214 protein-coding genes and 3 tRNA genes (2 of these 217 running past the window's edge) are annotated in these 230,686 nt (G+C 48.7%); 134 read left to right on the top strand and 83 right to left on the bottom strand.

Annotated elements, in window-relative coordinates:
• The 5 genes from DZK30_RS09080 to DZK30_RS09055 all read left to right on the top strand — a co-directional run.
• Positions 1-724, top strand: the 3' portion of a protein-coding gene (locus tag DZK30_RS09080) for an RHS repeat-associated core domain-containing protein (RefSeq protein ID WP_162902971.1). It extends 281 nt beyond the left edge of the window; the window shows 724 of its 1,005 coding nt (coding positions 282-1,005); the start codon falls outside the window, past its left edge; it ends in the stop codon at positions 722-724.
• The gene (locus DZK30_RS09075) at positions 721-1,173 is read left to right on the top strand and encodes a hypothetical protein (RefSeq protein ID WP_118973808.1); all 453 of its coding nucleotides are present in this window, start codon (positions 721-723) and stop codon (positions 1,171-1,173) included. Before DZK30_RS09080 ends, DZK30_RS09075 begins: the two co-directional genes overlap by 4 nt.
• 1,169 nt (positions 1,174-2,342) lie before the next feature.
• Positions 2,343-2,714 (top strand): hypothetical protein, encoded by a 372-nt coding sequence (locus tag DZK30_RS09065; RefSeq protein WP_118973806.1) that lies wholly within the window; start codon positions 2,343-2,345, stop codon positions 2,712-2,714.
• 24 nt (positions 2,715-2,738) lie between these two features.
• Positions 2,739-3,260: a hypothetical protein gene (locus DZK30_RS09060; protein ID WP_162902970.1), complete on the top strand. Its 522-nt coding sequence runs from the start codon at positions 2,739-2,741 to the stop codon at positions 3,258-3,260.
• Between the two features lie 5 nt (positions 3,261-3,265).
• Positions 3,266-3,841, top strand: coding sequence for a hypothetical protein (locus DZK30_RS09055; RefSeq protein WP_118973804.1), 576 nt, complete (start codon positions 3,266-3,268; stop codon positions 3,839-3,841).
• 54 nt (positions 3,842-3,895) lie between these two features.
• Here the strand turns inward: DZK30_RS09055 and DZK30_RS09050 are convergent, their stop codons facing one another.
• The 5 genes from DZK30_RS09050 to DZK30_RS09030 form a co-directional block, all read right to left on the bottom strand.
• Positions 3,896-4,300, bottom strand: coding sequence for a DUF2958 domain-containing protein (locus DZK30_RS09050; RefSeq protein WP_118973803.1), 405 nt, complete (start codon positions 4,298-4,300; stop codon positions 3,896-3,898).
• Between the two features lie 111 nt (positions 4,301-4,411).
• Complete coding sequence (locus tag DZK30_RS09045) at positions 4,412-6,217, bottom strand: ATP-dependent helicase (protein WP_118973802.1); 1,806 nt, start codon at positions 6,215-6,217, stop codon at positions 4,412-4,414.
• 1 nt (position 6,218) lies between these two features.
• Positions 6,219-8,222: an ATP-dependent nuclease gene (locus DZK30_RS09040; protein ID WP_118973801.1), complete on the bottom strand. Its 2,004-nt coding sequence runs from the start codon at positions 8,220-8,222 to the stop codon at positions 6,219-6,221.
• A 75-nt stretch (positions 8,223-8,297) separates the two neighbouring features.
• On the bottom strand, positions 8,298-9,581 hold the full coding sequence (locus DZK30_RS09035) for a DUF6538 domain-containing protein (protein WP_162902969.1): 1,284 nt from the start codon (positions 9,579-9,581) through the stop codon (positions 8,298-8,300).
• 251 nt (positions 9,582-9,832) lie between these two features.
• Positions 9,833-10,018 carry an RNA-binding protein gene (locus DZK30_RS09030; RefSeq protein ID WP_162902968.1) on the bottom strand — a complete coding sequence of 62 codons (186 nt, stop codon included), beginning with the start codon at positions 10,016-10,018 and terminating at the stop codon, positions 9,833-9,835.
• Between the two features lie 226 nt (positions 10,019-10,244).
• Between DZK30_RS09030 and DZK30_RS09025 the strand changes: the two genes are divergently transcribed.
• The 3 genes from DZK30_RS09025 to DZK30_RS09015 all read left to right on the top strand — a co-directional run bounded on the left by DZK30_RS09025 (position 10,245) and on the right by DZK30_RS09015 (position 12,002).
• Positions 10,245-10,538: a hypothetical protein gene (locus DZK30_RS09025; RefSeq protein WP_205529397.1), complete on the top strand. Its 294-nt coding sequence runs from the start codon at positions 10,245-10,247 to the stop codon at positions 10,536-10,538.
• 61 nt (positions 10,539-10,599) lie between these two features.
• On the top strand, positions 10,600-11,529 hold the full coding sequence (locus tag DZK30_RS09020; protein WP_118973798.1) for a hypothetical protein: 930 nt from the start codon (positions 10,600-10,602) through the stop codon (positions 11,527-11,529).
• On the top strand, positions 11,529-12,002 hold the full coding sequence (locus DZK30_RS09015; protein WP_118973797.1) for a JAB domain-containing protein: 474 nt from the start codon (positions 11,529-11,531) through the stop codon (positions 12,000-12,002). Before DZK30_RS09020 ends, DZK30_RS09015 begins: the two co-directional genes overlap by 1 nt.
• Positions 12,003-12,025: 23 nt before the next feature.
• Here the strand turns inward: DZK30_RS09015 and DZK30_RS09010 are convergent, their stop codons facing one another.
• Together DZK30_RS09010 and DZK30_RS09005 are read right to left on the bottom strand one after the other, a co-directional pair.
• Complete coding sequence (locus DZK30_RS09010) at positions 12,026-12,700, bottom strand: hypothetical protein (RefSeq protein WP_118973796.1); 675 nt, start codon at positions 12,698-12,700, stop codon at positions 12,026-12,028.
• Between the two features lie 152 nt (positions 12,701-12,852).
• Positions 12,853-13,692 (bottom strand): hypothetical protein, encoded by an 840-nt coding sequence (locus DZK30_RS09005; RefSeq protein WP_118973795.1) that lies wholly within the window; start codon positions 13,690-13,692, stop codon positions 12,853-12,855.
• Between the two features lie 194 nt (positions 13,693-13,886).
• On the opposite strand from DZK30_RS09005, the gene DZK30_RS09000 reads away from it, so the two are divergent.
• The 8 genes from DZK30_RS09000 (at position 13,887) to DZK30_RS08965 (ending at position 22,933) form a co-directional block, all read left to right on the top strand.
• Positions 13,887-14,336, top strand: coding sequence for a hypothetical protein (locus tag DZK30_RS09000; protein ID WP_118973794.1), 450 nt, complete (start codon positions 13,887-13,889; stop codon positions 14,334-14,336).
• 300 nt (positions 14,337-14,636) lie between these two features.
• Positions 14,637-14,870, top strand: a complete 234-nt coding sequence (locus DZK30_RS08995) for a hypothetical protein (protein ID WP_118973793.1) — start codon at positions 14,637-14,639, stop codon at positions 14,868-14,870.
• A gap of 6 nt (positions 14,871-14,876) precedes the next feature.
• Positions 14,877-16,364, top strand: coding sequence for a type IV secretory system conjugative DNA transfer family protein (locus DZK30_RS08990; protein ID WP_118973792.1), 1,488 nt, complete (start codon positions 14,877-14,879; stop codon positions 16,362-16,364).
• Positions 16,365-16,391: 27 nt separating this feature from the next.
• Complete coding sequence (locus DZK30_RS08985; RefSeq protein WP_118973791.1) at positions 16,392-17,165, top strand: hypothetical protein; 774 nt, start codon at positions 16,392-16,394, stop codon at positions 17,163-17,165.
• Positions 17,166-17,337: 172 nt separating this feature from the next.
• Entirely contained in the window at positions 17,338-20,121 is a 2,784-nt protein-coding gene (gene mobF / locus DZK30_RS08980; RefSeq protein WP_118973790.1) for a MobF family relaxase, read from the top strand.
• Positions 20,118-20,510 carry a hypothetical protein gene (locus tag DZK30_RS08975; protein ID WP_118973789.1) on the top strand — a complete coding sequence of 131 codons (393 nt, stop codon included), beginning with the start codon at positions 20,118-20,120 and terminating at the stop codon, positions 20,508-20,510. The genes mobF and DZK30_RS08975 overlap by 4 nt, the downstream gene beginning before the upstream one ends.
• A 40-nt stretch (positions 20,511-20,550) precedes the next feature.
• Positions 20,551-21,219: a hypothetical protein gene (locus DZK30_RS08970; protein ID WP_162902966.1), complete on the top strand. Its 669-nt coding sequence runs from the start codon at positions 20,551-20,553 to the stop codon at positions 21,217-21,219.
• Between the two features lie 190 nt (positions 21,220-21,409).
• Positions 21,410-22,933: a recombinase family protein gene (locus DZK30_RS08965; RefSeq protein WP_118973787.1), complete on the top strand. Its 1,524-nt coding sequence runs from the start codon at positions 21,410-21,412 to the stop codon at positions 22,931-22,933.
• On the opposite strand, the gene DZK30_RS08960 is transcribed toward DZK30_RS08965, so the two are convergent.
• The 8 genes from DZK30_RS08960 to DZK30_RS08925 all read right to left on the bottom strand — a co-directional run bounded on the left by DZK30_RS08960 (position 22,915) and on the right by DZK30_RS08925 (position 30,727).
• A tRNA-Leu gene (locus DZK30_RS08960) sits at positions 22,915-23,000 on the bottom strand. The genes DZK30_RS08965 and DZK30_RS08960 overlap by 19 nt on opposite strands.
• 71 nt (positions 23,001-23,071) lie before the next feature.
• Positions 23,072-23,147, bottom strand: a tRNA-Gly gene (locus DZK30_RS08955).
• 131 nt (positions 23,148-23,278) lie between these two features.
• On the bottom strand, positions 23,279-23,908 hold the full coding sequence (locus tag DZK30_RS08950; protein WP_162902965.1) for a C40 family peptidase: 630 nt from the start codon (positions 23,906-23,908) through the stop codon (positions 23,279-23,281).
• 269 nt (positions 23,909-24,177) lie between these two features.
• Positions 24,178-27,315 (bottom strand): efflux RND transporter permease subunit, encoded by a 3,138-nt coding sequence (locus DZK30_RS08945; protein WP_118973785.1) that lies wholly within the window; start codon positions 27,313-27,315, stop codon positions 24,178-24,180.
• Between the two features lie 76 nt (positions 27,316-27,391).
• On the bottom strand, positions 27,392-27,694 hold the full coding sequence (locus DZK30_RS08940; protein WP_118973784.1) for a DUF190 domain-containing protein: 303 nt from the start codon (positions 27,692-27,694) through the stop codon (positions 27,392-27,394).
• A 125-nt stretch (positions 27,695-27,819) separates the two neighbouring features.
• Positions 27,820-28,890 (bottom strand): efflux RND transporter periplasmic adaptor subunit, encoded by a 1,071-nt coding sequence (locus tag DZK30_RS08935; protein WP_118973783.1) that lies wholly within the window; start codon positions 28,888-28,890, stop codon positions 27,820-27,822.
• A gap of 40 nt (positions 28,891-28,930) precedes the next feature.
• A complete protein-coding gene (locus DZK30_RS08930; RefSeq protein WP_205529396.1) occupies positions 28,931-30,199 on the bottom strand; it encodes a TolC family protein in 1,269 nt (422 codons plus the stop codon).
• A 147-nt stretch (positions 30,200-30,346) separates the two neighbouring features.
• Complete coding sequence (locus DZK30_RS08925) at positions 30,347-30,727, bottom strand: hypothetical protein (protein WP_162902964.1); 381 nt, start codon at positions 30,725-30,727, stop codon at positions 30,347-30,349.
• Positions 30,728-30,852: 125 nt separating this feature from the next.
• Between DZK30_RS08925 and DZK30_RS08920 the strand changes: the two genes are divergently transcribed.
• Positions 30,853-32,175, top strand: a complete 1,323-nt coding sequence (locus DZK30_RS08920; protein WP_162902963.1) for a polysaccharide deacetylase family protein — start codon at positions 30,853-30,855, stop codon at positions 32,173-32,175.
• 75 nt (positions 32,176-32,250) lie between these two features.
• Here the strand turns inward: DZK30_RS08920 and DZK30_RS08915 are convergent, their stop codons facing one another.
• Complete coding sequence (locus DZK30_RS08915) at positions 32,251-33,282, bottom strand: hypothetical protein (RefSeq protein ID WP_118973780.1); 1,032 nt, start codon at positions 33,280-33,282, stop codon at positions 32,251-32,253.
• Between the two features lie 70 nt (positions 33,283-33,352).
• On the opposite strand from DZK30_RS08915, the gene paaZ reads away from it, so the two are divergent.
• Positions 33,353-35,407: a phenylacetic acid degradation bifunctional protein PaaZ gene (paaZ, locus tag DZK30_RS08910; protein ID WP_118973779.1), complete on the top strand. Its 2,055-nt coding sequence runs from the start codon at positions 33,353-33,355 to the stop codon at positions 35,405-35,407.
• 75 nt (positions 35,408-35,482) lie between these two features.
• On the opposite strand, the gene DZK30_RS08905 is transcribed toward paaZ, so the two are convergent.
• From DZK30_RS08905 to DZK30_RS08835, 14 genes are all read right to left on the bottom strand, one after another.
• The gene (locus tag DZK30_RS08905) at positions 35,483-36,472 is read right to left on the bottom strand and encodes an amidohydrolase family protein (protein ID WP_118973778.1); all 990 of its coding nucleotides are present in this window, start codon (positions 36,470-36,472) and stop codon (positions 35,483-35,485) included.
• 471 nt (positions 36,473-36,943) lie between these two features.
• Positions 36,944-39,394, bottom strand: coding sequence for a cytochrome c biogenesis protein CcsA (gene ccsA, locus DZK30_RS08895; RefSeq protein ID WP_118973776.1), 2,451 nt, complete (start codon positions 39,392-39,394; stop codon positions 36,944-36,946).
• A 61-nt stretch (positions 39,395-39,455) separates the two neighbouring features.
• Positions 39,456-39,863 (bottom strand): cytochrome c maturation protein CcmE domain-containing protein, encoded by a 408-nt coding sequence (locus tag DZK30_RS08890; RefSeq protein WP_118973775.1) that lies wholly within the window; start codon positions 39,861-39,863, stop codon positions 39,456-39,458.
• A 160-nt stretch (positions 39,864-40,023) separates the two neighbouring features.
• Positions 40,024-40,593, bottom strand: coding sequence for a phosphoribosylglycinamide formyltransferase (gene purN / locus DZK30_RS08885; RefSeq protein ID WP_118973774.1), 570 nt, complete (start codon positions 40,591-40,593; stop codon positions 40,024-40,026).
• A 107-nt stretch (positions 40,594-40,700) separates the two neighbouring features.
• On the bottom strand, positions 40,701-41,324 hold the full coding sequence (locus DZK30_RS08880) for an HD domain-containing protein (RefSeq protein WP_162902962.1): 624 nt from the start codon (positions 41,322-41,324) through the stop codon (positions 40,701-40,703).
• Between the two features lie 82 nt (positions 41,325-41,406).
• Positions 41,407-42,180, bottom strand: a complete 774-nt coding sequence (locus tag DZK30_RS08875; protein WP_118973772.1) for a DUF4197 domain-containing protein — start codon at positions 42,178-42,180, stop codon at positions 41,407-41,409.
• A gap of 113 nt (positions 42,181-42,293) precedes the next feature.
• Entirely contained in the window at positions 42,294-42,758 is a 465-nt protein-coding gene (gene bcp / locus DZK30_RS08870; protein WP_118973771.1) for a thioredoxin-dependent thiol peroxidase, read from the bottom strand.
• 22 nt (positions 42,759-42,780) lie between these two features.
• Positions 42,781-43,551 carry a TatD family hydrolase gene (locus tag DZK30_RS08865; RefSeq protein WP_118973770.1) on the bottom strand — a complete coding sequence of 257 codons (771 nt, stop codon included), beginning with the start codon at positions 43,549-43,551 and terminating at the stop codon, positions 42,781-42,783.
• Positions 43,552-43,572: 21 nt separating this feature from the next.
• Positions 43,573-43,872 carry a hypothetical protein gene (locus DZK30_RS08860; RefSeq protein WP_118973769.1) on the bottom strand — a complete coding sequence of 100 codons (300 nt, stop codon included), beginning with the start codon at positions 43,870-43,872 and terminating at the stop codon, positions 43,573-43,575.
• 42 nt (positions 43,873-43,914) lie between these two features.
• On the bottom strand, positions 43,915-44,655 hold the full coding sequence (gene fabG, locus DZK30_RS08855) for a 3-oxoacyl-ACP reductase FabG (protein ID WP_118973768.1): 741 nt from the start codon (positions 44,653-44,655) through the stop codon (positions 43,915-43,917).
• A gap of 270 nt (positions 44,656-44,925) precedes the next feature.
• Positions 44,926-46,560, bottom strand: coding sequence for a tetratricopeptide repeat protein (locus tag DZK30_RS08850; RefSeq protein WP_162902961.1), 1,635 nt, complete (start codon positions 46,558-46,560; stop codon positions 44,926-44,928).
• A 107-nt stretch (positions 46,561-46,667) separates the two neighbouring features.
• Positions 46,668-47,594: a PstS family phosphate ABC transporter substrate-binding protein gene (locus DZK30_RS08845; protein ID WP_118973766.1), complete on the bottom strand. Its 927-nt coding sequence runs from the start codon at positions 47,592-47,594 to the stop codon at positions 46,668-46,670.
• Positions 47,595-47,730: 136 nt separating this feature from the next.
• On the bottom strand, positions 47,731-48,294 hold the full coding sequence (locus tag DZK30_RS08840; RefSeq protein ID WP_118973765.1) for a DNA-3-methyladenine glycosylase I: 564 nt from the start codon (positions 48,292-48,294) through the stop codon (positions 47,731-47,733).
• Positions 48,295-48,317: 23 nt separating this feature from the next.
• A complete protein-coding gene (locus DZK30_RS08835; protein ID WP_118973764.1) occupies positions 48,318-49,511 on the bottom strand; it encodes a pyridoxal phosphate-dependent aminotransferase in 1,194 nt (397 codons plus the stop codon).
• A 232-nt stretch (positions 49,512-49,743) separates the two neighbouring features.
• Between DZK30_RS08835 and DZK30_RS26485 the strand changes: the two genes are divergently transcribed.
• The 45 genes from DZK30_RS26485 to lpxB all read left to right on the top strand — a co-directional run bounded on the left by DZK30_RS26485 (position 49,744) and on the right by lpxB (position 95,424).
• Positions 49,744-49,875, top strand: a complete 132-nt coding sequence (locus DZK30_RS26485; protein WP_262706890.1) for a hypothetical protein — start codon at positions 49,744-49,746, stop codon at positions 49,873-49,875.
• Between the two features lie 30 nt (positions 49,876-49,905).
• Positions 49,906-50,790 (top strand): T9SS type A sorting domain-containing protein, encoded by an 885-nt coding sequence (locus DZK30_RS08830; RefSeq protein WP_118973763.1) that lies wholly within the window; start codon positions 49,906-49,908, stop codon positions 50,788-50,790.
• A 209-nt stretch (positions 50,791-50,999) separates the two neighbouring features.
• Positions 51,000-51,428, top strand: coding sequence for an FKBP-type peptidyl-prolyl cis-trans isomerase (locus DZK30_RS08825; RefSeq protein ID WP_118973762.1), 429 nt, complete (start codon positions 51,000-51,002; stop codon positions 51,426-51,428).
• A gap of 105 nt (positions 51,429-51,533) precedes the next feature.
• Positions 51,534-52,232: a MotA/TolQ/ExbB proton channel family protein gene (locus tag DZK30_RS08820; RefSeq protein ID WP_118973761.1), complete on the top strand. Its 699-nt coding sequence runs from the start codon at positions 51,534-51,536 to the stop codon at positions 52,230-52,232.
• A 126-nt stretch (positions 52,233-52,358) separates the two neighbouring features.
• Positions 52,359-53,390, top strand: a complete 1,032-nt coding sequence (locus DZK30_RS08815) for a glycosyltransferase family 4 protein (RefSeq protein ID WP_162902960.1) — start codon at positions 52,359-52,361, stop codon at positions 53,388-53,390.
• Between the two features lie 42 nt (positions 53,391-53,432).
• The gene (locus tag DZK30_RS08810; protein WP_118973759.1) at positions 53,433-54,758 is read left to right on the top strand and encodes a UDP-glucose dehydrogenase family protein; all 1,326 of its coding nucleotides are present in this window, start codon (positions 53,433-53,435) and stop codon (positions 54,756-54,758) included.
• A gap of 178 nt (positions 54,759-54,936) precedes the next feature.
• Entirely contained in the window at positions 54,937-57,354 is a 2,418-nt protein-coding gene (locus tag DZK30_RS08805) for an SLBB domain-containing protein (protein WP_118973758.1), read from the top strand.
• Positions 57,355-57,433: 79 nt separating this feature from the next.
• A complete protein-coding gene (gene rfbB / locus DZK30_RS08800) occupies positions 57,434-58,495 on the top strand; it encodes a dTDP-glucose 4,6-dehydratase (RefSeq protein WP_118973757.1) in 1,062 nt (353 codons plus the stop codon).
• Between the two features lie 12 nt (positions 58,496-58,507).
• Entirely contained in the window at positions 58,508-58,858 is a 351-nt protein-coding gene (locus tag DZK30_RS08795) for a phosphomannose isomerase type II C-terminal cupin domain (protein ID WP_118973756.1), read from the top strand.
• Positions 58,859-58,903: 45 nt separating this feature from the next.
• On the top strand, positions 58,904-59,440 hold the full coding sequence (gene rfbC, locus DZK30_RS08790; RefSeq protein ID WP_118973755.1) for a dTDP-4-dehydrorhamnose 3,5-epimerase: 537 nt from the start codon (positions 58,904-58,906) through the stop codon (positions 59,438-59,440).
• A gap of 39 nt (positions 59,441-59,479) precedes the next feature.
• Entirely contained in the window at positions 59,480-60,481 is a 1,002-nt protein-coding gene (locus DZK30_RS08785; RefSeq protein ID WP_118973754.1) for a mannose-1-phosphate guanylyltransferase, read from the top strand.
• Between the two features lie 4 nt (positions 60,482-60,485).
• Complete coding sequence (gene rfbA / locus DZK30_RS08780; RefSeq protein WP_449451940.1) at positions 60,486-61,349, top strand: glucose-1-phosphate thymidylyltransferase RfbA; 864 nt, start codon at positions 60,486-60,488, stop codon at positions 61,347-61,349.
• Positions 61,350-61,357: 8 nt separating this feature from the next.
• Complete coding sequence (locus DZK30_RS08775; RefSeq protein ID WP_118973752.1) at positions 61,358-62,422, top strand: hypothetical protein; 1,065 nt, start codon at positions 61,358-61,360, stop codon at positions 62,420-62,422.
• Between the two features lie 139 nt (positions 62,423-62,561).
• Positions 62,562-63,674, top strand: a complete 1,113-nt coding sequence (gene gmd / locus DZK30_RS08770; protein WP_118973751.1) for a GDP-mannose 4,6-dehydratase — start codon at positions 62,562-62,564, stop codon at positions 63,672-63,674.
• Positions 63,675-63,705: 31 nt separating this feature from the next.
• A complete protein-coding gene (fcl, locus tag DZK30_RS08765) occupies positions 63,706-64,644 on the top strand; it encodes a GDP-L-fucose synthase (protein WP_118973750.1) in 939 nt (312 codons plus the stop codon).
• Between the two features lie 75 nt (positions 64,645-64,719).
• The gene (locus DZK30_RS08760; protein ID WP_118973749.1) at positions 64,720-65,997 is read left to right on the top strand and encodes a nucleotide sugar dehydrogenase; all 1,278 of its coding nucleotides are present in this window, start codon (positions 64,720-64,722) and stop codon (positions 65,995-65,997) included.
• Positions 65,998-66,016: 19 nt separating this feature from the next.
• The gene (locus DZK30_RS08755) at positions 66,017-67,159 is read left to right on the top strand and encodes a DegT/DnrJ/EryC1/StrS family aminotransferase (protein ID WP_118973748.1); all 1,143 of its coding nucleotides are present in this window, start codon (positions 66,017-66,019) and stop codon (positions 67,157-67,159) included.
• Positions 67,160-67,165: 6 nt separating this feature from the next.
• Entirely contained in the window at positions 67,166-67,741 is a 576-nt protein-coding gene (locus tag DZK30_RS08750; protein WP_118973747.1) for an acyltransferase, read from the top strand.
• 54 nt (positions 67,742-67,795) lie between these two features.
• Positions 67,796-68,815 (top strand): Gfo/Idh/MocA family protein, encoded by a 1,020-nt coding sequence (locus DZK30_RS08745; RefSeq protein ID WP_118973746.1) that lies wholly within the window; start codon positions 67,796-67,798, stop codon positions 68,813-68,815.
• Positions 68,816-68,856: 41 nt separating this feature from the next.
• Positions 68,857-69,855, top strand: coding sequence for an NAD-dependent 4,6-dehydratase LegB (locus tag DZK30_RS08740; RefSeq protein ID WP_118973745.1), 999 nt, complete (start codon positions 68,857-68,859; stop codon positions 69,853-69,855).
• A 4-nt stretch (positions 69,856-69,859) separates the two neighbouring features.
• Positions 69,860-71,008 carry a LegC family aminotransferase gene (locus DZK30_RS08735; RefSeq protein WP_118973744.1) on the top strand — a complete coding sequence of 383 codons (1,149 nt, stop codon included), beginning with the start codon at positions 69,860-69,862 and terminating at the stop codon, positions 71,006-71,008.
• Positions 71,009-71,090: 82 nt separating this feature from the next.
• A complete protein-coding gene (neuB, locus tag DZK30_RS08730) occupies positions 71,091-72,101 on the top strand; it encodes an N-acetylneuraminate synthase (protein WP_118973743.1) in 1,011 nt (336 codons plus the stop codon).
• Positions 72,102-72,115: 14 nt separating this feature from the next.
• Entirely contained in the window at positions 72,116-73,069 is a 954-nt protein-coding gene (locus DZK30_RS08725) for a GNAT family N-acetyltransferase (protein ID WP_118973742.1), read from the top strand.
• A gap of 5 nt (positions 73,070-73,074) precedes the next feature.
• A complete protein-coding gene (neuC, locus tag DZK30_RS08720; protein ID WP_118973741.1) occupies positions 73,075-74,238 on the top strand; it encodes a UDP-N-acetylglucosamine 2-epimerase in 1,164 nt (387 codons plus the stop codon).
• Positions 74,239-74,242: 4 nt separating this feature from the next.
• The gene (locus DZK30_RS08715) at positions 74,243-74,917 is read left to right on the top strand and encodes a PIG-L deacetylase family protein (protein WP_118973740.1); all 675 of its coding nucleotides are present in this window, start codon (positions 74,243-74,245) and stop codon (positions 74,915-74,917) included.
• Positions 74,918-74,960: 43 nt separating this feature from the next.
• Positions 74,961-76,004, top strand: coding sequence for a nucleotidyltransferase family protein (locus tag DZK30_RS08710; protein WP_205529395.1), 1,044 nt, complete (start codon positions 74,961-74,963; stop codon positions 76,002-76,004).
• A 2-nt stretch (positions 76,005-76,006) separates the two neighbouring features.
• Positions 76,007-76,708, top strand: a complete 702-nt coding sequence (locus DZK30_RS08705) for an acylneuraminate cytidylyltransferase family protein (RefSeq protein ID WP_118973738.1) — start codon at positions 76,007-76,009, stop codon at positions 76,706-76,708.
• The gene (gene hisF / locus DZK30_RS08700; protein WP_118973737.1) at positions 76,695-77,537 is read left to right on the top strand and encodes an imidazole glycerol phosphate synthase subunit HisF; all 843 of its coding nucleotides are present in this window, start codon (positions 76,695-76,697) and stop codon (positions 77,535-77,537) included. The genes DZK30_RS08705 and hisF overlap by 14 nt, the downstream gene beginning before the upstream one ends.
• 3 nt (positions 77,538-77,540) lie before the next feature.
• Positions 77,541-78,176 (top strand): imidazole glycerol phosphate synthase subunit HisH, encoded by a 636-nt coding sequence (hisH, locus tag DZK30_RS08695; RefSeq protein ID WP_118973736.1) that lies wholly within the window; start codon positions 77,541-77,543, stop codon positions 78,174-78,176.
• 9 nt (positions 78,177-78,185) lie between these two features.
• Positions 78,186-79,370 carry an N-acetyl sugar amidotransferase gene (locus DZK30_RS08690; protein ID WP_118973735.1) on the top strand — a complete coding sequence of 395 codons (1,185 nt, stop codon included), beginning with the start codon at positions 78,186-78,188 and terminating at the stop codon, positions 79,368-79,370.
• A gap of 74 nt (positions 79,371-79,444) precedes the next feature.
• The gene (locus DZK30_RS08685) at positions 79,445-80,929 is read left to right on the top strand and encodes a glycosyltransferase family protein (RefSeq protein WP_118973734.1); all 1,485 of its coding nucleotides are present in this window, start codon (positions 79,445-79,447) and stop codon (positions 80,927-80,929) included.
• Between the two features lie 4 nt (positions 80,930-80,933).
• Positions 80,934-81,428, top strand: coding sequence for an acyltransferase (locus DZK30_RS08680; protein ID WP_118973733.1), 495 nt, complete (start codon positions 80,934-80,936; stop codon positions 81,426-81,428).
• Positions 81,428-82,870: an oligosaccharide flippase family protein gene (locus tag DZK30_RS08675; protein ID WP_118973732.1), complete on the top strand. Its 1,443-nt coding sequence runs from the start codon at positions 81,428-81,430 to the stop codon at positions 82,868-82,870. Before DZK30_RS08680 ends, DZK30_RS08675 begins: the two co-directional genes overlap by 1 nt.
• Complete coding sequence (hisH, locus tag DZK30_RS08670; RefSeq protein WP_118974022.1) at positions 82,867-83,478, top strand: imidazole glycerol phosphate synthase subunit HisH; 612 nt, start codon at positions 82,867-82,869, stop codon at positions 83,476-83,478. Before DZK30_RS08675 ends, hisH (DZK30_RS08670) begins: the two co-directional genes overlap by 4 nt.
• Before the next feature lie 19 nt (positions 83,479-83,497).
• Entirely contained in the window at positions 83,498-84,250 is a 753-nt protein-coding gene (locus DZK30_RS08665; RefSeq protein ID WP_118973731.1) for an AglZ/HisF2 family acetamidino modification protein, read from the top strand.
• A gap of 11 nt (positions 84,251-84,261) precedes the next feature.
• Complete coding sequence (locus DZK30_RS08660; RefSeq protein ID WP_118973730.1) at positions 84,262-85,368, top strand: N-acetyl sugar amidotransferase; 1,107 nt, start codon at positions 84,262-84,264, stop codon at positions 85,366-85,368.
• A gap of 31 nt (positions 85,369-85,399) precedes the next feature.
• A complete protein-coding gene (locus DZK30_RS08655) occupies positions 85,400-86,512 on the top strand; it encodes a glycosyltransferase family 4 protein (protein ID WP_118973729.1) in 1,113 nt (370 codons plus the stop codon).
• A 6-nt stretch (positions 86,513-86,518) separates the two neighbouring features.
• On the top strand, positions 86,519-87,610 hold the full coding sequence (locus DZK30_RS08650) for an EpsG family protein (RefSeq protein ID WP_118973728.1): 1,092 nt from the start codon (positions 86,519-86,521) through the stop codon (positions 87,608-87,610).
• 9 nt (positions 87,611-87,619) lie between these two features.
• On the top strand, positions 87,620-88,726 hold the full coding sequence (locus DZK30_RS08645; RefSeq protein ID WP_162902958.1) for a glycosyltransferase: 1,107 nt from the start codon (positions 87,620-87,622) through the stop codon (positions 88,724-88,726).
• Entirely contained in the window at positions 88,726-90,684 is a 1,959-nt protein-coding gene (locus DZK30_RS08640) for a hypothetical protein (protein ID WP_118973726.1), read from the top strand. Before DZK30_RS08645 ends, DZK30_RS08640 begins: the two co-directional genes overlap by 1 nt.
• Positions 90,685-90,702: 18 nt before the next feature.
• Entirely contained in the window at positions 90,703-91,887 is a 1,185-nt protein-coding gene (locus tag DZK30_RS08635) for a glycosyltransferase family 4 protein (RefSeq protein ID WP_118973725.1), read from the top strand.
• Positions 91,880-92,494, top strand: coding sequence for a sugar transferase (locus tag DZK30_RS08630; RefSeq protein ID WP_118973724.1), 615 nt, complete (start codon positions 91,880-91,882; stop codon positions 92,492-92,494). The genes DZK30_RS08635 and DZK30_RS08630 overlap by 8 nt, the downstream gene beginning before the upstream one ends.
• Positions 92,491-93,111 (top strand): acetyltransferase, encoded by a 621-nt coding sequence (locus DZK30_RS08625; RefSeq protein WP_118973723.1) that lies wholly within the window; start codon positions 92,491-92,493, stop codon positions 93,109-93,111. Before DZK30_RS08630 ends, DZK30_RS08625 begins: the two co-directional genes overlap by 4 nt.
• A 2-nt stretch (positions 93,112-93,113) precedes the next feature.
• The gene (locus DZK30_RS08620; protein ID WP_118973722.1) at positions 93,114-94,244 is read left to right on the top strand and encodes a DegT/DnrJ/EryC1/StrS family aminotransferase; all 1,131 of its coding nucleotides are present in this window, start codon (positions 93,114-93,116) and stop codon (positions 94,242-94,244) included.
• Positions 94,245-94,329: 85 nt separating this feature from the next.
• Positions 94,330-95,424: a lipid-A-disaccharide synthase gene (gene lpxB / locus DZK30_RS08615; protein ID WP_118973721.1), complete on the top strand. Its 1,095-nt coding sequence runs from the start codon at positions 94,330-94,332 to the stop codon at positions 95,422-95,424.
• 66 nt (positions 95,425-95,490) lie between these two features.
• On the opposite strand, the gene DZK30_RS08610 is transcribed toward lpxB, so the two are convergent.
• On the bottom strand, positions 95,491-96,435 hold the full coding sequence (locus DZK30_RS08610) for a UDP-3-O-(3-hydroxymyristoyl)glucosamine N-acyltransferase (RefSeq protein ID WP_118973720.1): 945 nt from the start codon (positions 96,433-96,435) through the stop codon (positions 95,491-95,493).
• A 355-nt stretch (positions 96,436-96,790) separates the two neighbouring features.
• Between DZK30_RS08610 and DZK30_RS08605 the strand changes: the two genes are divergently transcribed.
• The 5 genes from DZK30_RS08605 (at position 96,791) to DZK30_RS08585 (ending at position 100,289) form a co-directional block, all read left to right on the top strand.
• On the top strand, positions 96,791-97,381 hold the full coding sequence (locus DZK30_RS08605) for a pseudouridine synthase (RefSeq protein WP_118973719.1): 591 nt from the start codon (positions 96,791-96,793) through the stop codon (positions 97,379-97,381).
• A gap of 46 nt (positions 97,382-97,427) precedes the next feature.
• On the top strand, positions 97,428-98,021 hold the full coding sequence (locus DZK30_RS08600; protein WP_118973718.1) for a thioredoxin family protein: 594 nt from the start codon (positions 97,428-97,430) through the stop codon (positions 98,019-98,021).
• 67 nt (positions 98,022-98,088) lie between these two features.
• Positions 98,089-98,664: an adenylate kinase gene (locus tag DZK30_RS08595; protein WP_118973717.1), complete on the top strand. Its 576-nt coding sequence runs from the start codon at positions 98,089-98,091 to the stop codon at positions 98,662-98,664.
• A 160-nt stretch (positions 98,665-98,824) separates the two neighbouring features.
• Entirely contained in the window at positions 98,825-99,838 is a 1,014-nt protein-coding gene (gene obgE / locus DZK30_RS08590) for a GTPase ObgE (RefSeq protein WP_118973716.1), read from the top strand.
• A gap of 67 nt (positions 99,839-99,905) precedes the next feature.
• Positions 99,906-100,289: a DUF6787 family protein gene (locus DZK30_RS08585; RefSeq protein ID WP_118973715.1), complete on the top strand. Its 384-nt coding sequence runs from the start codon at positions 99,906-99,908 to the stop codon at positions 100,287-100,289.
• Here the strand turns inward: DZK30_RS08585 and recO are convergent.
• Positions 100,276-101,010, bottom strand: a complete 735-nt coding sequence (gene recO / locus DZK30_RS08580) for a DNA repair protein RecO (protein WP_118973714.1) — start codon at positions 101,008-101,010, stop codon at positions 100,276-100,278. The genes DZK30_RS08585 and recO overlap by 14 nt on opposite strands.
• A 127-nt stretch (positions 101,011-101,137) precedes the next feature.
• On the opposite strand from recO, the gene DZK30_RS08575 reads away from it, so the two are divergent.
• Positions 101,138-102,877, top strand: coding sequence for a DUF4139 domain-containing protein (locus DZK30_RS08575; RefSeq protein WP_162902957.1), 1,740 nt, complete (start codon positions 101,138-101,140; stop codon positions 102,875-102,877).
• Positions 102,878-102,949: 72 nt separating this feature from the next.
• On the opposite strand, the gene truB is transcribed toward DZK30_RS08575, so the two are convergent.
• Positions 102,950-103,639 (bottom strand): tRNA pseudouridine(55) synthase TruB, encoded by a 690-nt coding sequence (gene truB, locus DZK30_RS08570; protein WP_118973712.1) that lies wholly within the window; start codon positions 103,637-103,639, stop codon positions 102,950-102,952.
• 78 nt (positions 103,640-103,717) lie between these two features.
• The gene (locus DZK30_RS08565; RefSeq protein ID WP_162902956.1) at positions 103,718-104,155 is read right to left on the bottom strand and encodes a rhodanese-like domain-containing protein; all 438 of its coding nucleotides are present in this window, start codon (positions 104,153-104,155) and stop codon (positions 103,718-103,720) included.
• 218 nt (positions 104,156-104,373) lie between these two features.
• Between DZK30_RS08565 and dxs the strand changes: the two genes are divergently transcribed.
• Genes dxs through DZK30_RS08550 form a run of 3 tightly spaced genes read left to right on the top strand, consistent with a single transcriptional unit; the run spans position 104,374 to position 107,578 of the window.
• Positions 104,374-106,302, top strand: a complete 1,929-nt coding sequence (gene dxs / locus DZK30_RS08560) for a 1-deoxy-D-xylulose-5-phosphate synthase (RefSeq protein ID WP_118973710.1) — start codon at positions 104,374-104,376, stop codon at positions 106,300-106,302.
• Positions 106,303-106,313: 11 nt separating this feature from the next.
• Positions 106,314-106,868 (top strand): GNAT family N-acetyltransferase, encoded by a 555-nt coding sequence (locus DZK30_RS08555; RefSeq protein ID WP_118973709.1) that lies wholly within the window; start codon positions 106,314-106,316, stop codon positions 106,866-106,868.
• Between the two features lie 2 nt (positions 106,869-106,870).
• The gene (locus DZK30_RS08550) at positions 106,871-107,578 is read left to right on the top strand and encodes a phytanoyl-CoA dioxygenase family protein (protein ID WP_118973708.1); all 708 of its coding nucleotides are present in this window, start codon (positions 106,871-106,873) and stop codon (positions 107,576-107,578) included.
• Positions 107,579-107,788: 210 nt separating this feature from the next.
• On the opposite strand, the gene blaOXA is transcribed toward DZK30_RS08550, so the two are convergent.
• The 3 genes from blaOXA to DZK30_RS08540 all read right to left on the bottom strand — a co-directional run bounded on the left by blaOXA (position 107,789) and on the right by DZK30_RS08540 (position 112,188).
• Positions 107,789-108,631, bottom strand: coding sequence for a class D beta-lactamase (gene blaOXA / locus DZK30_RS08545; protein ID WP_162902955.1), 843 nt, complete (start codon positions 108,629-108,631; stop codon positions 107,789-107,791).
• Positions 108,632-108,663: 32 nt separating this feature from the next.
• Complete coding sequence (locus DZK30_RS25775) at positions 108,664-109,002, bottom strand: hypothetical protein (RefSeq protein WP_162902954.1); 339 nt, start codon at positions 109,000-109,002, stop codon at positions 108,664-108,666.
• 114 nt (positions 109,003-109,116) lie between these two features.
• Positions 109,117-112,188 carry a glycosyltransferase family 117 protein gene (locus tag DZK30_RS08540; protein WP_162902953.1) on the bottom strand — a complete coding sequence of 1,024 codons (3,072 nt, stop codon included), beginning with the start codon at positions 112,186-112,188 and terminating at the stop codon, positions 109,117-109,119.
• A 168-nt stretch (positions 112,189-112,356) separates the two neighbouring features.
• On the opposite strand from DZK30_RS08540, the gene DZK30_RS08535 reads away from it, so the two are divergent.
• Entirely contained in the window at positions 112,357-113,022 is a 666-nt protein-coding gene (locus tag DZK30_RS08535) for an outer membrane beta-barrel protein (protein ID WP_118973705.1), read from the top strand.
• Between the two features lie 208 nt (positions 113,023-113,230).
• Here the strand turns inward: DZK30_RS08535 and fabG (DZK30_RS08530) are convergent, their stop codons facing one another.
• Complete coding sequence (gene fabG / locus DZK30_RS08530) at positions 113,231-113,977, bottom strand: 3-oxoacyl-[acyl-carrier-protein] reductase (RefSeq protein ID WP_118973704.1); 747 nt, start codon at positions 113,975-113,977, stop codon at positions 113,231-113,233.
• Positions 113,978-114,127: 150 nt separating this feature from the next.
• Between fabG (DZK30_RS08530) and DZK30_RS08525 the strand changes: the two genes are divergently transcribed.
• From DZK30_RS08525 to DZK30_RS08515, 3 genes are read left to right on the top strand one after another with little or no spacing between them, the layout of a single operon-like run.
• Positions 114,128-114,811 (top strand): hypothetical protein, encoded by a 684-nt coding sequence (locus tag DZK30_RS08525; protein ID WP_118973703.1) that lies wholly within the window; start codon positions 114,128-114,130, stop codon positions 114,809-114,811.
• 49 nt (positions 114,812-114,860) lie between these two features.
• Positions 114,861-116,972: a prolyl oligopeptidase family serine peptidase gene (locus tag DZK30_RS08520; protein ID WP_240432888.1), complete on the top strand. Its 2,112-nt coding sequence runs from the start codon at positions 114,861-114,863 to the stop codon at positions 116,970-116,972.
• 60 nt (positions 116,973-117,032) lie between these two features.
• Complete coding sequence (locus DZK30_RS08515) at positions 117,033-117,989, top strand: alpha/beta fold hydrolase (protein ID WP_118973702.1); 957 nt, start codon at positions 117,033-117,035, stop codon at positions 117,987-117,989.
• A gap of 95 nt (positions 117,990-118,084) precedes the next feature.
• On the opposite strand, the gene DZK30_RS08510 is transcribed toward DZK30_RS08515, so the two are convergent.
• The 4 genes from DZK30_RS08510 to DZK30_RS08495 form a co-directional block, all read right to left on the bottom strand.
• Entirely contained in the window at positions 118,085-118,825 is a 741-nt protein-coding gene (locus tag DZK30_RS08510; RefSeq protein ID WP_162902952.1) for a T9SS type A sorting domain-containing protein, read from the bottom strand.
• A 279-nt stretch (positions 118,826-119,104) separates the two neighbouring features.
• Entirely contained in the window at positions 119,105-119,536 is a 432-nt protein-coding gene (locus DZK30_RS08505) for a GNAT family N-acetyltransferase (RefSeq protein WP_118973700.1), read from the bottom strand.
• 321 nt (positions 119,537-119,857) lie between these two features.
• Positions 119,858-120,301 carry a carboxymuconolactone decarboxylase family protein gene (locus tag DZK30_RS08500; RefSeq protein WP_118973699.1) on the bottom strand — a complete coding sequence of 148 codons (444 nt, stop codon included), beginning with the start codon at positions 120,299-120,301 and terminating at the stop codon, positions 119,858-119,860.
• Positions 120,302-120,316: 15 nt separating this feature from the next.
• The gene (locus tag DZK30_RS08495) at positions 120,317-120,748 is read right to left on the bottom strand and encodes a DoxX family protein (RefSeq protein ID WP_118973698.1); all 432 of its coding nucleotides are present in this window, start codon (positions 120,746-120,748) and stop codon (positions 120,317-120,319) included.
• Between the two features lie 181 nt (positions 120,749-120,929).
• Here DZK30_RS08495 and DZK30_RS08490 point away from each other — a divergent pair, with 181 nt between their 5' ends.
• Positions 120,930-121,565 carry an FMN-dependent NADH-azoreductase gene (locus DZK30_RS08490; RefSeq protein WP_118973697.1) on the top strand — a complete coding sequence of 212 codons (636 nt, stop codon included), beginning with the start codon at positions 120,930-120,932 and terminating at the stop codon, positions 121,563-121,565.
• A 13-nt stretch (positions 121,566-121,578) separates the two neighbouring features.
• On the opposite strand, the gene DZK30_RS08485 is transcribed toward DZK30_RS08490, so the two are convergent.
• The 3 genes from DZK30_RS08485 to DZK30_RS08475 all read right to left on the bottom strand — a co-directional run bounded on the left by DZK30_RS08485 (position 121,579) and on the right by DZK30_RS08475 (position 125,069).
• Positions 121,579-123,060, bottom strand: coding sequence for an aminotransferase-like domain-containing protein (locus DZK30_RS08485; RefSeq protein ID WP_118973696.1), 1,482 nt, complete (start codon positions 123,058-123,060; stop codon positions 121,579-121,581).
• A gap of 94 nt (positions 123,061-123,154) precedes the next feature.
• A complete protein-coding gene (gene hpt / locus DZK30_RS08480; RefSeq protein WP_118973695.1) occupies positions 123,155-123,691 on the bottom strand; it encodes a hypoxanthine phosphoribosyltransferase in 537 nt (178 codons plus the stop codon).
• Between the two features lie 61 nt (positions 123,692-123,752).
• Positions 123,753-125,069 (bottom strand): MutS-related protein, encoded by a 1,317-nt coding sequence (locus DZK30_RS08475; protein ID WP_118973694.1) that lies wholly within the window; start codon positions 125,067-125,069, stop codon positions 123,753-123,755.
• A 108-nt stretch (positions 125,070-125,177) separates the two neighbouring features.
• On the opposite strand from DZK30_RS08475, the gene DZK30_RS08470 reads away from it, so the two are divergent.
• Positions 125,178-126,179, top strand: a complete 1,002-nt coding sequence (locus DZK30_RS08470; protein ID WP_118973693.1) for an NAD(P)H-dependent glycerol-3-phosphate dehydrogenase — start codon at positions 125,178-125,180, stop codon at positions 126,177-126,179.
• Positions 126,180-126,237: 58 nt separating this feature from the next.
• On the opposite strand, the gene DZK30_RS08465 is transcribed toward DZK30_RS08470, so the two are convergent.
• Together DZK30_RS08465 and DZK30_RS08460 are read right to left on the bottom strand one after the other, a co-directional pair.
• Entirely contained in the window at positions 126,238-126,615 is a 378-nt protein-coding gene (locus tag DZK30_RS08465; protein WP_118973692.1) for a DUF1634 domain-containing protein, read from the bottom strand.
• Between the two features lie 69 nt (positions 126,616-126,684).
• Positions 126,685-127,191, bottom strand: a complete 507-nt coding sequence (locus tag DZK30_RS08460; protein ID WP_118973691.1) for a TlpA family protein disulfide reductase — start codon at positions 127,189-127,191, stop codon at positions 126,685-126,687.
• Between the two features lie 265 nt (positions 127,192-127,456).
• Between DZK30_RS08460 and DZK30_RS08455 the strand changes: the two genes are divergently transcribed.
• The gene (locus tag DZK30_RS08455; RefSeq protein WP_162902951.1) at positions 127,457-129,079 is read left to right on the top strand and encodes a DUF6029 family protein; all 1,623 of its coding nucleotides are present in this window, start codon (positions 127,457-127,459) and stop codon (positions 129,077-129,079) included.
• 134 nt (positions 129,080-129,213) lie between these two features.
• Positions 129,214-129,975 (top strand): DUF4476 domain-containing protein, encoded by a 762-nt coding sequence (locus DZK30_RS08450; RefSeq protein ID WP_162902950.1) that lies wholly within the window; start codon positions 129,214-129,216, stop codon positions 129,973-129,975.
• A 438-nt stretch (positions 129,976-130,413) separates the two neighbouring features.
• Here DZK30_RS08450 and DZK30_RS08445 read toward each other — a convergent pair whose 3' ends face one another.
• Positions 130,414-132,402, bottom strand: a complete 1,989-nt coding sequence (locus DZK30_RS08445; protein ID WP_162902949.1) for an LTA synthase family protein — start codon at positions 132,400-132,402, stop codon at positions 130,414-130,416.
• Between the two features lie 73 nt (positions 132,403-132,475).
• On the opposite strand from DZK30_RS08445, the gene DZK30_RS08440 reads away from it, so the two are divergent.
• Complete coding sequence (locus DZK30_RS08440; RefSeq protein ID WP_118973687.1) at positions 132,476-133,120, top strand: phosphatase PAP2 family protein; 645 nt, start codon at positions 132,476-132,478, stop codon at positions 133,118-133,120.
• A 4-nt stretch (positions 133,121-133,124) separates the two neighbouring features.
• Here the strand turns inward: DZK30_RS08440 and DZK30_RS08435 are convergent, their stop codons facing one another.
• Entirely contained in the window at positions 133,125-133,868 is a 744-nt protein-coding gene (locus tag DZK30_RS08435; protein ID WP_118973686.1) for a class I SAM-dependent methyltransferase, read from the bottom strand.
• Positions 133,869-134,051: 183 nt separating this feature from the next.
• Here DZK30_RS08435 and glmM point away from each other — a divergent pair, with 183 nt between their 5' ends.
• From glmM to DZK30_RS08385, 10 genes are all read left to right on the top strand, one after another.
• Positions 134,052-135,440: a phosphoglucosamine mutase gene (glmM, locus tag DZK30_RS08430; RefSeq protein WP_118973685.1), complete on the top strand. Its 1,389-nt coding sequence runs from the start codon at positions 134,052-134,054 to the stop codon at positions 135,438-135,440.
• Positions 135,441-135,631: 191 nt separating this feature from the next.
• Entirely contained in the window at positions 135,632-136,627 is a 996-nt protein-coding gene (locus DZK30_RS08425; RefSeq protein WP_118973684.1) for an aspartate-semialdehyde dehydrogenase, read from the top strand.
• A gap of 81 nt (positions 136,628-136,708) precedes the next feature.
• Positions 136,709-137,023 (top strand): ABC transporter substrate-binding protein, encoded by a 315-nt coding sequence (locus tag DZK30_RS08420; protein ID WP_118973683.1) that lies wholly within the window; start codon positions 136,709-136,711, stop codon positions 137,021-137,023.
• Between the two features lie 4 nt (positions 137,024-137,027).
• Positions 137,028-137,372: a hypothetical protein gene (locus DZK30_RS08415; RefSeq protein WP_118973682.1), complete on the top strand. Its 345-nt coding sequence runs from the start codon at positions 137,028-137,030 to the stop codon at positions 137,370-137,372.
• 20 nt (positions 137,373-137,392) lie between these two features.
• Positions 137,393-138,523 (top strand): glutathionylspermidine synthase family protein, encoded by a 1,131-nt coding sequence (locus tag DZK30_RS08410; RefSeq protein WP_118973681.1) that lies wholly within the window; start codon positions 137,393-137,395, stop codon positions 138,521-138,523.
• Positions 138,524-138,546: 23 nt separating this feature from the next.
• The gene (locus DZK30_RS08405; RefSeq protein WP_118973680.1) at positions 138,547-138,897 is read left to right on the top strand and encodes a VOC family protein; all 351 of its coding nucleotides are present in this window, start codon (positions 138,547-138,549) and stop codon (positions 138,895-138,897) included.
• A gap of 33 nt (positions 138,898-138,930) precedes the next feature.
• Complete coding sequence (gene metH / locus DZK30_RS08400) at positions 138,931-141,681, top strand: methionine synthase (RefSeq protein ID WP_240432887.1); 2,751 nt, start codon at positions 138,931-138,933, stop codon at positions 141,679-141,681.
• Positions 141,682-141,709: 28 nt separating this feature from the next.
• A complete protein-coding gene (locus tag DZK30_RS08395; protein ID WP_118973679.1) occupies positions 141,710-142,132 on the top strand; it encodes a GNAT family N-acetyltransferase in 423 nt (140 codons plus the stop codon).
• A gap of 153 nt (positions 142,133-142,285) precedes the next feature.
• A complete protein-coding gene (locus tag DZK30_RS08390) occupies positions 142,286-142,909 on the top strand; it encodes a porin family protein (protein WP_118973678.1) in 624 nt (207 codons plus the stop codon).
• 262 nt (positions 142,910-143,171) lie between these two features.
• Complete coding sequence (locus DZK30_RS08385) at positions 143,172-143,864, top strand: hypothetical protein (protein WP_162902948.1); 693 nt, start codon at positions 143,172-143,174, stop codon at positions 143,862-143,864.
• A 67-nt stretch (positions 143,865-143,931) separates the two neighbouring features.
• On the opposite strand, the gene DZK30_RS08380 is transcribed toward DZK30_RS08385, so the two are convergent.
• The 3 genes from DZK30_RS08380 to DZK30_RS08370 form a co-directional block, all read right to left on the bottom strand.
• The gene (locus DZK30_RS08380; protein ID WP_162902947.1) at positions 143,932-144,159 is read right to left on the bottom strand and encodes a hypothetical protein; all 228 of its coding nucleotides are present in this window, start codon (positions 144,157-144,159) and stop codon (positions 143,932-143,934) included.
• Positions 144,160-144,210: 51 nt separating this feature from the next.
• Positions 144,211-145,164 carry a methylenetetrahydrofolate reductase [NAD(P)H] gene (metF, locus tag DZK30_RS08375; protein WP_118973675.1) on the bottom strand — a complete coding sequence of 318 codons (954 nt, stop codon included), beginning with the start codon at positions 145,162-145,164 and terminating at the stop codon, positions 144,211-144,213.
• A gap of 207 nt (positions 145,165-145,371) precedes the next feature.
• Complete coding sequence (locus tag DZK30_RS08370; protein WP_118973674.1) at positions 145,372-145,698, bottom strand: helix-turn-helix domain-containing protein; 327 nt, start codon at positions 145,696-145,698, stop codon at positions 145,372-145,374.
• 138 nt (positions 145,699-145,836) lie between these two features.
• Between DZK30_RS08370 and DZK30_RS08365 the strand changes: the two genes are divergently transcribed.
• From DZK30_RS08365 to DZK30_RS08330, 6 genes are all read left to right on the top strand, one after another.
• Positions 145,837-146,067 carry a hypothetical protein gene (locus DZK30_RS08365; protein ID WP_162902946.1) on the top strand — a complete coding sequence of 77 codons (231 nt, stop codon included), beginning with the start codon at positions 145,837-145,839 and terminating at the stop codon, positions 146,065-146,067.
• Positions 146,068-146,518: 451 nt separating this feature from the next.
• Entirely contained in the window at positions 146,519-146,791 is a 273-nt protein-coding gene (locus DZK30_RS08360; RefSeq protein WP_118973672.1) for a class I lanthipeptide, read from the top strand.
• Between the two features lie 987 nt (positions 146,792-147,778).
• Positions 147,779-150,979, top strand: coding sequence for a lantibiotic dehydratase (locus tag DZK30_RS08345; RefSeq protein ID WP_118973669.1), 3,201 nt, complete (start codon positions 147,779-147,781; stop codon positions 150,977-150,979).
• Positions 150,951-153,146 carry a peptidase domain-containing ABC transporter gene (locus DZK30_RS08340; protein WP_118973668.1) on the top strand — a complete coding sequence of 732 codons (2,196 nt, stop codon included), beginning with the start codon at positions 150,951-150,953 and terminating at the stop codon, positions 153,144-153,146. The genes DZK30_RS08345 and DZK30_RS08340 overlap by 29 nt, the downstream gene beginning before the upstream one ends.
• 13 nt (positions 153,147-153,159) lie before the next feature.
• Positions 153,160-154,494, top strand: a complete 1,335-nt coding sequence (locus DZK30_RS08335) for an HlyD family secretion protein (RefSeq protein WP_118973667.1) — start codon at positions 153,160-153,162, stop codon at positions 154,492-154,494.
• Between the two features lie 240 nt (positions 154,495-154,734).
• Positions 154,735-155,316 (top strand): Crp/Fnr family transcriptional regulator, encoded by a 582-nt coding sequence (locus DZK30_RS08330; protein ID WP_118973666.1) that lies wholly within the window; start codon positions 154,735-154,737, stop codon positions 155,314-155,316.
• Positions 155,317-155,328: 12 nt separating this feature from the next.
• On the opposite strand, the gene DZK30_RS08325 is transcribed toward DZK30_RS08330, so the two are convergent.
• From DZK30_RS08325 to DZK30_RS08310, 4 genes are all read right to left on the bottom strand, one after another.
• On the bottom strand, positions 155,329-155,946 hold the full coding sequence (locus tag DZK30_RS08325) for an alpha/beta hydrolase (RefSeq protein WP_118974019.1): 618 nt from the start codon (positions 155,944-155,946) through the stop codon (positions 155,329-155,331).
• Positions 155,947-156,010: 64 nt separating this feature from the next.
• Positions 156,011-156,958, bottom strand: a complete 948-nt coding sequence (locus DZK30_RS08320) for a ring-cleaving dioxygenase (protein ID WP_118973665.1) — start codon at positions 156,956-156,958, stop codon at positions 156,011-156,013.
• 21 nt (positions 156,959-156,979) lie between these two features.
• On the bottom strand, positions 156,980-157,288 hold the full coding sequence (locus tag DZK30_RS08315; protein ID WP_118973664.1) for a response regulator receiver protein: 309 nt from the start codon (positions 157,286-157,288) through the stop codon (positions 156,980-156,982).
• Positions 157,289-157,301: 13 nt separating this feature from the next.
• Positions 157,302-158,033 carry a pirin family protein gene (locus DZK30_RS08310; RefSeq protein WP_118973663.1) on the bottom strand — a complete coding sequence of 244 codons (732 nt, stop codon included), beginning with the start codon at positions 158,031-158,033 and terminating at the stop codon, positions 157,302-157,304.
• Between the two features lie 266 nt (positions 158,034-158,299).
• Here DZK30_RS08310 and DZK30_RS08305 point away from each other — a divergent pair, with 266 nt between their 5' ends.
• From DZK30_RS08305 to DZK30_RS08225, 16 genes are all read left to right on the top strand, one after another.
• Positions 158,300-158,914 (top strand): RNA polymerase sigma factor, encoded by a 615-nt coding sequence (locus tag DZK30_RS08305; RefSeq protein ID WP_118973662.1) that lies wholly within the window; start codon positions 158,300-158,302, stop codon positions 158,912-158,914.
• A gap of 155 nt (positions 158,915-159,069) precedes the next feature.
• Complete coding sequence (locus tag DZK30_RS08300; protein ID WP_118973661.1) at positions 159,070-160,119, top strand: FecR family protein; 1,050 nt, start codon at positions 159,070-159,072, stop codon at positions 160,117-160,119.
• A gap of 30 nt (positions 160,120-160,149) precedes the next feature.
• Entirely contained in the window at positions 160,150-163,323 is a 3,174-nt protein-coding gene (locus DZK30_RS08295) for a TonB-dependent receptor domain-containing protein (RefSeq protein WP_118973660.1), read from the top strand.
• Positions 163,324-163,536: 213 nt separating this feature from the next.
• The gene (locus tag DZK30_RS08290; RefSeq protein ID WP_118973659.1) at positions 163,537-165,210 is read left to right on the top strand and encodes a T9SS type A sorting domain-containing protein; all 1,674 of its coding nucleotides are present in this window, start codon (positions 163,537-163,539) and stop codon (positions 165,208-165,210) included.
• Positions 165,211-165,425: 215 nt separating this feature from the next.
• Positions 165,426-167,408: a T9SS type A sorting domain-containing protein gene (locus tag DZK30_RS08285; RefSeq protein ID WP_118973658.1), complete on the top strand. Its 1,983-nt coding sequence runs from the start codon at positions 165,426-165,428 to the stop codon at positions 167,406-167,408.
• Positions 167,409-167,468: 60 nt separating this feature from the next.
• Positions 167,469-168,365 carry a DUF6252 family protein gene (locus DZK30_RS08280; RefSeq protein WP_118973657.1) on the top strand — a complete coding sequence of 299 codons (897 nt, stop codon included), beginning with the start codon at positions 167,469-167,471 and terminating at the stop codon, positions 168,363-168,365.
• A 594-nt stretch (positions 168,366-168,959) separates the two neighbouring features.
• On the top strand, positions 168,960-169,505 hold the full coding sequence (locus tag DZK30_RS08270; RefSeq protein WP_118974018.1) for a DUF2975 domain-containing protein: 546 nt from the start codon (positions 168,960-168,962) through the stop codon (positions 169,503-169,505).
• A 3-nt stretch (positions 169,506-169,508) separates the two neighbouring features.
• The gene (locus DZK30_RS08265; RefSeq protein WP_118973655.1) at positions 169,509-169,715 is read left to right on the top strand and encodes a helix-turn-helix domain-containing protein; all 207 of its coding nucleotides are present in this window, start codon (positions 169,509-169,511) and stop codon (positions 169,713-169,715) included.
• A 325-nt stretch (positions 169,716-170,040) separates the two neighbouring features.
• Positions 170,041-173,994 carry an RHS repeat domain-containing protein gene (locus tag DZK30_RS08260; protein ID WP_118973654.1) on the top strand — a complete coding sequence of 1,318 codons (3,954 nt, stop codon included), beginning with the start codon at positions 170,041-170,043 and terminating at the stop codon, positions 173,992-173,994.
• 11 nt (positions 173,995-174,005) lie between these two features.
• Complete coding sequence (locus DZK30_RS08255; protein WP_118973653.1) at positions 174,006-178,988, top strand: DUF6443 domain-containing protein; 4,983 nt, start codon at positions 174,006-174,008, stop codon at positions 178,986-178,988.
• A gap of 3 nt (positions 178,989-178,991) precedes the next feature.
• The gene (locus tag DZK30_RS08250; protein ID WP_118973652.1) at positions 178,992-179,675 is read left to right on the top strand and encodes a hypothetical protein; all 684 of its coding nucleotides are present in this window, start codon (positions 178,992-178,994) and stop codon (positions 179,673-179,675) included.
• Between the two features lie 28 nt (positions 179,676-179,703).
• Positions 179,704-180,516, top strand: coding sequence for an RHS repeat-associated core domain-containing protein (locus DZK30_RS08245; RefSeq protein WP_118973651.1), 813 nt, complete (start codon positions 179,704-179,706; stop codon positions 180,514-180,516).
• Complete coding sequence (locus DZK30_RS08240) at positions 180,513-180,926, top strand: hypothetical protein (protein ID WP_118973650.1); 414 nt, start codon at positions 180,513-180,515, stop codon at positions 180,924-180,926. The genes DZK30_RS08245 and DZK30_RS08240 overlap by 4 nt, the downstream gene beginning before the upstream one ends.
• Positions 180,927-181,042: 116 nt before the next feature.
• The gene (locus DZK30_RS08235; protein ID WP_118973649.1) at positions 181,043-181,438 is read left to right on the top strand and encodes a hypothetical protein; all 396 of its coding nucleotides are present in this window, start codon (positions 181,043-181,045) and stop codon (positions 181,436-181,438) included.
• Positions 181,439-181,496: 58 nt separating this feature from the next.
• Complete coding sequence (locus tag DZK30_RS08230; RefSeq protein WP_162902945.1) at positions 181,497-182,228, top strand: hypothetical protein; 732 nt, start codon at positions 181,497-181,499, stop codon at positions 182,226-182,228.
• A gap of 111 nt (positions 182,229-182,339) precedes the next feature.
• The gene (locus DZK30_RS08225; RefSeq protein ID WP_118973647.1) at positions 182,340-182,675 is read left to right on the top strand and encodes a hypothetical protein; all 336 of its coding nucleotides are present in this window, start codon (positions 182,340-182,342) and stop codon (positions 182,673-182,675) included.
• Between the two features lie 59 nt (positions 182,676-182,734).
• Here the strand turns inward: DZK30_RS08225 and DZK30_RS08220 are convergent, their stop codons facing one another.
• Together DZK30_RS08220 and DZK30_RS08215 are read right to left on the bottom strand one after the other, a co-directional pair.
• Positions 182,735-183,937 (bottom strand): MFS transporter, encoded by a 1,203-nt coding sequence (locus DZK30_RS08220; protein ID WP_118973646.1) that lies wholly within the window; start codon positions 183,935-183,937, stop codon positions 182,735-182,737.
• Between the two features lie 17 nt (positions 183,938-183,954).
• Complete coding sequence (locus DZK30_RS08215) at positions 183,955-184,515, bottom strand: NADPH-dependent FMN reductase (protein ID WP_118973645.1); 561 nt, start codon at positions 184,513-184,515, stop codon at positions 183,955-183,957.
• Between the two features lie 94 nt (positions 184,516-184,609).
• Between DZK30_RS08215 and DZK30_RS08210 the strand changes: the two genes are divergently transcribed.
• Entirely contained in the window at positions 184,610-185,557 is a 948-nt protein-coding gene (locus tag DZK30_RS08210) for a helix-turn-helix transcriptional regulator (protein WP_118973644.1), read from the top strand.
• A gap of 127 nt (positions 185,558-185,684) precedes the next feature.
• On the opposite strand, the gene rph is transcribed toward DZK30_RS08210, so the two are convergent.
• On the bottom strand, positions 185,685-188,294 hold the full coding sequence (gene rph / locus DZK30_RS08205; RefSeq protein WP_118973643.1) for a rifamycin-inactivating phosphotransferase: 2,610 nt from the start codon (positions 188,292-188,294) through the stop codon (positions 185,685-185,687).
• The gene (locus tag DZK30_RS08200; RefSeq protein WP_118973642.1) at positions 188,291-188,773 is read right to left on the bottom strand and encodes a MarR family winged helix-turn-helix transcriptional regulator; all 483 of its coding nucleotides are present in this window, start codon (positions 188,771-188,773) and stop codon (positions 188,291-188,293) included. The genes rph and DZK30_RS08200 overlap by 4 nt, the downstream gene beginning before the upstream one ends.
• Positions 188,774-188,883: 110 nt before the next feature.
• Here DZK30_RS08200 and DZK30_RS08195 point away from each other — a divergent pair, with 110 nt between their 5' ends.
• Positions 188,884-189,372: a hypothetical protein gene (locus DZK30_RS08195; protein ID WP_118973641.1), complete on the top strand. Its 489-nt coding sequence runs from the start codon at positions 188,884-188,886 to the stop codon at positions 189,370-189,372.
• Between the two features lie 12 nt (positions 189,373-189,384).
• Here DZK30_RS08195 and DZK30_RS08190 read toward each other — a convergent pair whose 3' ends face one another.
• Both DZK30_RS08190 and DZK30_RS08185 read right to left on the bottom strand, forming a co-directional pair.
• A complete protein-coding gene (locus DZK30_RS08190; RefSeq protein ID WP_118973640.1) occupies positions 189,385-191,316 on the bottom strand; it encodes a sensor histidine kinase in 1,932 nt (643 codons plus the stop codon).
• A gap of 18 nt (positions 191,317-191,334) precedes the next feature.
• A complete protein-coding gene (locus DZK30_RS08185) occupies positions 191,335-192,063 on the bottom strand; it encodes a LytR/AlgR family response regulator transcription factor (RefSeq protein WP_118973639.1) in 729 nt (242 codons plus the stop codon).
• 419 nt (positions 192,064-192,482) lie between these two features.
• On the opposite strand from DZK30_RS08185, the gene DZK30_RS25770 reads away from it, so the two are divergent.
• The gene (locus DZK30_RS25770; RefSeq protein WP_162902944.1) at positions 192,483-192,776 is read left to right on the top strand and encodes a class I lanthipeptide; all 294 of its coding nucleotides are present in this window, start codon (positions 192,483-192,485) and stop codon (positions 192,774-192,776) included.
• A 51-nt stretch (positions 192,777-192,827) separates the two neighbouring features.
• Here DZK30_RS25770 and DZK30_RS08180 read toward each other — a convergent pair whose 3' ends face one another.
• Complete coding sequence (locus DZK30_RS08180) at positions 192,828-193,082, bottom strand: hypothetical protein (protein ID WP_118973638.1); 255 nt, start codon at positions 193,080-193,082, stop codon at positions 192,828-192,830.
• 89 nt (positions 193,083-193,171) lie between these two features.
• On the bottom strand, positions 193,172-193,888 hold the full coding sequence (locus DZK30_RS08175; RefSeq protein WP_118973637.1) for a hypothetical protein: 717 nt from the start codon (positions 193,886-193,888) through the stop codon (positions 193,172-193,174).
• Between the two features lie 188 nt (positions 193,889-194,076).
• Here DZK30_RS08175 and bla point away from each other — a divergent pair, with 188 nt between their 5' ends.
• Together bla and DZK30_RS08165 are read left to right on the top strand one after the other, a co-directional pair.
• Entirely contained in the window at positions 194,077-194,955 is an 879-nt protein-coding gene (gene bla / locus DZK30_RS08170; protein ID WP_118974017.1) for a subclass B3 metallo-beta-lactamase, read from the top strand.
• Positions 194,956-195,090: 135 nt separating this feature from the next.
• The gene (locus DZK30_RS08165) at positions 195,091-196,767 is read left to right on the top strand and encodes an RluA family pseudouridine synthase (protein ID WP_118973636.1); all 1,677 of its coding nucleotides are present in this window, start codon (positions 195,091-195,093) and stop codon (positions 196,765-196,767) included.
• Positions 196,768-196,912: 145 nt separating this feature from the next.
• Here DZK30_RS08165 and DZK30_RS08160 read toward each other — a convergent pair whose 3' ends face one another.
• The 4 genes from DZK30_RS08160 to DZK30_RS08140 all read right to left on the bottom strand — a co-directional run bounded on the left by DZK30_RS08160 (position 196,913) and on the right by DZK30_RS08140 (position 200,066).
• The gene (locus DZK30_RS08160) at positions 196,913-197,464 is read right to left on the bottom strand and encodes a dihydrofolate reductase family protein (RefSeq protein ID WP_118973635.1); all 552 of its coding nucleotides are present in this window, start codon (positions 197,462-197,464) and stop codon (positions 196,913-196,915) included.
• A gap of 611 nt (positions 197,465-198,075) precedes the next feature.
• On the bottom strand, positions 198,076-198,468 hold the full coding sequence (locus tag DZK30_RS08150) for a RidA family protein (RefSeq protein ID WP_118973633.1): 393 nt from the start codon (positions 198,466-198,468) through the stop codon (positions 198,076-198,078).
• Positions 198,469-198,543: 75 nt separating this feature from the next.
• A complete protein-coding gene (locus tag DZK30_RS08145) occupies positions 198,544-199,194 on the bottom strand; it encodes a helix-turn-helix transcriptional regulator (RefSeq protein WP_262706892.1) in 651 nt (216 codons plus the stop codon).
• A 299-nt stretch (positions 199,195-199,493) separates the two neighbouring features.
• Positions 199,494-200,066, bottom strand: coding sequence for a GrpB family protein (locus tag DZK30_RS08140; protein WP_118973631.1), 573 nt, complete (start codon positions 200,064-200,066; stop codon positions 199,494-199,496).
• A 140-nt stretch (positions 200,067-200,206) separates the two neighbouring features.
• On the opposite strand from DZK30_RS08140, the gene DZK30_RS25765 reads away from it, so the two are divergent.
• Together DZK30_RS25765 and DZK30_RS08135 are read left to right on the top strand one after the other, a co-directional pair.
• Positions 200,207-200,356 (top strand): hypothetical protein, encoded by a 150-nt coding sequence (locus DZK30_RS25765; protein ID WP_162902943.1) that lies wholly within the window; start codon positions 200,207-200,209, stop codon positions 200,354-200,356.
• A 15-nt stretch (positions 200,357-200,371) separates the two neighbouring features.
• Positions 200,372-200,938, top strand: coding sequence for an NADPH-dependent FMN reductase (locus tag DZK30_RS08135; RefSeq protein ID WP_118973630.1), 567 nt, complete (start codon positions 200,372-200,374; stop codon positions 200,936-200,938).
• A gap of 41 nt (positions 200,939-200,979) precedes the next feature.
• On the opposite strand, the gene DZK30_RS08130 is transcribed toward DZK30_RS08135, so the two are convergent.
• From DZK30_RS08130 to DZK30_RS08110, 6 genes are all read right to left on the bottom strand, one after another.
• Complete coding sequence (locus DZK30_RS08130; RefSeq protein ID WP_118973629.1) at positions 200,980-201,723, bottom strand: SDR family oxidoreductase; 744 nt, start codon at positions 201,721-201,723, stop codon at positions 200,980-200,982.
• A 56-nt stretch (positions 201,724-201,779) separates the two neighbouring features.
• Positions 201,780-201,953, bottom strand: a complete 174-nt coding sequence (locus DZK30_RS25760; protein ID WP_162902942.1) for a hypothetical protein — start codon at positions 201,951-201,953, stop codon at positions 201,780-201,782.
• Between the two features lie 133 nt (positions 201,954-202,086).
• A complete protein-coding gene (locus DZK30_RS26565) occupies positions 202,087-202,368 on the bottom strand; it encodes a class I lanthipeptide (protein ID WP_205529393.1) in 282 nt (93 codons plus the stop codon).
• Positions 202,369-202,516: 148 nt separating this feature from the next.
• The gene (locus tag DZK30_RS08120; RefSeq protein ID WP_118973627.1) at positions 202,517-202,951 is read right to left on the bottom strand and encodes a VOC family protein; all 435 of its coding nucleotides are present in this window, start codon (positions 202,949-202,951) and stop codon (positions 202,517-202,519) included.
• Positions 202,952-202,987: 36 nt separating this feature from the next.
• Positions 202,988-203,488 carry an SRPBCC family protein gene (locus tag DZK30_RS08115; RefSeq protein ID WP_118973626.1) on the bottom strand — a complete coding sequence of 167 codons (501 nt, stop codon included), beginning with the start codon at positions 203,486-203,488 and terminating at the stop codon, positions 202,988-202,990.
• On the bottom strand, positions 203,485-203,805 hold the full coding sequence (locus DZK30_RS08110) for an ArsR/SmtB family transcription factor (protein WP_118973625.1): 321 nt from the start codon (positions 203,803-203,805) through the stop codon (positions 203,485-203,487). Before DZK30_RS08110 ends, DZK30_RS08115 begins: the two co-directional genes overlap by 4 nt.
• Positions 203,806-204,235: 430 nt before the next feature.
• On the opposite strand from DZK30_RS08110, the gene DZK30_RS08105 reads away from it, so the two are divergent.
• Positions 204,236-204,526, top strand: coding sequence for a hypothetical protein (locus DZK30_RS08105; protein WP_162902941.1), 291 nt, complete (start codon positions 204,236-204,238; stop codon positions 204,524-204,526).
• Positions 204,502-204,753: a GH36-type glycosyl hydrolase domain-containing protein gene (locus DZK30_RS26560; RefSeq protein WP_118973623.1), complete on the top strand. Its 252-nt coding sequence runs from the start codon at positions 204,502-204,504 to the stop codon at positions 204,751-204,753. Before DZK30_RS08105 ends, DZK30_RS26560 begins: the two co-directional genes overlap by 25 nt.
• Before the next feature lie 732 nt (positions 204,754-205,485).
• On the opposite strand, the gene DZK30_RS08095 is transcribed toward DZK30_RS26560, so the two are convergent.
• The 3 genes from DZK30_RS08095 to DZK30_RS08085 all read right to left on the bottom strand — a co-directional run bounded on the left by DZK30_RS08095 (position 205,486) and on the right by DZK30_RS08085 (position 208,206).
• A complete protein-coding gene (locus tag DZK30_RS08095; protein ID WP_118973622.1) occupies positions 205,486-206,055 on the bottom strand; it encodes a YciE/YciF ferroxidase family protein in 570 nt (189 codons plus the stop codon).
• 326 nt (positions 206,056-206,381) lie between these two features.
• Entirely contained in the window at positions 206,382-207,701 is a 1,320-nt protein-coding gene (locus tag DZK30_RS08090) for a pepsin/retropepsin-like aspartic protease family protein (RefSeq protein ID WP_118973621.1), read from the bottom strand.
• 418 nt (positions 207,702-208,119) lie between these two features.
• Positions 208,120-208,206: transfer RNA gene (locus DZK30_RS08085), tRNA-Ser, on the bottom strand.
• A gap of 241 nt (positions 208,207-208,447) precedes the next feature.
• Here DZK30_RS08085 and DZK30_RS08080 point away from each other — a divergent pair.
• The 5 genes from DZK30_RS08080 (at position 208,448) to DZK30_RS08060 (ending at position 216,360) form a co-directional block, all read left to right on the top strand.
• Complete coding sequence (locus DZK30_RS08080) at positions 208,448-211,945, top strand: SusC/RagA family TonB-linked outer membrane protein (RefSeq protein WP_118973620.1); 3,498 nt, start codon at positions 208,448-208,450, stop codon at positions 211,943-211,945.
• A gap of 42 nt (positions 211,946-211,987) precedes the next feature.
• Positions 211,988-213,433, top strand: a complete 1,446-nt coding sequence (locus DZK30_RS08075; RefSeq protein ID WP_118973619.1) for a SusD/RagB family nutrient-binding outer membrane lipoprotein — start codon at positions 211,988-211,990, stop codon at positions 213,431-213,433.
• A 166-nt stretch (positions 213,434-213,599) separates the two neighbouring features.
• Entirely contained in the window at positions 213,600-214,373 is a 774-nt protein-coding gene (locus tag DZK30_RS08070) for a UDP-2,3-diacylglucosamine diphosphatase (RefSeq protein WP_118973618.1), read from the top strand.
• 6 nt (positions 214,374-214,379) lie between these two features.
• Positions 214,380-214,883: a SixA phosphatase family protein gene (locus DZK30_RS08065; protein ID WP_118973617.1), complete on the top strand. Its 504-nt coding sequence runs from the start codon at positions 214,380-214,382 to the stop codon at positions 214,881-214,883.
• 13 nt (positions 214,884-214,896) lie between these two features.
• Complete coding sequence (locus DZK30_RS08060) at positions 214,897-216,360, top strand: RapZ C-terminal domain-containing protein (RefSeq protein WP_118973616.1); 1,464 nt, start codon at positions 214,897-214,899, stop codon at positions 216,358-216,360.
• 350 nt (positions 216,361-216,710) lie between these two features.
• Here DZK30_RS08060 and DZK30_RS08050 read toward each other — a convergent pair whose 3' ends face one another.
• Both DZK30_RS08050 and DZK30_RS08045 read right to left on the bottom strand, forming a co-directional pair.
• Complete coding sequence (locus DZK30_RS08050; protein WP_118973614.1) at positions 216,711-218,159, bottom strand: inorganic phosphate transporter; 1,449 nt, start codon at positions 218,157-218,159, stop codon at positions 216,711-216,713.
• 87 nt (positions 218,160-218,246) lie between these two features.
• The gene (locus DZK30_RS08045) at positions 218,247-218,894 is read right to left on the bottom strand and encodes a DUF47 domain-containing protein (RefSeq protein WP_118973613.1); all 648 of its coding nucleotides are present in this window, start codon (positions 218,892-218,894) and stop codon (positions 218,247-218,249) included.
• Between the two features lie 217 nt (positions 218,895-219,111).
• Between DZK30_RS08045 and DZK30_RS08040 the strand changes: the two genes are divergently transcribed.
• The 7 genes from DZK30_RS08040 to folK all read left to right on the top strand — a co-directional run bounded on the left by DZK30_RS08040 (position 219,112) and on the right by folK (position 228,109).
• Positions 219,112-221,910 (top strand): TonB-dependent receptor, encoded by a 2,799-nt coding sequence (locus tag DZK30_RS08040; protein ID WP_118973612.1) that lies wholly within the window; start codon positions 219,112-219,114, stop codon positions 221,908-221,910.
• A gap of 166 nt (positions 221,911-222,076) precedes the next feature.
• Entirely contained in the window at positions 222,077-223,483 is a 1,407-nt protein-coding gene (locus DZK30_RS08035; protein ID WP_118973611.1) for a hypothetical protein, read from the top strand.
• 136 nt (positions 223,484-223,619) lie between these two features.
• A complete protein-coding gene (locus tag DZK30_RS08030) occupies positions 223,620-225,467 on the top strand; it encodes a tetratricopeptide repeat protein (RefSeq protein WP_118973610.1) in 1,848 nt (615 codons plus the stop codon).
• Positions 225,468-225,504: 37 nt separating this feature from the next.
• On the top strand, positions 225,505-226,305 hold the full coding sequence (locus DZK30_RS08025) for a DUF3108 domain-containing protein (protein ID WP_118973609.1): 801 nt from the start codon (positions 225,505-225,507) through the stop codon (positions 226,303-226,305).
• A gap of 217 nt (positions 226,306-226,522) precedes the next feature.
• Entirely contained in the window at positions 226,523-227,032 is a 510-nt protein-coding gene (locus tag DZK30_RS08020; RefSeq protein WP_118974016.1) for a DUF2480 family protein, read from the top strand.
• Positions 227,033-227,039: 7 nt separating this feature from the next.
• On the top strand, positions 227,040-227,597 hold the full coding sequence (locus tag DZK30_RS08015) for a 3'-5' exonuclease (RefSeq protein ID WP_118973608.1): 558 nt from the start codon (positions 227,040-227,042) through the stop codon (positions 227,595-227,597).
• Positions 227,597-228,109 (top strand): 2-amino-4-hydroxy-6-hydroxymethyldihydropteridine diphosphokinase, encoded by a 513-nt coding sequence (gene folK / locus DZK30_RS08010; RefSeq protein WP_118973607.1) that lies wholly within the window; start codon positions 227,597-227,599, stop codon positions 228,107-228,109. The genes DZK30_RS08015 and folK overlap by 1 nt, the downstream gene beginning before the upstream one ends.
• Positions 228,110-228,289: 180 nt before the next feature.
• Here the strand turns inward: folK and DZK30_RS08005 are convergent, their stop codons facing one another.
• The 4 genes in view from DZK30_RS08005 to gwsG are tightly spaced (each overlapping or abutting the next) and all read right to left on the bottom strand, a layout consistent with a single transcriptional unit that may run on beyond the window.
• Positions 228,290-228,493, bottom strand: a complete 204-nt coding sequence (locus tag DZK30_RS08005) for a hypothetical protein (protein ID WP_118973606.1) — start codon at positions 228,491-228,493, stop codon at positions 228,290-228,292.
• On the bottom strand, positions 228,462-229,556 hold the full coding sequence (gene gwsS, locus DZK30_RS08000; protein ID WP_118973605.1) for a grasp-with-spasm system SPASM domain peptide maturase: 1,095 nt from the start codon (positions 229,554-229,556) through the stop codon (positions 228,462-228,464). Before gwsS ends, DZK30_RS08005 begins: the two co-directional genes overlap by 32 nt.
• Positions 229,546-229,740, bottom strand: a complete 195-nt coding sequence (locus DZK30_RS07995) for a hypothetical protein (RefSeq protein WP_118973604.1) — start codon at positions 229,738-229,740, stop codon at positions 229,546-229,548. Before DZK30_RS07995 ends, gwsS begins: the two co-directional genes overlap by 11 nt.
• Positions 229,737-230,686: the 3' portion of a grasp-with-spasm system ATP-grasp peptide maturase gene (gene gwsG / locus DZK30_RS07990; RefSeq protein ID WP_118973603.1), read on the bottom strand. It continues 40 nt past the right edge of the window; the window shows 950 of its 990 coding nt (coding positions 41-990); the start codon falls outside the window, past its right edge; its stop codon occupies positions 229,737-229,739. The genes DZK30_RS07995 and gwsG overlap by 4 nt, the downstream gene beginning before the upstream one ends.

Raw genomic sequence — 230,686 nt, 5'->3', positions numbered from 1 at the left:
TAGTCCTTACGCGTATTGTGCCAATAACCCAATCTTGTTTGTTGACCCTGATGGGGCCGAACTTATCTTTCACGGTGATGCCGCCGATGTGAATGCAACGGTTCAACGAATGCAAAGCGCAGTCGGTGGTTCCTACACCGTAGCTCCCAATTCCAGTGGCTCAATTGTCATGACCCCTAACGCTTCTTTCTCTGGTACGGTTTCGACGCAACAACAGGCGGCAATCGATGCCTTCCTGCCGATTACAAGCCTTGAAACAGGGAAAACGACAATAGGCATTGTCAGGAATAGCGATGAGGTCAATGTCGGCAATTTCAAGACCGGGCAGATTGATATCGGTGATGTCGAGCAATACGATAATATTGACAATATCAGTGGCTCACCCACGGCGCTTTCAGGCAATGGCAAGCTTATTCATGAAGCTAATGAGCAATTCCAAAAACAGGCGAACGGCATGGGTGAACTGGACGCACATAATTCCTCAATTGATGCAGAAAACAAGTATAATGGTTCTACTCGTCAAAAAAGCGTGATGGATGGAAAGGTCATGATCTCTCCTGATACAAGAATTAATCCGACAGGTGATAAAACTACAGAACAAAAAGAAACGAGAATGAATGCATCAAACGGAAAACCCGTTATCATTCAGGAAACATATCAAATGACTGGAACTAAGAAAGGGGTGATAAAAGAAAACCTAACTGGAGTAACGCAAATGCCATGATAAAATATCTTTTATTTTTATGCCTGTTTGCAACACAGGATATCGCTGTGACCAATATCTGTAATAGTGGTTGTACGATGCAGGCTCCGGGAAATGAATATAGGTTTAAAGACTTACCCCGGTACAAGCGTCATGATGATGATGGAAAGGCAAAGGAAGCCTGCGGGAAAATTATCGAAAACAGGACGAACAAATATAGCATGTCACTGACCGAATTTTCACCTATGTTCGACAGCAGTTATATACGTATTGCCGACAGTAACTTTGTGAAAACTTATAACGGCAATGTCGTTACCTTCTACAGAGCGAAAAGAAAATATATCGCGGCTGATTGGTTTACCATCATAGAACCGAAGAGCTGTTCGGCGAAATGGGTTGTCCGTGTGGATCAGAAAGATTTTGCGTCTTTTGAAAAAACGATCAGCGCGATTTCATTTACACAACATTAAAAGTGCCGTGCCAGTGGCGGTTACCCGTCTTCCTTTCGTCCGCCTATTTTAAATCCAATCAGGAAAGAGCCAATTATTGCTATTATAACAAGCACCAAAATTTCAGATGTAATATTCTGAAATTTTTTGTCTATCATGGATTTAACCATCATTAGACTTGGCATTAAGAATGTAATGATTCTGAAAAAACTGTCGAGGAATTGCTTTCTACCCATAAAATGATGGTTTATTGAAATCCATCATTTTCAATTTAGAGAAGCCGTTAATTTATTTGGAAAATTAAAACAGAAGCTTTACCTTCGCGCCCCCAAAAATGAAAATTTGTGGATTTTTTTTTAATCCCATCTTGGGCCGTATTCCACAAAAGTAAGAAAATATTCAATCCAATCTTCGCTTTTTTGAGCACATTTTCTTCCTATTCTTAAATGATTTGCGATTAACAGATCGGCAGAAGCTATCTCCTGCCTTTTGATAAGCCGCACGTAGCCAGCGAACGGTGTAGCAGGCAAGGTTTTTGGAAAAAAAATACTACCCCATAAACACGCACCGGCGAGAGCCGGATAAAAAAGGGGTGGAGATTATTTTGCCAAAACCCGCAAGCGTAGCCTTAAAGCTACGCGCCGACCTTGCAGGCTGCAACGGACGCAGGTTATCTTTGCTGCGTCAAATGGCTGGAATAGTAACAATGGAAACGCAATAGGGATGTGCAATGTCGCCGATTAAACCGCGGGTGCAAAGCACCGAACCCATATAGCAGCCTGACCCGAAGGGATTGCCCATATATTTTGTTTTACACTAAAGCAAATTGTAAATTTGCTGCTTAACAAAGAACATGGCATAAATAATAAAAGCAAGTAACACCACATAACAAAAAGCGACTACAGCTTTTTCCCTCTTCAAAACTCGCAAACTTTAATCCGGGAAAAATGATGTAAGGACGCGCCATCATAGGCGTGGACTAATCATTTCCGGATGGGCATCGCGAGTGCCTGAAGAGGGGTGATGATGTTCACGCCTTCTTTTATATACGTCCTGCTCTCTTCAAAACTCGCAAAATGTTTAAAAGGAAACACCCCTCTGGGAAGCCTGCGCTTTCCCCTGCGTGTACACGCGCCACAATTCCCATTTACGGCTTTAGGCCGAAACTCTTAACCCTTGCTGCTGGCTACTTGTTGCTTACATCGCTGACGGGCTGCAAAAAAGAAGACCAATGCGGTATTAAGTCCGGCGGTAATGGCTTTGTGCCTTCCGTGGATAAGCCCGTCATGTTCTGGCTTAACCAAGACTACAAGGCCGGAAAGCTGACCATTACCAGCATGGTAAGGCACAAGACAGGCAAGGAAGAAAGCTATTCCGGCTGGGCGCAGATATTGCAGTATTACAACAGCCAGCCGGAATGCGGTGCATCAGGTGTCGCGCAAATCAGTATCGATAAAGGGCAGCAGTACGACTACACCTTTACCGGGGAAGATGGCCGGACTTTTACCGGGTCTTTCACTACTGATTGCACCGATGATTGCCAAGCCGTCTTAGTTCAATAACATTAAACCCATTCTACAAAGAACATGAAACTATTCCTTACTGCCGCAACTGCGGCAATGCTTATGCTTGCCTCGTTTTGCGGTAATGCACAGGGCTTCGGTAATATCCCTGTTACTAAAGGCACTTCACCAAAGTTTATCTGGACGAACTGGACGAAAGCACCGCAAAGCCTGAAAGACGCTTCCAAACTGATTACTACACGCAGGGGAATCACGTTATATGATTTCATCCAAAGTGTGCTGACAGAAGAAGATGTTGCTTACCCGGAAGTTGATATTGCCCTGATTGACCTCAATGGGGATGGTGTACTCGGTATCGGTGTTCAGCTGCGGTCACGTAGCTGGTGCGGCACTGCCGGATGTGCTTATGAAATGTATGATAACGCCGGGATCATATATGTGATCGTAAGCGATCATGATCTGAAACCCGCTGTGAATGGCGTTGAATCCAGCGCGAAGAAGTATTTCGTAATGGAAGCCAACAAAAAATGCCAATACCACGGGATCAACGATACCCCGGCCATATTTATAACCAAAAAAATCTAACCCTTATGAAACACAATACAATTTTCCTTTCCGGCATAATCGCCCTTGTTGCCTGCCTGTTCTCCTGTGGTAAAGACAATCCGGCACCAGATAACAATAACAACGGCAATAACAATAACGGGAACAATACCGCTACAACCCTTCCGGTGAACTGTGATTTTTCAGTCCTGCAACCTAAAGCGGCAATCCAGAACGTGAACGGTGTAAATTATACCTATACGCTAAACATACCCGGAAGCATTTTGAACCCTGATGGTACTTGGAAGCCATGTGTTCCAACTGGCACGGATAGTTTCAGCACTGGAAGCAATTTCTGGCACGGTACTGTTATTCATGGGGTATTGATCGGCGATGTAAGCAAGCTGCCAGCAATAAACAAAGTGACCATCAAGGCACAGATTTCACAGGCCAACCAAGGAACACAAATACGCCTGTGCGATGGCAACGGCATCGTTGCGGAATCGGCGCAGAACAACCAAGCCGATACCATTACAGAAGTGCTTAATGTTGGGGGTAAGAAAGCTGAAAAGCTTTATTACTATGTAGGCGAGGCAACCGTATTTTCAGTGCTGATTGAATAAGCTCGTGGTAACCGATCAATACAACAAAGGCCGCCAGTGATGGCGGCCTTTTCGTTACTGTTTTAAATGCGGTAGCTTTTCTTTCTTTAATTCTTGTGCTGCTATTTGCAAAGGTGAATCCTCTGTTACAATCATATCCGCAGCATTGGCAGCAAAGGCATAAACGCTCATTGGGTATTCAGCTTCAAAGTAAAGATCACGTTCTACGCTGAAAATACCCCCTGCTTTTACCGATTGTAATTCGGAAACCCGTACTGTGCCCAGCTCCGGGAAACCCATTCCAAGATCGCAAAGGCCAAAGGCAATGTCCGGGTCTTCATAGTCCAGTTCACTTAGCAGCCATGTGCAGCCCGTGCCGGGCAAGAATAATTTTACCACTGGTGCATGATCTTTATCCCTGTTTTCTGGCTGGCCGTTTTCATTAAGTTTCTTTCGATGTTCTTCGGTCAATAGCATCATTTTATTATCTCCGCAGTTGTAAAAAATGCGCGATAACACTTAGTAGGAAAGTATGCTTTCTGGGGAAAAAAGAGAATTTATCTATGACGATAGATATCAATCCATATAGCGTTAACTAAGATGTTCGGACCAAACTCCCATATCTTCTTTTGGCACTGCTAGAAAAAGAATTTTTCTTGGCCGTGTAAGGCCAACATACACATTCCTTAACTCTTCTGCTTCTTCTACCTTTGGCCCTTTCTTTAGCATTGTAATATAGTTAGAATGGGTTCCAGCCCTTTTATCAAGCATTAGCATAACTGCATCATATGTTTTCCCTTTAACCGAATGGATTGTCCCTTGATAGAACGGAAGATGATCTCTGATTTGATTATCATCTTTAATAATTTCTGAGATAGGTATATTTGAATTCCTTCGCTCTGTATTTAGAACAATCTGGTACCCGTTATAGGACAGACTTTTGTTAGCAATCTCTATCCATACATTGAGTCGTTGCCCTGAAGCGGGAGGCAATATTTTTATAAAATCAAAAACTCTTTGTCTGTAATCAATGAAATTTTCAGTTTGAACACATTGCTTAATAAACTCTTGACTACAATGAAAGGAGGGGTTGTTGGCTTTTTGTTCAAGTTCATGAAATGCTTTTTCTAAGAGATGATAACCACTTTTAAAATCGCCTATCTCTTGAAGTAATTTGCCGTGAATTAAATCTTTCACATGATATTGATGCGGCAACCAAGGGTTGGCATAGTTGTTGTTTCTGGAAACAGAGGCATCTATATATTTAGCCATAGCCTTTCCCCGGTATAATATTGCGACACTTGTTTTATTAACAGAAATGCCATTCTGTTCACAATTAGCAAAGAACTCTTGAAATATTGGGACCATTGATCCAATATTATCTTTGTCGTAACCACATATTAGGGGTGCAAAGGCATAGTTTTTTACATCACGTGCAACAGCAAATGATCTTTCAAAAGTTGAGAGCGCACGAGTAAAGTTGCATATTTTCTGCGAACTCCTCCAATTTTCGTCAAGCTCAATTTTTTCCCATTCATTGTATTTAGCATCAAATAAAGCTGGATCAGCATTATTCCATTCAAATATTGATTGGTCACGGTCTCCAATAAGCATTATATTATTGGCACCAGCCTCAGAAAGAATCTCGATAATTCGCATCTGAATAGCGTCAGTATCTTGTGCCTCGTCAATTATAAAGTATTCAAATTTTTTTGATAAAGCTTTTGCGATTAAAGGATATTGTTCAAGAACTTTTAGAGCAATATAATTTGCATCGGATTGATTTGCATACCCCAGCTTGAAATTCTTCCATTTTGCATTAATTAATTCCTGAATTTCCTTTCGTGGGTTGCCATCCTTTTTGTAGTATCTATCTTTCTTCAGACTAAAGTGGAGTTCTTGGGCAGGTACAAGCAAACAAAGCTCATCGTTTATGTCGAACGATACACAGTCAAAATATCCTTCGGGATTTGCATCTGTACAATTAAGCTTCCCATTGAAAAATTTGTACGTTTTATCACCCTTTCCGATTGTCCAGTTTCTATGGGGTTTTCCAACTAACTCAGGCCGTTTGTTACATCCCATTATAAGATGGCCATGAGGAAGGAAAATGAATGTATTTATGAACTTATCTATAGTTCCAAGAAAATGGGGGTACTGTAGTGGTAAAGCAAGAGAAAATTTGTTTTCCAGTTTATCCTTAATTTCATCGCACGCAACATTTGTAAATGACATTGCGGCAACACCATTATTTTGAAAGTCATTTTCTCGTAAAAGATTTGATATTCTGGCCGCAACTGAGAAAGTCTTTCCACTTCCTGGACATGCTTTAACGACAACACGCCCTTTATTGTAGTGTAATATTCTCCTCTGTTTTAATGAAAGTGTTTCGTACATTTTAAATGGCTTCAATTACCCAACGAACAGCTTCTTGTATATAATTAGGAACAACGAAATTAGTTCTGCCTATCCGTTGATCTAGTATTCTTGCAAGCCTTTCAGAAAACCCTGACTTATCCTTATTGATATCTAGCTTTGCGACAAACTCCAAAGCTCTCATTTTAATGCTTTGACTGCCATCTAGAAATCTAGTATGCGGATGCATCTTTTTATAAATAGCCATCATTAAGCGATAATTGATTTCGCTTGCGATCATTAATTCATATTCAAAAGTATACTCTGCGAATTTGGCTCTTAGATTTCCACTTTGTAGGCCGGCCGCTATTCCTGCACGGGTGGAAATTTGGTCGCGTTTTGAATTGACCGTCTGGCTAATAAAATTAGCGTGTTGATTTAACGCTGCATCATTAAAATTGTAACCAGCATCGACCAATATACGGTTGCTTGTGTCAACAACATCGTCATTTTGCAATTTGCTGAATATTGATTTGGCAGTAATTCTATCTATGCCTTGTGCTTCGTTTACAAAGTCTTTTGGGCTAAGGATTCCCTTATCGTTGTCAGTAAGGATCGAACATCTACTCGGAAGCCGTTTATCATTTTGTACAGAATTATATAATCGTGCAAAAGCTTCAAAAGCAACCCCATTGATGTTTACAATCTCTATGCCATTTTGGTCAATATTATATTGGTTCCCCATCATATCTGCAAAAACTGGCACAAGTAATGCCTCAGAAATACCTTCAACTAAAATTACTCCATTGGAGAAAAAAAGCTGAGATTTAGTAACATCCAGAAATTTGCGCAAATAAGCCTTATTCTCTGTTGTTAAGTCAGAATTCTTAATAGTAAACGGTCGTTTTACGTTAGGCTGTCGTTGAATTATGATAATATTGTCAAGGTCTGATTTTGCAGTTAGAGTTGGCGAATGAGATGTTATAAATATCTGCAAATTGAGTTCTCGAAGGTTGTTTAAATAATTAAAGAAAGTATTCTGCCTTTGAGGATGTAAATGCGCCTCGGGCTCTTCTATTAACAAGGAATAGAAATGCTCTTTCCTTTCAGCCCTTCTATTTTTCAAATCACCCAAAACGGAAGAAGCATAAACTAGATTATTTTCTCCAAGACCGTTTTGACTGACATCAAAATATCGCTGCTTATGTGCTGAGGCTGGCGTAATCAAGTTAGTTGGAAAAACTGGTTTTCGGGTGACAATACCCTTTATTACATTTTCATACTTGTATTCAAGCAATCGTAGATGAATATTAGAATTCTTATTTCTAACGTCCGCCTCCTTTAAGTGCTCATTTATATATGCCGTCCCCGTTTCAATAAGGCCTTTCCAATCATCGTCCTGAACTACAGCTTCTAATTTTTGTGCCAAAGATAATTTGGCTGCTTCATCAAGCGTTTTTACAACTTCATTTCCGTTAGCGTCGGTTGTTTTATATTTAGTCAGATCACGAAATAGGGAACTAATCTTATTATCTTTTGCATACGGCTTTAGTTCTTGCTCCGCATTTCGGAGAGGGGCTAAATAGGTATAGTAAATCTGTTGAGCCTCATTGGGATCTATCGCTTGCCCTTCTATCGCTCCACCCCAACTATTCCAACGCATCCTTTTCGCACCGGTAGGAGTGTCTTCCAAAATATATCGAAAATGCATTTGAATATTTTGCAGACTGGCATCTGCTGGATCTTGATATAGCATACTATTGAAGATGACTGCATCTTCTGGAGCTTCAATTTTAAAATAAAAATCGAATTCAATCGGATGATAAGTGCAATCAATATCATTTACATCAATGAAAAAATCCTCTTCATTTCTAATACCAATATCTTTCCATTGTTTCCCATGCCCAAGTCCAATACGAAGTGCGTCAATAATTGCTGTTTTACCAGAATTATTTTCACCGATAATAATGTTTAATCCTTTGTTGAAATGAACTTCCAACTCATCAATTGATCTAAACTTTTTGATTATTAATTTTTCAAGGTACATTTCATGTCCGGGTTTAATAGTAATAATTGCAAAGTATAATATAATTTCTTAAAACAGATAAAGATGTATTGCATATTATATTGTGGGATTTTTCAAACATATTTTCTCCATCCATTCTAGTTTCTTTTCCAGACTTGGACCATTGCCGTATTTCTCGCGGGGGAAACGGTGACCCATAAGCTCGGCCTGTACCCTATCAGGCGCGTCCACTTCCGAAAGCCGGTCTTGGAAACTGTGGCGCAAGGAATAAGCCGAATGGTTTTCCGTGGGAAAGAATCCATTCTCTCGCAGAAACCTGTTCATTTTATTTGTCAACAAATCAGGATGCTCACGATGGTTGGGAAAGCCTTCTGGTCTTGCTTTAAAAGCTTCTAAGGCGTAACCCGTAAGCGGAATAATGCGTTTACTGTGGACTGTTTTCAACTTCTTGCCTTTCCGCCCAATAATTGCGATATGAGGCACTTTGTTTTGTAACCTAATATCCTCTGGTAATAAACCAATGATCTCGGTGTTCCTTGAGCCGGTTCCCGCCATAGCAGTAGCTAGCCAACGCACATCTGGATCAGCCTCTTTAAACTTATCGCTTTCAAGTATTTCAATGATTTGTTCGGAAGTAAAAGGCAAGCGGGTCTGCTCTGTATCTTCTTTAAGCAGTATTCCTTCAAAAAGGTATTGGAGCTTTAAATCTAGCTTAAAATGCTTGCTAACTGTATTCAGAAAGTCTTTTACGTGAACGAAGTCTTTATTTGCAGTGCTTGGTTTCACTCCTTCGTTTTCGATACGGTCAATCCACCAATCCTGAAAGGCTAGTGTATGATCGCGGCCTACCTTTTGCAGTTCCTTGATTTTGGTAACAGTAATAAAGTTTTTGATCGCTTTTATGCGCGGATTGCGCCATTTGCGAATCTGGTTAGCAGACTTATCGATCGTTTTGTGTCGCGCGAGTTCCCAGTATTTTTCCTGTGCCTCGGAAATAAGTATTCCTTTTTCTTCCTTACTGCCTAAAGCTGCCTCAACCTGTTTCGCTGTACCATCCTGTAACGCCATGATGCGGTCAACCAGTTCAGGCAGAGGTAAGTTAACCACGGCAGACATGGGTTGATAGCGAAATCCCATTTGGCGGGCCGTATGAACGATTTTGCCAAAACTGGCTTCTTCATATTTTTGTGAACTGGAAATAAGGCTTCGCCAGTATTCCTCCACCTGTTCATCTGCCATGATCGCTTTGCGTAAAGCTTCTTTGCGGTTGGTCGTATTTAGGGAGAACCTGACGTTTTTTCTCGGGTCGAGATCGCGGTAAATTGTAGGAACAGCACGGTTATAATGAAAGTTTCCATTGCGGCATAAAAGATAGGTCAATGTAACGCCTCATCTGACAAATGATGTGACGCTTACCTATTATTCTTTTCTGTTCAGGTGGTATTTCGGAAGAATATCTATGTGCATACAAGGACATAGAAGCTAATCGAACCTAAACGGTGGCGGTGACAGGGACGGTCACATATAACCCCTGATGCGCCAATAAATCAGCTTTTTCAATTTCTTATTTTGCTTGGTAAATTTTGATGTGCCAAACTTTAAAGTAAAAAATGTGACGAGCTATTATACAATTATCGTTGCATATCTCCGGCGATTTGTAAAGCAATATCCTTTAGGTCTTGCTTTGCTTTCCGCGCCTCACGCTCTTGGTGCAGGCGATTAAATATCGGCAGATATTTCTCGCCGTGATCGCGGATGATCTTTGCCATGATGATGTAAGCCTGTTCCAGCATTTCATCGGTAACGCTGTTTTTCATTGCTTCGGTTCTCCTCTTGTTGCAAGCGTACTTATATAAAGCTGAATGTACGTTTGCCTTACTTTCGTTTGCTTTATCCACGCGCAATTATAGCTTTCCCATCTTTTCGCATTTAAGGGTATGTATTGGCTTAGACATAATTAGAAACCCTTAGCATTATGGCACGTGTTGCGCTATGTAATCCGTCCTCCCCAATACTTCGTTAGTTACGGAAAGAAGGTTATTCATGCGTAATAAACAAGAAGTGCTCCTGTCATTACTTAGCCGTCTGGACCGTTCTATTCAGTCCAGCGATTACAATAAAGAGAAACAAGCCTGCCTGCATTGCCCTTGCCGCTTCGACCCACTGCTTACAAGGGTTGAGGCGGCCGCATATACCGGCTTCGAGCCGGGGACACTGGCAACATGGGATTATACCAAGCGATATGACTTACAGCCTATCCGGTATGTCAATGCGGTTCGGTATCGCCTTTCCAGTATCAACCGCTTTGCAGACCTGCAAATAAACCCGGACTTATAGAACCGCACTCCCACGCTCCTTCTTTATTCCAATAAAATCAAATTTTCAGAGAGGAAATTCTATGAACATAGAATACGCCAATACAATTCCCATGCCTGCAATTCTGGCTAAACTTGGCCTGCACGCCGTTCAGGAACAAAGCCCGCTTTACATCTATCCGTCACCATTCCATAAGGACAAGCGGCTTACCCTGCATATCAATACCGAGCTGAACATATGGTTCGACAGCGAAACCGGTATCAGTGGCAATCCTGTTGATTTCCTGAAAGCGTATTTGAAGCTGGATGACCTGCCGTGTTCCCATGTCGATGCTATTGATTGGCTCAAGGCTAATATCGGTTATCCTTCCATGCTGGAAGGTATCGACCTGCCGGATGCGCCGGACGATATAATCTTATTCAAGTACAAGGCTCCCGTTACAAGTGCAGGGTTGATACGCTACTTGGAACAGCATTATATTTCGCTGAAACTGGCCCGTAAGCACTTTGTTGAGATCGGCTATGCCAAGGGCAAGGGCAGAAAGGAAGTCTACGCCCTGGGCATGAAAACCATCTGTGAGGGCTATGCCATGCAGTCACAGCATATCAACGGTTTTATTGGTATACCGGGTATTACGGTTATCAAGCCTAATGCCCAAACTAAGCCGGGCCACATTAGAAATGCAGATAAGCCAAAGCTTATCCATGTATTCAAGGACAGCTTCGACTATCTTACGGCCCTGCGGATTAATGGAAAGCTATTCGCCGATAGCGAAGTTATTATCCTGCATGATTATCGCCTGCTTGACCAGTCGGCAAACTATATCCGAAGCTTTGGGCCTGCCTTTATTTGTACATGGTTTGACAATGGAGAGATCGGGAAACAGGCTACGAAGAATTATGCCTTTATGTGCAGTACACAAGAGCATGTGAAGCACTTCCCGCAAAATGGACGCTACATATCAGCATATGATGTAAATGCTCATTTTATCAGCATAGCGGAAGGCAAGTAATGATCGTATCTAATGAAACATTGCAGCAGTTCAAGGTGTCGGAAGTTGAATTGATCTACCGCAGCAAAATTAAAGCAACAGACAGACCAAGGGTGTCAGACTCAAAGACGGCCTACCAGATACTATTGCAGTCTTGGGACGAGAACAAAATCGACCTCCAAGAGCAGTTCAAGATATTGCTGCTTAATAATGCCAACAGATGTTTAGGTGTTGCGGAAATCGGTACAGGGGGCATGACCTCCTGTATCGCCGACCCTAAGCTGATATTTGCCACGGCGTTAAAGGGTAAGGCCAGCAAGCTTATTCTGGCGCACAACCACCCATCAGGTAATCTTGAACCAAGCAGGGCCGATCTGGAACTAACGCGAAAGGTAGTTAATGCTGGAAGGTTATTAGATATAGGTGTAGTGGATCATTTGATTGTTACAGGACAGGGCTATAAGTCTTTCGCAGATGACGGACTAATGCCTTAAGCAAAAACCGTTTTATTTTACATCTAGAGCGTACATGCCTGATTAGGGTATCTCTCCTTCATATCTAAAAATTGTCGGTAGTGCTTAGCGTAAATACCGTCATTGCCATAGAACTCACGAACATAGGTTTCAGCACTTATTTCACCGCCGTATTCTTTAAAAAGAGGTCTGGAACGATCATCATTATCTGAAAGTAATACAATCGCTTCTTTTGGATCATCCGGAGTAATGGCTACCGATGCGTAATGCTTGCCGACCTTCTGGGAAATATGGAGGAAATTGCCTCTGTATGGAAGTACGTTTTGTAATTCAGACCAACGTGGATCGCTTTCGAGGGCAGTTATAGCCTGAACAGAATTCATAAAATAATCCAGTATTTGTTTTCTGTTCTGGTTTGATTCATACTCCGTATGAACAGACTGAATAAACTTATCTGTCTCTTTAAAATATTTGCTTACTGCCGAAGAGCTATCTGCCCCTGATTTATTATCATTCTTAATCATTTTGTTAAGGACAACATTCATAATAGAAATATAGTGACCAGTTCTACGAAACTTATCAACGAGTAAGCATCGCCAATCGGCGTGATCTAATCTTTGCGCATCTTTGACAATCATTAAATTCATTGTATTTAAGAGGCCCAAAAATTGCTCATTACTATAGACATCAAAAATATTGCTGTGGGTATCTTTATACATTCGCTCAACGATATAGCTTCTTTTGCTAGGAGTATAATTAGTCGAGACATGCTCGTGGTACATTGCCAATCGTTTGTCAATTGCAGAACTATTGGTCACTGTTGCCCCCCTAAATCAAATTGCTAATCAAAATTAGTACGGCATTTTCCGCACTATGTCAATAAATATTTCATAATGTCTGCATAAGTGGGAGATTCTATATAGCTGGAAGCCATGTAGGTGTTAATAAAACCATTAATAGAATGCTGTTTCTCATTAAAAGTTTTCCCTTTTGCAATAACAACTAATAACCCTATAAGCCCATCATAGGAATCCTTAATGCCGGATAAAATGCCTGTTGTAATTTGCCATTTGATGTGCCCTGGAGGAACGCTAATAACTAGAAATATTGAACTTATATTCTTACCAGCCGGGCCGCTTAAGGAAATGAATATAGCGTGTGTAGTTTCGCTAACAAGTACATTTCCTTCCCATACCTGCATTTCATTATTGACCTCATGAAGCAACTTTGCAGTAATCTTTCCTTTTGTATTTTCTTCTATAAAAAGCCTGTCCATCCTTAACTCACTTTCTAGGGCGGTGTGGTCTATTTTGTAATAGATGCGGTATTCTCCCAAAAGAGAATGATAAGATGTAACCGACTTTTTAAGCGCCTGTCCGGTGTTATCAGATTTACTTTTAAAAGCTGCGATTAGGTTTTTACAATACTCAATCATATTATTTATCTCTCCTTTCATATTCGGAAAATTTTCAATCGCAATTTCCAACCTTGCTATGAATTTCGATAATGATTCTATCGAAACCATTTTATGTGTTTTATACTTGTATAAGCCCGTTCCCTTCGCTATCTCAAAAACATAGGCTGCCCTTTGCTCTATCAAGGCGGGAATCCTTGGTTCTGGTGAGTATTTCTGGAAATAAAGGTCTATAAGGGAATTTAGATACCCCTGTTCTTCACCTGTAAGCTGTATTGTGGTTTTATTTCGTGGCATTTTACAAAGAAAAAAAATTCATTTAATGAAACAAAGTTAGAAAAAATAATTTCATATATTTTACTGATAATCACATTCATTAAGTAGCTAATTCAATTTTATTCACTCAAACAATCTATGTTTCATTTTATAGAAGAGCAGGCGTTCGTTTTGGTTAAATGTGCCTATAATTTGCACTCTATAAATATTTGAATATGGATGGAAAAATGAACAATTGGCAAGCTGATCGCGCCACCGCGCAAGAGAATTACCTGATGGCAAAGGACATTGCGTACAAAGCCTACTGCGCTGAGCTTAAAGCGGTATGGAAAACCTATAAAGGCGCAGACGACGAGGAAGAGGCGTTGCGCCAATGGAACGCTGGCCGCATCAAAGCACAGGAGAACTATAAAAAGGCCAAAGACAAAGCCCACAAGGTCTACTGTGCAGAACTCGGTGCTGCCTTTCGCATCGCTATGAAAGCAAGAAAAGGTGGTGATAGCTCTGCTATAGAGGCGCGTCTGAAAAAATGCGCCAAGCTGGATGAACACCAACGCATGGCAGGGGAGGTCTACAAAGCGCGTATAGAGGCGCAGAAAGAAGCGGACGCGCTTCGCCGCGCTGCCAAAGGCACTACCGACAAGCCAAGCAGCATTTTGGATTAATGCCTCTGGCGGCAGGCTTAATGCGTCTTCTTTTGCCGCCAACTATCAATGACTGATAAAGGTGTAAATTTTACAGCGCTGGCACCTTTATTATTCCTCCCTAAGATCATTACACAATCACAGGCCATTTAATGGCGACCGGTTTCGATAAGAAGCCGTACAGGGCCGCCGTATGCCCATCAGTAAAACGCAATCTTATGAAGATAAAGCCGCCAATCGTTTGCCGCCCGAAGCCAAAACCGAAAAAGAAGTAAGCCCCCGTGCTTACGCTGTACTCCTTACCCTTTAAATACAAAAGAAATGAGCAACACCGCAATTACTGCTTACGAAGAAGAACGTAACGCCAACTTTCAGGCAATCGCCGCACAGGTTATTGCGATCAGGGCGCAGCTTTCCTATATGGAACAACAAATGGAAGATGCCTATATCGGCACGACTGCTTACCGCAAAGAGCAGGAGCAGTACGCAATGATGCGCTTTTACTGGAACGACTGCACCAGTGACGAAATCAACAACACTAACAATCCAAAATAACCAACTATGCAATTTGATATGGAAACCACGCTGTTCAATTTCGGTGGGGAAGATAATACAGCCTATACCTTCCGCCACGCGGTAATGGGCTGTCAGGTATTCGGAAGTACCGGAAGTGGTAAAACCACGGGTGCAGGCTTCTTTCTCCTAAGTCGCTTAATGTCAGTAGGTTGCGGTGGCTTAATACTTACTGCAAAACCAACCGATAAGAACGACTTCATCGAGTACTGCCGCCTGACCGGGCGCAGTAAGGATTTGGTGGTGATTGAACCGGGCGGGAAAGAGTATTTCAATTTCTTAGAATACGAATCTACCCGTGACAGCGATAAGACCTTTACAGCTAATTTGGTTGAAGTGCTGCGCGTTGTCATCCGTTCACGCGATGAGAAGGGTGGCGGAAAATCTGACGACCGCTTCTGGGAAGAAAGTCTGAACCTGCTGATTGCCTCCTGCATCGACCTTTCCCTGTTTGCCTACAATAAAGTTACGGTGCCACTTCTCTATGAGATAGCCAATTCTGTTCCTGATAAATCGAAGGATAGCGCCTTTGAAAAAGCTATGGCGGCCGCACAGGATAATATACAGGCTAAGATCGACAAATGGCGCAGTGACATCGGTGAACGCTTCCTCGATGGCCTTGCCGATGATGTGTATAATGAAGCGCTTTTTGAAGATGTGCCAGAAGCCCGCACTTACACTATTGTTGAAAACTTTTTCACGCAACAATACCGTAAGCTTAATGAACGCACCCGTTCGATCATTTCCATGTCGCTGACCAGCTTCCTGATTAACCTGCTGCGCGACCCTTTTTATACATTGTTCTGCACCAAGACAACTGTCACCCCAGAGGACTGCTACACAAAGGGTAAGATTATCCTGCTCAATATCCCCGTAAAACTTTTTCACAAGGTGGGGCAGGATATACAGATCATGTTTAAGTATATCTGGCAGCGGGCGATGGAAAAAAGGAACATCAGCGAGAACGGTATGCCGGTATTCCTGTACGCCGATGAGAGTCATTTGTTCATTCATGAACAAGACGCTGAATTTCAGGCAACTGCGAGATCGAGCCGCGTATGTACCCTGTACCTATCGCAGTCATTAAACGGTTACCACGCTAATATAGGCGGGGCGAAATCAGAATACCGTGTGAAGGGGTTCCTTGCCACGATGGGTACCAAGCTGTTCCTGTACAACACCGATATCGAAACCAATACATGGGCCTCGCAGCTGATCGGCCAATCGTATGAAACCGACCAATCTCAAACCACCAGTTCGGTACAAGGAAAGGTAAGCGAGTCATTAACCCAGACCACTAAGCTTACCCAGACTATCAGGCCGGAACAGTTTGCCGGACTTAAAGGCGGCGGCCCTTCCAATAATTTCAAAGTAAGCGGTTACATCCATGTTCAAGGCATGAAGTTCTCTAATGGCTTCTCGCATCGCTACATCGTATTTGACCAGAAGTTCACTCCATCAAAATTCAATTCTTAATTCTAAACCGTTTAAATTTTAAAAACAATGAAAAAACATCTGTATTACAAAACAGTAGTAGGCCGCAAAAACCCATTGACTGAAAAGCTTCAGGACTTCTTCCTTAGCATTTCATCTTACCCGATGCTGCTGGTTGAAGTGTTCCTGCGCCGCAATATGGGCGAACGCTATTTTAGCCTTAGCCACGCGGTCAAACTTGCTGTCGTACTGTTGCTGGTGCCAACGGTGCTGCACTTTACCTCTGGGCAGGACTGGGGCGAAACCATGAAGTCCTTCTGGTCGATGTACCTGTTCGCAGGCCTGTTTATCTGGTTCGCCCATAAGCGTTACAAAGAAACCTGCCGCCCTGCCTCTGAGTTCGATTTCTCCCGTTACAGCCTTTCCGCCGGTGATGTGTTCCCGTTCTTTAAGTCGGTTAAACAGGCGGACGATTCCACCAATTACCGCAAGATTGAAATCTTGTTGGAACCGCTGCTTATCCTTGCTGCCGGTGTCCTGCTGCTCCTGATGGCACAATTCCTTATGGGCGGTATGTTGGTATTAACAGCCATTATCTACCACCAGCATTATGATATTGCCTATAAGCAGGGGGATGAGTTTGTACTGGATATGATCGATGAGATGATCGTTAACCGTGACTTCTCCCGTGACTTCATCCATGACGAAACGTCATCGACCGGCTTCCGTACCCGCTTTACAAAGAAGCCTTCCTTAAAAGAACTGCGTGAAGAACTGAACAACCGCATCGACAAGCTTAGCGGCAATGATGACGAAGATGACGATGCTGCTCTCGTTGCCTAATCCGAACGACAGCTGTCGTTCGGGAAGATGCCTGAACCAATAGATTTTTTTAAAGGGCAGTTCTTCGGTCAAAATTAAATACCGTGGATAACCGGCGTTGTTCGCCATCCACAGGCATGAACAAACGCCGGTTTATCCCACGGTCATTAGCAAACACATTATCTGTTTTCCCATGATTAGAATGATACAAAGCACATCTTCGGGTCAGGCCAAGAGCTACTATTCACAGGCTCTGGTCAAGGGGGATTATTACCTTGACGAAGTTGAGATCGGCGGTGACTTCGGTGGCCGACTGGCCTACCGCCTCGGCCTGTCTGGAAGGGCCACTAAGGAACAGTTCTTTGCGCTCTGCGATAACAAGCACCCCGTAACGGGTGAACGGCTTACACCCCGAACCAGCTCTGTGCGCACGACGGGTTATGATCTGGTGTTCAGTGTTCCGAAGTCTGTTTCCATCCTTCATGCTCTGTCCGGTGACGATCATATCTTAAAGGCATTCCGCGAGAGCGTGGCCGCCACCATGCAGCAGGTCGAGGCTGATGCGCGGGTAAGGGTAAGGAAAGGCGGCAAGGACTTCGATAGACAGACCGGGGAGCTGCTGTTCGTGGATATTGTCCACCAAACTTCCAGACCGACACCGGGCTTTGCTCCTGACCCACACCTGCACGCCCACCAGTATATTTTCAACGTGACCTATGACGAGGCCGAGCAGCAGATCAGGGCGGCGCAGTTTAAAGAGATCAATCGGAAGATGCCGCTTTACCAAAGCGCGTTCTACAAAACGCTTTCAGATAAGCTGATTGATGCCGGGTACCAGATCAGGCGCACAGGCAAGTCCTTCGAGATTGAAGGGGTCGATCAGAAATATATCGACCTGTTCTCCAAACGCACCAATGCAATCAATAAGGTGGCACAGGAAAAAGGTATCACTGATGCAAAGCAGCTTGACGGCTTGGGGGCACGTACCCGTGCGGCTAAAGATAAGGGTATGGGCATGGCCGAACTGAAAGCGGACTGGCGCAGGCAGATACATGAACTGGATGTAAAGGGCAGGGAGGCGGTAGGCATTACGGGTGTATTGGAACCGGAAATAACCCAAGCCAAAAACAGCCTTGTAATTCGTTATGCTCCTGAACGTAATGACGCGCCGAGCCTTACAGCGCAACAATGTGTAGACTTTGCAATCGGTCATAGTTTTGAACGGGCTTCGGTCGTAGAACAAGGCAAGCTGCTGGAACGGGCTTACCTGCATAGCATCGGTATGAAAGGCACTTCACTGGCTGACATAGAAACCTGCCTGCACAACGATAGCCGCCTTATCCGTATTGAGGAACGCGGCCGGATGGTCTGCACGACAAAGGAAGTGCTGGCCGAAGAAAAGCGCATGGTTGCCCTTGCACAAGCTGGCCGGGGTAAGATGGTGCCTTTGTATCATCAGGCTCCCGATCTGGCGTTGACAGGGCAACAGGCAGAAGCCACCCGTTACCTGCTGACCAATACAGACCGGGTTTCTATCGTGCGCGGTGCGGCGGGTAGCGGCAAAACCACACTGCTCAAAGAGCTGGTCGCCAAGATCAACAAGACTGGCAAGGAAACCATGCTGGTTGCACCTACGGCACAGGCTTCACGTTCTGTGCTGCGGCAGGAAGGTTTTGACAAAGCTGATACGGTTGCCCGTCTATTGGCTGATAAAGCCATGCAGGAAAAACTGAAAGGGCAGGTGTTGATCGTGGATGAAGCCGGGCTGCTCGGCACAAAGGATATGACCGGGCTTATCAGTTTGGCTCATGAAAAACAGGCACGCCTTATCCTTTTAGGTGATACGCGCCAGCATAGCAGCGTTAGCCGTGGCGATGCCCTGCGCGTCCTGAATACTGTTGCCGGTATCCGTACCGCAGAAGTCAGCCAGATTCACAGGCAAAAGAATGCGGTCTATAAAGAGGTGGTCGAAGGTTTATCCAAAGGGCAGGTAAAGGAGAGCTTTGACAAGCTGGACGGTATGGGCGCTATCCGTGAGGTCGCCCCGGAACATATCAGCGAAAGCCTTGTGGTTGATTATGTGGCGGCTTTTAGTCTTGGCAAGAGTGCATTGATAATATCGCCTACGCACGCCCAAGGCGAGGATGTGACAAAGGCCGTGCGGGAAAAGCTGAAAGAGGCCGGATATATTGGAAAGAAGGAGATCCCGGCTTTGTCGTTGGTCAATGAAAACCTGACCGTTGCGGAAAAGAACGACTGGCGCAACTACCAGCCCGGCCAGTGGGTACAGTTCAACCAGAACATGAAGCAATTCCCGCGTGGCAGTAAATGGAAGATAGCCGAGGCTACAGAAAAGGCGGTATTGCTGCAAAATACTGGTGGGGAAATTTTGCCAATGCCGCCACAGGCCGGTGATCGCTTAGACGTATTCCGGTTAAAGGAAATAGCCATTGCCAAAGGTGATAAGCTACGTGTGACCAAAAACGGCTTCGACAATGCCGGGAAAGGATTAAGCAACGGCCAGACCTATCAGGTCACTTCAATCAGCCGGGACGGAGAAATCAAGCTGCGCAACAGTATCAGCAATGCGGAATACAGTATCAACAATACTGGCTTCGGCCATATTACCCATGCGCATTGCATTACCTCTCATGCCTCACAGGGCAAGACTGTGGATGTTGCCTTTATCGCTGCGGGTTCGCCGTCCTTCGGTGCCACCGATGCCAAGCAGTTCTATGTATCGGTCAGTCGGGCGCGGGAATCTGTCCACATTTATACGGATGACAAAGCTGCCTTGTTGTCCCATGTGTCTGATATGGGCGACCGCCGTTCGGCGCTGGAACTGGTGGAAAAGCCAGACCATACCCACCATGTACATCACCTGCAAAAGCAAACACATGTGTTACCTGCTCCGGCTATGGACAAGCAGAAAGAACCGGAACGCAATTACCCTGACCCTTATGAGCCAACGCTATGACGCAACGCTTTACCCTGAAAGTCGATGAGATGCGGCAGAACGAGCCAACGGCAGCCGGCTACGAGCCGGAAGCAGGTCCTCGGGATGATGATATTTACTATCCATCCTATGGCAATGTGAGGCACATCTGCTTTGGCTGGCCGGATGGCCGTAAGCTGTTCCTGAACTATGCTTACCTAATTAGTGGGGAATATATCGCCGAAGAAGACAAGGTAACACTGCTATTCACTACGCATGGCGCTACCCTTACGGGAATAAACCTTTCGGCGGTATTCAACAAGATCATGGGCCAACAGGTACGGCTGCTGCAATGTGTAGATAGTAGGTACAACGCCATTGAACCGGACAGGCCTATCGTCAACAGCATTGATGTAAGCCTGAATTCTTAATAACAGAAAAGAAATACACTAACACTCTAAATTCTATTTTATGGCAGACAAGCCGGTTCCAGAGTTCATGAAACTGTATATGGAACGCTGCGGCCCTGATAGCTGGCTGGATTACATGCGCCTTTCGAGGGAATACCATGATAATATACACGCCTATCACGCATTGAAATATCCAAAGTATATTCCCAATACACCCTATTCGCGCAATGTGTCTGTAAGCGTTGAAACTGATATGCGTCGTATTGATGCTGACTTTAAGGAAAGGGCATTGCAAATCGGCTGTAAGTATGGCTATGAAGACCCCGGCAGGCAGGACTATGATTTGTATATGTCCGACCGGCAGGAGAGTGGCATTTACCGTAATATTATCGACAAGGATGATTTCGGCCAGCTGCCGGAAGACCAAAGGGCCAAGCGGGCGCATGAAGCCTTTGATAAAAAGTTCCCTGAAAAGCTGGGGCAGGAAAGGGAGATTAACCGGGAGTCGATAGAGAACTATTTTGGTGACCCACGTAGCTTACCGTCCGCAGGACAAAAGGAAATTGAAGCGCGGGAAACCAAAGAAACGACACCGGGAAAAGAACCAACAAAGGAAGAGCTGACACGGAATGATCGGGTGACACGATTCAGCCTGACCCGTGATGATATTATAACACCATCTGACCCCGGCCTGTCGCTGGAAGATGGTGAGATAGACAGGGAAATTTAGTGCTGGTTAGGAAAATGATTTCTTGATATTTAAAAAGCCTCTACATTTGCATGCCGACAATACCTAACGACAAGCAGGAGAATAATCACTCGTTCTCCCGAAACAGGGGTACAGCTTCCCCCGATCTGAAACCGGACGAAAAAGCATTGCTGGATTTGTTGGCACGAATTTTTGTAAAAAACATCGTACAATGAAAAAAGCAATTGGCTATATCCGTATATCGGATAAGGATCAGAGTAACTTTTCTATTTCCGGTCAGGAAAAATACATTCGTGAATACTGCGAACGCCACAACCTCCATTTACACAGCATTTTTACCGATGAGAAATCCGCAAAGGATTTTGACCGTAAGGCATGGCAAAAGCTGGAAGATTTCATGCGTACATCCTACAGGGATGTTGATTACCTTATCGTAATCAAATACGACCGTTTTAGCCGTAACGCTGCGGCAGGGCTGAACAAAATCGAAATGATTGAAAAGAAATACCGGATCATCATTGTTTCTGTCTTTGAACAAATGAGCATTGATTACGATAGCCCTTTCTATTTCAAGCAACGCGCCGACATGCTTGTAAACGCAGAGTTTGAACTAAGGGTTATTCGTGACCGTACTTTGTTTGGGATGCACGAAGCTTTATCCAGTGGCCGGTATGTGTCAAAAGCACCTACCGGCTACCTGAATACCCGTGATATTTACAACAAACCCTTTATCATCATTGATAAGGAGAAGGGGCCAGTTGTCCGCCGTGTATTTGAAATGTACCTACAGGGTGCGCCACTTAAGGCGATTTCAGACTATGCCGTAAGCAATGGTTTTCCTTTAAGGGGAAATAGTGCGATCACCCGTGTACTGACCAACCCGGTTTATGCTGGCCTTGTCCGCGTACCTGCTTATAAGTATTCCCCCGAAAAGGTAATACCCGGCATTCACGACCCTTTGATTTCCACAGGGGATTTCTGGGATATTCAGGTGCGCTTGGGCGTTATCAAGCAGCCTCATACGGTACAAAACGAAGCTGTGCCTTTACGCGGTGTCCTAAAATGTTTCTGTGGCAAATCCCTTACGGCAGGGAACAGCAAAGGCAAGAAAAACTATTACTGGTATTATAAATGCATGGACCATCTGAAATTCAATTTATCTGCGATTAAGCTGCATAAACAATTTGATGACCTGCTGGATAATTTAAGCCTTGATCCTGTGTATTTGGATTATCTGCGGCAGTCGGCAGACAGGCAGATGAAAGAAGAAGTAAAGCTTAAATCTGTCCGCCTCTCGTCCGTGCTTTATGATTTGGATTCCGTTACAGACAAACTGGAAAGCTTAGAGGAAAAGTATATCAACAATGCCATCAACCCGGAAACATATCAAAAGTGGCATGGTAAGCTTAAGAGAAGTGAAAGCGCCCTGAAATACGAGAAAGAAACATTGCAGGAAGATCGGCGTGAATATTGGAAGTTGTACGAAGAACAATTGCCTAAGCTTTCCGACATTAAGGCCATTTATAATATGGCTACAATTACACAAAAGCAGGTTTTCATTAAGGCGGTGTTCAAGTCGGATTTAAGGTATCAGGATGGTGTCTATAGAACACCCTACCTTTTGGAAATGTTTCAGCCGAAAGCCGCGCTGTTAAAGGAAAAGAGGCTTCTCGACTATGAGAAACCTCTTCAAATTTCGGGTGTGACTCCCGTTTGTGCCCCAGGCGGGACTTGAACCCGCACTGCCATTGCTGGCAACGGGATTTTAAGTCCCGCGTGTCTACCAATTTCACCACCAGGGCGGCCATCATTGTTTCTGAAATACAATGATAAAAAAAAATTCCAAACTCTGTTAGGAGTCTGGAATTTTCTGTGGAGCAGAAGACGAGATTCGAACCCGCGACCCCAACCTTGGCAAGGTTGTGCTCTACCAGCTGAGCTACTTCTGCATTCGTTTAAAGAACTGTTACTGTGTTTGTTCCGCTTTGGGATTGCAAAGGTAATCACTTTTTCAAATCCACCAAAAAAACACAACAGAAAATTTAAAGAATTTTTTTTGGCATATCTACGCCAGCCCTGCTTAACCCATACGACCGGCGCCCGCATAATAGCGCATCCAATACGTATCGGCAAGGTCGCTGATCACTACGCCCTGGCTTACGGAGGCATGTACAAATTTACCATCGTACAAATACACGCCTACATGCGAGATACGCTTTCCGTGGATCTTGAAGAAGACCAGGTCGCCTTCCTTCAATTGCTCCTTGCGCACATACAGGGTGCTGGCAAATTGCTCGATAGAGGTGCGCAGGATATCCAGGCTATAGACATCTTCGTACAGCTGCCGTGTAAAGGCCGAACAATCGATGCCTGTTTTGCTGGTACCGCCAAAACGGTAAGGTGTGCCATACCACTCTTCAATAAAGGTATACAGGGATTTATTCCTTTTCTTCCCCTCCTGGATACTGCTCCGGGAAAGGCTGGGCTGGTCTGCTGTCTCCAGCTCCTCAGGTATAGAGCCGATCTTGCGATAGACCTGCTTCTTTTGAGTAAGTTTAACATTGCTGCTACCGCCGGCAACCGTGATCCCGTCAATAAATTCGGGTTTCGCAGTGTTCCTGGCCGTCGAGCCCATTGGCTTGGGCGCAGCACAGGATGCCATGAAAATCAATGCGATGCATGTCGATAAGATAGTAGTTGTCTGCTTCATTTCGGCATGAATTTGGGCAAAGATAGAAAAATATTTGAGGGGGCAAAACTTACCCATATCGGGGTTCCCGTTGTAAAGAAGATTGCCCGTCTTCTCGCTCTGTCGCCCTGATGATAATATTAGCAATAATTGCCGGCCGTATGTTCCCTGTTGCTGTGCTTATTGATGCACGGCATAAGCCGGCTATTTAAAACGATTCCCAGGCCCGCGTACCGGTTCTGAGCCACAAGGCCCTCACCTCCCCGTCAGGCCCGGGGATCGACTATGGTTTAATGTTCGTTGGCCGGCTTATCTTCCCGTTTCCCTTTGTTGACCAGGAAAAATAAAGGGGGTAATAATATCGGGGCAAAGATCAGCGTACTGGTGAGGCCGCCGATGATCACGGTGGCCAGCGGTCGCTGCACATCGGAGCCTATACCGGAAGAGAAGGCTGCCGGGAACAGGCCAATGATCGCTACGATGAGGATGGAGAGCAGTGCCCGCAGCTGTTCCTGCGCAGTATGCTCCACTTCCTTGGCCCGCAGGCCATGATCGCGGTACATCAATCGCCGGAAGGCCGAAACAATGAGCACGCCGGCCATCACACTGATGCCGAAGATGCTCACAAAGCCTACACCGCCCGACACATTGAAATAGTAGCCACGCAGCAACAGGGCTACGATACCGCCGGCAAGGGCAAACAGGATACAGCTCATGGTCACCAGGGTATGCTTCAATTGCCGGAACAGCGCGAACAGCAGCAGGAACACCATCACGATGGTCAGCGGTATCGTAAAGGCGAGCTGCTTGCCCGCACGTTCCAGGTTTTCGTACTGGCCGCCGTACATAATGCTGTAGCCCTTGGGTACCTGCACGGCCTTGCCTATTTTTTCCTGCACCTCTTTTACGAAGCCGCTCTGGTCGCGGCCGCGCACGTTGGTGCGCACGGTGATCATACGCTTGCTGCCATAGTGGTAGATATTCGTCTGGCCTTCCACGTAGCTGATATCGGCCAGCTCGCTCATCGGCACCAGGGCGCCGGAGGCGGAAGTTACCTGCAGGTTGCGGATCACGTCGATATTGTTGCGGTATTGCGGCAGGTAACGCACTACGATATCATAGCGCTTGGTGCCATCGTACAGCACCGATACGGCCTTACCACCAATGGCTGCTTCGATCATGTTCTGGATATCGGCCACATTGATACCAAAGCGCGCAGCGTTCTGCCGGTTAATATTGATCGACAATTGCTCCTGGGGACCTTCCTGTTCTATGTTCACGGCATCGGCGCCTTCGGTCTTCGACACGATATCGGCGATCTTATAGGCTTTCTCCCGCATCATACCCAGGTCGTCGCCTACTACCGAGATGGCCAGATCGGCGGCGCTGCCGTTCACGATCTCCATTACCTGGTCGATGATAGGCTGGCCCGAGGAGAACTGCACGGCAGGCAATTGCCGCTGCAGGTCGGTTTTGATCTGCTGTACCAGGTCTTTTTTGGCAATGGTATCGCTCCACAGGCTATAGTCTTTAAGGCCCACGAGTATCTCGTTACGGTTGGCCGGGAAGGGGTCGGTACCATCATCGTTACGGCCGCTTTGCGTGATCACGAAGGCGATCTGCGGATACTTGGCAATGATCTCCCTGATCTTAGGCGCATTCCTGGCATTCTCCTGTATGGTTACACCCGCAGGGAAATTGCCGCGCAGAAAGATCGACCCTTCATCAAGCGTAGGCAGGAACTCGCTGCCCAGCTTGCCACCCAGCAGCACCAGGAGGATCACCAGCGCGAAGCCGGCGAAGACCACGCCCTTGGGCCGGCGCATGATCCAGGCAAGGGTCTTGCCGTAGGAGCGCTCCATAAAATTCAGGATGATATTCTTCGGTTCCTTCATCGGCTTTTCCGGATTGGCCAAGGCCTTGCGGTAAGCAAAGGAGATGAGCACTGGTATAAAGGTGAGCGCGGCGATCATACTGCCGATCACCGCAAAGGCCAGTGTAAGGGCCATAGGTGAGAACAGCTTGCCCTCAACACGGGTCATGAGCAGGATAGGCATATAGGCCAGGATAATGATGGCCACCGAAAAGAAGATCTCGCGGCCCACTTCCTGGGCGGCCAGCAAGGTGATCTTGACAATACCCTCCTTCTTTTCGGCAACGGTGGCCGTCCGGTATTTTCGTATCAGGTGCTCCGTCATCACGCAGGCGCCGTCCACGATAATACCGAAGTCGATCGCGCCCAGTGACAGCAGGTTAGCAGGAATATGCGCGATCTGCATCAGGATAAAGGCAAACAGCAGGGCAAAGGGAATGGTAAGGGCCACCACCAGCGCGCTGCGCACGCTGCCAAAGAAAAAGATGAGCAGGATGATCACGATGCTCACGCCTTCGAGCAGGGTTTCGCCTACGGTGTGTAGCGAATGGTCGATGAGGAAGCTGCGGTCGTAGAGCAGACGCACCTTCACGCCTTCGGGCAGCTCATTTTCCTTAATATCGGCAAGCTTTTCTTTCAGCAATTTCAGTACGTCGGTAGGATTCTCGTAGCGGCGCATGAGGATGATCCCTTCCACACCGCCGGTTACATTGATCCCTTCGTCCTTTATGGTATAGCCCATCACACCGCTGGGGGGCGGGGGTTCAATTTCTACCGTGGCCACATCGCGCAGGTATACGGGGATACCGTTCACCGATTTCAGCACAATGCTTTCGATATCGCTTTCCTTTTTGAGCGCACCCAGGCCGCGTACGGCAAAGCCTTGTCCCCCGCGGTCGATAATGTTACCGCCGGTATTCTGGTTGTTCTCCTGTACCGCTTTTTCGAGGTCGGCGATATCGAGACTGTATTTACGCAGCTGATCGGGAGAGGTGAGGATATGGAATTGCTTGAGCGGTCCGCCGAAAGTAGTTACATCGGCTACACCCGGTACCTCCAGTATATGCGGCTTGATTACCCAGTCCTGCAGGTCGCGCAGCTGGGTGGGGCTGTAGGTGGGTGGCGCTTCCACTACATAGCGCAGGATCTCGCCGACGGCTGTGGACAAAGGCGCTAGTTCGGGCGCTACGCCATCGGGCAGCTCGGCCGTCTGTAAGCGTTCCATTACCTGTTGCCGGGCAAAATAATCATCCGTACCGTCTTTAAAAGTTAGCTGCACCACGCTCAGCCCAAAGATGGTACGGCTGCGCCGATCCATTACATTGGGCGTATTCTGCAGCGCCCTTTCTATAGGCACGGTCACCTGTTGCTCTACCTCTTCGGAGGCACGGCCGGGATACTGCGCCACCACGATCACGTTGGTGTCGGCGATATCGGGATAGGCTTCTATTTTAAGCTGGGTGAAGCACCAGTACCCGATCCCCATGAGCGCAATGGCCAGTCCTACCACTACCCAGCGGTTCTTCATGGAGAAGATCAATAAATTCCGGATCATCTTTTCGTATTGATATAAATGAATTGTACCGGGCAAGCGTTGTGTTCCCTCCTGCCCTTGTGTCTATAGTTACGTTCTAATTGAAGGCTTCTACCCGGCTGGTAACGATAAACCCGCCTTTGACCTCCTTCCGCAGCTCGGTAAGCACGCGCAGCACCTTGTCCTCTTCATCGATAAAAACGATCATGGCCGGCGGCTCGTCGAAGCTGAACATCCGGTCGGGATTCTTCAGCTGCTGGTTGGCGCCGAAGCCCATTTGCCCGCGGAACATGGTCGCACCCATAACGCTGTGGCGGAGCAGGAATTCCAGGATGTATTCGTACAGCGGGCCTGAGCCCTTGAAAGTATCTTTGTCGATGAAGATCTGTGCCTGCAGCATGGGGGTTAGTATTAGGTATTAAGTATTAAGTACTGGGTATTAGGTATTTCGTATTGAGATTTGGCTATCAGGGTTTGAATATTGCCAACTGCCTATTTCTCCTTTTGCCTTTTGCCTTTTGATTTTTAATATCCAAACGACAGGCCTTTCAGCTGCATCACACCGGTTACTGCTACGGATTCTCCGGCCTGCAAGCCGCTATATACGATCACACGGTCGCCGAGCTGCTGACCTGTATTGACTTCCCTGCGTTCAAAGCGGGTGTCCGACTTCTTGACAAATACATAGTTCTTACCCTGCACGGTCACCAGGCTGGTAGCAGGAATGGTATTGTTGTTGCCCTCGTTGATACCGAAGCCTACCATAGCAAACATACCGGCCTTGATGCGGTTGTCGTTATTGGCCATAGTGATCCGTACCTTCACCATACGGGTACTGTTATCGATCACATCTGCTATGTTGTCGATACTGCCCTTGAACTGCTCATTGGGAAAGGAAGGGAACTTAAGTGTGCAGGCAGTACCGGCCTTGATCTTACTGATCTGGCTTTCCGCTATGTCGCAGGTAATGTACACGCTGCCGGGACCTGCGCTACTGAGTGCACCGGGATTGAAACCGCCCGACTTCAGCAAGGCTTCATGTTCCATAATGCCCGCCTGCTCTGTATTCACCTCGCTTTGTGCCATCTTCAGGTCGCTCTCGGCAAGGAGTAGATCGGTCTTGGCATCGCTCACGTCCTTACCCGTACCTGCGCCATGCGCCGCCAGGTCTTCGTAGCGCTGCACCTCGATCTGCTTTTGCTTCACTACCGCTGCCTTCTGGGCTACGATGTTTTTCTTCTGCGTAATGTTGTTCATGTTCTGGGTGAGCTGGCTATAGGTACTCGCCAGATCGGGATTGTCGAACAGGATCAACTTACCTTGGGAAGAAGAGACCACCGCGGCGGCAACCTTACCCGGCGCCGACATATCGGCGGTCACATCGCCGGTGCCTACCGATTCCGTTTTGAAGAAAGTATCCACCGAAGGGTCAGGGATATCAATGCTGGTGCCATTATTACTGATCACCGGCGCCAGGTTTTTGGCCTGTGCCGGAGGTTCCTTGTGCCTGCAACCCCCAGCGCTTAACGCCAGCAGCAGCAAAGCATAGGGCATCCCTTTGAGTTTCCCTGTCTGTATTCCTGATTGTATCCTCATCGGTAAAAAAATTTGAAATTGTAAATGGGTATAGGATGAATTATTCGGCCGCTTCTGCGAGCTGGGTCATCTTGCCGGTCACATACAACAACTGTATATAGCTTTCGCTGTATTGCTGCAACGTTTCATAATACTGCTGCTGCGTTTCGAGCCAGCTGCGCTGTGCTTCCAGGAAATCGACGATAGTGGTGCCACCGTGCAGGTAAGCATACTTCACATTGCCCAGGATCGTTTCGGCCTGCTCCTGGAGCTGTGTAAATTTTTGTGTATTCTGCTTTTGTGTGTTGTAACGCTTATAGGCGTTTTCCACTTCGGTAGCTACCTGCAGCTGCAGAGCGCTCATCTGTTGGGTGCTCTGCTCCTGCAAGATCTTCGCCTTTTTGATCTCTCCCTGGTTACGGCTGAAGAAAGGCAGGTCTATAGCGGCATATACACCCCAATAGGGGATCGTATTTTGGGGGTTGTACAGTACGCCCACGTCTGGAGTGGGATAAGCCAGTGCCTTTTGCAGTCGGCTGTTGCTGTTGGCGACGTCGATACCCGCCCTGGCTACAGCTATGTCGGGGCGTTCGGTAAGGGCATAAGCCATCAGGCTGTCGGCCATCAGTGGCATATGTTGGGTAAAGCCATGTCCGGTATCTACGGTAACTGCAGTACCCAGGCCGGTGAGATAGGCCAGCTCACGTAAGCTATTGTTGTATTCAAGCGTCGCATTGCGGATCTGGATCTCAAACTGGCTGGCCAGTAGTTGTGTACGGGTGAGATCCGTTTCGCTGATCACCTGCTTTTGTAACCGGTACTTATTGATGGATACCAGGCTGTCCAGGTTGTTCTTAGCTTGAGACAACAGGTTAAGCTGCTTATTGCTCGTCCAGGCATGCAACCATCTGTCGGCAACATCGAGCAGGAGATCCCTCTGTCCCTGTTCATATTGCTTCTGGCTCAATACCTGGCTTTGCCGGGCAAAATCGATCTTACCCTGCCGTTGTCCCGGCCATTGTATCGGTTTGTACAGCTGCCACTGGGTCTGGCGGTTCAGACCATTGGTCCATTCCGTATTCGGTGCAAAGTCCGATTTACGGGTCAGGTTGATCGTCTGGTTGCTTAGGTTGAGGTTGGGCCTCAGCCTTGCGGTAACAATGTCGGCGCCGGCGGCGTCGATATTCATGCGTTGCGCTTTGAGGGTCGGGTTGTTGGCAATAGCTGCTTTCAGGGCATCCTGCAGCGACAGGTTGCTTTGGGCAAATACAACAGGGCCCGAAAGGAGGCCTGCAAGCAGGACCAGTCCTTTACGAATGCTGACGGTCATTTAAAGAACATTAAAGGGAAACGGGAAAAAGGAACGGGCTGAACAAACGCATCCAATGAGGATTAAAATTACTCAATTAACATTAAAATAACCAAACATCGTTTATGATGGACGTACGGAGTATTTATGCGTTGCGCCGTAATAGACTCAGGCCTTGGGGGGAGGCGGGTTGATCGTTTTGAAATATAGAAAATGATAACCGGTAACTACGGCATAATGTACCAGGGCCTCGTCCTGGCTGGCAGCGGCCCTAAGCTGCTGCGGCGAGCTGACGACAACTTTGCTGGGAAAATATTTTCTGTGTGCCTTGTGATGGCAATGGGTTTTGCCGGAGGGGCCGCTTTTATGATGATACGCCTGTAAGCTGCCCGCTTCGAGATGATGGGCGGCTGCATAGACCATGTGATGTCGCGCCGTTGCCGGAGGCGCCTCATATCCCACCGTACAAGCCGCCGCATTCAGGCCGAGCGCCTGAACCATGATCAGCAGCAGCAGCAAATGAGTAACGGTATGGAAGAACCGGCGCATGCAAATAAGGTTTAACAAGGGCGCAAAGGTATATTTCATTTGTTAATGACTACCGCCTCATCAAAGCTTTAATAATTGCTTAACCAAAGGACAGGGAGCCTTATCTTTGACGCCGGACAAATATTATGCCCGTGCTATCGTCTTCTCTTCTTATCTACTCAGGCTTTGACAGTCCGCGGTTGCAATATGTATTGCAGTGGATCTTTGAAGAACAACTGGGTACCGCTTACCGCGTTACGACGAGTACCGAAGAATGGATGGCTTTTGAAGGGCCCCGGATCAATTATAGCAAAACGCCATTGGTGGCCGATGAATTGCAGATCGTTCCGCATGCCCTGCTGGGCGAAAGCGACATCCGCACGCAATCCTTAGCCGTACAGCGTTGGAAGCACAGCACTATTCTTTTTTACAACCAGCCTGGTGCTGCGATCCCTTTTGACCTGTTTGCCGCCGCATTTTATCTCATCAGCCGCTACGAAGAATATTTGCCTCATAAAGAAGACCGGCATGGCCGTTACGAGGCGGCGCAATCGGCAGCAGCACAATATTCTTTTTTACAGGAACCGGTGGTGGATCAATGGATCGGGCAGCTGCGTCGCATATTGGTACAGCGGTTTCAATTGCCTTTATCGGCTCCTTCGTTCCGCTTCCAGCCCAGCTATGACGTTGATATTGCCTGGAAATACCGCCACCGTGGGATCAGGCATTATTGGGGCGGCATGGCGAAGGAGCTGCTACAGGTCAAATGGCGGAGTGCGGCATCGCGGCTCGCAGCAGGGCTTACCGGAGGAAGAGATCCTTACGACTGCTTCGCATGGCTGGATGCGCTGCACGAGCGGTACCGGTTAGCGCCATTATATTTTTTCCTGGCTGGCTCGGGCAGTCGCTACGACCGTAATGTACTACCGGGTACACCAGCGATGCAGCAGCTGATGCGCCACATAAGTGAACGTTATACTGTTGGGGTACATCCTTCGTATCTATCACATACCAATCCATCTATACTGTCTGATGAGCGTGGCATTGTTTCTGTGTATACGCATCAGGAGATCACGCGCAGCCGGCAGCACTATATTAAGTTCGGCTTGCCGCACACTTACCGTGAACTGATGGCGGCAGGGATCACCGACGATTACTCTATGGGTTATGCTATGGCCAATGGTTTCCGGGCGGGTACTTCCAATGCTTTTACCTGGTACGATCTTGAAGCCGAAGCTGCTTACCCGTTCCGGGTGCACCCCTTTATCTTTATGGATGCCACCAGCCGGTTTTACCTAAGGCACAAGCCCGGCGAAGCCTGGCAGGAGTGGGAGCGGTTATGGCATGCCGTGCAGCAGGTGGGGGGTACCTTTACCAGCATTATGCACAACCACCTGCTGGGCCCGGCAAGGGAAAATAAGGGCTGGGGGGAAATGTATAGGAAAGCGCTGGCGCAAAATATGCGATAAAGATCTTTATCTGCTACGGTAGTGCAAAAAAATCCCGGCATTGCGCCGGGATAAGATCGGGGATCAGCGGTACCATCACTGTAACCTTTCGATACAGTATCCTTTGCCTGTTGCCGGGTCAAGGCGCATACGGTACAGGGCGTTACCCTTTCTGTCGCTGGCGGCGGCTTCGGCCAGTGCGCCTATGAGGCCAAACATAATGGCTGCATTATCCGATTTCCGGATACCATGACCGACTTCGGCAAAAAAGAATTCTCCGCTTTCATGTTTCATGGGCGTCAAGCCTTCTGAAGTGCTTTTATACCATTTTTTGCCATTGTATAAAGCATAACAGCCAGACTTTTCAAGGCTGGCGCCTTTCTTTTTACCCTCGCCTTTTTCATAGAAATAAGAAGTATTGTAATCTCCCATAGAATATTTTTTCTCGACAAATTCCGTCGCTCCCGGTGCGTTATTCAGGAATTGTTCCAGTGTATAATATACGCCGGTTTTCGGTTCGCTATTGTAAATGGGATATGGCTTCTTTTCGGCAGCGATACCGGCTTCGATATCCGACAGGGTAATTACAGCAGTACCTTCAGGGATTTTATACCCGGACAAAAGCGAAAGCCAATCCGTCATTTTGCGGGCCGCCAGCCGCTTGACGCTGTTGGTCACATCCCAGGCATTGGATGTCTCAAAAAAGGAATCGACATGAGCCGCCAGCTGGTATTGATCATTTTTGCCGAGGTAAAAATCCATACGACCATAAAACGTGCCCATCTCTCCTTGTATCGGGCGATCTGCCATGGAAAAATCCCGCACAACAATCAATAGCGTCTGATCGCCTTTGGTCACTGCCTGGCCCGCCGTCACTTGTGCAAACTGTTCCAGCATATGGTCGAAGCCGTCCGGCGTTACCTGTATATTTTTCTTGTTGAAAGGGCCGTTGCGCAGGTAGCCGACATCGTCCTTATTGACCCGCATGTCGATCACACTGATCTGGTTAAATACGGTATAATTTTTGATCGTGTCGACTGGTTTCAGGCTGAATTCGTCGTGGCCGGCGGCACAAACCTTGAGTGCCAGCAGCACCAGGACGGCCTGCAGGCAGATAAGCTTTTTCATGGAATAGGTGGATTTAAGAAATTAGCCGCAATATCTGTAAATTGCAGGCTCGCAAAAATAAGAAAACGTTATGTCATTACCCCAATTGCGCAACTATGCCAACGGCAGATGGGTTGCCGGAGAAGGAGACGGAGAGATATTGCACAATGCCATTACCGGTGAAGCGATCTACAGCGCCAGCAGTAAAGGTATCGACTTTGCCGCCATGATGCAGTACGCCCGTAGCAAGGCCGGTCCCGTGCTGCGCAGGATGACCTTCCAGGAACGCGGCCGTATGCTGAAAGCACTGGCCATGTACCTGCTGGAAAGAAAGGAAAAATACTATACCATAAGCCGCTATACCGGCGCTACGCGCGCCGATAGCTGGGTAGATATCGAAGGCGGTATCGGCAACCTGTTTGCCAACGCCTCGCTGCGCCGCCAGTTTCCCAACGAGACTTTTTATGTAGATGGTGATCCGGCTATGTTGTCTAAAAACGGCAGCTTTATCGGGCATCACATTATGGTGCCCCGCCGTGGTGTGGCCATCCATATCAATGCCTTTAACTTCCCGGTATGGGGCATGCTGGAAAAGATCGCCGTGAACCTGCTGGCAGGTGTGCCGGCGATCGTAAAACCCGCTACCATCACTTCATTTCTTACAGAAGCGGTGGTGGAAGATATCGTTGCCTCCGGTATCCTTCCCGAAGGCGCGTTGCAGCTGATCTGCGGATCGGCCAGGGGTATCCTCGACTTTGTTGAGAATGGCGATGTAGTCACTTTCACCGGCTCAGCCTCTACCGGTAAAATGCTGAAAGCCCATCCCCGTCTTATCGACGAGGCGGTGCCTTTTAATATGGAAGCCGATTCGCTTAACTGTTGTGTGCTCGGTACCGATGTAAAGCCCGGCTCGGCCGAGTTCGACATCTTTATCAAGGAAGTCGCCCGCGAGATCACCACCAAAGCAGGACAGAAGTGTACGGCCATACGCCGTATCATTGTTCCGGCACAAAGCGTGGAAGATGTACAGATCGCGTTGGGCAAACGCCTGGCAGGTACGCTTATCGGCGATCCTTCGGTGGAAGGTGTGCGTATGGGGGCGCTGGCCGGCCAATCTCAGAAAAAAGAAGTGCTGGAGAAGATCGCCGAGCTGTCGCGATACCAGCAGGTCGTAATCGGCGATCTGGATAACTATGAGCTGCATGGCGCCGATAAAACCAAAGGCGCTTTCCTGCCGCCCGTAGTCTTTTATAACGATGATCCTTTCATAAAGACAGCTTGCCACGAGATCGAAGCTTTTGGACCGGTGAGCACCATTATGCCCTACGGTACACTTGACGAGGCCATTGCATTGTCAGCGCTGGGTAAAGGCTCCCTGGTGAGCTCTATCGTTACTGCCGATGACAATATTGCCCGCGAGTATGTACTGGAAGCGGCTTCCATGCATGGCCGTATCCTGGTGCTCAACAGCGACTGCGCCAAAGAAAGTACCGGCCATGGCTCGCCCATGCCTTTGCTCGTCCACGGTGGTCCCGGACGCGCCGGCGGCGGAGAAGAAATGGGCGGTAAACGTGGTGTGCTGCATTACCTGCAACGCACAGCAATACAGGGTTCGCCTACAACCATTTCCCGTATTACCAATGTTTACCAGCAGCATGGCCGGCAGCATGAGACCGAAGTGCATCCTTTCCGTAAGTATTTCGAAGAGCTGCAGGTAGGTGATACCGTAGTCACTGCCAAGCATACCGTGACGGAGACGGATATCACCAACTTTGCCAACGTGAGCGGCGATAACTTTTATGCCCACATGGATGCGACCTCACTGGAGGGCACTATATTCGAGCGTCGTGTAGCACACGGCTACTTTGTACTCTCGAAAGCAGCGGGCCTCTTTGTCGATGCGAAAAAGGGACCGGTATTGCTGAACTATGGTATCGATGAAGCCCGTTTTACCAAGCCGGTATATCCCGGCGCCACTATAGGCGTAAGGCTTACGGTCAAGGAAAAGGTAGACCAGGAAAAGCGTTCGGAAGACGATATCGCCAAAGGCATTGTGAAATGGCTGGTGGATGTCTACGATGAGACCGGTGAAACGGTAGCGATCGCTACCATCCTTACCATGGTCAAGAAAAAGAACCAGGATTAAGATCGGTTAAATTAATATAGAAGACGCCGCCCGTAATTAATGGGCGGCGTCTTCTATATGCACACAGCCATGGGGCTATATGCCCAGGAAAGCCTTCGCATTCCCGTACAAAAGCCGGTCTCTGAGGGCTGCATCCTGTATATGTTCTTCAATGAGCTTACCGGGATGGTGCTCGCCCAGCGGGAACGGATAGTCGCTGCCCAGGCAGATCTTGTCGCCACCCATTATATCAATGATGAAGTCAAGCGCCTTCGGGTCGTGAACCAGGGAGTCGATCCAGAACCTGCCGATATAATCGCGGGGATTAATGGGGTTATCAATGGCTACCAGGTCGGGGCGTACAGCAAAGCCATGCTCGATGCGGCCTATGGTAGCCGGAAAGCTGCCGCCGCCATGGGCAAAGGCTACCCGCAGCTTCGGGAATTTTTCAAACACACCGCCGAAGATCATCGAGCATATTGCCCGCGAGGTTTCGGCAGGCATACCTACCAGCCAGGGCAGCCAATATTTCATCATATCGTTTTCGCCCATCATTTCCCAGGGATGTACAAATATGCAGGCGCCCAGGGTCTCAGCGGCCTGCCAGAACGGGTGAAAATACGGATCGCTCAGGTTACGTCCGTTGATGTTGGAGCCAATCTCGAGCCCAGGCATTTTCAGTTCCTTCACACAGCGTTCCAGCTCTTTAATGGCCAGGTCGATGTCCTGGAGCGGTACCGTGCCCAGGCCTATATAGCGGTCGGGATAGCGGGTTACGGCTTCAGTAATATGATCGTTGAAAAAGCGGGCGCTCTCCAGCGCGTGCTCGGGCTTGGCCCAGTAGTTGAACAATACCGGTATCGTAGACAAGGCCTGCATGGTAACCTCCGTGGCATCCATTTCTTTAAGGCGTACTTCGGCATCCCAGCAATTGTGCTCAATTTCACGGAATACCTTATCACCTTTGATCATTTTGGCACAGCAGGGCTTGTGATGTTCCAGGGTAATGAAATCGCCGTAGCCGAACTTCTGAAACCAGTTCGGGATCTTTTCCGGCATAATATGGGTGTGGATATCGATCTTCATAGAAGCTCAAAAGTATAACGCTATTTTTGATCCGGCAAAAAGAGAAGTCAAGTTTCGAAAAACTTGACTTCTCTTTTGTCACTAAAATTTATCCTGTTTTTTATCTGGCTATCGGATATAGGAAACCAGCTAAAATAGGAACAATAAAGAAATGATCCTTTGGGTTAATTATTAAAACGTAGATCTATGACCCTATGCCCGGCAATGCTGCATTAAAGTTGCTATCTGTTTTTAAGCCCGGGTGCGCTGGCCACAAAAAAACAGCGGAGCATTGTTTTTTTGTGGCCTTTTTTGTTTCTTTTTTGGCGGAGCAACTTTTCTCATGAGCGCCATAACAAGCAATGAACATAGATGCGAATAAAAAAGAAACAAATATTGACACCCAATAAAAGATGGGTAAATCAAAGCATGCCAGCTGGTATTTATAGACGTGCAAAACTTTGTTTCCTTTATCCGAATTGCCAACTTTTTTTATTTCCTCCTGGCCCACCAACTCACAAAGAAACCGATGACCATAACAACAATCCCACCCCACAGCACCCGGATATAAGGAAATTCAATCGCTTTCATCACGATCCAGTCGTCTTGCTGCGCCCGTTGACGAATACCCATTTCCACTGCATTTTCTTCCGGTAATATTCTGTTGATACGGATATTGACGCCGATATCCCGCATGGTATCTTCAATGGAAGTGGCTTCGTTGCCCCTGATCACATATAGCGGTGATACCGCGCCGATCCTGCCTGTAGTACCGTATGCGGTAACCACAGCTTGCACCGCAATATCCCCGTTCTGCTTTTCATAGCTGCGACTAACCTTATTGTCCAGACCTTCGTATACGAGATAGCTATTGGCCAGGAAAACACTATCGCCCTTGTGCATTTTGAATGGTCGATAGACGCTGGTATCCGACTCTGATTGCGGCTTGCTCAGCGATGTGATATAAGTGAACACATCATGCGACCAGTATCCTTTGGCATCCGGGTTGGCGCTGATGCCATCCTGGCCTTTGGGGTTAACGTAGGCTTCGGGATGAAGTATAAAACTCTCGACGATCTTACCGGTGCGCGGATCCATACGGTCGTAGCGCACTTTATAATAGGTAAGCGGCGGATCATTCTGAACCAGTGAATCACCCAGGTAAGTAACCATGTACTTGCCCATGGGCACTGAGGTATTGCGGAAGATGAGCACATTTTCCCGGCTTTCTTTCACATTTTCTTCAAAAGTCTTTTTGCCGAAATCCCAGTTCTGCATCGCGCTGGTGCGGTCGAGGGAGATGATCTTTTTCTTATAGCCGGATAGCAGTATGCCCAGCAGCATCAGTCCGAAGCCAATATGGGTAATGGAGCCGCCGGCTTTGAGCAGCTTGAGCTTTTGCGTGGTGAACAGATAGAGCAGGTTGCCGGTAAGCGCATAACAAATAGAGAAGGCGAACACCATGTATTGCAGGTGCCTGATCTCCTGGCCCCATACCAGCAGCGCCGCCAATACCAGGCTGATGAGCGCCGTGAGTCCCAATCGCTTCCAGGCGGCGGCCATACCGGTCTTTTTATACTTCAGGAACTGTATGGCGCCGGTAAGCAAAGCGACGATAACTGCGGCCCATACCTGGATGCCATTGTAGTATTCAACCGGGTTAATGGGCGGCGCGATATCGGTACCGGTTATCTTTTTGTACAGCGGCGCCCATACCGGCAACGAGGTAGCGGCTATGATCTGCAGGCAGGACAACAGCAGGGCTATGGACCCGATCAGCATCCAGAACTCGCGGGTATCCACTTCTTCTTCGCCGGCCAGCCGTGGCATTTTCTTCCAGGAACGGATCGTGAAATACAAGCTTAAGGCCAGGTAGATCGCCATGGCAATGATGAGATGCCAGTACAGCGCCTTGCCTTCGCCGGTGAAGGAGTGAACAGATGTATCGCCGAGAATACCCGTGCGGGTAAGGAAGGTGGAGTACCAGATGAGCAGGAATGTAAGAATAAAGAAGATGAGGGTGGTCTTGAGCGAGCGGCCGGTGCTTTTGTAGATCACCAGGGTATGCAGGCCGGCAATGAGGGTAAGCCATGGTACCAGCGAAGCATTCTCTACGGGGTCCCAGGCCCAGTAACCGCCGAAGTTAAGCGACTCATAGGCCCACGCGCCGCCCATCATAATACCGGTGCCCAGCACGCCGCCGCCGATGAGGGTCCAGCGCAACGCCGGTTTTACCCAGGTTTTGTATTCGCCTTTCCACATCGCAGCTATGGCATAGGCAAAAGGAATGAGCGTGAGGGCAAAACCGAGAAACAATACCGGCGGGTGGATTACCATCCAGTAGTTTTGAAGCGTTACGTTCAACCCGTTGCCGTCTTTAACGAATTCGAGGTAATTGGGTTGTGAAAAGATGGGCGCCTGGCTCATTTCGTGGCGCAGCAGGCTGAACGGTGTGCTGCCGATCTTGATGTCGGCGCCGAAGTGAATGCCGATAAGCATGGTACACAGCACAGCTTGCACCAGGCATACCACGGTCATTACCCTGCTCTCCCACTGTTTCCCGGTGCGTAGCAGGATGAGGCCCAGCACGGCATGCCAGATAAGCCATAGCAGGAAGCTGCCTTCCGATCCTTCCCAGAAGCAAGCCAGCAGGTATTTTACCTGCAACCCGCGAGAAGAATGTTTCCAGGCATAATGGTACTCAAAAAGGTGATTGGAAATAATATAATACAGGGAAATGAAAATACCGGCAACAGATATAGCCTGGATGATAAAACCCCAGCGGGCCATATTTTTCCAGGCGGCTTCCTCAGGGAGCCCTTCCCTGCGCGCGGCGAGCATATAGGAGAAAGCGGAAAAAAGCGAGGCAACAAAGGCGGTAATGACAAAAAGGTGCCCTAGCTGGCCGGGTAACAAATGTTCACCGATAAATTGCTGATCCAAGAGTAAAAAATTGTAACGATGGTAAGAAAAACGGCGTGCCTAGGCACGCCGGGAAAATAAATTAAGATTCGGCAACCGGCTGCTTCGCGACCGCGATCTGATCGTTCTCGTACTTCGACGGGCACTTCATCTGTATCTTACTGCAGTGAAAATTGCCATCCTTCATGAAGCCGGTCATGACCAGCTGCTCCGATTTTTCAAAATCCTGCGGGCGGGAGCCGTTGAAGATCACTTTATGCGTGGCACCCTTTTTATCCTTGGCAAAGAAAACAAAATTGTTGGGATCCTTTTTCGGATCGTACTGCTGTGCCTGATCCTTATCCAGGTAACCCACCACATGATAGGTATTGCCCGGCTTTTCGGAAGCGGAAGCAAATGTTTCATAGGTACTGAACTTGCCGAAAGAAGCTACCAGGATACCTATGGTAGCAGCAATCAATACGAGGATGAGTATACTGGCTTTCTTCACAGGAGTGCTTTTTGATTCGAGCGCAAAGTTAAGGCTTAATTAAATCGAAAAAGGCGGCAATTTCCCTATGCACACGTTAATACAGCCGGGCTATCAGCTTTCATTATAGCCTTATCAGCTTGCAAAACATGCATTTAAGTTTCTTGATTTATAACTGCAATCAGGAAAGATTATCCAGCAGGAATTCTATAGTGCGGGGGAAGAAATAGTGCTCCAGCTTATGTACCCGGCCGGCCAGGCCTTCGTGGGTGTCTTCGGGCAATAACGCACAGCGGGCCTGCAATATGGCGCCGCCCTCGTCGTAATGCTCGTTGACATAATGGATCGTAATGCCCGATTCCTTTTCGCCGGCGGCAATCACTGCCTGATGGACATGCTGCCCGTACATCCCTTTGCCACCATACTTGGGTAAAAGTGCCGGATGAATATTGATAATACGGGCGGGAAATGCCTGAACCACACTGTCGGGCACCTTCCATAAGAAACCCGCCAGCACCAGCAGTGAAGGTGAATGGCTCCGGAGCATTTCTACAAAAGCGGCTTCCTTCACACTACTTCTATCGATCAGCTGTACCGGGATCTGGTGCGCTGCCGCGATATCCAATACACCACCGGCAGGATTGTTGCAGACGATAAGGGCGATTTGCGCCTTACCCGAAGACTGGAAATAGTCTAGGATGGCCTGAACATTGGATCCTTTTCCGGAAGCGAAAACAACAAGCTGATGCATAATCGGTAGACAGTGGGGCCATGCGCCCGCGATTTTGGGGCAAAGGTATTATTTTATCGGGCGACGTCAAGGATAAAAGGGGCTGCTGCCGCATCCCGCAGACCGGGCTATTGCAGGGAGGCCAGCTCCCGCTGCAGGTTCAGCCTTGCCTGCTGCTCATATAAAGTATGGAAGTGGGGTGTCTTATAGATATGCGACATGCTGAGGAAATGTTGCAGGACCTTAGTTCGCCCCGGAATATAAAGCACGTCTGGATATACGATATATTCCTGCCGGATCTGCCGGCAGTAGCTGTCGTACCGATCCTCCTCCGCTCCCAGGATGGAAAGGTCGGCATCGGCAAGCAGCAAGGTATCCGGGTCGGCGCCGGCGCGATGGGTTTTGGTAGCCAGGATATGCTGGCGGCAACGTTCAATCCGCTCCGGATCCAATCCCAGCGCGTTGAGCCGGTTTCCCGCCAGCTCCGCGCTTTGCTCTTCGTTGTCCTGCCGCTGTGCGGCGTAGATAAGATCGTGGTAGAAAACGGCATATAACAGAACATCGTAGTCGTCAATCAGGGGCTTGCAGGGTTCCAGTTCGCCGATCAGGTTTTGCAGATGATCCAGGTTGTGATAGTGCCGGCCAGGTAAGGTATAGCCAGCAGCAATTTCCTGCCACAATTGTCCGCCCAGGTCCCCGTATCGGGCGCTATGCGCCGTAAGCTCCATAAATAAACACTGCAGTGGTTCCATAATGGTATAAAATGGCTATCCGGGATAGCCAGATAGTATAAAAAAACCTGCCGCATCGGGCAGGTTTTTCTGAAAAAATATATTAATGGTTCCCGAATACTTTCTGGAGTAGCCCGGTTACCTGCGACGCAGGATTGGTACGGATCTTGGCTTCTTCGTCGCCGATTGTAACAAAAAGCCCGTTCATCGCGCGCTCGGTCACATAGCCGGTCAGGTCGGGATTTACTTTGGTGGGTGCTACACGATTGTAAGTAGAGAAAACGGTCTTCCAGATATCCGGCGCGCCTACTTTATTCAACGACTTCTGGATCACAGGTGTAAATGCAGCAGTAAGCGACGAGGTGGTTTTGGTCTTCAGGTAATTGGTCGCGGCATTATTGCCTCCTCTCAGGATATTGAGACCATCCTGTATGGTAATGGAGGTGATCGCATTGATAAATATAGGCGCGGCTTGCTTAGCAGCGTCTTCTGCGGCGCGGTTCATCGAAAGGATCGCCTTATCTACCAACGATCCCATACCGATCGAGCGAAGGGTTTTTTCCACCTGCTGGGCTTCTTTAGGCAGCAAGATCTTGATCACGGCATTCTTGAAAAAGCCGTCCGTCGCCGAGAGGCGGGAGCCTGCGTTCTGAGCCCCTATTTTCAGCGCCTCTTTAAGGCCGCTGGCAATATCGGTATTACTTAAGCCGCTACCCAGAGTGCTATTACTCCCGTTACTATTGGTCGTATTCTTATTTTGCTGGCTGTTGCTGCCTTTTACAGCATTGAGAATGTCTCCGAGGCTTTGTGCCTGAGCTGCCGGTATGGTCACGCCCAACAGGGCGGTAAGACAAAAGGGGGCGATCAGCTTTTTCATTTTGGATTGTTTTTTATAGCTTAAACAAAGATACAATGGTAGAAAGGCCCGCGCTTCAACCCGGGCTGTCTCTGTTGGACTATTTTACCGGCTCCGGGTTTACAGCCCCGGTATTATTTCCAGCGTTCCAATATCTGCGTCGTATGTTCCTTACTTTTCACCGTATCGATAATGTGCTCGATCATGCCTTTACCATTGATCAGGAACGTAACGCGATGGGTACCCATAAACTCGCGGCCCATGAACTTCTTGAGTCCCCACACACCGTAGGCCTCCACGATCTCCCGCTCCGGATCGGCCAGCAAAACGAAAGGCAGGTCAAATTTCTGCTCAAACTTCTTATGGCTCTTTTCCGTATCGATGCTCACCCCCACCACGCTGATCCCAGCCTTTTGCAACAAGGTATAGTTGTCTCTCAGGTTACATACTTCAGTAGTGCAGGTAGGCGTATTGTCTTTCGGGTAGAAGAACAGGGCCAGCTTTTTTCCTTTAAAATCCTTTAGGGAAACGGCATTGCCGTTCTGGTCCTTCGCTTTAAAATCGGGCGCCTTGCTGCCTTCCTTTATTGTTGTGCTCATACTTGTTCTACAAATTACGGATTTATCCAAAGATACGCCTGGCGTTCTCTGTCGTTACCGCAGCGACTGTTTCCACGCTACAGTTTTTTATTGCTGCAATTTTTGTGCCAATCAACGGGATGTAGGCACTTTCATTCCGTTTGCCCCGGTAAGGTACCGGCGCCAGGTAAGGGGCATCGGTCTCGAGCACGATGTGCTCCAGGGGGATCTGCGCCAGTACTTCAGGTAGCGTACTTTTCGCAAAAGTGGCCACACCGCCAATACCCAGGTAAAAGCCCAGGTCGATGATCTCGCGGGCCTCTTCCTGCGAGCCGCCGAAACAATGGAAAATACCACGCAGCTTACCGTTTTGTTTGGCCCTTACCATATCGATGCCGTCGCGCATCGATTCCCTGGTATGGATCACAATAGGCAGATCGAGGTTTAGGGCCCAGTCCATCTGGGTATTGAAGGCCTCCTTCTGCTCGGCAACAAAAGTCTTGTCCCAGTAGTAATCGAGGCCGATTTCGCCCACGGCAGCAAATTGACCTTTGCTAAGCCAGGATTCGGCCACGGCCAGCTCCTCTTTGTAATTTTCCTTGATATAGCAGGGATGAATGCCCATCATGGGAGAGCATTGCTCAGGCCATTGGGCTACCATCGCCATCATAGGGGCAATCGTTTCACTGTCGCAATTGGGCAGATAAAGCCGGGTAACGCCGGCCTCAAGGCAACGGGTTAGGGCAGCCGCTCTGTCATCGTCAAAGCGACGGTCATATAGGTGCGTATGGGTGTCTGTAAAAACAGGTGTCATGTAAATAATCTTTGCAAAGCTTTAATAGCTGTCAGGATCGTCTTTGCCCATTTTATCCATCCAGTCATTGATATTACGGTCAGGCAGCGACTGGGCTTTCTGCTGCAGGATAATGGCGCCTAGGATAGCACAAAGCAAACCGCTCAGCACCGCAATAATGAGTGTGGCGCCAAAAGCTGCGGAAAGGAAGGCGCCGGCGATCTCCAGTCCAAACCAGATGAGTACGACCCTCACCTGCCAGCCGCCTGCGCTGTAGCCTTTCGGGGCTACGATGCCTTTAACCCTCCTGCAGAGGTATATCAAAACAAGGATTTCCAGCATATGTCATTTTATTTATTGATAAGGTTAATGGCTAGTTGTTGCTCAGGTGTATAGACCACCGTTAATGGAGATGACCTGACCTGTAATATAGCCCGCTTGTTTACTGGCCAAAAAACCCGCGAGCTCGGCTACTTCTTCGGCTTCGCCGAAACGTTTCATGGGAATGAGACCGGTAAGCTCCTTCTCATTCAGCTCCTCGGTCATGTCGGTCTTGATGAAGCCCGGAGCAATCGCATTGACCGTGATATTCCTTTTGGCTACTTCCTGGGCCAGCGCTTTGGTGGCGCCGATCATCCCGGCTTTAGCAGCAGAATAATTGACCTGGCCCGGCATACCTTTCAGCCCGCTCAGGGATACCACATTGATGATGCGGCCATAGCGGTTCATCAGCATAGGGTTCATCAGCTGCTTGGTGACGTTAAACATGCCTTGCAGGCTGGTATCCAGCACCGAATGCCATTGCTCGTCGCTCATAAAGGCCAGCAGGGCATCCTGCCGTATGCCGGCATTGTTGACCAGCACTTCTACTACGCTATCTTTATTATCGGTCTGCCACTGGCCCAGCACCGCTTCTACTTCCTTTTTGTTGCTTATATCGAATGGGAGCAGCGCTGCCTCCTGGCCCTCTGCCCGTACCAGGCTCGCTGTTTCTTCTGCCGCGACCCGGTTTCCTTTATAGTTAATGAGAACTGGGTAGCCCATGGCGGCCAGCTTTATACAAATGGCCCTGCCGATGCCGCGGGAGCCGCCGGTAACCAGTGCGTATGATTGCATAGTGTTCATTGAAAATACCGGCAAATTTACCGTTTTAGCAGGCAAACCTAAAATTATAATTCTGCCGCATTGGATGGCAGGAAAAAGAAGAGAGCTGCCCTCAGTAAAAAGGGCAGCTCTCTTTATCGGCAATCAACCTTAAATGACTATCCGGATATAGGAAACAGGATACAATTTGCTCCTAAATAACGGTTGCTGAGCTTGTCGAAGCACCATCTTTGTCCTTTCGACAAGCTCAAGGACCGCCTTTGTTTCCTATACCCGGATACTTAGATAAACTTATTTCCTGCCGGCGCTTTTACCGCCAGTAGCGGGTTTGGCATTTTTCGGCTTAGCATAAAAATCTTTAACCTGGTTTGCAAAAGTATTGGTAGGCTCGATCTCGAGGATCTTGTTTACATACTCCATTGCGTCTTTCTCGTTACTGCTGTTATAGTAATAGTAAGCCAGGTATTGGTAAGCCCTCATCAGGTCGACTTGTTTGTGCTCGTAGTTATTCTTGTTGAAGGCCAACCAGTCTTTGTAAGGTTGAACGGCGCCACCGGTTTTGGCGGCATCATCAACAGCTGCAGCTACGTTACCGATCCACAGGTAACCGGAACCTTCATCGGGATATTTGGCTTTCAGACCATCGAAAGCTTTGGCAGCTGTGGTATAATCTTTAGCGAGGTAGGCATAATAACCCCAGTAGAAATAGTCCAGGGCAGCGGTGCCGGGATTATCGGCAACAATCCTGCCGTACCAAATGCTGGCTTTATTGTATTCTTTGGCATCTTTGAAGCCCTCTGCAATTGATTTATACAGCTCGGTCTTGTCTTTGGATGTATCTGCCGTGATCACTTTATTAAAATAGTAGTCGGCGCTATCGCTATACATCTTGGCATGAACGGTATCAACGCCACTCATGGCGCTCATGATCTTACCGGTATAGATATAATCGTCGGCAATGATCTTAGCCGGGTCCTGCTTGCTGTAAAAAGTGCGCATGTTGTCCATGGCTTTCTGGTAGTCCTTGGTTTCGTAAGCGCTGTAGGCGATCAGGCGGTACAGATAGGTTTTCTGTACACCCTTGCCTATCAGCTCCTGGATCTTGGCTTGCGCTTCAGGATATTTTTTGGACAGGAACAGCAGGTTGGCATAAGTGATCTGGTCGTCGATAGACTTATCGGACAGTTCCTGGAACTTTTCGATATTGGTCAGGGCCATATCGTATTTGCCGGCCCGCTGGTAAGCGTCGGCCAATGACTTATACGGCAGCGGGTTCGACGGATCGGCATCTTTTGCCTGTCCGTAGCTCTTCAGCGCGGCATCGTAGCTATGGGCCTGATACCAGAGATCGCCTATTTTGGAATAAGCCAGTGAATTGTTGGTGCCTTTTTCAACTGCTTTCTCGTAAGCGTTCATGGCTTCGCCACCGCCGCTGCTCAGCTTCAGGTAGGCATCGCCCAGGCCGATATATGTGCTGGCGTCGCCACCATTGATCTCGATCACTTTTTTATACCAGGCAATGGCATCGTTGGCATTGCCCCCTTTGGTATAGGTGATGGCATCGGCAGCTGCTTTGTATTTTTCCCAATCTTTCTTTTTGGCTTTGTCGATGATCGCCAGCAATACTTTAGCGGCCTCATCTTTCTTGCCCTCCTGGAAAAGCACACGGGCTGTACCGGCCTGATTGTGGAAATCGTCGGGATACTTGGCAAATACGCTACGGGCTGCTGCATTGTTTTCCAGTTCCAGCTCGGCAATACCTAAATTATAGTTAGCCAGCGGATCTTTTGCCGCCAGGGGTTCCAGGGTTTTCTTCGCACTCTCAAAACGGCCGTAGTTGATCATTTTTTCGCCGTCCTGAACCGACTGTGCGTTCACGTTAAAAGCAAAGGCTGTCGCCACTGCTATCGCAATTAACTTGTTCATTGTTGTTCTGATATTTATTATGGAGTAGTTTTTTACTTATAATTAATGAATTGACTGATTTAAAATGACAACAGGCTATTAAAACAACGCAGCGGTCATATTGTTTGTTATTTGATCTCCGCTTCCCTAAGACGCAGCGCGACCCTCAATGGTACTAAGCGCGCTTTCAAAAAGATTAATTGTCCGGCCTGATTGCTGAGAAAATTAGCGAATCCTGCACCCACACCATTCCAGGTATCCCTGGTAATGAAGTACATAGTACGGTGCAAGGGGTATTTTTTTTGTGCGATCCAGGCCTGATAGGGCTGGTAAAAGCCGGTTACAGCAGTATCATTCTCGTTTTTAAGGGATGCGACCCTGATGTTTTGCTTAAAGGCGCCTGCAGGATCGGTGCTATTCTCATCGTAAACATGGCTAACGCCCACAAATCCAATGGCATGCTCATTTTTGGCCACATAATCGATCACCGAGTCATTGTTACGCACGGCGTAGGTATTAGACGGTAATTGTTGCCCGGGGATTAATGAGTCCAGCATATATCTTACGGTTCCCGACTGGGCATTGTCAAATACTACTGTGTACTGGCGTGCAAATTTCCCCAGCAGGATCTGTTTCAGCTGGCCCAGGGTCATAAAGCTGTCGGGCGAAGCCGGGTTGACCACCACTGCAATAGCATCCATAGCTATGCCCAGCGATTTGAAATTGATATCGTTGTTCTTATAAGCTGTTTTTTCGGCTGGTGTAAGGTCGCGCGAAACAACGATCAACCTTGCGCTATCTTTGTAGAGGTCCTCAAAACACATCTTTTCCGTCTTGTAAGTGGCGGTAATGTGTGCTTCGGGATAGGAAGAATCGAACACATGGAGCTCCTGCGACAGCACGGGCATATAGCTTTCGTCCACTGCGATCTGTATACGACCCCGTGTGGTCGTTTCTTTTTGCTCTGCAGGCTTATTGCCTTCAGAGCAGGCCCCGAGCCCCGATGCGATAGCAACTGCCACGACACCTAAACTAAAATATGTACGCAACCGCATAACTGCAATAATACAGGTTATTTAAAAGAGTTGAAAAATTTCAAATAAAGGTGTAACAATTAATTAACATTGATTAACAATAAGTTGTAAGGGTTGCTCCTTGTTATGATGCACCTTTTTTCATATTCCATAAAATCTATTGCCGCCGGTAGCAGGAACAGGTGGTTAAATGATCATTGACCATTCCTGCGGCCTGCATAAAGGCATAGCAGATGGTGCTGCCGACAAATTTAAATCCCCGCCGGCGCAGGTCGATGCTCATAGCATCGGACTCCGGACTGGTGGCCGGGATCTCGCCGGTTGCTTTTCTTTTGCCATCCAGCGTCCTGCCGCCGGTAAACTGCCATATATAGTGTGCAAAGGAGCCAAACTCCTTTTGCACTTCCAATAGTCGCTGCGCGTTGGTAATGCTCCCTTTGATCTTAAGCCGGTTGCGGATGATACCAATATCCTGTACCAGCAGCTCCAGGCGTGCATCGTCGAAACGGGCGACCTTTTTATAATCAAATCCGGCAAAAGCCTTGCGGAAAGCCTCGCGTTTATACAAAACGGTTTTCCAGCTCAGGCCAGCCTGAAAAGCATCCAGCACCAGGAATTCGAACAGCTTCCGGTCATCGTGTACGGGAACACCCCATTCCTCGTCGTGGTAACGTATCATTAAAGGATCGTTGCCCGGCCAGATGCAGTTTTGCTGTGCCATATTCCTTGCTTTAGGCGTCGCGGTTACTTATTGTTATAGGCTTTGAGGGCCGCTTCGAGGCAGTCCATTGCCTTATTGATCGCTTCTTCGTTAAGCACGTAAGCCAGCCGCACCTCATTTTTGCCCAGCCCCGGTGTGGCATAGAAGCCACTGGCCGGTGCCATCATTACCGTAGCGCCTTCGTGCGTGAAAGATTCCAGCAGCCATTGGCAAAAGCTTTCACTATCGTCGACCGGCAGTTTTGCCATGGCATAAAAGGCGCCTCCGGGATTGGGGCAGGTTACGCCTTCCATGGCCTGAAGCCTTTTTACCAGCAGGTCGCGGCGGGAGGCATACTCGGCCAGTACCGTGTCGAAATAGTTATCGGGGAGGTCGCAGGCGGCTTCGCCCAGGATCTGTTCGAAGGTGGGCGGGCTCAGGCGGGCTTGTGCAAACTTCAGCACGGCATTCAGCACCGCTTCGTTGCGGGTAACCAGGGCGCCGATGCGGGCGCCGCAGGCGCTATATCTTTTGGAGATCGTATCCAGCAGCACCGCATGTTGTTCCAGACCTTCGAGCTGCAGCGCAGAGGTGTGGGTCTGGCCATCGTAGCAAAACTCACGATAAGCTTCATCGCTGAAGAGGAACAGGTCGTGCCGGAGGCAGATGTCGCGTAATACTTCCAGCTCGTCCTTGCTGTACAGGTAGCCTGTAGGATTGTTGGGGTTACAAATGAGAATTGCTTTGGTACGCGGCGTTACGGCTTTTTCGAAGGCCTCGATGGGTGGCAGGGCAAAATTCTCCTCAATGGTCGAATTAATAGGCACTACCTTGATCGCAGCCGATACGGCAAAGCCGTTATAGTTAGCGTAAAAGGGCTCGGGGATAATCACCTCGTCGCCGGGATTGAGGCAGCTCATGAGTGCAAACAAAATGGCTTCTGAGCCTCCCGTAGTTATGATGATCTGGTTGGCGTTTACCTGTACGCCACGCTTGGCATAATAGCCCGAAAGTTTTTGCCGGTAGCTTTCAAAACCCTGACTGGGACTATATTCCAGCACTTTTACGTTGGCCTGGTGCACGGCTTCGATAATGCTGGGCGGCGTTTCGATATCCGGTTGGCCAATATTAAGATGATATACTTTAGTGCCTTTTTTCTTTGCTGCATCAGCATAAGGCGTAAGCTTGCGAATGGGGGAGGGCGGCATTTGCACGCCGCGGTCAGAAATGGTTGGCATGGCGCAAAAGTAGGTATTTTGAATAAATCGGTATCGCTATTATTCGGTTGTCTTCCGCAACGATAATAGCCCTTTCTCTGCCCATGCGTGACAGGCACTCCCGCATTGTCATGAATGTGTCATTTTTATAAATTGAATACAGCATGCCGTAGTGATGCTGGTATTATCTATAACGATTATCGTCTATGATATAAAACAAACCTTTATCTGAACATCTAAAAACCGGACACTTATGAAAAAGCATCTATTTATCCTTGCCGCTCTTTTGCATGTTTTTGCTGCCGGTAGCTATGCCCAAACCACTTTCACCCCGGTGGGCGCAGAATGGTGGTATGGCGGCGATTGTTTTGACTATGAATACTAGGGTGATTCGGGCATATGGTGGGCGGATCAAATGCAGTCGGCAAAGGACACCACGGTGCTGGGCAAGCCCGCCCGCATGCTCGTATCCACCCGGTATCAGCGATTTGCTTCCAGCAGTACGGTCGCGATCGGCAGGCGCGATACTTTCTATGTTTATAATACGAACGATACTGTATTTGCCTACGATAAGGTTATCGCCAATTTTACCCCACTTTATGTCTTTAATGTTTCGGCAGGTGATACGGTATGTTTGCGGCAGCCCAATTCTTCATTGGGTAGTTCTTCTGTTGTCGGGCCCGAGTTTTGCATTATTATCGATTCGATAAAGCAGGAAGATTATGGCGGGACGCAGCTGATGTCTTACTACAACCATACCATAGGTCCGGACAATAAGCCATCGCTTGGCTGGGGTACGACCAGGCGTGTCAGCGATGGCGGTTTGATCAATGTGGGTAAATACACCGAGAAAATTGGTGGCAACTGGCCAAAGCTAGGCAGCTTTTTCCCGGAGTTCGTGATCGCCAATCCGGACTATTACAAGCGGATCGGTTTCCCCACAGGGACTTTACGCTGTTACAGCGATTCCGTTACAAATATTAAAATGGTGCCACAAGCCTGTGATACGATCATTGTCAACCCACTAAGCATTTCCCCAGTGGCCGAATCGCAATATCGTATCTCTGTATTTCCCAATCCTTCCACCGGGATCTTCCGGCTTACCGTCCAAAAACCGTTGAATGAGGCGCTGGCGCTGCAGGTCGCCGACCTGGGCGGCAGAATCCTGCACAGGGCATTATGGCCTGCCGGGAAAACGGCTCTGGACCTTGACCTGGAGCAGCTGGATGAGGGTATATACCTGCTGGTGTTGCAGGCTAATGGGCAACGTTATTATCAAAAGCTGATCATCGGCCGCTAATGCAGGCAATTTGCTCCGGCAAGCTTTGAAAAGGTTACTGGCGGGCCGGATTTTTTAAATTACCAAAAAATTAATGTACCTAAATCCGCTCTACCAGAGACTTCCAGGTTGTCCCGGGTAGTACCGGCTGCTCCCATTTTGTCTTTTTCGGGATTAAGCGGTAAATTGCAGGCCATTTATATTTTTAATTTTCTCTAAAAAGGATTTTTATGTCAGCAGTAAAAGCGGGTGATACCGTAAATGTGCATTACCATGGAAGATTAACAGACGGAACTACTTTTGATAGTTCTGAAGGCCGTGCCCCGCTGCAGTTTACCGTAGGCGAAGGACAGGTGATCAAAGGTTTCGACGATGCGCTTATCGATATGAATATAGGCGATAAAAAGACCGTTCATATTCCTGTTGACGAAGCTTATGGCCCCACCATGCAGGAAAACCTGATCGAATTTCCCAAAACGGAATTCCCTCCCGATATGAAGCCGGAAGTAGGTGCACAGCTGCACCTGAGCGACAACCAGGGCCGTAATTTTCCGGTAGTGGTAGCAGAAGTAAAGGAAGAGAGTGTGGTACTGGATGCCAACCATCCCTTGGCCGGCAAAGACCTCGTGTTTGAGATCGAGCTGGTAAGCATCGGTTAATCCTGTTAAAATAATGCTTCTTTAAAACCCTGCAGGATGATCCGGCAGGGTTTTAATATTTGCTTTTGTATATTTGCCCGATAGACTAAAACCTGTATCGATCTGATGTCCCGGATGTTTTTCCTGCAAGCGGCCACCGATTCGTTGGCGCCCGCGATACAGCCTGTTACCCAGGCTTCTGAACAACTCTCTCTCTGGTTTCTCCTGAAAGAAGGGGGTGTGCTGATGATCCCGCTGGCATTGTGCAGCATACTGGCTGTTTACATCTTTGTTGAGCGGTTCATTGCTATTCGTAAAGCAGGTAAGGCGCCTGCCGATTTTATGCACCGCATCAGGGAAAAGATCACGGAAGGCAGTATACAGGGCGCGCAGTCTTTATGCAAGAACTATGAAGGCGCCTTGCCGCGGGTGATCAGCAAAGGGATAAGCCGTATTGGCAAGCCCATGGATGCCATCGAGAAATCAATGGAAAATGCCGGTAAGCTGGAAGTATACCAAATGGAGAAGAACCTGGGTGTGCTGTCGACAATTGCTGGCATTGCGCCGATGTTCGGCTTCCTGGGTACCATTGCGGGCATGATCGTCCTGTTTTCCAATATTCAGCATACCAATACTTTCGAGATCGGCACTATCGCGGGTGGTATTTATACCAAAATGGTGACTTCGGCTGTAGGACTGATCATTGGTTTGCTGGCCTATGTGGCCCATAATTACCTGAATGCCCAGATCAACAAAAACGTAAACCGGATGGAGGCGGCCGGCAGCGAGTTCCTGGATATGCTCCACCAGCCGGCGGCAGTGTAACCAACAGTATGAACGGATAAAAACACAGGGTTTAGGCCCTGTGTTTCAGTATAAAAAGAATTCCAATAGACCAGATACTATATTCCCGAACTTTGCGTTAGGAATGCTATAATGTTTAACCACCCCATGTTACATGAAGTACAGTATTTTTACATTCTGATTGCTTTTGCCTTGTCCCTGCTTGTCCACTACCTGGTGATCGAACTGACCCACAGGAAAGGTATTTTCCTGGACGAGCATGATAAAGTACAGAAAATGCATGCCATACCGACGCCCCGCATTGGTGGGCTGGGTATTTTTCTTTCCTCGATGTTCATGTTGAACGATAGCCAGGGTGGGTACTTTATGCTGGCGTCCATCCCTGCCTTTATCGCGGGCTTCCTGGAAGACTATTCCGGTCGCATTAGCCCCGAACAGCGTCTGGCGATCATGTGTCTTTCGCCCATTATGGCTTTCATCATGATCCCCGATACCATGCTGACGCAATGGCCAATGGGCCGTGTGCCGGCTGTAGGCGGTATACTGGGTAGCGTTTTCTTTATCATAGCGCTTGTTAACGGTGTCAATTTTACCGACGGCCAAAACGGCCTGGCTTCGGGCACCACGCTCATCAGCTTTCTTACATTGGCGGTACTGGCTTATGTTCTGGGCGATGGATCGCTGCTCTATATTTGTCTTATACTCAGCGTTGCTGTGCTGGCCTTCCTGATCTACAATTTTCCCAGGGGGCGTATCTTTCTCGGCGACGGCGGCGCCTACCTGTTAGGATTTATGGCGGCTATTATTGCTATTGTCACTGTGCAGCGGTATAGCGGCGCTGTGTCGCCGTTCCTATTGCCGGCCGTAGTGATCTACCCGCTTTGGGAAGTGTTGTTTTCTACCCTTCGTAAATCGTTTTTTGATCGTATTTCTCCTTTCCGGTCCGATGATTATCACCTGCATCAGCTTATTTACCGGAACAGGGCGAGGGGTAAAGGATACCGGCCTGCGGTATTTATTCTGCCGGCCCAGGTGGTTACGGCTTTCTTTGTAATTTTGTTGCACAATAGTGCTGCCGGCTTGCTGGGGACCATGTTCCTGTATGTCCTGCTCTATTGTACGGTATATGTTCATGAACGCAGGGTAGATGGTTTAAAGAACAGGATTGCCAGGGCCTGATCGCTGTCGGTTCTGTCGTTTTTTTAATTCCCGGTTTTAAGTATGAAAATAATAGTAGTGGGAACGGGCTATGTGGGCCTGGTTACAGGAGCTTGTCTTAGCGATGTAGGAGCGGAAGTGGTATGTGTCGATATTGATCAGCAGAAGATAGATAACCTTAGAAAAGGAATTTTACCTATATATGAGCCTGGTCTTGAAGAAATTGTGCATCGTAATGCCCAAAAAGGGCGCCTAAGCTTCAGCACCGACATCGCTTCGGACATAGCAGAAGCCGATGCTGTTTTTATAGCTGTAGGAACGCCGGAAGGCGAGGATGGCAGCGCCGATCTCAAATATGTAATTGCCGTGGCCGGGCAAATAGGGGCTTACCTGCAGGACTATGCCGTGGTCGTTACCAAAAGCACGGTGCCTGTAGGCTCTTCGGTCAAGGTCAAGCAGGCGATAGCCGAATCTATGGCCCGCCATGGCCGTTCTGTCCCTTTTGATGTAGCCTCCAATCCAGAGTTTCTTAAAGAAGGCGCGGCTATAAACGACTTTATGAGCCCAGACCGTATCGTGATCGGTGTGGAAAGCGACCGGGCCGCCAAGGTAATGGAACAAATATATAAACCATTCCTGTTGAATGGTTTCAGGATTATATTTATGGACATTCCCTCGGCGGAAATGACCAAATATGCCGCCAATGCCATGCTGGCGACCCGTATCAGCTTTATGAACGACATTGCTAATCTTTGTGAAATTCTGGGCGCCGATATCAACCAGGTACGCAGCGGTATTGGCTCCGACCCCCGTATCGGCAATAAATTTTTATATGCGGGTATCGGCTATGGCGGTTCCTGCTTCCCAAAAGATGTAAAGGCATTGATGAGAAGCGGAGAACAGCACGGGCATCCTTTAAAAATGCTGGAGATTGTGGAAGAGATCAATGAAAAGCAGAAGCTGACCCTTTTCCGTAAACTGTGCCGTATCCTTGGAACAGATCTCACCGGTAAGAAGATAGCGGTATGGGGCTTATCCTTTAAGCCACAGACGGATGATATGCGGGAGGCCCCGTCGATTGCGATCATCAGGGCACTGGTGCATGCCGGCGCTGAGGTAAGAGCCTACGATCCGGTGGCGATGAAGGAAGCAGCAAGACATATCGATTTGCCGGTGACCTACACCGATGATGAATACACCGCCCTGGAGGATGCCGATGCATTGATGTTGCTTACCGAATGGCGCGAGTTCCGGCTACCCGATTGGGACCGGGTAAAGACGCTGATGCGCAGGCCGCTTCTGTTCGATGGCCGGAATATCTATAATGCCCGAGAGTTGGAAATGAACGGTTTTACATATCATTGCATTGGCGTTGGGCAAGGCTGGTAGCGTTAATGCCGCTGAATTCCATTAAGTTAAATGCGAAATTTATATTAATTTTCTGCCCATTCGGCAACCATAATCCGGGCAACGCATGGTTACCAGAAAAAGAATATTAATTTTGCCCACCGCCGGAAACTGCTTCCGGCTATACCTGATTTAAAGTATTATAGATTATTTTGTTACCATGCACATCAAAACACTCCGGATTCATATATTAAAACGACTGTTTGTCCTGCTTTTCCTCCTGGGATGTACCGTTACCGGCTACGCTCAGCAGCCGGCGCCCAAGCAAACCAAACCGGCACAAACCGCGACAACCGACGCTTCAACGACCAGCACTCCAGACCAGGTAAAAGAAGCCAGCGACCAGCATAAAGAGGATAATGGTGAACAGAAGGATAAGAATGCCAGGGAAAGTGATCAGGAGCAGGATAAGAAGCAAGAGAAGAACGAAGAAGTTGAAAAACGGCGCAAAACGGCCGAAGGCATAAAAGGAGAAGCGGGCTTACCTATTTTCGGCAATGAAATATTCAATAATCCGTCTTCATCTTTTGCCCCAGATGCTAACCGGCCGATACCGCAGAATTACATATTAGGTCCCGGCGATAAATTGTCTATCGCTGTAACCGGGAATTCGGTTGTGAGCTTTGCTCCCGTTGTGAGCCCAGATGGCTCTGTTTCTCTGAGAGATTTAGGTAAGGTTTTTGTGGGTGGACGCACCATAGAAAATGCTACTGAGGTGATCAAAGAGAAGTTGCGGACCAATCGTTTTGCAATAGACAGGGGGACGGAGGTTGATGTTACGCTTACCAATATACGCAGCATTCGCATTACCCTTCTGGGTGAAGTCCGTACGCCGGGCGATTATACACTCAGTTCGTTGACAACTGCATTTAATGCGCTCTATGAATCTGGTGGTATTACATCCAATGGAACATTCAGGGGGATCAAGGTGATGCGCAATAATGAGCAGATTGCCCAGATCGATATGTACGATTACCTGCTGAGGGGAGATGTAAGCGCCAATATAGCACTTCAGGATGGTGATATCATTATGGTACCGGAGTATAGGGTAAGGGTGAGTATGGAGGGCGAAGTAAAACGGCCGGCATATTTTGAAGTATTACCTGGTGAGTCGCTGAAGGATGTGATCCACTTTGCCGGTGGGTTTACGGATTATGCTTACAAGTTCAGTATTAAGGCCGTACAGCTTACAGACAAGCAACAGCGACTAAAGGATATCGGTCAAAAGGATTTTGATCAGTATATTCCGCTTAAAGGAGATAAATATACCGTATCCAGGATATATAATAAGTATGAGAACAGGGTTTCTTTATGGGGAGCTGTGTACCGCCCCGGTGATTTCGAGCTAACAGATGGCCTTACTTTAAAAGAATTGATCGCTAAAGCCGATGGCCTCAAAGAGGATGCTTATCTTGAGCGTGGATATATTACCCGGCTTAAGGAAGATAATAGCTCTGCAGTGATCCCCTTCAATGTGAAGGCTATCATAGATGGAACAGCAGAGGATATACTGTTGATGCGGGAAGACGTGATCACTGTCTCTTCGATATTTGACTATACAGATGCTTTTACCGTAAACATCACCGGTAAAGTGCGCGCCGCTGGTACCTTTCCCTATTTCAATGGTATGACCGTTGAAGATCTCATCCTTAAAGCCGGTGGTTTTGCAGATGGCGCCAATATGGTGGAAGTTGAGATCGCCCGCCGAGTGAAAGACAGCGACCGTAAAGCCAAAGACGCCAAACTGGCCAATATCATCAAGGTTGTTATCGATAAAGATCTAAAGTTGGCGGAGTCTAAGTTCAGGCTCGAGCCTTTTGACGCCGTCTCTATTTTTGCTTTGCCCGGATATGTACAACCACAGATGGTAACGGTTGAAGGCGAGGTCATGTATCCCGGAACTTATGCGCTGCTGACCAAGGACGACCGCATCTCCGATTTGGTAGCCAGAGCCAAAGGATTTACCGCCTACGCCTATTTGAATGGCGCTTCCCTGAGAAGAGGCGACTACATCGCAACAGCAACAGATGCAGAAAAGCAGAGCCTGAAGATGCGCCAGTTTGCAGAAAAGCAGATCGATGCCACAAACGGAAAATCCGGGATCGATCTATCCGATCCGACTAAGCGGAATAACTTTGTCGACATAGATCTGGGCTATGTGCTCAAGCATCCCAAAGGGCGCAAAGATCTGATTTTACTGAACGGCGATGTGTTGAACGTACCCCGTGAACTGCAAACAGTAAAGGTATCGGGTGAAGTGTATTCTCCGAAGACAACGGTTTACGTTTCGGGTCAAAACCTTAATGAATATGTCATGCGCAGCGGCGGTTTTACCGACGATGCCCTAAAGAAACATTCCTATGTCGTATACGCCAATGGGGCCAGCAAGGGAACACGCCATTTTCTTTTCTTCCGGAACTACCCCAACATCGAACCTGGTGCTGAGGTCTTTATTCCCAAGCGCAAACCCCGGAAAGAACGGGATGGTACTACATTGGTGCAAACATGGGTGGGATTGTCAGCCAGTGTCGCCTCAATGGCTGCGCTTGTAGTCGCGATCATTAATTCGAACAAGTAGCAATGTTACCTGTCCTTGAACGCTTGTTATTTGATTTTTTATTTATTGGGTGTAGCAGGTGAACCGAACTGATATAACTATGAGAACCGAAAAGACGATTATTATTACCGGCGGAGCTGGGTTTATTGGTTCACATGTAGTGCGACATTTTGTAACCCGGTATCCGCAATATACCATCATTAATCTTGATAAGCTGACTTATGCCGGCAACCTGGCCAACCTGAGAGACATTGAGGAGAAAGAGAATTACAAATTCATTAAAGGAGATATTATAGACGCTGCATTTATTGACCGCCTGTTTGCAGAGCAAAAGCCGGATGCGGTGATACACCTGGCTGCTGAATCTCATGTAGACCGTTCGATAAGCAGTCCTGTTGAATTCGTGATGACTAATGTTGTCGGTACGGTGAATCTGCTCAATGCAGCTAAGGCCTGTTGGAAAGGTGTTTATGATAAGTGCCGGTTCTATCATGTATCCACAGATGAGGTATACGGTGCTCTGACAGGAGACGGTATGTTTACCGAAGAAACCCGTTACGATCCGCATAGCCCGTATTCGGCGTCTAAGGCCAGCTCCGATCATTTTGTAAGAGCCTACAGGGATACTTTTGGTATGGATATAGTAATCTCCAACTGTTCCAACAATTATGGCTCTTTCCACTTTCCGGAGAAGCTGATTCCCCTGGCGATCAATAATATTAAAAATAGTAAGCCTGTACCAGTATACGGCAAAGGTGAAAATATAAGAGACTGGCTTTGGGTAGAAGATCATGTGAAAGCCATCGACCTCATCTTTCATAATGCGAAAGCCGGAACCACTTATAACGTAGGCGGGCATAACGAATGGAAAAACATAGATCTGATCCGGTTACTTTGCAACATTATGGACAGGAAACTGAGCCGTGTGCCTGGTACATCTGCGCAATTGATCACTTTTGTAAAGGATCGTGCAGGGCATGATCTGCGTTATGCCATCAATGCTACAAAGTTGCAGCAAGAGCTGGGATGGAAGCCCAGTCTGCAGTTTGAAGAAGGGTTGGAGAAAACGGTAGATTGGTACCTGGCCAATGAAGAATGGCTGGATCAGGTAACCAGTGGCGCCTACCAAAAATATTATTCGGACCAATATTCAGAAAGCTAATATTTCGAACCAATGGAACACGACGTACGCCCCTGGGGTGAGTACTGGGTCCTGGAAGATAAGGACTCTCATAAGGTAAAGCGCATTGAAGTAAAGCCCGGAGGCCGGTTGAGTTATCAATATCATCACCACCGGTCGGAAGTGTGGACTATTATTTCCGGAACCGCTACAGTTACCATAGAGGGAGAGACGCAAAAGCATGGTCCGGGAGTGGTTGTAAAAATAGATGTGTTAGCCAAACACCGCGTGGCCAACGAGGGGCAGGAGCCGCTCGTTATTATCGAAGTGCAGTTGGGAACTTATTTTGGAGAAGATGACATTATCCGGCTGGATGACGACTACGCCCGCGTCGATAAAAATTAAGAGCATATTGACCTTACGGCAACGAGGTATCAATTGTAGTAGTTTATGAATGTTATAGAAACAAAACTAAAGGACTGTTTTATCATAGAGCCTGCGGTTTATAATGATAGCAGAGGTTATTTCTTCGAGAGTTTTAACAGAGCCGGGTTTGAACGCTTAACGAAACAGAGCGGGGCGTTTGTTCAGGACAACCAATCCTCATCTGGTTACGGCGTCATTCGTGGGCTTCATTTCCAGCAGGGCGAATTTGCTCAAGCCAAGTTGATCCGCATACTTGAAGGAAAGGTGCTTGATGTGGCAGTTGACCTGCGTAAACATTCAGCTACCTATGGTCAGTGGATTGCCGAGGAGCTTTCGGCCGAAAATAAACGGCAGCTATATGTGCCACGGGGGTTTGCCCATGGTTTTTCAGTGTTAAGCCTCAATGCCGTGTTATTGTACAAGTGTGATAACGTTTATGATAAAAACGCGGAAGGCGGAATACGGTACGATGATCCGGTGCTGGGTATTGATTGGGGTATTCCAGTAACACAAAGGATATTGTCGGAAAAGGACCTCCACCTCCCTTTTGTTGAATTATGATCAGAGGGCATTTCAGAATAGAAACGCAAAGCTAAGACCATGTCGATAATTAATGTAATACTATCCGGAGGTGTCGGCAGCAGGTTATGGCCTTTGTCACGTAAGTCGAGGCCTAAGCAATATATTCCCATCTTTGATGACGCGAATACGCTTTTTCGTACGTGTGCGTTGCGCAATAGCAAGATCGCCGATCGTATCCTGATTGTGGGGAGTGTCGATAATTATGAGCTTTCCCGCCAGGAATTAAGGACCGCGTGCATCAGCAATTATGGTGAAATTATTGAAGCCGCTCCAAGGAATACGGCCGCATCGATTGCATTTGCTGCTCTTACTGTCGCGCCCGACGATATATTATTGGTTACGCCATCTGACCATATCATTAGTGGTAGCGACCTTTACGAAAAGGCCGTACATGATGCTGTGATGCTTGCACATGACGGTTATCTAGTCACTTTCGGCGCTACGCCGCAACACCCTGAAACAGGATACGGCTACATTGAGCACAATGAATTGTTTGATGTGATCGCCTTTAAAGAGAAGCCTGACCTTGAAACAGCGATAGCGTACGTAGCCGACGGAAAGTACCTCTGGAACAGCGGTATGTTTTGCTTCAAGGCTTCTGTTTATCTTGACGAGCTGAAAAAGCATGCGCCTGCGGTATTTGAAGCAGCCCGGAGAACTGTTGAGAAAGCAGATGGCGGGTTTCTGCCCGTGAAAGAAACTATGGAAATTCCTTCCATAAGCGTGGACTATGCGGTTATGGAACATTCAAAGATCATCAAAGTGATCCCCTTTCATTTTGAGTGGAGCGATCTGGGCTCATTTGATGCATTATGGGATTACCTGAACAAACATGGTATACAAAACAACAGTAAGAATCTCGTATTGGGATCAGACAAACACGTAGAATTCATCGGGATTGAGAATGCCATATTGGTTGAAACGGAAGATGCGATACTAATAGTATCACGGGATAGGGCGCAGGAAGTGAAAAATGTTTATGACCGGCTGGAAAAGGAAAAGCCTGAATTATTAAAATGACTCAATGATGAAAGGGATTGTATTGGCGGGAGGATCCGGTACACGGCTTTATCCCATCACGATGGGTATCAGCAAGCAGTTGATGCCCATATACGATAAGCCTATGATCTACTATCCGATATCGGTATTGATGATGGCAGGAATCAGTGAAATATTGATCATCACTACCCCGGAGGATCAGGCGGGTTTCATCAGGCTATTGGGAAACGGAAGCCAATGGGGTTGCCGTTTTGAATATGTGATCCAGGAAGAGCCGAATGGACTGGCGCAGGCTTTCGTGCTCGGAGCATCTTTTATCGGGAAGGATAAAGTGGCGCTGATTCTTGGCGATAATATTTTTTATGGAAGTGGGCTGGCCCGGTTATTGCAAGGACACTGTGATCCTGAGGGTGGTGTTATTTTTGCTTACCGGGTAAGTGATCCGGAGCGTTATGGTGTGGTTGAATTTGACGACCAACTCAAAGCAATATCTATCGAGGAAAAGCCGGAAAGTCCCCAATCCGATTATGCCGTACCGGGATTGTATTTTTATGATAATTCAGTGGTGGAAGTGGCCCGGCAGATACAGCCTTCGGCGCGCGGGGAATACGAGATCACCGATGTAAATAAGTATTATCTGGGGCAGGGCAAATTAAAAGTGGGCGTATTGGGAAGAGGCGTGGCCTGGCTCGATACCGGTACACACGATTCGCTGATGCAGGCGAGCCAGTTTGTACAGGTAATCGAAAACCGCCAGGGACTAAAGATCGGTTGTCCTGAAGAAATCGCTTATCGTATGGGCTTTATCGATAGAGATCAACTGGCAACGCTCGCAGAGCCATTAAAAAAGAGTGGTTACGGGACCTATTTAACGAACCTATTAAAGTAACATGTATCATGACGGCGAATCAAAGCTATCCGGAAAGAAATGTTGTCACCATGAAAGATTTGATATTAAATCTTAAGAAGTGGGCGTCGTACCTGCTCTCTAAATGGAAAATAATTATTGCTTTGATGATCATAGGTGCGGCCGCAGGTTTTTTTTATGCCAAAAGTAAAGCTTTCTTGTACAAGGCTGAAAGCACTTTCGTTTTGGATGAAGGAAAATCGGGGGGTAACGCTATGAGTGGCCTTGCTCTTTTGGGAATAGATGCCGGCAACGCTTCCGCCGGTCTCTTTTCCTCCACTAAGAATATTGTCTGGCTTTATAAAAGCAGGCTGATGTTGTTTCAGGCATTGGTTACACCGGTAAATTATAATGGCCAAAGGAGATTGCTGGTCGATATCTTTCTGGATGAAAGCGGGATAAGGAAAAAGAGCAAGCTTGGTACTGTTGCGATTAAAGAGAATGTACCGCTGGATAGTCTCAGTAAGGAACAAAGCAGCCTTATGCTTTCCTGCATAGAAATGCTCAAAGGCAATAAATATCTTGATATAAACGAAACAAGTAAAGCCGAAAATCTTATTACTGTTATCTTCAAGTCTAAAGACGAGCAGTTTTCAAAGCTATTTACAGAGGTATTGGTGAGCAAGGTAAACCAATATTATATCAAAACAAAAACGGAGAAAACGACCGAAGAGATAAAAGTATTGGAGAGTAAAGCAGACAGTGCACGGCTTATACTCAATTCGGGCATGTATCAGGTGGCTTCTTCTATTGAAGATGTACCCTATGCCAACCCCGCCAGGGCAACCCTGCGTGTGGCTCCAGAGCGGAAAAAGATAGACGTGGACGCAACAACGACGATGTACCTGGAACTTACCAAAAATCTTGAGACACGGCGAATGGCGCTGGCACAGGAAACACCTCTTATACAAATGGTAGATGGACCTGTTTACCCCCTGATAGTAATAAAGGCGTCTGGAATTCAATTTGCTATTATCGGCGCTGTTCTATTCTTATTATTTACGACTGCAATTCTTATGTTGCGAAAGTGGTATCAAAACATTATGAACACTTAAAGCACATTAAGAATATGCGCGATGACAAACATTGTCGACGCCGGAATCGCAACATATGAAGCATGCGGCAAAACAAAGATGCGCCAAATGTTATAGAATCCATTAAATGAACCAATCTCGAACCAACTAAAATAGATTCATGTCAAAAGTAGCGTTAATAACAGGTATCACAGGGCAGGATGGCGCTTATCTGGCCGAATTCCTGCTCAAAAAAGGATACGTTGTTCACGGGATCAAGAGAAGAAGCTCCCTGCTGAACACGGATCGTATCGACCATTTGTACGAAGATCCTCATGTGAACAATCGCCACCTGATCCTGCACTACGGCGACCTGGGCGATAGCACCAACCTGATCCGAATTATACAGGAGGTACAACCCGATGAGATCTATAACCTGGGCGCCATGAGCCACGTAAAGGTGAGCTTTGATACGCCGGAATATACGGCTAATGCCGATGGCATTGGTACACTGCGTATATTGGAAGCGGTAAGGCTATTGGGTCTTACTGAGAAAACAAGAATATACCAGGCTTCTACTTCAGAGCTGTATGGCCTGGTACAAGCTGTGCCGCAGAGTGAAAGCACGCCATTCTATCCCAGGTCGCCTTATGCGGTAGCCAAATTATATGCTTACTGGATCACGGTCAACTACAGGGAAGCGTATAATATGTTTGCCTGTAATGGTATTTTATTTAACCATGAAAGCCCGCTAAGGGGCGAAACCTTTGTTACACGCAAAATTACCCGGGCGGTATCGCAAATGGCACTGGGCCTGCAGGATAAGCTATACATCGGTAACCTTGATGCCAAAAGGGATTGGGGTCATGCGCGTGACTATGTAGAAGCCATGTGGCTGATACTGCAACAGGATAAGGCCGAAGACTATGTGATCGCAACAGGTGTTACCACTACCGTACGCGATTTTATTGCCATGGCATTTGCAGAAGTGGGTGTCACACTCGAATTTAAAGGAGCGGGCGCAGACGAAAAGGCCTATATCCAGGAATCTGCCGCAGGCTATGCCTTTACTCCCGGGCAGGAAGTGGTGTGTGTCGATCCCCGGTATTTCCGGCCTACAGAAGTAGACCTGCTGATCGGTGACCCTACAAAATCCAAAACCAGGCTGGGTTGGGAGCCTAAGTGTACTTTGCCGGAATTGGTGAAAGAAATGATGGCTTCCGATATCGATATCTTCAGGAAAGAGAAAATATTGAAAGAAGCAGGCTATGAGATCTTCCGTCAATACGAATAATGAGCGTCCGGTGCTTCTAAAATAAACAGTAATGCAACCTTCAGATAAAGTATATATAGCAGGACACAGGGGTATGGTAGGTAGCGCTATCCGCCGGAACCTGGAATCGGGAGGGTTTAACAACCTCGTGCTGAGAACCTCTGCCGAGCTGGATCTGCGCGATCAGCGGGCAGTGGCTGCTTTTTTTGAAGCGGAAAGGCCTGATTATGTTTTTCTGGCGGCGGCTAAAGTGGGTGGTATTGTAGCCAATAATACCTATCGTGCCGAATTCATTTATGAAAACCTGATGATCCAGAACAATGTGATCCATGAGGCTTACCGCAACCAGGTAAAAAAACTCATGTTCCTGGGATCGTCCTGTATTTACCCCAAGCTGGCCCCACAGCCGCTGAAGGAAGAATACCTTCTTACCGGTGAGCTGGAGCCGACCAATGAGCCCTATGCTATTGCCAAGATCGCGGGGATAAAGATGTGCGATGCCTACAGAAGCCAATATGGCTGTAACTTTGTGTCGGTAATGCCGACCAACCTTTATGGCCCCAACGATAACTATGACCTGCAAAGCTCACATGTGTTGCCGGCAATGCTGCGTAAATTTCATGAAGCCCGCGAGCAGCACCTTCCTGAAGTTACCCTTTGGGGTACCGGCTCACCGCTGCGCGAATTTTTGCATGCCGACGACATGGCAGATGCCTGTGTTTACCTGATGCAGCACTACAGCGAATCTGGTCTCGTCAATATTGGCGTAGGAGAAGATATCCCGATCAAGGACCTGGCGGAGATGATCAAACGTATAGTCGGTTATGAAGGCAATATTGTATGGGACCGCACCAAACCCGATGGCACACCCCGGAAGCTGATGGATGTGTCGAAACTGAATAGTCTGGGCTGGAAAGCAAGTACAAAGCTTGAAGAGGGTATACGTGAGGTGTATGCCGGTAAATTTTTAAATAATGTGTCAATACCCTGAACTAATGGGATTCGAGACGATCGTCGCCCGTAATGGTTCTTTTTTATAAATAAAATAAAAGCAGACAGCGTGTTTATGGCTAGCAAAATTGCCGTTATCGGTTTAGGTTACGTAGGCTTACCTCTTGCTATTGAATTTGGCAAGAAATATAAGGTGCTGGGTTTTGACATCAAGCAAAATCGCATTGAAGAACTTGCCAAAGGCGAAGACAGTACTTTGGAGGCCAATATCGACGACCTGAAACAGGTTACGGCGCAGGTAAGCGAAGATAAGGGACTCACATTTTCTTTTAACGTAGACGATCTCAAGGATTATAATGTCTATATCGTAACCGTACCCACACCCATTGATCAATTCAAAGCGCCGGATCTGATGCCGTTGATCAAAGCTTCCGAAATGCTGGGTAAAGTACTGAAGAAAGGCGATATCGTTATTTATGAATCCACTGTTTATCCCGGTTGTACCGAGGAAGACTGCGTGCCGGTGCTGGAGCGTTTTTCCGGCTTGAAGTTCAATGTCGATTTTTTCTGCGGCTATTCACCCGAAAGGATTAATCCCGGCGATAAGGTCAATACGCTGACCAAAATAAAAAAGGTTACTTCCGGCTCTACGCCCGAGATCGCCGATGTGGTGGACTCTCTTTATGCTTCTATCATTACCGCCGGTACCCATAAAGCACCCAGCCTTAAAGTGGCCGAAGCCTCGAAGGCGATTGAAAATGCACAACGTGATGTCAACATATCTTTCGTGAACGAGCTTTCACTCATTTTCGATCGTATAGGCATCGATACAACCGATGTGATCGAGGCTGCCGGTACCAAGTGGAATTTCCTGAAGTACAAGCCTGGATTGGTTGGCGGGCACTGTATTGGCGTAGATCCATACTATCTGGCGCATAAAGCCGAGTCTCTGGGATACCATCCGCAGGTGATCCTCTCGGGCAGAAGGGTAAACGACAATATGGGTATGTTTGTGGCCAACAAGGTCATTAAACTAATGATCAGAAAGGGACATAAGATTGCAGGCGCCCGTGCGTTGATACTGGGTATCACTTTTAAGGAAAACTGTCCCGATATCCGCAACTCCAGGGTAATTGATATTTATAACGAGCTGAAGCAATTCGAGCTCAACGTGGAGGTTTACGATCCTCATGCCAATAAACATGAGGTAGAGGAGGAATATGGGATTCGTCTTGCCGACCGGTTGGATAGCGCCTACGATGCGATCGTGCTGGCAGTAGCCCATAACGAATTCATCCAATTGGATTACACCAAAATACGGAACGGGAGCAATGCCGTCATCTTCGATACAAAAGCCTGTCTGGACCGTAGCCTGATCGATGCCCGCTTATAAACACTATTAATTTTTACTAATGAACATACAGATGGTTGACCTTAAAGGTCAGTACCAGCATATTAAAGAGGAGGTTGACTCCGCGATACAACAGGTGATCGATGCGACGGCCTTTATTAATGGTCCCCAGGTAAAGCAATTTTCCGACAATCTGGAACGCTATTTGGGTGCAAAACATGTGATCCCCTGTGCCAACGGAACCGATGCGCTCCAGATCGCGCTGATGGCCATGGGATTGCAACCCGGCGACGAGGTCGTTGTACCCTGCTTTACCTACGTGGCTACCGCCGAAGTGATCGCATTACTGCACTTGAAACCAGTAATGACCGAAGTAGATCCGCATACTTTTAATCTTACAGCGGAACTCTTCGAAAAAGCCATCACACCACGTACAAAAGCTGTGGTACCGGTACACCTGTTTGGCCAGTGTGCCGATATGGAGCCCATTCTTGAAGTAGCGCGGAAGCATAATATCTTTGTAATAGAAGATACGGCGCAAGCCATAGGGGCGGACTATACATTCTCTGATGGGACGGTGAAGAAAGCCGGTACTATGGGCGATATCGGCTGTACTTCCTTTTTTCCCTCCAAAAACCTGGGATGCTATGGTGACGGCGGCGCTTTGTTTACCAACGATACCGATCTCTTTCAGAAAATAAAGATGATCGCCAATCACGGACAGGCGGTCAAGTATCACCACGAAGTGGTAGGGGTCAACTCCCGCCTGGACACCATACAAGCTGTTGTCCTGGACATTAAGTTGAAGCATCTCGATAGCTATGCCCAAACCCGGAATAAGGCCGCTGCATATTACGATGAGGTCTTTGGCCAATTGGACTGGATCCGTGTTCCTGCAAGACAGACTAATTCGACGCATGTTTTTCACCAGTACACGTTGAAACTGGACGTTCCTGAAGACCGGGACGAGTTGAAGGCGCATCTGGAGAGGCAAAGGGTGCCGGCCATGGTATATTATCCTATTGCCTTACATTTGCAGCATGCATTTAAAACTGAGGCTTTTGGCCCCGGAGATTTTCCCATATCGGAAATGCTGTGCAGCCAGGTCATATCGCTGCCGATACACACAGAAATGACGGAGACGCAGTTGAATTTTATTATCGATGCTGTATTATCCTTCAAAAAACAGAAAACAGTAGCTTAAGATAAGATGCAGGATTTTTTTGTACATGAAACCGCAGTAATTGACGAGGGTTGCATCATCGGAAAAGATGCCAAGATCTGGCACTTTTCGCACATCATGCCCAAATGTGTTATTGGTGAAGCCTGCAATATTGGTCAAAACTGTGTTATTTTTCCCAATGTGGTGCTGGGCCGGAATGTAAAAGTCCAGAATAACGTTTCTATTTATGAAGGCGTTACCTGCGATGAGGATGTATTTCTGGGCCCTTCTATGGTGTTTACCAATGTAATCAATCCGAGGAGTGGTGTGAACCGTCGCGGACAATATGCGAAAACACATGTAGGGAAAGGCGCTTCCATAGGCGCCAATGCGACCATTGTCTGTGGCCACGATATAGGCGCCTTTGCTTTCATTGGTGCTGGGGCCGTTGTGACCAAAACGGTGCCTGCCTATGCCCTTGTAGTCGGCAATCCGGCGAAGCAGATCGGCTGGATGAGCGAATATGGCCACCGGCTGGAATTTGATGCCAGCCATAAAGCGATCTGTCCGGAAAGCGGGCAGGAATATGAGCTTGGGGAAAACGGTGTAACCCGGATAGCTTAGGGGTGGCATGATTATTGCGGTAGCGGACATAAAATATAAACTTACCTTGAAATAATGGTTGCTTCAGATCAAAAAGTAAAATTTGCCGTAGTTGGATGCGGTCACATTGGTAAAAGGCATGCGGAAATGGTAAAGCGCAATGCCGAAAGTGAGCTGGTAGCGTTGATTGATATTAAGGATAAAGGTCAGCTAGGTATTGAATCCTATGATGTTCCCTTCTTTAATTCTCTGGAAGCCTTCCTGGAATCGGGTATCGAGGCCGATGTGGTCAATATCGCGTCGCCCAACGGATTTCATGCACCGCAGGCGCTTGCCTGTCTCGAGGCAGGTAAGCACATCGTGATCGAAAAGCCGATGGCCCTGGGCAAAGCAGACGCCGAAAAAGTGATTTTTAAGGCCTTGCACATGCATAAGCAGGTATTTGCCGTAATGCAAAACCGCTATTCTCCGCCCAGCGTATGGATCAAGGACCTGATCGAAAGCGGCAAGCTGGGCCATATCTATATGGTACAGCTGAACTGCTACTGGAACCGCGACAACCGGTATTACAAGCCCGATAGCTGGCATGGTAAAAAAGACCTCGATGGTGGTACCTTGTTTACTCAGTTCTCACATTTCATCGACATCATGTACTGGCTGTTTGGCGATATCCAGAACATCCAGGGTAAGTTCAACGATTTCAACCATAAAGACCTTACCGACTTCGAAGACAGCGGTTTTGTAAGCTTTGACTTTGTCAATGGTGGTATGGGCAGTCTTAACTATTCTACCTCTGTGTGGAACCAGAACCTGGAAAGCTCTATGACCATTATTGCCGAGCTTGGCTCGGTAAAGATAGGCGGCCAATATATGGACAAAGTGGAATATTGTCATGTGAAAGACTATGAAATGCCGACACTGGCACCCACCAATCCCGGCAACGATTATGGCGCATACAAAGGATCGGCAGCCAATCATCATTATGTGATCGAAAATGTAGTTGATGTGCTGAAAGGCAGGGCCTCCATTACGACCAATGCGCTGGAGGGGCTGAAAGTGGTCGATATCATTGAAAAAGTATATGCCCTGAAATAACAAGCCGAACAGGTTTTTATTAAAATCAGAAATATCAACTAATGAGCTTAAGCGGAAAAAAAGTCCTGGTTACCGGCGCCGATGGTTTTATCGGTAGTCATCTTGTGGAAAGGCTGCTGGACGAGGGATGCAAGGTAAAGGCATTTTGTTACTATAATTCCTTCAATAGCTGGGGCTGGCTGGATAGCCTACCCCAGGATAAGCTGAAAAACATCGAAGTTTTCAGTGGCGATATACGCGATCCTAATGGTGTACGTACTGCTATGAAAGATTGCGAAGTTATTTTTCACCTGGCTGCGCTTATTGCCATCCCCTTCAGCTACCATTCGCCCGACTCCTACATAGATACGAATGTAAAAGGCACGTTGAATATAGTGCAGGCGGCAAAAGACCTGGGCGTACAACGGGTATTGGTCACCTCTACCTCTGAGGTATACGGAACCGCACAGTATGTGCCCATTGATGAATTGCATCCGCGCCAGCCGCAATCACCTTATTCTGCTTCGAAAATAGGGGCCGACTGCATTGCCGATTCTTTTTACCGCAGCTTCGACCTGCCGCTCACCATCGTGCGGCCTTTTAATACTTATGGACCGCGACAATCGGCCAGGGCAGTCATTCCGACTATAATAACCCAGTTGTTGAACGGGAAAACCGAGATCAAGCTGGGTGATACCACGCCTACACGCGACCTGCTTTTTGTAAAGGACACTGTGAACGGGTTCGTTGCGATCGCCAATAGCGATCAGCTGATCGGCCACGATTGCAATATTGCAACACAATCCGAGATATCGGTAGGAGATCTGGCTGCGGAACTTATAAGTCAGATCAACCCGGAAGCAAAGATCATAACGGAAGACGAGCGTTTACGCCCTGCCAAATCGGAAGTATTCCGGCTGTTCGGATCCAATAAAAAGATAAAAGAGCTTACCGATTGGAAGATGAATTATAGCCTGGCACAGGGACTGGCTGAAACCATCGAATGGTTCAGGCAACCCGAAAATATAAAACAGTACAAGGCCGACATTTATAACATTTGATACCATGCAACGCTTCCAGGAAGTTATTGATTTTATAAAGCAGCAGTTCCCCGGACAGGACTTCATACCGCTTCACGCTCCCCGTTTTGCCGGCAATGAAAAAAAATACTTGATGGATACCATCGATTCCACCTTTGTGTCGTCGGTGGGTGCTTATGTAAATCGCTTCGAGGAAATGATGACGGAGATCACCGGGGCAAAGTATTCTGTAGCCATTGTTAATGGCACCAATGCTTTGCATATGGCCATGCTGGTATGTGGCGTGCAGGCCGGCGACGAAGTGCTTTCGCAGGCATTGACCTTTATAGCTACTGCCAATGCCATCAGCTATATTGGCGCTCAACCCGTCTTTATCGACGTGGATAGGGATACCCTTGGTATGTCGCCCGAGGCGTTACAGCGCTTTTTGGATAGTAACGCTGAAAAAAGGGCTGATGGCTTTACGTATAATCGCACGACCGGAAAGAAAATCTCGGCCTGCATACCCATGCATACTTTTGGGCTGCCCTTGCGCATAGAAGAAATTGCTGAGATATGCGCTATATGGAATATTGTGCTGATCGAAGATGCCGCCGAATCGCTGGGCAGCTATATCGGAGACCGTCATACCGGTACTTATGGAAAGATAGGTACGTTCAGCTTCAATGGCAACAAAACCGTTACCTGTGGCGGTGGCGGCGCATTGGTTACTGACGATGAAGCGCTGGCCAGAAAAGCGAAGCACCTCACTACGCAGGCTAAAATGCCACACCGCTGGGCTTTTGTTCATGACGAAGTGGGATATAACTATCGCATGCCTAACCTGAATGCAGCCTTGGCTTGCGCCCAGCTGGAGCAGCTGCCGGGCTTCCTGGAAAACAAGAGGGAGCTGGCCGCATTATACAAGGACTTTTTTGCCACGCAAAAGATAACTTTTGTTGCCGGGCGAGAAGCTACAAAGGCCAACTACTGGCTTAACACTATTATATTAGATAGCCCGGAAGAGCGCGATGCCTTCCTGGAACAAAGCAATGATAACGGAGTAATGACCCGGCCGGTATGGGAGCTGATGAACAGATTGCCCATGTTTCAGCATTGCCAGCACGATAGCCTGGAACACAGCATATGGCTGGCAGATCGCATCGTTAATATTCCCAGTAGCGTGAGGAGCTAATCCGGATCGTAAGCGTGTTGCGGTTGCAGTGCGAGCAAGTATATCAATCAAACGGAGTAGAATCCCGGAAACAATAAGCCTGATGGCAAAAACTATTATCATAGCCGAAGCCGGTGTCAACCATAATGGCAGCCTTGACAATGCGTTCAGGCTGGTAGATGCTGCTGTGGCCGCCGGCGTGGACTATGTCAAGTTCCAGACGTTCAAAGCGGAACACCTGGTCGCTAAGTCAGCAAAAAAAGCGGAGTACCAGATCAGCAACACCGGTAACGCGGACGAAAGCCAGTTGCAGATGCTGAAAAAGCTGGAGCTGTCGGAAGCCCAACACGTGGCGCTAATGGACTATTGCCGCAGTAAAGGCATTCAATTTTTCTCCACGGCCTTCGACCTGGAATCTTTGGAGTACCTGAAGACAATAGGACTTGACCTGGTAAAGATCCCTTCCGGTGAGCTTACCAATCTCCCTTATCTGCGTAGGGCGGCACAACTCTTCGGGCAAGTGATCCTTTCTACCGGTATGGCCACCCTTGCAGAGATCGGGGAAGCCGTAGCCGTCTTTACCAAGGAAGGTATTCCGAAGGAACAAATTACCATCTTGCATTGCAATACAGAATACCCGACACCTATGCGGGATGTAAACCTTAAAGCCATGCTGCACATTCAGCAGGAGTTGGGAACGGCTGTGGGCTATTCGGATCATACCTTAGGTATAGAAATACCGGTGGCGGCTGTTGCTTTAGGGGCAGTGATTATAGAAAAACATTTTACACTGGACCAAAATATGGAAGGTCCCGATCATAAAGCGTCGCTGGAGCCTGATCAGCTTAAGGCGATGGTAACATCTATCCGTAATGTGGAAGCGGCAATAGGTGGTTCGGGTTATAAAGAGCCCTCTTCCTCAGAAATGAAAAATACCGGTATTGCACGCAAAAGCATTGTGGCCCGCGTAGACATAAAAAAAGGAGAGCTTTTTTCGGAAGCGAACATTACAACCAAGCGACCCGGTACTGGCATTTCGCCAATGTTGTGGGATACTGTGATCGGGCGGGTGGCGAAGAAAGATTTTAGTGTCGACGAGTTAATAACACTTTAAGTAAGCTGGAAAATATGGAATTACGAGATTACGTAAAGGGGGACGAGGCCAAGATATTTGAGCTCTTTGAGGCTTCATTCGGTAGGCCTATTTCGAAAGATTTCTGGAACTGGCGTTTTTTACAGAATCCGCTCAATCAGACCATGATAAAACTGATGTGGGACAATGATACTCTTGCAGGGCATTATGCCGTGTCTCCTGTGAGTCTTGATATGAACGGAGCACAAATATTGACAGGATTGTCGATGACGACAATGACTCATCCGCAGTACAGTGGAAGAGGCATCTTTTCACTTTTGGCCGAAGCGCTTTACGAAGAACAAAGGTCTCGCAACAAACTTGAAGCCGTTTGGGGATTTCCTAACAATAATTCTCACTACGCGTTTATTAAAAACCTTAGGTGGGCCAACATCGAGCAAATTCCTACCTTTTCTCTTCGTATTGAGAAGCTGAAAAAAACAGACCCTTCTGATGTCAGACTGGCTGACGCTTTCAATAAACAGAACCCAGCAGCAATTATTGATTCTACGAGTGGCTTTGACGTTAAAGTGAAAAAAACTGCCGATTATCTAAACTGGAGGTATGTGCAGCATCCGACAAATAAGTATAAAATTTTTCAAATGACCCTTGGTGGCCTGGAATATTTTGCAGTTACCAAGATCTTTCGCTCGTTCACAGATAGCAATCGTTTCGAGGTCGACCTTATTGAGTTATATTTCCCTCCCGTATATGACGCATTGCTTCAGCTGCTGAATGCGATAACTGATTTTTATAGTCAATATGCATTGTTACAGATCAATATGTGGCTTCCTGTTAATGATGAAAAGCATATTGTCCTTGAGAAAATAGGCTTTGTACTTAGTGGGCCGGTCACCTATTTTGGGATCAGGGTGTTGAATGAGCAGTATAAGGCGTTACGTGAAAATAGCCGGTGGTATTATTCTATGGGCGATTCAGATATATTTTAACCACTATGAAAAGGAAGATTATTGCTGTTACCGGAGCCAGGTCCGACTACGATCTGCTCTTTAAAGTATATGAACGTTTAAATACGGATGAACAATTTGATTTTTCATTAATTGTTACGGGACCACATCTGTCTGATAATTTTGGCCTCACTGTAAAGCAGGTCGAAGCTGATGGGTTTGAAATTGCAGGAAAGGTTTACAACTTGGTGGATTCCAATGAAAAAATCGGAAGGATCGTTTCTATAGGTTATCAGATACCCAATCTCGCCCATATCTTTATTAATGAAAGGCCTGATATTGTGCTGGTAGCGGGAGACAGGGAGGAAGCGATCACGGTAACAATGACTTGTGCCTATATGGATATACCTGTTGCGCATTTTTTTGGTGGCGACATTGCTAAAGACGGCAATATCGATAACTCTACAAGGTATGCAGCGAGCAAATTTGCACACATACATTTCCCCACACTTCCCGAGCATAAGACTACACTGTTAAAACTCGGGGAAGATGAATGGCGTATTTTTGTGGTGGGTAATCCTGCGCTGGACAGGTTAGTGAACCTGCCGGAAATGTCGCGGACGGATGCTACTATGAAAGTGAGCAATGGCAAGGATATTTCAGATTATTGTGTGCTCATCCAACATCCTATAATAACCCAGGTAGAACAGCAAGATGAACATATTCGAACGACCCTTGACGCTATACTGGAGACAGATCAATATTGTTTTATTAATTATCCAAATTCAGACGCAGGAAACGCTGCAATCATTTCAGCGTATAAAGAGTATACTTTGAGGTATCCACAGAGGTTTACTTTGTTTCAAAATCTTGACAGAATAACGTATATCAATCTTTTGCGTCATGCCCGATATCTGGTCGGCAATTCAAGTTCGGGTCTGGTTGAAGTCGCTTCGCTTGGGTTGCCGGCGATCAATATCGGGGAAAGGCAGCGAGACCGACTATGTGGAGATAACGTCGTTTTTGTTGGCAATAATAAAGATGACATTACCGCAGCCATATCTTTTGTTTTGAATGATGAGGCATTCCGGGAAAAAGTTGCTTTAAAAATTAATCCCTACGGGGATGGAAAATCTACCGAGAAAATAGTATCCGTACTAGCAAAAATTGAATTGGATAAAAAGCTTATATATAAAAATATAACTTATTGAGTATATGAAAAACGTTATCGTTATATCAGCTCATCCCGATGATGAGATAATAGGTGCCGGAGGAAGTATTTTAAAGCACGTCGCCATGGGTGATAATGTATTTTGGTTAATTGTTACCAACATTTCGGAATCCTCTGGCCAGTTCAAGAAGGAAAGGGTAGCCTCAAGACAGGAAGAAATAGAGAAGGTCGCACAGATGGTTGGAATTAAGAAAACATTCAAGCTGGAATATCCTACTATGTCATTATCCAGCAGCTCAATTATAAAGATGGTTCCCGAAATCTCGGCAATTTTTATGGAAACGCAGCCAGAAATAGTATACTGCCTTAACCGTTCCGATGCTCATTCTGACCACCGAATTACTTTTGACGCTGTAATGGCTTGTACGAAATCTTTTAGATATCCTTTTCTGAAACGAGTGCTTTTGTATGAATGTATTTCTGAAACCGAATTTGCGCCGGCTCTAGCTGAAAAAGTATTTTTGCCAAATTATTTTGTAGATATCTCTGCATATTTTAGCAGAAAGATAGAGATCCTGAGTGTTTATCAATCCGAGCTGGGTGAACACCCATTCCCAAGGAGCATTCGAAACATTGAAGCACTTGCAGTACACCGAGGGGCAATTGCAGGCGTGGAATATGCAGAGGCATTTCAATTGATTAAATACATAGATAAGTAATTTATTTTGTACGTTAATGCCTAAATTTTTTATAATGCCTGAAATGAATAATCATCTTATTCCTGAGACGCTTACGATAAAGGAGGCCTTGTCGATCATCGATGAGCAAGGGCTTATTGCTAATGTTCTTTTTGTGGTCAATCAGGAGCAGAAACTGGTAGGTGCATTAACAGACGGTGATATCAGGCGGGGATTGCTGAAAGGGATAGGGATTAATGAAACAGTAGACCAGGTCATGATGACCGACTTCAAATACCTGCAGCAAGATAATATTACACCGCAGGTGTTGGAATACTTCCGGAAAGAAGGCATATTTTTTGTGCCGGTAGTGGATAGCAATTTTGCTCTTATCGAAATACTGAATCTTTATAAGTATAAATTTACTCTGCCCGTCGATGTGGTGCTTATGGCCGGCGGCAAAGGACAGCGTTTGCTGCCGCTTACGCAAAATACGCCAAAGCCATTACTGAAGATCGGGGAAAAGCCGATCATCGAACACAATGTGGACCGCCTGGCCGCTCATGGCGTATGCAATATTTACCTGAGTATAAATTATCTGGGGGATCAGCTGGTTAACCATTTTGGTGATGGGGCTTCCCGAGAGTTGAGTATACGTTATATCCGGGAAGAGAAACCATTGGGTACCATCGGTTCTGTGAAGCTCGTAGAAGATTTTGAGAACGACGTGATCTTGATCATGAATTCCGATCTGCTGACCACAATCGATTTCTACGAATTCTATACGGAATTTAAAGGCCAGGACGCCGATATGGCAATAGCCGCTACGAGCTATCATGTCGATATTCCCTATGCTGTGATGGAAGTAGATGGTGACAATACTACGGTCCGGTCGCTAAAAGAAAAGCCTCGCTATACCTATTATTCCAGTGCAGGAATTTACCTGATGAAAAGGAGTATGGTCGCGCACATTCCCGATTCTTTTTTTGATGTGACCGATCTTATCGAAACGTTGATAGGCATGAAGAAAAAGGTGATCAGTTTCCCTATACTTGGTTATTGGCTCGATATTGGGAAACATGAAGACTACCGCAAAGCGCAGGAAGATATCAAACACTTAAAGCTGTAACATTGAAAATATTATTTATCATCCCGGCAAGGGGCGGATCCAAGGGCATTCCCGGCAAGAATATAAAGCCGCTGAATGGAAAGCCGCTGTTGCATTACAGCCTGCAGTATGCACGGCAGTTCGCCGGCGATGAAGACATTTGCCTGAGCACCGATGATAAGAACATTGCGGAATGCGCCGGGCTGATAGGCTATGAGATACCCTTTATGCGCCCAAAGGAACTTGCCACAGATACCGTTGGCAGCTATGGCGTGCTACAGCATGCGTTGGGATTTTACCAAGATAGAGGCAACAACTATGATGCTGTAGTGCTGCTGCAGCCCACCTCGCCCTTCCGGGAGCGGAGGCACTTGGAGGAAGCGCTTGGCCTATTTCATTACGAACTGGATATGGTCGTTTCTGTAACCGAATCGGCGCTAAATCCCTATTATAATCTTTTTGAAGAGCAGGAAAATGGACTGTTGCGGATTGCTAAAGGTACGGGCGACTATGTGCGCAGACAGGATGTACCGGCGGTTTACGCCTATAATGGTGCTATATATGTTATCAATGCCGACAGCCTGAGGGCAAAGGCAAGTCTTAGTGCTTTTTCCGCTATTAGGAAATATGTGATGGACCAAAGATACGCGGTTGATCTGGATGTTCCGGCAGATTGGGCCTATGCAGAATTTTTAAGTAAAAGTAACCACAATGAAAACAGTTAGAATCATCCCAAGGTTAGATATCAAGGGGCCAAACCTGGTAAAGGGAATACACCTTGAAGGGTTACGGGTACTAGGCAGGCCTGCCGATTTTGCTCAGTATTATTATAATCAGGGAGCTGACGAGATTGTGTTCATGGATGTGGTCGCCTCCCTATACGAAAGGAATGGTCTGCAGGAAATTGTCAAGGAGACTGCAAAAAGCATTTTTATTCCCATCACGGTCGGCGGCGGCATAAGAACGCTTCAGGATATAACGACCATGCTTAAGGCTGGAGCGGATAAGGTTTCGATAAATACTGCTGCCATAAAAAATCCTCAGTTTATTAAGGAGGCCTCAAGAGAGTTCGGATCATCAACCATAGTCGTTGCAATTGAGGCTATAAAAGATGGAGATCAATATTTTGCCTTTACAGATAATGGAAGGGAATATACCGGGGTAGAGGTTGTTGAGTGGGCTAAGAAGGTAGAAGATTTAGGTGCAGGGGAAATTATTCTGACTTCGGTCGATTATGAAGGGACAGGAAAAGGGTTTGATCAACGGCTGATTCAACAGGTTGCTGATGGAATTTCAATACCGCTCATCGTACATGGTGGCGCCGGTAGTATTGAAGATGTTGAAAATTTGTTATTTAATGGGAGCACGGATGCCGTATGCCTGGCTTCCGTATTGCATTACGATGCCATTAAACACTTGCGATCGGATATGAACGACAGGGCTGAAGGAAATATTGACTTTCTACTCAGCGGAAGGTCATTTATGAAGTTCAAACCTTTCAACCTTGTTGAATTGAAAGAACATTTACATACTAACAATATTTATTGCCGATAGCTGATGAAAAAGAGCGTTGTTATTATAGATTACGGTTTGGGTAATATTTACAGTATTGATCAGGCCTGTCGCCATGTAGGGTATACGCCGATACTAACTTCAGATAAAGATGAAATTCTGGGGGCTGATTCCGTTATATTGCCGGGAGTAGGCGCTTTTCCTGTGGCCATGGAACGGTTGAAGTCAAAAGGATTAACTGAAGTGGTAAAGACCTATGCGGCGCAAGAGAAGCCTCTAATGGGCGTTTGTCTCGGTATGCAGCTATTGCTGAATACCAGTGAAGAGTTTGGTGAATGTGAAGGGCTTGGTATAATCGAAGGTAATGTAAAGCGATTCCCGAAAGTCTGGAAAGATAACAAGCTTAAAATACCACATATAGGTTGGAATAAGATATTTACCAGGCAGGAGCCACTTGCAGGCGGGCCCTTTGATGACATATTGAATGATTTATTTATGTATTTTGTTCATTCTTATTATGTTGAAACTGATTCTGAAGAGAATGTTCTGACCTATACTTATTATGAAGACTTTAAATTCTGTTCCGCAATACAAAAAAAGAATATCTTTGGATTCCAGTTTCACCCTGAAAAAAGTGGAGAACAAGGACTGAGTTTATACGAAAAATTTTTAAGTATTTAAATAAGATAAATGGAACACAAAAACACGAAACAAAGATACAATTTACCGGATGAGGTTGTCTTTTGTAAAAAATGTACGATATCAAATCAAAGGCCCAGGATCACTTTTGATGAAAATGGTATTTGTTCGGCATGTAATTTTGCTGAGTTTAAAAAAAATAAAATAGATTGGACCGAGCGCGAAAAAGAGTTAATGGCTTTGCTTGATCGCTTCAGAAGAGATGATGGGCGGTATGATGTAGTCGTTCCCTGTAGTGGCGGTAAAGATGCGGCTTACATTGCGCACGAATTGAAGCATAAGTATGGAATGAATCCGCTTACAGTTACCTGGGCACCACATCTATACACCGATATCGGTTTTCAGAACTTGCATAATATGATTAGGGTTGGTGATTTGGCCAATATTCTAGGAACACCTCCTGGAAAAACACATAAAAAGCTGACCAAGCTTTTTTTTGAGATCCTTGGTGATCCGTTTCAACCCTTTATTTACGGGCAAGCCAATTTCCCTTTGCAAGTAGCCGTACAGCACCAGATTCCTTTGATTATGTATGGCGAAAATGGAGAAGTAGAATATGGCGGAGATATGAAAAATGCGTTCAAGCCTACCAGGGATTATAAATCAGATCAGAAGACACACTATTTTTCCGGGGTTGGGCCTGAAGATTTGATTAAATATGGTGTCAGTGAAAAGGATCTGGTGCCTTACATGCCGCCGGCCGATGATGCACTAGACGCATTGAAAACTGAAATCCATTTCTATGGCTACTACAAAAAATGGGTACCACAGGAAAATTATTACTATTGTGTAGAAAACACAGGTTTCCAGGCTAACCCAGTAAGGAGTGAAGGCACCTATTCAAAATATGCATCGCTTGATGACAAAATTGACGGCTTTCATTACTACCTAGCCCATATTAAATTTGGTTTAGGACGCTGTACATCTGATACTGCGCATGAGATTCGAGACGGACATATTACGCGGGAAGAGGGTGTTGCATTGGTTAATAAATTTGATGGTGAATTCCCCGCTAAATATTTTCAGACTTTCCTGGAATATTGTGATATTACCGAAGAATATTTCTGGGAAGTGATCGATAGTTGGAGGGCAGAGCACCTTTGGACCCGCGTTGATGGTGAGTGGAAATTACGCCATAAAATAAGTGACGGCAAAGTAAGTGATCAAGTTGCATAAATTTTTGAAATTATAAAAATTGTTGCCGGGAACAGCTATGCTCTGTTCCCGGCATTCAATATTGAATACAGCGCATGAAGAAATTGTCTTTCGCCGATGCACCGCGTATTTTATCTGCTTTTGAAAAAGATCATTACGATTTATTGAAAGAGATGAATGCAGAGGGATGGAATTTGTGGCAGGTCTGTAAAATACCTTTATTTTACAAGCTTATAGCAGCAACATCCGGCTCTGGTGAGAGGAATAAAGGCAATAGCAGCCATATAGCAGGTTTGCTCAAAACCCTGCCTCGTACCTTGCGCTATGCGGCTAAGAAAAACAGGATCTTATTTTTGGCCAACACGGCAGATAAGCTTTCTAAGAATGAAGAGGGCATTTATTACAATTCTATTATTGATCCTATTCTCGATCTTAAAGTATTGCCGGATCCGGTGCTTATCGAGCAGCCTTCACCCCAAGGTTTCTTAATGCCGGCTCGTTACCCCTGGCATATTAACCGTCAGGTGCTCTATTATTATGCCGCGTTGAAGCAGAAGTGTCACCCCCGGAAGATAACGGTTAATACGGAAATGACTACCCGCCTATCGGGACTGGTGAATGACTTCTTTCTTCGAAACGGTTATATCGACGAGATAAAACCGGGTTTTATAGCGGACGTGCTGGCACTTTTTCTACGTGAAAAGCAATTCTTTTTTTCGTTTTTCAAAAAAAGACTTCCGCCTTTTGTTCTGGGGTCTGAGTGCATGGGTAGTGGAATAATGGCGGCAGCCCTGGAGCTCAATATTCCTTTTATTGAATTGCAGCATGGTTCCATTGATCAGCATTACCCTCCCTATATCTGGGATAGGCGTTTTCTTGAAGCATCTCGTATTATGAAGCCCACACAGCTCTGGGTTTTTGGTACATTGGCCAAGGAGATCATTCTGGCTACCGGTTTTTTCAAAGAGAAGGAAATCATACCGGTCGGCTACAAAAAGATTGACGATATGCGTGCGAAGGCGGAAGATGCTCTCGATAAGAAAGAGCTTTCGAACCAGCTTTTGGTTGTGATCCAGCCGATGATGCACGAGTTTAATAAAGCCTTAATTACGCACCTGCTGTCTTTAAAGACAGCAGGTGCCAAAATACTGTTTAAGGCCCACCCGCTCCAGCCGGTGGCGGAGCTATCCGAATATGAAGCGATGATGCAGGGCCGGGGAATCAGAATTGTAGACAAATCAGAAAATATTCATCAGTTGATCAGGAGCAGCGATCTTGTGGTGGGCTATGTCACTACCTGTCTGGAAGAAGCTTTGACTTTGGGTAAGCCCTCAATAACCATAACAACCCCTGAGCTTCCAGCTGGTCTGCACAGCATGACAGGGATTGATCATCTTAAAGATGTGATCAAGATGGTGCCAATGGAGCAGATGGGACCGGAGATCGCCCGCTTTTATGATGACCCTGTGTACAGACAGGCCTGGCAGGAGCAGGTTCAGTACAAAAAGAATGACATATATAATGTCGGCTATGGTAAAAATATAGCAACTGCGATAGCTTTGCTACATCAAAAGGGATAACGATATGAAGAAGTTATTTTTTCGTGTATTTGAACGTCTTTTACTGGCTCATCAACAAAGGATATATACACAGTTCAGACAGAAATATGACATCGATAAGGATTTTCGCTTTAATGGGAAGGATATTCTTATGTACGGCGAAGGAACAATTGTCACTGGTGCCGATTCTTATGTAGGTGAATATTCGACCTGGCAGGCCGCCAAAGGATATAAGATCGTTATAGGGCAGGGATGTATGATCAGTCACAATGTAAGATGTTATACCCAGTCGGCAATTCCCGATTATGATTTCTCGATCAAGCCTATACCTGAAAAATATGGAGATGTCATTATTGGCGATTATGTATGGATAGGAGCCAACGCATTTATTAACCCTGGCATAAGAATTGGCAATAATTCAGTTATCGGAGCCAATAGCGTTGTAACAAAAGACGTAGCGGAAAATGCGATAGTTGGAGGAGTACCCGCCCGTTTGATCAGATATAAGCAGTATAAGTAGTGATCAAAAAACTTTTCTCAGATTCTCTCATCTATGCCATTGGGCCGCAATTACCCAAGTTGGTAGGGATTTTTCTTTTGCCGATCATAACACGGTATCTTACGGCAGATGATTATGCAATATGGGGGCTGGCTACAGCATATGTAGCGGCATTGAGTGGCCTGCGCGATCTCGGGTTCACACAAGTGCTTGTTAATTTCTTTTTCCGGTATACTGCTAATGAAAAAAGATGGAAGATTGTATGGCGTCAATTGATGGGAATTCTAAGTATATGGGGCATCTTTTATGGAATTATTCTCGCGATAGTTTTGTACTTGACCTTACATAATAAGGTAGGAGATAATATTTGGTCACTGTTGTTTTACATAGTGATTCCTGCGGTATTTTTCGATATCATTTCGTTATACGGACAGCGCTTTTACCAGTTTAGTTCCAAGCCTATACCAATTGCGATTAGCTCAATATGCTCTGGGATCATCTCAATTAGTGTTAATTATATCGCTGTTGTTCACTGGCATGTACAATACATGTCATTTTTCATGGCCCTTTTCGCTGCCTCACTTTTTAACGCACTGTATTTTTTCAGGCCAGTAATACTTCAGCAAAAATTACTACCTATTTTTAAGATTCGAATCAGGCGGTTGATGCCTCACTTGAAGGTAGGCTTACCTACTATCCCCCATACGTATTCTGCCTATCTGCTCAATACTTCTGACAGAGTAATCCTGGATATTTACAAGCAGCCCTTGCATCTGATTGGTCAATACAACTTTGCTTATAACTTCGGCAATTATGCCGAGCTGGTAGGTAATGCAATAGGAATGGCCGTGAGCCCCTTTTATACCAGGTCGTATTCGCTAAGAACAGAAGATGGTGAGCGACAGGTAAAGATTTTCACCTTTTTGCTCCAGGCTATCTTCCTGTTGGGTACGGTTCTAATCGCTATATGGTGCCGGGAAATCCTGAATGCTCTGTCTTCAAATGCGGAATTAGCAGCTACCTATCCTTTTGTCATCATTATTATTATGAGCTATACTTACCGGCCTATGTATTGGGTACCCGTGAGCCGCCTTGGTTTTGAAGAAAAGACTAACCATCTGTGGAAGATATCATTTATAGGGGGGCTAATTAATGTAGTACTCAATATGATCTTAATTCCGTTTTGGGGCATTTATGCTGTAGTGGTCTCCACTTTCATTGGGCTGATGTATATCGGATTTTCCGGGTTTTATCTGAAGGCATTCAAAAAACTGAATAGTCAGAAATATTATCCAATGGCCTGGCTAGGACTTATCCTCATTTCTACGGTCGGTGTTATGTGGATCCGTGATTTCAGTGTTATAGGAAAGCTATCAATAACTTTTGGTTTGGCTCTCCTTTCAGTATTCGTTTTGTGGAAAAACCGCAAATGGATATACATGTTAAAAGAAATGGAATTATGATCGCAATTATAGATTACGGCGTGGGCAATATCGGCTCGGTGATCAACATGTTCAAGCGCATCGGGGTAAAGGATGTGGTCTTTACCCGCCAGGAGCAAGAGATAGCGCAGGCCGACAAAATATTATTGCCGGGTGTTGGTGCCTTTGATAGAGGCATGGAGTGCCTGGGAAACAGCGGTCTTATACCGATCTTGCGCAAATGTGCGTTGGAGGACAAAAAGCCCTTTTTGGGCATCTGCCTGGGTATGCAATTGCTGACCAAAGGCAGCGAAGAGGGACAAAAACCGGGCCTGGGCTTTATCGACGCCGAAACCGTGAACTTTTCCTTTCCTCCGGGCAGCCCTTATAAGATACCACATATGGGATGGAACACGGTAACGGTGCATAAACCCAATCCATTGCTCGACGGAAGCGAAGAGCAACGATTCTATTTTGTGCATTCCTACTATGTGCACTGCAACCAGGCCGAAGATATTATGGGAACAACCGACTATGGCAGCGCCTTTACCTGCGCCATACAAAAAGACAATATTTTTGCCACACAGTTCCATCCCGAAAAAAGCCACAAATACGGGATGAAGCTATTACAAAATTTTTCCTCGCTTTAATAGCCTAAATTTGCATCCCATGATAAGGCCAAGAGTTATCCCTATATTGTTGCTGCAGGATGGAGGGCTTGTTAAAGGCGAGAAATTCAAAAAGCATGAATATGTAGGCGACCCTATCAACGCCGTAAAGATCTTTAACGACAGCTATGCCGACGAAATATCCCTGCTCGACATCGACTGTACGGCCAACAACAGAGAGCCTAATTACGCCCTCATTAAAGAAGTAGCATCAGAAGCATTCATGCCGATGTCGTACGGAGGTGGGCTGAATAAAATAGAACAGGTCAGGAAAATATTGCATTCCGGTGTAGAGAAAGTGATCTTCAACACCAGCGCGTTCCAGAATCGCGACCTGATTACGCAAACAGCCCGGGAATTCGGCAGTAGCAGTACCGTGGTGTCGATCGATGTGAAAGGCAGCCTGTTCGGCGGGAAAAAGGTTTTTGTAGCCAATGGTAAAAAGGCCACGGGGCAGGATCCTGTAAGCTTTGCGCGGAAGATGGAAGCCCTTGGCGCCGGAGAAGTCATTCTCACGGCAATAGACAAGGAGGGAACGATGAGCGGTTATGATACGGACCTGATACGCCAGGTGGCTGCTGCGGTAAATATTCCGGTGATCGCCAATGGCGGGGCCGGTAAGCTATCCCATTTTAAAGAGGCCTTTCAGGCCGGAGCCGCCGCCGCCGCCGCTGGCAGCATGTTTGTATTTGTAGGCAGTATAAAAGGGGTGTTGATCAATTACCCGACCGAGGAACAGCTAAATTCAATTTGAGCCCAGAACTTATGAAATACCAGGTTTGTACAAAATGCGTCATGGATACTACGGATCCCAACATTGTTTTCAATGGAGATGGAGTATGTAACTATTGCCTGGACGCGGAACAAAAATTACCGCAATATCATTTCACGCCCGAACAAGAAGCAGAAAATCTGGCCAGGCTGGCCCGTGAAATAAAAGCCGAAAGCAAAGGAAAATACGATTCTGTTGTCGGCCTTAGCGGTGGTGTCGATAGTTCTTATGTAGCGCTGCTCGCCAAAAAGATGGGATTAAATCCCTTGTGTGTCCACTTTGATAACGGCTGGAACTCGGAGATCGCTGTCAACAACATCAAAAAGATCATCAGTACCTGCGGCTTTGATCTGCAGACTTATGTGATCGACTGGCCCGAATTTAAAGACCTGCAGCGTTCCTTTTTTAAAGCCGGCGTCATCGATATAGAGATGCTGTCCGATCATGCGATCATGGCTACCATGTTCCGGCTACGGGGCAAACATAAGATAAAGTATGTCCTATCCGGCACCAACTATACCACCGAGCATGGCATGCCGCAGGCCTGGGTCTGGAATAAAAGAGATATCAAGAACATTCGTGGCATTCAGAAGCAATTCGGAACCCGTAAAATTGACCGGTTCCCCACTACCAGCACGCTGAAAATGCTGTTCATCGAGAAATTCGGGATCGGTGGCGTATACGCAGAGCCGCTGAACATGATCAACTACAACAAGAACAGTGCCATGGAGGCGCTAAAAGAAGAATTCGGCTGGCAGTATTATGGCGGGAAGCACTATGAATCTGTTTTTACCAAATTCTACCAGGCTTACATCCTGCCAACAAAGTTCAATGTTGATAAGAGAAAGGTCCATTTGTCCGCCTTGATCCGTAATGGAGAAATAAGCAGGGAGCAGGCGCTCGAAGAATTGGCAAAGCCCCTGTATGCTCCGGAAGAACTGGCCAGGGATAAGGATTATGTATTGAAGAAGCTGGATTTTGCGGAAAGCGAATTTGACAAGATGATGGAAGCAAAACCCTTTACCCATGCCTATTACGGCACAGAGAACGACTTGATGAAGAAGGTGGTAAAGCTGGGTAAGTTTATTTTAAGAAAATAGCCACATAGTCAGGCGCAGGAAAATACAGGTCATGAAGATCGTATATGTAGCAGATATAAATATCGATATCACCTCTGGCGTGCTCAATAAGATGAATACCCAGATCAATTACTGGGTGGAAATGGGTCATGAAGTGCATGTCGCCTGCCTGGCGCCGTTCCGGATAAACAAGACAGATATTAAGCTCACACCAAAGGTTGCGGGAATCTGTATCCCGGTCAGCGGAATCATCCCCAGGTTTGTAAAAGGCCAGGTATACAATATCCTGAATAAGATCGTAGGACTGCGTGAAATAAAGCAATACCTGGAAACCCTTCAGCCGGATCTTATCTACATGCGGGAGATGGTGGGCTTTCCCGGCCTGAACAAGCTATTGAGCGCCTACACTGTGGTACTGGAAAGCAACACGCTCCTTAAGGATGAGCTGAAGCTATATAGCTATAAAGCCCGCAAGTTGTATGCGCTTTATCAGGAAAAGCTTTATAGTACCATTGATGGTTTTATCGGCGTAACCAATGAGATCCGGGATCAGTTCAAGGCTTATGGCAAGCCAGTCTGCACGATATCCAATGGTATCAATACAGACAATTTTGCAGCTGTGCGCGAAAGACGGTCCGGTACCGGGCATCAAGAACGGGCAAATATTATTCTGGTGGGAAGCCCGCACCAGGACTGGCATGGAGCCGATAAGTTCTACCTTATGGCTGAACAGATGCCAGAAGCCGATTTTCACCTGGTCGGGATTGAAGCGCCGGGGGTGGAAAGGGCCAACTTTTTTGTACACGGGTACCTGGATAAAGACGCGCTGATGGCGCTTTATCATAAGGCCGATATCGGTGTAGGCACCCTGGCCCTGCACCGGAAAAATATGGAAGAGGCCTGCCCGCTGAAGGTTAGAGAATATGCGGCTTTGGGTTTGCCCATGATCATTGCCTACTATGATGCCGACTTTCAGGGACAAGACTTTGTGCTGCAATTGGAGAATAAAGAAGACTGTATTTTGCCCCGTATAGAAGACATCCGTACGTTTGTACAAAAGTGGAAACATCAAAAGATAAGTCCAGACGTAATTGCCCCGCTTGTTTCCGTAACAATTAAAGAAAGAGACAGGCTATCTTTTATGACGCAAGTATCCAATAAATAACTTCTTTTGACGATATATTATTTTCTCTCCCTTGCTTTCTTTCTCCTGTCGCTGCTGGAGATCTATATCCTGGGCGGGGACAGATCCTTGCGCCTGTACAAAACGGCTTCCCTGTGGCCAATAGGAGTAGTATTAGTCTGTATTGCAGGGCTCAGGTATATGGTGGGCGCCGACTATACCTCCTACTTGGAGATATTCAAATGGATAGCCCAGTTCGACAACCTGCCGGATGCCATAAGCGGGATGGGCGTAATAGAGCCTGCATTTGTAACAGTTAACTTCCTGCTGAAAAGTTTGCCATATAATGCCTTTCTCTTTTTGTTTGCCATACCCTCCATATTTTTTAAGCTTCGCTGGATAGCGAAGTATAGCCCTTATATATTCCTGGCGCTCTTCTTGTATCTACCTACCTTTCTCGAGGGCGATATGGGCATTATACGACAGTACTTTGCACTGGGGCTGATATGCTGGTCTGTAGACTTTATTGATAAAAGGCGGTTGCTCCCTTTCCTAGTGTTGGTCATCCTCGCCTTTAATTTTCACCGGTCGGCCATTATCTTCCTGCCTGCTTACTTCCTGGTAAAGATCAGGATCAATTATTGGCATGCCTTAATATTGGTAACGCTGATGCAGGTCACTTCTTTTATTAATATGGATTTCCTGAAGCCTATCGCCCAACTCAACTCATTCATGTATGGGAAATTCCAGGATTATTCAACCTATAAAGACCTGGGCTTCGGTATAAAGGATATCGCCCGTATATTGATCCTGCTCCTGGTGGCGCTTAACCAGAAAGTCATCAAACAAGATAAGACCACGCGACTCTTTGCAGATTTATTCATGTGGGGCTGTCTTATTTATGCTTTGCTGAAGTTCAATGCGGCATTTGCGCAACGGCTCACGCTTTACTACCTGAGGGCCGAGATCATACTATTGCCCTGTCTGCTCTACCAGTTAGGGAACAGCGCTTCAAGCTTACTTAAAATCAACTCGTACAGGATAATTATTGTCCTTTACGCTATAATTGTCTTGTGTTATAAGATATACATCCTTATTCCCTGGAACGATAATTACCAATTCATCTTCTTGCACGACTAACGCATGGCCATGAGAGTATTACATATCATAAACAATTTGGGCAGCGGCGGTGCGGAGAAACTGCTGGTTAACGGGTTGCCACGGTACAAAGCACTGGGATTTGAAATGGAGATACTCCAGCTGAATGGTACAGCTTCTGTTCCTGATTATATAGCATCACTGGAAGAAATGCATATTCCTGTCTATGATCTGGGCTTGTCTAATGTATACCATCCGGCCGGGATAAAAAAGATCAGGCATTTCGTTCGCAATGCTGACCGGAATTACGATATCATTCATGTGCACCTGTTCCCGGCTATGTATTGGGCTGCGCTTGCATTGCGTAATGCCGGGATTCCCTTGGTATTTACCGAGCATAATACCCGTAACAGAAGGTGGGGTAAATTTTATTTCAGGCGCCCGGACCGTTACATATATGGGAGATACAAAAAAATAATCGCGATTACCGATGAAGTAAAGATCGGGCTGGAGCATTGGATCGGCGGCAATCGCGAAAAGATCATCGTTATTAAGAACGGAATCGACATCGATAAGTTTAACCACATTCAGGCTATAGAACGAACGACATTGCTGCGCTCCCTGAACATTGATAGTGAGCATACCCGGCTTTTGCTCATGACAGCCCGCTTCGATACCCAAAAGAATCACAAACGGCTCCTTGAAGCCATGACATCTATGCCAGAGCATATACATTTGTTACTGGCAGGCAGAGGCCCTTTGGAAGAAGAGGCCCGTTCCTTTTGCGATCAGTTGGGCATAAAGGGAAGAGTTCATTTCCTGGGATTTCGGAATGATGTAGCGTCATTGATGAAATCTGTTGATATCAGTATACTATCTTCCCATTATGAGGGCTTGTCCGGCGTAGCTTTGGAATCGCTTGCGTCCGGACGGCCGTTCCTGGGATCCGATGTTTCCGGTATCAATAATATTGTTCCCGATCATCGTTTCCTGTTCGCCCCCGAAAATAACGGTGTATTGGAAGAGAAGATATCCGGCATACTGGAGGATACCAACCTGCGCGAGGGAATGATCAGGGATGCCGCCCTGTTCTTAAAAGCGTATGATATCCATATTATGATCCAAAACCATGTTCATCTATATCATAACCTGAAGTAATGATGCACGTAGCCGAAAATGTGTTCCAAAATAGCTTCCGCAGAGGGATTTGGGTATTGCTATTATCCTTGTTCTGCATCCCCGGAGATATCGCTGCCCAGATCGGAAGTTCCTCCTTCCAATGGAAGGCCGGAAGCCAGCCATCACCGGGAATCTCTTTTACGGCGTTCCAATCCACGGTCGACGGCGATCAGATCGTTATAGGAACAAAGGGGTTGTTACAGGGGTTTTGCACGGTAAAATTTATGTTGCCCACTCCACTGAACAATGCTTCCATACACCTGTCTTCGCTCTACCTTACCAATGCTCCTGCTGCTTTCAATATTACCGTCGAGGCAGATGGTCAGAGGGAGGTGCTTGCCTTGCCGGCGGCATGGCGAAAGGGGTATGTGTTTATGAACCAGGGCCTCGACGTAGCGGTCCCGGCGACATTCAGAGGTGTGCGTTCTTTCTCCGTCACCATTAATGCCCGTGAAGAAACCGGGCAAGAGTATGCTGCACAGCTAAACGGCTTGAGCATATCCGGTACTCTGAGCAGTAATGTTGCCGCCCGAGGCGCCACAGTATCTGCTTCCGGATTCGCACTGCGCAAAGTAAACCCCTGGATGGCTCAGACAGCCGACAAAGCCCTGTCGGCAACAAATAACACGCCATTGGTAAAACTTACAGCCGATGGCCTGATCAATGACTGGATAACCACGTCCTTCCTGATCCAGGCTACCGGTGAGGAAAACGTCGATCTCTCCTGGTCGGTGCCTGCACCGCTTAATGGGAAAGTGCAGGTAAGGGTGGCCGGACAAGTCTATAATCAGGCCAAGCAGGTCGTATGGGACCCTTTGTTCGATGAGCGGCAGATCAGTAATTACTGGCAACAGGTAATTAACGGATATTATATCAGCGCATTTCCTCATCTTGTAGTAACAGATAAATATCCTTCCCTGATCTGGATAACGGTCAATACTACCGGTGTGTCGCCGGGAAGCTATACATTGAATATTACAGCAAAGGGCCGTAGCAAGACGCAACAGCTGCCCGTTGTGATTCAGGTAGGGAAAGGAAAGCTTCCCGACGCATCCCTCGATATCTTCGGCTGGCAGCACAATAGTGGCGTCGAAGATATAAAGGACATGCTCGCGCATGGGATCAATGTATTCTGGGCCGACAACAATTTGGCCTGGAACAACGGCGCGCACTTCCTGCTTTATACCCTTCCCACTTTTGACCGCCCTTCGCTCGACGAAAAGAAAAAGACGGAGATCAGGAATGCCGTTTCCCGTGCACGCGACGAAGTAAAGAGATTGAAAGTGCCGGCTAACCGCTGGGCCTTTTATATCGCCGACGAGACAACCGATAAAACAGCCGATAAGGATGTTGCGGTCGCCGACTATATCCATGGCCTGGACAAAAGTCTGCCGGTTTATTATAACCCGGCCTTCATCTTGTCTGGTGGCCGGCAGGAAACCAGCTATGCGGGGACGTTCAGCAAGATCAGATCCTCTGCCAGCGTGGTGCAACCTTATATCGATTTTATGGCCGATAAGCAGGCAACCGGTATTTACGAAAGCAGTAACATTCAAAAGTGGTTCTATGTAATCCCATTGCTGCACGATCCGGGTGTGGGAATAGGGATCATTCGCAAAGGCAGCGTCTATGCCTTTATGAACGGGGCCACAGGCTGGGGGCTTTATGCTTTGAACGCCTGGGCCAATTATCCCTGGGATCATTCCATCAGCAATAACTATTCGCTCATCTATCCGGACCGGGTAAGCTCCCGGGGGTATGAAGCCTTGCGCCAGGGGCTTATGGAATACAAAAGGTTGACGGCGCTTTCCGCAAAAGGTTACCCTGCAGCGCAGATCAGCCGCTTTGCCGGCGATCTTTATAATGCATCCTCTGCGGAAGCAATGGATGGCATAAGACAGAAGATGGATGCTGCGATCAATGATTCAAAAAATTAAAGCCCTGCCGGCTACTGCATGAAACAAGTTAAATTATTCCGCATCACCACTATACCGTTGAGCCTTAATGTGCTGCTCAGGGGGCAGCTCGCCTTTCTCAACAGGCACTTCCGCGTTACCGGGATATCGTCGCCCGGCGCAGAGCTGGAAGAAGTGCGGGAAAGAGAAGGAATAGAAGTGCGAGCAATAAAAATGGAACGGGAAATCGCATTGGCACAGGACTGGCGCTCGCTCCTGGCGCTCATCAGGCTATTCCGTAAAGAGCGGCCGGAGATCGTACATGCCAATACGCCCAAAGCCAGCCTGCTGGCTATGATCGCCGCACGTTGGACCCGTGTGCCGCTGCGCATCTATACCGTAACCGGCTTGCGGTTTGAAGGATTTCCCCCTTCCTTAAAACGGAAAATACTGGTCAATATGGAGCGGCTTACCTGCGCGATGGCCACACACGTTATCCCGGAAGGCAACGGTGTAAAGGACGCTTTGTACAAGAACAGGGTTACCCGTAAAGAACTGAATGTCGTCGCCAACGGGAATATCAACGGCGTGGATACGCGTTATTTCTCGCCATCAGCTATCGCTCCTTCTGACTTGATGCAAGTAAGATTACAATACAGCATTGAAGCTGGTGACTTTGTGTTCTGCTTTGTCGGGCGCCTGGTGAGGGACAAAGGCATTGTGGAATTATACCAGGCCTTTGCGCAACTGGCAGCAGAGCACACCGGCTTAAAACTATTGCTGGTAGGCCCTTTCGAGCATACGGGTAATGCTTTACCCGATGATATCGTAGAAAAAATAAAAAGCCACAAACAGATCATCACAACCGGCTTCCAATCCGATATAAGGCCGTTCCTCGGTATTTCCCATACTTTTGTATTTCCGAGCTACCGGGAGGGTTTTCCCAATGTCGTCATGCAGGCCGGGGCCATGGAACTGCCCTGCATCGTGACCGATATTAACGGCAGCAACGAGATCGTACAACCGGGTGTAAATGGTCTCATCATCGGGACAGGTTCTGTGCCGGCTTTATACGATGCCATGTCTGCTTTATTTTCAGACCGGCACAAATTAGAGTTGCTGAAAAGCAAAAGCAGGACCATGATCGAGGACAGATACGAGCAGGAATATGTTTGGGCGCAATTGTTGAACAGGTACAGGGAATACCTGGCCGAAAAGAAAATTCCCTTTACAGCAGATGTATAAAAGCGGGATAAAAAGACTGGTCGACCTTTTGGTGTCACTTGTGGGCTTCATCGTATTGAGCCCCGTTTTTGTTGTGGTTACGATATTGCTGTTTATCGCCAACCAGGGAAAGCCGTTCTTCTTTCAGAAACGACCCGGTAAAGGAGGGCATATCTTCAGCATCATCAAATTCAAAACGATGAACGACAAAAAAGATGCCTCGGGCAACTTGCTGCCCGACGCCCAAAGACTGACCAAGGTCGGATCATTCGTACGCAAGACATCGTTGGACGAGATACCGCAATTGCTCAATGTGATCGTGGGCGATATGAGCCTTATCGGTCCGCGACCCCTTTTGGTGGAATACTTACCTTTGTACAACGCGACACAAAAACGCAGGCACGAAGTACGGCCCGGCATAACAGGCTGGGCACAGGTAAACGGGCGTAATGCGATATCCTGGGAACAAAAGTTTGCATTGGATGTATGGTATGTGGACCATATGAGTGCCGGCCTCGATATAAAGATTATCGGCAAAACAATAGGTAAAGTATTACAATCGGAGGGTATCAATTCTGCCACGGCAGCCACCATGGAAAAATTTAAAGGAACGGATAGCTTATCATGAAAGATGCATATTGCTTCATCGGCGCAGGCGGCCATGCAAAGGTTATCGTGGAGACGGTCGAAGACATGGGGGGAAAGATAGGCTTCCTGATGGATGCCCATCCTTCGGGGCCATCGTTAATGGGGCATGAAGTCAGGATGCAGCGCGATGACATTATCCGGGAATATGCGGAAAGCCAATGGATCATAGCCATCGGCAATAACGCGATCCGCAGGAAGATCGCTGAACAATTCGAGTTGCGCTATGCTATAGCAAAGCATCCTTCCGCTCATGTTTCTTCAAGAGCTGTAATAGGCGAAGGAACGGTTATCATGGCGGGTTGTTCCGTCAACGCAGAAGCAGTGATCGGCAGGCATGTCATTCTCAATACCAATTGTTCTGTCGATCATGAATGTAACATCGGCAGCTATGTACACATCTCTCCCAATGCGGCATTGGGCGGAAATGTGACCGTGGGCGAAGGTACCCATATCGGTATCGGAGCCTGCGTTATACAAGGTATCACCATCGGCAAAGAGTGCACCATAGGCGCAGGCGCCGTCATTATTAAAAATGTGCCGGATGGCGCCACTGTTGTCGGCAATCCGGGGAAAATAATAAAAATTAAAAACAGGTAACCGTGAATTCAAAGGTATGGCTTTCCTCCCCGCATATGGGAGGCGCAGAACGTACATATGTACAGGAAGCATTTGACACAAACTGGGTGGCGCCGCTGGGGCCCAACGTTACAGGATTTGAAAATGACCTGCAGGACTATCTCGGCCAGGGATATGTAGCGGCGGTAAGCAGTGGCACGGCGGCATTGCATCTGGCTCTCATATTGCTGGGAATTAAAGCCGGCGATGAGGTTATCTGCCAGAGCATGACCTTTTCCGCATCGGCCAACCCTATCGTATACCAGGGCGCGACCCCTGTGTTTGTAGATAGCGAGTCCGAAACCTGGAACATGGACCCGGCAGCACTCGAAGAAGCCATACAGCAGCGCAAGGCGTCGGGAAAAAAGCCCGCAGCCATTATCGTTGTGCACCTCTATGGTATGCCGGCGAAAATGGATGAGATCATGGCTATAGCCCGGCAACACGATATACCCGTAATCGAAGATGCCGCCGAAGCGCTGGGTTCTTCTTATAAGGGGCAGAACTGCGGTACCTTCGGCGCGTTTTCGATTCTTTCCTTCAATGGCAATAAGATCATCACTACTTCCGGCGGCGGCGCGCTCGTGGCTCGTTCTGAAGCAGATAAAAGTCAGGCCGTATTCCTGGCAACGCAGGCAAGAGATGCGGCGCCGCATTACCAGCACTCGCACATCGGTTACAATTACAGGATGAGCAATATTGTTGCCGGCATCGGCCGCGGACAAATGGAAGTACTCCCCTTAAGGGTGTCGCAGCGACGTGCGGTCTTTGAACGCTACAGAACAGCATTGAAAGCGATACCAGGAATAAGCTTGCTGGCTGAGCCGGAAGGCTATATAAGCAACCGTTGGTTAAGCACAATACTTGTCGATCCCTCACGGACAGGCGGTGTTACGCGGGAAACCCTGCGGCTGGCTTTGGAGCAGGACAATATCGAATCCCGTCCGCTATGGAAACCGATGCACCTGCAACCTGTTTTTGCCCACGCGCCGTATTATGGTAGCCCGGTATCGGAAAAATTATTTGACAATGGACTCTGCCTGCCTTCCGGTTCTAATATGACTGAACCGGATATAGAACGGGTGATCGCAATAGTCCTGAAGCAACTTCCTTAAAAGAAGCGTAAATTTATCTTTGGTTCCGGCAACCTTTTGTCCGGAACTTTTTTATTGTATTGAATGAATTCTTTCAATCCAGCTTATGCGTTATTATATCATTGCCGGAGAAGCCAGCGGCGATTTGCACGGCGGCAACCTGATCAAGGCCCTGCACCGGCAAGATGGCCATGCCGATGTCCGTTGCTGGGGTGGAGATCAGATGGAAGCTGCAGGCGCCGCGCTTGTGAAACACTATCGCGATCTCGCCTTTATGGGCTTCGTAGAAGTGATCCGGCACCTGGGTACGATAATGAACAACATTAAATTCTGTAAGCAGGATATACTGGCATATAAGCCCGATGTGCTGGTGCTGATCGATTACCCCGGCTTTAACCTGCGTATCGCCGACTGGGCAAAGAAAGCCGGCATCCGGGTCTGCTATTACATCTCCCCGCAATTATGGGCCTGGAAAGAAAACCGTATCGGGCAAATAAAGCGTTCGGTAGATAAGATGCTGGTGATCCTGCCTTTTGAAAAAGCGTTCTACGATAAGCATCATTATCCTGTAACCTATGTTGGGCACCCGCTTACAGAAGTAGTCGACGCCGCACTGAAGAAAACCGCTACCCCCCTTAGCGACAAAAAGATCGTTGCCTTACTGCCGGGTAGCCGTAGCCAGGAGATCCGTAAAAAACTGCCCGTGATGCTATCGATGGTAAAGCGCTTTCCCGGATATCAATTTGTGATCGCACAGGCCCCGGGGCAGGAAGACACGATCTACAGGGAGCTTTGTGCCGGTATGGATGTGCTATTGCTGCGCAACCAAACCTATGATCTGCTGCAACAAGCCTCTGCCGCGCTGGTTACCAGTGGTACGGCAACACTGGAAACGGCCCTGTTTGGTGTGCCGGAGGTGGTGTGCTACAAGGGGAATCCTGTTTCTTACTGGCTCGCAAAACGGCTGATCAAAGTAAAATACATTTCATTGGTCAACCTGATCCTGGATAAGCCTGCCGTAAAAGAATTAATACAGGACGACCTTAATGAGGAACAGCTGTACCAGGAGCTGAATGAGCTACTGCATCATACCGAGCGGCGGGAAGCGTTACAAAGCGACTATACGAAGCTGTGGGAATTGTTGGGCAGTGATAAGGCATCGGAAAAAGCGGCATCGGAGATACTGGCGATGATGGCATAGCCGCTCACATCAGCATTGGCATAACCATGAAGGCCTCTTTCAAAAAGAGGCCTTCATCGTCAAACATTAAAGATTACGTACCTTCTCCCATATTTCCGGTATACGCTTGATCCAGCTAAGATCACGCATCTTGCCCCTGGCTTCTTCTGCGGGTGAGCCAAAATAAGTCTTACCGCCTTCCAGTGAAGAAGGCACGCCGCTTTGAGCATACACGACCGCGCCTTTGCCTATAGTAAGGTCTTTGCTTACGCCTACTTGTCCCCACAGGATCACTTCATCCTCTATTATGGCTTTGCCGCCAATGCCCACCTGGGCAGCAAAAAGGCAGTTCCTGCCAATCACTGCGCCATGGCCTATGTGCACGTGGTTGTCGATCTTGGTGCCCTGGCCTATAATCGTATCACCGCTTACACCCTTATCTATCGTCGTCGCTGCACCTATCTCTACATCGTTATGAATAATCACGCGGCCACAACTCTCGAGCTTATCGTACTGCGAAGCCCTGTCCTTCCTCCGCTTGTAGTAATAAGCATCGGCGCCCAATATAGCGCCTGCATGAATAATGACGTTGTCGCCAATCACGGTATGATCATAGATCGTTACATTGGGGTGGATAAGACAGTCTTTGCCAATTACCACATGATTGCCGATGAATACGCCGGGCTGCAGTACCGTACCTTCACCGATAACGGCGCTGTCGCTAATGAGCTTGGTCGCCGGCTCAAAAGGACGGAAATGCTTTACCAGCTTCACATAGGCTGTAAAAGGGTCGGCGCATACAAACAATACCTTTCCTTCGGGCGCCGTCACCTCTTTATCAATGATAATGAAGGTAGCGGCCGAACGCAGGCACTTATCATAGTATTTCTCAAAGTCGACGAAGGAAATATCTCCGGGCTCAACTTTATGGATCTCGTTAATTCCTGTGGCTTCTGCTGCCGCATCGCCTACAAGCCTGGCATCGATGAAGTCGGCAATCCATGCCGCCGTTAAAGGACGTTCGAAACGCATATCGGTATTGTATTTAGTGCAGCAAAGATACTATGCCGCCAGCAGAATCCATGCGCCGGTAAACATCACGATTGATAGCATCATGTATCCTGCTTGTCTTAAAAATTAAGTGTAAAGCGGCCTCAAACCGATCATAGCACGATCAATGTTATCCACATTTTTTCGTCTTTTGTGAATATTTTTTTTCAAAAAATTTTTCAAAGAAAAAAATACTTATTAATATTGTGTAAACATTAGTACTTACTAACCCCTCCTCATAAAAGTCCCGGCTGTAAAAAAGCCGGGCTTTTGTTTTTTAAATAGCTGAAATCCTTTCCTGGAGCAGCTTTTACTATGCCTAATTTACTTATGTATTATGGCCTTCGACTACTATCTTTTTTATAAACCTTTCCAGGTGCTATCTCAATTTTCACCCGAAGGAGACAAAAAAACGCTTCGTGATTTCCTGACCGGCATCAAAAAAGATGTTTATCCCGTAGGCCGTCTGGATTATGATAGCGAAGGTCTGTTGCTGCTTACCAATGATAAGCAGCTGAACCATCAATTGCTGAACCCGCTCTTTGTGCATGAGCGGGAATACTGGGTGCAGGTAGAAGGTGTGCCTGATGAGGCAAAGCTGCATGCCTTACGCAAGGGTACCGATATCACCGTTGATGGTAAAGCTTACCATACCAGGCCGGCAGCAGTGCATTGGTTGCAGCCGGAGCCTGTAGTGCCCGAACGTTATCCGCCTATACGCTTCCGGCAGCATATTCCTACTTCCTGGTTGTCGTTACGGCTCACAGAAGGGAAGAACAGGCAGGTGCGCAAAATGACAGCATCTGTAGGCTTGCCTACGCTGCGGCTTATACGGTATAGCATAGGTAGCGTTACATTGGATCAGATGCGGCCGGGCGAATACATTAAGACGGGCACCTCTATCAGGCAACGGTTGCTGGAACGCTGAACGCATAATACCTTTGTTCCCTAATCTTAAAAAGTACCGGTTAACCATGACAATTTTTGATACCGCGAAGCAACATTACAGCTATGCAGAATTTGTACAGCTGCTGGAAACGCTAATGGCAGAGGGAAAAACAACAGGCCCTAACCAGAGTGATGATTATCTTTTTTATGCGCGCCTTAACCTGCAACGGATGCGTCGATGGGACAAGACCTTCGAGCTGAGAGAAGATGTGCTATCGGCGATGAGTAACGTCGTTACGCAGGATTGGTGGGTGATCACGGAGGGCTGGTGCGGCGACAGCGCACAAAATCTGCCGGCCATCGCCAGGATGGCCGAAGCGGCAAAAGGCAAAATAACGCTGCGCATTGTGCTGCGCGATGAGAATCCGCAGATCATGGATCAGTACCTCACCAACGGTACTTCCCGCAGCATTCCCATCCTGGTCGCTTTTGACGGGAACGGTAACCAATTGTTTCGTTGGGGACCCAGGCCGGTAACGGCGCAGGCCCTGCTTACTGCCTGGAAAAGTAACCCGGCGCCGGTTTCCTTCGAAGAATTTGAAAAGGAGATGCATACCTGGTATGCGCTCAACAAGGGCAAAGCGGTACAGGATGAACTGATGCAGCTATTGCAAAATTGACGGCGGCCGGGTCGCTTCTTTATTTTTCATTGCGTACTTTTGCTCCGTTCAAAAAATATTGAAGCCTATGTTTAATCTGATACTTTTTGGCCCTCCGGGCGCAGGGAAAGGAACACAATCGGCTAAGCTGATCGACAAATATCAGCTCGTACATATTTCTACCGGCGATCTCTTCAGGGCACATATCCAGCAGGAGACCGAGCTGGGCAAAAAAGTGAAGGCGCTGCTCGCTTCCGGCGAGCTGGTGTCTGATGCGATTACCATCGCCATGCTGGAAGAAGAGATCGGGAATCATCCGGCCGCCAGAGGTTTTATTTTCGACGGCTTTCCCCGTACGGTAGCCCAGGCCGAAGCGCTGGATAAATTTCTTGAGGGCCGGGGCGACAAAATAGGGACCGTTATCGCGCTGGATGTCGATGAAGATGAGCTGCGGAAACGTATTGCCGAACGGCACAAGGTAAGCAACCGGCCCGATGATGCTGCCGAGAAGCTGGTGAAGCGGATCGACGAGTACTTCGGAAAGACGATACACGTGCTGCCTTTTTACGAGGGTCAGGGTAAGCTCAGACATGTCAATGGTATCGGGGAAATCGATGCTATTTTCAGCGAACTGTGTCAGGTCATTGATGAACACCTGAAATAAAAATCAACCTTTTTTTGATAAGGGAAAGCGATGCGGGGGCAACTCTGCATCGCTTTTCGGTGTAATATCGGTGATCTCTATGTCGTCATCGGGGCAGTCAGGAAAAAATATATGATCTTTGCACCTTATTTGCAGCGAATGCGCTGTGGGGAACAAACCAATGGATAAAGCGAATTTTGTAGATTATATACGTATTTTTTGCCGCAGCGGTAAAGGCGGAGCCGGAAGCATGCACTTCGCGCATACCAAGTTCAATGCCAATGCCGGGCCCGATGGCGGCGACGGCGGCCGTGGCGGCCATATTATTCTCAGGGGCAATACCCAGTTGTGGACCTTGCTGCATCTGCGGTACTACAAGCATGTGCATGCCGAGGATGGCGAGCGGGGCAGCGGCGACAATTGCACCGGCCGCAGCGGTAAGGATATTATTATCGAAGTGCCTTTGGGTACCATTGCCAAGGATGCCGAGACCGGAGAAGTGGAAGCTGAGATACTCGAGGACGGCCAGGAATTGATCTGGTTGCCTGGCGGCATCGGCGGCAGAGGCAATACCTATTTCAAATCGCCTACCAACCAGGCCCCCGAATATGCACAGCCCGGAGAGCCTGGTATAGAGGGCTACAAGTATCTCGAATTGAAAGTACTGGCCGATGTAGGCCTGGTAGGCTTTCCCAATGCCGGCAAATCTACATTGCTCTCTTCCATATCGGCGGCAAAGCCCAAAATCGCCAATTATGCCTTTACCACCCTTACGCCTCAGCTGGGCATGGTCGCTTATCGCGGCGAGCAGTCCTTTTGCATGGCCGACCTTCCGGGGATCATCGAGGGTGCTGCAGAAGGAAAAGGGCTGGGACATCGTTTCCTGCGCCATATTGAACGTAACTCGGTGCTGCTGTTCCTTATCCCGGCCGATAGCGAAGATCATGCAAAGGAATTCAAAATACTGCATCATGAACTTGAGCAGTACAATCCTGAGCTGCTCCACAAAAAGATCATCATCGCGGTAAGTAAAAGCGATATGCTGGACGATGAACTGAAGGCTGAGATCGTGAAAGAATTGCCGGAGGGCATACCGCATCTCTTTATTTCGTCGGTTACTAACCAGGGGCTGCAGCAGCTGAAAGACGAGCTATGGACGGCGCTCAATGAAAAGAATGAGCTGACCGGCCGATAAAATTTCCCGATTTTGAAAGGAGCCCAGGATCGGAACCGCTATTTTTGGCTCTCAGACCAAATGGACCATGAAAAGCTGCTGCAAAGAAGCAAGTGACCGGGGGGAGGATACGCTTGATGCCCCGCAGAACACCGATGAAAAGGCCGGCTGGCTAACCCGGCTCAAGCATAAATGGCAGGTGAGGAACATACTCCAGGTCGTACTGATCCTGTGTACCTTTGCCTTGGGCGGATCGGCCTGCGGCTATATCGGGCGGCGGCTGATGCATGTGATCGGCCCCGATCATAAAGCGCTGTGGGTGATCATTTATGTACTGATGGTTACTATCCTGTGGCCGGCATGTGTCCTTATCATCAGTATACCTTTGGGCCAATTCCGTTTTTTTACCCGTTACCTGAAAAAACTGGGCAACCGTATCCTAGGCCGTAAGCCGGCTCCTAATAAAGAATAGCTTTTAACACATCCAACGAACGCAAGGGCCTGAAGTGCGGTACATGCAACTGTAAAAAGAACAGGAAATGGTCCAGCAGCAGCCTTCGTTCGTTGAGATTCATCCTGATCGCCGTGATCTCTTCCAGTGTGGCCGCGTAGTTGAGCCTACTCATCAGCCCAGCCTCCGTGCCTGAAATAAAAGGCGGGAAATGCGATACCTCCTTTGAAAAACGGCCTTCATGCACATCCACAAAAGAATATTCTTCGCTGTATTCTCCCGAAAGATAATAACCCGATAGCCTGGCCGATTGGATCACGAAATAGAGCGGATAATTGGCAATATCCGTCCTGGGTGCGTCGTCCAGTTGCAAAAGAAAATTTTTGAGAAAAGCGAATAGCTCTGGCTGCGGATCAAGCGTCGCCAGCAGCTGTCCGGTCACTTCAACAGCAAATAGCGCCACGCCGTTCTTCACCACATCCTCAAGAAGCTGCTGATAGATCACAGCGGGTTCATACTCTCTTATTGTTTGCAGGTTTTTTTGCGGTTGCTCATAGACCACCATATCAAGTATGGAAGAGGGGAACAAGACATTGGCCTTTCTTCCCTTTGAGCGGCCGCTGCGCACGCCTTTTACCATATAGGATTGCATGCCCAGGAGCTCGGTGAATACCGTGCAGATGAGGCTGGTCTCGCCGTATTTGACCGTTCGGAGAACAATGCCCCGGGTTTTGTGCACCATATGTGTAGGACGTACTTAAAGACAGGCGGTAAAATTAGGAACAAAATGCAAGCGCCTGCCACAATATCCCGGTTGACTTTCCAACCTTTTATTCTCTGGCTGCATCCTAATGAGTAAAGGAATTTTTATGAAAACGACCATCATCACTTTTTTTTGCCTTATCTGCTTTCTGCCGGCTGTCCGTGCACAGGTAAGCACCGAAGCTACGCTCGAATCCGTTACGGTATATACCCAAGGCGTAGAAATGAATCACAAAGCCAAAATAACACTGCCGGCGGGGAGTAGTGAGGTGGTTATCCGCAATGTGGCCAATGTGCTGGATGAAAATAGTCTGCGTATTGGGGCCGGTGCCGATGTAACAGTACTTTCCGTGAGCTTCAATAAAGATTACATGAAGCCGAAAGAAAAGAGCAAAGCTTATCTGCAGCTTGAGGATAGTGTGAAGCGATTAAATAAACTGCTGACGAACATCAGCAGCGACCAACAATCGAAAGAAGGCCTGCTGGCAGTGCTGGAACGCAATGGCACTATAGCTGGCACCAATACAACGGTGACGGTGGCAGAGCTGGAAAAGATGCTGGATTTTTACGGTCGGAAACAATTGGAAGTAAAACAACAGCTAAGTGTCCTCACCGAACAAAAAGATCTCTATGAAGAGCGTCTTGACTTGTTGCAGCAACAGATGCGGGAACTCACAGCCGATCAGCAGGCCAACCGCGGGCAATTGGTGGCGCAAGTAGTGGCTAAAGTCGCTGCCAGCTGTGAACTTAATATCAGTTATGTGAGCCCTAATGCCGGTTGGAGTGCTTTCTACGATTTAAGAGCTGAAAATACCAGTAGCCCGCTGAAATTGGGCTATAAAGCCAACATCACCCAAAGTACTGGTATTGACTGGAAAAGAATAAAGTTGAGGCTTGCCACTGGCAACCCTTCCCGTAATAGTACAGCCCCGGTATTGTCAACCTGGTTCCTTCGGTATAACAATCTTTCGGCACAGCTGAGGAGCGCAATGCCCGGTGTCATGGTCTCCTCAGGCGGTGGACAGCCGGGAGCAACATCAGATATACAGGTACGAGGCCAGGGTAACCTGGCCGCGGAGCAGGATTTGGGTGAGGTAGCGATATACGGTCAGAAAATAGACAAAAGATCCTATACAGGATCAATATCAATGTCCGCTGCTGATATTGCCAAACGGCCAGTCGTTAATGTAGCGCAAGCGATCAACAACATGAGTAGCTATACGACGCCTGTAGACAATGAACTGAATGCTACCTTCGATGTCGATATCCCCTACGATATCGCTTCCAATGCCAAACCCCACAGCGTATCGCTGCAGGAATATAAGCTGCCGGCAACCTATCGCTATTACGCCGCGCCGAAAAGTAGTGTAGAGGCATTCCTTACCGCGGAGATTACCGGTTATGAGCAACTGAACCTGCTACCGGGTATGGCTAATATCCTTTTTGAGAACATGTACATAGGCAAATCCATGCTCAATCCTGCCGTTACTTCGGACACCATGAGCCTTGGCCTCGGTACCGATAGCCGCATCGTCATCAAAAGGGAAAAAGTAGTGGAGCAAAGCGGGGTAAAGACGCTCGGGAGCAATCGTAGACAATCGTATACCTACGAGATCAAAATCCGTAATGCTAAAAAAGAAACTGTAAACCTGCTGTTGAAAGATCAGTATCCTATTGCCACGGATAAAGATATGGAGGTGGAGCTGAAAGAAGCATCGGGAGCAGATGCGGATAAGGAAACCGGTATCTTAAGCTGGAACCTAAAGCTCGCACCCGGTGAAGCCAAAACGGTCCGGGTCAGTTACTCGGTAAAGTATCCCCGGTCCTACACTATTGCTAATCTCTAAATAAGGTAGCATTGCAAATGTTGTATTGTAAGTGGAGTTGAAGAGACGCGATGTACCGCGTCTCTTCAATCGCTATATCGTTTCCGGCTTCAATGCCGTTACCCATTGCTCCACAGTAAGTGCCTCTTCTACGCCGAAAGTGCCGATGCGGGTACGACGAAGCGCCTGCAGGTAACCGCCGCAGCCCAGGGCGGCGCCGAAATCGTTGGCCAGCGAACGGATATAGGTACCGGTACTGCATTCCACGCGGAAATGCACCTCCGGTAAGGCAATACGGGTCAGCTCAAATGTAGTGATACGCACCGGGCGGGGATCCAGCTTCACCTCTTTCCCTTCCCGGGCCAGCTCATACACACGCTTGCCCTCTTTTTTAATGGCCGAGTGCGCAGGTGGTATCTGCATAATATCGCCGGTAAAAGCGGTAGTAGCAGCCCTTATCATTTCTTCTGTAAGGTGCTCCAGTGACCGGTGCTGTTCCGGTTCCGATTCCAGATCATAGGTAGGGGTTACTGAACCCAGGTGAATGATGCCGGTATATTCTTTTTCCTGTTTCTGGTACTCGGTGATGCGCTTGGTCATTTTGCCGGTGCAGCAGATCAGCAGGCCGGTCGCCAGCGGGTCCAGCGTGCCGCAATGGCCTATTTTCGCCTTCATCAGCCGGCGCAATTTGTTGAGGGCGTCGAAGGAAGTCCAGCGCAAAGGTTTATCGATCAGCAACAGGGCGCCCTCTTTCAGTTCTTCCTGGGTAGGTATGGCATTCATATGGTAATAATGTATCAGTGTTTTGCGGGCTGAAGCGTTTAACTCTTATAGTGTTCAAAACCCTATAAGGGTTAAGCGTTAGTTAGCAACGGGATAGCCTTTGTCGATCCAGTCCTCCTGCAGGTCATGCGTCAGGCGCAGCACTTTGTAATTGGTGAAATGCATGGCCCTGAGCATATCGTAGGCAGGATGCAGGTTGGGGCATACCGAAAGCGGGCAACAGCCGCAATACAGGATCACTTCCTTGTCCCTGGCAACCGGTTGTAAGTAATCTTTCAGTTTGGCCAGATTTTTAGCGTCTTCTACCGCGCCTATATTTACTGCGCCTTGGATGTCCTCAACAGGACCGGTATTCAGGATCAGCAGGTTGCTGGTATCGCCTTTGGCAATACGGCCGGCCAGCGCAACAGGATCTGCCAGCTGTTTTTCTTTCCACGAGCCCAGCTCGTCCTTTTTAAAGGCGCTGAGGCTCAGCACCAGCAAACCCGCAGCAATATATTTCCCCGTGTACTTCATGTTTTTTGTCGCTATTGGGGTGCAAAGGTACTCGCTTTTGCCGGGATACAGAGGTGGCAACTTGCTGTCCGCGCCGGTATTTTCACAGTTGCATTTTCCGGCCCGGAACACAATAAAAAGGGCTATACTACCGTACATGAGCCGATATTTAGCTTGTAAAAGCCGGGTTAAAGGATAATTATTCCTATTTTTGCCTGTTATACCTTAAACAATTTGGCATGCGGATAGAAGCCGGCCCTCTGCTCAGTACCATTGAATACCCCTCCGATCTCAGGAAACTGGAAAAAATGCAGCTGCAGCAGGTATGTAATGAGTTACGTCAGTTTATTATTGATAGTGTGAGTGTGAATGGCGGGCATTTCGGGGCCAGCCTCGGGGTGGTTGAGCTGACAACGGCCCTTCATTACGTTATGAATACACCATACGATCAGCTGGTATGGGACGTAGGCCACCAGGCTTACGGTCATAAGATCCTTACCGGCCGGCGCAGCGTTTTTCATACCAACCGAAAGTTGAATGGTATCAGCGGTTTCCCCAACCGTGAAGAAAGCGAATACGATACCTTTGGTGTGGGCCATTCCTCTACCTCTATCTCTGCTGCATTGGGTATGGCTATTGCCAGCCGGCTCAAGGGTGAAACAGACCGGCAACACATCGCCGTCATCGGCGACGGCGCTATGACCGCCGGCCTTCCCTTCGAGGCCATGAACCATGCGGGGGTAAGCAATGCCAATATCCTGATCATTCTTAACGACAACAACATGAGCATCGATCCCAATGTGGGCGCGCTCAAAGAATACCTTACCGATATCACCACCTCGCACACCTACAACAAGCTGCGCGACGACCTGTGGCATTTGCTGGGCAAATTGCCTTATGCCGATTTTCAGCGTGAGATCGCTGCCAAGGTGAAGGAAAGCGTTAAAGGCGCTATCTCCAAATCCAGTAACTTGTTCGAAGCGCTTGGGCTGCGCTATTTTGGCGCGGTGGATGGGCATAATGTGACCAAGCTGGTCGATATCCTCCGCGATCTGCGCGATATCCAGGGCCCCAAGATCCTGCATATAAAAACAGTAAAGGGCAAAGGCTATAAGCTGGCAGAAGAAGACCAGACCCTGTGGCACGCTCCGGGCTTGTTTGATAAGGTAACCGGTAAGATCAACAAAGTCACTTACAATACACCGCAGGCGCCCAAGTATCAGGACGTATTCGGTCATTCCATTATCGAGCTGGCCAGGGTCAATGAGAAGATCATGGGTATTACCCCGGCCATGCCCTCCGGCTGTTCCTTGAAATACATGATGGCTGAAATGCCCGACCGCGCGTTGGATGTAGGTATCGCCGAACAGCATGCCGTAACGGTGAGCGCCGGGTTGGCGACCCGTGGCATGAAGGTGTTCTGCAATATCTACAGCAGCTTTATGCAAAGGGCTTATGATATGGTGATCCACGATGTGGCGATACAGAACCTGCCGGTGATCTTCTGCCTCGACCGAGCAGGTCTTGTAGGCGACGATGGCGGCACGCACCAGGGCGCTTACGACCTGGCCTATATGCGTTGTATCCCCAATATGATCGTGAGCGCGCCTATGAACGAGCAGGAGCTGCGCAACCTTATGTATACCGCGCAGCTGGAAGAGACCAAAAATCCTTTTGTGATCCGTTATCCGCGCGGACAGGGCGTGATGCCCGAATGGCGGACCCCCTTTGAAAAAATACAGATCGGCCAGGGCCGTAAGATCAGCGACGGTAGCGATCTGGCCATTATCAGCATCGGGCATCCCGGCAATTTTGCCCAAAAGGCCTGCCTGGAACTGGAAGCGGAAAATATCAGCGCGGCGCATTACGATCTGCGTTTTGTAAAGCCGCTCGACGAGAAAATGCTGCACGAGATCGGTCGTAAGTTCTCCCGTATCATTACGGTAGAAGATGGCTGTATCCAGGGCGGCATGGGCTCGGCGGTACTGGAGTTTTTTAACGCGCATGGGTATAAGCCTTCCGTAACGATACTGGGTATTCCCGACCGCGTGATCGAGCATGGCAAACCAGATGAGCAATATCGTGAGTGCGGCTTTGACGCATCGGCTATTGCCGCTGCTGCCCGCGATATGATGAAGGTCAGCGGAAAAGATCTCAGCCTGGCCTAAGCCAATATCATATGTTTTCTTTAGAGACACCCAGGCTCCTGCTCAGGGATATTGCTATTGTCGACGTTCCGGCAATACATGCGTTGCATTCCCTTCCCGAAACGGATCAATACAATACCATGGGCATTCCAGCCCATATTGGGGTTACCAATGATCTCGTCAGGACCTGGTTGACGACGCAGGAAGCCGTTCCCCGCGTTCATTTTATCCTTGCTGTTACCTTAAAAGATACCGGGCAGTTTGCCGGCCTTTTTGGTATGATCCTGGCTGCCCCCAAAAAGCAGAGTGCTGAGGTCTGGTATAAGCTGCATAAGGACCGTTGGCGCAGCGGTTATACTTCCGAAGCGCTGGACCGTATACTGCAGTTTGCTTTTGAAGTGCTGGCCCTTCACCGGGTCGAAGCCGGCTGTGCTGTAGACAATGCCGGTTCCATACGTGTGCTGGAAAAAGCCGGTATGCTGCGCGAAGGGCACCGGCGCAATGTATTACCCATAAGGGGGCAGTGGGTGGACTGCTACGAATATGCCATACTCGAAGAGGATTATTTTGCCCGTAAAAAGAGTTGACCATGAAACAGCAGCTGGAAGAGCAAGGATATCTTATACTGGATGGAGTGCTCAGCCCTTTGGAAAGGAAAGCGGTTGCAGATGTGATCGAAGTGTCAATAGATGTTCCCGGCACGGCTTTCCGCCGGCAGGGTGACCTTTTTGCCATACGGCGGGTATTGGCCGTGCTGCCGCAGCTTTCTGCATTGCTCTTTACGCCTGGAATGATGAAAGCTATTGCGCCGTACATGGATAAAGGTTGCTTTATCAGCAAATCCATTTATTTTGATAAGCCGGTTGCTTCGAATTGGTTTGTGCCCTACCACCAGGACCTGACCATATCGGTAGATAACAAGACCGAAGTCTTAGGCTTTGGTCCCTGGAGCAGAAAGGACGGATATTTTGCCGTACAACCGCCTGTTTCCCTGCTGGAGCAGCAGCTCACTCTTCGCATTCACCTGGATGATACCGATGAAAGTAACGGCGCCCTGAACGTGATACCGGGCTCGCACCGTAAAGGCATTTACCGTCCCGAAACGATTGACTGGTCGATAGAAAAGGAAAAGGTCTGCAAGGTGCCGGCTGGTGGCCTTATGTTGATGCGCCCCTTGCTGCTCCACGCTTCTTCCCGTAGCAAAGAAGGCAAAAGACGGCGGGTGCTGCATATCGAGCTTAACCATGCCGTGCTTCCCGCAGGCATGGCCTGGGCCGAAAAACAATCGCTTCCCTGATGTCCGCATGCTTCACCCATAATGAAGCATGCAGTATAAACAGATCGATATCCTTCAGATGGATAAATAAAAAGCGGGCTGTCCCAATACAGGAAACAAAGCATCTTCCGGTCCTTGAGCCCGTCGAAAGGGCAGTATCGGGATAGTAAATAGTAAAAAAGCGGGCTGTCCCGAATGAGGAGCAGCCCGCTTTTCGTATCGATCGTATTGTTATTTGCCAATGCCATTAGCATCGAGCAGCTGCTGCAGCACCTGAAGCCGTACTGCCTTCAGGTCTCTTGCCGTATCTGATGCGCTGGTGCTGAAATTGAGCGCAAAGAAATAAGGATGCGGGATCTGCTCCAGCTTGCCGGTTTCTACGTTTTTCAGCTCCTCCGATTTTTCCACATAACCTACCACCCACAGCAGGTTGCCTCCGGTATTGTTCCAGCCTGTCTTATAATAAAGCTTGTAGTTGGGCGACTCTTTCTGAAGCATCATCCCCCGTACAATACGTTGCGAGCGCTCGCTGAAGGGCAATTCGGTATGGTACAACCTCTTGATGAAGCCAACCTGCTCATCGGCCGAAATGCGCAGCCGGTGGTTGATCCAGAAGGCATCAATGCTATCGCCTATTTCCATATTGCCATACTTAACGGTATCCAGATAATGCTGCATGCGCTCCTGGCCAATGCGGCGGGCGAGCTCCTGGTAATAAGGCAATGCGCTTACCTTAAAGGCCTGGGCCATCGTGAGGTCCTTGTTCCAGTCTTCGTTCCAGCGCTTGACACCATCCCACTTGATCACCAGTTGCTCGTCGGGCGCCACGGCAGTTTCCAGGCCTACCAGCGAATTGAATATCTTGAAGGTTGATGCCGGCGAAAGGCGTTCGGCGCAGCGTTCCTTATTGTAATAATGTGCCGTTTCCTTGTTGTTGTCGTATACCTCGAAGCAGCCTTCCACTTTTGCAGCATCGAAATAGGATTTCCATTCGGGATGTTCATTGATCCGGACATCGGTGCAAGACGCGGCAAAAAGAAGGAGCAGGGGGCTGAGACGCAACAGGTATTTCATTATCAGACGAAGCTTAAGATTTGGCCGCAAAATTACGGTATCCCCGTCAATCGGCCGTTCGGAAAAGAAAATGTTCCCGGTGTTTTTGCCGGGAACATTTTTAAGAAGTGTATCAGACCGCTGTGCCGCTGGCATCGATCCAGTTGGTACCGTTGAACCAGACGGGCTTGCCCAGGGTGGTGTCGAGGTTTGCTGCAGGGATAAAGTGAGGCGACAATGGTACCACCGTTGACGGTATCTGTATTGCCGTTGTCCCAGAAGAATTCACCTTCGCCGCCATCGTCGGGGGCATAATAGCCCATCAGGAATACATAGAGGTCCGTAGCCGGATCCACGTTGTCTTGCAAAAATTGCAGGGATGTTGCTTTCATAAGAAAAGGGTTTTTACGAAAGTACCTCCCGGCTGCGCCGTCAGGCGGCGAAGCAAAGGAAAAAACAAGGGGCCGCCTGTTGGTTACAAGCGGCCCCTTGTTCATTAAGGAAGTCTATTTCAGCTGTATGTCCAGCAGTTTGGCGCCATCCTGCAGGTCTTTGTTCCATTTCTGGGCGCTGGCATTGTCGCCCGATTGCAGGGCTACCTGCGCCAGGTATTGCATAGCGCCCAGGGCGGGTTTGCCATCCACGCTAATGGCAAGGCCACGGGCGTCATCGCTCTTTAAGCTTGTAATGTAGGCGATCATCTGCTTACTGTCGCGCACAACAATGTCGGCCAGCTTACGTGCCTTGTCCGGAGCGCCGGCAAGATAATAGGCAGCCACTACGCTCCACATCGCCTGGTCGTACTGGTACGATTCATAAGTGATGTTTTGCGTGATCTTATCGAGCAGCCTGATCGCTTCCTGCTTGCGCCCTTCGCGTATGAGCGCCTCGGCTACTTTTGCGCCGCTGAGGCGATAGGTCATGAGCATCGTCTTGTTCTTCTCATCAAAGTAGACATCCTTTCTTTCGGTGCCGCCCCAAAGGAACTGGTTGAGGTAAAGGTTCAGGCTTTTGGTCGTATTGGTCATCTGAGGCGCACCCGATTCCGGCGAGGAGCCTTGCACACGCATGGGCACAAGCTTATTGGCCAGACCTTCCAGCTGTATGTATTCGTCCAGCCCCTGGAAATCGCCGCCGCCGGGGAAGCCGGCGCTGAAGTAGATCGGACGCTTCCAGCCGTCGCGGGCAACGCCGGCAATAATATTCAGGATGCCCAGGTCGGGTTTGTAAAGCTGGTCTTTGGGCAGGGTAAAGGCGATCTCATCGGCGATCTTAGCCGAGTCGCCCATGGCCACAAGGCCATTGCGCAGCACGGCAGCCTTATCTATTTTTATAGATACATTTTTAGTCGGCAATATATTGTAGGAGTCGCCATTACGGGACTGTACCTGCGTTTGCGGATCGTTGGACACGGTAAACTGCAGCACCTGCTCCAGGTCGATATAGCGGTCCTGCGGTACGCCGGGCAGCTGCTGGTAGATGACCACGTTGCGTTTGTCGGCCTCGTAGTCTTTGGTTTTCCAGATCATGGGTACCGCGTCGGCTTTATTGATCTTATAGTTCAGCTGATCGATATACCAGTCGATGCCCAGCAGGCTGAGGTTAATAATACGCACATCGGTACGATAACCTTCTATCTCCTGCATATACCACAAAGGATAAGTATCGTTGTCGCCCACGGTAAACAGGATCGCATTGCTGTCGCAGCTGCTCAATACATTGTAAGCTGTTGTGCGCGCCAGTGTTTTCTGAGAGCGGTCATGGTCGTCCCAGTTCGCCGTAGCCATCAGCAAGGGTACAGCCACCAGGCAAAGCACCGTCGCCAGCGCCGGTGCGGCAATGCCCTGCTTCAGCCCTTTCCGCAGCCAATCGGCTACCATCAGCACACCCAGCCCTATCCATACGGCAAAGGCATAGGTAGCGCCGGCATAGGCGTAGTCCCGTTCGCGGGGCTGCTGTGGTGTATTGTTGAGGTAGATAGCAATGGCAATCCCGGTAAAGAAGAACAGGAGGCCCACAACGATACCGTCCCGCTTATCGCGGTTGAACTGATACACCAGGCCCAGGACACCCAGGATAAAAGGCAGCAGGTAATATTGGTTGCGCGCCCTGTTGTGCTTGTAATATTCGGGCAGCTGGTTGATGTCGCCACGGCCAAACATCTTATCTACCGCGCCGATTCCTGATATCCAGTTGCCGTTTTGCGGCTCGCCGTAGCTGGTGCCCGCAAAATCATTTTCCCTTCCGGCATAGTTCCACATAAAGTAGCGCCACCACATCCAGTTGAGCTGGTAGCGGAAGAAAAAGGCATAGTTGTTGGCTGCTGAAGGCCGCTCATCATCGCCCAGCTGCAGGTAGTTCTTATAGAAAGCGGCATGGCCGGCGTCGTACACCCTGGGGAAAAGACGCATTTGGTCGGCCGGGTAATCAGCTCCGGTCTGGCGGGAACCGATCAACTCATAACGGGTCTTGCCGGCATCGTCGGTACGTTCGGCATAAATGGGTTTGCTTTTGCCCGGTCCGGAAGGCTCAGAGTTATAATCGGGTCCATAAAGGATGGGCTGCTCTCCGTACTGGTCGCGTTGCAGGTACGACAGCAGGCTTAGCACGTCGTCGGGGTTGGTCATGTCAATGGGTACATCGGCGCGGGAGCGGATAATGATGCAGACATAGCTGGAATAGCCGATAAGCGCAAAGACCACGCAAAGCATGCTCACCTGCAGGAGGTAGCGGCCGCTCTTTTTGGCCCAGCGTATCAGGAATACAAACAGGGCTGCCAGCAGCAGGATAAAGAAGAGGGCGCCGCTATCGAGGGGAAGGCCAAAGCTGTTGACAAACAGCAGCTCAAATTTGGAAGCCAGGATGGGAATGCCCTGGATAAGACCCACCTGTACCGATCCCAGCAGCACGCAGCCCAGCACAAAGGCGAGAATACCTCCGGCCAGGGTCACTTTATACCGGCGGAAATAATAGACCATGGCCAGCGCTGGTATGGCCAGCAGGTTGAGCAGGTGCACCCCTATGGAAAGGCCCATGAGGTAGGAGATCAGGATCAGCCAACGGTCGGCGTGCGGCGCATCGGCATGGTGCTCCCATTTTAGAATAGCCCAGAACACAATGGCGGTGAAGAAAGATGAGGTCGCATATACCTCCGCCTCTACAGCAGAGAACCAGAAAGTGTCGGAAAAGGTATAGGCCAGGGCGCCTACGGCTCCCGCGCCGATGATGGCGACAAGCTTAGACCGTGTGAGCGCTTCACCTTCCTTTATCAATAGCTTATGGGCAAAGTGGGTGATGGTCCAGAACAGGAACAGGATCGTAAGGCCGCTGGTGAGCGCCGAAAGGCTGTTGATACAGGCCGCGACCTGGGTAGGTGCGGCAAACATGCCAAAAAGGCGGCCCAGGAGCATAAATAGAGGCGCGCCGGGGGAGTGCCCTACCTCAAGCCGGTAAGCTGTCGACAGGAACTCGCCGCAGTCCCAGAAACTTACCGTTCGCTCCATCGTAGCCAAATAAACAATAAAGGCAATGGCAAAAACAATCCATCCGCTGAGGTTGTTTATTTTTTTGAAGTTCATTGAAAGGAATATTATGTGATCTGTTGTAAAAGGCTGTAAAGCTAAAGAAATGTCCTTTAGAGCAAAAACAAAATGTGAAAACATGAAAAATGCAGCCAATTTAACGAGCCACACAACATATTGGCACAATATTTGTCTTACCCATAAGCAAAACAAAACACTTGACGTATGAAAAGAATCAGTTTACTCCTCCTCGCGGTACTTGGTTTATCAGGTATAAACCAGGTTTCTGCCCAGTTACAAAAAGGAAACATCATGGTGGGCGCCAACCTGGCCAACCTTGGCATTAAATTGCAAAGCGGTACCACTGGTATTTCTTTTAGCGTCAATCCCAAAGTGGGTTGGTTCATCCAGGACAATATCGCCATTGGTGGCGAAGTGGCGCTGGGACTCGATCATCAGTCTGTAAGCAGCATTTCTACCAATGCGATCAATTACAAGGTAGGTGCTTTCGGCCGTTACTACATCAGCGATCCCCGTGCCATCCTGCTCAAGCACAGCCGTTTCTTCCTGGAAGCCAATGCCGGCTTTACCGGTGTTAATACCAAGACTGAAGGCGCACCTTCTGTTACCACCAACGGTCTGGGCCTTGGTGTAGGACCCGGCGTGGCTTACTTCATTACGCCCAACGTAGGCCTTGAAGCTTTGCTGAAGTATGACCTGGGTCTGGGCTTCGGTAGCTCTGTTACCAGCCACAATTTTTCTGTCGCTGTAGGTTTCCAGATCTACCTGCCTACCAAGAAAGCCCGTGCCCTGTATGAAGAAGCATCAGGAGAAGTGAAGGAGAAAATGAAGAAGAGCAAAAAGAACAGTTCTAACGATGACGATGAATAAGCTTCTTGTCATTAGTGACAATAAGGGCCGGACAAAAGTTCCGGCCCTTATTTGTTTAGCAACTGTGCGGGAAATAAGATATGTGCCCGTTTCACTTTCTACTCGGGGAAAATGCCGGCTTCTATAACCGGCAAATACCTGACACAACAAAAAAAGAGACCCATAGTAGGTCCCTTTTTTATATCCGGCGCACAAAGCGTCATTTTGTTTAGATATTCATGCCGCCACAGGCGCTCAATACCTGGCCGGTAACATAGCTGCTGAGATCGGAAGCCAGGAATAGCGCTACATTGGCGATCTCTTCGGGCTTGCCAAAACGCTGCAGCGGTATTTTTTCAAACCATTGGCTGGCATCGCCATCTTTAAGGTAATGGGTCATGTCGGTTTCGATAAAGCCGGGTGCGATGGCGTTGCAACGCACATTGCGGCTGCCGAGCTCCTGCGCTATCGACTTGGTAAAGCCGATAATGCCTGCCTTAGAGGCGGCATAGCTGCTTTGGCCGGCATTGCCCTTTACGCCCACGATAGAGCTCATATTGATGATGCTGCCGCTACGGGCTTTCATCATGGTACGGATCACTTGCTTGGTCAGGTTGAATACTGACTTCAGGTTGGCGTGCATCACCTCGTCCCATTGTTCGGGGCTCACGCGTAGCAACAGGTTGTCGCGGGAAATGCCGGCATTGTTGACACAGATATCAATGCCGCCGAATTCTTTGGCTACATCGGCAGCCAGTGCCTCTGCCGCGGCAAAGTCGGCAGCATCGCTTTTATAGGCTTTGGCCTTTACGCCCATGCCGGTAAGCCTGTCTTCCAGCGCTTTCGCTTTTTCATCTGAAGAAAGGTAGGTAAATGCAATATTGGCGCCCTGTTCCGCGAATTTCAGTACTACGGCTTCGCCTATACCGCGGCTGCCTCCCGTAACGAGAGCAGTCTTATTGTCAAGTAATTTCATCTGCCTGGCTTTTTATAGAATAAACTTAGGTGTGCTTTGCCCATAACCCGGACCGGAGACTTGCTGTATCGCGGGTTCAGGCCGCTAAAATAAACCATAAAATTGAAAATCGTACTTTTGAAGGATATTCATTAATTATTGTCGTGACAAATGAAGACAGTGTTTATAACTGTTATCGGGCTTCTTTTTTTTGCTTCCCTAAGCGGGCAGCAATACCATCCGCTCAAGCTGTTTGACCTGGCAACAGGCGCCGATGTGGTTACCTATGGAACGATCATGAAGGTGGACGATCATTTCTTTTACCTGCAGGGCTTTACTGAAGAGGGGAAGCCCAGGACCTACAAGATCGAAAAGTTCATCGGCCGGTCCGGGTCTTACCGTTGGGAGCCCTACGCTGCCGGGCAGCGGGTGTTTGTTTTTCTCCGGAAGACCAACAATATGTATAGCATCCTGAGTCCGGGAGCGGAAGGTGAATTGCCGGTGATCAACGATTCCCTGGTAGTCGATATGCAGTGCTTTACGCCCCTGATACAGCAACGCCTGGCGCCGAAAGGCTTCACGCCGGAGTTTAAAAAACTACAGACTTTCAATGTGGGTAAAAAAAAGGTGCTGGGACTCCGCTTTACACCACTTTACCTTTATCAGTCGGCGATGGCCTTGCGGGATTGCTACCAGGTGATCCTGAAACGGCCCAATACCTTTCCCAGCTTCACCTGCTTTAATTTTTTCGATCGCTATACACGGGAAAAGATCGACAGGCAGAAAAAGAAATCAAAGCTGATGCAGCTGATGTATAACGATATGGAGGAAGCACAAATGAAAAACTGTAAGTAAATTCGCCTTCACATTGATCATTGCTTCATGTAAAAACAGCCAATCTGTAATGAATAAAAAAATGATTCCACTGCTGGCGCTCAGCGCCTGCACCGCATTTGATATGACCGCTCAAACCCGCTATCCGGCTACTAAAAAAGTAGATCAGACCGACAACTACTTTTCTCATAAGATCGGCGATCCTTACCGCTGGCTGGAAAACGACACCGCCCGCGATACAGAAGCCTGGGTAAAAGAGCAGAACACGGTAACCCAGGATTACCTGTCGAAGATCCCGTTCCGCAGCAAGATCCACGCCCGGCTTACCGAGCTGTGGAATTACCAGCGATACGGCGCCCCGCAGAAAGAAGGCGATTGGTTTATCTTCTCCAAGAACGACGGGCTGCAGAACCAATCCGTACTTTATGTAAAAAAAGGCCTCAACGGTACGCCAGAGGTGCTGCTCGATCCCAACAAGCTATCAACCGACGGTACCGTGGCCTTGCAGGCAACAGGCGTATCCAAGCACCAAAAATACTTTGGTTATGCCGTGTCGGCCTCGGGAAGCGACTGGCAGGAGATCTATGTAATGGACTTCGCCACACGCAAGCTCATCAGCGATAAGCTCGAATACGTGAAATTTACGGGCATCAGCTGGGCCGGTGACGATGGCTTTTACTACAGCGGCTACGACCGGCCTAAAGACGAAAAGACCAAGTACAGCGCCAAGACCGAATACCAGAAAGTGTTCTACCATAAGATCGGGACGCCGCAAAGCGCCGATAAACTGATCTATGAAGATAAGGAGCACCCCTTGCGTTACGTGGGCGGCGGACTTACAGAAGACGAGCGCTTCCTGGTGCTCAGCATCTCCGAAGGTACCGACGGCAGCGAGATCAAGATCATGGATATGAAGGATAAGGGCAAAGGCTTTATCACTATTGTGCCGGGCTTTAAGACCAATGCCAACTTAGTCGATAACATCGGCGACAAGATATTGCTGCAGACCAATAGCGGCGCGCCCAATTATAAAGTGGTACTGCTCGATCCGAAGAATCCCGGAGAAGCAGCCTGGAAAACCGTGATCCCTGAGCAGAAAGAGCCGCTGGAAGCCATCAGCACCGGTGGCGGCAGGTTGTTTGCCAGCTACCTGAAAGATGCCTGTACCCAGGTAAATCAATATACCATGGATGGTAAGCTGGAGCATAAGATCGAGCTGCCCGGCGTAGGAACGGCGTCTGGTTTTGGCAGCAAAAAAGAGGACGATTTCTTCTTCTACACCTTTACTTCCTTTACCTATCCTGCCACCTCTTTCCGGTACGATATCAAGAGCGGCAAGTCGGCCTTATACCAAAAGCCGGATGTGAAATTTGACCCTGCGACTTACGAAACCAAACAGGTATTCTACACCAGCAAAGACGGTACAAAAGTGCCGATGTTCATCACCGCTAAAAAAGGATTGAAGCTTGATGGTAATAACCCCACGTTGCTCTATGCCTACGGCGGCTTCAATATCAATATTACGCCCTCCTTCTCTGTAGCCAATATGGCCTTTATTGAGAACGGCGGTGTGTACTGTGTCGCTAACCTGCGCGGTGGCGGCGAGTATGGTGAGAACTGGCACAAAGGCGGCATGCTGGAGAAGAAGCAGAACGTATTCGACGATTTTATCGCGGCGGCCGAGTACCTGATCAAAGAAAAATATACCAGCAGCAGTAAGCTGGCGATACGCGGTGGCAGCAACGGCGGCCTGCTGATCGGCGCCTGTCTTACCCAGCGTCCCGATCTGTTCAAAGTAGCTATTCCCCAGGTAGGTGTGCTGGATATGCTGCGTTACCACAAATTTACTGTAGGCTGGGGCTGGGCTGTAGAATATGGTAGCAGCGATAAGGAAGATCAGTTCAACTACCTGATCAAATACTCTCCCCTGCACAACGTTAAGCAAGGCACCTGCTACCCGGCGACCCTGATCACTACTGCCGATCATGACGACCGCGTAGTGCCGGCGCATTCTTTTAAATTCGCCGCCACGCTGCAGGCTGCTCAGGGTTGTGATAATCCCACGCTGATCCGTATCGACAGCAAGGCCGGTCACGGAGCCGGTAAGCCCACTTCCAAAATGATCGATGAAGCCGCCGATATCTGGAGCTTTGTCTTCTACAATATGGGTGTACAGCTATAAGCTTATCGAAGCTGTACTTCAAAAGGGCAGCTTCTTTTTTTCTCTTTATAAAAACAGCCCATGTCCGCCAGAATATACCTCTTGCTTGTAGCCTGTTTCCTTACATGGACAGCTATGGCCCAAGACTTTCCTGACAGCCAGACCGGCGGAAAGTATATCACCGTCAACGGTGCTAAATTATGGGTGGTTACCGTAGGCAAAGGCGATCCCCTGATCCTGATCTCGGGTGGCCCCGGCGGCGCCCATACAGGCCTGCGCCGTTTCGATTCCCTGGCCAAAAACAATATGCTGATCTATTTCGACGCGTTTGGGCGGGGAAAATCGGATACTGCGCAGGATGTAAAAGAATATTCGCTGGCAAGGGACATTGAGGATATTGAAGGCCTGAGAAAAGCATTGAAACTTGATAAGATCAACCTGCTGGGCCATAGCTACGGCGGTGTAGTGGCGCAGGGCTATGCGCTCAGATATCCGCAGCAGGTAGCGCACCTGGTGCTGGCCAATACCTTTCATAGCCATGTGATGTGGCAAGTCAATGACGATAACAGCAACCATGAGATCAGCATGAATTACCCCGAAGTGTGGCAGGAGCTGACGGCGCTGCGGGAGAAAGGTTACGTGTCCTCCGACAAAGAATGTCAGGATGTTTATGGCAGGGTGCCTTACGGATTTTTGTATGCATACAATCCCGATAAATTTGCAAGCCGTGGCAGCAAGCCATATCCCAACGCATTCAATACAAAATTGTATTATCAATTGGTGGGTGCCGATGGCGATTTCATTGTGGGCAGCGATATCGGCAGTTTTGATTACCGTCGCCGTCTCAAGGAGTTGAAGATGCCGGTGCTCATTTACGGCGGCCGCTACGACCGCGTAGCCGTGCCTTACATGATGATCAAGTACAAGCAATATTGTCCACAGGCGCGGTTCGAAATGTTTGAGCTGTCGGGGCATAATCCACAGGTGGAAGAGCCGGGTAAGCTGTTTCCGCTGCTGGAGCGTTTTTTGCACTCCTGATAAACGCTGCGGTTCCTGGAGGCCTCTCTATTGTACCTAAAAAGAAGATGGTGTCTCCAACTCGGAGACACCATCTTCTTTTTGTACCTATCCATCTATTCTTTGCTGAACTTCCTGGTGGTGATCACAGCGCCGCTGGCATTGGTAACCTTTGCCAGGTACATGCCCTTTGCAAGCATACTGATATCTATCCGGATCGCTTCTGCACCATTATCTATGCTCTGAGTCAGCTGGCGGGCGCCGGTGATATTGAGGATCTCAACACGGGAAGCATTCAGGCTTCTATCGGTGAACAGGATCAGGTCCGTCGTTGCAGGATTGGGGTAAACCGCGACACGCTTATCCTTGATCGAGATCGTCGAGACGCCTGTAGGGGTCTTATTGATAATATACGTTGCTGTATCAATAGTATTGGCGCTCACAACTTTCACCCTGATAATACCTACACCGTTATCGGCCTCAACAGGAATAGAGAATTGAGGCTCGAGCACGGAGCTATCATTTGCCGGGATTGGCATACCTACTGTTTCTGTGCCGCTGAGCGTCGGGTCTCCCGAGGTACGGCAGGTTTGGTTGTCACAAAAGGCATAAAACCCCCAACCGATGGGAATTGTTCTGGAAAAGATCGTATAGGAAAAAGGAAGCGCTGCGTTGGTTTTATTGATAGCATAGTCAAACAGCTTTATCGTGTAATTGTCCCAGCCGCTTCCGGTTGGCGGCGTTTGGCCCGGCGTTTCTGCCGTAATGGTATCTGCCTTTAGCACGAAGTCCTGGGCATGCACAGCAGCCGAAGACAAGCCAAATAAGAATAGCAGTGGTAATATTTTGCGCATCATCTGGATTGTATTTAAATGATAAATCGTTAGGTATCTTAAAATTAATAAAATTTTGTAATGAAAATGCATTTAAAAAAAATAATAATAAAAAAAGAACTACTGAGATAGCTCTTTAACCCATTGCAGAAAGCCATTTCATGGTTTCAGGCATGTAAGATGCGGGGTTAGCAGGGTTCTTTGTAGCGCTCCCGCATTATGCCCGATAGAAAGATAATTTGTTTTACAAAGCCAGGCATGAAGCCGGTACTGTTTTCCCGGTTACAGGTGCCAGCCGGATGTTCAGGCAGTTTGCAGGGCAAAATGATTGCAGGCCAGCACGTAACCTTTGTTCAGATACAGGCGGTGCGCATCATGTAACATATATCCGCTATCCAGGTGGACGGAACGGATACCGGCTGCTACCGCTTCCTGGTTAACATGGTCAAGCAATATTCCGGCATAACCTTTGCCCCGGTACTGCGGATCGGTATACAGGTCATCGATATAGATAATCCGGCCGGTCCTGAGCATATGCATCGTTCTGTAGCCTACAATGGCCGCAGCTGCGGTATTGTCCTCGTTGGGTATATATACCAGTCTGAACGATTCCCTAGCGATCATGTCCATGATCAGGTCGATATAGGTGGCTTCGTCGAGGTTGGTTCTGAAGGCGAAAAGCGCCTCTTTGCAAAATACTATTTGCGCGCGGGTTTGTGCTGTGATCAGTTGCATGAGTTGTGGGATAAAAAGTAAACTGACTATCTGCGTATAGGAATAATATTTCCCGGTCGAACCTGTCGGAAAAGCAACTGTGCCGTGGTCCTTCGACAGGCTCAGCAGCCATAGAGAAAAACAAAATGATCCGGTGTTTCCTATACGCCGATGGTCACTAAAAGAGAATAATTATTTTAACTGACTATCCCGATATAGGAAACATTAGCCAAATTCGTCTTGATAACGGTTGCTGAGCCCGTCGAAGCACCATTTATATCTGTCCTTTCGACATGCTCAAGGACCGAAGATTACTTTGTTTCCTATATCGGGATAGTCACTTTATTTTATAGGGTGCATGCTCAGGGCCACACCAACGCGGTTCCAGGCATTGATGCTGACAATAGCCATAATGAGGAAAGCCAGGCGGGCTTCTCCGAATAATGCCAATCCTTTTTCATATACGGCCTCACTTAAGCCTTGTCTGCTGATAAGCGTGATCTCTTCCGTGAGCTGCAGTATGGTTTGCTCTTCTTCGCTGAACCAGTCGCGGGCCTCCCGCCAGCCGCTCAGCACGTACAGTCGGTGCGGATCCTCGCCCAGTTGTAGCGCGTCTTTGGTATGGCTGTTCATGCAGTAAGCACAGCCATTGATCTGCGAAGCCCTTATTTTGATCAATTCAATGTGACGCGGATCGATGCCGCTGCCTTTAATGAGGCCGTCCAGCTCTCCCATCAGCTTAACGCCTTCGGGAAATTGTTTGCGCATTGACAGTCGTTGTTTCATATGCTTATAGTGGGATTAATTCTTTTTTAGAAAGGCATCAATGCTCCATTTGAAGGTATCCAGGCTGTAGAGCAGCAGCCCGGCGCCGGTAAATACAAATACGGGATACCGGAACGGTACGCTGATACCCAGGAATGCCATCATGAGCAGGGCGAAGACGAGGGTGAGCATAGCTGCCCCCAGCCCCATCCATTTTACTTTAAACCCGGCAATCAGGCACACACCCAGCACACATTCTGCGATCGTAGCGCCCAGGCCGGCTATATGAGCTATGCTGCTGCTCACAAAAGGCATGAGGCTATGGGTATAGGTAACAAAATGCTGCCAATCGCCCCAGGCTGCCTGTCCCGGCGGGCCGGCAAAGCCCAGGCGGTCGAGAACAGGGAAAAGAAAGCCGATGCCGAGGGCTATGCGGCTAAAGAGTTGTGCGAAATCTCGGGTCATCATAAACAGGAAATAATGAGGCAAAAGTACACACACGGCAAAGCTGTTTAAGGGACCAGCGCCGTTGTATCAGGTAGTCCAGCAAAAAATAAAATATGCTTTTCCCCTGGACCATGCGAAGACTGGTGTCTGGTACCCTTATCGCCTGCCGCCTCGGGGTACTTTCGCAAAAAACATTCAACCTATGAAAGTATTGCACATCGATTGCAGCGTCCGGAACGAAGCCTCCCTGTCCCGGCAGCTCTCCGGCTTTTTTGTAACGGAGCTCAGGAATAAAGAACCCGGTCTGGCCCTGGATTATCTGGACCTTGGCGCAGCGGCGCCCGATCACGTTTCGGCCCTGTTCATAGAAGGAAATTACACTTCTCCCGAACGGCGTACGCCGGAAATGATCGCCGAGCTTGCCGCCTCCGATAAGCTGATCGGCCGGCTTCATGATGCCGATGTATACGTGATCGGTATGCCCATGTATAATTTTACGGTCCCCTCAAATTTTAAAGTGTTTATTGATAATGTCGTGCGTACAGGCATGACCTTCCGGATACAAGGCATGGTATCCGAAGGCCTGCTGGTCAATAAAAAGGTTTATGTGATCAATACGCGGGGTGTCGACTTTTCGCACGAGGCGATAAAGCCGATGGACCAGCTGGTACCTTATCTGAAGACGATATTTGCGTTTATCGGCCTGGACGACGCTCAATTCATTGATGTTTTCCCGGTTAAATTCAGTTCCGAAGAAGTACGGGAAAAGGCTATTGCAGCGGCGCGGCAGACCATCTCGGCCTGTGTACGTGAATTGTGCGCTCTTGTGGGGGCTTGAGGGCCGGCCTTACTTAGCTGCCAGCGATCACCGCGGCTAGCGTGGTGATCGCATTTTTCAGCTGATCGGCCGGGAGAGAGGCAAAGCCAAACCTCAGGCTGTTGTAGTCACTGTTGTGTCCTTCAAAGTAGGCGCTACCGGTAAGGTGCAACTTGCGCGATGGTGCTTTGGCGAGGATGCGTGCCAGCGGATAGTCTTCCCGGAACTTCAGCCATAAAGCCATGCCGCCCTGAGGCTTGTTAAAATGTATGGCATGGGGCAGAGTGCCGGCGATAAGGCCGGCAGCGAGCTCCATCCGTGTGGCATATATTTTTTTGCTTCGCTTGATATGCCGTCCCAGCGCTCCGTTGTCGATCAGGGTAGCCAGGGCCGACTCCATCATAAAATCGCCTCTTATATCCATGAGCCGCCGGTATTTTATCGCCTGCTCCACGATCTGCCTGGCGGCAACCAGGTAGCCGATCCGGAACGATGGTCCGAGCAGCTTGGTATAAGAACCGATATAGATAATACGGCCTTCGTGCTCCGCACTGGCCAGCGGTAAAATGGGGTTGTTGCGGTAGTGGAAGTCGTAATCATAGTCGTCTTCGATCACCCAGAGCTGGTGTTGCTTGATCAGGTTCAGTAAATGCATGCGCCGCGCCGAGCTCATGGTAACAGTGGTAGGATGATGATGGTGCGGGATAACATAAAGCAGCCTGAAGCTGCCGGTTTGCAGGAGTGCCGCCAGGCGGTCTGTGTCCATCCCTTCCTGGTCGACCGGCACCCTGTGAATGACGGCGCCCATACTCTGGAAGATGTGATCTGCCATAAAGTAATTCGGCTCGCTGACGATAACGTTATCTCCCGGCCGTATGAGCAAGGCTGCCGTAATATAGATGGCCATTTGCGCTCCGCGGGTTATCATAAGCCGCTCCTCTGTAATATTCAATCCCCTGGTCTGGTTGAGAAAGCCGGCTGAAGAGGATCGTAAGTGCATTAATCCGCCTTCATCTTTGTTCAGCCAGGCTTTTTGTGGCTGACCAAGCTGCAATTGCTGCCGGTATAGCTGCAAAAAGGAGCTATAAGGAGTAAGCTGCGTATCGGGAAAACCATCGTCCACAACAAGGTCGTCTTCACTATAAGCGCTTACAGCTCCGGGACGAACCAATGCCGGTAATGCCAGCAACTCCGGGAGTATGGCCGGCGCGGCCGGAAAATTATTTTTAGGTTTGAAGGTGCGGGGCTTTACTATGGGAAGGTCGGGCACTACCCGGAAGCCCTTGCGGGGCAAGGCTTCGATCCAGCCCTGTGCTGCAAGCTCATCATACGCGTTGATCGTCGTTTTGCGATGAATGGACAGGAGCTCCGCCATTTCACGTGTCCCGGGCAAAAAGGTTCCCGGCGTTATTTTTCCATCCCGTATCAGGTTGACCAACCCGTTAGATACCTGTATGTAGACGGGTAAATGGCTGGGTCGTTCAATAGGGATCAACGTGTTGAAAGGGAGCGTCATGAAAGATTTTTTTCGGGAAAAATACGCCACCGCTAAAATACGTTATTGGCCTGGGCATTTACCCTCGTATCCATCTTGCTTATATCAGATCGCCTTATTCAGCCAGTTGGTAGATCGCCGGGATATTTCTTCCCAATCCGTCGTAGTCGAGGCCATAGCCCACGACAAATTTATTGGGAATCGCAAAGCCGGTATAATCGGCATGTACAGGGTATTTCAGCGCATCCGGTTTGGTTAGCAATGCAGCAATGCGAATGGAAGCCGGTCCCTGGTGTTCGAGCTGCGGGAGAAATTCATGCAATGTTTTCCCCGTATCGATAATGTCTTCCAGCAGGATAATGTGCCGGTCGTGCAGGGATTCTTCCAGCCCTATTGCCGTGATCACGTTGCCCGACGATGTGGTTCCTTTATAGGAGGCCAGCTTGATAAAAGAGATCTCCGCCTCGATCTCCAGGTTGCGGAACAGGTCGGCTGCAAACAAGAACGATCCGTTGAGCACGGCGACAAATAAGGGCCGCTTGCCCGCATAATCTTTGCTGATCTGCGTGGCCAGCTCTTTATTCTTAGTCGCTATGTCTTCAGCCGACAAGTAGGGCACAAAGTCTTTATCGTGTACACGGATGCTGCTCATAAGCTCGAAAATTTGGACTGCAAAGAAACAAAATTCCCGCGTAGTCCTGTTTATCATTCCATTAAACCCTTTGCCGCAGCAGGTCCAGCACACCCTCGTTCTTCAGTACGAGATAGCCAATCCGGTCGCGCGATACGCCTTCTTTCAGCTGGTAGGTAAATTCGTAGTGACCATCGTCGCTGATGCGGGTGTAGCAGTAACGAAACCATATATTGGTCTTTTCCTTCAGGTTTTCCGAAAGCTCGTTGAGGTGCGTCGACAACGCCATCAGGTTGTCCTGCTGTCCCAGCAGGCCTTCTATCACGGCCCGGCTGCATTCATAGGCATCATGCACATTGGTACCCTTGAACAGCTCGTCCATCAGCACCAGGTGGTAGCGGTTGCGGTTTAGCTTTTGGGCCGTCAGCTTCATGCGCTGCACTTCGGCAAAGAAATAGCTTTCGCCCAGGAAGATATTGTCTTCCACCTGCATATTGGTGATGATCCCTTCGAGGAAGCTGATCTGCATGGATTGTGCAGGAACGCCCATGCCGATATGGGCCATCAATGCCGATACGCCCATGGCACGGATAAGGGTGCTTTTGCCCGACATATTGGCCCCCGTGAGGAACAGGAAATTTTTTTCCCTGGAAAACAGGATATCATAGGCAACAGGTTGCTCCAGCAAAGGGTGGTACAGCTTGACGGCTTCGAAACGCATAGCCTTCGACGGCAATAGTTCCGGCAGCTCCCAGCCGTGTTCACGCGTGGCCAGCGCCAGCGAATGTTGCGCATCGAGACGGGCATAACGTTCGATCAGCTGAAACACGATATGCTTGATCTCCCGCCGGGCGCGGTAGCTGAGGTCCATGAGCACCGCCTGTGAAGCGTCGGCATCCGTTTGTACCAGCGACAGGCACAGCGGCAGCGACAGTACTTCCTTAAAGGCCTCAAGCTCCCGGTCTACAGCAATGGGAGGATCCTGGTCCTGTAAGGTCACCAGCTCGGCGCAGCCTTTCAGAAAGTCGATAATATGCGATACGGAAAAGCGAACGAAGGAATAGGCATTGCGGTTAAATACCTTTTGTACCAGCGAATTGATGAGCAGCGTCAGGGGATTGGAACGGCCTGCCACACCATCGGCCGATTCATAGAACTTCTCGATCATCACCAGTGTTCCGTTGGAAACCTGTTTCGTCCAGCTGTCCGTATGCCGTATCCAGAAGCGTATGGCTTCCTGCTGCTCCTGCAGGCGTTCAAACGTCGCGGGCGGGTTTTGTACCAGCTTGCGCAAGGTGTCGGATCCGGCCTGGGTAGTGCAGCGGTTGATCAATGCAAACACCGACTGCTCGCCATTGAGAAAAGAAAGGTCCTGTAGTGTAGTTTTATCTAAGATCACGATCTGGCTTTGGGAATTGAGTCTGCTTTAAGGAATTTCCACAGAACTTAAATTTTTATTTAAACGATTAAGGTATTACTTTTCAGGCAAATTTTGACTACATACAGCATGTTCGGCATTATTGGAAATGGAAGCTGGGCCACGGCATTGGCAAAAATGCTAACTGACAACGGAAACACAATACACTGGTGGATGCGCAATGAGGATTCTGTATCGCATTTGCTGCAAAAGCACCATAATCCTCACTATCTTACCTCCGTTAGCTTCCGTCCCGACCAGATACTGCCCACCACCCGGTTGCAGCAGGTGATCGAGGCTTGCGACACCCTTGTTATTTGTGTCCCCTCGGCCTACGTGCTCGATGTGCTGGATACCCTGTCTGTGGATGCCTTACAGCAAAAGACGATCGTTTCAGCCATCAAGGGTATACTGCCACAGCAGCATATCCTGCTCAACGACTACCTGGTAAATGTATTTGCCGTGCCACTGCGGCAGTATGTCGCGATCACCGGGCCCTGCCATGCCGAAGAAGTAGCGCAGGAGCGACTCTCTTACCTTACCTTTTCGGGTCTCGACGACGAAGTTACCCAAAAGGCTGCTGCCGCTTTTTCGACCGACTATATCCGCACTACCGCCAACCATGATCTCTGGGGCGCACAATACGCCGCGGTCCTTAAGAACATATATGCGGTAGGGGCTGGCCTTGCCCATGGTATTGGCTACGGCGACAATTTTCTGAGTGTATACAATACCAACTGTTACCGGGAAATGTACCGCTTTCTGCAGCAGCAATTTGAGCAGGTGCATCCATCCAACGAGATACCCGATTTTCATACCAGCGCCTATCTGGGCGATCTGCTCGTGACCTGCTATTCGCCGCATAGCCGCAACCGCTCGTTCGGCACGCTTGTTGGCAAAGGCTATTCTGTAAAGGCCGCCACTACCGAAATGAGCATGGTAGCCGAGGGCTATTTTGCCGTGCGCGGCATGAGAAAAATAGCGGCCGGGCTGGCTATCGATATGCCCATCATGCAGGAGATCCACGACGTGCTTTGGGAAAATACGCTGCCCGTTACGGCATTTAAATCCATCGAAACACTGTTGTCCTGACCTGTAGAGACGTTGCATGTCCGATTACCAGAGACGTTGCATGCAACGTCTCTACATATCAATGTCCCGCTACGCCGAAAAAGAGGCTATAGGCAATAATGCAGAGCACCACAAGGGCGATAAGCGTGTACCGCCTATCTTTTTCCAACCAGAAACCGATCATCGTAAACAAAACCCGCGCGATAGGCGTCGCGATCAACGCGATGACGCCAAGTTCCATAATGGCTTTGCTGTCGCCATGTCGCAATGCCTGCCAGAAAACAGCCGGACGAAAAATGCCGTGCTCGTCGAATGTGCTGTAATCGGCGATATCGCGGCCATGTTGGAAAAGGTAAAGCAGCAGACCTGCAACCACGATCGCCATAGCGATCATTACGCCCAGACGCAGCAGGTTACCGATGAATGATTGGAGGTCTTTATCCTGGAAGGACTTCATGTGACTGCAAAAATAGCAAATCCTTCCCGGTGAGGAAAGGATTTGCCTGATTCGTTATAAAAAGGATGCTTATTGTTTAGCAGCCAGTTCTTTGATCTTCGTAAAAAGGATCTCTTCGCCACCGGCTTCGTAGCCGCTCTGCATATAGGCTACCTTACCCTGCTTGTCTACGATAACGGAGAAGGGTACGTTCTGGAAATTGAGCGAGCGCTTCAGGTCAAAGTTGGGGTCCTGGTAGTAAGGAAATTCCCAGCCCTGTGATTTGGCATAAGCCTTTACCTGGGCAGTAGCCCGGCTGTCATCTTCCGAAATGGTCATGTAGTTGAAATCGGCCTGCGTTTTCCATTCCGCCATCTTTTCACGTACCACTTTGATCTCCTTTTTGCAGGGAACACACCAGGTAGCCCAAAAGCTGATCAAGGTCACTTTGCCCTTTTCCACGGTTTGGTTAAAGGCGACGGTGCTACCGGAAAGATCTTTAATGGGCGTATTGGGCAAGTCCATCTGTGGGGTATTCTGCGCGCTGGCATTGAAGCCCAGGAAGGCCATGGCGGCTAAAGCAACTAATTTCTTCATATAGAAAGCGAAAGTTAAGAATGAGCAATAGATTCTGTATTATGCTCCCCGCTTACGGGAGCGTATGGTGCAAATATAAGTTTTATGCATTTTTATTTCCCGCCTTTATGCAGATTAACACAAGATTCACCACGGAAAGTAAGTGGCGGCTTACTATTTCATACTACATAAATGGATAGATGCTGGCAATCTTTATTAAAAAAAACTACCTTAGCGAAATTTTTATACGCGTTGACTGTTCAAAACACCCATAGTTTAATACCCAATGAAAAAGATTTTTTTACACTTCTCCCTCTTGTCAGCGCTTGCTACGCTTGGATACAACAACGCCAGGGCACAGGGCGCCGGAACCTTTTCGGGCGATCTGCAGCTGAACGGGAACTTTTTTCAGAGAGATTCGGCTATTGGAGCTGCCGGCAACGATCTTTACGATAAATACCTGAGCGGCGGCGAAGGTTGGCTCAGCCTGCGCTACTCCAACTACGGGTTTACAGGCTACCTGCGACTGGATGTTTTCAGCAATTCCAATCTTAAAGATCCGTACAAAGCCATGAGCGGCTTCGGTATCGGGGCCTGGAGCATCAGCAAGGAGATCATGGGGCTGACCATTACCGGCGGTTATATCTACGACCAGATCGGTAGCGGTATCCTTTTCCGCTCCTATGAAGATCGCGGCCTGCTGATCGACAACGCGCTCGAAGGCCTTCACCTGAAATATAAGCTGGCCGATAATATTACCGTAAAAGGTTTTGTGGGTCAACAAAAAAATATATATGACCGCTACCGGCCCATCATCAAAGGCTTTAATGCCGAAGGTGATTTCAGCCTGGGCAAGTCGGTGCACATCAATCCAGGTGTGGGTGTGCTCAACCGCACGCTGGACCAGCAAACCTATACCGGTATCTATAATACCGTACAGACTTATGATGTAGCCGATCGCTTTACGCCCATGTACAATACCTATGCGTTTACCGGTTACAATACCCTTACCGCCGGAGACTTTACCTGGTATGTAGAAGGTGCGTACAAAACACATGAGACCATCAATTACCCTATCCTGAACGCGACCAGTATCGACCAGGTATACCGCGATAAGCCCGGCAACATCATTTTCAGCACCCTGGGCTATGCCCGTAAAGGCCTGGCATTGAATGTGACCGGTAAACGCACCGAAAATTTCGTGATGCGGATATCGCCCGATGAAAATTCGCCCAATAACGGCCAGATCAACTGGCAGCCTATTGTAGCCCAGATCAGGCCGCAGCGGCTCATTGCCCGCTATACCCCCGCTTCGCAGGACATCAGCGAAAAGGCAGTGAATGCCAACGCCCTTGTGTCGCCCAACGACAATTACGATTTCAACCTGAGCTATACGCATATCGACCGTCTCGATGGTCTGAAGCTATACCGCGAAGCCTATTTTGAGGCCAATATCCGCAGCGTAAAAAACTTCCTGATCGACGTGGGCGCCCAGTATATGGAGTATAACCTGTTCTACCAGGGCAAGATCGGCGATCCGATATTGAAAGCCATTACACCTTTTACCGAGATCACCTACCTGATCAATAACAAAAGCTCGCTGAAATTGCAGGCGCAATACATGAATGCCAAAGAGGACGATGGCAGCTGGGCTTTCGTAGGATTGGAATATGCTATCGCACCCAAGTGGTCTTTTGCGCTGTCGGATATGTATAACGTAGCGCCCAGCGAAAAATCCATTTATAAGGACAAGCACTTCTACAATGTGTTCATTGCCCGTACACAGGGTGCGCATCGTATTTCCCTGGCCTATGTAAAGCAGGTGGCCGGTATTAACTGCTCGGGCGGTGTATGCCGTTACGAGCCGGCCTTCAGCGGTGTAAGGCTGATGATCACTTCCAGCTTCTAAATCTTGTTTTTTTGAGCAAAAGCCCCGGTTGTACCCGCAACCGGGGCTTTTTAACATACGGACAATAAATAATGCCTCTTTTGCGATTTAACTTAGCAGATCAATTCAGGTCTAACCGCAATAATCAATACCCGATGAAAAGAATAATAGTGCTGGCTTTAGCTATTTTATGCTTTTTGCCAGCCGTTTTTGCCCAGAGAAGTGACAGGAGCACATTGAGGATTCGCTTAAGCGATGGCGGGCCATTGCTGGTAACGATCAATGGGCGCGATTTCAGGAAGATCGGCCGCAGCATTACCATAGCCGATATTCCCCGCAAACGTCAGAACATGCAGGTGTATCGCTACAGGGCCTATGCCGATGGTAAAGGGGGAAAAGCCGAGCTGGTGTACAGCGGGACCATTAAGGTACAGAAGGGATCTACCTACGACTGTATTGTCGACATCGGTACCCGTAAGTTCCGTATGCTGGAAGTTGCCTCGCTGCAGCCCCTGGCACAGCAACCACCATTTGACCCCCGCCGCGATCAGCCGCTGGGCCAGGACGAGGGGACTGCCACAGATAACAGCCAGCCCGTGGCAGATGACACTCCCATGGAGATGCCTCCCGACCGCACCGTAAGCGCCAGGCTACAGCCTTTGAAAACCGCAATGGACAAAGAGGACGCCGATAGTAAAAAGCTTGCGGAGGCCCGTAAGTTCATCGCTGCCAACAGCGTGACTTCAGCAGAGGTGACCAATATCGCCGGCTGGATCTTTTTCGATGACAACCGGCTTACTTTCGCAAAGGCGGCCTATGCCCGGGTCAGCGACAAGCAGAACTTTGCTTCCGTCGGTAGTGTTTTCACCCTGCCTGAAAGTAAAAAGGACTTTGAGGACTTTTTAAGGAACAAATAGTTGTATAGCCCGAAAGGAAAGCGCTGCCTGTATAAAACAGGCAGCGCTTTCCTTTTGAATCGTTTCTGGTTCCGTCGATCGGTACGATCGTAAGCTTTTGAGCACGAAAGATCTTAACTGACTTCCCAATATACGAAACCAGCTAAAAATAGGAGCAATGAAGAAATGATCCTTTGGGTTAATGATTAAAATGTTGATCTATGACCCTATGTCGGGCAATGCTGAATTGAAGTTGCTATCTGTTTTTAAGCCTGGGTGTGTTGGCCACAAAAAAACAGCGGAGCATTGTTTTTTTGCCGCCTTTTTTCTTTCTTTTTTGGCGGAGCAAAAAAAGAAAAGATAGTAACACCCAATAAAAGACGGGTAAATCAAAGCGTACCAGCTGGTATTTATAGACATGCAAAACTTTGTTTCCTTTATCCGGATAGTCAGCAAATTTTATTTGATCTTATTGTTCAACAGCATATACCGTGCTGTCTGGTACCAGGCATCAGTAAGCTGGTAATAATGGTCCTGGGCCGCCTGGTCAAGGACCGGTGTCGTATTGTCTTTCAGGCTGAAAAATTGCGGCCGGGGCTTGCCTTCAATATTGTAGCTGCAGAACACCGAATCCTTAACGATACCGATACGGCGCCGGTCGGGATTATAGATAAAGGCCAGCTGCCGCGACGGGTCTTGCTGCATAAAAGGGCTGAGCAGATCCCTGCCCAGAGTCGTATTGCGGTATGGGATCCGGCACAGGCCGGCTACTGTAGGCAGCACATCGCATTGTGAGGCCGGGAAGCTATAGGAGCTGTGGGGAAACAAAGCGGGCGCATAGAACAGCAAGGGGACATGCATCGCCGTAAGCTCGCTGCTCCAGGCCCGGGGAAACATATCGCCTGCATCGCCACCAATACCATGATCACCTACGAAAACAAAAATGGTATTGTTGAAATAGGCCTCCTTCTTTGCGGCTTCGATAAACTCCCGGAAGCAGAAATCTGTATACCGGAAGGCATTGTATTCATCCACCGATTCAAATCCAAAACGTTTCAGGCTGTCGGCCGGTGGGGTCAGTATCTTAAACCGCACCTTGTCTTCATCGGGTATGGTATAGGGTCTGTGGTTATCTGCCGTTTGCACCACCGCGATAAACGGCTTTTGCTGCGTGGCAAAGATCTTGTTGGCCGAGAGCAGCAGGTTCTTATCACTTACGCCCCATACATCTACCTTGGCCGCCTTATAATCATCCTGCTCATAGATGTGAAGATCCTGGATGTTATTGGTCAGGATACCCCTTATATTGGCCCAGCTGAGACTGCCGCCGATCATGTAATACTTTTCATAGCCTTTGAAATCGTTCATGATGGTATGCTGGTTCACCGACTGGGGATTACGGCTGGATGTTTTGGACAAAGCTACATCCGGCGTGCCGGTAATTGTGGTCCATACACCACGCGCTGTGCCATAGCCGGGTGTGAAGCAGCGGTCGAAAAAGATGCCCTCCCGGCACATACCGGCAAAGTAAGGCGTTGTGTTGAGCGGATTGCCATACATCGAGCTCTTATAGGCACTGAACGATTCACAGATTACAATCACGACATTGGGTTGCCTTTTCAGTGGACTGTCGGGCTGTACCCGGCGCAAATAATCCAGCCGGCTGCTATCCGGCCGGGCTACACCCAGGTAAGCGGCGATGAGCGGGTAATCGCGTTTCACCTTTTCTTTATTGAAGGTGGCATTGCGGAACTGCAAGGAGCTGAAAAAAGATTGAAAGGGATTGAGGGCTACATTGGAGGCATAATCATTACCCAAAATAAAGGCGTCGCTCCAGCGCAGGGGATATTGGCCTATCCTTCCAAAGATAAGGAAGGCCAGCAGCAGGAAAAAAGCGACACCGCCGCCGATGGCAGTAGCTTTGGTGGCCGTGCCCGCTGTACGGTCGGCCCACTGGTATAGCCGCCCGATTGCTTTCAGGAGCAGGTATAGCGACAGGGCGATGCCCAGCGATATCCTGATCACCGGGTAGGTTTGCCACATCATCGCTGCCGAGGTACGGGCATCAGCTACATAATTGAGCAAGCCTGCATTGAGCCTTTCGTTCAGGTAAGCATAGTTGGCAAAGTCGATCGCGTAGAAAATACCGGCGACCAGGATCAGTGCAAACCATATACCCATGGCCAGCTTCTTGCCCTTGTTGCTGCGAAAGGGATTAAGCGCCGGGATTAGCCCCAGGGCGAAGAAAATGAGACAAGCGACCGCCACCATGCGGGCATCGTAGCGCAATCCCAGGAACAAAGCACGGCCATAAGGCACAGGCTCACTATTGGAGGGCGCGGCAAAGGCCAGCAGGAAGGTGACGCGCAATAAGGTCATCAGCAAAAGGAAAAGAAGCCCTGTAGCCAGTAGCCACTTTATATGGCGGGGAAGGAGTATTCGTTTCAATACGTTCTTATTTTCAGTAAAATAATCTGCAAAAATAGGCTTTCGGGATACACAATAGTAACTTTGCCGCGCTATGGCAATACGCTCCGCTACATCCGAAGGGTTCTGGCCCGACCTGCTGCAACGGCTCGACGCCTGGGACAGGGCGCTGTTTGTGAAGGTGAATGTCGACTGGACCGGTGGTTTGGCCGATGCGGTAATGCCCATTCTACGCGATCAACGCACCTGGTACCCGCTTTATGCTTTTCTCATTATTTATGTCATCTGGCGGTTCCGCTGGAAAGCGCTCCCCTTTATCCTTATTGCGGGGCTTACCGTGGTGCTGACCGATCAGGTGAGCAGCAATTTCCTCAAGAATTATTTTGACCGGGTGCGTCCCTGCAGCGAGCCGCTGCTGGCGGGCATTATGAAACTGCGCATAGGGCGCTGCCCCACCAGCGGAAGCTTTACGTCGTCGCATGCGGTCAATCACTTCGGCCTGGCTGCCTATGTCATCTTTTGCCTGAAGCCTTATTTCAAAAAATGGCGCTACCTATTCTGGTTGTGGGCGGCAGCTATTTGTTATGCGCAAGTGTACGTAGGCGTCCATTACCCGGGAGATGTCAGTTGCGGCGCCCTGCTCGGCATCCTGTTGGGAGGATTGATGGCATGGCTATTTAACCGGTATTTCAACTTCGGGAAGCCGCTACAGAAGCGGAAAATGATTGCAAAAGACTAATTATCTACTGCTTTTTGAACACCATGATCAATCGTGGCGACTGCTCTTCGTCGAAGGGGTTGAGCAGATAATCGCCGAAATGTTCCTGCAGCTCGAGTCCCTCCCTGCGGAACAGCGCAATGAAGTCCTTAAGCTCAAAGGCTGATACGCGCTCCTGGTAATGGTGCTGCCCGCCCTGCTCATCTGTGACGGCAATCTTTTTGACGATCTTGCCCTCCCTTACTGCACGTTGAATATGGAACGAGACGCCCTCTTTTTCTATGGTCTCGGCAGGTACCAGCCTTTTCTCAATATACTGCTCGTTGAAATAATCGATCACCAGCGTCCCGCCTTTTTTCAAGGCTGCTGCAAAAGCATGGGCCGCCATATGGTTGTCGCGCGCCGTGTCGAAATAGCCGAAGCTGGTGAAGAAGTTAAAGGCAAAGTCGAAATAATTGATGTAGAAAGGGAAGCGCATATCATGTACATAAAAATGCAGCTGCCTGCTTTCGGCTTCTTTTGCTTTTTCTATCCGTTGGGCAGAAAGATCGATGCCGGTCACTTCATGGCCCAGTTGGGCCAGCTGCTGAGCAAAGCGACCTTCGCCACAGGCAATATCGACGATACGGCTGCCGGGCCCGGGTTTGAGGTAGGCAACCAGGCCGGAAACGAACAGGCTGGCCTCCTCCTCATCCCTGTTGCTGTATAGCAGAGGGTAATAGCGGGAGTCGAACCAGTTCTCAAACCATTCTTTCTTTTCTTCAGGCATAAAATTTTTCAAAAGCAGGCAAAGTTAAGCAAAGAACCTGTTTCCGGCAGTACCTATAGCCGGAAACTACCTGCAGACGGCCTTCCGCCGCCCGTTGAAGGTATATACCGGATAAATTCACATTTAATATATACACTTAAGTCCGAAATTCGATTAATTTCGCTGCGCATAAATGATTAACTGATGGCATTAATTAAATCGATCTCCGGTATACGGGGTACCATCGGCGGACAACCTGGTCAGGGATTGACGCCTATAGACGTTGTAAAGTTCACTGCTGCTTACGGTGCGCTCATCCTGGAGCAGGAGAAAGGTAAAAAGATCGTGATCGGCCGCGATGGCCGCATTTCGGGCGCGATGGTACGCAGCCTGGTTACCGCCACCTTGCAAGGCCTGGGCTTCGAGGTGATCGATCTCGGGCTGAGCACCACGCCTACCGTTGAAATGGCAGTGACCATGGCCGGAGCTGCGGGGGGTATTATTCTTACCGCCAGCCATAATCCCAAGGAGTGGAATGCCCTCAAGCTGCTGAACTACGAAGGAGAATTTATAAGCGCCGAACTGGGCGCTATGGTACTGGAGCGGGCCGAGCAGGAGGCAATTCGCTTTGCCGAGATCAACAAGCTGGGCACCATCACCGAAGACGGATCATTTATGCAGAAGCATATCGACGCCATTCTGGCGCATCCCCTTGTCGATGCCGAAGCCATCCGTGCCAAAAACTATAAAATTATTGTCGATGCGGTCAACTCTACAGGCGCTACTTATGTACCAGCCTTGCTGGCGGCGCTGGGTGTAGAACAAGTAAGTGTGCTGAACGCCGAGGTGAGCGGCAATTTTGCCCATAATCCCGAGCCCTTGCCCGAGAATCTGCGTGAGCTGTGCAATGAAGTATCCAGGAAAAATGCCGACCTGGGCATAGCCGTCGATCCCGATGTCGACCGCCTTTGCTTTGTATGCGAAGATGGTACGCCCTTCGGGGAAGAATACACCCTGGTTGCCGTGGCCGACTATATCCTGACGCATAACAAAGGTAATACGGTGTCCAACCTTTCCTCCACCCGCGCCCTGCGCGATGTTACGGAAAAGCATGGCGGACAATACTTCGGCAGCGCTGTAGGCGAAGTGAATGTGGTGAAGAAGATGAAAGAGGTCAACGCCGTGATCGGTGGCGAAGGCAATGGCGGCATTATTGATCCGCAGCTGCATTACGGCCGCGACGCGCTGGTGGGTATTGCGCTTTTTCTCACGCACCTGGCAAAATCGGGCAAAGGTATTGGCGCGCTGCGCAGGACATACCCCGATTATTTCATTTCCAAGAACAAGATTGAGCTGGACGAGACCATCGATGTGAAAGGTCTTTTTGAAAAGATAAAAGGCCGCTACAGCAAGCAGCCTATCAATACGGAAGACGGCCTTAAGATCGAATTTGATACCGATTGGGTGCATTTGCGCACATCCAATACAGAGCCGATCATCCGCATCTATTCCGAAAGCAATACGGAGACTACGGCCAGCAATATTGCGAAACGTATCATGACCGATATCCGGGAGATCATGCAGGAGCGATAGCTTACCGGTATCTGAAATGTAAAGAGCTGCCTGCGGGCGGCTCTTTTTAATAAGATAAATTTACAAAGGCATTACCCGAATTTGTCCTAATTTTAGGGCCTAGCCTTAGCCCTGTGCATAAGGCTTTTTTTAAATCGTAAGCATTCGTATCATGCGGCATATATGACCGCCAAAAATTGTTTCAACCCATTATGAAAGTAGCAGTAGTCGGTGCGACCGGCCTCGTGGGCAGCACTATGTTGCACACCCTTGAAGAAAGAAATTTTCCGGTAACGGAGCTGATCCCTGTAGCCTCTGAACGATCGAAGGGTAAGAAGGTCTTGTTCAAGGGTAAGGAATACACGGTGGTTACGCTGCAGGAAGCCGTTGCCATGCGGCCCGATATCGCCCTGTTCTCTGCGGGCGGTGCTACGTCGCTGGAATGGGCCGAAGCCTTTGCAGCTGTGGGTACCTATGTGATCGATAACTCCTCGGCATGGCGCATGCATCCCGATAAGAAGCTGGTGGTGCCAGAGGTCAATGCTTCGGCCCTGAGCAAAGAAGATCGTGTGATCGCCAACCCCAATTGCTCTACGATACAAATGGTAGTGGTGCTGAAGCCACTCCATGATAAATATAAGATCAACCGTGTTGTGGTGAGCACTTACCAAAGCGTGAGCGGCAGCGGGCAGAAAGGTGTGGATCACCTGATGTCGGAACGCGAAAAGACAACGCATAAACCCTTGTACCCGCACCAGATCGATTTGAATGTACTGCCGCATATCGATGTCTTCCAGGACAATGGTTACAGCAAAGAAGAAATGAAGATGATACAGGAAACCCAGAAGATCATGGGCGACCATAGCATACGCGTATCGGCCACCACGGTAAGGGTGCCTGTAGTGGGCGGTCACAGCGAAAGTGTGAACATTGAATTTGAGCAGGACTACGACCTCGACGAACTGCGCCGGCTGCTGGAGAGCGCGCCGGGTATCGTGGTTATGGACGACCCAAAAAACAATGTGTATCCCATGCCGGTATTGGCGGCAGGTAAGGACGAGGTATTTGTCGGCCGCCTGCGCCGCGACCTCTCCCGCGACCGTGCGCTGAATTGCTGGATCGTTGCCGACAACCTGCGTAAGGGTGCGGCTACCAATGCGGTGCAGATTGCCGAGTACATCGTGGCGCAACGTTGGATAACGACGTAAAACAAATGCTGACCTTGCGATCGCTGTATCATACCGCGAACATCTCTCCTTTTTAAAAATTGCTTATTGCCATAATCCCTCATGAAAAAAATATTCTATCTGCCGGCCGCTGTGCTGTTACTGAGCAGCTGTGGTAAAGACGACAACGAAGACGTCGTTGAACAGCCCAATAAAGACGGGTCGATTGAAACCGTTATCAGCGTTACCCACGCCGATAGTGTCGATCTGCTGACAACCACGCATAAAGTATGGTTAAAAGGGGCTGTCGCCAAAACCTTTGTGACCACCGACACACTGAAGTCGCTGGGTACCGAGCCGGTAACTAACGATGAGGCAAACACTTCGGGTCCTAAGGAGAAAAAGAAAGATTACGAAATTTACATTACAGTAAAATAAGGCGATGAAAAAAAGCAAAACGATCACCCTGGTGCTCATTACATCGGCCTTAGCCTCCTGTCATAAAGAGCAGCAAAGCGGCGCCAGCGGCAGCTGGGACCAAAAAAAAGTATATATGCGATCCGATACCACGGCTTCGTACACCCGTACACATTATCACTCGGGTGTGGCTGGGGCGCTGTTGTGGTACTACGCCTTCAGGCCTTACGGGCGATACAATAACGGACGCTACGACCATGCCGGCTATTATAGCGGCGGCCTGCACACCAGGTCCAATACGGGTACCAATAGCACCAAAAGCGCCATCGTGCGCGGCGGCTTCGGCAGAGGCGGCTCCTCTGTTTCCTGACTGCTTAAACATAATCGACTATGCAAAGAAACCGGATCAGCCCCCGGCACAATTGGGAAAAAGCGGTGGAACAACTGGGTTTCGGCTTTCATTCTACCAATGTGCCTTATTGGGACGAGAGTGCTTATTACAGCTTCTCCCTGGCGGAAATATTGAAACTGGAAACGGCCACGGCCGACCTCTGGGATATGTGTCTTAATGCCGTGCAGTTCGTTATCGATACCCGGCAATACGCCAGGTTTCATATACCAGATTGGTTTGTGCCGGAGATAGAGCGCTCCTGGAACGAAGATCATCCCTCGATCTATGGCCGGTTTGACCTGGCTTATAACAATGGTGAGATCAAGCTCCTGGAATTCAATGCCGATACCCCTACCAGTCTTTACGAAGCAGGCATTGTGCAATGGTATTGGTTGCAGGACTTCGACAAGGGCAAGGATCAGTTCAACAGCATCCACGAAAAGCTTGTTGACTACTGGGGCTACCTGAAGCAGTATCTGCTGCCGGGGAAGCTGCATTTCTCCTGTGTCAAAAGGAGTTTGGAAGATCTTACAACGACCGAATACCTGCGCGATTGCGCTATACAGGCGGGGATCGATACCCAGCTGGTATTCATCGACGATATCGGCTGGGATGAGGAACGTAAGGTATTTGCCGATATGGAAGAGGAAGATATAAAGAACCTCTTCAAGCTGTATCCCTGGGAGTGGATCGTGCAGGATGCCTTTGGTAAAAGGATACCGGAAGATCGTAACAAAGCATTGTGGATAGAGCCGGCCTGGCGCATGATCTTGTCCAATAAGGCGATATTGCCCATACTCTGGCACCTATACCCCGATCATCCTTACCTCCTGAAGGCTTATTTTGACCAGGGCGACCTGGTTAGCTACGCCCGCAAGCCAATCCTGTCGCGCGAAGGCGCCAATATCATGCTGGTAAAACAGGGACTCCCGCTACAACAAACCGGTGGTGAATATGGCGCTGAAGGGTATGTCTACCAGGACCTGTACGAATTGCCGGCATTTGAGGGCCATTACCCTGTGATTGGCAGTTGGGTTATCGGGCAGCAACCGGCCGGTATGGGTATCCGGGAAAGTAATGGCCTGATCACCAATAATACCAGTCGATTCATTCCCCACCTTATTGTCTGACAAAACCATTAATCCTGATTTTTATGAGCGCAATGCTTTCCATCAACTATATCGAATTCAGCTGCCGGCGTATACCTGAGATCAAGGCTTTTTACCATGCAGCCTTTGGCTGGACCTTTACTGACTATGGGCCAGACTATGTAGCCTTTAATGACGGTAAGCTGGATGGCGGGTTTTCCCATAATGAGCAGCATGCACCAGGAGGTAGCCCCTTGGTGATCTTATATACAACGGCTCTGGAGGAAGCGCGGGAAAAGGTTAAAACCAGCGGCGGAACGATAACCGAAGACATATTTGCCTTCCCCGGCGGCCGGCGCTTTCACTTTGCCGATCCCGACGGTAATGTGCTGGCGGTATGGAGCGACAAGGAATAAGGCCCGAATTCATTAAATTTGCAGCGCTTCTCCGTGAAGCAGAAATTTTGCAACGACGAGATACAACAGGTATCTAACTATACAACAAAGTATTTAATGAGCACGATTAAGCCTTTCCTGCGCCTCAGTGGCCTGGAACCCCTTGTAGTAAGGCCCGAGACCAATTTTATCAATGTAGGAGAGCGCACCAATGTGACCGGCTCCAAGAAATTTGCCCGCCTCATTCGCGAGGAGCAATACGAGGAGGCCCTCAGTGTAGCCCGCCAGCAGGTGGAGAGCGGCGCCCAGGTGCTGGATATCAACATGGACGATGCGCTGCTGGATGGTGTAAAAGCCATGACCACCTTCGTCAACCTGGTGCAGAGCGAGCCGGATATTGCCCGTATCCCTATCATGCTCGACTCCTCCAAATTTGAGATCATAGAGGCCGGCCTCAAATGTATCCAGGGCAAGTGTATCGTCAACTCCATCTCCATGAAAGAAGGAGAGGCAAAATTTATTAAAGAAGCCCGCATCTGCAAAGCCTTCGGCGCCGCCGTTATCGTCATGGCCTTCGACGAGGTAGGGCAGGCCGATACCAAAGACAGGAAGGTAGAGATCTGTCACCGGGCATATAAGATACTTACAAAACAAGTAGGCTTTCCTCCCCAGGACATCATTTTTGATCCCAATATATTTGCAGTAGCTACCGGTATTGAAGAGCATAATAATTATGCGGTCGACTTTATCGAGGCTACCCGTGAGATCAAGCGTCTGATGCCCCTGGCCAAGATCAGCGGTGGTGTGAGCAATGTTTCCTTTTCCTTTCGCGGCAACGACCACGTAAGGGAAGCGATACACAGCGTATTCCTTTACTACGCCATTAAAGCAGGCATGGATATGGGCATTGTAAACGCCGGGCAACTGGTCGTTTACGATGAGATAGAGCCACGGCTACGGCAGCTGTGCGAAGATGTGCTGCTCAACCGCAACAATGAGCATAATGAAACGACCGAGGCGCTGATCGCTTTCGCCGAAACCGTAAAGGCCAAAGGCAAAGAAACGGTGAAAGACGAAACCTGGCGTAAGGCCACGGTCGAAGAGCGCCTGAAGCATTCGCTGGTCAACGGCATTACCGACTACATCGATGAAGATACGGAAGAGGCCCGCCTCCGGTACGACAGGCCGCTCCAGGTGATCGAAGGGCCGCTGATGGACGGGATGAATGTAGTGGGCGACCTGTTTGGCAGTGGAAAGATGTTCCTGCCGCAGGTGGTGAAGAGCGCCAGGGTAATGAAAAAAAGCGTGGCTTACCTGCTGCCCTTCATTGAGCAGGAAAAACGGGACAATCCCAACGCCCGGCAAAGCGGCGCTGCGAAAATACTGATGGCCACCGTTAAGGGCGATGTACACGATATCGGCAAAAATATCGTGGGTGTCGTTTTAGGTTGTAACGGCTATGATATCATCGACCTGGGCGTTATGGTTCCCGCAGATAAAATATTGGACGAGGCCGAAAAGCACCAGGCCGACATCATAGGCCTCAGCGGTCTCATCACGCCTTCGCTCGATGAGATGGTGCATGTGGCTGCGGAAATGAACCGGCGCGGTATGAAGCAGCCCTTACTCATTGGCGGAGCTACCACATCGCGCATGCATACCGCCGTAAAGATCGCACCCGGCTACGGGCATGGCGTGATCCACGTGCTGGATGCCTCCCGCAGCGTTACGGTTGCCGGCCAGCTGCTGAGCGAAGAGACCAAGGGCGCTTTCCTGGATACGTTAAAGACGGAATACGATCAGCTGCGGGAAGACTTCAACAGCAAAAGAGCCGTAAAGCAATACATCAGCTACGCGGAAGCATCGGCCAACCGTATGCCCATCGACTGGGATAGCTTTACACCCACGAAGCCCGCCTTTAACGGCGCTAAAGTGCTACGCAATGTAGACCTGAATGCCATAAGGCCTTATATCGACTGGACTCCATTCTTCATTTCATGGGAAATGAAAGGCAAGTTCCCGGCCATTCTCAGCGATGAACATGCCGGCAAGGAGGCTACACGGCTGTACAATGATGCCAATGCGATGCTGGACAAGATCATCGCTGATAACTGGCTGCAGGCGCATGGTGTAGCCGGCTTCTGGCCGGCTGCGGCTACAGGGCCCGATACGATTACTTTGTATAACGAAGACGGCAGCGTGCTGGAGCAACTGGAGATGTTGCGCCAGCAGATCAAAAAGGCAGCTGGACAACCGAGCTTCTCCCTGGCCGATTTTGTAAAGCCTGCGCAGCAAGCCGAAGATTATATGGGTGCCTTTGCAGTAAGCATTGCCGGTATCGAGCCCCATATCAAACGGTTTAACGAGGCGCTTGACGACTACAACAAAATACTGCTGCAAGCCCTGGCCGATCGCCTGGTGGAGGCCTTTGCAGAGTACCTGCATCTTAAAGTACGCAAGGAGTACTGGGGTTATGCGCAAGACGAGGCATTGAACCAGGATGCACTTATTAAAGAAACCTACCAGGGCATACGCCCTGCGCCGGGCTATCCCGCCTGCCCCGACCATACAGAAAAAAACAAGCTGTTTGAACTGATGCAGGTGAAGGAGCATACCGGTATTGAGCTCACCGAGCACCTGGCCATGTATCCGGCCGCATCGGTATGCGGCTGGTATTTTTCGCATCCGCAAAGCATTTATTTCGGAGTGGGCAAAATAAGCGAAGATCAGTTCCAGGACTACTTGTCGCGCAAAGGTCTGCCGGAAGCAGCATTGCGGAAATGGCTGCAGCCAAACATGGAATAAAAGCACTCAAAAGCCTTTAAAATAACAGATGATCAAGGTAATCAAAGTGACGGACGAGGCCGCATTAAAGCAGGCCTTGACCATCAGGGATATTGTTTTTGTACAGGAGCAGGGATGCCCCTCCGACCTGGAGCACGAGAACGATGATATCGCGGTACATTTTCTTGCCGCCATTAACGGCATTCCTGCCGGTGCCGCACGTTGGCGCCGCACCGATGCCGGCTTTAAGCTCGAACGTTTTGCGGTATTGCCTGCCTTCAGGGGCAAAGGCATCGCTACGGCCATGATCTCGGCAGTGCTGGCCGACCTGCCGGCCGATGCAGCCTATATTTACCTGCACGCACAGGTCGATGCAGTGCCGGTATACGAGCAGAACGGATTTGTAAAAAGCGGCGATAGCTTTGAAGAGGCCGGGATATGGCATTATAAAATGACGCGGCTGCAAGCCTAGCGCTGCTTGTAGCTTTCCATCGGGCTGGAGTCAACCCTTAATTTAGCCTTTCTTTAATAAAAGGCTGGTGATGAAGCCTAAATAATTGGTAAAGACACAGAGGCTGGCTTGTAACTGCTCTATATTCGCCGTGGATAAAACAACACATACTGTATGAAAAAGTTATCGGTCATCTTATTGCTCGCAGCATCTTCGGCGGTTTATGCACAATCTCCTTTGCGGTTTGGTGTTAAAGCCGGAGCCAATATCTCACGCATCGGCATAGCTAATAGCAATGTTAGCATGGGTAAGCCTTCCAGCTCTTTCGGGCCCGGTGTTTATGCCGGTGGCCTGCTGGAAATTTCAGGCCCGGCGGGATCCAAGCTCAAAGGGCAGATCGAAGCACTTTATTCTTATCACACCGTAAAGAATACGTACGCGTCGGGACCGGCAAAAGTGGAGCAGAAAACCAATCTTTCCCAGATCTCCGTACCGCTGATGATCCGGTATTTCCCCATTCCGTCGCTGAGCTTCAATGCCGGGGCTTCCGTTAACTTTAATGTGGCCAGTAAAACGAAGGTGGGCGAGGTGACCCTGGATCATGGCGACCTGGACGATCTGCAAACCATCCAGGTAGGCGTATTGGCCGGCGCTACCTACTATATCTACAAAGGCTTTTTTGTAGATGCGCGGTATAATTATTTCTTCGGTAGCGTATATAAGAAGGATAAAACTAACGATCCCAGCTACCGCTTAAGCGCGATACAGATCGGGCTGGGGTATAAGTTCAGGTATTGATAAAATCTGACTATCCGTATATAAGAGACGAAGCCGGTCCTTGAGCTCGTCGAAAGGACAAAGACGATGCTTCGACAGGCTCAGCAACCGCTTCTGGTGGGGATTTCACATCCGGATATTCGCTTAATAGAGATTGTTGATCCAATGGATTGTTGAGCGGTTACCGGTAAACGGATAGCCGCTCTTTTTGCAGGAGGGGGTGGCGGCCATGCAATATCGGCCGCTCCGGCGCGTTCTAAAAGGCTGACAGAAGTCCCCGACCATGAACATACCACGGCCTGTATTTTTTTATTTTCCCACAACATTGTGTTTGTGCCTGGCGCTCTTTGTACCGGCAACAACGCCTGCGCAACGTCCCAGAATTCATATGGCTATGGAGGCTCTGGTATCGGGCAAAATACCCATTATCTCGGCCAAGGGCACTTCTTTCGGGCTTTGGGGCAGTACCGGGTTCAGCCTCATTACTATCGTGGACGGCACCGAAGAAAATGCCCTGGCATTGCGCAACAGGCTGGGCTTCCAGGTCGACTTTACCCGCTACAACGTGCCGGGCTTCGGCTCTTTTGCCGTGGACAGGGCCAGCATTATCGTGAATCCCGAGGTCATGGTATCGACGGCAAAGGAAAGGCTGAAATGGATGGCCGGAATCGGTGCGGAGTTTAACGGCTACTTCCTGGCGCAGCTGCAGGAAGGCAGTAGTTCACCTGTGGATAATGAATTTATTGATCAGTCGCGGAGACGTATCCTTCCCTTTATCTCCGGCGGGATACAGTATGATCTGCGATACGATTTTCGCCTGCACATCTTCCTGAGGCAAATGCTACTGGATGCCTTCCGCGATAACACGGCGCTCTATCTCCGGGGCAATGCCGACAAACCCGATCTGAAGCTGAACCAGCAACCCACTTATTTTGGTTTCGGCCTTTCTTATTTCTTTGGTGCGGATAGGGACTAGCAGCTAGCTATATCGATCTTAAAAAAGGCCGCCCTTCCGGCGGCCATAATGATAATGATCTGAAATATTATTCTTCGGTAGCAGTGGTACGACTTCTGCGGTACCAGATAAGGCCCACGGTGACCATAAAGATGAGGGGAATGGAAGCCAGGTAAACGATCCCGCTATTCAATCCCTGTGCGCTGCTGGCGCCCAGGCCCGCAGCTGTTTGGGTACATACGGTGCAGCCTTGTGCTATCGCTTCGTGGTAACCACCGGCGAGCAGCATCGCCAGCATTAATCCCATCCTTTTCATAAGGCAAAGGTAGCTAAAAAACGGGTTGGCCGCAAAATAGGTACTGCAAGCCTAGAGGATGGCCTTGACCACATTGTAGACTACTTTGGGCTTACCCAGGGTATAAAAATGTAATACCGGTACTTTCTTCGCCAGCAATTCGCGGCACTGCGCGATCAGCCATTCGGTACCTACCAGCTCACAATCTGCATCGGTCTTACACTTCAGCATTTCGTTGGTAAATTCCTGGGGAATGTCTACGTGGAAAATGCTGGGGATCATGCTCAGCTGCTTTTTATTGGTAAGCGGCTTCAGGCCCGGTACGATAGGTACGTGTATGTTGGCATTCTTGCAATTTTCCAGGTATTTGAAATAGCTGTTGTTGTTGAAGAACATCTGTGTCGTAATATAGTCGGCGCCGGCGGCGATCTTTTGCTGGAGGTAATGCAGGTCGAGCTCCATATTGGCTGCCTCGAAATGTTTTTCGGGATAGCCTGCTACGCCAATACAGAAGTCCGTTTTGCCGGCATCCACGATATCTTCCTCCAGGTAATGACCTTCGTTAAGGTTCACCACCTGCTGCACCAGCTCCACAGCATACCGGTGTCCCTGCGGATGCGGCGCAAAGAATTTTTCATTGCCCGGAGAGTCGCCTCTGAGCGCGAGCACATTGTCGATACCCAGGTAGTGCAGGTCGATCAGCGCGTTTTCGGTCTCTTCCTTGGCAAAGCCGCCGCAGATGAGGTGCGGCACCGCATCTACGCGATAACGGTTCATGAGCGCTGCGCAAATGCCTACCGTACCCGGACGTTTGCGGATCTCTACCCGGTCAAAGCTGCCGTCGGCGCGCCGTTTATAGGTTTGCTCGGCGCGATGGTAGGTAACATTAATAAAGGAAGGCTTGAATTCCATCAGCGGATCCAGATTGCTGAAGATGTTGTCGATGCTCTTACCTTTTACAGGCGGCAATATCTCAAAGGAGACCAGCGGCTTGGTAGCGCCGGCAATGTGTTCCGTTACTTTCATCGGAAAATAAGAATAAACAGTTTTTAGTAAATGGGATGCTTAAACAGGCTGCAAAGGTAAACAACGGTTACTTACCTTGCTATAGGCAGGCATAAATATAGCACAAGACGGCTGGATAGCTGGAAAACGGGCTGCTCAGCCCGGAGCACAGGTGCTTTATGTTAGAGAAGGAGCTGCCTGCGGCAATTGAAGCACGCTTCTGAAGGCTTAGACTTCCTTGTCGGCGACCTTCTTGCTCAGCACTTCCTTTTCTTCGAGGCAGTGGTTGTATTTTTCAAGCAACTCATAGTATTTCTCCTTCCACTTGGGAAGGTATTCTTCGCCCGGATCTTCGATAACCGGTTTTTGATTATAGCTCTTGAATTCTTCCACCTCGATGCCGAATACTTCATGAAGCCGGTCGAGAAAATTATCCGTTACAGGCTCCTTCTTATTTTCCACATTGGATATATAGGCATGGGTATAACCCATTAGCTGGCCAAATGCCACTTGGGTCAATTTCTTTTCCTTTCTAAACTTTTTAACGTCAATCATCAATAGAGCTTATAAATAAATATTTAAACAATTAGCCGTAAATGTAACTTACATTTATATACATTTGCTTTATGCTTAAAACATGCGCTTTGAGTGCTGTATGTAAAGATAATTGAAAATACTACAAATGTATCAATAATGAGACAACTGAAATATAATATCAGAGAAAGGCTGGATGCGCTTAACCGCAGAGAGCATGAAATAATGATGCGCCGCCTGCTGGAAGCGGTGCTGCCGGCCTCGCGCAGCACCTTTTACCGCTGGATCAATACAGGCGCCGGCGATGTATTTCAGATCCCCTATACAAAGCAGCTGAAGATTGCAGTGCTGTTTGGCTGCACAGTAGATGAGCTGAGCTATGTACCCTAAATCCCGTATGCCGCTACCTGCAAATTGAACTTACATGTAACTAAAGATTGTTGCGCCGGACTGCTATTTTTGACCATGCAGCCTTTGAGTTACGAGGTAATACGCCAGCTCATTTACTTTTAAGGAAAAATTTCTACGGTGCTATTGTGTGCCGCCTGATTTGGAACTCCTGCTCCCGGGCGGGACATTGTTTTTGCATGTCCTGTTACCTTGTGAGAAAAGACATAGCCGGTAGTACCAACCAGGCTGATAAAATACGTTTCAATTGTTGTATTTTAGATATCCGGATTTTTGCCTGGGTTGGCTCCGACGTCTCTTTGTCCTACGGTTAAAAATATGCCGCTTGCCTTCGGGGCGGAATACAAGTGCGAAGGCAAACGTGCCTGTACACGTAAAATGACAGCGCTTCGGCAGCAGGCGATTATTGCGGCTAAAACCAAACCAAACTATTATGAAAAAGATCAAGATGGGTCTGGGAAAACTCCAGTTCAAAAAAGAAGTGATCAGCAGCCTTTCCAACGACAAATCCTACAAGGTGATCGGCGGCGGTGTTACGGATGTGGCCACTTGTGTGTCCAATTGCCAGACAGCCTGCAATACGGTTTGCCTGGATTGTTCTTTTATCCCCACCGGTTGCCCGCCACCACCGCAGAGCACCGATCCTACCTGCTCCGCGCAAAGTGGCCACTGCCCCTCTTTGCTGGGCTGCGGTACCATTGGCTAACCGTGCCAGGAAATAGTGAATAAGTATAACAGCGCCGTCACGCGCTGTTTTTTTGATGCTGGCATTTTCCCATTAAGCATAATTTAGAAAAGCAAAAACAGCGATGGTTATGCTACATAGCTGCTCCGGGATAAACCGCTGATGAGCCGCTCCCGGGGCCGGTAGAAAAAGAAAAATAGCAGGTATATTGTTATCGGTAACTTTTCCGTAATTTGGATGCTCGCTATTTTTTGCAATAGAGTATTGTGGCCGGTTCATGCTGTTCCGCATACTTAAAAAACGGCGCGCCGAATGATCCGGGCCAAACAGGGTCGTTAACCAAAACACACGCACAAAATGAAAAAGCGCAATCCTTTTGCACAATCTGCACGCGGCAGCTGCTACCACCGCACAGTCGCCGCTACACGCAGATAAGCCAGCTTTGTTTCGAAACATTACTTTATAGACAGGAAGTACATTTTCCTGTGGTTACTACCGGATAACCTGCTCCGTACCGGAGCTGTACCTATGCTCAATAAATCCCTGAAATACAGGATCGGTAATCTTTTATCGCTGATCCATCGCGATGTGTACGCAACCGCGGCGTATGATGCCGGTCTTTGCTACATGCCTCTATGTTCCTTCATGTTCCGGTATACGGGAAACCCTGTATTTTGGAAAACCATGGAATTCCGGATCGCGAAAACCCTGAACTTTACTGCCGCCATACCACAATCCGGAGGGTTGGGGAAATACAATCGCAGTAACAAGCAATACGGAACCGGTTATGGTTTTCCTCTGGGTCGGATGGCATTTGCCCGGAGCTGAACGGGTGATTTCCCCCGTATTTTAGTCTATATGGCTTCCCGCAGGGTTGAAAATCGTAACTTCATTTTCCTGTGATGGGGAAGCCTCCGGATATAGGGAATAAAAATTTATGAAACTTTAATTATGTAAATTGATAGCTTCGTACCCGCGTCAATTTTGTTGTTTAAACCAGATATCGCTATGTTAAAACATTTTTCAAACATACTGTTACGTACGCCGCTACAAAGTCTTAAGTTGTCGTACCAACCCTTGTCTGAGACCGGTCCTATTTTCCAGGAGGGACTTTATCTTTCTTCGCCGGAGTATTGGAACGAATTTCTGAAGCGTGATGAGCTGAAAGGGAAGGATAAAGAAAAGCTAGAGCTGAGCTTTGCCAAGTACTGGCTGCGCAGCTGTTCCCGTTGCACACCCTATGGTACTTTTGCCGGAAGCCTTATGGTACCGGTAACGGAAGAGGGTACCAAGATTACCCTGGCCGATAACAGCACGCACATGCGCCGCCTGCGTCTCGATATGAACTACATGTCGGGTATCATACAGGTGCTGGAGCAGCAATCGGGCCTGCAGGAGCAGCTGAAGTTCTATACCAACAACAGCTTGTATGAGCTACCCGACGGTTTCCGCTATGCCGAATATACTATCGACAACAATACCCGAAGCTATCACCTCACCTCCATTGAAAAAACAGACTACATACAGTCGGTACTGGAGCGGGCCCGGACCGGCGCCGGTATTGCCGAGCTGGCAGCGCTGATCTGTGCGCAGGAAGATGTAACAGTAGAGGAAGCCCGGGAGTTCATCTTGAGCATGATCCAGTCGCAGCTGCTAATCTCGGAGCTGGAGCCCTGTGTTACGGGCCAGGAGCCGCTCGACCAGCTGATCGACCAGCTGCAGGCCTTTTCCGGTGTAGAGGAAGTGCTGGGAAAGTTGAAAAAGATCCAGGGTATGATCCGCGAGCCGCAGGAAGGTGTAGCCTATCTGCAACAGATCGAGCAGGAGCTTAAAGACCTGGGGCTGGCTCTGGAGGTGCCTAAAAATACACTGCAGACCGATCTGTATTTATCGGTGGCGCAGAACTCGGTGAATAAAGAGTTGATCGAAGCTGTGGTGAAGCAGGCGGAAGAGCTTACCGTGCTGGCCCGGCAGGGAAAGAACGCCGAGCTGGACGATTTCAAAAAGAATTTTTTCAGCCGCTACGAAGAAGGCGAAGTGCCACTGGCTATTATCCTGGATGCCGACCTCGGCTTGGGCTATGCCGGTGTGAGAGACGAATCGGCTGGCGGTGGCCCCCTTGTAGACGATATAGGCTATGCCGGTCAGGGTGGCGGCGGCGGCGAGTTTGACTACCTGCAGCAGTATACACTCAGCAAGTACAACGACTACCTGAAGCATAAGAAGCCGGTAATCGAATTGAAGCCCGAGGAGCTGAAGGAATTCGAGGGCCGTATTGCCTCCTTCCGTTTTGCCAACAGCATTCATGTGATGGGCAGCCTTATGAAGAAGGATGCACAGCTGGATCCCGAACATTTTTCTTTTGACCTTTCGGGTATGGGCGGCCCCTCTGCCGGCAACCTGTTGGGTCGCTTCACTTCGGGCAGCGATGTATTGCGCGACTTTACCCGCACAATCCTGAAGGAGGAAGAGACCGAGTATAAAGACGCGATATATGCCGAGATCGCACACCTGCCGCAGGCACGTATCGGTAATATCCTGCTGCGCCCGGTATTGCGTGGTTACGAGATTCCTTATATCGGTAAATCCGGTATTGATGCAGCACACCAGATCCCTGTTGAGGACCTGATGGTAAGCGTGCGTAATAACGAGGTGGTGCTGAGAAGCAAGAGCCTTAATAAAAGAGTAATTCCGAGGCTGACTACCGCGCACAATTTCGGTTACCGGAGCCTTCCTGTATATAAATTCCTCTGCGACCTGCAGATGCAGGGTCTTTCTTTTGCAGGCGTATGGGACTGGGGCAACCTGGCAGCGCTGAAGCAATTGCCCCGCGTGGTATACAAAGACCTGATCCTGTATAAGGCTACCTGGAAGGTTGAAGAAAAGGAGATCAACGATCTGCCGAAAGAGAAAGAAAACCAGAAAGCCTTTCTGGATAAATGGCGGGACGAAAGCAATATACCGCAACGGGTAGTGTACAAGGAGGGCGACAACGAGCTGCTGATCGATTTTGGCGAAGATAGTGGTATAGAGCTATTCCTGCATTACCTCAAGCGGTACAAAATGATCACGCTCGAAGAGTTTCTCTTTACCGACGAGAACTGTATTGTCGCAGATAAGGAGGGCAATCCTTTTACCAACGAGATCATTATTCCCCTCAACCGCGAGCCGAAGAAGGAAGAGGCTGCTGCCCCGGTAGCAGGGAAGCAGAAGAAGGGGCAGGAGAAGAAAGAACCTGCTGCTCCTGAGGCTGCAGTTGCTGCAGAACCCCTGGTGCTTGCCGGGGACCGGTCGGCCGTACAAAAGAAGTTCTCGCCTTTCAGTGAATGGTTATATTTCAAGATCTATTGCGGTACCAAGACAGGCGAAAAGGTGCTGAAGGAAAACCTGCTGCCCTTTATCGAATCGGGCCTGGAGCAAGAGCTGTTTGAAAAATTCTTCTTTATCCGTTACCGTGACGATTTTTCGCATCTTCGTTTCCGTTTCTACAATAGTAACCCCGACAAGCAGCTGGAGGTGCAGAAGCAGTTTATGCTATGCCTGCAGCCCCTGCTCGACAGCGGTATGATCGACAAGGTGGCTGTAGACACCTATTCACGCGAGCTGGAGCGGTATCGTCATGAATTTATTGAGGAGGCCGAGCTGTTGTTCCATAACGACAGTCTTGCTATCTTGCGTTTTATCAACCTGCTGGAAGGAGCCGAAGGAGAGCAGTACCGCTTCCTGTTTGCCTTGCGGGGCATCGACTTGCTGCTGAGCGATTTCGGACTGAACCTGGAAGATAAGACTGAGCTGGCCCGCCAGATACAGGGTAGCTTCTTCAGGGAATTCGGCGGACAGGCGCCATTACAAAAGCTACTGAACGATAAGTATCGCAAGCACCAGAAAAGCATCTTCCAGCATATGGACGCGACCAGGGATGTGGAGAATGAGATAGATGAAGCGGTAGCCCTGTTTGCCATACGAACGGAGCAAAATATGCCGGTGATCGAACAAATGAAGGAGAAGCTGAAAGGAAGCGATAGCCGCAAGCTGTTCTTCGAGCTATTACCCAGCTATATCCACATGTTTATGAATCGCTTGTTCGTGGCCCAGCAACGTAAATACGAGCTGGTGATATACCACTTCCTGGAAAGATATTATTCATCACAACTGAGCATACAAAAAAAAGGAAAAACTGATGCCGTTCACCGTTTACAGACAACTTGATGCGATGGACTGCGGTCCCACCTGCCTGCGCATGGTGGCCAAGCACTACGGCAAGAATTACTCCCTGGAATACCTGAGAGAACAATCTTATATAACCCGGGAAGGAGTAAGCCTGCTGGGTATCAGCGAAGCTGCCGAAAAGATCGGTTTTCGTACCCTGGCCGCCAAGATATCCTTTGCACAGTTGGACGAAGAGGCTACGCTGCCTTGTATCCTGCATTGGAACCAGAAGCACTTTGTTGTACTGCCTCCGCAGAATTACGACCGCAATAAAAGGAAAGATAAGATACTGGTAGCCGATCCCGGCCACGGGCTGGTAAAGGTGGATCGCGAGACCTTCCTGCGCAGCTGGCTGGGTGATGGCCGGGAAGGGATCGTGCTGATGCTGGAGCCCACCGAGAACTTTTACCTTACTAAGGAAGATCAGCAGGAAACTAAAGGATTCAAGTTCCTGTTCAGCTACCTGCGCCCCTACCGCAAATTTGTGTTGCAGCTCTTTCTCAGTATTATAGTAGCCAGTGTGCTGTCACTCATCACGCCTTTCCTTACACAGGGCCTGGTGGATTATGGTATCAATCACCAGAACCTAGGGTTTGTATACCTTGTGCTGATCTCGCAGCTGGTGCTCTTTGCCGGAAGTACGGCCATCGAAATGATACGAAGCTGGATCATGCTGCATATGAACAGCCGGATCAACATCAGCATTATCTCCGACTTTCTTATCAAGCTGATGAAGCTCCCGATACGCTTTTTCGACACGAAAATGATAGGCGATATCCATCAGCGTATCGGCGATCATAGCCGTATCCAGAGCTTTCTTACCGGCACTACGCTGTCTACGCTGTTCTCCTTTGTCAACTTGTTCGTGTTCACCATCGTGCTGGCGATATACAGTCTTAAGATCCTGCTGGTATTTACAGTATTCAGCATTGCCTCGATCGGTTGGATCGTATTCTTCCTCAAGAAGAGGAAAGAGCTGGACTATAAACGCTTCCAGCGTATGAGCGATAACGAGAACGTTCTGTTCGAGCTCATTACCGGTATGCAGGAGATCAAGCTTAACAACTGTGAGCGCCCCAAACGATGGGAGTGGGAAAAGGTACAGGCCAAGTTATATAAGATCAGCGTGCAGGGTCTGGCCCTGGGCCAATACCAGCAGGTAGGCTCTGTATTTTTCAACCAGCTTAAGAACATTCTCATTTCCTACATCAGCGCAATCGAGGTAATGAGCGGTAATATGAGTCTTGGTATGATGCTCTCTGTGAGCTACATCATAGGCCAGATGAATAGCCCGCTGGATCAGTTGCTGGGCTTCGTACAGGCTGCGCAGGATGCCAAGATCAGTCTCGACCGCCTGGGCGAGATCCATAACCGGGAAGAAGAAGAGCTGGAAGGCCAGCTGGCTTTGTCGCCGCTGGAAAAGAAATCGGACAGTATCCTTCTGGAAAATGTTTCCTTCCAGTATGGCGGGCCGCAATCGCCCTTTGTGCTGAAGGATATCGACCTGGAAATCCCCGAAGGTAAAGTGACAGCCATCGTAGGATCTAGCGGCAGCGGTAAGACGACCCTGCTGAAATTGCTCCTGCAGTTCTACGATCCTACATCGGGCCGGATTATGGTTGGAGGCAAGGAGCTCAGGCAGCTATCTCCCAAATCCTGGCGCAATGAATGTGGTACCGTAATGCAGGATGGCTTTATCTTTTCCGATACCATAGCCCGTAATATTTCGGTAAGCGACGAGCGTGCAGATATGCAAAAGATCATGCATGCGGTCGAAGTAGCCAATATCCGCGAGTTTGTAGAAGAATTGCCGCTGGGCTTTCAAACCAAGATCGGTAACTCGGGCAATGGCATCAGCGCCGGTCAGAAGCAGCGGATGCAGATTGCAAGGGCAGTGTACAAAGATCCGCAATATCTTTTCTTCGATGAAGCCACCAGCGCCCTGGATGCCAATAATGAAAAGGTGATTATGGAAAATCTGGACCGTTTCTTTGAAGGGAAAACGGTGGTTGTGATCGCGCACCGTTTGAGTACGGTAAAAAACGCCGACCAGATCGTGGTGCTGGAAAAAGGCCAGATGGTGGAAGTAGGTACCCACGCCGAGCTTACCGCCAGTAGGGGCCGCTATTATGAACTGGTCAAAAATCAACTGGAACTGGGCAGTTAACCTGTAGACGATTATGCCTGAAAATAACAACCATACACTGGAAGAACCCCGTACACTGGAGGAGATCCGGCCGGAAGATGATATCCGGAGCGAAGAGGTGCAGGAGATCATGGGGCGTATGCCTTCCTGGATCGTGCGCCGTGGTATCGCCATGGTAGCCATATTGCTTCTTTGTCTGTTCGTCGGTTCGTATTTTTTTAAATATCCCGACATCATCCCGGCGCGGGTAACGATATCTGCAGCAAATCCGCCGGTGAAGCTGGTGGCACGATCCAGCCTGCCGATCCAGAATATCTTTGTCAAAGACAATGAAATGGTCAAGGAAGACCAGTTGCTGTGTATCCTTGCCAATGCTGCAAACTACGATGAAATGCTCAAGGTGGTGCCCCTGGTACAGCAGATCGATACCGCACTTGATCTTGCCGCACTCTCACTGGCGGTCGACCTGCCGGCCGGATTACACCTGGGCGATCTGCAGTCGGTATATGCCGAGTTGATCCAGGCCCTCCAGGATTACCGCTTCTACCTTAAACACAATGTTTACGGCGCTACCGTAGACAACCTGCAAAAACAGGTGACTTACAACAACCAACTGAACCGTGAATTGAGCACTAAGGACAGAATGCTGAAGGAACAATTGGAACTGCAGCATCGTCGCTTCTCAGCCGATTCGGACCTGGTAAAGAATAAGGTGATCTCCCGTGTGGAGTATGAGCAGTCGCGCAAGCAGATGCTCGATCAGCAAATGAATACGGAAGGTAACAAGAGCAATATTATCCAGAACAGTCTTCAACAGGCCCAATACGAGAAGAACATTACCGACATCCGGCAACAGCAGCGCAGCGAAGAAAATAACCTGCAGCAAAAGCTGAAGGATGTGGCTACCCGCTTCCTGGGACAATATGCGCAATGGGAGCAAAGCTATATCCTGCGTAGTCCCACAGCAGGTAAGGTCACCTTTTTCCGTTACTGGAAAGAGAACCAGTTTGTACAGGCAGGAGAAGGCGTAATGATGGTGGTGCCACCTGCCCAGGAATATGTTGTGCGTGGAGATATCGGTATCGACCGTTCGGGCAAGATCGAAGCAGGTCAGAAGGTGCTGATCAAACTTACGGCCTATCCCTTTGAAGAATACGGTATGTTACGAGGCATAGTTGTCTCCCGTTCTGCAGTGGCGATGGATAGCACCTTTGTGCTGGAAATCAAGCTGGAAAACGGATTGAAGACCAATGCCGGCAAAGCAATACCGGCGCAGCCCCAGCTTTTTGGTTTAGGAGAGATCATGACTGAAGATAAAAGTGTGTTGCAACGCCTGTTTGAAAAAGTATACGGCAAGTGGCGACGTTAGCTGTCGCTGCACATTCATCTGCGTAAGGTATTTCCTACATAGTTGGTAGCATAAGCAAGCCGTCCCGATAAACGCGGGACGGCTTGTTTTATTAGGCCAGGTTTATAGTCTCCGCCTTATCAATAACATATTGCCTGGTCTACATACGCCTCTGTTGGCGACGTCCGCTGAAGATTGGCAAAGCGGATCCCGGGGCTTGCAACCCGGTATGGCTATACCTTTGTTAGCTATCTTTACGCTATGTTTGAACAGATCGATAAATTTACCGACCAGTGTATCTCCCTTACCGGGGAAGAGCGGGAGCAGTTCCATGCGCTGCTGAAGTTCCGCCGGATCCGGAAGCGCAGCTACCTGCTCCAGGAAGGAGAAGTATGCGATTTCGAAGCGTATATAGTTAAAGGATGTCTCCGCACCTATTACCTTAGCGAAGATGGTACAGAGACGATCTTGTCCTTTGCGGTTGAAGACTGGTGGGTAAGCGATCTGTATAGCTTCACCGAGCAGCAACCATCAGATATGTTCATAGAGGCGATCGAGGACAGCGAGCTGCTGATCATCGACCGTAAGAGCAAGGCAATGCTCTACGAGAAGATCCCCAAGTTTGAAACGCTGTTCCGCCTGCTGGTCCAACGTTCCCTGTTTGCCTTGCAACGTCGCTTCCATAGCCTGGTATCCCAAACGGCAGAGCAGCGCTACCTTGCTTTCATGGAGAAATACCCACACATTGCGCAACGGGTTCCGCAGAACCAGATCGCCCGCTACCTGGGTGTATCGCCGGAGTTTTTAAGCAGGGTGAGAAGCGGGATACTTAAGAAGAAATAGGTATATCCACACTTATCCGAAGATGAGCCCGTTGGCCAGGTCCAGTTCTTCCCTGCTGATCGTATGCCCCATGTTGGCGTATATTTTTTCGGTAACGGTTGCACCCATGCTTTCCAGCATACGGGTCGTCTCTTTCACCCGCTGAACCGGAACGTGTATGTCGGGATCACTGCTGCCGATAAAGACCGGCATGCCATCGAAAATGCCGGAGTAATTTGCGGGATAAATACGGTCGCCAATAAGGCCGCCGGTGAAAGCGGCGGCTCCGCCATATTTCATGGCGTTCCGCGCCAGGAATTCTAGCATCAGACAAGCGCCCTGCGAGAAGCCGAGAAAACAGATCTGCTCCGGCCTCATTCCCTTCCTGAGTATACCAGCCACCAGCTGTTGCAGCAGGTTTAATGCCGAAGACAATGAGGGCTCATTCTGTGCCGGTGGGGCCAGGAAAGATTGCGGGTACCAGGTATGACCGGTAGCCTGCGGCGCCATCAACGCATAGCCGGCGACATTCAGGTGTTCCGCAAGCGATAGTATGTCGGCTGCAGAACCGCCTCTGCCGTGTATCATGATCAATGCCCTGGACGCCGTTTCCAGGCTGGCCCCGGCTGTTGCCAGGTTTTCTTTGTGCATAACATTCATTTGAATAGGTAAAGTATACAGGAGCATTGCCGGAGCATGCTCCTGCTTCATTCATTTAACCTTGCTGCCGCAGGGATGGCAAGGACCTTTCGATCTCTGCCCTGGCCGGCTCATATTGCTTTGGCAGCTTCAGACCCTTGCCTAGCTCGGCGAGCGGCTCATCTACGGTAAATCCGGGATTGTCGGTGGCAATTTCAAAGAGCACCCCACCCGGCTCGCGGAAATACAGCGAGAAAAAATAGTCCCTGTCGATCTGCGGTGTGATCTGCAATCCTTTGCTGAGCACTTTTTCCCGGTAAGCCATTTGGGCATTGCTATCGGCGACCCTGAAGGCGATATGGTGATTGGTGCCAGCGGCATTGCGGCCTGGCTTACCATCCGGCGTTTCCAGCAGATCGACTATCGCAGCGTCCGGCACCGCGTCAGTAATAAACCGGTACCGGTTTCCCTCCTGCGACAGCAGGCGATAACCAAAGATGTCGGTCAGCACACGCGCCGTGGGATCAATGGCTTTCAGGGTTAGGGTAGCGCTGTGAAAGCCTTTGGTGGCTGCTTCCGGACCTATTTCCCCACTTGTCCATCCTGGCCGGCTATCGTTCTTATCCGGGACCAGTAAAGCCAGGTTCAGTCCATCGGGATCGGTAAAAGAGAGAAATGTTTCCCCGAAGCGCTCCCCTGTTTCTGTAGAAGGGACCTGCAGGCGGGTAAAGTGGTCCCTCCAGAAGTCCAGGCTTCCGGCCGGTACCGAGTAGCCTATCTCTGTAGCCATGCCGGTGCCGGTATGGCCCTGGCCTATGCCTTCCCAGGGGAAGAAAGTAAGAATGGTGCCCGGTGTGCCCGTCTCATTACCATAGTAGAAGTGATAGGTGCCGGGATCATCGAAGTTCACGGTTTTCTTGACCATTCTCAGGCCGAGGGCCTGGGTATAGAAATCGTAGTTGCGTTGCGCGTTGCCTGCTATCGCCGTGATATGGTGCAGGCCCAGTATGCGTGATTCATTCATTGTATTGGATCGTTTAAAAATTTATTGTTGCAGTCCCCTGCGGATCTCGCTTTCCAGCAAACCGCTTCCACCGCCGAAATGGCGTATCAGCCTGGTCTTCGGCCCTACAGCGCTAATGTTTTGTTTCAGAATGGTCTCGTCCGGGCTGCTAACCCCGGCGCACAGCAACACCACATCGTAGCTGTGATTGCTCAACTTGAATAAAGCTTCCTCTAAAGAAGAGGCCATTTCACCGTTCCAGTTGTCATGGCTGTTGATAAGCCGGAGCACGACGGCCATGATCGGTGGGTTATAGCCCAATGCGAGTATGCGGATCTTTGTGTTTTCCATCGTCAAAGAAAGTTTAGACGGCGAAGGGCAGGCTCATCGGTACTTCGATCAGTAGCAGCCCGGCTTGATCGCTCAGGGAGCGGATCGTAACCCCTTCACCGTTGTAGATACCCAGGCCATCTCTGTTTTGTAAAACCCTGCCATCTATATCAAAGGCGCCGCCAATCACAAAAGCATAGACACCGTTGTCTTCTTTGTGCATCTGGTACTCCGTTACGGAGGCATTGTCGAAGAAACCCATGCTCATCCAGGTATCTTGCCGGATGGTCACCGTAGCCGCGCCATTGCCGGGCTGGATAAAGGGATACAAATGGTTCTCCCGAAAGGTTCGTGGCAGTGTTATTGCCGTGTAACCGGGCGTAGTATTCAATACGTCGGGATAGATCCAAAGCTGCAGGAAAGCTGCAGGCTGAGTGGGGCTGCCATTATATTCGCTGTGAAATAAACCGGTGCCGGCGCTGATGACCTGTACCGAGCCGACGGAGACCACATTATGATTACCCAGGCTGTCTTCGTGCCGCAGGCTGCCGCTAAGCGGTATGCTGACGATCTCCATATTGTCGTGCGGATGTGTACCGAAGCCGCTGCCACCAGTAAGCACATCGTCGTTGAGCACCCGCAAAGCGCCGAAGCTCATTCGTTTGGGGTTGTAATAATCGGCAAAACTGAATGTTTTTTTACTATCCAGCCAGTCGGAATAATCGTGGCCCCTGGTCTCTGCCTTGTGACATATATATTGTGTCATTGTTTGTGCTATTGATACTGCAAATTTCCGTAGCCGATACCCCCGATACCAATGAACCAGGTCAAGAAATAATCTTAACCTATATTAAGACGAAAGGTATTTCCCGGGTTTTAGGAACCGCTGTATGTAAGGCCTGGCTTATTTTCCAGGTTTTTACCGGTAGTTTGTGTCATCGTGTGTGCCACCAATAAATAGTAATATTTAGATAACGCTTTTGGTCCATATTCTAAATAACGCCGCGACTACCTTTGAGGAATTTCTGCTCTATGTCTCCTGCCCAGATAGACCTGCTCCTCTTCGATTCGGTAAAAGCCGGCGATGTACACGCCTTCAGGATACTGGTGGAAAAATATTCCCTGCTATTGCATGCTTATTGTATGAAGTATATCAAGAATGAATGCGATGCTGAAGAAATCGTGGCAGATGCGTTCATTACCTTATGGGATAAGAAGAGCAGGATCGACATTTCCAGCAGCCTGAAGGCTTATCTATATGCAACTGTAAGAAACCATAGCATCAATTACCTTCGCACATTGAAAAAGGCCCCCCTTCTGGAGAGCATCAGCGAAGAGGCGCCCCTGCATGGCCATAGGGATGCTGTGATCTATCCTTTTGAACCCTCGCATGAGCAAAGAATGACCGAAAGAATGCGGTTGTTGGAAGAGGCTTTGGAACAACTTCCGCCAGCACGGAAAAAAGTATTCCTTATGTTCAGGAGCGGGCTCAAATACGGCCAGATCGCAGATCAGCTCAACCTTTCGGAAAAGACGGTACGAAACCAGATCGACCGTGCCATAAAGCAGCTAAGGGAATATATATCGGAGGCCTTGCCGCTTGGCAATGCCTTTACGCTGTTCCTGCTCACAGCCTGTACCTTATAAACGCCTCCCATGGCGGTTTCCCGTTTGCTTTAATAGCGTTAATAATTTCTTAACCCGGGCGGCATGGGAAAATGACGCAGCTGCTGCGTCCCTCCTGAAGTAGAGAGGGCAATACCGGCCTTCTATCCATTCATCATTATTAAAACAGACGGCGCTTGAAAGCAACGACCCCTGTAAACTGGCAAAGCCTGATGCAAATGGCCAAGGGCTGTGCTACTGACGAGGAACAGCAGCAGGTAGCGGCCTGGATCAAAGCCGACCCTGAACAGCATCGTCCCATATTGGATCATATTACCGAAGTGTATCAGGGGCGTGGCGCTTATGAAGCAGTGCTGCAGGAAAGGATACTGAAAAGGGTAGCGGAGGCGCTGCCGGAAATATTGCCCGTCGCGCCACAGGTGAAGCCCATGGAAACGCCGGACAGGAAATGGCGGCTGCCTGCGCTGCGCAAATGGGCTATAGCAGTCTCTATAGCGCTCATTGTGCTGGTTGTTGCCGGCCGGCAGGAACAAATCCGCAACCTGATCGGCGCCGGTGCGCATAAGGCCTTATGGAAAACAGTAGTTACAGGCTATGGCCAGGAGGCAGCCGTTATGTTGCCAGACGGCTCTGCTGTAAGGCTCGCGCCGGGGAGCCGGCTCCGTTACCCGGAACATTTTGCCGGTAAAGAAAGACAAGTGCAGCTGACCGGGGCAGCCTTCTTCGATGTGCGCAAAAATCCGGCGCAGCCCTTTACTGTAATGACCGGGAAGCTGTTCACCAAAGTACTCGGGACCAGCTTTGAAGTTGTTGCCTATCCCGACGAGCTACAGTCTACCGTAACCTTGATTACCGGCAAAGTAATGGTGCACAACCGTGACAGGCAAAATAACTGGCAAGCTATAGCCTGCCTGACGCCAAATAAAAAGCTGACGCTGGAAAACAAGGCAGCGACATTCAGTATTGATTCCATAAGCATCAGAACAAGCCAGGATATAAAGAATGGTAAGCTTGTTTTTGAGAACAGCACTATGGCAGAGATCGCTATTGGTCTGAAAAGAAAATACAACATCCATGCCCGCTTTAAAGAAGGCTGCCGGCCATCAAAGCATATCTCTGCCACTTTCGATCAATCGATGAGCCTGGAAGACATCAGCCTGGTGCTGGGCAAGGTGTCGGGATTGCATATTACTACAGGCAAAGACAGCATGTATATCAGTTATTAACACGAGCTTACCTTTAAAAACATAAACCAAATGCGGCGCCCGCTAACGTCTACTCATTGCCCCTTTTTCCGTTCTATCCCATTCTTCTTCATCTGTCTGCTCTGGCATATCATACCGGCCGGTAACCTAAAGGCACAGACCAATACCCTGTCATCGGTCAATTGTTCCATTACCTTCAGCAACAATTCGCTTAAGGAAGCGCTGCACCAGCTGGAAGGCCAGATCCCCTATCGTTTTGTCTATACAGAGGAGGATCTTCCCGGCAATGTGAAGATCAATGGCACCTATAGCCGCGTATCCCTATCTACGGTGCTGGACGCCTTGCTGCTCCGGCATCAGCTTAGCTACAGCCTGATCAAGAACAATATTGTCGTAAGCAAGGCAGCTCCCGTGAAGAAGGTAAAGAAGGGCATTCTTTCGGGTAGCATAAAAGATCAGCGTACACAGGAAACGATTATCGGGGCGATGATCTCTGTCGCCGGGCAGTCGTTGCAAAGCGATGCAGACGGCGGGTTCAGCGTCGAGTTGGAAGAAGGCGCCTATAGCCTTACAATAAGCACTGTAGGCTACCAGAATCTCGTGCGGGAAAACATACAGGTGAAAGCCGGCCAGGATACACATTTGACCGTGGATATGAGCCAGGATGCGACGGCGTTGAATGAGGTAGTGGTTACCGAACGTAAGATACAGGGTACCAATATTGCGCTTATCGATCAGATCCGGTCGGCCCGTGCGATCGTGACCGGTATCTCCAAAGAGCAGATCGGCCGGAGCCAGGATCGTGATGCGGCCGAAGTTGTGCGCAGGGTGCCGGGCGTAAGCGTTATTCAGAACCGCTTTATCGTGATCAGGGGTATTCCGCAACGGTATAATTCTGTACTGTTGAATAATGTGACTGCGCCCAGCTTCGAGGCCGATAGCAGGGCGTTTTCGTTTGAGACCATACCCAGCGGTATGATCGACCGCATTCTCATTTATAAGACGGCCGTACCCGAGTTGCCCGGCGACTTTTCGGGAGGCGTAGTCAAAATATTCACCACCGACGTGCCGCCAAGGAATGATCTCAATATCACCTACCAGGCATCGGTGAGGCCCAATACCACCTTTAGGGACTTTTATGAGCAGAAGCAGGGAAAGCGCGCCTGGCTGGGCTTCGACGACGGTACTTATCGTTTGCCGAAGATCGTATCGCCCGAAAATCCGGGCGATATGAATTATAGCCCATACCTGAACAAGAACTGGGATGCCGTTCAGAAGACGGCCGGGCCCGATCATCGCCTGGGGCTGGACTTTACGCGCAATATACCGCTATCGTCCCGGGTCGACCTGGGTGTGGTCGCCAGTGCCAATTACAGCAATGTCTATCAGAGTCGTACGGTTTCCCGTAATCCCGGTCAATCAAGGGAAGAACTGAAGCGGTTCCAGGTCGGATACAACCTGGTCGATAATGTGTACGAGCACGATGTACGGGTAAACGGCATGGCCAATTTCTCCCTCAACATCAACAAAGGCCGGCATATTATCTCTTTCCGGAACCTGTATACACACCTGGGCACTTTTCAGTATATCGACCGGAACGGAGAGGTACGTTCCGATAATGACGATGGACTGGGTCTTACGCGAGGTATGTACATGAAAAACCAGGTGCAGACCAACGCGTTTAAAGGCATTTATAACGGTCAGCTAAGTGGTACGCACCGCTTGTTTGCCAATACACAGGTCGAATGGCTGCTGGGCTACACCAAAAGTATATTCAACGATCCCGATCAGCGTACACGTATGCAGACCACGCCCAGGCAGGGCAGTATATCGGACAGTACAGGACAGCTGATATGGCAAGAGCCTTATAATGTAGACGGCGTGGGCAATGCAGCACAGTGGCGACGCATATTTCTGTACTTGCCCGAGGAGACCAAAACCCTGGCTTTTAATATAACCCAGCCATTGGCCATAGGTAGCTTTAAGCCCACATTGAAAGCCGGATTTTACTTTGAAAAAAAGGAACGGACCTTTTCTTTTGACTGGCTGAATCTTAATGTCGGCAAGGGCAACGACACTGCGCCTACGCTCCTGTACAATGCCAATCCTAACGGCTATTACAGCGCCAGCAACAGGGTCATTGCCGGGTATCTTGCGGCCGAGTTGCCTTTAACTGCCAGGCTTAACCTGTATGGCGGCTTGCGCGTGGAGCATTACAGCCTCAATCTTGTGGGTACGCATTGGGCGACAACGGGCCCTTTGGCCGGAGCGGTTACTGTCGATACGCAAATAGTCGCCTTGCTGCCTTCTGTAAACCTGAGCTATAACCTTTCCGACAAGAGCCTGGTGCGGCTTGCCTATGCCAAAACACTTAACCGTGCAGAGTTCAGGGAGTTGGCTCCTTTCAAGTATTTCGACCTTAATCTCTTCCAGGTCACTTATGGTAATCCCGATATGAGGCCGCAAGTGAACATCCAGAATGTTGATCTCCGTTTTGAGCATTACCCGGCCGTCGGCGAGATGTTCGCCGCCGGCATTTTCTACAAGCACTTTAATCATCCGCCTGAATTGTATGCCCAGGACATGGGCGGCAGCGGTAACACCTATTTCTGGGGCAATGCCGATAAGGCTTCCGTATATGGGGCAGAAATAGAAATGATGCTGGGCTTGCAGCGCTATTGTAAGGGTAGTTCCTGGGTAGCAAAGCAATTGCAAAAGATATCGGTGCTCGCCAATGCAACCTACAGCTTCAGCAAGGTCTCTATGGCCGATAGCTTTATCGCCTTTGGACAGGTAATGAATTTTGGGAAAAGCATCGTTCAGGACCGGCCATTATATGGTCAGTCGCCTTACCTGGTCAATATTGGTGTCAATTTCACCGACAGGGATCTGGGGTTGGAGGCCAATATCTCCTATAATGTTATCGGCCGGCGTATCCTCAACGTAGGCTCGCGTAATAATCCCAATACCTGGGAAATGCCCCGGCATTCGCTCGATCTTACCTTCTCGCAACGCATCAGCAGACACCTTGAGCTGAGAGGTGGCATTCAGAATATACTGAATAGCCGGTTCCGCCTGATGCAGGATGCCGATTACAACGGCACCTTCGATAAAGATCCGGATGTACAGGCCGATAACGTAGAAAGAGACAATCGCTTCCAGAGCTGGTACGATGGCACATGCTATACCCTCGGCTTCCGCTTTCACCTGAATCCCACACGCTGATTTTTCCTGTTTTTAGTTTTGCGCTTTTTCGCATCCCCATGCCGGTGGGTGGCGCGTAACCCTTTATTGTCCCATGTTGGTTGCGGCTTAATACCAAGCTAACGATTCGATAATATGGAACTGTGGGCAAAAGCAATGTTTCCCCTGTCCTAATAGCGAACCCTTGCAAGGCGGAACACCACAACTAAATCAAAAAACTAAAAATCAAAATTTATGAACAAAACATTAATGCTGATGGTTGCTGCAACCCTGTTTGCCGGCGCCGTTACGGCCCAGGATACACTGTCTGGCAACATTACTGTCAACAGGGTACTTACCAGCAACAGGTGCTATTACCTGAGGGGATGTGTTACCGTTAAATCCGGTGTAACACTGGCGATCCAGCCCGGTACCAAAATTTTCGGTCTGGCCCCGCTGAGTCCTTCGCAGCTTTCTACAGCAGGCGCACTCATTATTGAAAGAGGCGCTAAGATCAATGCCGCCGGTACTTCCAGCGCTCCTATCGTATTCACTTCCTCTAAGCCTGCAGGCTCACGTGCCCGTGGCGATTGGGCCGGTATCATTCTTGCCGGTAAAGCGCCTATCAATGTGCCCGGTGGTACTTACCAGGTAGAAGGCGCCTGTGTGCCTGTACTGGCAGGTGGTACCGATGTTGCTGATAATTCTGGTGTAATGACATTCGTACAGATCCACTATGCCGGTATCGCTTTCTCTCCCGACAACGAGATCAACAGCCTTACGCTGGCTGGCGTTGGTAATGGTACCAGGATCGAGAACATTCAGGTAACTAATGCCAATGATGATGCTTTCGAATTCTTTGGTGGTACCGTAAATGCAAAGAACCTGATCGCCCTGGATACAAGAGACGATGACTTCGATACCGATCTGGGCTACAATGGTAAAATACAGTTCGGCCTTTCTATCCGTAAGGACACCACTTCTCACGATATCTCCGGTTCTAACGGTATCGAGTCTGATAATAACAACGTTTCACCCGATTATCTCGGCACACCCAAGACCCGCGCTATCTTCAGCAACTTCACTTTCATCGGACCTAAATATTGCAACCCCGGTATTACACTGAATGCAGAATACGACAACGGTGCGCTTATCCGCAGGAACTCGGCTCATTCCCTGTACAACAGTATCGAAACTTCATGGCCCGACAACGGTCTGTTTGTAAAAGATGCACCCACCGTAGTTAATACTTCCCTGACTTCAGGCGATATGCTGAACTACTCTTTCAACTCACTGTATGATAATGGCACCAACTTTACCGGTTCTACCTGGACTGGTGGTTGCGGCGCTTCTATCCTGGTATGGGCCAATGTAGGTAACATCGGCACTGGCTGCCTGGAGTCTGGCAACCAAACACCCGTGGGTGTTCCTGCCTTCACCAATGCTGCAAGCATCAAGGGCAACTACTGCCAGATCAACCCCAACTTTGCACAAGCTATTATGCTGGATACTGCCGATTTTACCGGCAGCGATCTGACGTCAGGATTTACCGTGGTGAAGTATCGCGGCGCTTTCGGTACTACCGATTGGACTGCCGGCTGGACCACATGGTGTCCCCAGAATCAAATGTTTAGCTGTGGTAGCGGTTTTGCAGCTTTGGCTAAACAAGCCCCTGTTGTCCGTTTTGCACCCAATCCTGCCAGCAACACCACACACGCTATCTTTGAAGCTAACCAGCTGGGCAATGCTCAGATCAACGTTATCGACCAGATCAGCGGACAGGTGCTGAAGGTAGTGAATACCAACATCATTGATCTCGGCGAACAAAATGTAACGCTTGATATCAACGGTCTGAAAGCAGGTACTTACCTGGTTACCGTGCGTCTGAAAGATGGTAGCACGATCAATGGTCAACTTGTTGTTTTATAGTTTATACTTTCCAGCGTTTGTAATCAGAAGGAACCCGAAAGGGTTCTTTCTTTTTTTATGCCCCTCTGTCTCCGGCCAACCATGGCATCCCTAAGGTTAATAATTCCGTAACGCTGCGCCAGTGGGTAGCGGCCGTGGTCCTTGCGTCTTGATGGTGTCATAAAGCAGCTGGCAGGCCGGCCCTTTTTGGTATATCATCCATCACACCCATAAATATGAACAAGAAGTTACTTTTTTTGCTGCTTGCAGCAAGCTGTGGTACGAATATGTACAGCCAGACACAGCCTTTTACCGAACTCTTTTGTCCCGTCGATACCTCTTTCGCCGGCGACTCCCTTGTCATGCCTCCCAGTCCCCTGAAGTACAGCATTCTGCTGCGGGAAGGCGATGTGGCGCATAATATAGAAAAGGGCAACAATGCCCCTGTCAAAGGCGGCTTTGGCGCGCTGGCCTACGATTCAAAGAACATTACGCAATTTTCTACCAATAGCATTAATACCAGTATCGAAGGCGACCTTTACCTGAGCCTGAGAGATAACAAGACCGGCATTACCGGCAACGGCGGCGGCTACCTGAAAATGCATGTGCAGAAGGAAAGCGACAATACCTGGTCTGTGGTACCTCAGTCTTTGGGCGGCGTCAGCGTTAACTACCGCATGTATGATATAGACGGCCTGGGTGGCAGCTTTGGCAATAATGGTATTCATATAGGGGCGCAAACAACCTCTTCGGAAAATGAAAAGGGCAACCTGTTCCTGTATGAGCGCATGGCCTCGGGCAATGCCGATCTCCAGCCTGGTATTACAGAGACGGGTAGCTATACCCTTCCTGCGGGATCGGTAGAGGGAGGCCCTGCAGCCATAGCACGTTACCAGAATATGGGCTGGCTGCTGGAAGCAGACCGCAGTACCGGGAAAATGGTACGTAAAATATATGCTGCAGGACGCGCCGATATTGGTGGCATGCTGGCCCAGTCGACCAAGAGCGATCTTAGTGTTCCGGCTTCCGGTAATATTGAGATCATCTACACCACGCAAACACAACCGGCGGTGCTGCTGCGGTACACGCAGTCGGATAACGGTGTTTATGCATTTAAGCAGGAGGATAACAGTAACGAAGGCGATTGGCTGCTCCTGAACGATAAAGATGTAGACGGCTCCCTGTTCCCCATAGACTTTACGGAATTGCTGGATATACGCAAGCTCGCGCTGCAGAAAGGCGCGACCATGTTCAACCGCCTGGGTAATCTCGTAAAGGCTGAGACAGCTGATGGGGTACATTACCTGCTGGCCGAGACGGGCGGAGAAGACCTGCAGCATTCCTTTACCGATCCCAATCTCATCTATTCGGGCAAGCTGGCCAATCACCTGAAGCTCAGGATGCAGAATACGACGCTCTTTGATCCCTATGGCCGTATACTGAATCTGAGCAAAGACCCGATCAGCGGCAAATGGACGGTAAAGGTGCATATCGAAGGTGGTATATCTATGGATGGCCGGTATATTTTCTCCAATCCCAAGCAGATCAGCAATCTGGGCTTCAGCTACTTCGATTTCAACACTTTCGAGAACGTGCAGAAGAATTATCTCCTGATGAATGAAGAGGTGCCTAACGCCGGCTACCGCAGGAATCCCGGTCATATCTACGACGAGGACAGCCTCATAAATGAAACTTATGTGTTGGACCTTGGCAAGGTAAATCCCGATCCGAGCAGTCTGCGACCCTTTGCCATAGCGCCGCGTGGCGCCGAGATCCAGTCGGTGTTTGGTTATAATCCCGAGTTTTCGCCGGTATTCCTTAGCATACGCTATCCCAATTCCAGCCATACGACCTATAACAAGTCGGTAGTGATCGCCATCAGCAACCTGGAAGAATATTTCGAAAACCCCTCTTCCTGCGGATGGGTAGCACCGCCTCCCGGCTACGATCCCGAGACCGGTAACCCGGTAACCCCTCCGGAGCCGGTATCTATAAATGATCCCAAAACGAACCGGCTCTCTTTCGATGTATGGCCTAACCCGGTCAGCCGTACGTTGTTTTTCTCCGAAACGCAGAAGCAGGTTTGGCTTTATGATGTGCGGGGTGTGTTACAGAAAAAGGCAGACCAGGTGAAGGAACTAAACATAATGGACCTTGTGCCTGGCACCTATTTCCTGCAAAACGACAAGCAACAGCAGAAAAAGATCATTATTCAATAAATCATTCAGGCCGGGTACACGGTGTATTGCCCGGCCTTCCCCATATCATTACGCCGTTCCATGAGCCTGAAACGCCTGTTCCATCCCATATTCCTGCTGGTCTTTCTTTACGCCGCAACGCTATTGACGTCTTGCCGGAAAGAGGAAGATGGCTTTACCTTCCCCGTTGTCCCCTATGAACCGCCACCGCCGCCGGCCACAGAACACGATACCGTGATCAGCGTTAAGGCGCTGCTCAACAACGATAGCTTTACTGCTTTAGGCCGGGCGCTGACCCCATCGGCTGAGGGCCTGGAATTCTCCTTTCTGGGTTTGGATGGTAATTCGCTCTTTGTTGTATTAGGAGCCGACACACCGGGTACTTACGAGATGAAACGTAGCGTATCGATACATACGGCGGTATATTATGTGCAGCAGCAGGCTGTACAGCAAAGCTATACCAGCAGGGCCACTGCTGAGGCAGGTGGCGCCTTTACGGTTACTGCCGTCGACACCGTAACACATAGGATCAAGGGGACTTTCAGCCTGCTCCTCACCTCGAGGACCTATCCCGAACGCTATGATTTCAAGGAAGGCGTATTTGATATCCTGTACAATTTTATGGAGATGACGATCGATGGCCGGAAAATGATTGCCAGTGGCCAGTCGCCGAGTAATTTCAACCAAGGGTCGGCTATAGCGCCCTTCCTGGACAATATCGGCTTTGGCTTTGCCGACGGCGGCTCCTTCATTATTTCTGCCGGCGCCTATGCCGGGCTGAAACAGTACAATTGTACTGCGGTCTATACCAATGGGCAGGGAAAAAAATTCCAGGCTGGTAATGTGCCAATGACGCTGATCCGTTACCATTACGGACAATTCCTGCAGGCCGAATGCGGCCCCGCCGAGCTGACAGCTGAAGATGGGACCAAAGTAACCCTGACCGACGGAAGCTTCGTACAGGGGAATACCAAATAAAAATACAGACCGGAAGGTCATTGTCCCATCACCGTACCAGGTTGAATTGACAGATGCCAGGATCCGCTGCTGAAGCGGGTGCTGGCATTTTTATATTGGTGTTTGGCCGACCGGTATATCAGCGCAGACTTACCGGGCGTCTTTCCTGGTTTTATCTGGAGTGGTGCATAGTACGCCAACCCTTTGCGTCCTGTGCATATCTCTTAGCGTTCGCGGCTAAAGAAAAAGCGGATAACTGCAAGGGTTGCATAAAGAACACGAGGCACTTCCTTACTTTGCGTGCTTTGCGTTTCAAAAAAATCATTCCTTCGCCCGCTCTGCGGTTAAAAATTTTGGATAAGAACAGGCGAAATAATTTTTACTACCTATCCCGATATAGGAAACATTAGTCAAATCGTCCTGCTAACGGCTACTGAGCCCGTCGAAGCACCATTTAATAGCTGTCCTTACCTTCGGTGAGAAAAGTTCGACATGCTCAAAGAACGGAGATTGTTTTGTTTCCTATATGCGGAAGCAATTGTTTTGCTAAAAGAGCAATTTTTATTGAATGTCGATATATTTTTGCCTATATTCGTATTGTCAAATCATATTTTTATGAAAACAAATACCAGACTGATATTGAAAGTGCTCTATATCGTCTCATGGGTCATATTTGTGGGCTTATGCGTCGAGGCCGGCGGTTATCTGGTGAATGCCTTTTTCGCCATGGCCAATCCCGGTATCGTTGATCGTCTGTGGAAAGACGCCGATCTGTCGGATCTGTTCCGCTTTGATAATGGTCATTTTTGTGTCATGAACCTGGCCATCTTCGTGGTTTCGGGCATGAAGGCATGGCTGTTTTACCTCATCATAAAGAACCTGCATGGCAGGAAGCTGGATATTGCCCAGCCGTTCCGTAAGGAGGTGCGTCGTTTTATTACCTGGATGTCCCTGCTGGCCTTGCTGATCGGATTGTTTTCGTTTTGGGGCGCAACTTATGCCGAATGGCTGGCCGGGCAAGGCGTGAAGATGCCCGATGAGCAACATCTGCGCCTGAGTGGCGCCGATGTATGGCTGTTTATGAGCGTTATCCTTTTTGTGATCGCGCAGCTATTTAAAAGAGGGATCGAAATACAAACCGAAAACGAGCTAACCATATAAGCCATGCCAATAATCGTAAACCTTGATGTAATGATGGCCAAACGGAAAATGTCGTTGAATGAGCTTTCGGAGAAAGTAGGCCTTACCTTATCCAATCTTTCCATTCTCAAAACCGGCAAGGCCAAGGCCATACGCTTCAGTACCCTAGAGGCCATTTGTAAAACGCTCGATTGCCAGCCGGGCGATATATTGGAATACAAGACCTCGTAAGGTAGCGCTTCTCGACGTTGCCAATAACTTTTTAAGACTACCGTTGATCCGAAAAAATACCAGCCATAGGGTTGGTATTTTTTTATGGAGAAAAGCGGGAATGCCGGTACCGCTTATAGGCCAGAGCCACCTCGTGTTCTATTGTTTTTCATGTATCAAGTTGAGATGTTTTGTCTTGGCGCCAAGCTATGACGATTGAAAAACAACAACTTCATGTAGAATTAATATTGTATTTCAATGTTCTTTTAAAGAAATATATATTTTTGATATTGGTTAATGAAAAATTAAATTTAATCGATTTCAAAGGATCCAATTGCTGTCAATAATGAAATCAAAATATCTGCTTGCCGTATTGCTCATGTTGAGTAATATGATGTTTGTCAACGCCCAGACTGATGATCTAAGCTATGGCCGGAAATATAAGATAGAAGAGACCGGTTCCTTGCTAAAGCAGGTACCGCAATTTGCTACTGACAAATTTGATGTCGACTATACGGGGATGACCGCTATCGGTATCGATCTTTATACCCTTGAAGAAGATGGCGTAAAGATCCCCATTCGCCTTACTTATAATCCCAATGCCACGAAGATAGATGACCGGGCAAGCTGGGTCGGTTTTGGTTGGAGCCTGGATGTGGGTGGCTATGTGGGCAGGAGTGTCAATGGTACCCCTGATGATGTGGTCATCACGGCAAAGATGGGGCTCGTTGCCGACACCCCGGATTTTACCAGGATCGCTAATCCATTGCGTGGATATGCCATTTCGGGCGCTAAAAGGATCAATAATTACAATTGGTCGATGAATCTGTCTTCAGCCTCCGACAAAAGAACCATTTATCAATGGCTGAGCAACAGCACCAATAAATTCTTTAAGAAGGTCAAGCACGATATAGGCGCCGGCTGGCTTTATTTTGAGGCAGGCACCTTGGATTGGTCGGTGTACAATGACGAGGGCTTCGATGCAAGCCCTGATGTGTTCAGCTATAACTTATTTGGCCGTAGCGGCAAATTTGTCTATAGCTATTCCAGTCAGGAAGGATTGACTAAGCCTCGTACGATTCCTTACGATAATATAGACATTAGCTGGAGCATAGATGCCGCTACCGATTATTATAATGCCGATGCGATTACCAACCGGTACAACATGAAATTCCCTTATCAGACAAGTGGCGCTTACGCTTTTGAGATCAGGGATGATAACGGCTGCCGGTACCAATTTGACGTCCTGGACTCTTCTTATATCACCAGCAGCTACTACCCTTCATGGGGCATTGGCTGCGGCCGGGATTATCTCCGGGTGAACGGCGGTGACGTCGGCGGTTTTGTCTATAAGAAAAATGATCGCTGGTCTATCAGCAGGCTAACCACAGCGCATGGCCGGGAGATCCACTTTACCTACCAGCAGGATACCAGCACTTCTGTCAGTATATCCAGGAGGGCTTCTAACATGGATTTCGTCAACAATAGCGGCTTTTCTCCTCTTTTGCGAAACCACAATGTCAATGTCGCCGGATCAAACAACTTTACCAATAAGATCAAATCCATCGAGACGGACAACGAACGGATCGACTTTATTCTCTCGGACGCCAAGCGGCAGGATGTAACCACGTCAAAGCAGCTGGAGCGGATTATTATTTATCGCAAGACCCGGGATGGAGTGGTTGAGAAATACAGGGTTGAATTTGGGTATGACTATTTCAATACAAACAACGATCCGCGTATAGATTACACTTATGCAGTACCCTTGCGTCCTGGCGGCAATGTCATCTATGATAATCAAACCAAAAAACTTAAGCTGACGAGTCTTCAATTTAAAAGTGGTAGCACCGTTACACCGCCATACCGCTTTACTTATAACGAAAGTGCAGCGCTCCCACGACAGTTTTCCGTAAAAAGGGATCTCTATGGCTACTATAATGGCAGCAATAATGTGACTTCGTGTACCTATCCAAAAATGTATGTATATCCGAATAAAACCGGGACCGACAAGTATACGATCAACCGAAGGCCCGACTGGGTGGTGCTGGGTGAGACCGAGGTCATGCTCGACGGCGCCGACGCCAGTTCGACAGCGAGTATGACTATTGGTACCTTGAGCCGCATTACTACACCTACCGATGGCTATATCGACTATCGCTTTGAGCCCAATGACTACCTCTGGTTCAACAATACGATCAAAGGAGGTGGGATGAGGATAAAAAGCATTACCACCAACCCCAATATCACGGGCTCGCCGGCGATCGTAAGGAATTATACTTATACCCGGGCGACGGCTCCGCTGCAATCATCAGGCAAGCTCCTGAATGCGCCGATCATTGCCTATGGGGAAAATCATTGTGGCTATGAGTTCGAGGGCGTCGATCCATCTGCTTATGCACGCGATAGTCCGGATTATATCAAGCGTTTTACCTGGCGGCTGGAGATGCCCGAGTTCAGTGGCTTGATCGATGCCGGAAATCCGGTGGTCGGTTATGAGGAAGTAACGGAGCAGATACCCGGAAAGGGAAAGACGGTGTATACCTTCTGGGCTCCGGGTCAGGCTGGTACGCCGGCAATCGAACCACAATATACCAATGCCGGCAGCGGGATCGAAGACTTCAACAACATGCTGCCGTTGGTCAGGGTTATCAATGGCGGTGGCTATTATGAAATGGTGCCGCCCAGCCAGGATGCTTCGCTTTTCCTCGACGTCACCACACCAATGGACCTTGCCGGTGTCGATGCTTCGGAGTATTCTTACTACGCCGGTCCCAAGATCAACCTGGATTGGGCAAGAGGAATGATCTCTTCTAAAAAGCAATATACCAGTAGTAATACCCTTACCTACGAGGAAAATTTCCAATACCAGGTGATGTCGCCCGGGCAGTTTGGGCCGGTATATATACCAGCGCTGAAACAAGGTAATATAAGGGTATACAACATGCCGAACATCTTCAATACATACGATGATATGTTCGCTACCAATTGTATGTACTATACCTACTTCCTGCAGCTTGCCAATGTAAAAATGGCGTTACGGTCGGTAGAAGCAAAAGACTATGGCACGGTTACGGGCGGTCCCGGGCCTGTGAGCACAACCACTGTGTATACCTATGCCAACAATACTCCGGCCAACCTGGACCCCTATCCCCGGGCTATTACCACGGTCAATTCCGATGGAACCTCGCTGACGAAGCGCTTTAAATACCCCAGGGACTATGTCGGATCGATTAACGGGATAAGCGGCAACCTGCTCAACGGTATCCCGCTGCTGTTGTCTGATAAAAAATACAGCTCCCTGGTCGAAAGCTGGAATGAGCAGGCGAAGAGCGGAAGCACTGCTATACAGACGCTTGGTGCAGATCTTAATGAATATGCTCCTTTTGCCAATGCGCCTGCTGCCGGCGTACTGCGGTCACGCTTATATAAGCTGAATACCAATACGCCATTATCCGGTTTCAGTCCCTCTTCGATCACCGGTATCGGTGCAGGGACATCCTTCAATAAAGATCCAAGGTACCAGCTGGAGCAGGAATTAAATAAGGTCGATTACCAAGGCAATGGGCTACAGCGTACCGAAAGCCGTACGGGCCGGGTGATCGCCAGTGTAATGGGGTATCAATCCATGAAACCTGTCGCGACCGTGGACAATGCCGCATTGTCCGACATCGCCTTCTCAGGCTTCGATGAACCACCCTATCCGCCTCTGGGTACGATTGACGATAGCAAGGGCAACTGGGAATTTGATCCTGAGTTCCTTGCCAATAACCCACTTTACCCGCCGCTGACCGGCAATTTTCACTACGGTTTGTTCTCTGAGAATGGAAGCCCGGCGATCGCCTTGCATTCGGAGCTGCTGTCGGTTAATGCCTTACAAAGCGGAAAGCCCTATGTGCTGAGCTTTTGGGTAAGAGATTTGCCCGGCCCCGTTACGGTGCCCAATGTATATAACGGTAACGTGCTGCAAGCAGTTCCAGCCCACACGCGTGAGGCCAATGGCTGGTTCTATTATGAAATACCCCTTACCGGAACGGGAAATAAAGTCAGGTTGGAGACGCCGATGCCCTCAACAGTGGGAATGATCAATAACCTGATGATCGATGAGGCGCGGTTATATCCTGCCGACGCAGCCATGAGAACCCTCGCCTATGACCCTGCGACGGGAGCCGTTACCACGTCGATAGACGAATCCGGCAATGTTACCTATTATGAATACGACGGTATGGGCCGGCTTGTTCGGCAGCGTGATGCCAATAAAAATGTAACCCGGCAGTATACTTATCAATATAAAGCCCAGTAACCTTACCCTTTATGAAAGCTTTTGTAACCAGGCGGCTGAGTCGCCTTCTTTGCCTGCTTGGCCTCTTTATTGGAGGGCGTCTGCTAGCACAACCGGTAGCCCCGGCACTGAATATACCAGAAGCGCCTTCGATCAGCAATCTGCCCCCCGTGCCTCATCCTGGTATGTACGACCTGGGTGCAATGACGCGGTTTAACCTGATTCGAACGGAAGTGCCGGACGTTCCCTTAAGAGCGACAGCACCGCCGCCGGGTGCTTCGGTCATTTACAAGCATAACTTTGACAATGGCCCATACGACCATCCTTATATCGTACCGCCGGCCATTATCGATCCCCGGTTGAGCAATAGCAGCTGGACCAATACCGGCGGTGTATGGACTTCCTACTTCGGCTTTGGTGTAAAGGCGCTTGCAGTCAATAATGCCGGACCCGCCACGAAGACACTGACCTTATCCTTTACCGTAGCTGAAGGTTATATTGCAACCTTGCGTTCTTTTAGCTTTTATCACCGCAGCAGCAGTACCGGCTATTCCGCCTGGCGGTTAGCGATCAATGGTATTGCTGCCGACTCAGGGGGTATCTTTGTCGATGGTCTCGGTGGGCAAAGTCAGATGCAGCCTACTGGAACCGTTGTGCTGGACACGCCCATCACCGAATTGAGGGGTGAGGTCAAAATAGATCTTGTACTTTATCTCGGGGCTCATGGTGGAACGGCCACCTTCCGCATGGATGATTTTACACTCAACGGTTCTGTGAGCCCGGACCAGTATGTGCGCAGCATTGCCCGCTATTTCGACGGCCTGGGAAGGCCCTTGCAGACTGTCGGCAGAAAGGCTATGGCGGAAGGTAACGATATTGTTACACCTAATGTTTATGATGCTTCGGGCCGTGAGGCCTGTAAATACCTACCGCTGCCCCGTCCGGTAGCCGGTTCTCGGGGCGCATTTGTCGATGCTATTGCGACGGGAATGCGACAGCATTTCGACACAGCCTATCCGGGTCAGCAACCTTATGCCCAAATGGAATATGATAACTCGCCGCTGGACCGTGTCACGAAGGAGCTGGCGCCGGGCGCTAGCTGGGTAGGGGCAGGCAAAGGGCTAGAGCATAGCTACAGCAGCAACAGGGAATATGTATACGCATTCAGTTCAATATACTATAAGGTTATCGGTGCTTTCCCGCGTTTTACCATCGGCACCGCAAGCTCCGATGTGCCACAATATGCAGGAGATTACGCGGAAAGCACCTTGTTTGTCCATACTGTAAAAGATGAAGACGGTAATATTAACGATGAAGTAAAGGACAAAAGAGGCCGCATCCTGATGAAAAGAAGGGTTTTTCAGCAAACCTCGGCTGTGCCTGCCTTTGTGCCTGCCCGGTCGATTCCGGACAACCTGGCCTATACGATATATGTATATGATGATCTGGACAGGTTGCGTGCGGTGTTGTCGCCGGAATGCCTGAAGCCCACCCATACCGTAAGCCAGGTCTCTGTTCCTGGTGTGTCGACAACGACTACCTATACTTATAGCTGGCCGGCTCTCTCCGTTGCACAGATGAACAACCTGGCATACCAGTATTTTTACGATGATCGGGGCAGGCTCTTACAAAAGAAGCTCCCGGGGAAAGAAACGGAATATTTTGTATACGATAAGCGCGACCGGCAAGTATTATACCAGGATGGTAACCTAAGAGCGCAGGGCCATTGGTTGTTTACTGCTTACGACGCGCTGGATCGCCAGGTGTTTTCAGGTAAATATGAGCCCGGCACACCAGTCAGCCAGACTGATCTGCAGCAATCGCTTATAGCCCCGGGCAATGCCCCCGCCGGTTCTCTGCTATCTTATCTGAAGCCAACTACGCTTTGGAAGGTATACCCTGCAACAATACCGGAAAGCCAGCTTTTAAACTATGCTTACTATGATGATTATAACCAGCTGTCGGCGCTTCCGTACGATGCGGCACAGTTCTCGGGTATTACTATTAATCCAACCCTGCAGCCCTACCTGGAACAACCGGAACCCGATTTTACCCATGCCGTAAAAGGATTGGCTACCGGAGCCCGGACAAGGGTAATGGATCCTGACGATACGGCGGCCGAGAAATGGCTGCTGAGTGCCAATTATTACGACAGCAAAGGCCGCGTACTACAAACACAGGCGCAAAATATAAACGGCGGCAAAGAAATTGCCAGCAATGTCTATTATTTCCAGGGCATGCTGTGGAAAAGTATTCAAAAGCACGAGAACCCCGTGGCTCATCCCATACCAGGGATGAGCGCCGCCAACACAACGGTACGTGTAGTAACCACGGCCAATATAAATCTCAGTCCTGGTGGCGGTAGTGATAAAGTGGGCGCAATAACCCGGCAGATCGATGGCGGTGCGGCCTATCCTTTTGTCAGTTATACTTACGATCAGCAGGACCGCATATTGTCTAAAATATTTCCCTCGGCAAAGGTGACCCAGGAATACAATATCAGGGGTTTGCTGGATCGCATTGATGTTTCTAATTCTGCCGCAGGCCAGGACCCCCATGTCTTCGAAGAAAACCTTTATTATGACAAGGGCTTCGCTGGAAAGCTATATAACGGTAATATTGCAGGGATAACCTGGAGAAAGGCCGGCACCAGCGCTCCGCTTGAAGCTTATGGCTATTGCTATGATTCGCTAAACCGCCTGACGCATGCCGAATACCGGCGCCAGGAAACTGCCGGCGCCGGTTGGCTCAAAGATGCCTATGATTATACTGCATCCAATATGTCTTATGATAAGAACGGCAACTTGATGACCATGGATCAGCGTGGTGTGAACCCTGCAGTAAGCAACGCGCCGGTTGACATGGACCGGCTGCAATATACCTATGCCGATAATAGCAACCAGCTGGTCAAAGTAAAAGACCTGGTGTTGCCGGCCAATACCGTAACCTTGCCGGATTTCAAAGACAGTGCGGATCTGAACATAGAATACGCCTATGACGCTAATGGCAATATGGTCGCAGATCAGAACAAACATATTACTGCCATTGCTTACAACTACCAGAACAAGCCGGAGAAGATTACAGTGGGTACGCAAGGCGTGATCACCTATGTATACGATGCGACAGGCAACAGGTTGCAGAAGAAAATTAAGTCCACCGCGACCGGAGTTACAGAGATATATGATTATATCGGTAACTTCGTTTATAAGGATAGCGTGCTGCAATACGTCCTTACAGAAGAAGGCCGCATAAGGCCTGTGGCCGGTACGGCGGCAATGGACTATGTGTATGATTATTTTGTAAAAGATCACCTGGGCAATGTTCGCAGCGTGGCAACGATGAATCCTTTGACGCCGGAATACCTGGCGACACATGAGATCGCAAGAGCTGCGATCGAAGAGCAGGTCTTTGACAATATACCGGCCGTGCGCGATGCCAATCCTGCCAGCGTTGATCCGCAAAACCAAATGGCAGCCCTGACCAAAGGAGACGGCAACCGTATCGGTACGGCTATCATGCTGCGTACTATGCCGGGCGATCGGTTTGCTATCGTTGCGAATGCGTACTACAATGGCAGCTATACCCAAAGCAATAGCGTTCCCGGAGTCGATATGGTGGCTTCATTGATGGGTGCTTTGCTGGGGGGCAATACCTATCCGGGTGTACCCATCTCTGAATTGCCGGAGCAGGCCCGCATTGTAAAGACAGCGTTGGATAATCCTGCGCTGGCCACACAGCTCAACAACCTGCTGGATGCCAACAACGATCCCAATGTACCCAGGGCACATCTGAACCTGTTGTTTTTTAATGAAAAGATGGAGCTGGTGCCCGCACTGAGCAAGAGCGTGCAGGTGAGCGCCAATAGCGATGGCAGCTGGCAGGAGCAAAGCCTTAGCTCTTCGGGTATGGTAGGACCCTTTCCTTCGGGCTATGTTATGGTCTATGTCGATAACCAGAGTCCCGGTAAAGAAGTATGGTTCGACGACCTGGCTCTGCAGCACTATACCAGCAGCATACTCGAAGAGAATCATTATTATCCGTACGGTTTGACCATCAATACGAGCCAGGCGGTGAATGTCTCAGGTCAACCATACAAATATCAGGGGATAGAATTGGAGCAACATTGGGGACTTGAAACTTATGAGACGTATTACGGCAATTTGGATCCGCAAATTGGCCATTTTAGAAGATTTGATCCCAGGGCAGAGATGAACTATAGTTTAACTCCATATAGCTCAATGAATAATAATCCGATAAATAATACGGATCCTCTTGGAGACCTAGTCGGTGATTACTATGACAGGGACGGTAACTATCTTTACAATGACGGTAAAAATGATCATAAAACTTACGTTGTTGATAAGCAGGTTTCGGTCGATCCCTCCCTCCCTGGCTCGGGGAGAAACGTCCCGACACAAATGTCTATGACTGATGTTGAATTCAAGAAGACAGCCAATGTTGTTAAACAAGAAGCTGTTTCAGACGACCCCAATGAATCATTATACATTGCCCATGCAAATAATAATGAAGCTAAAGAGAGAGGTTCTGATATGTATTCATTGCTTATGAGCACCTACTCAAGTGTAGGGGATAAAAGTGAGCTTAGCAATACAGATAATAGCGGCAGCGCAAAAAACGCAAGAGCAGCGGTTATTGACGTTCTGGCGGGCCATGGCGATCCTACAGGAGGAGCTACATTATGGGATGGTACGGATTTTCTGGCATGGGGTTTGCATGCACCTGACGGTAATCCTCAAAATAAATTTTCAGAATATAATAGTATTACCATCCCAAAATCAGTTTATGATTCTTACAAAAGTAATAATACAAGTAGGTACGGTAGTTCTGTGCGCTATTATGGCAAATCTTATTCGATTCCGGCAGCTGTTTTTGGCGACCGGAATAACTGGTCTACAGGAAGCTTCCAGTACAATACTGGTGCACGGGCTACCCAAAGTCTACAGGCAACTGTCAATGCTGGTGGCAGTATATTTTGGAAAAAAAACACACCGTAACAAATGAATTTGAAAATAGTATTGTCAACAATATTGCTATTCGCGTTTCTGAATGCATGTTATGCACAGCATGCCACCAATCAGAAAATTGAAGGGAAGTCATTTTTATTTGAAAAAGACAGACTCTCGTCAAAGCGCCATTTGTGCAAGCAGGATAAAAATCCGACTTTTTTGAATTTCAAAGGAATTCAGTTCTCGTCGAGCTATGTATTGATCGATTCTCTTAATGTGGATTTGAATAAAGACGGTATCGCTGATTGGATAGTTATCCTGTCTCCCCGAATACAGGAACTGGACCAATACAAGGATGCCTGTTACAAAACGGTATTCAATACACGTTTGCTAATGGCGATTATTTCTGAAAAGGGCAGCTATCATGTCTCGGCGATCAACGAGAACCTGATTCTAAACCGGTTCGAATACCAGTCCGAACCTTATCGGAAAATTGAAAAGGAAGTGGATGGCTTTGTTATCCGTTTTTATATCGGTTCCGTTATAAGATGTAATTATGATTTTCATTTTACTGCAAACAAAGGGGGACCTTTTCTTTCTAAAACATCCTACGACTGTTATCGAAGGGATCTTAGCCGGTCAGCACAAAGTAGCCTTAATTTTAAGAATGCAAATACAACGTCGTTGTCGAAGATCAATATAAGGCCATTCATCCGGATACCAAATCTTAAATAATAGTTTTCCCAATAGCAGATCGCCGCAAATGTATTATCCGTACGGTTTGACCATCAATACGAGCCAGGCAGTGAATACTCAATCGAACAGCTACAAATTTCTGACCAAAGAGCCGGAAAAAAGCTTTGGGTTGGAGCTATACGACTTCGGTGCAAGGCCTTATGACCCACAAATAGGAAGATGGCTGACGGCAGATCCTTTGGCCGAAAAAATGAGAAGGTGGAGCCCATATAATTATGCCTTTGATAACCCGATCCGGTTTATTGATCTGGATGGGATGTTAGCAACGGATTTTTGGAACGAGAAAGGGCAGGTAGTTGGAAATGATGGTGTCGATAACGGAAAAGTTAATGTGATAAAGACAACGCAAACGGACTTTGATAGCGGTGTCCCATCCAATGGCATTATTAAAGCGGATGCAACAAAGACTGAGGACTTTATTAAGCAGAATTCGGGTAAAACTGCTGCGTTCAAAGCTAATAGTATAGCATACGATAATAGTGTGGAAATCGAAGGAAACCCAAATGTAAGGCAGCAAATGGTTGCTGAAGTAAATAAGGACAACGGCAAAGGCGGAACTTCGGCAGCTAATAATAGGGAGTACGGTGGCGGTATCAGTCAAGAAGGAAATGTAACCACTGCAATGCCTGGCCCTGTTTCTAATCCTAAAACGGACCCCCATGCTTCAATACGAATTGATGTTGATGTAGATGCAAGAAGTGAATTTCATAGCCATCCAAGTGGTGAGGTAATAGATATAGTAAGACCGCCAAGCTCCCAGATGGGAACAACAACGACAATGTATAATTTTAGGCAAGCCCCGTCTAATAAAAACTTATGAAACGCTTCTCTTTGCTATTGTTTGGCTTTATTCTTCTTTTGCATGTATCGAGTTACGCTCAACAAGATACAATTAAAGTAAAATCTGTTGAGGAGGCGATAAACGCGTCTCTGGAAAACTTCAGACAAAAAATCAAGGATGACAAGGCAGACATTTACATTATTACAGAAGTGAATTTAGAAAAGAGCAAGATTGATTTTGCTAAAAACGGCTATAGTATAGAACCCGGGATAAATGCAAAGAATATAAGCTACGGAAAGAAAATGTTCGTTTTGAAATTTATTGTGTCAATGACTGGTAAACAGACACTGATTACATGTATTCAATTTAGATTAAAAAAGAAATCTGAGAAAGCGATAGCGCTTATTAACCTAATGTCTGGAAACTATTACGAGGTTGTCTACCCTTAATTTTCTGATATCTATTGATGAGTCGACAACAAAATGCAATGGAACTCAGAATATTCAAATTACTTTGTTTGCCCAGAAACGGGAAAAGTGCTATTTCATTTTAGACTTGAGGCAAAATGAAGAAATTGACAATAACTATATGGCTTATTGCCGTAGCATTTATGTCAAACGGACAAAAAATAAAAGTGCTGAAAATAGATTCTACTGCCAAACATTATCTTATAACTGTTTCAGGAAAGGATACTATTAATGGTATTATTATTTCGAAACGGATACCAGATTCAAAAGAGAAGCGCCTATCCAAGAAAAAAATGAAAATTGTAGTTGGAAATGAATATACGATTAGCCTTAGAGAGAAGCTTATTTATAAATTGCTTAATAAAAAAGCATTTGAGATTGAAACAGACATGCAGGGAGCAATATTAGTAGATGACAAAGATGTGTGGAAAGCGGGAGACAAGCACAAGCTTTATGAAACGGATGATTTGATCGGTCTATTTGTTAAACAATAAATTTGATGCCCCTGCTGGCACGAATCCTTTCGTGTGCCGCTTAAAGCGCTACAACTATATGACTAAAGCTACCTTAGTAGTCATTATATCAATAATATCCTCTTTCTGTTCGCTGGCTCAACCTCAGAGAGTAAGGGTTTCCGTTAAATCAGATAGTATAACTAAAAAGTATTACTTCTCTAACTCACTGATTCAATCAATAGCATTGCCATTGGATTCATTTAGCTATCAATATAAAGCGGGAAGGCTTGTGAAGATAAATCAATATTCTAAAGAAACGAATGGTAAGTACAACTTAACAGGGGATGCAAAGCTAATGTATGGGGCAAACGGGCGGGTTCTGGATCGCCACTACGCAACGGATTTTGTTTTACCGAAACATGAATGTGTGAACCATATTTCATATCTGAACAAGTTGGGATTGCTAGATGAAGACCTCTGCTATTTAAACTCAGTTCTTAGGGACAAAGTTGGGCAGAGAAAAACCAATCATATTGGTTCGAAAGGTATTGACACTTTGACCTATGACCTCAATACCGATGTAAGCATGAAAACCGGCGCAGACTATTCCCCTTTTTTGTACGGAAAAGTACTCACAAAAATAATGCTCTATGTCAGCAAGAACCGGCTCATGGCATTCGAAGGAATACTGAACGAGGATACAGCAATTTTTCACTACAGGAAATCGTTTGCCTACGACAGAGAAGGACAATTAATTAGTACGAAGACAGTTGATATGCTGCGAAAGAAAACAATAAGCAGCAGCCTTTACAGTTATTCCAAATGGTGAACTGTCTTCAAAATGCGAAAGTGCATAGCGTCTTCAGCACCTGCTGACACACGAATTCTTTCGACAAAATCAAACAAAGAGAACAAACAAACATAGCTTCTGAATCACCACATGAAAAAACTGAAATTTTTATTGCCTTTAGTATTGCTTTCTGCCTGTTCCAAAGATAGCCCGGAGGCGCTTTCAATAGTTGGTATATGGGATGCCGACGACATTAACCAGGGCTTTACCAGCAGGGAATTTACGAAAGACGGAAAGTATTCCGTGCTTTTGGTAGGCATTCCAAAGCCGGTAGAGGGGACATATCAATACTTGTACCAGGAGCAGAAGCTGATCACCTCCATATTTGAGTCCGGCTTTGGGCTTGTAGGCGATACTTTGGCTTGCTCCGTGTCGGGCGACAAATTGCAAATCAGCAATAAATACTACTATACCCGGCGGAAATAAATTTTGATCATACGGCTGCTATCGGTTTTCACGGCTGGCACATTGACGCACGGTATTCTTTAGGGTTTGCTACCTGCTTGTCGCCTTAACATCGTAAACAAAGCTGCAGAGACAAAAGTAAGGACAGCGCAAACGAGGTAAGGCAGGCCTTTGTAAATGCCATAAAGGAGTGCGGCGGTAACCGGCCCAATTACTCTTGTAAGCGATTGCAGCGACTGGTAAGTACCTTGCGCTTTGCCTTGTTCCCGGTCGTTGGCTGCCTGAGACACCAGGGCGCTCATCGAAGGCTCAAACAGCCCTTTGCCAAAGGCGTAGACCAGGTAGATCACATACACGGCTCCCATCGTATGCCGCCACTGCAGCGATGCGATGAGCAGGTACATGATACCGGCGATGCTGATGCCCATTACGGCTAATCTCTTTTCGTCGGAATAAGCGTGGAGCCTGCCCACCAGGAAGCCCTGGGTTGCCAGGTCGGCGATGCCCACCATCAGGAATATCATACCCATCTGTGTCGTGTCCCAGCTTAATACTTCTTTAAAGTAGACCGTGATATTGCCCTGTAGCTGGGCAAAGGCAATAAAGTGAAATACCGATGCGATGAGCAAAGACCGTAAGGCCCGGTTGGACTGTAAGCCTTTGAAAGCAGCCATGGGATTAATTTCTGGCCATCGGAACGGACGGTGTGCCGGGTGCGGGACGATCGTTTCGGGCAAGGCAAAATAAGCCCAGCCGAAATTGAACAGGCAAAGCGCCGCCGCCAGGTACATAGGAGCCGACAAGCCCAGGCGGGCCGCGAAGCCGCCGATGGCCGGACCGACAATGAAACCCAGGCCTATGGCGCCGCCAATAATGCCGTAGCGTTTTGCCCGCTCGCCAGGCGGTGTGATATCGGCGACATAAGCAAAGATCGTACTGATATTCCCCGCCGTTAGTCCGTCAATGATCCGTCCCAGGAAAAGCAACCACAAAGTATTGCCGAAGCCCAGCAGCAGGTAACCTAATGCCGATCCCACCATGCTCAGCAGCAATACGGGCCGCCGGCCATACCTGTCGCTGAGCAAGCCCAGCGCCGGCGCTGAGAGAAATTCACAAAAGGCAAACAATGCGGTGATGATGCCCACATACAGTGCCATATGCATCTGCGTATACCGGGCCACCAGGAAAGGCAATACCGGCTGCAAGATACCAATGCCGACCAGATCGATAAAGGTAGCCAACAGCAATACGGGAAAGGGACTGCGGAAATTTGTTCTAAGCATCGTGTACGGAACAGGTTTTACTTCACTTCGTGCGGAAGCATCTCGTTATGGATAAGGCGGGTATAGGCAGATAAGGTCTCTATAAATTTGCCCGCCTGTTCCCGGAGCTCGTCTTGCCGGGGTGTGCCGTCTTCGTTAAAGGCGAGATGGATCTCAGGCGCCAGCAGCCGCCTTGGCGCCAGGTAAGCGCCGAGATTAAGCAAGGTGAGCTGCAGGCTGTTGGAAGCATGGAGACCACCGAATTTTGATGCCGACGCCGATGCAATGCCGGCGACTTTTGCGGTGAGCGTACTCCCGCAATACTCCAGCACATTTTTCAAGGCGGCGGGAATATTGCTCAGGTATTCGGGCGTTACGAAGACCACGGCATGCGCAGCCTTCAGGCGTGCGGTTATGTCTTCGACATGTAGCCGCGCCTGGTCCGGCAGATCTGAGCCAAATACCGGCAGGGCATGGTTTTTTAAGTCGATCAGGCTTACGCTCCACCCCTTGGTTATCATCTGCGCCTGAAGATAACAGGCCAGGCGATGGCTTTGCCGTCCCGGCCGGATGCTTCCTGATAAGATAGCTGCTTCCATTTTTATCCTGTAATTTTGTACACGCAAAAGTAGATGCGCCGTCCGGGGCGTTGTCAACGGAAGAGGAAATCAGATCAACGCAGGAGGAAGTATAATGAACCCCATCTTAACCATGAATAGTCAATCGGAGGGCACTATGCCGGGTCCAGCCTGTGCCGAGACCGACCAGGTGCTACAGGATGCGTCGGGCTACCGCATGGAGCTGCACGAGAAATTTTTCGGTCAGATCAATTTGAAATGGGGTAGCTATACCAATCCCAGTGAAAGAGTGCTGACTTTTCAGCCTGATAAAACCACGATCGTTTCTCATTTCAGGATAGCCGACCCTTCGCCGGTAAGCAAAAGCCGGCAGGGTATCGCCGAAGGACAATTTGTCGTCTATCCCGAAACACCAGGCCCCTACGAACTGTATATCAGCCCTACCGGGGAAAAGAGATGCCGTTTTTTTGAGCTGGGTCTGTCTGAGGCGATCTTCCATCATTTGTTTCATGAAGAAAGTGCGTTCTTATCCGCTTTCAGCAAGCATGCGCCCCTGCATATGCCTTCGCTTGACTTTACGGCCGCCATGTCGCCCGGGATGTACAGCATTATCGACGACATGTATCATGCCCCCTTCCAGGGCCGCTTGAAACACTTATTCCTGGAGGCTAAGACTATCGAATTGTTCCTGCTGCAAATAGGGCAGCTGGATAAACGCAGTCAGACGCCGGCTGTTAAGCTGAAGAAAGAACATATTGCCTGCCTTCAAGATATCAAAACCTACCTGGAGCAGCATTTTGACCAGCCGGCCTCTATAGCGGTGCTTTCCCGCAGGGCCGGCATTAACGCTATGAAGCTTAAGAGTGGCTTCAAGCAGTTGTTCGGTACTACGGTATTCGGTTACCTGCATTCGGTTCGTATGCGGGAAGCCCGTAGATTGCTGCTGGAAGAAGGCTTGCCGGTACATGAAGTTGCCGACAAGGTGGGGTATCAATACCCGCATCACTTTACGGCTGCCTTTAAAAAGCAGTTTCATATTACACCCAGCCAGTTGCGGCGATAGATCGCTTACGGCAGCATATAGTATAAACAAGCTGTCTTAAAAAATCTCAAGCCTGTCACATCGGGCGATTCGAAATGTGAACAGGCTTGAGACGTAATTTTTGGAAACAGGCTCCTGGCGTACATGGTTACAGGAGCTCCACATACCCTTCGGTCCCGTGCACACGGATGCGCTGACCGTCGCGGATAAGGCGGGTGGCGTTTTCCACGCTGACAACGGCAGGCAGGCCGTACTCCCTTGCGATCACAGCGCCATGCGTCATGAGGCCGCCCACTTCGGTCACCAGGCCCCTCAGGGATACGAACAAGGGTGTCCAGCTGGGATCGGTAAAGGTAGTTACAAGAATGTCTCCTTCTTCGATATCGGCATCTTTCATGTCCAGGATCACACGGGCTCTGCCTTCTGCCATACCCGAAGAGACAGCAAGTCCCGCTATGGCATTGCCGGGCAGGTCTTCACGCTTATAGGCGCCTGCGATCCTTTCCCCTTCGGAGGTCATTACGCGTGGGGGCGATAGTTTTTCATAGTGGCGAAAGGCTTCTTTACGTTCCGCGATGAGTTGATGGTCTGCCCTGTGGCTGTCCAGCACCTCACGGAACTCCGCAAAGGTCAGGTAATAGATATCTTCCTGTTCGCGTAGCACACCGGCCTGTACGAGGTCTCTTGCTTCCTTGAGCAGGGCCAGCTTATAGATGAAATAACGGCTGACGATATCGTACTTCGGATATTCACGGTAGCCGGCATAGTGCCGCAGCAGATCGATCATTCGTTTGGTTTCCCGGGCTTTTTCTTCGCCATCCGGTAACAGGGCCAGTCGTACGAGCAGCTCCTGTTCCTTTTTTGATGCTTCCTGCAGGCCCTGTTCAAACCGCCTTCGACCTTCGCCGGAAGGGGCATTCCGTACATTATTCAGGATCAGGGGCGCCAGTATAGCGGGCTGCTCCCGCCAGCGGGTGCGTGTAATGTCTATTTCTCCGGCACAGCGCATCCCGTATTGATCCAGGAAAGCATCGATCGCTTTGCGGCTTTCACGCCCTCCTTCAAGCGATAGCATGCCATCAAGAAAATGATCCTCCTTTGCTTGCTGCAGGTAAGCCACGACTTCGGGATAAGGACGTATCACATCGGCGACATCCAGCAACGCCAGACCCATTTCCGAAGTAACGTTGCCCGGTACCGATTGGGCGAGTATATCCGCTACGTTCTTTTCCCCCAGCCAGTTCTCTATATGCTCATTGAGCCACCAGGCCGCATTCATGGCCGTCATAATCACCGCGAAGCTTTCTTTGTCCGATAAGCTTGCTCTTAACCGTTGCCTGTCTTCCAGTATAAAATCGATCAGCGCGGGGCCCGATAGCTTGCTGATGTCTTGCTGCAAAGCTTTCCTACCCTCCTGGCGGCGCTGAATCAGGCCGGGGACGATCACAGGGTCGTATTCGATCTGCGCCTGGAAGTCAGGTCTGCTTTGCGCGCTTTGACCAGCTCCTTCTTTCTGCTCTTCACCCGGCTGCAACGGAATAAGATCGTCCCGTTCGATAATCGTCGTTAGAGCCGCCTTGATGAGCGGATCCGATTTTCCCAGAACATTGACCAGCATTTCTCTTCCCGATGCCGAAGCCAGGTCCGGCGCTACATCGACAAACAATCTTCCTCCGGCTTCATACATAGGCCGGTGAGCGGTCAGCTGCCATAAGGACAAGCCCAAAGGTTTCATTGCATCCGTCATCATTTGCTGGTGGCCTACGGATACATAGACGTGATGAGCGGTGTCGTTTGCTTCCGGCACCGGGTACAGTGTCGTAATGGGCCGGCTCTGAACAATATAAAAGACGTTGCCGGAGCGGCACCACTCGATGTCCTGCGGATAGCCGAAATGTGCTTCGATCTTACGGCCTATCTGCGTCAGTTGCAGGATCTGTTCATCTGTCAGGGCTTGCGTGTGCTGCTGTTCCGGTTCAACAGCAACTTCCTGTGTGCCGCCTTTCTGGGCTGCATAAATGGCGATCTTTTTGTCGCCTGTTTTTTTATCCGGTATCCTGCCGTCGCGTACCTTATAGTGATCTGCATTGACCCGGCCGGAGACCAGACTTTCGCCAAGGCCGAAGCTGGCGTCGATGGCGGTTACCTTCCTGTTGCCTGTGACCGGGTCGGCGGTGAATAGTATGCCGGATACCCCGGGAAATACCATTCGTTGCACAATCACAGAAAGATAGACCTTACGGTGATCAAACCCGTTCTGAAGACGATAAATAACAGCACGCTCCGTGAACAACGATGCCCAGCACCGGCGTACCTGTTCTAAAATGGCCTGCTCCCCGCAGATGTTCAGGTAACTATCCTGCTGGCCGGCAAAAGAAGCTGTGGGCAGGTCTTCGGCGGTAGCGCTGGATCTTACAGCATAGCAACTATTACGGCCCAGTCTTTCGAGGTGTTGGCCAATCTCGCCAGCCAGGGCGGGCGGGATAGGCGCGCTTTCGATAGCAGCGCGGATCTTTGCGCTAAGGGTACTGATGCTGTCACCTTCGGCTGGTTTAAGTGCCGCCAGCTCATCCAATAGTCCCTTCAGCATACTGTTGCTTTCGATGAGCTGCTGATAAGCTGCTGTGCTGATGCAAAAACCAGCTGGTACTTGTATGCCTTCGATATGGCATAGCTCTCCCAGGTTGGCGCCTTTACCACCGGCTATCGCCAGCTTTGTTCTGTCTAGTTGCTTTAAATCAAAAATGCAGGTGTTCATTTTCTGTTTTTTTGCTTCGGTAAAGGTTTAATATTGAGTTTATCCGTGACATCAGCCATCAGCTCGATCGCTTTCAGAAAGTAGGTCTCGATAACCCTGATCTCTTTTTCTGAAAAAGTTGTGGTCAGTTGCTCCGACCTGCTCCTGTACTCCTTATAGAGGGGCTGGAGCAGGGCCATGATACGTTCGGTACGCGGCTCTATAATGACCTTTCTCCTGTCGTCTTCGGCGAATGTTCTTTTTACCAGTCCTTTCTTTTCGAAGCGATCGATAAGGCCGGTAACGGCTCCGGTCGTGAGACCAGTCAACCGGGATAGCTCGCCTGCCGTCATCGCCCCTCTTTCAAGAAGGAAGCCGAGGTATTTATGATCGGTCCCCGAAAGCCCCGCCTTGTGGGCTACCGCTTCATGCATGCGGATAGAAGTATAGGCATATTGCTGTGTCAGCTTTCGTACCCGTTTGACGATATCTTTATCCATTTTATCTTATTGTCTAATTATCTTAGTTGCAAAGATAAATTTGTTTTTTAAAATGCATTGATATTTTTACGCCAGGAGGTCCGCAATTGGTCTATTTAACTAAAGTTTATATGGCAATCATTATCGAAGGGCAAAGCCTATGCTCCCTCTGCCAGGCGACGCTGGGCCGGGATAAAGTATATATACTGACACCACCGCTTACGGGTAATACAAAAGATCCCTTGTTCCCTTTCAGCGATGCAGGGATCCATCTGGAATGCCGGGACAGGCTTGGGATCAAGGAGAAGCTGTTGGAGCATATCTACCTGTATGAAGAAGGTATGCCGCCGGCAAATCAGCGATGTGTTGTCGATGGAGAACGGATTGCGAATCCCCGTGACCTGCTATGCTTCGGCCTGCTGACATCGGTAGATACAGAGGAGCTGCATTGTTTCAATTATCTTTCCTTTAATAGCAACAATATAAACACATGGGACGCATGCGACAGGTTTCTTGCTCTTCCCCGCCAATTTCTCTCCGAAGGTAAATGGGAAGGCATGGCCGGCTTGAATAAGCTGGCCTATATTGTGGAAAGGGTTGCAGCGCACCGGCAGGGATGATGCGGCTATGGGTTATATAAAGGGGATTACCAGGTGTACCGTTGTCCCCTGTAGTCCCGTCGCCGTATTGTCAATCAGTTCCAGCCTTGCAGGATAGCCGGTCTCCCTGGTGAGCGCGCTCAGGCGTTCGCGGGTGATCTGGATCGACAGCGATTTCCTTGTCCCTGTGCCCGGTCCCTTGAGACCGGAACCATTGTCCCTGATGAGGCAGTCAAGCACACCCTCCTGTTTTGCGATAATGATCTCTACATGGCCCCGGTACGGCAGGTTCCGCACACCGTGCAGAATGGCGTTTTCTACAAAAGGCTGAAGCAACATCGGCGGTATTCTGGTATCATCTTCTTCAAAGCCTTCATAGGTCCGGATGACATAATCGAAACTGTTGTCGGACTGTATGGCCTGGAGACTGACGTAATCTTCCAGCATTTCGATCTCCTCGGCTACCGGCACATAATCTTCTCTTGAATGCTCGATGCTGCCACGCAGCAGCCGGCCAAACTTATTGAGATAGGCGATCGCTTTCTCATTCTGGTTCAGGTATACCAGACTTTGCATAGCGGCCATAGTGTTGAAAATGAAATGAGGTTCCATCTGCGTGCGTAGCAATCGCTGTTCGAGTGCCAACTTATCCCGGTCTGCCCGGGTCAATGTAGCCAGGTTCCGGAGCTTCGCCTGCCGGGAAAACAACAGCAGGGCCACGATGATGAAGGCGCAAAGCAGGCATCCGAGAATGGTTATGGTCAGCATCAGGTTCTTGCCCCGGATCTCTTCTTTTGCCTGTCTGTCGGCCTGGCGCAGATTATCTATCGCTTTCTGCTTTTCTCCCAGGTTATATTCCGATTCCAGCGAGGCTGCCATACGCGATCGTTCCTGGTTGCTTACTTCCATTTGAAGCGAATCAAACATAGAAAAAGAGTTTTCGGCTCCCTGCCTGGTGCCGTACCAGATATCGTAACGGGTCTTGTGATGGTAGAAATCCCGGAGCATATCCATGGGTGGATCGTTTCCTGCTATCAATTGCGTTGCCCGGTCCAGGTTGGCCCTGGCCGCTTCTGGTTGTTTTAGCAGCGTATACAGCTCCAGTTTGGTATAGGCCTCCTGGAAGGGGTCAACTGTCCAGTCGGTTTTAAGCGCATAGAGCAGGGCGCTGTCGTATTGTTTAACGATATAGAAATAGCTTGTTTTGTTGGTATAAAATTCATTGAGCTGAAGGGTATAGTGCGATTGGGCAATCCACTTTTCCTCCCGTTCCAGGTATGTCCTGGCAGAGTCGGGCTTGTTGTCCAGCAGCAGCGCTATAATATAAGCCTGGATCGCCCTGCCATAAAAACTGGGAAGGTCCCCCGCATGGTTTTCGACCAGCCGCATAGCCGTCCGTGCAAATTTTACAGATTGCCCGTTATAGCCACAATAAGTATTGGTATTGGCCGCGGCCGATATCGCCTGTACCCGTTCCTGGAGCGGCAGCAGGGTATCGGCGCCGGGCGCCATACAAATCGCCGCTGCTTTGGTGGCATAGTAGTTAGACCTGAATATATCGTCTCGAAGCTGCGCCAGGGTTATGCCTAATACTTTATAGCAATAGAAAAGCGGTTTCTTAAAGTCAGGATGCATTTCAAAATAGGGTAACGCCAGCTCGCCGTAAGCCAGGGCAGAATCTTTCTTTCTGCAGCTGAGGTATAGGTCCCCAAGCCGGCATTGGATCAGCGCACGGGTTGCTGAGTCTTTGGCCAGGCTGAATTGCGGCAGTAAGGCATGGAGACGATGCAAGAGCATGGGAGCGTTTTGAATCACGTTGATCTTCTCGGTTTCGATGCTGTCGCAAAACAGCCATACCTTTTTATCTACGAGTGCTTGCAGTGTTGCTGCTTTCGGAGCGGTCGTTTGTTTGCAGGCATGCAGGCCCAATAAGGCCATGACCAGGATAAGGATGCGTGCTTTCATGGTGGTATAAGGTGTTGCTTAGAGATTGGTGATTGTTTTTACGACCTCTTCACGTTTTCGTACAGAGACCGGCACTTCGAGGCTGTTCTTTAAGACGATAAACCCTTCCCGGTTGTAAAAGTCAATATAGTTGATGTTAATGATATAGGATTGGTGTACCCGGATAAAGACAGATGGCGGCAACATTTGCTCATATTCTTTAATAGAGCGCGACACAGTTATTTTCCGGTTGTCGGTAAGGAAGAAATTGGTATAACCGTTATGGCTGTAACAGTAGAGGATATCGTTATAGGACAGCACGCGGATAACGTTGTATTCCCGCAGCACGATGCGGTTACTTACAGGAGTAGGCGACATGTGCTCACGTGCAATGCTTAACTGCTCTGCCGACTGACGGGCTTGCCGGCCGGCCCTGGTGATAGCAGCCCTGAACTCTTCTTCGTCTACCGGCTTCAGCAGGTAATCGAGCGCACCTGTTTTTATCGCTTTTATGGCATGCTGGTCAAACGCTGTGATAAAGATGACCTTGAAATTGATATCGGGTAAGGCGTCTAAAAGCTCGAACCCTGTACCGTCCTGCAGTTCAATGTCCAGCAGGACCAGGTCGACGGAAGTTGAGCCGAGAAATGTCGATGCCTCGGCTATGCTACCACACCTGCCGGCGACGGTGCAACCGGGTAGCTTCGAAATAAGGAAGGTCAGTGTATGTTGTATGGCGATGTTATCGTCGACAATAAGGATTTCCATGTCTGGTAGGATAAGATCTGAAGCGGACGTTTATTTAAGCATGAATGTCAACGTTACTGATAAAGAATTATATGACCAAAGATAAAGCGAACGCTTAGTTGTTGAGGTTAAATAAGGTGAATCCCGTAGTTGGAAAACGGGCCAAAGCAGCTTTCCAGATCATAGCTCCGGAGGAGCCCGGTATGCTAGATGACTTTCTTTGCAACAACAGAAATATCCATTATCCCAAAAGCATGGCGTAACAATGATGCGTAGTGGCCGGATTACGGCATCGTGACAACATATGATTCAGCTGCCTGCTCCCAAAATCCCAAACATTTCCTATGGGTTCTTGTGATTTCTTGCTACTTGTGTGTCTGCTGCAGATTTTCTGCAGGGGCAATGAGGAACTTCAGGGTGCACAAAAAATACAAATCCAAATGAAAAAGAAAACAATAAGCACGAAGTTATCTTTAAAGAAGATCACCATTGTTGCACTTGACGCGGAAAAAGAAGGCCGGGTATTAGGTGGTGGCGATTCCATACTGGAACTATGCATTTTTACTGAGGACTGTGCCACGGTTCGCCTCTGTAATCCTGCTTCAGGAATTATGTACAAACGGACGGTATGTTGTCCGGCCTCTAATGCTTGTCCTCCTGCGTCCAACAACTGTCCTACTGTACTCGGCGCCAACTGCTCTGTGGCCATATGTCCGGTATCGGCTAATTGTTAATGCATTGAATAGCTCATTCACCAGACTTAAAGCCACCTTCGGGTGGTTTTTCTATTCCCCTTTTCCCAGCAGGGTCGATATGGTATCGATAATGTCCTGTACGCTGATCCAGGCGGTGATCTGGTCGTCTTGTAAAGTGTATCCCTCCGGTAAACGGCTTTCAACGGTAAGGCCCAATACGTAGATCTCTTCCCCGGTTAATCCAAGGTCATGCTTCAAAGTAGCTTTCATACTCAGGTTTTGGGCTACCTTGTCGGTGGGGCAGGTATTGAGGATGGATTCGAGCACCAGGTCTGTAATATTCATGAGCGGCAAAGCTCCTGACCAGACAAAGTTCTGGCAATACCTAGACTTAGGTATCTTTTCCACCACTATATTCCGGCGCCCGTTTGGCATCAATGGCTTCCTGTTTTTGAAAGCAGCGGAATGCGGCAATTGAAGCCAACAACCTCCCGTGTCAGTCCGTTGGGTAACCTGACTGATCGCATATCCATATCCCAGGTCAAGTGGCTTTTGAACCGGGCTTTATTTTTGCGCGCAGCGCTAAAAAAGGGGATAGACGCCAGCGCCAGCGCTGTGGCCGAAGCAAAACAAACGACCGCGATATGTCGCCGCTGTGTTCTTTGTTCAACCGCAGTGGGGGATACGTCTCCCGGCGATTCGATCATGCCCGTGACCAGCCCACCCATAAACAAAAGACCGCCTGCGCCCGCCATCCCCATACCGATGGCCATATTCAGCCTGCTTTTGTTCCGGTAGGTATAAAAGGGCTGTGTTTTGTAATAAGCCATCATAGACTGATCAAGCAGCGCACGCTTCTTGATAAAGGCCGCTTCTTCCTGCACCCACATGCGATATGCTTTCCTTGCGCTCTGGCGGTCCGCTTTGAGCCGCTGCATGGTTTCGTCAAAAAGGGCGTCGTGTTCCCTTGCCGTATAGGTCCGCCTCAATTCGTGAATATCCTCTTTCGCTACATGGATACGTTTCAAAATATCGTTGCGCTGTTGTTGCAGCATAAGTTTTTCTGCTGTGATTGCCGTGCTATCGGGCATCTGCGCCCGGCTGTTGCCAAAACAGAGCAGGCAGATGATGATAATCAGCCCTTTTTTCATGATATAGGATGTTCTAAGGGAAAAGACGATAAACCTGAAAGCCGTATTGGGTTACATTGCAGTAGAGGTACCTGGAAACCGGGAAAAACCATACTATGGTGTATACGGGCTTCAGGAGCGCTTTGAGAACCGGCAGGACAAGCCGATATTTGTGCAGGCAAAATATGGAGAAAGTCAACCGTCACAATATGTCCAAAAGCCTCCTGAGTATATGTTTGATATTGATCTGTCTGTCTGGTCCGGGGGAAAGAGTATGGGCGCAGCAGGTACAGGAACCTGCAAACGCACCGCCGGAGTGGTCGCGGCCCTATAAGCCTTTCTGCATAGCCGGCAACCTGTACTATGTGGGCACCTGCGAACTGGCTTGCTACCTGCTGACGACACCACAAGGACATATACTGATCAACACAGGGCTGGCGTCTTCGGTTGAGCAGATTAAAGCTAATGTAGCGACCCTTGGCTTTAAGCTTAGCGACATCAGCATATTGCTGACCACGCAGGCGCATTATGACCATACGGGCGCAATGGCTGCCCTGAAAGAGATGACAGGCGCCCGGTTCATGGCTGATGAAAAAGATGCGGGCGTGCTTGAGGACGGAGGACGTTCCGACTATGCCTTTAGCAGGCAGTACAGCAGCTTTAGGCCCATTGGAGTAGATCGCTTATTGAAAAACAAGGATACGATAAATTTAGGTGGCGCCTCAGTGACCATGTTGCACCATCCCGGGCATACAAAAGGGTCCTGCAGCTTTTTATTTACGGTTAAGGATGAACACCGGTCCTATACTGTCCTGATCGCGAATATGCCGAGCATCGTTACAGAAAAAAAATTTTCGGAGCTGAAGACCTATCCGGAGATCGCAAAGGACTATGCCTATACCTTAGATGCGATGAAGGCTATCTCCTTCGATATCTGGTTAGCCTCGCATGCCTGTCAATTTGACCTGCAGGTTAAGCATAAGCCCGGCGACAATTACAATCCCGCTGCCTTCATCGACAGGAAAGGGTATGATGCTGCGCTGAAGGCGCTCCGGAATGAGTTTGATGAGAAGCTGGAAAAAGAATAGCATCAAGCCTGCTTCGAGATTTTTCCCCCGGGATAGACCCGGATTTCTCTTATTGCCTTACAGGATAAATTTCTTTTGATAGAAAAAGCCTGCCCGTCATTTAGCTTATTTTTGCAGGAAATTGAGAGTAAGCATATGGCCGGGAAGGTTATCTATTTTAAGGAAAGCGAAGTTTCGGGTGTGTCCATTCCGGAGCGTTTTACCTTTCCCTTTTATTATGAGCCCCATCCATTGGCCAAAACGGCTGCAGAAGAGCTGAAACATTATCTAGAGACCCATACGGGGCTCGACCATAATTTTGGTCTTGACAGGGATGCGCAGGGAATGGCTATTGGTAAAATGTTCGGCATTCTGGTAATACAGGATAGCGATGGAAGGCTGGGATATTTATCCGCCTTTTCGGGGAAGCTGGCCAATTCCAATAACCACCCCCGTTTTGTGCCGCCTGTCTTTGATATGCTGGCCGAAAATAGCTTTTTTCTCAAGGAGCAGTATATACTCAACGACATTAACCGCAAGGTTAAGGACATCGAGACCGACGAAAGCTATATCGCCCTGCGGCAGGAGCTTGAAAGCGTAACCGCACAAACGGAAAAGGAAATAGCCGATTTTAAGAAATTGCTCAAAGCCAACAAGCAGGATCGCAAAAAACAACGTGAAGAACAAAAAAGCATCCTGACTCCGGAAGCCTATGCTGGGTTTGAGGTCCTTATGATAAGGTCCAGCCTGCACGACAAGCACCGCCTGGCAGTGCTGTGCGCTGCCTGTGAAGAACGGCTGAACCAGCTGCGCGGACAGGCCGCCCGGTTTGACAGCCGTATAGAAGCGCTGAAAAAAGAACGTAAAGAAAAATCCGCGGCATTACAGCAGCAACTTTTTGAGCAATACGCTTTCTGCAACCAATATGGACATACAAAAAGCCTGCATGATATTTTCAGCGAAACGGTGTTTGGAAAGCCCCCCTCGGCTGCCGGCGAATGTGCTACGCCCAAGCTGTTGCAGTATGCCTTTCTTAACGGTTACAGGCCCCTGGCGATGGCTGAATTCTGGTGGGGCGCATCGCCCAAATCGGAGATCAGGGTGCATGGGCAATTTTATCCTGCCTGTACCGGTAAATGCAAGCCCATACTGAAGCATATGCTGGAGGGGATGGCGATCGATGAAGATCCGATGCTCCGGAATCCCGGCGAGCTCAAGGCACTCGATATCATTTATGAAGACGACAGCTTTGTGGTCGTTAACAAGCCTCATGGCCTGTTGTCGGTACCCGGTATCCATATCATCGATTCGGTTTATATGCGGTTAAAACACGCTTTTAAAGGCATCGAGCCGCTCATCATACATCGGCTGGATATGGCTACTTCGGGTCTGCTGGTCGTTGCCAAAACAAGGGAAGCGCATAAACACATACAGCATCAGTTCCTGAGGCGCGTTGTAAGCAAGCGTTATACCGCGCTGCTTAGCCGCAGCATCAGTGGCCGTGAGGGCGAGATAAACCTGCCCCTGCGCGGCGACCCGGACAATCGCCCCCGGCAGTTGGTCTGCTTTGAGTTTGGTAAAAGAGCCATGACGCGGTGGGAAGTTGTCGCGCATCAAGACGGTCTGACGAAGATCTACTTCTGGCCGCTTACCGGCCGCACGCACCAGCTGCGGATGCATGCTGCCCATGAGCTGGGGCTTAAGGCCCCTATTGTAGGTGATGATCTGTATGGTACTCCGGCTGAAAGGCTATACCTGCATGCTGCTTACCTTGAATTTATGCATCCGGTATCCGGAGCCAAAATGACCTTTGAGATCAAGGAAGATTTTTGAGGGCGGGCCATAAAATGCCCTGGCGAGGCATTTCACGGCAATTCTTTGCGTATCGCTTAGTCGCCTTTGCGGTTAATGGCATGGCTTTTCCCTTAGAATAATGTCGAATAGAACGACATCAGGACAGGCAGCAGCCAATCCAATGTTATTGTTTCCGGTAATGATGCGCCACGCACCCGGATGTAAAGGTTATGGTATCCACCAGCTTTAAATTAAGGTTCTGGTCCAGGCTGCCGACGTCCAGCAATCTTCTTCCTCTTCCAACGATCACGGGATGGATCACCAGACGGAATTCGTCGATAAGGCCTGCGGCGATCAATTCGGGAAGCAGGCTTACGCTATCTACAGAAATTTTCTTGCCCGGCTGCTGTTTTAATTTCAACAACTCTTCCGCAGGGTTGCCGCGAATGATCCGCGTATTATGTTCCGCTTGATCCAACGACCGCGAAATAACTACTTTATCAATGGCGGTAAGTCTTTCGGCAAACCTGATCTCATCTGCCGTGCCGGATTGGTTTCTGGCAACATCGGACCAATAGGGGAACATAAGCTGATACATGACACGGCCGAAAAAAAGCAGGTCGACATCGTCCATCATCTCCCGGAAATAATCATGAAGCGATTCATCGGGGCTAAAAGTGGTGTGATCGCAATAGCCATCCAGGCTGATATTCATGCCAAATGTTACCGTTCTCATATCGGGGGTTTTTAATTGCTGTATAAAATAATAACAGTCCGCTTATACGAAACATTAAATCGTTCTGCCTTTTCTATGGTTGCTGAGCCTGTCGAAGCACCGCATGGTTGTACTTTACCTTCGGTGAGAAAAGTTCGGCAGGCTCAGGGGCCGGAAATAATGGGGTCCTGTATGCGGAGCGTCAATAAGGACTAGATCAAAAGTAAGCGATGGCGTCAAATTTGATGAGGGGCATCTGCGACAAAAAAAGGGGCTTTTGTGCCAAGTCTGATGCTGTCCACATCATCCTCTTGCATCGTTCGGGAACGCCGGTTGCAGCGCCGGCCGTACTTTGTGATCTACGACTGAGGGGCGAGGGTATGAACTTGTCCGTCAAGCTTATAAAGAAATAGCCGAAATGGCCGGGTTTCTTCCCGGCCACCTTTCCTTAAAAATGTCTTCCTGAAACCTACTCCTTATTTCTATTTCGCGCAAAACATATTCTGACTTGTTTAGCTCCTTGCTCCTATCAAGGCATAGCACACCTGCAAAGCTTGTTGGAAATAGGAGGTCGTTAGGCTGCCGGAATGTAAGATCAGTCAGACAAAATATTCCAGGCTTTCTTTTACACCTTACTTTACGAGCGTGGCTTCAAGCTCTACGGTCAACGTCGCAAAAAGTCCCTTTACTTCAAGCAAAGTGGTGGCTTGCTCGATGCCATGCTTTTGAATAAAGGGAACATAAACGTCCATACAGGTAGTAAAAAAATCTTGTGTAGAGGTTGTATAAACATTCAGCCTTACAATGTTTTTACATTCATAGCTCGCCTCGCTTACGAGCTGCTCCAAATTGGCTATTGTCTGTATTAATTGCGAACGCATATCTGCACTGCTCGGCATGCCATTGGTATCAATAGCAACTTGCCCTGAACAATACAGCGTACCAGCTACATTTTTTACTTCAACAGCTTGCACTGAATTTGTGTTTTTGCCCCAGACCCAAGGGTCAAATGATTGTTTTTCCATTTTTGACGTTTTAAATTTGTAATGCAAAGATGGAATGGGGGGTGTGACAGCGGTATGTCAAGGGTCAAAAACAAGCTAGTAGAATTTGTCAAAATATTCCTGCAAAGTCATTTTGTGTTGTTCAAATTTCTCCGGAAGAACTTTCATTTTTGTTATCCGGTCCAAACGGAAATATCTGAACGCATTACGTAAACGGCACCAGGCAATCAGCAGCCAGTTTTCCGTTGTGCTTATTAACGCAAAGGGTTCAACGATTCGATTGCTTGTCTTGTTGTTTTCGTTGATATAGTCAATACTCATCAGGTAAAAGTTCGTAAGTGCATATTGCACCTGCGAAATATTATTGCTGTTCCTTTCCCTGTTTATATTCTGTTCAAAACGGGTCCTGTCGGCAAGCAAATTGGCTTTTTCTTTTTCCGATTGTCGTAAAACGGCCTTGACTTTATCTATGGCTTCCGTATAATCCCTGATAAAAGAAGCATCCTTGTTTTTCAATACAAGCTGTTCCGCAAGGATTAACGCATTTGCCTGGCTTTCCGAAAACATTACCGGTGGCATTTTGTAGCCTTCCATTAGGGTATAGCCTTTCCCTTCTTCAGTCAGGATCGGAACACCTGCTTGTTCCAATGTTTTAATATCCCGGTAAATCGTCCTTGTCGTAACATTGAATTTGTCCGCAAGACTCCTTGCCGTAATCAGTCGTTTGGTTTGCAGTTGGGTTAAGATTGCTGTTAACCTTGAAAGCCGCGTTGTCTCATTATCGTTGATCTTTTGTTAATTGAGCGGGTAACCATAATCGACTGTTTTCAATGTGGCCGAAATGTTAGTGCAATCCGTTTATTTTTACTGACTATCAGCATGCAGGAAACATTGAAACATTTTGCCTTCCCCCGCGGTTGCTCTGCCTGCCGAAGCACCACGCATCCTTGCCCTTTCGACAGGCGCAAGGACCGGAAATGGTTTGCTCCCTATATGCACACAGTCACTTTGTTTTTATAGCACGTGGAGTTGACCTGCGTTCGTTGCTATTTCTTTTTATTTTGTGCGATGATGTCTTGTATATGGTTGCCGGAAAGGCCTGCCTTCTGCAATACATCTGCGATAAAGGCGCTTTTCCCTTCGACATAAACGTCGATATCACCGGTGGCTGATGCTAAATTTTTCTTTAGCTCCCCGTATTGTTCGGCCAGCGTAACGTTACCTCTTAATGCGTCACGAAACAACAAATGATTGCTCAGGCTGATGCTGCCGGCGATGCCGCAATACAAGTGATGCTTCGGCCAGCGTACCCCGGTATGCATGTCGGGGCTAAGATCGGAAACAGCCCGGAAGGCATACCGGTCTTTAATGCCCTGGTCGCCCATAAATTGGTAGCCCATGAGGGCAATGATGGGTATCGTTTTATTCAGCCGGGCTTCGTCGGCTACGATAATATCGATATCCAAAACAGGCTTTGCGGCCAGGCCCGGAACAGCAGTACTTCCGACATGCTCAACAGACAGAATATGATTTTCCAGCGCCGCACTATATATGGATTTCAGCTGCTCAAATTGTTCAGGCCACCTTGGATCATAATCCATTATATTGATCGCTTCCATATGGCCAAAGATACTAAATGGGGTTTATCAGCGCAGCGCTGGTCCACCCGGACAGTCTTAAAAGTAAAAGGCAGGGCATCTGTAAACCCTGCAACTTAAGTTCAATACAACCATCCGGCACGATCGTTTGTTATTGGTTCATGATACGGAAATTAAAATCGGGGCAGTACCGCATTTATTCGCGAAAGGTCGACCCCGCTACGAAGAAACGTAAGAACCTGGGTACCTTTGATTCCAAAGAAGCCGCACAAAAGCACGAGAAGGAGATCCAGCATTTTAAACATCACTGATCCAATGTAATTGATATGAGCATTTCAGTTATCGCCTTATCCGGTAGTCTGCGCAAGGGTTCTTATACGACGCAGTTATTACATGCCTTTGCTGAAGCAGCGCCGCAAGAGGTTAAGTTCCATATGGTATCTCTCGATGAGCTACCCTTGTTTAACCAGGACCTGGAAAGTAATCCGCCGCAGCCGGTCAAAGAATTCTGGATGGCTATAGAAAGCGCAGACGCGGTTTTGCTGGCCTCGCCGGAATATAACCGTTCTTATTCGCCGGTGCTTAAAAATGCGTTGGACTGGGGTTCACGACCCGAAGGTCAGAACAAGTGGAAAGGAAAACCAGTAGCCCTGTTAGGTTGCAGTCCTTACCAGCTAGGTGCCTTTGGCGCGATCAATCATTTGCGGCAGGTAGTCATGTACCTGGATATGCCGGTTTTGCAGCAGCCGGAGTTTTACTTAAACCAAGCCGGAGACAAGTTTGATGAACAAGGAAAGCTGGCCGATGAGAAAACCAAAAAGTTGGTTGATGCTTTATGGACGGCTTTTATAGCATGGATCAAAGTCATTAAGCCTGGTTTAAGCGGGGCCTGATTTCTTTACGGGAGACTTCCTTTGATATTCCGGTAGTCCTCTTAAAATACACCGCCGCCTGCCCCAATATTCTGGCCGGTAATCCATCTAGCCGCGTCGCTGGCCAGAAAGACGGCAACATCGGCCACATCATAGGGCTCTCCAACCCGCTGAAATGGCGACATACCGGCTGCCACGGCCCGGTCGCGTTCGGGCAGCAGGTCGGTATTGGTAAATCCCGGCGAAATGGCATTGACGGTGATGTTACGTGCTCCAAGTTCCCGGGACAATACGCGCACAAACTGCTCTACAGCCCCTTTGCTACCCAGATAAATGGCGTTCATGGTAAAATACATCTGTGTACCTCCGCTGGAAGTAACGATGATGCGCCCGCCATCACGCACCCTCTTAGCTGCTTCCTGCAGTACAAAGAACACACCCTTGGTATTTGTGTTGAAGATGCGATCGTACTGTTCCTCTGTCGCTTCCGACAACAGTGCGGGAACATAGTCTGCCGCGTTCACGATCACTATATCGGGAGGTCCCAATTGTTCTTCCGCCTGCTCAAACAATGATCTGATAGCGGACAGCTTTGAAATATCTGCCTGTATGGCAACTGCCTTGCCTCCTTGTTGTATTATCTGTTCAGCCAGTTGCCCGGCTGCCGGCTGGCTGTTGACATAATTAATGACTACTGATGCCCCCGCGGACGCGAGGCGCTCGACAATAGCTTTACCAATGCCACGCGAGCCACCCACAACAATAGCGTTTTTACCCTTAAAGGCGTCTTTTGAGAAGGTATTCATAGTTGAGCTGATTGTTTTATGCCGGCAAAAGCCTCCCCGTGCGGGAGGCTTTTGTACTAATGCTTATCTAAGTCGGATATTTCTTTGAATGCTTTTACCTTCTCCGCTGTATCATGCATTTCCGTAACTAATTTTCCGTTTTTTTCACGTAGTTCGGCTGATCGTCTTTTAAATTCGTTTAATGCTTCCTGGCCGTCTTCGGGAAGAGGGTTTGGGGGATTTTCTTCCATTATGATTTGCCTTAGACCATGAAGGTACGACAAATTAAATGAGGGCCTGGTGAATGACCAGCGATACATGTAAAGCTGAAGCCGCTCTCCATCTATATATAAAGAGCGGCTTTTTACTAAATGTTTCCTGACCTTACGGACAAATGCATGTAGCATTGCAGCTTACACAGGTTCGGGCTGTAGGCTCTTCGCAAACGACGGGAGTTGTCGCACAAGTGGCATGCGTGGGCTGACAATTTATACAAGGAGTAGTGAGGCATTGTGTTGGCTGTGCTAGCGATTGGTCGCAGCCGCACAACCCGTTTGTATGAATTCCGGTAACGGCTCCCGCACCACCCGTAATATGCGTCAGACTACCTACTACTTCTTTGCTGAGGATAAGCTTCTTGCCTAACTTGAGACCTTTCTTTTTCATAAAATGATTTTTATTGAAGCCCAAAATTCAATTACGTCGCTGCACTTTTTTTTCAGTGGAATTGACTTGATTTCCGAACGACAATGAAATCTTCCGAACGGTGTATGGGCCCGGTGCCAGGTAAGGGCTGTTTTTTCTTCAAATACATTCACCCATTATAATTGGGGTCAAATTCGACAATCCATTCAATGCCATATTTGTCTCTAAACATTCCGGCGTATGTACCCCAGGGACTGTCGCCCATGGGCCCTTCGATATCGCCGCCTGCTGATAGTCCGTTAAAGATTTTTTCGGCTTCTTCACGACTTTCAGCACTAATTGATATTTTAGATCTGTTTTCGTTTTCATTTACTCGTCCCATAAACTCCGGAACGTCATTGGCCACTAGCACATTGTGTTTTCCTACAGGCAAAGCAATGGTCATTATTTTATTGGCATCGTTTTCGCCTACCGGAAATTCAGGGCTTGATAACTCTTTGAAGCGAATGATCTTTGTAAAGTCTCCGCCAAAAACTGATTTGTAAAAATTGAATGCCTCTTCAGCATTTCCATTGAAGTTGATCCAGGGATTGATTGTTCTCATGACTTTATTTTTTAAATGTGATTGACAAATTGCTTCTTATAATTTCTGCGATAAGGCCGTCAACAGATTTTCCAGGTTTTCCAATGTTATGGTAAACCCGATCTTAAAGCCTTCCAATAATCTTTCCATACGTTCAAACGATTCGTTGAAAATGGTGATACTCACTTTTGTTCTGCCATTTTGTTCACTGAAAATGTAATCCCATTCAGACCCCGGCAATTCGGGATTTTCATCCTTGTCTGCAAAAGAGTTGTACATCTTGAAATTTGTTTTCGGCGTAATGGAGGTATATCTCTGAAGGGACCAGCGTTCTTGTCCATCGGGGCTTATCATAGCATAGAATCTTTGCCCTCCCACTTTGAAATCCATATACTTCGTTTTGGCGCGCATGGGTGCAGGCGCTCCCCATTGGTCCAGTAGTTCCGGCTTGGTAAAAGCATCCCATACCAAAGAAAGTCCGGCATTAAATTCCCGGGTTATAAAAACCGTTTTCGCTGTTTTGTCAACATTGAAATCAAAAAGCAAATCGTTGGTCATTTTTTCTGTTCTTTAATTGTTGATAATAGTTCGTCAAGCTGATTAAATTGAATTTCCCAGCTTCGCCTGAATTGCGCTAGCCAGTTGTCAAATTCTTGCATTTTTTTCGCATTAAAGTGATAATAGATTTCCCTGCCCCTTTGCTCGGGCTTAATCAATTCGCATTCGTGCAATACTTTAATATGTTTTGATACTGCCTGGCGGGTCATATCAAATTTTTCCGCCATTGCATTGGGTGTTAATGCCTGGATGGAGATCAGCGTTAGAATAGCCCTGCGTGTTGGGTCCGATATGGCCTGGAATATATCTTGTTTCATTCTTGAGTATTAATTGCGCAACTCTCAGGTTGCAAATGTATATGCAACTTTTGGGTTGCGCAAATATATTTACATTTTTTTGGGTGAGATAGTGCCGGAAGGGGGTAATGGTGTTCGTTACTATAGCTAATCCAACCGTGTTTTACTTGTTATATACTAGTAGGGAGAGGGGGATTATTTCATGATCCCTGAAAGAGGGGCTTCAGCTTTTTTGAAGCCCATTCGCTGCGCTTAATTCCTTTTTGTTTTTTTATGATTTGCAGAAATTGCATTTCGCAAATCAATAAAAACATAGTATTCTACAAGAAGATAAAAAGATAATTATAAAGCGGAAGAGTCGTAAAATGCGCTGGAAATAACTGCCAATCAAGAACGCGGTGGTTACTAATAGTTGTATGCGGCAATTCCGGATGCCGCATTCACCAATCAGGTGAGCTCCTTTCGTGTAAGCGGCGCCCGCTACAGCTATACGACCGATCGCACAGAATTTATTGGCCGGAACAGGAACCTGCAGGATGCGCAAAAAGACATGAAGCTTATCGCGCTGCTGGAATCGGCATTTGACACCTCGGGACTTAACCCGTACTATATCAAAGGATATGTGCCCGGTGTAAGGGAAAACGGGGCAATGTTTTCATGCCGCCATCTGGACATTGATCCTTTGCAGCATCGGCAGAGCAGGAAAAAGTCTACGAGCTGTTCAGCCTCATCCAGCCCATAAGACATAGTGCCGACAGGATTTCGAGGGACATTTACAAGGTAGAACCTTATGTGGTGGCTGCTGATGCATACGCCAATGAGTCCCATAAAGGAAGAGGCGTCAGGACCTGGTACACAGGTTCAGTCGCCTGTATGTATCAATTTATCACCGGCTCATTACTTGGCCTGGACGCCGTGGCGATAGATTACATATCAGGCGTTGCTTTCCAACGAGCTGGCCTTCGATAAAAGTTGTTTACCGTTATGGTAGATCAGTTTACCGGATCGCCATTTTCCAGATTGCGTCGGATGAGCCTTCACTTTGGAAGATAGATGCGGTGAAAAGTACGGGCGATTTCATACAATTGAGAGATGATGGTAGGATCAACGAAATGATCATGCATTGTTCTACGGGTCCGGATCAGGTCGAGACATAAACAGGAAGCCCTCATCTCAAATAAAGGTGAGGGCTTCTGTTATTTAATCGGTCTGGGCAATTATAAGATATGTCTCTTTTCCTCTTTTTTCGCCTTTTTATCGGCTCTTTTTTCTTTCAGATTTTTATCTGCTTTCTTTTTGTCACCTTTCTGTACCGATTTTTCTTTTGGCATAATATGTATTTTCTGTAAGGTAACCCCATTCGTAGTAATATCGCCAGGAATTAACAAAGAAAGTGTCTAGAGTAAATACCTATATCTTTATCCGTATAAACGATTGATGGTAAATATTGCAAAACGATATGAGCGTGGAGCAGTAGCCCACTATCTGATTAATTACAAACAAAAATACAGCGGGTTACAAAAAAGAGAAATGTCGGAATTTAAAAGCTTTCATAAAGATTAATTAATCTAAACTGTGCATTCATCTAAATTGATCATGAAAACGATACTATTAAACGCGTCTGTTCAACAATAACGCCAGATCTCTATAGATCTGGCGTTCGCGTTTTATTAGTCGTGACAAAAACAATATAAAGCATCATTATTCTGTGGCCGCCTGATCGTTTACAGAGCTTTCTGCTATTCCCGTCAGTGCTTCATCTGTTGCTTTTTCCTGATCAAGTGTCTGCTGCAGAAGGTTTGCCACTTCTGAATGTCCCATATTGTTTGCAAAAGTCACCAGCGTCCCATAGGTAGCTATCTCGTAATGTTCTACTTTTTGAGCCGCCAGGATAAGACCCGCATCTCGTATCATGGTTCCCTTTTCGGTATCTTCTATAATGCTTTTAGCTTCTTGAAGAAGACCATCCATCGCATCACATTTTTTAGCAACTGCTTTTTCATCCAGAAGGCTAAATACTTGTTCAAGCGTTTCCACATGCGTTTGGGTCTCACCGGTATGTTTCTGAAAAGCTGCCGCCAGCTCAGCACCAGTAGCTGCTTTTTGCATTTTCGGCAGGGCTTTTACCAAATGCTTCTCAGCCCAATAAATATCTTTAAGCTCATCCACAAAAAACTTGTGGAACTCGCTGTTTTTCATTTTTCCATTTTGCCCTGATTTTACTTTTGCTTTTTTTGAGGGAGCGGTTTTAATATTGGAAGTCGTTGCCATTTGCTGTTTGATTAAAAAGATTACGCTAATAATAACCCAATTAAGAACAAAAGGTTTAATTATTTTTTTAATTTATTACCTCGTTCAAAATAATTTAACCTATAGATTAAATTAGCTGAACGCATCGAAACCTTTTTGTAACGATCGCTGTTCATATCCATATCCTTCAAATCTCAGCATACCGCTAATGTCACCAAAAACAGAAGACTTCAAAAGGAGCAACAAGGTCCTCAATTTTTTCAAAAAGCTTGGGCCGGGCCATGAATGTTATTTTTGGGGCATATACTGATTGTCGATACCAATCTCGATGACATTATTTTTGCATACTAATTTTTAAAGCCAGGCGACGCTATCCTCCTCAACCGGCGCCGTTTCAAATGGAAGAATATTCCAATCCCCAGAATAGAAAAGCCAATTGCTGAAATGCTGAATATTTTCCCCCATGCTAACTCAGCAAATGGTGCATTTAAAAGATGGTTAGGTTTGATGTAAATGATGCCATTCTGGTAATCAATCAAGGTATTAAAACGTTTTAGAACGGCATTTCCCATGATGCCTGCACTTTCATAATAACCAGAGCTTCCCACATTAAGCTGGACGGGAACATTAGGAACAACAAACCCGGCTAAACTCAATCCGGGCAATACGGCCGTTTCAGCCTTATTGACATTAGACCCTGTCCCCTTAACTTCCGAACGTCCGGTGACCTGCAAGTGACGACGTAGCCCGTATTTCTCCGCAAAATCCCCGCTAATTGCAACTGCTAAACTTCCACCTGTATCAAATAAAAACCAGCCCCGCCCTATCTCGCTTCCTTTCAAAAGAGTACATTCCACAAATGTACCATCTACACCATGCTTTGTGGGAAGCCTTGAATAGCCTGATATTGTAGCCGGTAATTTCTGATGCAAGATTAGTAGCCCTTTATCATAATCGATCTCCACGATCTTATTTTCAAAAATATTGAAACCAACGATCCCATCTGCATGAAGTGACCCTTTATAATCGTAAAAGAGCAAAGGCAGACCTTTCCAATGGAGCTTACCAAGCTGCAGGTTGTTACGGCTACTGGTTTTTTCCGTTGAAAGCCCGCCGACCCCCATGTTTTCAGTAAAGCCATCAAGAACGACTGTCGACTTACGCAGCCCTTTTTCCGTGAGTACAAAATAGCTCGCGCCAGTGTCGAATATGAAGTCCAGTTCCTGAGAAGAGTTTATGCTTCCTTTAATATGAATGTATTGGTCCGGCCCCAGTATGAACGGTATAGTATCCGAATGATTACTTTTCCCATAAGCGTTATTGCTGATCGGGGATTGAAATACCGTAGACAACTGTGCGTAGCAAGTGTCTCTGCCTCTTAATAAAACCTTGAAGTTATACTGATTTCCAGGCGCCACCTTGAAAGCTATGCTGTCTATATCTGTATAAAAAACAACAGTCCTGCTTTGATTAGCCTTATTGATATGGTAAACTACAGGCCTCACCTTGATACTTAGATGATCCCAATACCGGCTCGGAGGATTATCCCCGTCTTTGATAACTATCTTTTCTGAATTCGCTTTGATCAGCGGTATAGATTGCGAAAATGCAATGTGTCCGGTAAAAAGCAGTCCGGCAGCAATAAATAAAGATTTCACTAATTGCATTAAAGGAGGGTTAATAACTGTAACGTCCTCAAAGGTATACTATTGATCAGGAGATTCAATATTCGCCACTGGCCTTTGTGATATTGCAGGATAAAGAAAGCCCTTTTTATAACGGAGATCAGCAACCTTATCCGATTAAATATTCAAGGTGTTACCCGCTAACTTTAGTGAAGCTGTCATAGGATTTCAGCGCAAAACCAAAATATGTAAAAGTTGCGCCGTGCGGTCAGCCGTTGACCACCTCTCCGCCATTGACGTGGATGACCTGTCCGGTATAAGGTGGGGTTCAGCAAACAGAAAATGTCCATTCGCTACGCTCACTTTCATTTTTATTTTCATTCGCATGGCAAAGCGAGCTTTGCATGCTTCTGAAAACAAAAATGCCAGCCTTTTTTGGCTGGACATTTTCTGTTTTCTGCGGAGAGAGCGGGATTCGAACCCGCGATACAGTTTCCCATATACACACTTTCCAGGCGTGCTCCTTCAACCACTCGGACACCTCTCCTTGTACGAAGGGACGCAAAAGTACGCTTTTTATTGACATCCTGAAATTTGTTTTAAACAATCTGATCGTTAACGGTGTTTTAAAACCAGGTTTTTACCTCCTTGGTTAGGATTTTTTTATGTTAAGTACAGAACAAAGTCATAAGCTATTCACCGGCAGTTAACGGCGCATTAACGGGATAGATGTTAATATTGCGACCTGAAGTTTCCCCCGGCAAGCATTTTTAAAATATTATACTGACATGAAGATGAGGATTTTATTTACCCTGATTACCGGTTTTTCCCTTCAAGCCCTTTCTCTCAATGCTCAGCAGCAGGATACCCTGAACGCCAACACACCTGTTTCTCAAGACACCAGCATTACGCCTCAAAACGCACCGCCGCCTGTAGACCTGTCGCAGGTGGGTGCGGCCGATTCGGGTAAGGCCCAGGCGCCCGACTCGACGGCAAAGCTTGTGGTCGATTCGGCTGTAAAGATCACCGATACTTCGGTGGTGATCGACACCGCAGGTAAGGTGGAAGTAGGTACCGAGCAGGCTGCGGTCAACCAGCAACAACTGAACGGCGTGGTGTATGAAAAAGATGGGACAACCACATTGCCCGGCGCTACGGTGCAGTGGCTCGGCAATCCCGTAAGCACTCAAACCGATGTCGACGGAAAGTTCGCGATCGAATACCGTAAAGAAGGCGGCACGCTCTCGGTTTCCTCTGTAGGGTTCTCTACGCAAAAAATCAAGGTCGAACCCGGACAGAACGATCTGAAGATCACCATGGGCCTTAATGCCGGCACCAAGATCGACGAGGTGGTGATCACGGCGCTGGGCGCCCAGCGCAATACGCGTAGCCTGGGCTATGCGGTGCAGCAGCTCGACGGGCGCGAGATCCAGGAAGCCAAAGAGGTTAACTATATCAATGCGCTCCAGGGCAAGCTGGCGGGTGTGCAGATCAATGGCAATGCCGGCTCTATGGGTGGATCGGCCAAGGTGGTCGTCCGCGGTATCAAATCGATTTCGGGCGACAACAACGCGATGTTCATCGTCGATGGCGTACCTATGGCCAATATGAACCTCAATGCTGCAGGACAGGGCACCGGCGGTGGCGGCTTCGACTATGGCAACCCCGCTCAGCTCATTAATCCCAATGACGTAGAAAATATTGCGGTGCTTAAAGGCGCTGCGGCAACGGCGCTGTATGGCAGCCGTGGCCAGAATGGCGTGATCTATATTACCACCAAATCGGGTAAAGGCGCGGGCAAGCTTACCGTAAACTACGACTTTAACCTGCAGTTGGACAAGGTGTCCCTGCTGCCCAGCTATCAGAACCAATATGGCGGCGGCAGCGGCGATTTTACCAAATTATATGCCAATGAGCATCCCGAAGGTTTTGGCCCTGGCGGCGGCACCTACAATGATAATGACGGTAAGGGCAGCTACGATCTGCTGCCGCAATATGCTACCGACGAATCCTGGGGGCCCCGGCTCGACGGCCGCCTGGTACGGCACTACTGGTCATGGGACCCGGGGAAAGGCAATCCCAACTTCGGACAGTCGGCGCCCTGGTCGCCGCAGCCCGATAATGTACGCGACTTCTTCAAAACCGGCGTAACGGTCGCCAACAACGTATCCATATCGAGCGGCAACGAAAAGGGTACCATCCGCTTCTCGCTGGGCCAGACCCACCAGGATTTTATCTATCCGGGCAGCAAGCTGGACCGTGTATTCTTTGGCCTGAATACCACCTATAATTTTACCGACAGGCTTTCGTTCAGCGGCGGGGTCAACTACATCATGGATAAGTCGAAGGACAGGCCGGGCACCGGTTTCAACGGCTTCAACCCTATGCTGCAGTTTGTGATGTATGGACAGCGCCAGCTGGATAATAACTACCTGAAAAATTATAAGTATGCCGACGGCAGCGAGCAGACCTGGAACCGCTCGGCCTGGAACAACCCCATGCCGGTATCGGCCGAAAATCCCTACTGGAACCAATATGAAAGCTACAATACCGACCGGAACGATCGCTACTTTGGCAACGTAGGGCTGAGCTACAGGATTACCGACTGGCTTACGGCCGATGCAAGGGTATTTTCCGACTTCCTCGACCATATAGACGAGACGAGAAGTGCCCGGGACTATTTTGTCGGTGGCTATGGACGCCGTACGATCAACTATAACGAGAATAACTACCAGGCAACTTTAAATATCAATAAAAACTTTTTGGGAGACAGGCTGAGCCTGGAGGCGATCGTGGGTGGCAATATCCTCAACGTGCGGTCGCAGACCGAAACCGGCACCACTAATGGCGGTCTGATGAGCCCCGGCGTATATGTGCTGCAAAACTCCGTATTGCCGGCTACACTCAACAATGCCTATGGCAATTACCAGACCAATTCTTTGTTTGCTACGGCAACCCTGGGTTGGGAAAAGATGCTCTACCTCACCCTGACGGGGCGCAACGACTGGGCCTCGCCCTTGAAGCAAACGGGCAACTATTCCTTCTTCTATCCTTCAGTGGGCGGCGCCTTTGTGTTTTCGGAGCTGATCCCCAAGAACAAATGGATGACCTTTGGCAAGGCACGTTTGTCCTATGCCCAGGTGGGCAATATTACCACGCCTTACCAGGTGGCCCGGAACTTTGATTTTGGTACGCCCTTTGCATCAGGGTCGACCAGCTACCCGCTGCTGACCACACCCGATCAGCTGTACAATGCGCAGCTGAAGCCTGAGCGGACGTCTGAGGTTGAAGCCGGTCTTGATCTCCGTTTTCTGAACGACCGCCTGAGCCTGAGCGTTACCTATTATGACCGTCAGACCAGGAACCAGATATGGGTGGTCGCACTTCCTCCCGAAATAGGCTATGGCTCCAAGATCGTGAACGGAGGTAATGTACAGAACCGCGGTATCGAGCTGAGCCTGAATGCCACACCCCTTGTGCTCGGTGATTTCCGTTGGGAAACAGGCGTTAATTTTTCAAGAAATAAAAACAAGGTGCTGGATCTGAATACCAATGATGGCAGCATCGGTGGTATTGAGACGTTTATCATAGGCACCGAGAGAAGGACCCAGAAAGTATCGATCGTGGCTATGAAAGGCATGTCGCTGGGCACCATCATCGGTACCGATTATGTGCTGGATGCCAATGGCAACCGTAAAGTGCTGCCCGACGGGTCTTATGACGTAACCTCCAAACCTGTGGTGATCGGCGATGCCAATCCCGACTTTATCGGCGGCTTCAGCAACACCTTCTCCTATAAAGGTATCTATCTTTCCGGCCTTATCGATTTCCAGAAAGGCGGCGATTTCTTTTCCTATACCAATCTGTATGGCAACAAATCGGGATTGCTGGAAGAGACTGCCGCCGATGGTATACGGGAAAACGGGGTGATCAATCCCGGTGTGAAAGCCGATGGTAGTCCCAACGACAAAGTGATCTCGGCAAGAGACCATTTTAATGTCGATGGCGGCAACCGCATCAGCAAGGCCAACCTGTACGACGGCAGCTTTATCTACCTGCGTGAGCTGCGCCTGGGCTGGAACCTGCCGCAGAAATGGTTGGGGAAGACCAAGATGCAGAGCGCCCGGTTGTCGCTTGTGGGGCGTAACCTGTGGCTGATCCACAGCAATGCGCCCAATGTGGATCCGTCCTTTATCAACAACTCTATTGGTAATACACCAGGCCTCGAAGGCGGCGCTTTGCCCCCTGTACGTAGCTATGGCGTTAATCTGAATATTACTTTTTAAACAGGGCGGAAGATACCGTACCGTTCAAAAAATCGAAGCATCATGAAAAGTAAAGTATGGCTACTGTTGAGCGCGGCGTTGATATTGATTACCGGTTGCCGGAAGTTTGAGCAGCTGAATACCGACCCGGCACGGCCCGAAGAAGCTGATCCGCGGTACCTGTTGTCCAGCGCAGAGAAACGCGCGACCGACCTCATGTACCATGCTTATTACAATGGCCGCATAGGGATGCACTGCGCCCAATACTGGACCGGTACCGACAAAACTGCCGAAAGCCGTTACCTGTTTACCGACGAGGGGCTGTGGTCCGGCTTGTACAGTGGTCCGCTTATGGATCTCCAGGAGATCAGTAACTATTACGAACGCCATCCTTCGGAACGTAATCCACATATGGTAGCCGTAGCGGAAATATTGAAATGCTGGATCTTCCATGTGCTTACCGATGTCTATATCGATATTCCCTTCAGCCAGGCATTACAGGGCGACGCTAACCAACAGCCGGCCTTCGACAAAGCGCAGGATGTGTACAACAGTCTGCTGGGTTCGCTGCAAGGCCAGATCAATGTGCTGAAGGAAACAGATGCCAATGCGGTACAGGGAGATATACTGGGAGCCGGCGACAAGGATTACTGGATACGGTTTGCCAATGCGCTGCGCCTGCGTATTGCTATGCGTATGGCAGATGTGCAGCCTGACGCCGCACGGCAGGTGATCGAGGATGCGGCCGGCAATACCCTGACGAGCGTAAGCCAGGACGTCTTTTTCCCTTACAACGGTACCGCCGCAAGCAGCCGCTTTCCCTACAACGAAGCCGACAGACCTATGGTAGAGTTTGCCGCGACCAGCACGCTTATCGATTATATGAAAAAGGTGAATGATCCCAGGTTGCCGGTATACGCCCGCCCAGATGTCAATACCAAAATGTTCCGGGGCAAGGTTTATGGCACTGCCGACAACAGCCCCGCGCTGGATTCCTTGTCCAAGCCGGGTGCGCTACCGTATAGCGCATCGATGAAAGGGTACATTATTACCTATGCCGAAGTGGCTTTTATCAAAGCAGAGGCTGCCGCCCGCGGCATGAACGTAGGGGGTAATGCCGCTTCGCTTTACGAAGACGGTATCAAAGCATCGATGGAGCAATGGGGCGTTAAGACTACAGATACGCTCGTAGCCAACTACCTGAAACGGGTGCCGTATACCGCCGGCGGCTGGAAAGATGTGATCGGTACGCAGAAATGGCTTGCACTCTATATGCAAGGACTTCAGGCCTGGATGGAGCGGTTGCGGCTCGATTTCCGTCAACCCGACGGGACACCTCTTTTCATTAAACCGGCTTCGGGTACATTGGATCCCCTGGTGCCTGATGTGCCACAACGGCTTAACTATCCTGTAGCCACCCTTAGCACCAATGCGGCCAACGCTTCGGCAGCTGCCCAGCGCATCGGCGGCGATACCAAGGCGACCAGGAACTGGTGGAATATTCAATAAAAGAAGCAAATGATATACAAAAGGAGTTGTTCTATGCGGAACAGCTCCTTTTACATTATGCCTGCTGCCAACGCAGCTCTTAGCGCCTTATGGCAATGAGCAGCTTCCATTCCGTTTAACTTCTGTATTTTTGCAGACTATCTTAAAAATATTGTCATCCTGAATAATGCAATTGCCGCCCGGAAAAAAAATATACTTCGCTTCCGACTTTCACCTGGGCATTCCTGATAAGGAGACGAGCAGGAAGCGGGAGCAGCTGCTGTGCCGCTGGCTCGACACGATCCGGGAAGATGCGGATTGCCTGTTCCTGGTAGGCGATATTTTCGATGTATGGTTTGAATATAAAAATGTGATCCCTAAAGGATATACACGATTCCTGGGCAAGCTCGCCGAGCTGAGCGACAAGGGTTTGCGGATAGAAGCCTTCACCGGTAATCATGATCTGTGGATGCGGGGCTATTTTGAAGAAGAGCTCAACATTAAGGTGCATCACGGTCCGCTGGAGTTCGAAGCGAACGGGAAGCGGTTCCTGGTCGCGCATGGCGATGGGCTGGGCCCGGGCGATCATGGATATAAGCTGTTGAAGACGGTGTTGCGTAATCCCTTTGCCCAATGGTTGTACCGGCGGCTGCATCCCGATACCGGTGTTGGGGTTGCCAATTATTTCAGCCGGAAAGGACCTAAGCATGTCAACACAGAGAAACAGTTCCTGGGTGAGGAGAAAGAGTGGCTGATCCTGTACAGCAAAGAAAAGCTGAAGGAAAAACACTATGACTATTTCATTTTCGGGCACCGGCACCTGGCTGTGGTCCACCCGCTGGGGGAGCAGAGTCTGTATATCAACCTGGGCGACTGGATCAGCTTCAATAGTTATGCGGTGTTTGATGGGTCGCAGCTGGAGCTGAAATATTTTACACCGGAAACCGTTAATCCTAAATAAACGACCATGAAGCGAACCTTAATCCTGGTGCGGCATGCCAAGTCTGACTGGAGTACCGCGGGGCAGGCCGATTTTGACCGGCCGCTGAACGAAAGAGGTAAAAGAGATGCACCGGAAATGGGCGGACGACTGAAAGCAAAAGGGTTGCAACCCGACCTCATACTAGCCAGCCCGGCCAAAAGGGCGGCCAGCACGGCGCGGCTCGTTGCCGGCGCTCTTGGTTACGACGCCGGTAATATACGCTGGATCGACCGGCTATACCATTGTCCGGCCTCTGTATTTGAAGATGTGATCCTCGAAAGCGATATCGACGATAGCGTAGCGACACTTTTCATTTTCGCCCATAATCCCGGGATTACAAATTTTGCCAACGAGACCGCACCGGAGCTTGATGTGGACAATATACCTACCTGCGGCATGGTGGCGGTTACTTTTGATGCCGATCACTGGAGCGATTTCGTGACGGCGCCGCATACTTTGCTGTTCTTTGACTATCCTAAAAACCAATAAATAAATTTTTTTCGTGCCAAAAGCTGATTTTACGACCACACTGACAGATCTTTTTACCAAACAGTTCGGCAATAGCCCCCAGGACATTTCTGCTATTCCTTTAGCCGGATCGGACCGGCGATACCTTCGCCTGAGCGACGGTACCAACACCGTAGTCGGCGCCTTCAACCCGGATAAAAAGGAGAACAACACCTTTTTCTACTTCACGCAGGTATTTGGCAAGTACAAGCTGCCGGTGCCCGAGATCATTGCCAAAAGCCGCGACAAGCAATACTACCTGCTGCAGGACCTGGGCAACACGTCCTTGTTCCAGTTGATGGAGCAGGAAGGACATACCGATCGTATCAAAAGCCTGTTCAAGAAGAGTATTGACAACCTGGTGCGGTTCCATTGGGAAGCCGGAAAGGAGATCGACTATTCGCTGTGCTTTTCTGCATCGGCTTTCGACCGGAAGCAGATACTGACCGATCTGCTGTATTTCAAATATTACTTTGCCGACCTGTTGAAGATACATTACAACAAGCCGGCCCTGCTGGAAGAGCTGGAAGAGTGGAGCAGGGGCTTGTCTTCGGTACGGCCTCAAACCTTTATGTACCGCGACTTCCAGAGCCGCAACATACAGGTGCAGAACGACGAGGTCTATTTTATCGACTACCAGGGCGGCATGATGGGATTGCCTCAGTACGACCTGGCTTCCCTGCTGTGGCAAGCCCGCGCGCAATTGCCTACCGACTGGAAGAATGAGCTGGTGAATTATTATTTCCAGGCCTTGACGAGCCTGCCTGAGACACCCTCTTTCAACGAGATGGAGTTCCGGAAGGTGTATCTCGAATGTGTGCTGCTGCGCATCCTGCAAACGCTGGGCGCCTATGGCTTCAGGGGACTGCTGGAACGCAAGCCTCATTTTATCAAGAGTATTAAGCCTGCCTTGCAGCAGCTGAAGTTTTTCCTGGATACCTACGGCCATATTCCCGCCTTCAGCGAGCTGCGCTATGTGCTGGAGCAGATCGTGAAGCCCGAGATCACGGCGCAGTTCGATGGCCTCGATGAGACTTTGCTGGCCAATGCACCTTTAAAGCTTCATATCTACAGCTTCTCGTATAAGAAAGGCATGCCGGAAGATGTGACCGGTCATGGCGGCGGCTTTGTATTCGATTGCCGTGGTATCCTGAATCCCGGCCGTTTTGAAGAGTACAAGCAGGTTACCGGGAAGGATGCTGCAGTAAAGGAGTTTTTGCAAACCAAGACCCTGATGCCGCAGTTTCTGGATAGTGTATTCGCTATGGTTGATATTTCGGTGGACGACTACGTCCGCCGTGGCTTTGATCACCTGAGCATATCCTTTGGCTGCACAGGCGGACAACATCGTTCTGTATTTGCAGCAGAATCGCTGGCCCAGCATTTGAAAGATAAATACGGGTTGGTTGCAACCGTTGTGCACCTGGAGCAGGAAGCGCACGAGCTGAAGCGCCGGTAGGATAAATAATGGAAGCTGATTGTCTGCATATAGGAAACATTGCATCATTCTGCCTTTCCCTGCGGTTGCTGAGCCTGTCGAAGCACCACGATAGCGTTGCCCTTTCGACAGGCTCAAGGACCGGGAATAGTTGGTTTCCTATATGCAAATAGTCTTTTAATGGAATATGTGGAGCGCGCTGCCTTTAAAAGGCAGCGCGCTTTTTATATAAATGCCGGGAACAGTATTTGGGGGTCGGGTTACAAGTCTAATGACCTAAGCCGGGAATTTCCGTCCGGGCCTAAAAAAAGGGCAGCTGGAAAGCCGCCCCGGTATAAACAAAAAATACAAAAAGAATTTTCCTGGTTTGGCTAGTTGCCCAGCCCGGTAAGCTTGAATACAAAATAGACGATTGCCGCCATAAGACCGCTAATCGGGATGGTGATGATCCAGGCCCAGAGCAGGTTGATGGTCACACCCCAGCGCACGGCGGAAAGTCGTTTGGTGGCGCCGACCCCAATAATGGAACCTGTAATGGTATGTGTGGTACTTACCGGTATTTTCAGCATTTCGGTAATGAACAAGGTAAGCGCTCCCGCGGTTTCGGCCGCCACGCCTTCAAACGGCGTTACCTTGGTAATACGGGTGCCCATGGTCTTGATGATCTTCCAGCCACCGCTCATAGTACCCAGGGCGATTACGGTATAGCAAGCCAGCGGTACCCACCATTCCATATGGTCCAGGTGGTATCTGCCGGGATCGAACGAGATGAGGGCGGCCATAATGATACCCATTACCTTTTGGGAATCGTTGCCACCGTGACCGATGCTGAAGGCCGCTGAGGAAACCAGCTGCATCCGCTTGAACCAGCGTTCTGACTGTGCATAGTTAAGGTTGCTGAGGAAGAGTGTGAACAGGCTCATCACGGTGAGGATAAAGCACATCAACACCCACTTGAAGTTTTCACCGTAGAAAATGACATTCAGGAACCCGGAATCAAAACGGGGGTGGTTAAAACCGTTAAGTGTTTTGATCTCATCTTTGCGCAGTACCTCGAGGGTTACGGGCTCATCGTTCCGGAACCCGTCAAATGCCTTGCTTATCGCTTCTTTATCGCTCACGGGCTGCTGGTTGATCTTAAGGATCACATCCTTGTCGCGAAGCCCCATTTTATACGCATTGGTATTGCTTCCCGATATGCCTTTGATGGCGGGGGCGCCTTGTTCCGTTTTGTCAAAACCCTTGATGCCGGCCAGCTTGGTAGGGCTGGTCTCGATCATATTCGACAGGAATACCACTACACCCAATATTACCAGGAAGGAAATGATCTTGGGGCCAAAGCTTTTCCGGAATGAGTTAAGGAACCATATCGAAATGATAAAGGCGACCAGCATACCAATGATGGGCGCCAGGAAAATAAAGCAAACAATAGTAAGGATAGTGGGCGTATCGATAGAATTAAAACCTGCGTGGGCTATGGCTGCTCCGGCAAAGCCGCCGATAAGCGTATGCGATGAGCTGGAAGGGATACCGAACCACCAGGTGATAAGGTTCCAGGTAATGGCCGCTACCAGCCCGGCAAGGATCACCGGCAGGGTAATGAACTCCGAATGTACCGTCTTTGCGATGGTATTGGCTACGCCGTGATCGGTAAAGATAAAATAGGCGACGAAGTTGAACAGGGCAGCCCAGAGTACGGCCTGGAAAGGCGTGAGCACCTTGGTCGATACAACGGTGGCGATTGCATTAGCGGCATCGTGGAAGCCATTGATGTAATCAAATACAAGCGCCAGTATGATAATAATGATTAATAAAGTCATAAGAGAAGGCTCTTCAATTAAAAAGCAGCATGCGGTCCGGCAAGGGGAAGCCGGAGCTTTCTCCCCACGGTGCGGCGGTGCCGATAATTAAGCGTATTTGATAATGATGGATTCGATCACGTTGGCTGCATCCTCGCACTTGTCGGTGATGATCTCCATATCCTGGTAAATGTCTTTAAGCTTTACCAGCTCAATAGGATCGGTGCTGGAGGCAAACATCTTGATAATGGCGTTGTCCAACAGGTCGTCGGCCTGGTTTTCAAGACTGTTGATCTGCACGCAGGCCTCGGTGATCGCGCGAAGGTTCTTCATGTTACGCAGCTCATGCAGGGCCTTGTCGAGCGCCACGATGGCGTTTTCGATCACCACTACCATTTCTTTCATGAAACTGTCGATCTCCCTCACCTGGTAGTTCACCATCTTTTTGGATGAGGCATAGATGAAGTCGGCAACGTCGTCGAGAGAGGTAGCCAGGTAGTGAATATCTTCGCGGTCAAATGGCGTAATGAAGTTTTGACCTAGCTCGACAAATATTTTATGGGTCAGTTCGTCGTTCTTATGTTCAGCGTCTTCCAGCGCCCTTAGCATCTGGGTCCTTTTGGTTACATCGGTTTGTTCGATCGCAGCACGGAAGGAAGCGCCCATTTCTTTCAGGTTGGCGCCTACCTGTTCGAAAATGCTGTAGAAGACTTTATCCTTGGGAAGGAACAATTTAATGAAGGAATTAAGACCCATAATCTATATAAGATTTATTGAAATTGTGTGGGCGCAAAATTACTTGTATGCCTTAAGGAAATGATAGCTGGGAGCAATACTTAATAATTTGATAACCTTGATCCTAAGCAATTGGTAATGTTGTGGTAACATTAAGTTTACCCATCGGTAACATTACCGTAATCCAAGGGTAACATTAGGATTTCAATTTTGCGCTCAAATTATATACTTTATAGTTATGCGTAATTTATTTACACTAATCCTCACCTTATTGATTGCAGGTCAGGTATTTGCGGGCGGAAAGATTGTCGGGACCATAACCGACGGCGGTTCATCCGAAACCCTGATCGGTGTATCCGTATCCTTATTCCAGAAAGGAGGAGAATCTCCTACTCCTATGTCCGGAACCATAACCGATATCGACGGTAACTATGTCTTTGAGGTAGCTCCCGGCGACTATGAAATTGAAGTACAATATGTAGGTTATCAAACCAAGAGAATAACAGATATTAGTGTTACTGAAGGAAACGTTACAAAGGCTTCCGTAGCGATGAGCGAGCCTAAAAATACACAGCTGGACGAAGTGGTGATCCAGGGTACCGTGAAGAAAGAAACCGTAAATGCGCTGTACACCATGCAGAAAAACGCCGTGGCCGTATCGGATGGTATCTCTGCCGAAGCCATCCGTCGTTCACCGGACAGAAGCACCGGTGAAGCGCTGAAAAGGGTGAGCGGCACCACGATCCAGGACAATAAGTTCGTGATCGTGCGTGGCCTCAGCGACCGTTACAATACCGCCCTGGTGGATGATGCCGTACTGCCCAGTACCGAGCCCAACCGGAAGGCATTCTCTTTCGATATCATTCCTTCCAGCATGATCGACAACATCATTATCACCAAAGCAGGTACCCCCGATCTGCCGGGCGACTTTGCCGGTGGTGTGATCAACATCCTGACCAAGGAAGTTCCCGATGATAACTTTGCCAACATCTCCATCGGTACCGGCGTCAATACTGCTTCCACATTTAAGACATTCAAATCAGGATACCGTACTTCTACCGATTTCCTGGGATTTGATAATGGTGATCGTCAGCTGCCCAAAAGCTTCCCCACACAGAAAGCGATAGCCGGTAAAAATCTGACGCCGGAACAGTCGGTGCCTTACCTGAAATTGCTCAACAATGATTTTAGCACCAAAGAGCATACGGCCTTGCCCTCTATGGCCCTGCAGGCTTCTCTGGGACGCGTATACAACCTGAAAGGCAACTCCCGTTTCGGTGTTACTGCTGCCGTTACTTACAACCACAGCGAGAACATAAAGCCTGAGCTGCTCCGTCAATACGACAACTACGACTATAAGGATAATATCTACAACTATTCTACCAACCTGGGCGCCCTGTTGAACCTGGGTTACTATACCGGTAAGAGCAAGATCAACCTTAAGACTTTCTACAACCGTATTTTCGACGATAACTACCTGGAGCGTGAAGGTGTAAATGCTGGTTCTTCACAGAATGTGAAGTACTACGCCTATGACCTGATCCAAAAGTCGCTGTTTAAAACCACACTGAGCGGTGATCACCAGATTGGTGGTAAGCAGGGCAAACTGAACTGGCTGGTATCTTACAACTATATTACCAACAATCAACCCGATCAACGCAAGGTAGCCTATACGCAGTCTGAAGGCACTACAGAACCCTTCCTGGCCCAGCTATATTCATTGGGTAAAGCGAATAACCGTCTTTTTGGCGACCTGAATGAGACCGTGCTGAATGGTGGCGTAAACTATTCCATGCCCTTCAAGTTCCTGAATAAAAGCAGCCTGAAAGTAGGTGCGTTCGCTACTTATCGCCATCGCGATTTTGCCAACCGTTATATCGGTGCTGTGATCAATACCCAACAGCCCAACTACCTGGATGTGCTGCAGCGGCCCCTGTCTACGTTGTTTGCGAGCGATGTGATCTCTCAGAACTACTATTCCCTGGCCGATCTTACCGGTGATGCGGATGAGTACAAGGCCAAGGCCATGACCACCGGTGGTTACCTGATGCTGGATAATAAGATCACAGAAAACTTCCGCATTGTATGGGGCGCCCGTATGGAATCTTATCACATTGATCTGAATACACCATTGAAAAAAGAAGTGGATCAGACCTGGAACGACATCTTACCTTCTGCCAACCTTACCTATTCGCTCAGCCCCAAGACCAACCTCAGGGCCTCCTACTTCAGGAGCGTAGCCCGTCCCGAACTGCGTGAAATGGCCAACCTCGGCTATTACGATTATGAGCTCTCTGCACAGATCACCGGTAATTCCAGCCTGACACGCAGCCAGATCGACAATGCCGACCTGCGTTACGAATGGTATCCAAGGGCAGGTGAGATCGTCTCTGTATCGGTATTCTACAAGCACTTCAACAATACCCTTGAGAACTTTGTATACGGCGACGGTAGCGCTTACGACATTACCACCAAAAACTACAAGTCGGCCCAGAACATCGGCGCTGAGCTGGAGTTGCGCAAAAAGCTCGATTTCATCTCCGAAAATTCTTTCGTGAAGAACCTGAGCTTCTATATGAACCTGGCTTATATTAACTCAAAGGTAAACACCGATCCCTATTACGTAAGAGACAAGCTGGTAACTAGTCGCCCCTTGAGTGGTCAGTCGCCTTATGTGGTCAATACAAGCCTGGGGTATACCTCCACCAATGGTAAGCTGAACCTGAATGTACTGTACAATCTTATCGGACAGCGCTTGTACCTGGTGGGCGGCGGTCGCGTGGGTAATGTGTACGAGTCGCCACGAAACCTGCTTGATTTCCAGGCCAGCTATGCCGTGAGCAAGCATAGCGAGTTCCGTCTTAACATTAAAGACATCATCAACAACCCTGTGCGCTTCTACTTTGACCAGGACAGCGATAAGAAATTTGGAACGGTTGGCTTTGCCGATGGCAAGATTGATCCCGACCAGGACTGGTTATTGCAGCAATATAAGCCTGGACGCACCTTCACGCTGACCTACAGCTATAAATTCTAAGCAACAGATTATATCGCGAAGGGCGGGCCACTTGGTCCGCTCTTTCTGTTTGCTTTGTGTTAAAGGTATCCAAAGTTTACAAAGGCATAATCTTGACGTAACATTCCGGTTACATGGTCCGGATACTTTTGCGGCAAATAATAAAACAACAACGAAAACAAAATTTATGAAAAAGCTTGTATTGCTTGGTTTTAGTGCAGCAGCGCTGTTTTTTGCTTCCTGCAGCAGCAAAGACGATCCCACCCCGGACCCTGTCGATCCTTCAAATGTCGTGACCATTACAGGCGATATTACAGGCAACCAAACCTGGACTGCAGATAAAAAATATATGCTCAAGGGTTTTGTATACGTAACCAATGGCGCTTCCCTGACCATCGAGCCCGGTACCATCATCATGGGCGATAAAGCCAGCAAAGGTACGCTGACCGTAAGCCGTGGCGGTAAGATCAACGCTGAAGGTACTGTAGACAAGCCTATCATCTTCACTTCTGCCCAGGCAGCCGATGCCCGTCGCGAAGGCGATTGGGGTGGTGTGATCCTGCTGGGTAAAGCACCGATCAATCCTACCGGTGGCGAAGCCAAGATCGAAGGTGGTCTGGTACCTACGCAAACTGACAAAGAAAAAGATTACATCTGGTTTGGTGGTACTGATGCTAATGACAACTCCGGTACCCTGAAATATGTACGTATCGAGTTTGCCGGTATCGCTTACTCTCCCGACAACGAGATCAATGGTCTGACCATGGGCGGTGTAGGTGCCGGTACCAAGATCAGCTATGTACAGGTATACCGTTCCGGCGATGATGCTTACGAATGGTTTGGCGGTACTGTAAACTGTGATCACCTTGTTGCCGCCTACACATGGGACGATGACTTCGATACCGACAACGGTTTCTCCGGTAACGTACAGTTCGGCGTATCACTGCGTGTAAAGTCAGTTGCCGATCAGAGTGGTTCCAACGGTTTCGAGTCTGATAACGACGCCAACGGTTCTGCCAATACACCTCAGACCAAAGCGATCTTCTCTAACATGACGGTTATCGGACCTATACAGGGTAAATCTGCAAGTGGCATCAACAATAACTTCCAGCATGGCGCTCAGATTCGTCGTAACTCTTCTATCTCTATCCTGAACTCCATCATCATGGGTTATCCCCTGGCTGGTTTGTATATAGACGATACCAAAGGCGTTCCGACTTCTGCTAACGCTATCGCCGGTACACTGAAGTTTGCCAACAACATTATGGCCGGTTGCCCGGTTAAGCTGAAAGCTACTGCTCCTTATGATGCCGCCATCGGTGCTTGGGTAGCTGGTCAGAACAATCAGCTGCTGGACAGCACACAACAGGTTGGCCTGGCTGATCCTTTCAAGTTCACTGCTTCGCTGGTAGTACCGGCTCAGGTAGGTCGCCCCGACTTCCGCCTGACTGCTTCTTCACCTGCAAACACTGGTGGTAATACTTCAGGTCTGCCTTCCTTCTTCCAGAGCGCAAGCTATATCGGCGCCTTCGATGGTTCCAACGATTGGACTGCAGGTTGGACTACCTGGGATGCTGAGAAAACACCTTACTAAGATCAAACGATCGGATCCATTAATAAAGCCCCCGGAACAATACTCCGGGGGCTTTTTCGTTGAATAAGCCGGGGACGGTCGCGGGATTATTCGTACATTAGCCAACCCATGTACCGGTACCGGAGGGATTGATCTCATGATAAGAAAAAATTGGAAACATATAAGCGCCACCCTGCTCCTGCTATGCCTGCTACTTGCCTGCAGTAAGGTATGGGCGCAGCAGCCGCCAGGCAAAGAGATCGCACTGGCGCGGCAGTTCCTGCGCGATAAAGAATATGAAAAGGCTTTGCCCTTGTTCAAAAAGGTATATGAACAGGCGCCCTTTGATAAAGGAGTGTACGACGAGTACCTGGATGCCCTGCTATTGGCGGCAAAATACGACGATGCGGCTGCTTTGGTAGATTATATGAGCAAGATCCGCCGGGAAGACCCCTCGATGCTGCTGGATATGGGTAGGGTGCTGGATGCTTCCGGAAAGAAAAAGAAAGCTGAAGAGCAATATGAAAAAGCTCTGGCCCTGGTAAGCGGCGAAGATTTCCGTACCCGCCAGCTGGCCGATGCCTTTGTCCGTATAGGACGCAACGACTATGCGATCAGGATCTACGAGCGGGCGCGTACCATGATCCAGAATCCTTATGTATACGCCACGGAGCTGGGCCTGCTGTATAGCAAGGAAGGCAATACGGACGAAGCGATCAAAGCGATGATGGATCAGCTGGTGGTGCAACCCAATGTGCTTGACGATGTCAAAAGCGCCTTGCTGCAGATGATCGGCGACGATGGCAAAAAGATGGCCCTGCTGCAAAAGCAGTTGGGGAAGCGCATTGCGCAGCAGCCCGACAATCCTTACTGGACCGAGCTGATGACCTGGATCTATATGCAGAAGGGTGATTTTAAAGGCGCCTATGCCCAAATCACCGGTTTGGATAAGCAATTGAAAGAAGAAGGCGAGCGGGTGGTCCTCTTCAGTAAGACGGCCACCGCCGCCGGGCAATATGCGATAGCCCTGGATGGATTCGGGTACGTAATGGCCAAAGGCTCCTCAGGACCCATGTACGAGGAAGCCTGGGATGGAAAGATACAGGTGCTGCTCCGACAGCTTGAACAGAAGCGGCCTGTAGACCAGAAGCTGCTTGCCGGCCTTCAAAAAGAATATACTTCCTTTTTTGACGAATACCCTCAGTATATAACGTCACCGCTCTTGCGCGACTATGCCAGGGTAGAAGCGCGGTATGCCTTGCAGGTCGATACGGCGATCGCCTTGCTGGAGCGGGCGATCGGTGCGCCCAATGCCCGCAGGGATTTTGTCGGCTATTGTAAGCTCGACCTGGGCGACTATTACCTGTTGAAGGAGAAAGTATGGGATGCAACCCTGGTCTATTCCCAGGTAGATAAAGCCTTCAAAGAAGACCAGCTGGGCGAGGAGGCCAGGTTCCGCAATGCGAAGCTGGCTTACTACCGTGGCGATTTCAAGTGGGCGCAAACGCAGCTTTCCGTGCTGAAAGCCTCTACCAGCGAGCTCATTGCCAACGATGCGCTCTATCTATCGGTGCTGATCACTGAAAATATCCCGCCCGACAGCAACCTCACACCCCTGCTCCGCTTTGCCGCCGCCGACCTGCTGCTGTTCCAGAACCAGACCCAGGCCTCAGACCGGCTCCTCGACAGCATTGCAAAGGCTTTCCCCGAAACTGCATTGATGGATGATATCTATATGCTGCGCGCACGTATAGCCGAAGATGAAGGCCGTAATGATGATGCCGTTGCTTACCTCGAAAAGATACTTTCCGGCTTTGGCGACGATGTGCTGGGCGATGACGCGGCCTTCCGGCTGGCCGTACTGTACGAAGAACGGTTGAAGGATAAGGCCAGGGCGCTCCAGTACTACGAAACCCTTATCACCCGTTATCCCGGCAGCACATACATACAAGTGGCCAGGGTCCGCTATCAGAAGCTGAAAGCCGGAAAGGAGCCTTCTTCCTGACCTAAACTATTTACGCCCTCTCTTGTCTAAATTATATATGCAGAAGAAGATCATTGTCTTGACCATATTGTGGATGGCGATCATTGCTGCCCCTGGAGTAGCGCAAAATGACTTTTGCAGCACCGGCAATAAATGTGTACAAGCGGGCGAAAAGCTTAATTTTAAGGTATACTATAACCTGAGCGCGATATGGGTGGCTGCGGGGGAAGCCAACTTTACCACCAGGCAGGAAACACTCAACGGAAAGCAGGTATTTCACATTACCGGCGATGGTGCTACTTATAAATCCTACGATTGGATCTTCAGGGTAAGGGACAAGTACGAAACCTATATGGATATGGAAACCCTTTTGCCGGTTAAATTCATCCGCAACGTCGACGAGGGTGGGTATAAGTTCACCAACAATGTCACCTTCGACCAGGAACTCAGGAAAGCCTATTCCAATAAAAAGACCTTCGATGTGCCGCAATGCGTGCAGGACGTGCTTTCGGCAATCTATTACGCCCGCAATATCGATTACGGTAAATATAAGCCCGGTGCAAAGATCCCCTTCAGCATGTTCCTCGACGACCAGGTCTATAACCTGTATATCCGCTATGTAGGTAAAGAGAAGATCAAAACAAAGTATGGAACCTTTAATGCCATCAGGATAGCGCCGCTATTGATCAAGGGGACCATTTTTGAAGGCGGTGAAAAAATGGCGGTATGGGTAAGCGACGACGACAATCATATTCCCCTGCGTGTCGATAGTCCTATACTGGTAGGCAGCATCAAAGTCGACATGATGGGGTACAGCAACCTGCGCTATCCCTTGTCTTCCCTTATCAAAAAGAAATAGAGGCCGGCCATGCCGCTTGCCGCTGCTGCTATGGACCAATTTGCGCCATATAGCTCCTCTTCTCCCCGTTTTTAAGGCCTGCGCGAAGGCGGCAACAGGCCCCGGTCCGGGCCAAAAGCGCATAGCTTTTGCCAATAACATCATTTTTATTGCATTCCCTGCCCGATTATATGTAATTTCGTGCCCTAATTTGATAAGCAAAGAAGTCAGGCCCGATATGGATGAAATGATTGTGAATAAAGTAGCGGAGAGCGGCATCATCACCCTCAATCTGGAAGATTTTCTCCCCGACCCGGCGCAGTTGGCGGTTTTCGATCTGAAACCTTTCCTGTTCCGTGAAATGATCCTCAGGGAAAAAGACTTTCGTGCGGCGTTGCCCTTGCATGACTGGGAACAGTATCAGGGCAAGGACGTTACCATTACCTGCTCGGCCGATGCGATTATCCCGCAATGGGCCTATATGCTGATCGCTACTGCTTTGTCGCCGGTGGCCGCTTCCCTGTCATCCGGCACGATAGAGCAGCTCACCGAAAACAAGATATTGGAAGCCATTGCGGCAATCGATCCCGCAGAATATGCAGATAAGCGTGTGGTGATTAAAGGCTGTGGCGATAAAATAATGCCCGAAGCCGCTTTTATTGCCGTGACCGCCAGGTTGCGGCCTGTAGTGAAGAGCCTGATGTATGGAGAACCCTGTTCTACCGTACCCGTGTACAAAAAGAAATAAGAACCTTATGGAATTGAGTGAGCTACGTTCCCTTGCCACCTATACTGCTATTGACTTCGAGACCGCACATGCCAAAATGTGGAGTATCTGTCAGGTAGGGCTGGTAAGAGTAGAAAATGGCGTGATTGTGCAGGAGCTGGAACTACTGGTTCAACCACCGAAAAACGAATACCACTGGGGCAATTCCCGGGTACATGGCCTGTCGCGGAAAGACACCGCCCATGCACCTGCTTTCAGCGAGATATGGGACCAGATGCAGCCTTATATTGCGGGACAGCACGTGGTCGCCCATAACGCCGACTTCGATTGCGCCTGCCTGCGACAGACCTTGGATTATTACCGCATTGCGCAACCTCATTTTCACCAGCATTGCACGGTTAAAATATACAAGCGGAACCTGGCCTTGCTCTGCGAAACCTACGGCATCGACCTGAAGCATCATAATGCCCTGTCCGATGCACGCGGCTGTGCCGCATTGTTCCAGATGCACCTCGAAGGGAAATCGGCCGCTATGGTCGCCGAACTGGAACAGAAGTTTCCCCGGAAAGCCGTTCCCCAATATTAATGACCGTTCCCTCTTTGCACGATGTATACCTCCTGACCGGGAGCAACCAGGGTGACCGCCGGGAACAGCTCAGCCAGGCTATTACGGCCCTGGAGCGGGATGCCGGCATGGTAGTTCGTGCTTCGGGTCTCTATGAGACGGAGGCCTGGGGCCTCGAAGGGTTACCCGCTCACCTGAACCAGGCTTTGTTGCTGCAAACCACCCTGGCTCCTTTGCCTTTGCTAGACGTGATACAAGAGATAGAACAGCGGCTGGGGCGTGTGCGCCAGGAACGCTGGGGGGTACGCGCTATTGATATCGATATTATTTATTTCGACGACCTGGTACTTGATCTGCCACAGCTCGTTATCCCTCACCCCCTGATGCAGGAGCGTAATTTTGTGCTCGCGCCACTCAACGAGATCGCGCCGGGCCTGGTGCATCCGGTACGACATAAGACCACCTCAGAACTACTGCAGCAAAGCAGTGACAAGCTATTGGTATGGCCCTATACCCCTGCGACGGACAGCTGACCAATCTATTCCTTTCCTGAATTTGCGATGCCCTGTGTATTGCCTTCAGAACATTCCTTCCTCTCTTCATTATAGGTTAAAGTTGGGCCGTGCTGACCAACAAAAACACGCGGAGCGATTGTTTTGGGCTCCTTTTGGGGTTCATCTGAGTTGAAAAAAAGAGTGCCTCATTGTGACGCGCTACTCCACGATGGCGACACCCGATTGGTGAAGCCAGCTGCGGAACCTTTCGGGCTCCCCGGGTTCGTAATGAATAATATGGTCATTCTGTAAGAGTATAGTAAAGAGGCCCGCCGCTTCATGAAAGCGCCGGAGCAGATACGCCGGATAACCAAAGCCCGGGTAGCGCTCCTCATTGCGCCTGGCCGGTGTTGTGCATTTCATAGAAGTCGGCAGCTTGCCGTTTTAGGGGATGGCTGCTCCAGTCTTCCCAGGTGCAGGTATAAGGATCGTAACCACACTTCAGCGGCTTGCTATAGGCATCGTCGGGGTCTTCAAGGTAAGCGCGGCAGTCGGTGCAGATATGGCGGAACTCACAGTCGCGGCATACTGCTACCTGGTCTTTGGTGATATGCCAGTATTGCCTGAATGCCGGCTTGTCGACCACTGCCGCCAGCGGTACATCATTCACATGACCGAAATGCTGCTTCATCGACGGACAGTTCCTGATGTAGCCATCGGCATCGACACTGATCTTCCGGTGGAGACAGGTATTGTGCTGCAGCGATTCAAAATAATGATCCAGGTCGGGTGTGAAGTATTTTTCCGCGATACAGCCGCAAGCGCGGGGATCGCTGAGATCTGCGGTAGCATAGCGCAGTTTGTACCGTAGCCCCTCCTCGTAGCGTTCCTCGTCCTCAGATGCGCCGTAGACCGTAAGGGATACCAGGTTGCCATAAGTCAACGGCAGTGTTTCGTATGCGATCCCCGGGGAAAAAGGGACGACGAGATGAATGTCGTCCAGCGCGACTTGCCGGCAGATGTCCAGCACCGTTTCCGGTCCCGATGGCGGCGTATTCCTTGTCAAAATGATCTCCGTTGCCAGGCAGTTCAACTTGGTCAGCTGCTGGCATATACTGTACAGGTAGTCGGCATCGGTCCGCCTCGTTACAATGATCGCATTGGCAATGGTAGCCGGGACATCGAATGCGGTGTTGACCGGAGGAAAGTTGCCGGATATAGCCTCAGGACAAAGGAATATGAGCTCTTCACGCAGCAGGAAATCAAAATAGCTCTTCATGATCTGTTTTTCTTCATGATCTGCACAGGCATCCAGTACCGCATCGATGCTGCTGCCCTGCGCTGTATGGAGGAGCTCGTACAAGGCCAGCGAAATAGTATAATAGCAATGGCGTTGGGTATCGGATAGCAGCGCCCGTTTGCTGCCCGTCGTAAGCAGGCAGGAAGCAAAAAGCCGGAATACCTGTCGGGTGCAATTATCTTCCATCTCTTCTCGATATAAGCTTGTAATATCTTTTATAAATGTATTCCCGGGTATGGTAGCGCCGGGAAGGCAGCCACTCTTTCACCATCAGCTGCTGTGGCTGTACCGACCAGTACAGGGCAGCAAAAGGCAGCGCTTCAAGATGTAAACGGGCATGCTCGTCGGTACGCATTTTCTCCTTTGTCATAGCATATCATTTAAGGCCGTCGCAACACGCCGTTCCAGCTGATAGTTACAGGGATAAGATACCATTCCAAACTGGCCTACGGGGTTTACTTCGAGAAACACAAAGCGCATGTCGGGCGTTAAGATAAAGTCGAGTGAGCCGCAGTTGAGCCGTATCGAAGTCATAAAGTCGCGGATGCTTTGCTCCACGGCCTCCGGCAAAGAAAAGGGCACATTTCGGTTGGCATGATCATGATCGTAATTCCGGAAATCCAACCGGGTCTGCTCATTTTGCTGGGAAAAGATCGCCATGGCATATAGCTCACCCAGCAGGTAAAACACGCGCAGCTCGCAGTATTTTTCTACATAGCCCTGGAATAGCGAAGGGAAGAAACGGTCGCTGCAGGCCGCGATCTCCTCCCGGCTTACCTCGTAAGTAGCAGCCGTATAGAATTTGTCGTAGCACGAAAACGAGAAAAGCTCATTAATGCTCTTGGTGATCGTTCTGTTACCATTGGTGCGCTGTGCAAAGGCTGCTAATCTTTTCTTTTTGTTGCAGATCAGCGTATCGGGAACAGATAGGCCGGCTTTGATCGCCGCCATCAGGTAATAGGTCTTGTCATTGCCGGCATTCAGGAACGAGCTGATGTGCGGCTTTTCTGTTTGCAGGTAACGATGGATAAACAAAAGCACATTATCCAGCTCCTCTCCCAGGTAAGCAGAGAGCTGCCGGTTGATCTTTGCATCCGGCGACAGCGCTCCGTGCTGTCCCTGGCTATCCTGCAGCCAGCCCCGACGGTACCAGTAAGCCTTTATCCGCACCAGGTCGACCAGGCGGCCGTTTACCGAAACGACGAGCTGGATCAACTGGTTGTCCCGGTATTCCAGGCATTCAAAGGCGACCTCATCATCTTCGTTGATGCGCAGCCAGGGCGTGCCAAAGTGATCGAGCCATTTCAATATCTCGA

It is taken from the genome of Taibaiella koreensis, assembly GCF_003545715.1.
GTDB classification, from domain to species: Bacteria; Bacteroidota; Bacteroidia; order Chitinophagales; family Chitinophagaceae; genus Taibaiella; species Taibaiella koreensis.
Note: the sequence above shows the minus strand (reverse complement) of the source record. Positions and strands in the feature narration are given on the sequence as shown.

Coding starts and splice junctions, on each gene's coding strand:
- DZK30_RS09075 (WP_118973808.1), top strand. CDS start 721: ATGATAAAATATCTTTTATTTTTATGCCTGTTTGCAACACAGGATATC.
- DZK30_RS09060 (WP_162902970.1), top strand. CDS start 2,739: ATGAAACTATTCCTTACTGCCGCAACTGCGGCAATGCTTATGCTTGCC.
- DZK30_RS09055 (WP_118973804.1), top strand. CDS start 3,266: ATGAAACACAATACAATTTTCCTTTCCGGCATAATCGCCCTTGTTGCC.
- DZK30_RS09050 (WP_118973803.1), bottom strand. CDS start 4,300: ATGATGCTATTGACCGAAGAACATCGAAAGAAACTTAATGAAAACGGC.
- DZK30_RS09045 (WP_118973802.1), bottom strand. CDS start 6,217: ATGTACGAAACACTTTCATTAAAACAGAGGAGAATATTACACTACAAT.
- DZK30_RS09040 (WP_118973801.1), bottom strand. CDS start 8,222: ATGTACCTTGAAAAATTAATAATCAAAAAGTTTAGATCAATTGATGAG.
- DZK30_RS09030 (WP_162902968.1), bottom strand. CDS start 10,018: ATGAAAAACAGCGTTACCGATGAAATGCTGGAACAGGCTTACATCATC.
- DZK30_RS09025 (WP_205529397.1), top strand. CDS start 10,245: ATGCGTAATAAACAAGAAGTGCTCCTGTCATTACTTAGCCGTCTGGAC.
- DZK30_RS09020 (WP_118973798.1), top strand. CDS start 10,600: ATGAACATAGAATACGCCAATACAATTCCCATGCCTGCAATTCTGGCT.
- DZK30_RS09015 (WP_118973797.1), top strand. CDS start 11,529: ATGATCGTATCTAATGAAACATTGCAGCAGTTCAAGGTGTCGGAAGTT.
- DZK30_RS09010 (WP_118973796.1), bottom strand. CDS start 12,700: ATGTATAAAGATACCCACAGCAATATTTTTGATGTCTATAGTAATGAG.
- DZK30_RS09005 (WP_118973795.1), bottom strand. CDS start 13,692: ATGCCACGAAATAAAACCACAATACAGCTTACAGGTGAAGAACAGGGG.
- DZK30_RS09000 (WP_118973794.1), top strand. CDS start 13,887: ATGGATGGAAAAATGAACAATTGGCAAGCTGATCGCGCCACCGCGCAA.
- DZK30_RS08995 (WP_118973793.1), top strand. CDS start 14,637: ATGAGCAACACCGCAATTACTGCTTACGAAGAAGAACGTAACGCCAAC.
- DZK30_RS08990 (WP_118973792.1), top strand. CDS start 14,877: ATGCAATTTGATATGGAAACCACGCTGTTCAATTTCGGTGGGGAAGAT.
- DZK30_RS08985 (WP_118973791.1), top strand. CDS start 16,392: ATGAAAAAACATCTGTATTACAAAACAGTAGTAGGCCGCAAAAACCCA.
- mobF (WP_118973790.1), top strand. CDS start 17,338: ATGATTAGAATGATACAAAGCACATCTTCGGGTCAGGCCAAGAGCTAC.
- DZK30_RS08975 (WP_118973789.1), top strand. CDS start 20,118: ATGACGCAACGCTTTACCCTGAAAGTCGATGAGATGCGGCAGAACGAG.
- DZK30_RS08970 (WP_162902966.1), top strand. CDS start 20,551: ATGGCAGACAAGCCGGTTCCAGAGTTCATGAAACTGTATATGGAACGC.
- DZK30_RS08965 (WP_118973787.1), top strand. CDS start 21,410: ATGAAAAAAGCAATTGGCTATATCCGTATATCGGATAAGGATCAGAGT.
- DZK30_RS08950 (WP_162902965.1), bottom strand. CDS start 23,908: ATGAAGCAGACAACTACTATCTTATCGACATGCATCGCATTGATTTTC.
- DZK30_RS08945 (WP_118973785.1), bottom strand. CDS start 27,315: ATGATCCGGAATTTATTGATCTTCTCCATGAAGAACCGCTGGGTAGTG.
- DZK30_RS08940 (WP_118973784.1), bottom strand. CDS start 27,694: ATGCTGCAGGCACAGATCTTCATCGACAAAGATACTTTCAAGGGCTCA.
- DZK30_RS08935 (WP_118973783.1), bottom strand. CDS start 28,890: ATGAGGATACAATCAGGAATACAGACAGGGAAACTCAAAGGGATGCCC.
- DZK30_RS08930 (WP_205529396.1), bottom strand. CDS start 30,199: ATGACCGTCAGCATTCGTAAAGGACTGGTCCTGCTTGCAGGCCTCCTT.
- DZK30_RS08925 (WP_162902964.1), bottom strand. CDS start 30,727: ATGCGCCGGTTCTTCCATACCGTTACTCATTTGCTGCTGCTGCTGATC.
- DZK30_RS08920 (WP_162902963.1), top strand. CDS start 30,853: ATGCCCGTGCTATCGTCTTCTCTTCTTATCTACTCAGGCTTTGACAGT.
- DZK30_RS08915 (WP_118973780.1), bottom strand. CDS start 33,282: ATGAAAAAGCTTATCTGCCTGCAGGCCGTCCTGGTGCTGCTGGCACTC.
- paaZ (WP_118973779.1), top strand. CDS start 33,353: ATGTCATTACCCCAATTGCGCAACTATGCCAACGGCAGATGGGTTGCC.
- DZK30_RS08905 (WP_118973778.1), bottom strand. CDS start 36,472: ATGAAGATCGATATCCACACCCATATTATGCCGGAAAAGATCCCGAAC.
- purN (WP_118973774.1), bottom strand. CDS start 40,593: ATGCATCAGCTTGTTGTTTTCGCTTCCGGAAAAGGATCCAATGTTCAG.
- DZK30_RS08880 (WP_162902962.1), bottom strand. CDS start 41,324: ATGGAACCACTGCAGTGTTTATTTATGGAGCTTACGGCGCATAGCGCC.
- DZK30_RS08875 (WP_118973772.1), bottom strand. CDS start 42,180: ATGAAAAAGCTGATCGCCCCCTTTTGTCTTACCGCCCTGTTGGGCGTG.
- bcp (WP_118973771.1), bottom strand. CDS start 42,758: ATGAGCACAACAATAAAGGAAGGCAGCAAGGCGCCCGATTTTAAAGCG.
- DZK30_RS08865 (WP_118973770.1), bottom strand. CDS start 43,551: ATGACACCTGTTTTTACAGACACCCATACGCACCTATATGACCGTCGC.
- DZK30_RS08860 (WP_118973769.1), bottom strand. CDS start 43,872: ATGCTGGAAATCCTTGTTTTGATATACCTCTGCAGGAGGGTTAAAGGC.
- fabG (WP_118973768.1), bottom strand. CDS start 44,655: ATGAACACTATGCAATCATACGCACTGGTTACCGGCGGCTCCCGCGGC.
- DZK30_RS08850 (WP_162902961.1), bottom strand. CDS start 46,560: ATGAACAAGTTAATTGCGATAGCAGTGGCGACAGCCTTTGCTTTTAAC.
- DZK30_RS08845 (WP_118973766.1), bottom strand. CDS start 47,594: ATGCGGTTGCGTACATATTTTAGTTTAGGTGTCGTGGCAGTTGCTATC.
- DZK30_RS08840 (WP_118973765.1), bottom strand. CDS start 48,294: ATGGCACAGCAAAACTGCATCTGGCCGGGCAACGATCCTTTAATGATA.
- DZK30_RS08835 (WP_118973764.1), bottom strand. CDS start 49,511: ATGCCAACCATTTCTGACCGCGGCGTGCAAATGCCGCCCTCCCCCATT.
- DZK30_RS26485 (WP_262706890.1), top strand. CDS start 49,744: ATGAAAAAGCATCTATTTATCCTTGCCGCTCTTTTGCATGTTTTTGCT.
- DZK30_RS08830 (WP_118973763.1), top strand. CDS start 49,906: ATGCAGTCGGCAAAGGACACCACGGTGCTGGGCAAGCCCGCCCGCATG.
- DZK30_RS08825 (WP_118973762.1), top strand. CDS start 51,000: ATGTCAGCAGTAAAAGCGGGTGATACCGTAAATGTGCATTACCATGGA.
- DZK30_RS08820 (WP_118973761.1), top strand. CDS start 51,534: ATGTCCCGGATGTTTTTCCTGCAAGCGGCCACCGATTCGTTGGCGCCC.
- DZK30_RS08815 (WP_162902960.1), top strand. CDS start 52,359: ATGTTACATGAAGTACAGTATTTTTACATTCTGATTGCTTTTGCCTTG.
- DZK30_RS08810 (WP_118973759.1), top strand. CDS start 53,433: ATGAAAATAATAGTAGTGGGAACGGGCTATGTGGGCCTGGTTACAGGA.
- DZK30_RS08805 (WP_118973758.1), top strand. CDS start 54,937: ATGCACATCAAAACACTCCGGATTCATATATTAAAACGACTGTTTGTC.
- rfbB (WP_118973757.1), top strand. CDS start 57,434: ATGAGAACCGAAAAGACGATTATTATTACCGGCGGAGCTGGGTTTATT.
- DZK30_RS08795 (WP_118973756.1), top strand. CDS start 58,508: ATGGAACACGACGTACGCCCCTGGGGTGAGTACTGGGTCCTGGAAGAT.
- rfbC (WP_118973755.1), top strand. CDS start 58,904: ATGAATGTTATAGAAACAAAACTAAAGGACTGTTTTATCATAGAGCCT.
- DZK30_RS08785 (WP_118973754.1), top strand. CDS start 59,480: ATGTCGATAATTAATGTAATACTATCCGGAGGTGTCGGCAGCAGGTTA.
- rfbA (WP_449451940.1), top strand. CDS start 60,486: ATGATGAAAGGGATTGTATTGGCGGGAGGATCCGGTACACGGCTTTAT.
- DZK30_RS08775 (WP_118973752.1), top strand. CDS start 61,358: ATGACGGCGAATCAAAGCTATCCGGAAAGAAATGTTGTCACCATGAAA.
- gmd (WP_118973751.1), top strand. CDS start 62,562: ATGTCAAAAGTAGCGTTAATAACAGGTATCACAGGGCAGGATGGCGCT.
- fcl (WP_118973750.1), top strand. CDS start 63,706: ATGCAACCTTCAGATAAAGTATATATAGCAGGACACAGGGGTATGGTA.
- DZK30_RS08760 (WP_118973749.1), top strand. CDS start 64,720: ATGGCTAGCAAAATTGCCGTTATCGGTTTAGGTTACGTAGGCTTACCT.
- DZK30_RS08755 (WP_118973748.1), top strand. CDS start 66,017: ATGAACATACAGATGGTTGACCTTAAAGGTCAGTACCAGCATATTAAA.
- DZK30_RS08750 (WP_118973747.1), top strand. CDS start 67,166: ATGCAGGATTTTTTTGTACATGAAACCGCAGTAATTGACGAGGGTTGC.
- DZK30_RS08745 (WP_118973746.1), top strand. CDS start 67,796: ATGGTTGCTTCAGATCAAAAAGTAAAATTTGCCGTAGTTGGATGCGGT.
- DZK30_RS08740 (WP_118973745.1), top strand. CDS start 68,857: ATGAGCTTAAGCGGAAAAAAAGTCCTGGTTACCGGCGCCGATGGTTTT.
- DZK30_RS08735 (WP_118973744.1), top strand. CDS start 69,860: ATGCAACGCTTCCAGGAAGTTATTGATTTTATAAAGCAGCAGTTCCCC.
- neuB (WP_118973743.1), top strand. CDS start 71,091: ATGGCAAAAACTATTATCATAGCCGAAGCCGGTGTCAACCATAATGGC.
- DZK30_RS08725 (WP_118973742.1), top strand. CDS start 72,116: ATGGAATTACGAGATTACGTAAAGGGGGACGAGGCCAAGATATTTGAG.
- neuC (WP_118973741.1), top strand. CDS start 73,075: ATGAAAAGGAAGATTATTGCTGTTACCGGAGCCAGGTCCGACTACGAT.
- DZK30_RS08715 (WP_118973740.1), top strand. CDS start 74,243: ATGAAAAACGTTATCGTTATATCAGCTCATCCCGATGATGAGATAATA.
- DZK30_RS08710 (WP_205529395.1), top strand. CDS start 74,961: ATGAATAATCATCTTATTCCTGAGACGCTTACGATAAAGGAGGCCTTG.
- hisF (WP_118973737.1), top strand. CDS start 76,695: ATGAAAACAGTTAGAATCATCCCAAGGTTAGATATCAAGGGGCCAAAC.
- hisH (WP_118973736.1), top strand. CDS start 77,541: ATGAAAAAGAGCGTTGTTATTATAGATTACGGTTTGGGTAATATTTAC.
- DZK30_RS08690 (WP_118973735.1), top strand. CDS start 78,186: ATGGAACACAAAAACACGAAACAAAGATACAATTTACCGGATGAGGTT.
- DZK30_RS08685 (WP_118973734.1), top strand. CDS start 79,445: ATGAAGAAATTGTCTTTCGCCGATGCACCGCGTATTTTATCTGCTTTT.
- DZK30_RS08680 (WP_118973733.1), top strand. CDS start 80,934: ATGAAGAAGTTATTTTTTCGTGTATTTGAACGTCTTTTACTGGCTCAT.
- hisH (WP_118974022.1), top strand. CDS start 82,867: ATGATCGCAATTATAGATTACGGCGTGGGCAATATCGGCTCGGTGATC.
- DZK30_RS08665 (WP_118973731.1), top strand. CDS start 83,498: ATGATAAGGCCAAGAGTTATCCCTATATTGTTGCTGCAGGATGGAGGG.
- DZK30_RS08660 (WP_118973730.1), top strand. CDS start 84,262: ATGAAATACCAGGTTTGTACAAAATGCGTCATGGATACTACGGATCCC.
- DZK30_RS08655 (WP_118973729.1), top strand. CDS start 85,400: ATGAAGATCGTATATGTAGCAGATATAAATATCGATATCACCTCTGGC.
- DZK30_RS08645 (WP_162902958.1), top strand. CDS start 87,620: ATGAGAGTATTACATATCATAAACAATTTGGGCAGCGGCGGTGCGGAG.
- DZK30_RS08640 (WP_118973726.1), top strand. CDS start 88,726: ATGATGCACGTAGCCGAAAATGTGTTCCAAAATAGCTTCCGCAGAGGG.
- DZK30_RS08635 (WP_118973725.1), top strand. CDS start 90,703: ATGAAACAAGTTAAATTATTCCGCATCACCACTATACCGTTGAGCCTT.
- DZK30_RS08630 (WP_118973724.1), top strand. CDS start 91,880: ATGTATAAAAGCGGGATAAAAAGACTGGTCGACCTTTTGGTGTCACTT.
- DZK30_RS08625 (WP_118973723.1), top strand. CDS start 92,491: ATGAAAGATGCATATTGCTTCATCGGCGCAGGCGGCCATGCAAAGGTT.
- lpxB (WP_118973721.1), top strand. CDS start 94,330: ATGCGTTATTATATCATTGCCGGAGAAGCCAGCGGCGATTTGCACGGC.
- DZK30_RS08610 (WP_118973720.1), bottom strand. CDS start 96,435: ATGCGTTTCGAACGTCCTTTAACGGCGGCATGGATTGCCGACTTCATC.
- DZK30_RS08605 (WP_118973719.1), top strand. CDS start 96,791: ATGGCCTTCGACTACTATCTTTTTTATAAACCTTTCCAGGTGCTATCT.
- DZK30_RS08600 (WP_118973718.1), top strand. CDS start 97,428: ATGACAATTTTTGATACCGCGAAGCAACATTACAGCTATGCAGAATTT.
- DZK30_RS08595 (WP_118973717.1), top strand. CDS start 98,089: ATGTTTAATCTGATACTTTTTGGCCCTCCGGGCGCAGGGAAAGGAACA.
- obgE (WP_118973716.1), top strand. CDS start 98,825: ATGGATAAAGCGAATTTTGTAGATTATATACGTATTTTTTGCCGCAGC.
- DZK30_RS08585 (WP_118973715.1), top strand. CDS start 99,906: ATGAAAAGCTGCTGCAAAGAAGCAAGTGACCGGGGGGAGGATACGCTT.
- recO (WP_118973714.1), bottom strand. CDS start 101,010: ATGGTGCACAAAACCCGGGGCATTGTTCTCCGAACGGTCAAATACGGC.
- DZK30_RS08575 (WP_162902957.1), top strand. CDS start 101,138: ATGAAAACGACCATCATCACTTTTTTTTGCCTTATCTGCTTTCTGCCG.
- truB (WP_118973712.1), bottom strand. CDS start 103,639: ATGAATGCCATACCTACCCAGGAAGAACTGAAAGAGGGCGCCCTGTTG.
- DZK30_RS08565 (WP_162902956.1), bottom strand. CDS start 104,155: ATGAAGTACACGGGGAAATATATTGCTGCGGGTTTGCTGGTGCTGAGC.
- dxs (WP_118973710.1), top strand. CDS start 104,374: ATGCGGATAGAAGCCGGCCCTCTGCTCAGTACCATTGAATACCCCTCC.
- DZK30_RS08555 (WP_118973709.1), top strand. CDS start 106,314: ATGTTTTCTTTAGAGACACCCAGGCTCCTGCTCAGGGATATTGCTATT.
- DZK30_RS08550 (WP_118973708.1), top strand. CDS start 106,871: ATGAAACAGCAGCTGGAAGAGCAAGGATATCTTATACTGGATGGAGTG.
- blaOXA (WP_162902955.1), bottom strand. CDS start 108,631: ATGAAATACCTGTTGCGTCTCAGCCCCCTGCTCCTTCTTTTTGCCGCG.
- DZK30_RS25775 (WP_162902954.1), bottom strand. CDS start 109,002: ATGAAAGCAACATCCCTGCAATTTTTGCAAGACAACGTGGATCCGGCT.
- DZK30_RS08540 (WP_162902953.1), bottom strand. CDS start 112,188: ATGAACTTCAAAAAAATAAACAACCTCAGCGGATGGATTGTTTTTGCC.
- DZK30_RS08535 (WP_118973705.1), top strand. CDS start 112,357: ATGAAAAGAATCAGTTTACTCCTCCTCGCGGTACTTGGTTTATCAGGT.
- fabG (WP_118973704.1), bottom strand. CDS start 113,977: ATGAAATTACTTGACAATAAGACTGCTCTCGTTACGGGAGGCAGCCGC.
- DZK30_RS08525 (WP_118973703.1), top strand. CDS start 114,128: ATGAAGACAGTGTTTATAACTGTTATCGGGCTTCTTTTTTTTGCTTCC.
- DZK30_RS08520 (WP_240432888.1), top strand. CDS start 114,861: ATGAATAAAAAAATGATTCCACTGCTGGCGCTCAGCGCCTGCACCGCA.
- DZK30_RS08515 (WP_118973702.1), top strand. CDS start 117,033: ATGTCCGCCAGAATATACCTCTTGCTTGTAGCCTGTTTCCTTACATGG.
- DZK30_RS08510 (WP_162902952.1), bottom strand. CDS start 118,825: ATGATGCGCAAAATATTACCACTGCTATTCTTATTTGGCTTGTCTTCG.
- DZK30_RS08505 (WP_118973700.1), bottom strand. CDS start 119,536: ATGCAACTGATCACAGCACAAACCCGCGCGCAAATAGTATTTTGCAAA.
- DZK30_RS08500 (WP_118973699.1), bottom strand. CDS start 120,301: ATGAAACAACGACTGTCAATGCGCAAACAATTTCCCGAAGGCGTTAAG.
- DZK30_RS08495 (WP_118973698.1), bottom strand. CDS start 120,748: ATGATGACCCGAGATTTCGCACAACTCTTTAGCCGCATAGCCCTCGGC.
- DZK30_RS08490 (WP_118973697.1), top strand. CDS start 120,930: ATGAAAGTATTGCACATCGATTGCAGCGTCCGGAACGAAGCCTCCCTG.
- DZK30_RS08485 (WP_118973696.1), bottom strand. CDS start 123,060: ATGACGCTCCCTTTCAACACGTTGATCCCTATTGAACGACCCAGCCAT.
- hpt (WP_118973695.1), bottom strand. CDS start 123,691: ATGAGCAGCATCCGTGTACACGATAAAGACTTTGTGCCCTACTTGTCG.
- DZK30_RS08470 (WP_118973693.1), top strand. CDS start 125,178: ATGTTCGGCATTATTGGAAATGGAAGCTGGGCCACGGCATTGGCAAAA.
- DZK30_RS08465 (WP_118973692.1), bottom strand. CDS start 126,615: ATGAAGTCCTTCCAGGATAAAGACCTCCAATCATTCATCGGTAACCTG.
- DZK30_RS08460 (WP_118973691.1), bottom strand. CDS start 127,191: ATGAAGAAATTAGTTGCTTTAGCCGCCATGGCCTTCCTGGGCTTCAAT.
- DZK30_RS08455 (WP_162902951.1), top strand. CDS start 127,457: ATGAAAAAGATTTTTTTACACTTCTCCCTCTTGTCAGCGCTTGCTACG.
- DZK30_RS08450 (WP_162902950.1), top strand. CDS start 129,214: ATGAAAAGAATAATAGTGCTGGCTTTAGCTATTTTATGCTTTTTGCCA.
- DZK30_RS08440 (WP_118973687.1), top strand. CDS start 132,476: ATGGCAATACGCTCCGCTACATCCGAAGGGTTCTGGCCCGACCTGCTG.
- DZK30_RS08435 (WP_118973686.1), bottom strand. CDS start 133,868: ATGCCTGAAGAAAAGAAAGAATGGTTTGAGAACTGGTTCGACTCCCGC.
- glmM (WP_118973685.1), top strand. CDS start 134,052: ATGGCATTAATTAAATCGATCTCCGGTATACGGGGTACCATCGGCGGA.
- DZK30_RS08425 (WP_118973684.1), top strand. CDS start 135,632: ATGAAAGTAGCAGTAGTCGGTGCGACCGGCCTCGTGGGCAGCACTATG.
- DZK30_RS08420 (WP_118973683.1), top strand. CDS start 136,709: ATGAAAAAAATATTCTATCTGCCGGCCGCTGTGCTGTTACTGAGCAGC.
- DZK30_RS08415 (WP_118973682.1), top strand. CDS start 137,028: ATGAAAAAAAGCAAAACGATCACCCTGGTGCTCATTACATCGGCCTTA.
- DZK30_RS08410 (WP_118973681.1), top strand. CDS start 137,393: ATGCAAAGAAACCGGATCAGCCCCCGGCACAATTGGGAAAAAGCGGTG.
- DZK30_RS08405 (WP_118973680.1), top strand. CDS start 138,547: ATGAGCGCAATGCTTTCCATCAACTATATCGAATTCAGCTGCCGGCGT.
- DZK30_RS08395 (WP_118973679.1), top strand. CDS start 141,710: ATGATCAAGGTAATCAAAGTGACGGACGAGGCCGCATTAAAGCAGGCC.
- DZK30_RS08390 (WP_118973678.1), top strand. CDS start 142,286: ATGAAAAAGTTATCGGTCATCTTATTGCTCGCAGCATCTTCGGCGGTT.
- DZK30_RS08385 (WP_162902948.1), top strand. CDS start 143,172: ATGAACATACCACGGCCTGTATTTTTTTATTTTCCCACAACATTGTGT.
- DZK30_RS08380 (WP_162902947.1), bottom strand. CDS start 144,159: ATGAAAAGGATGGGATTAATGCTGGCGATGCTGCTCGCCGGTGGTTAC.
- metF (WP_118973675.1), bottom strand. CDS start 145,164: ATGAAAGTAACGGAACACATTGCCGGCGCTACCAAGCCGCTGGTCTCC.
- DZK30_RS08370 (WP_118973674.1), bottom strand. CDS start 145,698: ATGATTGACGTTAAAAAGTTTAGAAAGGAAAAGAAATTGACCCAAGTG.
- DZK30_RS08365 (WP_162902946.1), top strand. CDS start 145,837: ATGAGACAACTGAAATATAATATCAGAGAAAGGCTGGATGCGCTTAAC.
- DZK30_RS08360 (WP_118973672.1), top strand. CDS start 146,519: ATGAAAAAGATCAAGATGGGTCTGGGAAAACTCCAGTTCAAAAAAGAA.
- DZK30_RS08345 (WP_118973669.1), top strand. CDS start 147,779: ATGTTAAAACATTTTTCAAACATACTGTTACGTACGCCGCTACAAAGT.
- DZK30_RS08340 (WP_118973668.1), top strand. CDS start 150,951: ATGCCGTTCACCGTTTACAGACAACTTGATGCGATGGACTGCGGTCCC.
- DZK30_RS08335 (WP_118973667.1), top strand. CDS start 153,160: ATGCCTGAAAATAACAACCATACACTGGAAGAACCCCGTACACTGGAG.
- DZK30_RS08330 (WP_118973666.1), top strand. CDS start 154,735: ATGTTTGAACAGATCGATAAATTTACCGACCAGTGTATCTCCCTTACC.
- DZK30_RS08325 (WP_118974019.1), bottom strand. CDS start 155,946: ATGCACAAAGAAAACCTGGCAACAGCCGGGGCCAGCCTGGAAACGGCG.
- DZK30_RS08320 (WP_118973665.1), bottom strand. CDS start 156,958: ATGAATGAATCACGCATACTGGGCCTGCACCATATCACGGCGATAGCA.
- DZK30_RS08315 (WP_118973664.1), bottom strand. CDS start 157,288: ATGGAAAACACAAAGATCCGCATACTCGCATTGGGCTATAACCCACCG.
- DZK30_RS08310 (WP_118973663.1), bottom strand. CDS start 158,033: ATGACACAATATATATGTCACAAGGCAGAGACCAGGGGCCACGATTAT.
- DZK30_RS08305 (WP_118973662.1), top strand. CDS start 158,300: ATGTCTCCTGCCCAGATAGACCTGCTCCTCTTCGATTCGGTAAAAGCC.
- DZK30_RS08295 (WP_118973660.1), top strand. CDS start 160,150: ATGCGGCGCCCGCTAACGTCTACTCATTGCCCCTTTTTCCGTTCTATC.
- DZK30_RS08290 (WP_118973659.1), top strand. CDS start 163,537: ATGAACAAAACATTAATGCTGATGGTTGCTGCAACCCTGTTTGCCGGC.
- DZK30_RS08285 (WP_118973658.1), top strand. CDS start 165,426: ATGAACAAGAAGTTACTTTTTTTGCTGCTTGCAGCAAGCTGTGGTACG.
- DZK30_RS08280 (WP_118973657.1), top strand. CDS start 167,469: ATGAGCCTGAAACGCCTGTTCCATCCCATATTCCTGCTGGTCTTTCTT.
- DZK30_RS08270 (WP_118974018.1), top strand. CDS start 168,960: ATGAAAACAAATACCAGACTGATATTGAAAGTGCTCTATATCGTCTCA.
- DZK30_RS08265 (WP_118973655.1), top strand. CDS start 169,509: ATGCCAATAATCGTAAACCTTGATGTAATGATGGCCAAACGGAAAATG.
- DZK30_RS08260 (WP_118973654.1), top strand. CDS start 170,041: ATGAAATCAAAATATCTGCTTGCCGTATTGCTCATGTTGAGTAATATG.
- DZK30_RS08255 (WP_118973653.1), top strand. CDS start 174,006: ATGAAAGCTTTTGTAACCAGGCGGCTGAGTCGCCTTCTTTGCCTGCTT.
- DZK30_RS08250 (WP_118973652.1), top strand. CDS start 178,992: ATGAATTTGAAAATAGTATTGTCAACAATATTGCTATTCGCGTTTCTG.
- DZK30_RS08245 (WP_118973651.1), top strand. CDS start 179,704: ATGTATTATCCGTACGGTTTGACCATCAATACGAGCCAGGCAGTGAAT.
- DZK30_RS08240 (WP_118973650.1), top strand. CDS start 180,513: ATGAAACGCTTCTCTTTGCTATTGTTTGGCTTTATTCTTCTTTTGCAT.
- DZK30_RS08235 (WP_118973649.1), top strand. CDS start 181,043: ATGAAGAAATTGACAATAACTATATGGCTTATTGCCGTAGCATTTATG.
- DZK30_RS08230 (WP_162902945.1), top strand. CDS start 181,497: ATGACTAAAGCTACCTTAGTAGTCATTATATCAATAATATCCTCTTTC.
- DZK30_RS08225 (WP_118973647.1), top strand. CDS start 182,340: ATGAAAAAACTGAAATTTTTATTGCCTTTAGTATTGCTTTCTGCCTGT.
- DZK30_RS08220 (WP_118973646.1), bottom strand. CDS start 183,937: ATGCTTAGAACAAATTTCCGCAGTCCCTTTCCCGTATTGCTGTTGGCT.
- DZK30_RS08215 (WP_118973645.1), bottom strand. CDS start 184,515: ATGGAAGCAGCTATCTTATCAGGAAGCATCCGGCCGGGACGGCAAAGC.
- DZK30_RS08210 (WP_118973644.1), top strand. CDS start 184,610: ATGAACCCCATCTTAACCATGAATAGTCAATCGGAGGGCACTATGCCG.
- rph (WP_118973643.1), bottom strand. CDS start 188,294: ATGAACACCTGCATTTTTGATTTAAAGCAACTAGACAGAACAAAGCTG.
- DZK30_RS08200 (WP_118973642.1), bottom strand. CDS start 188,773: ATGGATAAAGATATCGTCAAACGGGTACGAAAGCTGACACAGCAATAT.
- DZK30_RS08195 (WP_118973641.1), top strand. CDS start 188,884: ATGGCAATCATTATCGAAGGGCAAAGCCTATGCTCCCTCTGCCAGGCG.
- DZK30_RS08190 (WP_118973640.1), bottom strand. CDS start 191,316: ATGAAAGCACGCATCCTTATCCTGGTCATGGCCTTATTGGGCCTGCAT.
- DZK30_RS08185 (WP_118973639.1), bottom strand. CDS start 192,063: ATGGAAATCCTTATTGTCGACGATAACATCGCCATACAACATACACTG.
- DZK30_RS25770 (WP_162902944.1), top strand. CDS start 192,483: ATGAAAAAGAAAACAATAAGCACGAAGTTATCTTTAAAGAAGATCACC.
- DZK30_RS08180 (WP_118973638.1), bottom strand. CDS start 193,082: ATGAATATTACAGACCTGGTGCTCGAATCCATCCTCAATACCTGCCCC.
- DZK30_RS08175 (WP_118973637.1), bottom strand. CDS start 193,888: ATGAAAAAAGGGCTGATTATCATCATCTGCCTGCTCTGTTTTGGCAAC.
- bla (WP_118974017.1), top strand. CDS start 194,077: ATGTCCAAAAGCCTCCTGAGTATATGTTTGATATTGATCTGTCTGTCT.
- DZK30_RS08165 (WP_118973636.1), top strand. CDS start 195,091: ATGGCCGGGAAGGTTATCTATTTTAAGGAAAGCGAAGTTTCGGGTGTG.
- DZK30_RS08160 (WP_118973635.1), bottom strand. CDS start 197,464: ATGAGAACGGTAACATTTGGCATGAATATCAGCCTGGATGGCTATTGC.
- DZK30_RS08150 (WP_118973633.1), bottom strand. CDS start 198,468: ATGGAAAAACAATCATTTGACCCTTGGGTCTGGGGCAAAAACACAAAT.
- DZK30_RS08140 (WP_118973631.1), bottom strand. CDS start 200,066: ATGGAAGCGATCAATATAATGGATTATGATCCAAGGTGGCCTGAACAA.
- DZK30_RS25765 (WP_162902943.1), top strand. CDS start 200,207: ATGATACGGAAATTAAAATCGGGGCAGTACCGCATTTATTCGCGAAAG.
- DZK30_RS08135 (WP_118973630.1), top strand. CDS start 200,372: ATGAGCATTTCAGTTATCGCCTTATCCGGTAGTCTGCGCAAGGGTTCT.
- DZK30_RS08130 (WP_118973629.1), bottom strand. CDS start 201,723: ATGAATACCTTCTCAAAAGACGCCTTTAAGGGTAAAAACGCTATTGTT.
- DZK30_RS25760 (WP_162902942.1), bottom strand. CDS start 201,953: ATGGAAGAAAATCCCCCAAACCCTCTTCCCGAAGACGGCCAGGAAGCA.
- DZK30_RS26565 (WP_205529393.1), bottom strand. CDS start 202,368: ATGAAAAAGAAAGGTCTCAAGTTAGGCAAGAAGCTTATCCTCAGCAAA.
- DZK30_RS08120 (WP_118973627.1), bottom strand. CDS start 202,951: ATGAGAACAATCAATCCCTGGATCAACTTCAATGGAAATGCTGAAGAG.
- DZK30_RS08115 (WP_118973626.1), bottom strand. CDS start 203,488: ATGACCAACGATTTGCTTTTTGATTTCAATGTTGACAAAACAGCGAAA.
- DZK30_RS08110 (WP_118973625.1), bottom strand. CDS start 203,805: ATGAAACAAGATATATTCCAGGCCATATCGGACCCAACACGCAGGGCT.
- DZK30_RS08095 (WP_118973622.1), bottom strand. CDS start 206,055: ATGGCAACGACTTCCAATATTAAAACCGCTCCCTCAAAAAAAGCAAAA.
- DZK30_RS08090 (WP_118973621.1), bottom strand. CDS start 207,701: ATGCAATTAGTGAAATCTTTATTTATTGCTGCCGGACTGCTTTTTACC.
- DZK30_RS08080 (WP_118973620.1), top strand. CDS start 208,448: ATGAAGATGAGGATTTTATTTACCCTGATTACCGGTTTTTCCCTTCAA.
- DZK30_RS08075 (WP_118973619.1), top strand. CDS start 211,988: ATGAAAAGTAAAGTATGGCTACTGTTGAGCGCGGCGTTGATATTGATT.
- DZK30_RS08070 (WP_118973618.1), top strand. CDS start 213,600: ATGCAATTGCCGCCCGGAAAAAAAATATACTTCGCTTCCGACTTTCAC.
- DZK30_RS08065 (WP_118973617.1), top strand. CDS start 214,380: ATGAAGCGAACCTTAATCCTGGTGCGGCATGCCAAGTCTGACTGGAGT.
- DZK30_RS08050 (WP_118973614.1), bottom strand. CDS start 218,159: ATGACTTTATTAATCATTATTATCATACTGGCGCTTGTATTTGATTAC.
- DZK30_RS08045 (WP_118973613.1), bottom strand. CDS start 218,894: ATGGGTCTTAATTCCTTCATTAAATTGTTCCTTCCCAAGGATAAAGTC.
- DZK30_RS08040 (WP_118973612.1), top strand. CDS start 219,112: ATGCGTAATTTATTTACACTAATCCTCACCTTATTGATTGCAGGTCAG.
- DZK30_RS08035 (WP_118973611.1), top strand. CDS start 222,077: ATGAAAAAGCTTGTATTGCTTGGTTTTAGTGCAGCAGCGCTGTTTTTT.
- DZK30_RS08030 (WP_118973610.1), top strand. CDS start 223,620: ATGATAAGAAAAAATTGGAAACATATAAGCGCCACCCTGCTCCTGCTA.
- DZK30_RS08025 (WP_118973609.1), top strand. CDS start 225,505: ATGCAGAAGAAGATCATTGTCTTGACCATATTGTGGATGGCGATCATT.
- DZK30_RS08020 (WP_118974016.1), top strand. CDS start 226,523: ATGGATGAAATGATTGTGAATAAAGTAGCGGAGAGCGGCATCATCACC.
- DZK30_RS08015 (WP_118973608.1), top strand. CDS start 227,040: ATGGAATTGAGTGAGCTACGTTCCCTTGCCACCTATACTGCTATTGAC.
- folK (WP_118973607.1), top strand. CDS start 227,597: ATGACCGTTCCCTCTTTGCACGATGTATACCTCCTGACCGGGAGCAAC.
- DZK30_RS08005 (WP_118973606.1), bottom strand. CDS start 228,493: ATGAAATGCACAACACCGGCCAGGCGCAATGAGGAGCGCTACCCGGGC.
- gwsS (WP_118973605.1), bottom strand. CDS start 229,556: ATGGAAGATAATTGCACCCGACAGGTATTCCGGCTTTTTGCTTCCTGC.
- DZK30_RS07995 (WP_118973604.1), bottom strand. CDS start 229,740: ATGACAAAGGAGAAAATGCGTACCGACGAGCATGCCCGTTTACATCTT.